Below are 230,686 nucleotides of genomic sequence, written 5' to 3'. Positions count from 1 at the left end.
CACTTGGCCGGCGCCCGCCCGCCTGGCTAGACTGGCGCGCAACGGCCATTGCGCCCAGGAGCTGTCATGTCGTCGTCACCTCGCCTGTTAGTGCTGCTGTGTACCGTTCTGTTGAGCGCCTGCTCGCCCACCACGCCGCTGTTTATTGCGCAGATCACCACCAACGAAGTGGTGGAATACAAAACCCTGAAGAACAACCGCATGCTCGCTGCCATTGAGGATGAAGGCGACCTGCTGACCTACAGTGCCCAGGCCATACGCGACGCCAAAAGCGAACAAGCCGAGCAGCTGTACCTCACTGGTTACCGTGACGAGAAGCTCAGCGATGAGGTGCGTGCCATCTCGCTGTACCAGATCGGCCTGCTCTATATGAACCGCTTCAACGATCAGCGCGACGACAATAAAGCGCTCAACTACTTCTATCAGGTGCTTAACCAGTTCCCATCCAGCCGGGCTGCCGAACGGGCCGAGGCGCGGATTGTGATGATCCGCGAGCGCGCAGACGAGCCCGTGCACAAAACCTCGCGCGAACTGCTGGCACACTGGAAGCCCAACCAGCAACTTGACCTGTACAAGCCCAGCCTCGATACCGACATGACCCTGCTGTCGCGCCGCGCCGTGCTGAAAAACCGCGTCAGTGAAGCTGAAGAGCTGTACCTGCTGGCCTTGAGCGACCCCGGCATCCCTGCAGACATCAAGGAAAAAGCCCTGTACCAACTCGGCCTGATGTACCTGGCACCAGACAACCCGCAGGCCAGCCGCGACAAGGCCATCACCTACCTGCGTCGTCTACTGGTGCAATTCCCCAATAGCGACCTAAACACCAAGGCCGCCCGTCATCTGGATCAGGCACTTAATCGCTAGCAGGTGGGCCAAGGTAGTACAGAGGAACAATGACTACAGGGTTGCGGCATAGTAGCCTCATGCGCAGCTGCCACTCAGGAGTCTGTGCATGACCTTTCGCCGCACCAAAATCGTCGCCACCCTCGGCCCCGCTAGCAACAGCCCAGAGGTGCTTGAACAACTGATCATCGCTGGTCTGGATGTCGCCCGCCTGAACTTCTCCCACGGTTCGCCCGATGAGCACAAAGCCCGCGCCAAGCTGGTGCGCGAATTGGCGGCCAAACACGGCCGTCACGTAGCGTTACTGGGTGATCTGCAAGGCCCAAAAATTCGTATCGCCAAATTCGCCAACAAGCGCATTGAGCTCAAGCTAGGCGACCGCTTCACCTTCTCCACCAGCCATCCGCTGACTGCCGGTACGCAAGACATCGTCGGCATCGACTACCCGGACCTGGTCAAGGATTGCGGCGTCGGTGATGAGCTGCTGCTCGACGACGGCCGCGTGGTCATGCGCGTGATGGAAGCCACCGCAGATGCCCTGCACTGCGAAGTGATCATCGGCGGCCCGCTGTCCGACCACAAAGGCATCAACCGCCGTGGCGGCGGCCTGACTGCGCCGGCGCTGACCGAGAAAGACAAGGCAGACATCAAACTGGCCGCCGAGATGGAGCTGGATTACTTGGCCGTGTCCTTCCCGCGCGATGCCGACGACATGCATTACGCGCGCAAGCTGCGCGACGAAGCCGGCGGCACCGCCTGGCTGGTGGCGAAGATCGAGCGCGCCGAAGCGGTAGCCGACGACGAAACCCTCGACGGCCTGATCCGCGCCAGTGACGCGGTGATGGTTGCCCGTGGCGACCTGGGTGTGGAAATCGGCGACGCCGAACTGTGCGGCATCCAGAAGAAAATCATCCTGCACGCGCGCCGCCACAACAAGGCAGTGATCACCGCGACGCAGATGATGGAGTCGATGATCCAGAACCCGATGCCGACCCGCGCGGAAGTCTCCGACGTAGCAAACGCCGTGCTCGACTACACCGATGCGGTGATGCTCTCGGCGGAAAGTGCCGCCGGTGCCTACCCGCTGGAAGCCGTGCAGGCCATGGCGCGCATTTGCCTGGGCGCGGAAAAGCACCCAACCAGCAAAAAATCCAGCCACCGCATGGGCACCGAGTTCGAGCGTTGCGACGAAAGCATTGCCCTGGCAGCCATGTACACGGCCAACCACTTCCCCGGTGTTAAAGCGATCATCGCGCTGACCGAAAGTGGCTACACCCCACTGATCATGTCGCGCATCCGTTCTTCGGTGCCGATCTTCGCCTTCTCTCCGCACCGCGAAACCCAGGCCCGCGCGGCCATGTTCCGCGGCGTCTACACCGTGCCTTTCGACCCAGCCGCCTTGCAACCGGCGGAAGTCAGCCAGGCCGCGGTGGACGAACTGCTCAAGCGCGGCGTGGTGCAGGCCGGTGATTGGGTAATCCTGACCAAGGGCGACAGTTACCACACCATCGGCGGCACCAACACCATGAAGCTGCTGCATGTGGGTGAAGCACTGGTGTAACTGCTGCACTGCAACGCAAAAGGCCGCTCAATCGAGCGGCCTTTTTGTTTGCCTCAAGGCATCAGGCGAACTTGCTGAAGTCCGGCGTGCGCCGCTGCATAAAGGCAGTCAGCGCTTCGATAGCTTCTGGCGAGCGCAAACGCTGGCCGAACAAGGCGCCCTCCTCCTCGATAACCCTACGCAGTTGCTCGCGATCCGGTGCGCGCATCAGGCGTTTGCTGTCCGCCACTGCAGCCGGTGCCAACTGTTGAAAGCGCAGGGCCATTTCGCGAGCTTTGGCCAGAGTTGCCGCGCCGCTATCCAGCGCCTGATTGGCGATGCCCCAGGCGGCGGCTTGCTCACCGGTAAAGCTCTGCCCAAGCAGCAACAGCTCGGCAGCGCGAGCGTGGCCAAGCAGGCGCGGCAGAATCAGGCTGGAACCGTATTCAGGACACAGGCCCAAGTTGACGAAGGGCATCTTCAGCGTGGCATCACGGCTGACATACACCAGGTCGCAGTGCAGCAGCATGGTCGTGCCGATGCCCACTGCCGGGCCGTTGACGGCGGCCACCACTGGCTTGCTGAACTCGAACAGCGCCTGCATAAACTGGAACACTTCGCTGTTCAGCCCGGTGGGCGGCGCCTTGATAAAGTCGGCGACATCATTGCCGCTGGTAAAGCAGCTATCGCCGCCGGTGATCAGTACGGCGCGCACGCTTTTATCCTGATCGGCCTGCACCAGCACTTCGGCCATGCCGCTGTACATGGCGCGGGTGAGGGCATTCTTCTTGTCGGGGCGGTGCATGCGCAGGGTCAGCAACCCTTGCTCACGCTCAACCAGCAGGTGCTCGCTCATCATCAATCCTCACGGCTGGCCACCCGCGAGCTGAGAACCTGAACGGCTAGCGCGCGTGGGGCAAAAAGACGTCAGCGAAAACCTGGCTACGCGGTAAACCCGCCAGATACAGGCGGCGCGCAAAGGTTTCGACGCTGTCGGGGTGGCCGCAGAGTAAGGCGATGGTTTGCCGTGAAACAAGGCGCAGTTCGGCCAAAGCAGCCGGCAACTCGGCCGCGATAAGCAGCTCGACCTGCAGCTGAGGATGGCTGGCCGCCAACGCCTGCAAGGGCTCAGCCAGATAATGTGCGGCCGCATCATGGGCCAGGTGAATAACCCGGATAGCACCCTGATGCTCCTGGCGTAGCGCCTCGCGCAGCACCCCATACAAGGGTGCCAACCCGGTGCCAGAGGCCATCAGCCAAAGCGGGCGGGCTTGCCAGTCCGGGTCATAGTGCAGCGCCGCACCGCGCAATTCGCCCAATCGTAGGCTGCCACCCGGCTGAAACGCCCGCGCTGCCGTGGCAAAGGCACCGCCGTGTCGACAGTCAATATGAAATTCCAGCCAAGGATCGTCGCCCGGCAGGCTGGCCAGCGAATAAGGTCGGGCTATGCCGCACACCGTCCAGAGTTGCAGGTGCTGGCCGGCGCTGTAGCGCAGCGGCCGCTGTGGGGTCAGACGCAGACGCAGCACATCGCTGCTGAGCCAATCGCAACTGTGAATAACGGCAGGGGCCGCATCGCGCAGCGGGTCGAATACCTCGATGCTCACGTCCTCGACCACCCGACACTGGCAAGCCAGGCGCCACCCCTGCTCACGCCGCGCATCGTCCAGGGCTTCCGGTTTGCCATCGAGCAACTCGCCGCCCACGCAACGCACCAGGCAGGCATGACAACTGCCGGCGCGGCAGCTGTAGGGCACGGCGATGCCGGCAGCCAGCAGGCTGTCCAGCAGGTTACTGGCGGGGGCGACATCAAGGCAGCGATCAGCGGCCCGTAACTCAGGCATCCACATCCTCCCAGGTCGCCGCGCAACGGTTACGGCCGTCGCGTTTGGCCTGGTACAGCGCCTGGTCGGCACGTTGCAGGGCTTCGTCGAGATCATCGTGCACGGTCAGCAACGTCATGCCGATGGACACGCTCAGGCTGGCCACCTTCACACCCAACGGCTCGGCGCGGCTAAAGGCCTCACGCAAACGCTCGCAGCAGGCGGTGAACTGATCGGCTTCGGTATTGGGTAACAACAACACAAATTCCTCACCGCCGTAGCGGGCTACCACATCACCATCGCGCAGGCAGGCGCGGGCGACTGCAGCGAACGTTTGCAGAACGCGGTCCCCAGCAGCGTGACCATGGATATCGTTGATCCGTTTGAAATGATCCAGATCGAGCAGCGCCAGACCATGCTGACGCCCATGATGCAGCCCTTCCAGTTCACGACTGGCCAGACGCAGAAAGTGCCGGCGATTACACAGGCCAGTCAACTCGTCCGTGGCGGCCAGGTCTTCCAGTTGGCGCATCATGCCACGCAGCGTGTCCTGATGCGCCTGCAGGGCAAAACGCCGTTGGCGCATACGCTGACGCATGGCCTGGGCGTAACTGGCAAACAGACACAGCCACACCAGCACCACGGCCAGCACACACGCCTGCATAAAGGCCGCGCGCGGCTCATTCAACTGCAGGGTATAGGCTTCATACAGGTTGAGGCCGGCAAAGCCGAAGAAGGCAAACAGCGCGCAACGGGCGAAGACCCGCGGCGGCAACTGAAACACGCCGAATAGCATGATCAGCAGGTAAATCACCAGCATGCTACCGCGCCCTTCGCTGAACAGTGACAGCAGCACCGTCAGCCAGGCCAACGCCACCAGCACCTGAGGTTCAGTCAGGCTGGGGTCGGATAATCGCAGGTTGAAGTGGGACAGAAACAGCACGAGGAACACCAGCTGGCTAGCGGCGGCCAAGGCAGTGATGGTCAGCGCCGTAAGAGGCGAGGCATGAAACAGCCCAGCGAATACAGCAGCCCAGCACAGCAGCCCAGTCATTGCATAGGTCGCCACTGCCATGCCGAAACGCTTCAGCAGCAGGCTTTGCAGTGATCGCTGGGTTACCCGCTGGCTACTTAGGCTCATGGGTTTATGGGCTCCGTCCCATGCTGGCATCTAGCCGCCACTCTACCCCTGTGATCACAGAATGCCTAGGCCGCTGCCGCGTCATTAGTCGGCTCAAATAGCCGACCAGCGACCATGGTCTGGGCCGGCACAGGTGTCCGCCTGGCGGTGTGCGCGGTATACTGCCGCGCCTTTTTATCTTGTGCTTTGGCTATGCCCTTTGACCTTGATAGCACTGCGCAGGGCCGTGACCCTGCGCAGTTCGAAGTACCTGCCCTACTCCTACCTTTACAAAAAGGAGCGCCAAGCATGACCGTGATCAAGCAAGACGACCTGATCCAGAGCGTCGCCGACGCCCTGCAGTTCATCTCCTATTACCACCCTGTGGATTTTATCCAGGCCATGCATGAGGCCTACCTGCGCGAAGAGTCCCCGGCCGCGCGCGACTCCATGGCGCAGATCCTGATCAACTCGCGCATGTGCGCCACCGGTCATCGGCCGATCTGCCAGGACACCGGCATCGTCACCGTATTTATCCGCGTCGGCATGGACGTGCGCTGGACCGGCGCCACCATGAGCGTTGACGACATGATCAACGAAGGCGTACGCCGCGCCTACAACCTGCCGGAAAACGTCCTGCGCGCCTCGATCCTCTCCGACCCAGCTGGCGCGCGGAAGAACACCAAGGACAACACCCCGGCCGTAATCCACTACTCCATCGTCCCTGGCGACAAGGTGGAAGTGGACGTCGCAGCTAAGGGCGGCGGCTCCGAGAACAAATCGAAGATGGCCATGCTTAACCCGTCCGATTCGATCGTCGACTGGGTGCTCAAGACCGTCCCGGAAATGGGCGCCGGCTGGTGCCCGCCGGGCATGCTCGGCATCGGCATCGGTGGCACAGCCGAGAAGGCCGCAGTAATGGCCAAGGAAGTGTTGATGGAGCACATCGACATCCATGAGCTGAAAGCCCGCGGCCCGCAGAACAAGATCGAGGAAATGCGCCTCGAACTGTTTGAAAAAGTTAACCAGCTGGGCATCGGCGCCCAGGGCCTCGGTGGCCTGACCACCGTGCTCGACGTGAAGATCATGGATTACCCGACCCACGCCGCGTCCCTGCCGGTGTGCATGATCCCCAACTGCGCCGCCACCCGTCACGCCCACTTCGTGCTCGACGGCACTGGCCCGGCCGAGCTGGAAGCGCCGGATCTCTCCGCCTACCCGGAAATCGTCTGGGAAGCTGGCCCGAGCGCGCGCCGCGTTGATCTCGACACCCTGACCCCGGAAGACGTGCAGAGCTGGAAGCCAGGCGAGACCGTGCTGCTTAACGGCAAGATGCTCACCGGCCGCGACGCTGCGCACAAGCGCATGGTCGATATGCTGAACAAAGGTGAAGCGTTACCGGTCGATCTCAAGGGCCGCTTTATCTATTACGTCGGCCCGGTTGATCCGGTGCGCGAAGAAGTCGTCGGCCCAGCTGGCCCGACCACCGCCACGCGGATGGACAAGTTCACCCGACAGATCCTCGAAAGCACCGGCCTGCTCGGCATGATCGGCAAGTCCGAGCGCGGCCCGATTGCCATCGAAGCGATCAAGGACAACAAGGCCGTGTACCTGATGGCCGTTGGCGGCGCTGCTTACCTGGTCGCCCAGGCGATCAAGAAATCGCGCGTGGTGGCCTTCGCCGAACTGGGTATGGAAGCCATATACGAGTTCGACGTGAAAGACATGCCAGTCACCGTGGCGGTCGACACCAAGGGCGAGTCGGTGCATATCACGGGACCTGCGATCTGGAACAAAAAGATCCACGACAGCCTGGCCGTCGAGATCAAGTAAGCCCTGCGGCAAAAACAACAAACCCGGCCATGTGCCGGGTTTGTTGTTTTTAGCGCTCGCGAACGCAGCGTCAGATTGAGCGGCCAGCCAGGCTGTGAACTACCAGGCAAGCTAGGCAGAAATACCAACCATCCATCCAGCAACCCGTCTCTGGGTGAACTCCCCGCGCTCGCTAAGTGTCTGTCTGCTGTCGGCCCGCCGGGTGGATTGCATGGCCATTTGCCCAGCGAGCAGCTGCATAGCGCCACTCCATCCCGATCGCCTAACTGCTCATGGCAATGCGCATGGCCGGCCTTTATCGCACCCGCCTGAGGGTTTCGTTCAATCGCCATGTGAAGATTGCCCCATGTCCCTATCTCGTCATCTCCCATCCAGTTTTAGCCCTTTGCACAGCCTCGCCTTCGCGACCTGCCTGCTGGCAAGCGTGGGTGCCCAAGCCGAAGAGAATGCCAGCAACAACCGCTGGGTCAGCGACAGCCTGAATACCTATGTACGCAGCGGCCCAACCGACGGCTACCGCATCGTCGGCACACTGGTCTCCGGGCAAAAGGTCACCCTGCTGCAAACCTCCGGCGATTACAGCCAGGTGCGTGGCGAAAACGGCAGCGCCGTATGGATCGCCAACCGCGACCTGCAGGACGTGCCCGGCCAGGCCGAGCGCCTGCCGCAGCTGGAACAGCAAGTGGCGCAACTGAGCAGCGAACTGGAAGGCATCAACGACACCTGGAAAACCCGCGTGCAGGGCATGCAGGATACCCTCGACTCACGCAAAAACCTGATCGACGAACTGCAAACCGCCCGCTCATCCCTAGACAGCGAACTCAGCCAGGCCAACGCGGAATTACGTGAACTACAAGCGCAACTGGGCGAGGAACACCAGCAAGTGCTAATGCGCTATATGGCCTACGGCGGTGGCATCGCCGGCGCCGGGCTACTCGCAGGGCTGGTTCTGCCGACCATGCTGCGCGTAAGGCGTAAGCGCAATGATCAGTGGGTTTGAGGGCTGGCCAAATAAACATGCCGGCAACCTGAAATAAAAGACTCTTGGCAGCCTGGCGGCCAACCATCTGTCACGGGTAAAGTTTGAATGAGCTACTTCTAAAATCTGGATAGTTTCTAGAACAACTGGGACGACTCAGTCGTACACATGCATGAACTGACTTTCTGGTTTAATACCAACCGCAACCGGAACATTCATGCAGCAGCAATCTGATCTTCGTTTCTACTACCTTGCCAATTTTCGCCAGGCCCTAACCTGGCTGCAGGAGCGCTATGCCGATCTGCTGAGCGAGGCAGAGCATGAGTTTGTTCGGCAGTTCTTCGCCCTGGATACGCCCGCCCAGGCTCTGCTGGTGCGGATGATCATGCGCAAGGGCAGCCACTTTCGCCTGAGCAAATTGAGTTACGAGGAAATCGGTTGTGCACGCCTGGCGGCAACTCCGCTGCTTGAGGCGGGCTGGGTGCGGCATGACGCAGAACTCTCCCTGGAGGAGCTGTTCAAGCTGCTGCGCAAGGATGAAGTGCTGCAGCATCTGGCTGGCCAAGGCTCACGGAAGTCGCAGAACAAATCCGAGCTAATGGCGCAACTGGCCGAGACCTGTGCCGAGCCACGCGCCTTTGCGGCGTGGTGTCCTGGCAGTGAGGAGCAAATTGTTTCCCTGACCATCGACGCCCTGTGCGAGCGTCTGCGCCTGATGTTCTTTGGCAATCTGCGCCAGGACTGGTCCGAGTTCGTCCTCGCCGAGCTCGGTATCTTTCGTTATGAACGCGTAGAGCTGACGCCCGACTCGCGGGCCTTTCGTCACCGGGCGGATGTCGACTGCTACCTGCACCTGCAGCGCAGCCGTGAACAGTTCGAGGCTGGCGAGCCGCTTGCCAACGTGCTGCAACAGATCAGCGCCTTGGTCTGCGACACCCCCTTCCTGGCCGCGCGACGCAACAAGCTGTTATTCCGTATGGGCCAGCAACTGGAGCGTGAAGCGGATCTGGAGGGTTCGCTGGCGTTCTATAGCGACTGCCGCTATGTCGGCGCTCGCTTGCGGCAGATCCGCGTGCTGGAGCGCCTGGGCCGCCCTGAGCAAGCCTACAAGCTGACGCTGCAGGCCATCCAGGCACCGGAAAATGATGCTGAAGCACAGGCGGTGGAGCGCGCGTGGACCCGGCTGGCCCGTCAGCTTGGGCAACCGCTGCCCGGCAAGGCCAAGCCAATACCACCCGCACGGATTGATCTGAGCCTGCCGAGACCTGAGGCGCAGAGTGTCGAGTTTGCCGTCAAAGCTCATCTGCACGAGGCAGACGCGCCGGTGCATTATGTCGAGAACAGCCTGATCTGCAGCCTGTTCGGCCTGCTCTGCTGGCAGGCCATCTTCGCTCCGGTGCCAGGGGCATTCTTTCACCCGTTCCACACCGCCCCAGTTGATCTGTTCAGTGCCGACTTCCATACCCAGCGCGAAGAGCTGTTTGCCAGCTGTCTCGCGCATCTCGATTCGGATGCCTACAAACAGGTAATCCGCGAAAACTACGCGGCTAAATTCGGCATCCAGTCGCCCTTCGTATTCTGGGCGGCGCTGGATGAGAACTTGCTGGAGCAGGCGCTCGACTGCCTGCCCGCCGCGCACCTGCGAGCCTGGTTTAAACGCCTATTGCTGGACATCAAAGCCAACCGCACGGGCATGCCTGACCTGATCCAGTTCTGGCCGGCCGAGCAGCGCTACCGGATGATTGAGGTGAAAGGCCCAGGCGACCGCCTGCAGGACAACCAACGGCGCTGGCTGGCCTTCTGCGCAGAGCATGGCATGCCGGTGGATGTGTGTTACGTGCAGTGGGCAGACGCGTGAACTATCAGGTCGCGGTGCGCGCATTGTGCGAATTTACCGCCAAGGTCGGCGACCTCGACTTGCGCTTTACCCCTTCGCCCACCGCTCAGGAAGGCATGACCGGCCACGCCATCGTGGTCGCCAGGCGCGGTCCGACTTACTACGCTGAATTGCCATTGAGTGGCGAATATCAGGGTTTGCAGGTACGCGGTCGAGCGGACGGTTACGACCCGGATGAAAACCTGCTGGAGGAGATCAAGACCCACAGGGGCGATATCAGCCGCATTCCGGAAAACCATCGCCTGCTGCACTGGGCCCAGGCCAAGGTCTACGGCTGGCTACTCTGCCAGGAACGCGACATGCCAGAGATCAATCTGGCGGTGGTCTATTTCAACGTCATCACCCAGCATGAAACCGCCTTCCACCTGACCGCCACAGCGGATGAACTGCGTAAGTTCTTCGAGCTGCAGTGCAGCCTATATATCCGCTGGGCCGAGTACGAACGCGAGCACCGCCGCCAGCGCGATGAGGCGCTGGTGCGCTTGCGCTTTCCGCATGCAGAGTTTCGCAGCGGCCAACGCCAACTGGCGAATCAGGTCTACCGCGCCGCCCGTGATGGCCACTGCCTGATGGCTCAAGCCACCACCGGCATTGGTAAAACCCTCGGCACCCTGTTTCCGCAGCTCAAGGCTTTCCCAGAGCAGCAGCTGGATCGGTTGTTTTTTCTTACCGCAAAAACACCGGGCCGGCGCCTGGCGCTGGATGCGCTGGCCACCTTGCGCAGCCAGGAAGAAGCGATGCCGCTGCGGGTACTGGAGCATGTGGCGCGCGACAAGGCCTGCGAGCACCCCGACAAAGCCTGCCATGGCGACTCCTGCCCGCTAGCCAAAGGTTTTTACGACCGCTTGCCCGCCGCCCGCCAAGCCGCACTCGAAGGCCAATGGCTGAGTCATGAAAGCGTGCGGGCAACTGCCCTGGCGCATCAGATATGCCCTTATTACCTGAGCCAGGAACTGTGCCGCTGGGCGGATGTGGTGGTCTGCGATTACAACTATTACTTCGACATGGGCGGCCTGCTGTATGGCCTCACGCTGCTCAATGAATGGCGCATCACCCTGCTGGTGGACGAAGCCCACAACCTGATCGAGCGCGCGCGCGGCATGTACACCGCTGAGCTCAATCAACAACGCTTTGAAGCGGTACGGCGCATTGCGCCGAGCGTGATGAAGGCACCGCTGGAGCGTATCAGCCGGCACTGGCGGCAGCTTGAGCGCGACCAAGAAGTGGCGTATCAGGTCTACCCCACCGCGCCGGACCTGTTCGTCATGGCGCTGCAAAAGGCCGTCAGCACGCTCACCGATCACCTGAGCGAGCAGCCGGCTGGTAATGCCAGCGAGCTGCTGCACTTCTACCTCGATGCCATGCTGTTCTGCCGGCTAGCAGAGGCCTTTGGCGCGCACTCGCTGTTCGATATCAGCCGCGACGAGGGCAGTGGCCAATCGGTGTCCACCCTGTGCATCCGTAATATCGTGCCGGCGCCGTTTCTCGCCCCGCGCTTCGACGAGGCGCACAGCTGCACGCTGTTTTCCGCCACCCTGAGTCCGGCGAACTATTACGCCGACCTGCTCGGCCTGCCGGAAGAGACGCCTTGGATCGATGTGGAGTCGCCCTTCAGCGCCGAGCAGCTGCAGGTTCAGGCCGTCAGCAATCTGTCCACCCGCTACGCCCATCGCGACTTCTCGCTGGCGCCCATTGCTGCCCTGATTGCCCGCCAGTACGCGGAAAAACCGGGCAATTACCTGGCCTTTTTCAGCAGTTACACCTATCTGCAGGCAGTGCTGCAGGAGCTGCAGATGGCGCACCCGCAGATCCCGGTATGGCAGCAATCGCGGCAAATGGATGAAGTCGAGCGCCAGGCCTTTCTTGATCGGTTCTCCAGCACGGGCCGCGGCATCGGTTTTGCCGTGTTAGGCGGCGCCTTTGGCGAAGGCATCGACTTGCCCGGCGATAGACTGATTGGAGCGTTTATCGCCACCCTTGGCCTGCCACAGATCAACCCGGTCAATGAAGAGATCAAACAGCGCATGGAGGTGATGTTCGGCAGCAACAACGGCTATGGCTACACCTACCTCTACCCGGGTTTGCAGAAGGTCGTGCAGGCCGCCGGCCGGGTTATTCGCACCGTCAAAGACCAGGGCGTGGTCTATCTGATCGATGACCGCTTCAACCAGCCGGTGATCCGCAAACTCCTGCCCACCTGGTGGAAGGTCGAACGCTGCCGTTTGCCGTTAAACAAGGACCCGGTTCTCTAGCCGCGCATGCCGTTCATGGTCGGCCTGCTTTGCGCTCAGTCAGATAAGCAATGACCGCCGCCTGGTCACCGGCAAACTCGATGCGCGCCGCTTTGCTTTCGCGCTGGTAGGCGTACATCGGGTCGTAGTATTCGCGCAGCAACCCGGCAATCCAGTCACGGTGCAGCGCAACCGCCCCGCTACGCTGCTCGTCCAGCGCCGTCTGCATGATGGTCAGCAAACGCTGGTAGCGTTCGCCGCCCAGGCGCTTCTGGATATTGCTCAGGCTTTGCAGCAGGCGCTCGGCGTAGAGCCGAAAGCCTTCCTCCTCACCGTGCAGGTCGATAAATTCGGCGCACAGGTTGACCACGTAATCGCGCAGGATGCGCTCCACGCGGTCCTCGAAGGCATCTTCCAGCCACACCAGCGGGTACTGCTGCATGCCCTGGTACAGCGCCAGTGGCACAGTGCAGCTACCGACCATGCGCCCTTCGTCTTCCAGTACAAACTGCTCGGTGCCACGGGCGCGCTGCTTGAGCAGATCAATGGCCAGGCGGTTTTCGAAATCGATCTGCGCCGGCTGGCCGCTGGCGCGTTTGCCGAAGCTGGAACCACGGTGGTTGGCGTGGCCCTCCAGGTCCAGGCTGTTGTTCAGCTGCACCAGCACATCGGTTTTACCGGTACCGGTGAGGCCGCCGAGGATGACGAAATCACACTCGGCCACGGCTTGCTGGGTGGTTTCCAGCAGGAAGCTGCGCATCGCCTTGTAGCCGCCAATCACCCGCGGGTAATCGATACCGGCTTCCGCCAGCCATTGCTGGGTGATCTGCGAGCGCAGGCCACCGCGAAAACAGTACAAGTAGCCGTGCGGATTAGCCTTGGTGAAGGCCGCCCAAGCAGCGACCCGTTCCGCCTTGACCTGGCCGCTGACCAGCTGGTGACCGAGCGCGATGGCGGCGTCCTGGCCATGCTGCTTGTAGCAGGTGCCGACCCGCTGGCGCTCGTTGTCATCCATCAGCGGCAGGTTGAGCACACCGGGGAAAGCGCCCTTGCTGAACTCGACCGGGGCACGAGCGTCCATCATCGGCAGATCATTGAGGAAGATGTCGCGGTAGTCGGCGGTGTTATCGCGCATCACAGCACCTCTACCGCGTAACGCTGTCGCTCAACCAAACGGCCGATGGGCGCCAGGTTCAGGCCCAGCTCGGCGGCCACGGCGAGAAACTCGGCTTCACCCTCAGGGGTGACCGCCACCAGCAAACCGCCACTGGTTTGCGGGTCACACAGCAGATCACGCTGTTCGTCGGTGATGGGCGCAATCTTCTCGCCGTAGCTGTCGAAATTGCGCAGGGTGCCGCCCGGCACGCAGCCTTCAGCCAGGTAGTAGTCGACCCCAGGCAAACGCGGCACAGCGGCATAGTCGAGCTGCGCAGTGAGATTGGCGCCGTCGGCCATTTCCACCAGATGGCCGAGCAGACCGAAACCCGTAACGTCGGTCATCGCCGTGACACCGGCCAGCTTGCCAAAGCGCGAACCGGGCTTGTTCAGGGTGCACATCCAGTCGCGCGCCAGGCCGACATCCTCGGGCCGCAGCTTGGCCTTCTTCTCGGCGGTAGTCAGGATGCCGATGCCCAGCGGCTTGCTCAGGTACAGCTGGCAGCCGGCCGTGGCGGTGTCGTTGCGTTTCATATGGCGCTTGAGCACCACGCCGGTGACGGCCAGGCCGAAGATCGGCTCCGGCGCGTCGATCGAGTGGCCGCCAGCCAACGGAATGCCCGCCTCATCACACACCGCGCGGCCGCCGCGAATCACTTCGCGGGCCACTTCCGGCGGCAGCAGATTGACCGGCCAGCCGAGAATGGCGATGGCCATCAGCGGGTCGCCGCCCATGGCGTAGATGTCGCTGATGGCATTGGTGGCGGCGATGCGGCCGAAGTCATAGGGATCATCGACAATCGGCATAAAGAAGTCGGTGGTCGACACCACCCCGCGCTCGTCGTCCAGGGCATACACCGCCGCATCGTCACGCGAGGCATTGCCGACCCACAGCTTGGGGTCGAGGTTCTGCGCGCCGCTGCCGGCGAGGATCACCTCCAGCACTTTCGGCGAAATCTTGCAGCCGCAGCCGGCCCCGTGGCTGTACTGGGTCAAACGGATCGGCTCGCTCATCGGTCAGGCTCTCGGCAAATCGGAAACAGGCGCGGATTCTAGCAGGCGAATGAAAAACGTAGGCGAGGCAGGCAAGACAAGGCAAAAACGGCCGAGGAAGCGCAGTTTACGAGCTGTAAATGAGCATTCCGAGGCCGTTTTTAACGCAGGATTGCCAACGCAGGTAGTTTTTCAACGATCGGCGAGCAAAGCTGGCCTTTACCGCAGTGCCCCATATAATCGCGCCACGTCGACTACCCTGACTACGCGCAGGCCCGCACATCTGCTGTGCCTGCCATTTCGAATTTTTCCGCTATTGAACCGGAGAATCTTCATGCTCAAACGTACCCTGGCGCTCGCCGCCGGCTTTGCCTTTTCCCTGTCGGCCAGCCTGACCCAAGCCGCCGAAGTGCTCCGCGTCAGCGCCATTCCGGACGAAGCGCCGACCGAACTGCTGCGCAAATTCAAACCGCTGGGCGCCTACCTGGAACAGCAACTGGGCATGAAGGTCGAGTTCACCCCGGTCGCCGACTACCCGGCCGTGGTCGAGGCCCTGGCCACCGACCGCCTGGATCTGGCCTGGCTTGGCGGCTTCACCTTTGTGCAGGTGCGCCTGAAAACCGGCAACGCCATTCCGCTGGTACAGCGCGAGCAGGATGCGCAGTTCACCAGCAAGTTCATCACCGCCAACCCGGACGTAACCTCCCTGGCCGACCTCAAGGGCAAGACCTTTGCCTTCGGCTCGGTGTCGTCCACCTCCGGCAGCCTGATGCCGCGCTACTTCATGCTGCAGGACGGCATCAAGCCGGAAAGCCACTTCAGCCGCGTTGGCTACTCCGGTGCACATGACGCCACCGCCGCTTGGGTGCAGGCCGGCAAGGTCGATGGTGGCGTGCTCAACGCCAGCGTGTGGGACAAGCTGGTTGCCAGTGGCAAGGTCGATAGCAACAAGGTCAAGGTGTTCGCCACCACCCCGACTTACTACGACTACAACTGGACCGTGCGTGGCACCCTCGACCCGGCTTTGGCCGAGAAGATCAAAGCTGCCTTCCTCGCCCTCGACCCGGCTAACCCGGAGCACAAGGCGATCCTCGACCTGCAGGCCGCCAGCCGCTTTATCGAAACCTCGCCTGAGAACTACAAGGGCATCGAGGACGCTGCGCGCGCCGCTGACCTGCTGAAATGACCCTGCGCCTCTCTGGCGCCAGCCTCAGCCACGGCAACGGAGTCCACGCCCTGCGCGGCGTGGACTTGCATATCGCCGCCGGCGAGCAGGTCGCCATCATCGGTCCCTCAGGGGCCGGCAAGTCGAGCCTGCTCAACCTGCTGGCCACTGCGCTGCAACCGAGCAGCGGCGAGGTTCAGGTACTCGGCGAGCAGCCGTGGCAACTGTCCAGCCGCCAGCGTCAGCGCTTGCGTGCACGTATTGGCCTGGTGCATCAGGCGCCGCCTCTGCCGGCGCGCCAGCGGGTGGTTACCGCCGTACTGGCTGGCAAACTCGGCCAGTGGGGTTTGGGCAAGAGCCTGCTAAACCTGCTGCATCCGCTGGATATCCCTGGCGCACGCCGTGAGCTGGCCAAGCTAGACCTGGCCGACAAGCTGTTCGCTCAGTGCCAGCAACTCTCCGGCGGCCAGCTGCAGCGCGTCGGCATCGCCCGCGTGCTGTACCAGGCGCCGGAACTGCTGCTGGCCGATGAGCCGGTATCAGCCATGGACCCGGTGCTGGCCGAACACACCCTCAACGTGTTGTGTCGGCACGCAGAACAGCATGGCGTAACCCTGGTCGCCAGCCTGCATGCGGTGGAACTGGCCCTGGCGCACTTCCCGCGAATTATCGGCTTGCGTGACGGGCAGATTCTCTTCGACCGCCCTGCTGGCGAAGTCGACCAGGCGCAGCTCGACGCGCTTTATGCCAATGAGCAACTGCTCTCGCCGCCCGCGCCCAGCGTGCCCCTGAGCCTGCAGATCCCGCGATGCTAAGCCGCGACACCCGCGACCCTTCCGCCCTGCCCCGCCTGCTGCTCACCCTGCTGGCGCTGGCTCTGTTGTGGCCGGGTATACAGCTCAGCGAGCTAGACCTGGGTGTGCTGCTGCAAGCCGACAGCCAGAACGAGATGAGCCGCTTTGTCGCCGCCTTCTGGCCGCCGACCCATGACGCGGACTTTTTGCAGTTACTGCTCGACGCCACCCTGCAAACCCTGGCCATCGCCACCGCAGGCATGGCCCTGGCGCTACTATTGGCGATTCCAGCCAGCCTGCTGGCCAGCCGCGCACTATCGCTGTCGGCGGCCTCCCGTGGTGGTCGGCCGAAGCCGTTGGCGCAGTTGCTGCGCTGGCCGGTACGCGGCCTGCTGATCTTCCTGCGCAGCGTGCCGGAAATTGTCTGGGCGCTGCTGTTCGTCCGCGCGGTCGGCCTCGGCCCCACCGCCGGGGTGCTGGCCATCGCCATCACTTACAGCGGCATGCTCGGCAAGGTCTATGCGGAAATCTTCGAGTCGGTCGACCAGCGCCCGGCCTACGCCCTGCTTCAGGCCGGCAGCGGCCGGCTGGCGGCGTTCGTCTACGGCATCCTGCCGAATGCGGCGGCGGAGCTGACTTCCTACACGGTGTACCGCTGGGAATGCGCAATTCGCGCTTCGGTGGTGATGGGCTTCGTCGGTGCCGGCGGCCTGGGCCAGCAGATCGACCTGTCGATGCGCATGTTCGCCGGCGGCGAAGTGGCCAGCATGCTGCTGACTTTTCTGTTACTGGTACTGCTGGCCGATCAACTCAGCCGTGTGCTGCGCAGGAGGCTGGCATGAGCCGGCTGATCAACCTGTTACTGCTGCTCAGCATCGGCGCAGCGGTAATCGCTTCGTTCGTTTACCTGGGTATCGACCTGGGTGCACTGATCAGAGGCGACAGCCTGGGCCAGATGGCTGGCTATGTGCAGCGCTTTCTCAGCCCGGACCTGAGCGCCGAGCACCTGTCGGCCATCAGCCATGGCGCAATGGAAACCCTGGCCATGTCGGCCCTCGGCACCTTGCTCGCCGCAGTATTTGGCCTGTTGCTGGCCTTGCCGGCGGCCGGACGCTTCGGCTGGCCACTGCAGAGCGCCGCGCGTTTGCTGCTGAATGCCCTGCGCGCGATTCCCGAACTGGTCTGGGCCGCGCTGATGGTGCTGGCCGCAGGCCTGGGCCCGAATGCCGGCACCCTGGCCCTGGCTCTGCACACCGCTGGCGTACTCGGCCGGCTGTTTGCCGAAGCGCTGGAAAACACCCCCACCGCACCGGCCGAGGCAATTCGTTTGCAGGGCGGCAGCCAGGTCGCGGCGTTCTGCTACGGCACCCTGCCCAACCTGTGGCCACAGCTGTTGGCCTACTGCCTGTACCGCTGGGAAAACAATATCCGTATGGCCAGCGTGCTGGGTTTCGTCGGAGCCGGCGGCCTGGGGCAGATGCTCTACGTCAGCCTAAGCCTGTTTCAGGAAGCCCAGGCCAGTACGGTGATCCTGGCCATGCTGGTGCTGGTGTTCGGCGTCGACGCGCTGAGCGGCTGGACGCGGCAGCGCTGGGTACGGGCGTAGGGCGGGTGAAACCGGCGGTGCGCGCCACGCGGGTTTCACCCGCCCTACTCGGCACCAAAGCTGGTCACCGCTGTCCAACTCGGCGCGGCACCGCTCAGGCGGTACGGGCCGGTCATCATTGTTTCGGGAGCTGTCCTTGCCTTCTGTTTTCTCACGTCGCACCTTTCGCCTGACGGCCCTGCTCGGCGGGCTCGGCCTGGCCGCCTCAGTGCTGGCCTGCCCGAGTGGGCAGCAGCAGGTCTGCACAGTGGTGTGCTTCTGTGCGCCGTTCAGCCAGGCGGATATCGGGGTGCTGTACGAGGACGTCAGCCAGATGGCCGCCTCGGGCTTGGAGCAATGGCTGCTGCAATCACGCGAGACGGTGGCTGCCAGCGGCACCCATCCGATTCCTCTGCATATCCGCGCCCAGTTGGAGCCCTACTACGGCATCGATGTACTCGATGCGGCGCGCTACAAGGTGGGTGACAACGAAACCCTTAGCGCCGCCAATACCCTGCTGCAGAACCCCGATGTACAGGCGGTGACGCTGATCGACATCATCGTCTTCCGCAATGCCGCGGACGCGCAGGACAATGTCGCGCTCTGGGCCCACGAACTGCTGCATGTGCAGCAATACCAGCAATGGGGCGTGCGCGAATTCGCCCGGCGCTACACGCGCGACCACAACGCCATCGAAGCGCCTGCTTACAAGCTGCAGATTGAGGTCGAACGCGCCCTGCGCAATCAGCTGATTAGCAATACCAAACAGCGCTAGAGCAGCGCTCTCAAAACGACTCACCATCGGGCAGCCACGCGCACAATAAAGCCGCGCACTGGCCATGGCCAAGCAATCAGCCAATGGCTGCCTAAGGGATACACGCAGGTGGCCGATGTGGAACGGAGCGGGTAGCTCCGTTCCTGCGCCGCCGGGTAGGCGAGCGCAGCGCATCGAAATGCCAGAGGGGAAGAAACACATCGTACCGGGTGGGTAACCCTCCGTTGCCGGATGTACGACGGGCGCTGCAGTGCAGCATCAGACACCTGGGCAAGGTGTCTGGAGGTGGCGGTAAGCCGGTGTTGCCAGCCACCCCGGCCGGCGAACCGGTCAGGGTGGGATGCTCGTAAAACCGTTTAACCGATAGTCATCAAACTGGCGTTGCCGCCCGCTGCTGCGGTGTTGATGCTCAACGCGTGCTCAATCAGCAGCCGCTCCAGCGGGATATCCGTCTCGCCTTTGTGCAGACCATGCACACCGATGATTGCGCCAGGACGCTGAGCCGCCAGTTGGCAGACTTCGCGCAGCTGATCAGAGTCACCGTGATGAATGATGGCGTCGAACACCGTTTCGCTCTCGCTCCACTGGCTAAGCACTGTGATGCGTTGCTGCACGGCCTTGGGCAATGCGGCAAACAGCTCGCGGGTCAGCTCGCCTTCCTGCCACAGCACCTGGCAACCCACAGCCAAAGCCGCTGCCAGCTGCACCAGCAGATCACTGCGTTCATCCGCCAGGCACAGCACATGCTCGCGTGGCAGCAGGCTGTAGCTGTTGCGCTCACCGGTTGGGCCGTTGAGCATCTGCACGGTGCCGCTCTGCGCCAGCTCGACATACTGCGCACTTAGTGCGCTCAGGCTCGGCTCATGCTTGGCCGCCCAGTCTTGCAAGGCCTGGATCACTTTGGCCTGCTCCGCAGGACGCTGGATTTCGCCATTTTCCTGCTTGAGTTGCTTGGCCACTGCGTCCTGCGGACGGGTCGCCAGCAGGCGGTACATATACAGCGGGCCGCCGGCTTTCGGGCCGGTGCCGGACAGGCCTTCGCCGCCGAACGGCTGCACGCCGACTACAGCGCCAACCATATTGCGGTTCACATACAGGTTGCCGACCTTGGCGGTGTTGACCACCTGGGCGATGGTTTCGTCGATGCGCGTGTGCACGCCGAGGGTCAGACCATAGCCGCTGTCGTTGATCTGCTGCAGCAACTTACCCAGGTCAGCGCGCTGGTAGCGCACTACGTGCAGCACCGGGCCGAAGATCTCACGCTGCATCTCGTCGAAGCTGTCCAGCTCGATCAGCGTCGGCAGCACAAAGGTGCCGCGCTTGATGTCGTCACCCACGGCGCGGGCGGTCTGGAATACCTTGCGGCCCTTCTCGCGCATCTTCTCGATGTGCTGGTCGATATTGTCCTTGGCTTCAGCGTCGATCACCGGGCCGATATCGGTGCTCAGACGCTCCGGATTGCCCAGACTGTATTCGGCCATGGCGCCCTTGAGCATGTTGATCACCCGATCCGCCACGTCCTCCTGCACACACAGCACACGCAGTGCCGAGCAGCGCTGGCCGGCGCTGTCGAAGGCCGAAGCGACCACATCGACCACCACCTGCTCGGTCAACGCCGAGGAGTCGACGATCATGCTGTTGAGGCCGCCGGTTTCGGCGATCAGCGGAATGGTGCGGCCCTGGGCATCCAGGCGACCGGCGAGGTTACGCTGAATGATCCCGGCCACTTCGGTGGAACCGGTAAACATCACACCACGCACTCGCTCATTGCCGATCAGGCCAGCGCCGACGGTTTCGCCACGGCCCGGCAGCAGTTGCACGGCGCCGCTCGGTACACCGGCATCCAGCAGAATGCGCACAGCCTGCGCAGCGATTAGCGGCGTTTGTTCGGCCGGCTTGGCCAGCACGGTGTTACCGGCAGCCAGAGCGGCGGCGACCTGACCGCTGAAAATCGCCAGTGGGAAGTTCCACGGGCTGATGCACACCACCGGGCCCAGCGGGCGGTGGCTGTCATTGCTGAAGTGATTGCGTGCCTGCGCCGCGTAGTAGCGCAGGAAGTCCACCGCCTCGCGCACTTCGGCGATGGCGTTGGCGAAGGTCTTGCCGGATTCACGCACCAGCAAGCCCATCAGCTGCTGCATTTCCGCTTCCATCTGGTCGGCGGCGCGATCAAGCACGGCGGCACGTTCGGCAGGCAGAGTCGATTGCCAGATCTGCCCGCTGGACACGGCGCAGAGCACGGCGTTGCGAACATCCTGCTCGCTGGCCTCATGCACATGGCCGACGATGTCGCGGTGGTCCGCCGGGTTGCGCACCGGCTGCGCTTCGCTCAGCTCAGGCGCTTCGCAACCGAGCAGCGGCATGGCCTTGTAGGCGTTGTTGGTGCTGCTCAGCAGCGCCGAGGACAGCGAACCGAGGCGGTGTTCGTTGGCCAGGTCGATGCCTTCGGAGTTCAAGCGGGCGTCGCCATACAGCGCACGCGGCAGGGCAATGCGTGGGTGTGGCAGGCCAAGGCCGCCTTCCTGTGTGGCCATCTGCTCGACCTGCTGTACCGGATCGAGCACCAGTTCCTTGATCGAAATGCTGTGGTCGGCGATGCGGTTGACGAACGAGGTGTTCGCGCCGTTTTCCAGCAGACGACGCACCAGATAAGCCAACAGGGTTTCATGGCTGCCCACTGGAGCGTAGATACGGCACGGACGGTTCAGCTTGCCATCGGCAACCTTGCCCACCACCTGCTCGTACAGCGGCTCGCCCATGCCGTGCAGGCACTGGAACTCATACTGACCGGGGTAGTAGTTCTGCCCGGCCAGTTGATAGATGGCCGACAGCGAGTGAGCGTTGTGGGTGGCGAACTGCGGGTAGATCGCTTCCGGCACGGCCAGCAGCTTGCGGGCGCAGGCGATATAGGAAATATCGGTGTACGGCTTGCGGGTATACACCGGGTAGCCTTCCAGACCTTCGACCTGGGCGCGCTTGATCTCGCTGTCCCAATACGCGCCTTTCACCAGGCGGATCATCAGGCGGTGACGGCTGCGCTTGGCCAGGTCGATGACGTAGTCGATCACATACGGGCAGCGCTTCTGGTAGGCCTGGATCACAAAGCCGATGCCGTTCCAGCCGGTGAGGGCCGGGTCGAAGCACAGGCGCTCAAGCAGATCGAGGGAGATTTCCAGGCGGTCGGCTTCTTCGGCGTCGATGTTCAAGCCGATGTCGTACTGCTTGGCCAGCTTGGTCAAGCCCAGCAGGATCGGGTACAGCTCGTCCATCACGCGCTCGTATTGCGCGCGGCTGTAACGTGGGTGCAGGGCAGAGAGCTTGATTGAAATGCCCGGGCCTTCGTAGATGCCACGGCCGTGAGAGGCCTTGCCGATGGCATGGATGGCCTGCTCGTAGGACGCCAGGTAGCGCTTGGCGTCTTCATCGGTCAGCGCGGCTTCACCGAGCATGTCGTAGGAATAACGGAAGCCTTTGCTTTCCATGTTGGTGGCGTTGGCCAAGGCTTCGGCGATGGTTTCGCCGGTCACAAACTGCTCGCCCATCAGGCGCATGGACATGTCCACGCCCTTGCGGATCAGCGGCTCGCCGCCTTTGCCGATAATGCGGTTGAGCGAAGTTACCAGGCCGGCTTCGTTGTGCGTGGCCACCAGCTTGCCGGTGATCAACAGGCCCCAGGAGGCGGCGTTGACGAACATCGACGGGCTGTTGCCCAAGTGCTGGCTCCAATTGCCGTTGCTGATCTTGTCGCGGATCAGCGCATCACGGGTGGCCTTGTCCGGAATACGCAGCAGCGCTTCAGCCAGGCACATCAGCGCCACACCCTCCTGCGAGGACAGCGAGAATTCCTGCAGCAAGCCCTGCACCAAGCCCTGACGGCCGCCGGCGTTCTTCTGGTTGCGCAGCTTCTCGGCAATGCCCATGGCCAGCTTGTTGCTCGCCTCGGCCATGTCCTTGGGCAGACGTGCCTGCTCCAGCAGCATTGGTACCGCTTCGGTTTCCGGACGGCGATAAGCGCCGGTAATGGCGGCACGCAGCACTGACTGCGGGAGGATGCTTTCGGCGAAATCGAGGAACACCTGCAAACCTTGCTCAGTCAGGTTCTCCACCACTTCTTCGCCCGCCACAGCGGCCAGGCCAGAATGCTCGGCCGGGGTCAGACCACCCTCGATCTGCTCCAGGTAATTGAAGATCGCCTGCTTGATCAGCCAGTGCGGCGTGCGGTCAATCGACTGCGCAGCCTGCTTAAGGCGATCACGGGTTGCATCATCGAGCTTTACGCCAAGGGTGGTAGTGGCCATTGGTTTGTCCTGTATGGGCTGAAGCACGGCAAAAAATCGCCGAAAGCAATTTGCGCTACCTCCGCAACCAACCAGGGTGGCTGCCATAGAAGGCGAGGCGCAAAAAATCTGGCGAGAGATTAAACCTCACAAGGCTCAGGGTGCAACTAGGTGCAACCAAACAAAATCGCAACTCTTTGCCGCTCAATACAGGGCACAGGCTCACTCATTTCAGGCTAAAACCCAGCGCTCGTAAGGCTTTTGCAAAAATTGCCAACACCTTGAGGAAAACGCTCGTTTTAAAAAAGCATCGAGCTTCCGACGACAGGTACAACCCAAACACCAACAAGGTTGCACTACGACATTTATCCTTGCTCACTAGAGCAAAGCACAACGGGTCAAAATCCGTGCAATCGCCGACGGAGTGCACCTGCACTCAGCGCAACCGCACACCTGCGAGTGAAGCCGACAGCACAGAAGCAGGACGAGTGAATCAACGCGATGGCGCGGATAGCCGGGCGACACAATGTCGCGTTAAGCTCAGAAGGGATTCATAAGGAGATGACCATGACTGCCAAGGAAGCGCAATTGACTGAGCTACTCAGCCTGTCCACGCGCACCCTCACCCACCTGACAGCCGCCATCACCGCGATGTCATTTGAACTGCTCAATACCCAGGACAACGCCGTGAACGCCACGGCACACAAGATGATCGAGCGCATGCTGGCGATCAACAGCGAGCTGGATCAGCAATGGCAACTGCTCGGCCAACTGGCCGGCACCCAGCCAGAGCCCAGCAACGCACTGGAACAGGTGGTGTTACAGAGCCTGGAAACAACCGAAGACGAGCACTGACTCACGCGCCATGCAACCAGCGGCCCCCCCTTCTTAAACAAGACCACCCCCCAGTACAGCTGGACACCTTGCCCATAAGACTGAAATAGCAAAGCCACCTCCGTACAGAAAGTGGCTTCGCTCTGCTGCCGTCGCCGATAAATGCGGATAGCTTCAGCTCGCTTAGTTAGGACGGAAATCCATCAGCAAACGCAGGTAGGACAGCATGTTCTTGCCGCCAACGGTGCCCTGATAACCGTGGCTGTCGAACTGCGTGCTTTTGAACAGATCGACGCGAAAGCGCGGGTTGGTTTCATACGTACGCCCCAGGGTGCTGGTCACGCGGCTGTCGAACAGATCGGCGCTGACTTTGACGAACTCGCGCGGTTTGCGCCGACCATTCGCGCCACTGTTGTTGGGGCTGCTGAAAATATCGGTGGTTACGGTCATCGCCGCGCTGTAGCGCTCGCGGCCTCGCAAGCTGGTCTTGCCGCTGGCGATGACAAACTGGCCGGTTACCGGGCGATAGCGATCCCCCGCTGTCAGGTAGCTGCCCAACACGTCGTACAGCGCATAGGTGCTGCCGGTGCCACGCTCTTTGTTGCGCAGGTCGAAGATAAACACACCGTTTTCGCCGATCACCTCCATTTCCACCTGGCCGAGTGTTGCGTTGTTTTGCACCAGCAGCGCGGTGTTTTCATCAACACCGAAGGCAAACGGCACCTGGGTGTGATCCGCCAGGCGCACGATACGGCCCTGACGGCCACGCTCGCTGAAGTGGGTATCGAGCAAGCCGTAGTTGAAGAAGCCGAAACCGCCCTGCATGTCGTACGCCAGGTCATCGCCGCTCGGGGTGGTGTAAACGCCATAGCGCAGGCCATCGTAGCTTTCACCACCGGTGACCATCGGCCCCTGCACCATGATCGCAGTGCCGGCGCTGGTACCCGCTAATACCGCACCAGCGTTGTGCCGCGCACGAATGGCCGCCAAGGCCGGGCTGTCGGCACGGGTCGCAGTTTGCAGGGTCTGGGTCAGGCGCGATTGGTCGCCGCCGCCGAAAAAGAAGCCGGTCATGCTGTTGATCTGCGCGACCACCTGCGGATTGCTGTTATTGCTGATCTGATCCAGGTCGATGGGGATCCACTGCGCATCAGCCGCACCATAAGTCTCCAGCAGCTGGGCATAGAACTCGCCATTGGCTTTGGAGTTGGCGGCGTCGGCCGTACCGGCATCGGGGTCGTCACTTTCCGGGATCGACGCAGCGGTAATAACGCCGATCCGCGCCTGGCCATTGCCGCCAGCCAGTTGAATCAGGCGCTGATAGATCGCCGTGTTGTCATCTTTAAGGCCGCCGCCAACCAATATCAGCGGGCCGGCGCTGTAGCCGGTAACGGGTAAAAGAGCGAGCAGCAACGCGCTGCTCCGTATAAATGATCTGATCATGGTTCGAGTTCTCCGATGTGCGCTCGGCGCACGCTTGTTGTGGGTGTTGTAAAACGGGAACTGCTGCAGATAACGCCGCGTGGCTTTCTGGGTGGCTGACTCCTTCGGCTAATACACCGTGAATTGTTTGAAGTACTGCTTCTCGATGCGCTTGTAGACGCCGTTACTGAGAATCACGCTGAGGGCTCGGTCCAGCCGCTCACGCAATACGTGATAACCCTTGCGCACGGCGATGCCCTGGCCTTTGCCAAAGTGTTTGGGGGCGACCACCTTGTTGCCGACCTGCTCGAAGCCCTGCCCCTGATCCGTGTCGAGGAAACCGAAATAGCCAGACACGGCGTCATCCAGCACCAAGTCGACGCGTCCTGCGCCGAGCGCCTGGTACATGCCCTCGGCGGAGTCGAAGCGCAGCACCTCGGTGTGCTGCTGGTATTTGTCAGTGAGGAAGCGGTCATAGGTGGTGTCGCGCTGCACGCCCAGGCGTTTGCCGGCTATACGCCTTGGGGTGATGATCACCTGGTTGACCAGGCCCTTGCGGGCGAAGAAAAAGGCCGGGGTTTGCGCATATTTGGCGGTGAAATCGACCCGCTCGGCGCGCTGCGCGGTGATCGACATGGATGCCAGAATCAGGTCCGCACGCTGCTCATTGAGTGCCGGAATCAAATCGTCCCAGGCAAACCTGACCAGCTGACAATCCGCCGCCATGGCCTGACACAAGGCCTGGGCGATATCGACATTGAAACCGCGCAATTGATCGTTCGCATCGATTTGCTCGAAGGGCGGAAACTGCCCTTCCATGGCGATGCGCAGGGGCTGCGCCTGAACGCTGCTCAGCAGCATCAAGCCCAGCATAAATAGGGTTGTTCGTAGCATTTCGGTGCCCCTTGCAAGCGCTGTCAGACAGACAGCCTGGGGTCAGAGGCCAGGCTCCAAGCCGAGAAAAGAGGCGCCGCACAGGGCGCCTTAAGGCCAAAGGAGCAATGGGAGCTGACCTTGAATAACCAACCGGCCGCTTCACCAGCATGAGCGGCCGGCGACTGCCTTACAGAATGCTCAGCGGGTACTCGACGATCAGGCGTACTTCGTCGAGGTCGCTGTCAAATGCGGTGGAGCGGTGTGTGGCCTGACGCAGGCGCAGGGACAGGTCCTTGGCGGCACCGGACTGCACCACGTACTTGGCTTCCAGATCGCGCTCCCAATGCTTCTCGTCATCGCCCGCCCAGCCGGCGAAGGCGCCATTCGGGTCGGCCTTGGTGCCGTCGATGTCGTCACCCTTGATGTAACGCGCCATAAAGCTCAGGCCCGGTACGCCGAAGGTCGCCATGTCCAGGTCGTAACGCACCTGCACAGAACGCTCGTTGGGGGCGTTGAAGTCGGAGTACTGCACGGAGTTGGCCAGCCAGATCGAGTCACCGCCGATGTAGTCGAAGAACTCGTCGCCATTGACCTTCTGGTACGCCAGGCTGAGCTTGTGCGCGCCAAAGCTGTAGGCGGCTTTCAGCGAGTAGGTCAGGGTATCCAGCTCACCTGCCAGGGCATCGCCCTGGTCATCGGTCTTGTAGGCCACCAGGTCGAAGTTCAGCGCCTGATCGTCAGCCAGCGGAATGGTGTAGTAGACGTTGGCGAAGTACTGACGCCAGATGTCTTCGGCTTCGCTGCCGTAGAGCGCCACACTGAGGTTGTCGGTGAAGTTGTAGGTGCCGCCGACGAAATCGACGCTGCGCGCTTCGACTTCGGCGTATTCACTGGTCAGCTCGCCATCGGAGTTGCTCGAGTTGCGGCGATTGATCGCGGTGAAATGGCCCGCTTCGAGGGAGAGTGCATCGAACTCACTGCTCGACAGCTGGAAGCCAGTTGCGGTCTCCGGCAGCAGGCGCGAGTCGCCAGTGGCGAAAACCGGGGCAGTGGGACGCTGCTCACCGAACTTCAATACAGTGGAGGAAACCCGCAGCTTGACCGCGCCGCCCAGCTCGCCGGTGTTGTCTTCGATGCGGCCATCGCCGTCCACCGGCATGATGCCGTTGCCAACGCTGCCGCGCCCGCCATCAAGCTTGATGCCGCCATAACCATGGGCATCGACACCAAAACCGACGGTGCCCTGGGTAAAGCCGGAGACGTAATGCGCCTGAATACCGTGAGCCCACTCATCGCGAATATTGCGCGTGGAGTTACGGTAATCGCGGTGCATCCAGAAATTGCGATTGAGCAGGTTCAGCGTGCTGTCAGCAATAAAGCCCTTGGACTCTTGCTGCTCGCCGGCGACTGCCAGTTGCGAGCTGGCCGCGGCAACTGCCAGGGCGATCAGGCTCAGTTTTACAACGTTCATGGCTTACTCCATTGGTTTTTTATTGAACATCTTGAAAATCCGTCGCCGGGCAGCGACGCATTCCTTCCAGCACTGCCGCTAGGCAAACTGCTCCAGCGACAGCTCGGGCGGACACACGCCCTTACTGATCACCGCCTCCAGGCACAGGGTCGCTGACGACTCCGCCCAGCAAACGAAATAACCCTTGGCTTTCAGGCGCTTGAGCTTGAACGGCCACTCCAGCTCATGGTTCTGCGGCAACGCCGCGATACCGGTCGGCAGCTGGATAATCGAGTAGAAGCCGGCGCTGGTTTGCACCCGCTGCAAGACCTGCAGCGCTGGCTGCACGGCAGCCAGCTCGGCGCACTGCAGCGGCTGCAGGAGTTTTTCCAGGGCAAAGGATTCCAGCCTGCTCAGTTGCATACAGGGACTCACGCTTTTCATCGATAAATGGGGCGCCGCGGATAAGCGCGGCGCTTGGCGGTTTAGCTCAGAGCTTGAGCAAGCCACTGACCTTGGCCAGCGCCTGCGCCACTTCGGCGCGGGTCACCGATGCACTCGGATTGAAGCGGCCCTTATCCGCCTGCAACCAGCCCTCACCCACCGTCAGGCTGGCCGCGTCGGCATAGGCTTTATCGACGCCAGCGAGGTCGGTCAGCGCAGCGGTTTTCGCCAGGCTGATGCCCTGATAGCGCTCCACCAGTGCCTTGCAGGCCAGTGCCCACTCCTTGCGGGTGACCGGCTGGTTACCCGCAAAAGCATCAGCGCTGTTCATCCAACCGTTGGAAAGCACGGTGTTGAGCTGATCGCGCATCGGGTCATCCGCACCGATATCTGTGAGCGTGGGCAGCGCATCCAGCTTGGGCTCGGCGGCCAGGGTCATCTGTAGGGCGTTGGCCAACTCCAGGCGACTGATCGACCGTTGCGGCTCGAAGGCGTTCTGCCCATTGAGGGTCATCAGGCCGCGGAAGCTCACGGCGCGAATCGCATCGCCCGCCGCGCCGTTGCCGGCATCTTGCGGTGCGCTGCTCGCCGGGTCGCCGAGGTTGGCGTTGACCGGACGAATATCCAGGCGCACACCGCCCACGCTGTAGTTGGTCAGCGAATCGTAGAACTGGCTATGGGCGCTGAAGTCAGCGGTTTTGCTGAACTCGAAACGGTAGCCGTAGTGGTAACCGTTGAGCGGGTTGTAGCGGGTCATCAGGCCGACCTGACGCATCGCGGTGTTGTCCGCCAGGCCATAGAGCACCGCGCGGCCAATTGCCGAAACGGCCGACAAATCGGTGATCAGCTGGTTGCCCACCAGGTATTCGTTGCCGGCCTCAATGGCGGCTTTGCCTTCGGCAGGCTGCACCTTGCCACTGGCCAGGTCATAACGATCGCCGTTGCCGAGCATGGCCAGGCGCACATTGCTCAACTGGGTGCCGTATACACCGAATGTCTTCTCGGCCTGGCTGGCGTCCATCACCGTCAGGTAGCCCTCGCCGAGCACCTGAACCTGACCCTCGGGGTTTACCCACATGGCGGTGTTGGTATCCAGACCGAAGCCGCGTGTGGACTTCTGCTCGGCGAGGTAGGCAGCCATGCGCGCGGCGCGACCGGTGCTGGTTTCCTCGATCTGGTCGAGGTGTTGATCGATGATGCCGCCGCTAAACAGGCCCGAGCCTTTCAGCACCGCTGCGCCGCGCTGGTCGGCCTTGCTGGCCACGCCGAAATCCAGGGTATCCATGACCACGCCATAGGCGGTGGGCATCTGCGCGCCGAGGATGCTGGCACCCGCGCTGGTACCGGCGACCACGCCGCCCTTGTCATACACCTTGCGCACTTCCTGCATCAGCAGCGACGGGCTGCCATCGGCATTGAACAGCGCGCGGGCGATACGCGCCTGATCGCCACCGACAAACCACACCGCGCTGGCCTCGCCCAGTGGCTTGACCACGGCAGCATCGTTCATGGTTGTCTGGTAGTTGCTCTTGTCGATGCCGACGATGCTGATGCGTTCGGCCGGGATGCCGAGGGCCACCAGCTCGCTCATAAAGCGCTTGCTCGAACCCTGGCTACCGCTGGCGGTTGGCATGATCACGATGCGCGCCTCTTTCTGGCCACCGGCCAGTTCGATGAACTTGGCGTACACCGGCGAGTTGCTCGCGCGCAGCATGCCGCCGACGGCCAATAAATGACCTTCCGCCAGGGCTGCAGAGCTTGCACAGGAAAGGATCAGGGCGGCCGCCGCCACGCGTTGGTTCAGCTGCTTTTTCATTCTTATTGCTCTTGTTATGAGAACTCGTGCGAGCCGGTGTTCCGGTCCCGCCAGCGCCTCCCTGCAGCAGGTAAAACACCGCGCCAGTCCTGGCTTTAGGCTGTGAATTTAAATTTTCACAATCTCGCTTTGTGAAATTTTATATACCAGCAAGAAATCATCTTCAAGCACCTTGCAGCGACCTTCGCACACCTTTCGTCGCCTGAAAAAATCTGCTTTCGGCTTATAACAAGCGCAATAGAGCGGTTTAGCCGCGAAATTCAGGAGCATCAAAATGATATAAATATTTCTAATTTGTAGATTTATGAAAATAAACATGTCATCAATATGCCGACACCGTCCCAGGATCGGGCACACCTTACCCGGCCCAACAGCATGCAAGCCCACAAGGCCATTGCTGAAAATCTCGCCAATTGGCGAGGCAATACCCACTGAGCACAGGGCCATTGGACCTGCGCTCAGACACCCAACTCGCCCCCTCAAGGAGTCAATAAGATGAACAAGATCGTACTTCTCGGCGCTCTGGCGCTCAGCGCCGTCAGCACATTCAGCGTCGCCAGCCAGGACAGCCTGCGCATCGGTATCGAGGCGGCCTATCCACCCTTCGCCTTCAAAACCCCTGACGGCAAGATCAGCGGTTTCGACTACGACATCGGCAACGCCCTGTGCGCGGAAATGAAGGTGAAATGTGAGTGGGTCGAGCAGGAATTCGACGGCCTGATTCCGTCGCTGAAAGTACGCAAGGTCGACGCCGTGTTGTCGTCCATGTCGATCACCGAAGACCGCCTGAAGTCGGTGGATTTCAGCAAAAAGTACTACCACACCCCCGGCAAGCTGGCGATGAAGGCCGGTAGCGAAATCAAGGACCCGCTGGTCGACCTCAAAGGCAAGAAAGTCGGCGTGCAGCGCGCCTCCACCTACGATCGCTTTGCCTCGGACCAGTTCGAAGCCGCCGGCATTGAAGTAGTGCGCTACGCCTCGCAGAACGAAGCCTTCCTTGACCTGGCTTCCGGTCGCCTGGACGCCACCCTGGCGGACATCATCAACATCGATGAAGGCTTTATCAAAACCCCTGCCGGCAAGGGTTTCGCCCTGGTCGGCCCGGACTTCAATGACCCGAAATACTTCGGTAACGGTGCCGGTATCGCGGTACGCAAAGGCGACAGCGAAAACGCCGCACGCATCAGCGCCGCCATTGACGCGATCCGCGCCAACGGCACGTACCAAGACGTGCAGGCCAAGTACTTTGAGTTCGATATCTACGGCAAATAAGTACTGCTAATGCCTCATGGGTGCCTCCACTGCGAGGCACCTTTTTCTCGTTGTAGCGCAGGCCATTCGGCCTCTGCGTGAGGAACCCCATCATGCTCCACGGCTACGGCTCGACCATTCTCGAGGGCGCTTGGCTGACCCTCAGTCTGGCCCTGACTTCCATGACCTTGGCAATTGCCCTGGGCCTGGTTGGTGCAGCGTTTCGCCTGTCACCGCTGAAATGGCTGGCACTGCTAGGCGAAGGCTACGCCACGGTTATTCGCGGCATCCCTGATCTGGTGCTGATTCTGCTGATCTTCTACGGCGGCCAGGACCTGGTAAACCGCGTGGCTCCGCTGCTCGGCCACGATCAGTACATCGACATCAACCCCTTTATCGCCGGGGTCTGCACCATGGGCTTTATCTTCGGTGCTTACCTCTCGGAAACCTTCCGCGGCGCCTTTATGGCCATCGCCAAAGGTCAGGCCGAAGCCGGTGCGGCCTACGGCATGAGTGGCATGCAGGTGTTCTGGCGGATTCTGGTGCCGCAGATGATTCGCTTCGCCATTCCCGGCTTTACCAACAACTGGCTGGTGCTGACCAAGGCCACCGCGCTGATTTCCGTGGTGGGCCTGCAGGACATGATGTTCAAGGCCAAGAACGCCGCCGACGCCACCCGCGAACCCTTCACCTTTTTCCTCGCGGTAGCCGCGCTGTACCTGTTGCTCACCACCGTGTCCCTACTGGCCCTGCGCTTACTGGAAAAACGCTATTCCGTGGGCGCCCGCCTGGCTGAACTCTAAGCGAGACCTTCTACCGTGCTCGATTTCCAACTGATTGCCGACAGCCTGCCGCTCTACGGCAGCGGCGTACTGGTGACCTTCAAGCTGCTGTTTATCGCCCTCGCGCTGGGCTTGGCGCTGGCCATCCCGTTGGCGCTGCTGCGCGTTTCACGCGCGCCCTGGCTTAACGGTCCGGCCTGGCTCTACACCTATGTCATCCGCGGCACGCCGATGCTGGTGCAGCTGTTCCTCATTTATTACGGCCTGGCGCAGTTCGAGGCGGTACGGGAGAGCGTGCTGTGGCCGTATTTCTCCAGCGCCACCTTCTGCGCCTGCCTGGCGTTTGCCATCAACACCAGCGCCTACTCGGCGGAGATTCTGGCGGGCAGCCTTAAGGCCACGCCCCATGGCGAGATCGAAGCAGCCAGAGCCGTGGGCATGTCGCGCGTCACCCTGTACCGCCGCATCCTGCTGCCGTCGGCTTTGCGCCGGGCGCTGCCGCAGTACAGCAATGAAGTGATCATGATGCTGCACACCACATCGCTGGCCTCGATCGTCACCCTGATCGATATCACCGGCGCGGCGCGCACCGTCAGTTCGCGCTACTACATGCCATTCGAGGCCTTTATCACCGCTGGGCTGTTCTACCTGGTGCTGACTTTCATCTTGGTGCGCCTGTTCAAGCTCGCCGAAGGCCGCTGGCTGGCCCACCTGGCCCCGCGCAAGCATTAAGGAAAACCATGGAACATATTCAGCACCTGCTGCCCTGGAGCACCGCGGGCACCGAACGCCGGCTCTCGGTGTTTCGTTTTGGCAGCGGCCCGCGTAAGGCGTATATCCAGGCCGCCCTGCATGCCGATGAGCTGCCCGGCATGCGCGTGGCGGTGGAACTCAAACAGCGGCTACTCGAACTTGAACAACAGGGCCGCCTCAACGGCGTAATCGAACTGGTGCCGGTAGCCAACCCGATTGGCCTGGGGCAGATGTTTCAGGCCACTCATCAAGGCCGCTTCGACCTGGCCAGCGGGCAGAACTTCAACCGCGACTTTCCCGCGCTGGCCGAGCTGGTCGCGCCACAGCTGGAAGGCCAACTGGGCAACGACGGGCAAGCCAACGTAAGGCTGATTCGCCGACTGATGCGCGACGCCATTTGCGAACTGCCGCCGGCCAAGTCGGAGTTGGATGGCTTGCGCCGCTTACTGCTGCAACAGGCCTGCGACGCCGATGTAGTGCTCGACCTGCACTGTGATTTCGAGTCGATCATGTTGCTCTACGCCCTGCCCCAGCACTGGCCAAACCTGCAGCCCCTGGCCGCGCGCCTGCGTGCCGGCGCGGTGTTGCTGGCTGAAGACAGCGGCGGCAACTCCTTCGATGAAGCCTGCGCTGTACCCTGGCTGCGCTTAACAGAACGCTATCCGCACGCCAATATTCCGCTGGCCTGTGTGGCCACCACCATTGAACTGCGTGGTATGGCGGATACCGACCGGATTCAGGCGCAACACAGTGCCGATGACATTCTCGGCTTTCTCGCCGACCAAGGCCTGATCAGCGGCGACTGGCCCGCCGCGCCGTTCACCTGTTGCAAAGCCACGCCCTTTGCCGGCGCGCAGTACGCCTATGCGCCGCACCCGGGCGTGGTGAGTTTCCTGCAACCGCTGGGCGCGCGGGTAAAGCTCGGCGACCCACTGTTCGAGGTGATCGACCCGCTGAGCGATCAGCACTCCGTGGTACACGCCACAACCTCTGGAATCCTCTACGCCCGCGAACGCCTGCGCTTTGCCCAGCCCGGCCTTTGGCTGGCCAAGGTCGCAGGCGCGCAGCCGATTCGCCACGGCCGCCTGCTTACCGACTAACAACAAGAGAATCCGCTGCCATGTACACCTTGCAAATCGACAACCTGCACAAACGCTATGGCACCCATGAGGTGCTCAAGGGCGTATCCCTGACCGCCAAAGCCGGCGATGTCACCAGCATCATCGGTTCCAGCGGCTCGGGAAAAAGCACCTTCCTGCGCTGCATCAACCTGCTGGAACAACCGCACAGCGGGCGCATCCTGCTCAATAACGAAGAACTGAAGCTGCAACCCAACCGCGTCACTGGAGCGCTTAAAGCCAGCGATAGCAAGCAGCTGCAACGCATGCGCTCACGCCTGGCCATGGTCTTTCAGCACTTCAACCTGTGGTCGCACATGAGTGCCCTGGACAACGTAATGGAAGCACCGGTGCACGTGCTGGGCATGAACAAGAAAGACGCCCGCGAGAAAGCCGAGCACTACCTGGCGAAAGTCGGCGTCGCCCACCGCAAAGATGCCTACCCAGCGCACATGAGCGGCGGTGAGCAGCAGCGCGTAGCGATTGCCCGCGCCCTGGCGATGGAGCCAGAGGTGATGCTGTTTGATGAGCCAACCTCGGCACTGGACCCGGAGCTGGTCGGCGAGGTGCTCAAGGTCATGCGCGACCTGGCCGAGGAAGGCCGCACCATGGTGGTGGTCACCCACGAAATGGGGTTTGCCCGCGAGGTGTCCAACCAATTGCTGTTCCTTCATCAGGGCCGCGTCGAAGAAAGCGGCTGTCCGCGCGAAGTGCTGGCCCAGCCCAAGTCTGAGCGTTTGCAGCAGTTTCTCGCGGGTAGCCTTAAATAGACGGCGCCTACAGGCCGACCGTGCGCAATGCCACAGCCGCGGTCGGCTTCGGATACACTTCAGCCGCAACGACCCAGGCCCGCCCCGACCCGGCGTGCACGCCCAACCCTTCAACGTGCTGAAAGCCCATCCATGCCGACTTCTGCCAAGAACGTAACCGTCTACGCCGCCCCGGTGATGCGCAAACTAGCGGAAATCGCCCCGCACCTGCAGCCCTCGCTGCGCAAGGTGGCCGACTTTATCCTGCGCCACCCGTTGAAAGCCGCGACCCTGACCATCGAGGAAATGGCGGTGGAAACCGCCACCTCGGCGGCCGCCGTCAACCGCCTGGCCAAGGCCATCGATCTGGGCGGCTATACCGGGCTGAAAGCCGAACTGGTGAGCACCCTGCAGCAGATGGTGTCGCCGGTGGACAAGCTGCGCAACGAACTGGCGCATCGCCCGGACGGCGCCTTCGGCCTGCACGAACAGGTGCAGATCGCCAGCAGCAACCTGGCCACCGCCGGGGCCAATAACAGCGCGGACACCTTCGAAGCCTTTGTCAGCTGCCTGATCCAGGCACGCAAAATCTATATCCTTGGCTTCGGCAATAGCGCCTATATGGCCGGCCTGGCAGCCGCCAACCTGGTGCCGTTCTGCGCCGATGCCACAGCCGTGAGCATGGAAGGCGGCAACGAAAACGCCGCCTACCGCCTGGCGGCCATCACCGAACAGGACGTGCTGCTGTCGATCTCCCTGCCGCGCTATTCCCTCGACACCCTGCAGCTGTCGCGCTTTGCCAGCGAACGCGGTGCGACCGTGCTGGCGATCACCGACTCGCCCGCCTCGCCGCTGACCACCATCGCCAAACATGCACTGTTCGCCCCTGCCGATCACCCGGTGCTGATCAGCTCCAACACCTCGGTGCTGGCGCTGATTGAAGGCCTGGTCGCCGGCGTCATGGCGCGCAACAAGGAAGCCGTGCAACTGGCCGCGGAGCTGACCGAAAGCGTGATGTCCTACCTGCATGTGCCGAGCAGCGATAAGCCTGTACGCAAGCCCATCAAACGACGCGCCAGCACCACGCCGCGACAGAGTTAGCGCGCACCAAGTTAAGGCTAAAACTGTCCGGCAGGTCAGTTATCAGTGCACGCAACGTATTTACATCCCCCCAAAAACCACTAGAGTGCGCGCCCGACGCGCGCCATCTGGCGGCGCCGTGAACGATTTCAGGACTTGGCCTTGTTCTTGCTCAAGCTCCGACAGCCTGACCACTCAGACAGGTTTAAAACGATAATTCAGCACTTTGGGGAGCACCACTTGATGAACCGTACACTTTCCTCTCTGGTCCTGGCAGGCGGGCTTCTGGCGGGCGGCCAGGCCGTCGCGGGTGACCTGCTGCATTGGCAGAACAACAGCCTGACCTACCTGTATGGCCAGGATTACAAGATTGACCCGGAAATCCAGCAGACCGTGACCTTTGAACACGCCAGTGGCTGGGCTATCGGCGACCTGTTCTTCTTCGTCGACACCATCAAGTACAACACCGACGCCACCAATGGCGCAGGCGACGGCCACACCTTCTACGGCGAGTTCTCACCGCGCCTGTCGTTCGGCAAGCTGTTCAACAGCAAGCTGGAATTCGGCCCGATCAAGGATGTACTGCTGGCCACTACCTATGAATTCGGTGAAGACGATGTCGAGTCCTACCTGATCGGCCCAGGCTTTGACCTGGCGATCCCCGGCTTTGACTACTTCTCGCTGAACTTCTACAACCGCACGACCGATGGCAAGCGCGACGGCGATAATGTCTGGCAGATCACTCCGGTGTGGAGCTACACCATCCCGGTGGGTAAATCCGACATCGTGATCGACGGCTTTATGGATTGGGTGGTCGACAACGACAAGAGCTACCACGCCAACCTGCACTTCAACCCACAGATCAAGTACGACCTGGGCAAAGCCATGAACTGGGGCGAGAAGCAGCTGTATGTCGGTATCGAATACGACTACTGGAAAGACAAGTACGGTATCGAAGACAGCGGTTTTGTCAGCGACAACTTTGTCGGCGCGACCGATCAGAACACCGCCAGCCTGTTGGTAAAAGCGCACTTCTGATACTCAGTAGCAAACCCGCCAGCACCTGTAATCACAGGCTGGCGGGCATCTCCTGCAACAACCTTTCTCGCGCTAATTTGCCCAGCTGCGGCGTAATCGCCGCGCTCCCGGGGTCTTCTACTCTGTGATTACTCAGCAGTGGAAACCCAGCATGCCCAACGCCCCTCACCGCACATTCGTCCGCGTCCTGCTTGTCAGCCTGCTGCTCACCCTGGCTGCGTGCAGCACCCTGGCCACGCGCGACCCATTGCGCATCGAACTGGTCGGTATCGAGCCGCTGCCCGGCGAAGGCCTGGAAGCACGCTTCGCAATCAAACTGCGGGTACAGAACCCCAATGACCGGCCCATCGATTTCGACGGCGTGGACCTTGAGCTGCAGGTCAACCAGCAACCGCTGCTCAGTGGCGTCAGTGACCAACGCGGGCAAGTACCCCGTTACGGTGAAAGCATCCTGCGTATTCCGGTCAGCCTTTCCGCCTACGCCGCACTGCGCCAGGCCTGGGGCATGGCCGGCTATCAGGACGGCCAGGGGCTGCCCTATGAATTGCGTGGCAAGTTGGCCAACGGCCTATTTGGCACCTGGCGTTTTAATGACCGTGGCACGCTTAACTGGCCACAACCGCCAGCGCCCGGCGCGACACCATAAAACCCTATACAATATGCGGCCTTTTCCTATCGACCTATCAAGGACCCGCCGTGAGCACGTTGCCGCCCTGCCCTAAATGCAACTCCGAATACACCTACGAAGACGGCGCCCAGCTGGTATGCCCGGAGTGCGCCTACGAATGGTCGGCCACTGGCGCAAGCGACGCGGCAGATGACGCCAAGGTGATCAAGGACTCAGTGGGTAATGTGCTGCAGGACGGCGACACGATCACCGTGATCAAAGACCTGAAAGTTAAAGGCTCATCCCTGGTGGTCAAGGTCGGTACCAAGGTCAAAAGTATCCGCCTGTGCGACGGTGACCACGACATCGACTGTAAGATCGACGGCATCGGCGCGATGAAGCTGAAATCCGAGTTCGTGCGCAAAGTCTGAGTCAACTTGCAGCAAAAAAAGCCCCGGTCAGCTGCCGGGGCTTTTTTCATTAGCTAGCATCAATACAGAGCTATTCGCTCGTTCGAGGCGCCCGCCTGGAGGACCTCATGCGTATTGTTGCGCTGTGCTTGACGCTATTACTGCCCTGGGCTGTGCAAGCCGAACCCTGGAAGGTGGTAGGCGATGAGCAGTTTGCACCCTACAGCTTTGTCACCATTGAGGATGACCAGCCGCGCGGGCTGGATGTGGAGTTGGTTGAGGCGGTGATGCAAGAGGCCAAAATCCCTTACAGCTTGCGCCTTTACCCCTGGGAGCGGGTCAAGCGCATGATCGATCGCAGTGAAGTGGCCATGGCTTTTCAGTTCGCTGGGACCCCCGAACGGATGCAGCAATACGAGCTGGCTGGGCCGATCCGTACCGGTTCAACGGTGTTTATGACCTCGCGTAAAACCACCCTTAACGACTGGGACAAACTGGACGATCTGTCACTCTTCACCATTGGCCAGGTAAGGGGGTATGCCTACCAATCGGATTTCGACAAAGCCGAACTGTCACGCGATACCAGTGCGCAGAACCCACGGCAGTTGGTGTCAATGCTGCTCGCCGGGCGCATTGATGTGATCGTCGGTGATCGTGTGCAGCTGATGTATTTCGTTCGCGAGCAGCGCGCAGAACAGAGCGTGCGCATTCTGCCCAAACCCCTGGTGGAAATGCCGCGTTATGTGGCCTTCGCCAAAGGTGATAGCGCCCGTGCCAAACAGTTCTCGGCAGCGCTGGAGCGTTTAAGACAGGCTGGCACCTTGGAAATCATCTACTCGCGCTGGCATTAAGCCGCGCGCCACTTGCCAGGAGCCGCCATGCGCGCCACCCGTGTGCTTTTACTGCTCGCAGCCACCCTGGTTCTGAGCGCCTGCGGTCTCGGTGAAACCGCCGCAACTGCCAGCCTGCAAGCCGAGCAGGCCACCCAACTGCAACAACAGACCGAACAGCTGCAAGAGCAGATCGAAGCCGCCAACGCGCAAAGTAATAAACGCTTGGAAGAAGGCTACTGAGGGTTTATTGCACGGGCAGGAAGTTCATAAACAGCAGGCCCTGGGCATAACTCACGCCCATGCGCCGATAGCGCTCATCCAGCACATCGGTGAGCAGATCCAGACGCGCGACGATCTTGCCGAACTCCACGGCATAGCTGAGGTTATGCCCCTCGGCAGAAATCTCATTGGACAGCAGCCAAGGCTTGCCGCCGGCATCGGTACGCTGGGCGAGCATCCAGCTGGCCTTCTCGACATTGCGCGCAGCGTTGTGGACAAACTGCGGGTCCAACGTATCGCTCAGGTAGTACTCCGTGCGTCCGCCGTGGGCGGTAATCAGCATGCTTGCCAGCGAATAGATAAACGCCCCCACCCGATCGCCTTGGTACTCCGCGCTCAGGGCATAACTCAGCGCCGCAACATCAGTGCGACCGCCTAGCTGGGGAAGCGGCTGATCAAGTTCAATGGCGCGGTGCACCGCGCGCTTGGCGGACTCCACATCAGGTAAACCGGTTTTACGCCACTCGCGCGGGTTGCGCAGATACAGCTTGTCCATCAAACGGTAGAGGCTGTTGAGGTTGTTGCGCATGCCCAGGGTAGCCATACGGTCGGCATGGCTCTGGAAGAATTCAGTGGGTTTGATCGGACTGCGGTTGCTGACGATGGCCTGGTGATCTTGCCGGGTTGCGCAACCACTGACCGCCAGTAACAGCACAACCAGCAGCGACAGGCGCATTGCCACAGCGTTGCCGCCCGACCAGACGGGCCCATTTCTTAGCCATTGCCAACGCTGCACAGTACTCATCAGAGGAGGTCGTCCGCTGCGGTGTGATGGGGTAACGCTAGCAACAAAATCCAGATTGGCCAGTTTTCCTCCTGAATACATGACTTTCAGCACAATCAAGCACCTAGCTGCATAAGCTCAGGTGGACTACCAACAGACCGCCTCAGGCGCAAAAGATTGCTAACCGCTTATCAGCAGCGCGGCAAAAGGCCCGTCGCAGAGCGCTTTAATCGGTATGATCCGCAGCTTTTTGGCTGCCGAGTGCCCCATGCTGCGTCTGCTTGTCCTGTTTTGCCTGCTGGTTGCCCTACCCGCTTATGCCGATGCCCCGAAAACCTTCAGTGCCGCGAAGAAAATCGCCTGGCGGTTGTATGCCGAACGGCCCAGCACCTTTTATTGCCATTGCACGTACAGCGATAACGGCGTCGACCTCGGCAGCTGTGGCTACAGCCCCCGCAAACAGCTGCGCCGTGCCCAGAGACTGGAATGGGAGCATGTGGTGCCCGCTTGGGTAATCGGCCATCAGCGCCAGTGCTGGCAGGACGGCGGACGCAAGAACTGCGCGCGCAACGACGCCCGCTTCAAAGCAGCCGAAGCCGACCTGCACAACCTGGTGCCAAGCATCGGTGAGGTGAATGGTGACCGCTCCAACTACGCCCTAGGCATGCTCAGCGACAAACCCACGCAGTACGGCGCCTGCCCGATGGTGGTCAACTTCAAGGCGAAAACCGCCATGCCGCCAGCCCATACGCGTGGTGCAGCAGCGCGTATCTATCTGTATATGGCCGAACGCTACCAGCTGAAACTGTCCAAGCTCGACCGACGCACCTACGAGGCCTGGAACCGCCAATACCCGATCAGCGAGTGGGAGCGCTGGCGCAACCAGCAAGTCGGCTGCGTGATGGGCCACGGCAACCCTTATGTCGGCGCCATCGATCCGGGCCGCTGCAGCCCATTGCGCCGCGCTGGCAACCCACAGCGCACCAGCGGCTGAACGCTGACAAGCGCCCGGCGAACCCTGCACGCCACTATTGACGCTAAGCTTCACCCCACGCCAGCCCGAGTATTGCCCTATGTCCAGCACCACCCTCCCGAGCGCAGCCCACGCCATTGCCGAAACCCGCGCCTGGGTTGATCGTGCCGTGATCGGCCTGAACCTTTGCCCGTTCGCCAAAGCCGTGCAGGTCAAAGGGCAAGTACGCTACGTGGTGTGTACCGACAGCGAGCCGGAAGTACTGCTCAGCATGCTGATCGACGAGTTGCATGCGCTCGCCCACTGCGAGCCCAGCGAAACGGACACCACCTTACTGATCCACCCCGCCGCCCTGACTGACTTCCTCGACTTCAACGACTTCCTCGGGGTAGTCGATGATGCACTCGACGAACTCGGCTACAGCGGTACCCTGCAAGTGGCCAGCTTCCACCCGCAGTTCCAGTTTGCCGACACGGCCGCCAACGACCTCAGCAACGCCACCAACCGCTCGCCCTACCCGACGCTGCATATCCTCCGTGAAGCCAGCATCGACCGCGCCGTCGCGGCGTTCCCTGAGCCTGAGGCAATCTTCGAAGCCAATATCCAGACCCTCGAAGACCTCGGCGCCGACGGTTGGGCTGCCCTGCAGGCGCAGTGCCGCAAAGACGCACAAACCAGCTAAGCCCCCTCCCCCTGGGTGCCGTCAGACTACCTGAAGGCACCGCAGCGACAGCGCGTCAACCCGCCCCCTTGCTTACCAGCACCCGTCGGCAACTGCTGCGCGCGCGACCGATGACGCATTTACGGCAATTCATGCCAAGAATCTTGAGCGTTTTGCTAGCTGATCAACACAATTAATCAGCATGAATCCATAAGATCCCAGCGCTTTCGACGCGGCCCATGCTGGCCGAACCGCGTGTTGAGCAGGCCGCCTGCAACTAAAACCGCACTCGATTCAAGACCCTTTCGCGGGTCCATCAACAGATCAACCAAGGGATAACGCTATGGCTCGGGTTCGTAAACTGGTGCTGGCAATTGCAGCGACTTCGGCGCTGTCATCCGGCATGACGCACGCGCTAGGGCTGGGTGAAGTAACACTGCAGTCAGCACTCAACCAGCCTTTGGTGGCGGAGATCGAACTGCTGGAAAGCCGCGACCTGGCCGCCAACGAAGTGATGCCGACCCTGGCCTCTGCGGAAGCCTTCAACAAGGCAGGGATTGATCGGCAGTTCTTCCTGACGGACCTGACATTTACCCCGGTCCTCAAGCCCAATGGCAAAAGCGTTATCCGGGTAACCTCGAATAAGCCGATGCGTGAGCCTTACCTGAACTTCCTGGTGCAAGTGCTCTGGCCCAATGGCCAGTTGCAGCGTGAATACACCCTGCTGCTGGACCCACCGCTCTATACCGCGCAAAGCGTAATTCCTGCCGCAGTAAAACAGCCTGTAACCGCAGCGCCTGCTTTGCCACGCACACAGCCGCAGGTAGCGCGCCCAGCAGTTAGCGCAACTCAACCAGCATCCGCCAGCACGGCTGCCGCCACACCACTGGCAGGCAATGAGTACACGACCACCGCCAACGACAACCTCTGGGACATTGCCAACCGTGTGCGGGCTGACGGTAGCGTGCATCAGGCCATGCTGGCGATCCAGGAGCTGAATCCGCAGGCCTTTATCGATAACAACATTAACCGCATGAAAAGCGGTCAGGTGCTGCGCCTACCCGATGCCCAACACATCAACAGCCGCACGCAAAGCGCCGCCATTGCGCAGGTTAACCAGCAAACCGCTGCCTGGCGTGAGAGCCGCAGTGTTGCTGCCAGCGCCCGCCAGTTGGATGCCAGTAAGCGCAATACTACGGCCGCTACGCCAGCCACAATTGAACGCCGCGATAACCTGAAACTGGTTGCCGAAGGTAGCGACAAGGCGGGCACCGGCAGTGACAAAGGCAACGCAGGCAACAAGGCCCTGCTTGATCAACTGGCAATGACCCAGGAAAGCCTCGATTCGACCAATCGTGAAAACGCTGAGCTGAAAAGCCGTATTGCCGACCTGCAAAGCCAACTCGACAAACTGCAGCGACTGATCCAATTGAAGAACGACCAGATGGCCAAGTTACAGGCTTACCTGGCCGCACAGAACCAGGCACCAGTCGCAACACCAGGCGTCGCCGCAGCTACAACCGGTAATCAGACACCCGCTATTCCTTAAGCCTAAGCCGCCACCAGGTACTACCGAGTAATACCCTTAGCTTGATCCCGCGAGGCGTCCTCTTATCAAGGCTGACCAGCAACGCCATTTTCCTCATGGGTCGCCGTCAGCCCGCAACCCCTGGCGGCCTTATCACCAGGCATTAGGCGCCGTACTGTTTTACACAGGCTTTACATTGCGCCCTGCAATGCCGCGCAACACCCAGTGTCGAAACTACAAGCCGGGAAAGACCGGTTTGCACAGGAGTTTCGATCATGCTGTCGCGTATCCCCCTTATCACCGGCCTGGTGGCCAGTCTGGCGCTGTTTGCCCAGGCCCCAGCGCAGGCCTCCAACCGTGACGCAGCGATTGCCGGAGCCGTGGTGGGCGCGGTGATTGGCGGCGTACTTGTCAGCCAGAGCCGTCCCGCGCGGGTTTACGCTCCGCCACCACGCGAGTACTACCCACCGCCACCGGCGTATTACCCTCCGCAACGGGTGTACTACGAGCGCCAGCCGGTCTACTACCAGCCGGCCCCGGTGTATTACATAGAGGAGCGGCCGCGCCATAAACGCTGGCATGGCCACAAACACCGTCGGCACGACGGCTATGGCCACGGCTATCGCTGGTAAACAAAAAAGCCCCGCAATTGCGGGGCTTTTTCTCGGTATAAAGCAGCGCGGCCGGCCTACTCCGTACGGAAACGTACCACCAGCTGTTTCAGCTCACTGCTCAGGCTGCTTTGTTCCTGGGCGTAGCTCTCCACCTCGGCGGCCTGCACCGATATTTGCGTCACCGCGTCGTTGATGGCGACGATGTTCTGGTTGATTTCCTCGGTCACCAGGTGCTGCTCCTCGGTTGCCGTGGCGATCTGCATGGTCATGTCGCGGATCATCTGCACCTTGCCTTCAATGCTCTCGAAGGCGGCCATGACCTCATCGGACAGCACAATGGCTTTGCCTGACTCGACCAGGCTTTGGTCCATGCTCACCGTCACTTCCTTGATGCGGTTGACCAGCAGGTTGAGGATATTGTTGATCTGTTCGGTGGAGTCCTGGGTGCGTTTGGCCAGGTTGCGTACTTCATCCGCCACCACCGCAAACCCGCGCCCCTGCTCGCCCGCACGGGCGGCTTCGATGGCCGCGTTCAAGGCCAGCAGGTTGGTCTGTTCGGCGATCTGCTGAATGGTCGAGAGGATGTTGTTGATGTTGACCGTTTCCTTCTCCAGCTCCTGAAGCACCTTGTTGGAGTTCTGGATGCTGGCGCCGAGCTTGTTGACCCCGGACGTACTGCGGGCGATCACCTCTTTGCCATTGCGCGTGGCCACCAGCCCCTGCTCCGACACATCGGCGGTTTGTACACAGGTCTTGGCCACCTCGTTGGCCGCCGAGGACATCTCGGTCACCGCCGTGACGATCTGCTCCACCGAACTCAACTGGCGTTGCAGCGTGGCCGACATCGCCGTGGTGCGCTTGTTGGTATCACTGGAAACCCCATCCATGCTGATGGCGTTCTCCTTGATCACCCGGATCATGCCCTGGATCGACGCAATAAACTGATTGAACCACTTGGCCAGCTCGCCGGTTTCATCCTTGCTGAGCAGGTCCAGGCGGCGGGTCAGGTCACCTTCACCCTGAGCGATGGTGCGTAGCCCGTCCTTCACCAGGTTGATCGGGTTGACGATACGGTTGGCGATCACCACCCCAGCCGCGCCGAATACCAGCACCAGAACCACGCAGACAATCAGGGTGATCCAGGTCAGCTCACGGGCGCTCGCGTAAATCTCGTCGGCTTGCTTGAAGCCAACAAACTTCCAGCCCAGCTCAGGCGAGGTGTAAACGTTGGCCATATAAGCCACCCCATCAATCTCCACCTCCACCAGGCCGTTCTCGGTTTTGCCGATAACCGCAAAGTGCTCGCCGGGCAGCTCGCTGACCTTCTTGAAGTTGTTATCCGGCTTGAGGCCATCCACCAGCAAGGTGCCGCTGCCCTCCGCCAGCATCAGAAAACCGGTTTCACCAAAGCGCACCTTCTGCGCCATATCCGTCAGCGCCTTGAGCGACACATCCACCGCCACCACCCCGGCAAACTGCCCGGCGGTGTCCTTGAAGCCTTTGAGCACCGAGACATACACCGCGTCATCCGGCTCCCAGTAATAACCGTCGCGGCGGGCCAGGGTGAAATTGGCGTCGCGGCCAATGGGGTACCACTCGCGTTGGCGCGGGTCCCAGTCACCGTAATCCCCGGTGCCCGGCCACTCCACATAGCCGCCCTTGGTATCGCTCATGTACACGTAGCCGAAGGTGGGGTTGTTCTTACCGATACTGGAGAAGTAATCGAAGATCTGCTTCTCGCGTCCACCATTGGCGGTCGCCACCTCGCCCGGTTTGCGCGCCTCACCGAAGTAGGTGGTCAGCTCGCCGTTCTGGGCATCCTGCACCGCGGGGTATTCCGCCAGGGCGGAAACGGTGTGGCCCACCGAATCAAAGAAAGTGGCAAAGCTGTTGTTCACCAGCTTCATATCCAGGCTGCTGGACACCAGAAAGTTCTCTTTAGCCTGCTGCGTGACATTGCGAATCGTCAGCAGCGCCACCACCAGAACCGGAATCAGGGTTGCCACCAGAAAGCTCAGCAACAGTTTGGATTTGATATTCATGGGACATCGCCTTCTAGCTGGCCAGTAATACGCTCTATCGGCGCTTGTAGAGGATAGTTAAGGCGTATGACAGCGCCAGCGCTGGCCTCACCACGACACAGCTGCCGCGCGAAAGCGACTGTCGCGGTAAATCGGTGATTGGTTGATCGCAGGTATTCCGCCGCCGGTGTATTGGCTCTGCTTACTGGTTTCGGCTTTACGCCGAGCCACTTTCTCTTTGCTCGCGCGAAAGAGAAAGTAACCAAAGAGAAAGCGCGCCCGGCATCCGGGTTTCGCTGCGCTCAACTCCCCTCGCTCCGGTGCTGTTCCGAGGGTCGGCAAGACGGGCCATCCATGGCCCGGCATGCCTCGTTTGGCATCCATGCCAAACGCCCCTCTCCACAGCACCTACGCTCGGCCTCCTGACGGGATTCGGGGACCGCGTCGCCTAGGCGGTTTCTGGAAGGCAGAGCGAAAAGGCCAAAGCAACAGAATCGCGGGCAAGCCCGCTCCTACAATTTGCTTTGCTTCTACAACACCAATCTCACAGACAACGCCAAACGCCCCATCAGGAGGCCGAGTGGAATCGTTGTGGAAGGGGTTGAGCGGCATGGATGCCGCGAAAGCCGCGATGGGCCAGGGATGGCCCTTCGCGGTGGGCCCCTGGAGCAATGATGGAACGAGGGAAGTCGAGCGCAGCGAGACCCGAATGCAAGGGGCAAGACCTCTTGGTTACTTCTGGGGCGTTTGCCAGAAGTGACCCGCCGTAAGGGCGGAACCGTTAGTGCAAGCACCACAGCCCAGGGCCTGACCAACACCACAGACTTTACCGACTCAACCGCTTTAGACTGCGGTTTCGCACAGGTTTACGACTAGCACTCCGATTAAGGTCTGTAGTTGATGATTTCACATGGAAGACACAGGCCACCAACCCCGCTCACCACCCACAACTAAAAACAATAACTTTGAGTTTTGGATCGCCCCCTATTACGTGTTTATTTCCATTTCAACTAGCCGACATCTTTTGAGGTTCTGCCATGAAGTACGTCAACCACCCAACGATGTCTGACTATCTAACGGCTACCGATAGTATTTATGCTGCCCACAAGACCAACCCACCATTAACGATGCCACTCGTTCATGCGCTGGACGCACTTTTCAGTAAAGAGATATTTGTGGGCGAGCGTGATATTGGCCCAGTGATCCACCTCCTAGCCTCAAACGCGGTCGAGCTGTTGTTCAATGCGATTAAACAAGCCTTGTCCGGACACACCTCCGCAATTTTCCCGGTACTCAAGCCAGCATTAGAATCAGCTTGCTGCGCCTATTTGATTTCAAAAGATAATTCGCTAGCTGCTATTTGGGTGAATAGACACGTGAACAAAGCGGCGAGTAAAGCTTCTAGAGATGCGTTCGGTCGCGCAGTTCACTGCGCCGCTGAAAAACTAGATAGCGATCTGCAAGGTACGGGGTCATTGCTGAAAGAGCTCTACCAAACGTTAATCGACAAGGGCGGCCACCCGAATCCGGAAGGGATACTCCCGTACATCAGCACCCCCGAGTGGGGCGATGACCTAATTCTAAAAACGGAGGCCCTACATCAGGCGAACAGCCGGCAGATTAACTGGGCAATATTGAACTGCTGCGCGGTAGGCATCCGAATAGCATTCATCATCTCGTTGGTTCTCAGAGTTGAGCCATTACTTCGAGATGGCTGCGCCAGACTTGATGCGCTGGTGAACCTCGCAGATGAATACGGAAGTAGGATGGGTTGAGCACGCCGATACCAATAAAACAAAAAGGCCCGTCACTCGACGGGCCTTTTTGTTTCAACCAACCGCTCAGCTCGCGCTAATCAAGCCTCCACCGCCTCCAGACGCGCCTCAAGCTTTTTGGCCTGATACGCCTTCGCCGCATCATGAAACGCCTGTAGCAATTTGTCGTACTGCGGGTTCTCCCAATAGCGATACTCCGGGTGCCACTGCACGCCCAGCGCAAACGCCTTAGCGCCAGTCACGCTGACCGCCTCGATCTGCCCATCATCACAAACCGCCTCAACCTGCAGACCTTCACCCAACCGATCAATCCCCTGCCCGTGCAGCGAATTAACCATCATTTCGCGATCGCCAATCACTCGATGCAACAAACCGCCTTCGGTCAGAGTGACGTTATGGATCGGGCCGTAGGCCACATCATCCGGTACGTCCTTCACCTCGCGGTGATCAAGGCGCCCTTCAACCTCGTGCACTTCACGGTGCAGGGTGCCGCCAAACAACACGTTCATTTCCTGCATGCCCCGGCAGATGCCGAGGAAGGGAATGCCGCGATCAATACAGGCGCGCAGCAGGCGCAGTACGGTTTCATCACGGGGTTTGTCGGCCAGGCCGAGCCCGGGATGGTCGTCGCCATAGAAGCTGGGGTGCACGTTGGAGAGTGAGCCGCCGAACATGATGCCGCTGACGCTATCCAGCACGGTGTCCATGTCCAGATCATCGCCAAAAGCCGGGATCATGAGCGGGAAGGCACCGAAGCCGGTGACGGCGTGGATGTACTTCTCACCGACCAGGTGAAACCAGCCGATATCACGGCTGGTCAGCTGCCAACGGCATAGGGGAAGGCCAATCATGGGTTTGCTCATTGCAAGGAGTCCTCTTCATAAATAATTGAAGTGGGCTGCCCTTGGGAGAGCGGGCTTACGGGTCAGGAAACCCTGAACCCGCTCACCCAAGGGGTGCCGTAACCTGCGGTCACTGCACCAACGCCGCGCCCGCGCGGCTGGTTTGTTAAGTAAAGCGTGTTGCGGTGCCGCTCCTACGGAATAGTTGCGCCTGTGGGTGAGGCGTTATTCAGGCCAATTGGCTGGCGATGGTCGCGAAAGATCGCCAGCAAGCTGGCTCCTACAGGTCGTCATCCACATCAAAAAAGGAGGCTGATCCTGCGATCAGCCCCCTGGGTGTTACTTAGCCGTTGCTTGGGAAGGCGAACTGCGCCGCCTCATGCGAAGCGCGCTGCGGCCAGCGCTGGGTGATGGCTTTTTTGCGGGTGTAGAAGCGCACACCGTCCGGACCGTAGGCATGCAGGTCGCCGAACAGCGAGCGCTTCCAGCCGCCGAAGCTGTGGTAGCTGACCGGTACCGGCAGCGGTACGTTGACGCCGACCATGCCGACTTCGATTTCGTCGCAGAACAGCCGTGCGGCTTCACCGTCGCGGGTGAAGATGCAGGTGCCGTTGCCGTATTCGTGGTCGTTGATCAGCTGCATGGCCGCTTCCAGGCTGCCGACGCGGACGATGCACAGCACTGGGCCGAAGATTTCGTCGGTGTAGATGGTCATCTCCGGGGTCACCTTGTCGAACAGGGTGCCGCCGACGAAGAAGCCGTTTTCATTGCCTGCCACCACCAGGTCACGACCGTCAACCACCAGGCTTGCGCCCTGGGCCACACCAGCATCGATGTAGCCTTTTACCTTGTCACGCGCCGCGCCGGTAACCAGCGGACCCATGTCCAGGCCGCAGGAGGTGCCGGCACCGATTTTCAGCGCCTTGATTTGCGGCACGATCTTCTCGACCAGTGCATCAGCGATCTGGTCGCCTACGCACACGGCCACGGAGATGGCCATGCAGCGCTCGCCGCAAGAACCGTAAGCGGCGCCCATCAGTGCGCTGACAGCGTTGTCCAGGTCGGCATCGGGCATCAGCACGGCGTGGTTCTTCGCGCCGCCCAGGGCCTGGACGCGCTTACCGCGCTTGGTGCCTTCGCTGTAGATGTATTCGGCAATCGGCGTGGAGCCGACAAAGCTCAGGGCTTTGACTTCTGGCGCTTCGATCAGCGCATCCACCGCTTCCTTGTCGCCGTGCACGACGTTGAGCACGCCTTTCGGCAAACCGGCCTCGATCAGCAGTTGGGCGATATACAGGGTAGAGCTTGGGTCACGCTCGGACGGCTTCAAGATAAAGCAGTTGCCGCAGACGATGGCCAGCGGGTACATCCACAACGGCACCATGGCCGGGAAGTTGAACGGGGTGATGCCGGCCACGACGCCGATTGGCTGCATGTCGCTCCAGGCGTCGATGTTCGGGCCGACGTTGCGGCTATACTCGCCCTTGAGGATTTCCGGGGCGGCGCAGGCGAATTCGACGTTCTCGATACCGCGCTTGAGTTCACCAGCGGCGTCTTCGAGGGTTTTGCCGTGCTCTTCGCTGATCAACTTGGAGATGGTCGCTTCGTGCTGCTCCAGCAGTTGCTTGAAGCGGAACATCACCTGGGCACGCTTGGCTGGCGGGGTGTTGCGCCAGGCCGGGAAGGCGCTCTTGGCCGAGTCGATGGCCAGTTGCATGGTGGCGCGGTCGGCCAGGGCGACTTTCTTGGTAGCCGCGCCGGTGGACGGGTTGAACACGTCAGCGCTGCGGCCGGTACCGGCAGTCAGTTCGCCGTGGATCAGGTGGTTAACGAGGGTCATGGCAATTCCTTAATAACGGATCTTGTTTTTGCAGGAGCCTGGCTGCTGGCTGCTGGCTCCTGCAGGGAATGAGGGGGCGCTTAGTCGAGGCTGTTCAGCACATCACCGACGGCGTTGAACACGGAGTCCAGCTGCTCGGGCTTGGTGTTGAAGGTTGGCCCGAACTGCAGGGTGTCGCCACCGAAGCGCACGTAGAAGCCGGCGTTCCACAGTTTGATACCGGCCTCGAACGGGCGGATCACCGGGTCGCCGTCACGCGGGGCGATCTGGATCGCGCCGGCCAGGCCGCAGTTGCGGATGTCGACTACGTTCTTGCTGCCTTTGAGGCTGTGCAGCTTGTCTTCAAAGATCGGTGCCAGGGCAGCCGATTGCTCGATCAGGTTGTCGCGCTGCAGCAACTCCAGCGTCGCCAGGCCTGCGGCGCACGCCACCGGGTGACCCGAGTAGGTGTAGCCGTGACCGAACTCGACCATGTGCTCAGGGATCGCTTGGTTCATGAAGGTGTTGTAGATCTCGCTGGAAGCGATCACCGCACCCAGTGGAATCGCGCCGTTGGTGACCTGTTTGGCGGTGTTCATGATGTCCGGCACCACGCCGAAGAACTCGGCACCGGTCCACTTGCCCATACGGCCGTAGGCGGTGATCACTTCGTCGAAGATCAGCAGGATGTTGTACTGCGTGCATATCTCACGCAGGCGCTGCAGGTAGCCCACTGGCGGCACGATAACCCCGGCGGAGCCAGACATCGGCTCGACAATCACCGCGGCAATGTTCGAGGCGTCGTGCAGTTCGATCAGTTTCAGCAGCTCGTTGGCCAGCTCAACACCGCCAGTAGCCGCCATGCCCTTGGTGAAGGCCAGGTGCGACTGCAGGGTGTGTGGCAGGTGGTCGGCGTCCATCATCTGGCCGAACATCTTGCGGTTACCGCCAATGCCACCCAGCGAGGTGCCGGCGATGTTCACGCCGTGGTAGCCACGGGCGCGGCCAATAAATTTGGTTTTGCTCGGTTGGCCTTTCAGGCGCCAGTAGGCCTTGGCCATCTTCACTGAGGTGTCGGCGCACTCGGAGCCGGAGTCGGTGTAGAACACGTGATCGAGGCCGGCTGGGGTTAGCTCGGTGATTTTCTCGGCCAGCTGATAGGACAGCGGGTGGCCGTACTGGAAGCCCGGTGCGTAATCCAGGGTGCCCAGCTGCTTGGCCACGGCCTCCTGAATTTCCTTGCGGTTGTGCCCAGCGCCACAGGTCCACAGGCCGGACAGGCTGTCGAATACGCGACGGCCCTTGTCATCGATGAAGTGATTGCCATCGGCGCCGACGATCAAACGCGGGTCGCGCTTGAAGTTGCGGTTGGCGGAAAACGGCATCCAGTGCGCATCCAGCTTGAGCTGGCTGGCCAGGGACGGGACTTCGATCTGCGGCATGTTCATGGTGGCCTCGGTGTGGGCGATTGAAGCGGTAAAGTCGAATCTGTTGCCAGTAAAGGTGCCACGGGCTTAGAGTCAGGAAAACACGACTCTTCTTATCTTTAGTTAAGCGCTCGCTAAACAAAGACCTCACCATGAGCACCTCACCATGAGCACTCGCCGCCCCGACCCATTGGCCCAAGTCAGCGACTTTGATATCCGCCTGCTCAAGCTGTTTCGTAGCGTGGTGGAGTGCGGCGGTTTTTCTGCGGCGGAAAGCGCTTTGGGCATCGGCCGCTCGGCGATAAGCCAGCAGATGAGCGACTTGGAACAACGCCTCGGCCTGCGCCTGTGCCAACGCGGCCGCGCCGGCTTTGCCCTGACCGAAGAAGGCCGCGAGGTCTACCAGAGCACCCAGCAGTTGCTGGCCGCACTGGAGAGCTTTCGCACGGAGGTCAACGGCCTGCACCAGCACCTGCGCGGCGAGCTGAATATCGGCCTGACCGACAACCTGGTGACGGTGCCGCATATGCGCATCACCAATGCCTTGGCGCGATTGAAGGAGCGCGGCCCGGATGTGCATATCCACATCCGCATGACCCCGCCGAGCGAGGTGGAGCAAGGCGTGCTCGACAGCCGCCTGCACATCGGCGTGGTGCCGCAGGTCACGGCGCTGTCCGGGCTGGAATACCAGGCACTGTACGACGAGCGTTCGCTGCTCTACTGCGCGGTCGGCCACCCGCTGTTCTATGTCGATGATCAACAGTTAGAGGATGAGCGGCTGAACGCTCAGGAGGCCATCGCGCCGACCTTCCGCCTACCGCCCGAAGTGCAGAGCCACTACCAGGCGCTCAATTGCACGGCCAGCGCCTCGGACCGCGAAGGCATGGCCTTTCTCATCCTCACCGGACGCTATATCGGTTACCTACCCGATCACTACGCACAGGCCTGGGTGCAGCAAGGCCGCCTACGCGTGCTCAAGCCGGCCAGCCGCTTCTATGACATCAGCCTGGCCTCAGTGACACGCAAAGGCCGCCGCCCGCATCTGGTGCTGGAGAGCTTTCTGGAGGCCCTGGCCGAAGGTTAACAGGCCGCTGCAAAACTACCTGCGTTGGCAATACGGCGTTAAAAACAGGCTCGGAATGCTCATTTACAGCTCGTAAACTCCGCTTCCTCGCCTGTTTTTGCCTTGTCTTGCCTGCCTCGCCTACGTTTTTCAACGGCCTGTTGATCCGCCGCGCTTTGGATCACTGCACAACCTGCTGTTACGCGTCGTTTTTCGCACAAAGACAGTGCACAAGGCCCGGCAAATGGCGCTTAACCAGCTTTTTCTGCCCCTCGCGCTTGTCACCTCGGCGGCTCTGGGTTATCAGTGCAGTCGTCCGAAAACCTGACCACTGCGGAACCGCCCATGACTGTTGAAGTACTTGCGCACCGAGCCGATCCGAACAACAAACCTGCCGGCCGGATTCGGCAGAAAAACGAAGAGGCGATCATCAAGGCCGCCGAGGAAGAGTTCGCCCGCCACGGCTTCAAAGGCACCAGCATGAACACCATCGCGCAGAACGTTGGTCTGCCCAAGGCCAACCTGCATTACTACTTCAGCAACAAGCTGGGGCTGTATCAGGCGGTGCTGGTGAACATCCTTGAGCTGTGGGACAACACCTTCAACAACCTGAGCGTGGACGATGATCCCGCCATCGCGCTGGCCGGTTATATCCGCGCCAAGATGGAGTTTTCCCGCCGCCACCCGAAAGCTTCGCGCATCTACGCCATGGAAGTAATCAGCGGTGGCGAGCACCTCTCGCAGATGCTCAATCAGGATTACCAGGCCTGGTTCCGTGGCCGCGCCGCGGTGTTCGAAGCCTGGAGCGCCGCCGGCAAGATGGACCCGGTGGATCCGGTGCACCTTATCTACCTGCTGTGGGGCAGCACCCAGCATTACGCCGACTTTGCCTCGCAGATCTGCCGCGTCACCGGCCGCTCGCGCCTGGTGAAAGCCGATTACGAAGAAGCCGCCGACCAGCTGATCGCCATCATCCTCAAGGGCTGCGGCCTGACCCCGCCCGCCAAAGACGCCTGATGCCCTTCACCCTGCTCGGCCCTTGCGACTACCGCGAGGAGATTCGCAAAAGCCGCTTTATCGCCCTCGCCGCGCCGGTTGCCAGCGCGGCCGAGGCGCTGGCGTTTATCACTGCGCACAGCGATGCCAGCGCCAGCCACAACTGCTGGGCGTGGAAGGTGGGTGCGCAATACCGTTTTAGTGATGACGGCGAGCCGGGCGGCACCGCCGGCCGGCCGATCCTCGCGGCTATCGAAGCTCAGGAGATGGATCAGGTGGCGGTGCTGGTGATTCGCTTCTACGGCGGCATCCAGCTGGGCACCGGCGGCCTGGCCCGCGCCTATGGCGGCAGCGCCAATAAATGCCTGCAAGCCGCGCCGCGCATCGAATTGGTAGCCCGCGACTCCTATCGCTGCCACTGCCTGTTTGCCGAACTGCCGCTGCTCAAGGCGCGCCTGACGGAACTCGACTGCCTGCTGGAGAACGAAAGCTACGACGCCAGCGGAGCCGAACTGCAGCTGGCCCTCCCCGCGCCACGGGTTGCCGAACTGCAGCGGCTGCTGGCGTATATCAGCCGTGGGCGGATTGAGTTGCGGCCGCTGTAGAGCCTGTCGCGGCTAAAGCCCCTCCCACGATGCACCACAAACCTGTGGGAGGGGCTTTAGCCGCGACTCCCCCCAGGCCAGCACAGCCTTGGCCGCGATGCGCCAAAACGTAACAACCACCGACCGCACGCACCATGCTGACGCAGCCTAGTTGCATGGTTTCTCACCGAGTCATCGGGCAGCCCTGCACAGCGGCTTTTCTGACCCTATGGCCAGCTTTTTGCTTTAGCCAGGGCAGTTGTCATTCCCGAGCCTCTGTCCATGTCCAGTTCCCCTTCTGTTCCACGCTTGCAGCTGAGCGGTATCAGCAAGCGTTACCCCGGCTGCCTGGCCAACGACCGTATCGATCTGAGCATCGCGCCTGGGGAAATCCATGCGCTACTCGGCGAGAACGGTGCCGGCAAAAGCACGCTGATGAAGATCATCTACGGCGTCACCCAACCCGATAGCGGCGAAATTCGCTGGCAGGGCAAACCGCTGAAAATGCGCGACCCGTCCATGGCACGTAGCCTGGGCGTGGGCATGGTGTTCCAGCATTTCTCGCTGTTCGAGACTTTGAGCGTGGCGGAGAACATCGCCTTGGCCATGGGCGCAGCGGCCGGTACGCCGAAGCAGCTGGAACCGAAAATCCGCGAAGTCTCCCAGCGTTACGGCATGGCCCTGGAACCGGGCCGGCTGGTGCACAGCCTGTCCATCGGTGAGCGGCAGCGGGTGGAGATCGTCCGCTGCCTGATGCAGGACATCAAACTCTTGATCCTCGATGAGCCAACCTCGGTGCTCACCCCGCAGGAGGCCGATGAGCTGTTCGTCACCCTGCGCCGCCTGGCTGCCGAGGGCTGCAGCATCCTGTTTATCAGCCACAAGCTCGGCGAGGTGCGCGCCCTGTGCCAGAGCGCCACGGTGCTGCGCGGCGGCAAGGTGTCGGGGCATTGCGTGCCGGCCGAGTGCAGCGACCTGCAACTGGCGCGGCTGATGGTCGGCGACGCCGAAGGCCTGGAAAGCAGCTACCCGAAAGCTTACGGCGGTCTGCCGCGTCTGCGTGTGGATGACCTCAGCTGGCACAACGCCGACCCGTTCGGCTGCACCCTCAGCCAGATCCGCCTGGAAGTGCGCAGCGGCGAGATCGTCGGCATCGCCGGGGTCGCCGGCAATGGTCAGGACGAACTGCTGGCCCTGCTCAGTGGCGAAACCCGCCTGCCGCGCAGCGAGCGCGAACGCATCAGCCTGGACGCTCAACCCATCGCCGACCTGTACCCGGATGCTCGGCGCAAGCTGGGCCTGGCCTTTGTCCCGGCTGAACGGTTGGGTCATGGTGCGGTGCCGGATATGAGCCTGAGTGATAACGCCCTGCTCACCGCTTTCCAGCAGGGTTTGCTGAGCAAGGGACTGGTTCAGCGCGGCAAGGTGCGCGCCCTGGCTGACGAAATCATCCAGCGCTTTGCGGTGAAAACACCGGATGCTGAGACGCCCGCGCGCAGCCTGTCCGGCGGCAATCTGCAGAAATTTATCCTCGGCCGCGAGATTCTGCAGAACCCCAAACTGCTGGTCGCCGCGCACCCGACCTGGGGCGTGGACGTGGGCGCGGCGGCGGCGATTCATCGTGCGCTGATTGCCCTGCGCGATGCCGGCGCGGCGATTCTGGTGATCTCCGAAGACCTCGACGAGCTGTTCCAGATCAGCGACCGCATCGGCGCGCTTTGCAGCGGCAAGCTCTCGCCCCTGGCCGCCACCGCAGAAACCGAAGCCGTAGAAGTCGGCCGTTGGATGGCCGGCGAGTTCGCTCCACTGCCCCCTATCACAAGCCCGCTCGCAGCCCCTGCTGCCCACCTGAGCTGACGGAGTTTTCCATGCTGTTATCCCTCGAACCGCGCGGCCAGCAATCGCGCGCCATGCTCTGGTTGTCGCCGCTGCTCGCCGCCGTGCTGACCCTATGCAGCGGCGCGCTGTTATTCGCCCTGCTCGGCCACGACCCACTGGACACCCTGCACACCCTGCTGATCGCGCCGCTGGCCGACTGGTATGGCGTCTCTGAACTGCTGGTCAAGGCGCTGCCGATTTTGCTCTGCGCTCTCGGCCTGGCTGTGGCCTATCAGGCGCGCATCTGGAACATCGGTGCGGAAGGCCAACTGCTGCTCGGCGCGCTGGCTGGTAGCGCCATGGCGATCCAGATCATCGATTGGGACAGCCGCTGGGCGCTGGTCTGGGTGGTGCTTGCCGGTGTAGCGGCGGGCGCGGCCTGGGGCGGCCTGACTGCTTGGTTGCGTACGCAATTCAATGCCAACGAAATCCTCACCAGCATCATGCTCAACTACATCGCGCTGAACCTGCTGCTGTTCTTCGTACACGGCCCGTTGAAAGACCCGGCCGGTTTCAACTTCCCTGAGTCGGCGATGTTCGGCGATGCCAGCCGCCTGCCGCTGGTGAGTGAAGACGGTCGCCTGCATGCCGGTTTGTATTTCGCCCTGTTGGCGCTGGTGGCGGTGTGGGTGTTGCTGCACAAGAGCTTTCTGGGTTTTCAGATCAAGGTGCTCGGCCTCGACCGCCGCGCAGCCGGTTTTGTCGGTTTTCGCGAAAAACGCCTGGTGTGGTTTGCCCTGCTGGTCAGCGGCGGCCTGGCCGGGCTGGCGGGTGTGGGGGAAGTGGCCGGGCCGATTGGCCAACTGGTGCCGCAAGTATCGCCGGGCTACGGCTACGCGGCGATCACCGTGGCCTTTCTTGGCCGCCTGAATCCGCTCGGCATTGTCTGCGCCAGCCTGTTGATGGCCCTGCTCTACCTGGGCGGCGAGAACGCGCAGATGACCATGAACCTGCCCCAGGCGATCACCCAGCTGTTCCAGGGAATGATGCTGTTCTTCCTGCTCGCCTGCGACGTGCTGATCCTCTATCGGCCACGACTGAAGTGGAAATGGGCGCAGCGCACAACCAACGCCGAAGCAATGGCCTGACAACGTATCTGTAGGAATTCCCGATGGACCTCGACCTGTTAAGCAATATTTTCTACGCCATGGTGCGCACCGGTACGCCGTTGCTGCTGGTGGCGCTGGGTGAACTGATCTGTGAGAAGAGCGGTGTGCTCAACCTCGGCCAGGAAGGCATGATGCTGTTCGGCGCGGTGATCGGTTTTATCGTCGCCCTGAGTACCGGCAACCTGTGGCTCGGCGTGCTGCTGGCGATGAGCGCCGGCATGCTGCTATCGATGCTGTTCGCCGCCGTGGCCCTGGGCTTTAACGCCAATCAGGTGGCCACCGGGCTGGCGCTGACCATCTTCGGCGTCGGCCTGTCGACCTTTGTCGGCGCGGCCTGGGTCGGAAAACCGCTGGCCGGTTTTGAGCCCATTGCCATTCCGCTGCTTAGCGAGATTCCACTGATCGGGCGCATGCTGTTTGCCCAGGACATTCTGGTTTACCTGTCCTTCGCCCTGTTCGGTTTAGTCGCTTGGGTGCTGCTGAAAAGCCGCATCGGTTTGATCATCCAGGCGGTCGGTGAAAACCCCGACGCGGCCAGCGCCATGGGCCTGCCGGTGCTGCGCGTGCGCACCCTGGCAGTGCTGTTTGGTGGCGCCATGGCCGGGTTGGCGGGCGGTTATCTGTCGCTGGCCTATACGCCGATGTGGGCGGAAAACATGACCGCTGGGCGCGGCTGGATCGCCCTGGCGCTGGTGGTATTTGCCAGCTGGCGGGTATTCCGCGTGCTGCTCGGCGCCTACCTGTTCGGCCTGGCCAGCATCATCCATCTGGTGGCCCAGGGCATCGGCTTGTCGATTCCTTCCAACCTGCTGGCGATGCTGCCCTATGTGGCGACCATCCTGGTGCTGGTTCTGCTGTCGCGCGACGCGATCAAGACACGCCTGTTTGCCCCGGTATCACTGGGCAAGCCCTGGCAGCCGGGGCACTGACCCCCACGCACCAGCAGGCAGCACAAGCCGCACCTGACGCACCAGCACAGCACGTCCATAGAACCCCGCTTCGGCGGGGTTCTGCGTTTTTACGCGGCGCGCAGCGCTAATTGTCCAGTTGGTCAGCTTTTTGCAATCCAACTGGCAGCTGTTTAACAAAAACGTACCCACACACATCGGAGTTCCGCCAACCATGTTCGAGAAGAGCAAAAAACCGCTGCTGCGCACCCTCGTTGCCGCCCTTGGCTTTAGCGCCACATTGGGCGCATCTGCCGCCGATCCGTTGAAGGTCGGCTTTGTCTACATTGGTCCGATTGGCGACCACGGCTGGACTTACCAGCATGAGCAAGGCCGTCAGGCGGTGATCAAACAGCTCGGCGACAAGGTTGAAACCAGCTACGTGGAAAACGTCCCTGAAGGTGCGGACGCCGAGCGGGTGATTCGCAACATGGCCAAGGGTGGTTATGACCTGATCTTCACCACCTCCTTCGGCTACATGAACCCGACGCTGAAAGTCGCCAAGCAGTTCCCCAAGCTGACCTTCGAGCACGCCACCGGCTACAAGCAGGACAAGAACCTCGGCACCTACCTGTCGCGCTCTTATGAGGGCCGTTATGTCGGCGGCTTCCTCGCGGCGAAGATGACCAAGACCAAGAAAGTCGGCTATGTCGCCTCCTTCCCGATCCCGGAAGTCATCCGCGATATCAACGCCATCCAGCTGGCTTTGGACAAGTACAACCCCGGCACCGAGATCAAGGTGGTGTGGGTCAACTCCTGGTTCGATCCGGGCAAGGAATCCGATGCGGCCAACGCGCTGATCGACCAGGGTGTCGACGTGGTGTTCCAGCACACCGACAGCCCTGCGCCGATCCAGACCGCCGAACGTCGCGGCGTCTATTCCGTGGGCTACGCCTCGGACATGGCGCACTTCGGGCCGAAGGCCGTACTGACCTCGATCGTCAACGACTGGGGCCCGCACTACGTCAAATCCACCCAAGCTGTGATCGACGGCAAGTGGGCACCACAGGATTTCTGGGGCGGCCTGGCTGAAGACACCATTCGCCTGCCGATCAGCGACCTGGTGCCGGCGGATGTGAAAACCGAAGCCGAGCAGATCATCGCCGACATCAAGAGCGGCGCCTTCCACCCGTTCACCGGCCCGATCAAGGACCAGAGCGGCGTAGAAAAAATCCCGGCCGGCGTCGCCGCGACCAACGCCGAACTGGCCTCGATGAACTACTACGTGGAAAACGTAAAGGCTGAACTGCCGAAGTAAGTCATAACCCAGATGCCGTCCCTGCCTCACTGGCAGAACCGCATCACAGGGCGCCCTATAAATAGAGGCGCCCTTTTTCGCTGCTTGGAGCCTGTCGGGCTCAACCGTTCGTCGCGAGGAAAGGCCGGTTTGAGGCAGTTTTGCGGCTTTACCGAGGCGGATGGCCGCCCCACGAATAGCGCGCTATTTAACGAGGGAAAGCCACAAAAGTGGCCAAATCCGGATTTTCCGCAGCAGAACAGTGTTGAGTTCGACAGGCTCCTTAGTACGAGAAGACTCGCAGCACCGCCCCACCCGGAGCCTCTATGAGCACCCTACCGATTATCGATATCGCCGCGCTTTACTCAGCCGATCCATCCGCCTGGCCCGCCGTGGCTGAGCAGATTGACCGCGCCTGCCGCGAGTGGGGTTTCTTCTACATCACCGGCCACCCGATCAGCCCGGCGCGTATCGCCGAATTGCTGAGCGCCGCCAGGACCTTCTTCGCCCTGCCGGCTGCAGAAAAGCTCAAGATAGACATCACCCAGACCGCCCATCACCGTGGCTACGGCGCGATTGCCACCGAGCAGCTCGACCCGAGCAAACCGAGCGATCTCAAGGAAACCTTCGATATGGGTTTCCATATTGACCTCAATCACCCCGAGGTGCTGGCCGGCAAACCGCTGCGCGGGGCCAATCGGCATCCCGACCTGCCCGGTTGGGAAACACTGATGGAACAGCACTACGCCGATATGCAGGCGCTGGCGCAAACCCTGCTGCGCGCCATGACGATTGCCCTGGATATCGACCGCGACTTTTTCGACACGCGTTTTCATGAGCCGATCAGCGTGCTACGGATGATCCACTACCCGCCGCGCCACACCGCCAGTAGTGCCGAACAGCAAGGCGCGGGTGAACACACCGATTACGGTTGCATCACCCTGCTCTACCAAGACGACGCCGGCGGCCTGCAGGTGCGCCACCGCGATGGCCAGTGGATCGACGCGCCGCCGCTTACCGGCAGCTTTGTGGTGAACATCGGCGACATGCTGGCGCGCTGGAGCAACGACCGTTACACCTCCACCCCGCACCGGGTCATCAGCCCGCTGGGAGTGGATCGCTACTCCATGCCGTTCTTCGCCGAACCGCACCCGGATACCGAAATCAGCTGCCTACCGAACTGCTCGGACGCCGGCAACCTACCCAAGTATCCGTCAGTAACCAGCGCCGAATACCTACTCTCGCGCTTTGCTGACACCTACGCTTACAGGCGTGAAGAACAGACGGGCGCATAACACCGCCCGCGCCCCGGAGGAACGGCCTTGGCCACGAGCGCGTTGCGCGGTCAAGGCGATTTAGCGCCCGGCTGATTCGGCGAAATCCTGTCCTTACGGTTAAACTTTGTCGCGACCACGCCTGATAACGAGATCTGACCATGTACGACTGGCTCAATGCCCTGCCTAAGGCCGAACTGCACCTGCACATTGAGGGCTCGCTGGAGCCCGAGTTGCTGTTTGCCCTGGCCGAGCGCAACAAGATTGCCCTGCCCTGGAACGACGTTGAAGCGCTGCGCAGCGCCTACGCGTTCAACAACCTGCAGGAGTTTCTCGACCTGTATTACGCCGGGGCCGACGTGCTGCGCACTGAGCAGGATTTCTACGACCTGACCTGGGCCTACCTGCAAAAGTGCAAGGCGCAGAACGTCATCCACACCGAGCCATTCTTCGACCCACAGACCCACACCGACCGGGGCATTCCCTTTGAAGTGGTGCTGCGCGGCATCAAGCAGGCGCTGGTCGATGGCGAAAAGCAGCTGGGCATCAGCCACGGTTTGATCCTGAGTTTTCTGCGACATCTGCCCGAAGAAGAAGCGTTCAAAACCCTGGAACAGGCCAGACCGTTCCGCGATGCGTTTATCGCCGTCGGTTTGGACAGCTCGGAGATGGGCCACCCGCCGAGCAAGTTCCAGCGGGTGTTCGACAAAGCGCGCAGTGAGGGCTATCTGACCGTCGCCCACGCCGGCGAGGAAGGCCCGCCCGAATACATCTGGGAAGCGCTGGACCTGCTGAAGATCGAGCGTATCGACCACGGCGTACGCGCCATCGAAGACGAGCGGCTGATGCAGCGGATTATCGACGAGCAGATCCCGCTGACCGTCTGTCCGCTATCGAACACCAAGCTTTGCGTGTTCGACGATATGCGCCAGCACAACATCCTGCAGATGCTCGAACGCGGCGTGAAGGTGACGGTGAACTCCGACGACCCGGCCTACTTCGGCGGCTACGTCACGGAAAACTTCGCCGCCCTGCACGACAGCCTGGGCATGACCCAGGAGCAGGCACAACGCCTGGCGCAGAACAGCCTGGATGCAAGATTGGTTTAGGCAAAAGCATCGCGGCTAAAGCCCCTCCCACAGAGCGTATGAACTGTGGAGGGGCTTTAGCCGCGACAGATAAACACTCAGTGATCGAGCTTGCGCCGCTTGCCGGTGACCATCGACAGCGGCAGGTTTTCCTTCAGGCGGTAGCTTTCAAACAGCGCCGCCGCGATGTGCAGGCCCACCAGGGCCATCAGCCCATCGGCGCAGAATTCATGGAGTTCCAGCGGTAAATCAGCGCCCCAGAAGTAATCGACCTCCTCCATCAGAAAGCCGGTCACACCCAGGCCGAGCATCAACAGCATCATGCCGATCATCACCAAGCCGCCCAGCGGGGAATGCCCCATGCGGTGGTAATCACGCCCGCTGAGCAATGCCCGCAGGTGTTCGGCCAGGCGCGCCCGGGTCGGCCAAAAGTCCGCCCAGCGCGCAGCCGGTGAGCCGATAAAACCCCACACTAGGCGGATCGCCAGCCAGGCCACGGCGTAGTAACCGAACCAGCGGTGCCAGTTCTCGCCCTCTTCGGTGAAGAAGTAATTGGCCAGGAAAGCGCTCGCCAGAGACCAATGGAACAACCTGACCAGCGGGTCCCAGAGGCGTGTGGTGGCGTTGTTCATCAGTCTTCAACGCCGCCTTTGATGACCTTGCCGCTGACCGGATCGAAGTAGATTTCGACCTTCTGGCCTTCTTTGTTGAAGCCGTAGATTTCGTAGCAGTTGCCACCGGTCACTTTGAACTTCTTGATCTCGTAGCCCTGGGCTTTGAGGTCGGCCTGGAATTTGTCCTGGTCCTGCCACTGCGCCTTATCGGCGGTGGTGCATTGGGTGGCGGCGAAGGTCAGCGGGCTGGCCAGAACCAGAGACAGCAGAAGCAGTTTGCGCATGGTGAAGTCCTCGTGATGCAGGGGAAGGTGTGTGTCTGCGGGGACTACTGTCGCGCGGCAAGCTTAAGGCTGTATTAGGAAACGCAAAGGGCCCATCAAATGATGAGCCCTTTGCCAACACGCCAGATCTATCAGGATCAGAAGTCGTAATCGACCTTGGCCCACAACGTCCGGCCTGGCTCGTCGATCCGGGTATCAGCCGGGAAGCCGAAACCGGAATCACCGCCCAGATTCAGGTGCTCGGCGTATTGCTTGTCGAGCAGGTTATCCACGCCGGCGCTGAGTTTGACCTGCTTGGTCACACGGTAAGCACCGTTGAGCGAGAGCACGCCGAAGCCGGCGCTGTCGCTGAAGTCCTGCCCCACCACGTTACCGCGCCCGTCCGCAATGCGGCCCTGGCCATCAACCACCCGCCACAGGGCGCCAACGCTCCAGTCGTCACGCTGATAGGTCAGCCCCAGGCGCGCTTCCAGCGGCGGCATCTGCGGCAGCGCTTCGCCATCGGAGCTGTTTTTGCCCCAGGCATAAGCCAGAGTGGCATCGGTCTTCCAGTTGGTCGTCAGGTCATAGGCCACACCCAGCTCGCCGCCCATGATGCGCGCATCGATGTTGTCGGCCTGGGTGCTCATGCCGCGGTAGTCAAACAGGATGTAGTCACGCACCTGACCGACATAGGCCGAGGCCCAGGCCTGCAGGGCGTCGCCCTTGTACTGAATACCGACATCCAGCTGGGTGGTCTTCTCCGGCTTGATGCCGTCGAAGGCGTTGTCCGCACCAGCCGGGCCATTGAGGCCGGCGGAGAACAGCTCCCAATAATCGGGGAAGCGCTGCACGTGACCGATACCGGCATAGACGGTGGTCGGCGAGCCGGACAGGTCGTGCTCGTAGCGCACAAAGCCACTCGGCAAGGTATCAGCGCGCGTCTCACCCGCCGTTGGGTTGGGCCGCGGCATACCCATCATGCTGCGAAAACTCTGCCGATAGTCCTTGGCCGAAGCACGGTCCAGGCGCGCGCCGGAGACCAGTCGATCACGCTCGGCCAGGCGCCAGGTGGACTCGGCGAACACACCGTAGTTGTGCATCAGCGCGTCCTTGTCCCAGGGGAAACGATCGGCGTCGGTGTAGTTACCCATCATGCTCAGGGTGGAGCTGCGCTGGCGGTGCTCACTGCGCTGGGCATCGACGCCGGTGATCAGCTCGACATCCTCCCACGCCCAGGTGGCGGCCAGGCGTGCACCCAGGGTGCGGCGGTCAACCTGGGCGGCCATCGGGCCACTCATCATGCTGGTCGGGTCGGGCATGCGCAGGCGGAAGTTGTCCATGATGTGGTCGGCGTAGTTGTAGTAGACCTTGGCCTCGACCTTATCCAGCACGCCACCAAGGTTGCTGCGTTCCACGCGCAGGCCAAGGCTTTCGCGCTTGAACTGGGTGCCGTCCATGCTGCGGCCGCCATAGCGCGCTTCGCCATCACCTTTGCCGGCGGTGAGTTCGATCAGCGTATCGTCATCCGGCGTCCAGCCCAGGGCCACGTCGCCGTTCCATTTATCCCAGCGCGAGGGGATGGTGTCGCCGTTACCGTTGTCGTAATCGTCCGAATGCGAGCGGTTGCCAGTCACCCGCAGGTAGCCCTGCTCGCCGCCCAAAGCGCCATCAAGGGTCTGGTCGAAACGGCCGTTGGAGCCCGCCAGCACGCTGGCATGCAGCCGCGCACCCAGCTCACCGAAACGCTCCGGCTCACGGTCGAAACGCACCACACCGGCCGAGGCACCTGGGCCCCAAATCACCGTTTGCGGGCCCTTGGTCACGGTCAGCAGGTCAAAGGTTTCCGGCGAAATGTATGAGCTGGGTGCATCCATCCGTCCTGGGCAGGCACCGAGCATCTGCCCGCCGTCGGTGAGCAGCAATAAGCGCGAACCGAACATGCCGCGCAGCACGGGATCACTGTTGCTGCCGCCGCTGCGAATCGCGGAGAAACCGGGAATGGTCTTCAGGTAATCGGCGGCGTCACTGGCCGGCACCGGCTGGCGCGGGTCCTTGGGGTCGGCCACCACAGTCAATGGCGAGCTTTGCTGCACGGCGGTGACCACCGTTGGCGGCAATTGCAGCGCGTGGTGTTCCGGGTCGTGTTCGGTGGTTTGCGCGGCATGCGCCTGAGTGGCCAATAGCAGGCCGATACATAGCGGCGCCAGACGGAAAGGTGCAGCGCTGATCAAAAGCGAACGAGTAGACATGAGTATTCCAGAATCGAGACAAAACCAGGGAATGGCCAGCACCGCTTATGCGGCACCAGCAACAGGGCAATGGCGATCAGGAATAGGCAGGCGGTGCGCGGCTGCGCGAACCGGGGAAAATAGCTGAGCGGGCAACGCCGCTGCGTACCGGCGCACTATGCCGATCCGCAGGCGCAACGGCCGTCAGGGCTAGCGTTGGACTGACACAACCGGTGGCAGGGCTGTTGAGCAACAGGGTGCAATAGCCGCACTTGGCCCACAACGCGTCGTGATCCAGCGGGTTGTCATGGCTACCGACATGCTCCCCGCAGGCCAATTCCGTCAGCCAGGCCGGTGCAGCCGGTGCAGCCGGTGCAGTGAGCTGCGACAGCAACGGCCCGACACTGAGCAACAGCATGGCCAACAGGGCCAGCCAGCTTGCGCGGTAATCGGCGGTGAAGGAGCGATTGCGGGGCATCACGACAACTCAAGAATCCTGCGCCGAGTATGACCGAGGGTCGGCGTAGAACAGCTGATGCAAATCAATGGTGCATGGATCCTGAGCAGGTCCCAGCATAAGCGGCGCAGACCAGCGAGATAGGCTTGCCCACACAAGCAAGCAGCATAGCGTCCTGTGACAAACAGCGGCTGCCACAGGACCAGCAGCGGGTTACCTGACCTTACTTGGACATCCAGTCAATCACGGCCTTGTAGTCCTCAGCCGTACAATCCATGCACAAACCACGCGCCGGCATGGCATTGAAGCCCTCGGTCACGTGCTTGACCAAGGTATCCGTGCCCTGAGCCAGGCGCGGCTGCCAGGCAGCGGCATCGCCTTTCTTCGGCGCGGTTGGCAACTGACCGTTATGGCACATGCCGCAGGAGCGGTTGAACACCGCCTCCGGATCCTGCGCAGCCTGTACCGAGCCCATCGACAGCAGGGCAAACGTCAGCACAACAACTTCCTTCATATTAAGACCTCATCGGTTTATGTGTTGTTATAGGTATCTGGCAGATAAAGCCGATCACCCTCAACCAGGCTGTAGGCATCTTGCGAATGGGGGTGGAAAAGAGGGCTCTCCCCTGAGGGAGAGCCGGTTACCGAGCCTTGGCCGATAAAGAGACCTTCGGGCTTAACCGTGGATGCCCAGACAAGGCAAATTCCTACCCGAAGTCGGCCCATCCTATGGGCAGCCTGACACCGCCTCAACTGCGACAACCCGCCACAGCCGTTCGCCATCACTCAGGGGGCTGGCACCTGGGCCAACCTGCGTCAGGCTGTCGCAGCGCTTATTCAGGAATCCGCAACCAACGGCGAAAACCCGCAACGCCGCTGCGACTTAACGGAGACCAGGCAAAGTCGAACCGTGCCGGCGGCAGCACCTGAATATCACCGCCCTGTGCAGCCCCACCGACCTTCCAATCCACCAGTGTCATCGGCTGAACAGAACAGGCCAACAGGATGCCCTGCGCCGAACTGGCATCACTGTTGACCCAGCGCGCTGCAGCAGCTGAAAGCAGACTCTCCACCTGTTCAGCGGTGACGTGGGGGGCATACTCAGACAGCAACAGCCAGCGGCAAACGCTGATATGAAAAGTCCAGTCCTGCGCGGGTTGGCGGCGGTAGGCCCAGACCATAAAACGCCGGAACAGGTTTAGCCCTTCCGGCGGATCAAGCTTGAGCAGTGAAGGGCACAGGTCATACAGCAGGTGCCAGTACGGCAGCAACTTGGCATCCAGCGCGATGAACGAGCGCGCGTTGCTCGGGTAATCCGGGAAGATCCGTTCGTTGGCGATACGCCTGTGCACAGGCAACGCCCGACTTTTGGATGAATGCATGATTCACGCTCCTTGCCATACAGGGTTACTGGCCGCGCAGGGCCAGTAACACGCAGTGATGGAGCTCACTGAGGCTCCACTCGATCATCTCAATCGAGTGCAACAGGCGGGGCGCGTGATTGTGCTGCGGGGAAACGCATCGCCAACGCAGGCCACAGCCAACGCAACGACTGTGGACCCAGGCGCAGCACAGCGATATTGAAATAGCCCCAATCCAGGCTACCCAGGGCTGGGCTGTTGATCAGTAACGAGCAATAACCGCATGCATCCAGCTTGAACTTCTGCGGCAAATCATCCGGCATGGCTGGCGATGCTGCTTGCGCCAGGCCTTCATGGCAGGCCAGTTCGGTTAACCACGACCAATCTTGCGACTCCGCGCGAGACTGGGAAAAGAGCGGTGCGAGGACAATCAGGGCGAGCGCCAGCACGCCGAGCGCGGCCCCCAGCCGATGCCCTCGCAACGCGCTTATCATCAGTGCTGGTGCTGACCTTCACCGTGCGCACTGCCCTCAGGCGCATCCTTGTGCACGGCGATCTCCACCTCAACGGTGCCGGCCTTCTCGAAGGTCAGGGTCAGCGGGAAGCGCTCGCCGTCCTTGGCCTGCTGCTTCAGGTTGAACAGCATGACGTGGTAGCCCATCGGTTCGAACTTCACTTCACCACCGGCAGGAATCGCCACGTTCTGTACCTGCTGCATCTTCATCAGGCCATCGGCGTGAATATGCTCGTGCAGCTCGGCTTTGCCCGCCACCGGGGTGCTGGCACTGAGCAGGCGGTCGGCTTCGCTGCCCTTGTTGTGCACCACGAAGTAGGCTGCAGCGGTGGGTGCTACGGCCGGCATTTCCCGCGACCAGGGGTGTTCGATATGCAGCTCGCCAGCGGTGTATTCGTGGGCCTGGACCAGCAGTGCCGGTAGCAACAGGGAAAGACCAAGCAGAGTTTTCTTCAGCATCATGGGTATTGCCTCCTTGTAGGAAAACGAACGTCAGAAATCCAGGGTCAAACCAGCATACAACGCACGGCCATCGCCGGGGGCATGCAGGGAATCCAGCGCGCCATCGGGGTCATACCAGACGTACTCGTAGTAGCGGTTGGTGACGTTTTTCAGTTGCATGTCCACGCTAACACTCTCGCTCAGGCGGTACTCCGCACCGAGGTTGAGCAGGGTGTAGCCGCCATATTGACCGGTGCTGTTGGTGCGCTCCAGGTAGTAGTCGCTCTGGCCGTTGACCCAGGCGCTGAACTTGAGCTTTTCACTGGCCTGATAATCCCCGCCCAAGGCATACAGGTGATGCGGTACGTGGTCCATTTCCTTGCCCTTGCTGGCCGGCAAGCGTGGGCCCGGCGTGAGGATTTCCGAGAACTGCCGTGAATAGGAGAACCACACGCGCGCCAGGTCGTTGGGGTACAGATTGAGCTGCACGTCATAACCGCGGCGCAGGGTTTCACCGACGTTCTCGGTATCCCCGGACGGTGCATTGAGCCGGCGCTGTACTTCATCGGTGGCGTGCTGTTCCCAATACGCCACGCGGCCATCGAGCCAGGTCACCGGGTTGAACTTGATGCCGGTTTCCCAGCCTTCGTTGATCGACGGTTTCAGGTCATCCTGCAAGCTGGCCAGTTTGTAGGCACCCGAACCGACACCGATCTGGAAGGTACGTCCCCAGTTGGCGTAAAAGCTGGCCGTCTGCCAGGGGGAATAGACCAGGCTGAATTTGGGCTGATTGATGGTGCCAAAGTCATTAACGCTGGCATGCTCGCCAGTCAGCTGATCCTGATAGTCGCCCTCGACGCGATCCACCCGGTAGGCCGGAATGAGCTTGAGGGTTTCCCAGGGTTCGATCACCGCCTGCACGTAGACGCCCGTGGTGGTCAGATCGAACACCTGGTCGCGAGTTTGCGCGGTGCGCACACGGCTGACCGTCCGATAACGCTCACTGATCACCTCCTGACGCTGGATATCGGCGCCACCTTCCAGAGCGAAGTCATGCAGCCCCGGTACATCAGGACGCCAGGTCAGGCTGCTGAGGGCGCCGTACTGGTCCTCGTCGTTGAAGCGTTCCTGCTGCGCGGAGGTGATCCAGTACTTGGTCCAACGACGGTCTTCAAACCGGTTGTAGTAGGCCTTGCTCGACCAGGCGAGGTCGTCGGCCAGCTCGGTATCCAGATGCAGGCTGAGCGAATCCATGCTGCGCTCGCCCTTGTCCGTCGCGTTGTTCAGGTACGACTGACGCGGGTCATCATGGGCATCGGCTTTGGTCAGGTAACCGGCTTCCAGGGCATCGGCTTCGTAATGTCGTGCGATCAGACCAGCGCGCCAACCGGCGTCAGCGGTATAGAACCATTTGCCGGCGAAGCTCTGCCGCTCGGCATCGGCATGATCGCGGTAACCGCCGCTCTTCTGGTAAGCGACGAAGTAGTTCTGCGACCAATTACCACTTTCGATGCCCTTCACCAACTGCAGTTCTTGCGTGTCGAAACTGCCGCTGCGCAGGCGCAATTTGCCCTCGTTGCCGCCTTGCAAGGTGTTGATGCTGGCATTGCCGGCAATGTTGTGCAGGCCGTAGCGCGGGTCGTTGGTGCCGCGCACCACTTCGATATCTTCGATATCCAGCGGGTAGACCATGTCGATAAACGGCATATTGCCGTCGTTGGTGTTGCTTGGGATGCCATCAATCAGCAGCTTGACCGCGTTGACTTCACCCTCGCCATTGAAGCCGCGAAACGACAGCTTGCCGGAGGTGGTGCCCTGATTGAACTGAGTCAGCATGACCCCTGGCACACGGTTGAACAGCTCCCAGCTGTATTGCACCGGCTGTTTTTCCAGCACGTCACGGCCGACATAATCCACCGAGCTGAGAATGTTGTAGCTGGACAGCGGGCCCTTCTCCTCGCCCGTCACCGTGACGCTGCCCAGCGCCAGGGTGCTGTCGGCAAGCACGGGTAAGGTTTGAACACTCAGCGCAATCGCGCTCGTGGCCAACAACAGGCTGAGTGGTTTTAGCTGAAACTGCATGTGCGTTCATTCCTGAGTAAAAGGCACGGCACTGGCCAATGCCCTGTATCGATAAGGTCGTTATGCCTCAGCCCGGTTTTGCCAGGGCAAGGTTGTTGTGGCAGCCAAGACGGTGGCCTTGGTTGCCAATGAATCAGGTCGAAGGGGTCAGAGCGGCCCGTGGCCGTATGCGTGACAGCAGCCAGTCCAATGCCCAGATCAACAGCAAGGAAGCACCCACCAGCGGGAAAGCCGCGCCCAGCAAGCCCATGATGACAATCGCGGTTTTCCAGCGTGGCAGGTCGTGGCGCAGTGGCGGTACGCCAAGCTTGCCGCTCGGCCGACGCTGCCACCACATAATCAGGCCGCTGATCGCACTGAGCAGCACCAGCAGGCAGACCGCGAGCATCAGCAACTGGTTGGCCAAGCCGAACAGCTTGCCCTCATGCAGCATCACCCCGGTTTCCACGGTTTTTGCCACCACGCCGTAATCCTTCCAGCGCACATCGGCGAGCACTGCACCGCTGTACTGATCGATGTGCAGAGTGGCGTCGTTACGCGGGTCGTCGGCAAACAGGGCGATGCTGTACACCCCGGTTTCACCTTTCGGCAGGGTGATGCTGTAACCCGGCTGTACACCGCGCTCAGCCGCGGTGTCGACCACGTACTGCAGCAGGTTGGCCGGGGCCGCAGGCGTCTCGGCAGTGGCATGGCCGTTATGCGCAGCGTGTGGATCGGAAGCCGGCAGCGGCGTGGTTTCCACCGCCCAGGCCACGGTCTGCTGACTGCTGGTATTGAGGCTGCCGGTGAGCTTGCCGGACTGCGGTACGTCGTCCCACATCGCCGCAGGGAAGTGGTTCCAAGCGCCGGCAAACTGGGCGCCCCAGAAGCCGGTCCAGGTCATGCCGGTGAGCAGCATAAACAGCAACAGCAGCGAGCCCCAGAACCCGGTGACCGCGTGCAAGTCACGCCACAGCAACCGCCCACGGGCACTCAGCCTTGGCCACAGCACACCGGCGCCGGAACGCCCGCGCGGCCACCACAGGTAAAGGCCGGAGACCACCAGCACAATGCCCCAACCGGCCGCCAGTTCGATCAAACGATCACCCAGCGTCCCAACCATCAAGTCGCTGTGCAGCTGACGGGCGATGGCCTGCAGGTTGAACTGCGCATCCTGGCTACCGAGAATCCTGGCGCTGTAGGGATCAACGAATACATTGAGCCCCTGGTCGGCGGTTTCCAGCACAAACTGCGCGCTGCGCTCGGCGTTCAGCGGCGGCAGGTACTGCGTGATGCTCGCCTGGGGATACGCCTGGCGCACCAACGCCAATTGCTGATCCGCCGAGATCGCCTGCTCGGCAGGCGTGACCTGCAGCAGCTCGGCATACATCAACTGGTCAAGTTGTGGCTTGAACAGGTAGATGATGCCGGTGACCGAGAGCAGGATCAGAAACGGAATCACAAACAGCCCGGCATAGAAATGCCAGCGCCAGGCCAGGTTGTAGAACGAGATGTTTGGCGTCGTCGACTTCTGCATAGTCATCTCCAGGCATGGCCAAAATCAGTGATGGATCGGCAGCAGTTCATCGGTGCTGCCCGCGGCGCAGCAGGCTCAGGCCCACCAGCGCCAACAGCACATGCGCCAACGCGACGATGCCCAGCAGCAGGTGCTTGTAGCCATTGCCCAGGCCTGCGAGAAATTCCCACTTGTGCAGGTAGGCGAAGGTCCAGCCTTCCGTGCGGTCGGCATCCTGCACACGACTGGCCAAAGCACCGTCTAACGGGTCGATAAACAGCGAGGTGTTGTGCGCATCGGCATAGCTGGCCTTGAACACCGGCAGACGCTTGAAGACGAAGCCGTACTCATGGTCGAAGCTGTGCTGCAACGTGAGCGCCTGCGCCTCACCCAACCCCAGAGACTTGGCGTAATGATCGAGACGCTGCTGCGCATAACGGCGCGGCGTGTCATTGCCCAGTTCACGGCCCTGAGCATCCAGGTAGTGCAGGCTGGGCATGCTGGCGAACTGCTGCCCCTGGGCACGCCAGATCGGCTTGCCGTCGAGTTCAAGCAGGCTGAGCATGTACAGCTCTTCACCGGCCAGCAGCCAGTCGGCCGCCGGTGCCTTGTCCAGCTCGGCCACGTTAAAGCTCGGCACAAACGGCGCTGGCCAGGGCTGCGCACCTTGCTTGTGCAACAGGTGCCAGGCACCGCTGCTGGCAAAGCTCAACGTCGCTAAAGCGAGCCCCAGCCCCCACCAGCCATGCAGCCGGCGGTTGAAGGTACGGGCACGCCGACGGGCGATAAACAGCGCCACACCGAACAGCGTCGCCGAGACAATCGAGGCCAGCAGCACCAGCATCAGCACCGGCCGCAACGGGCCCGCCGCATCCAGCCAGCGAAAGCTGTGCATCGTCTGGAAGAACGCGCTGAACCAGGCCTTGCGCTCGTCCACCAGGGTGCCGAGGCGGTCATGGAACAGGTCAACATACAGGCGCAACGAATCATCGCGCTGGGTGTCGACCCGCGCCACCGGCAGCAGGCGGTTGATAAAGGCATATTCACCGGTGAACCGCTCGATGCTGCCGGCGTAAGCCAGCGGCTCGTCGCGGCCCAGGTAATGCCGTGCCAGGCTCTCGGCATGGGCAGCGGCCAGATCGACCGCCTGACCACTGCGGGCATGCCAATAACGCGGCTGCAGTTCGCCAGCCAGACGCGCCTGGTAATACGGCTCACCGGCCAGCACCAGCAGGCGCAAGCCTTGCACCTGTGCAACACCCGCCGCGCCGAGCACCTGCGCGGGACTGCGCAGGTTATCCAGCGGCAACACCTGTTGCGGTGTGGCCATGGTTTGCGGACGCGGCTGCAGGTAGCCCATCAGCGGGTGCAGCATGCCGCTGCCCGCCCAGCTGAAGATGCCCAGGCAGGCCAGCAGCGCCAGGCGCTTGTGCCACGGCATCAGCCGCAGCAGGCGCTGGCGCCAGGTCAGGCGCGGTAGCTCTTGTGCTTGCAGGGCCGCCGTCAAAGCTTCCACTCCAGGCCGACATACAGGCTGCGACCGTCACCGGGCATAAACAGCGCGGCATCCTGGCCGTTGGCGTTGGCCACAACGCCGGTGGTGGAGATATAGGTCTTGTCCGAGAGGTTGCGCCCTTCGACGAAGAAGCCCAGGCCTTCACGTGGACGATAACCGCCCTTCAGCCCCCAGATCGCATAGGCTTCGGCATACAGCGACTCGGCGTGGTCGGCGGCGTAGTGCACCGGCACCCACTCGACGGTTGGGCCGGCATACCAGCCATTGCGCTGCCACAGCGCCTCCCCCTTGAGGAACTGGCTCGGCACGCCGGCAATGCGGTTGTTGCCGTAGGCCGGGTCGTTGTCGAAGCGGAAGTCATTGAGCAGGTACTGACCGCGCAACACCACCTCACCCAGCTGCCAGGCACCACCGAACTCGATGCCCTGGTGCACGGTGCGGTCGGCGTTGGTGGTGATCACCTGGGTCGGGGCCAGCGGGTTGACGTAACCCAGCAGCTCGTCGCGAATCTCGCTGCGGTAAGCCGCCAGGTCCAAGTCCAGATTGCCCTGGGTGAAGCGCATACCGGCCTCCAGGGTGGTGGCCTTCTGCGCCTCGTTCTCGGTGACGATGGCGCCCCCGGTCAGCTCGCTAAAGGTCGGCGGCTCGTAACTTTGGCTGAGGTTGGTGAACAGCTGCACACCGTCGGCCAGGTCATGACGCAGGCCGATACGGCCAATCCGGGCACTGTAGCTACGGTTGAATGACGCATCTTGGAAACCCGTCGGCACCCCGACGAAGTTGAAGCTGCTCTTCAGCTTGTCATCGATATCGCGCTCGCTGTGCAGCCAGGTCAGGCCGCCGATCAGTGCCCAGTCCTCGGCCAGCGGCACTTCCAGCTCGGTAAAGGCATTCAGGCTGCGCGCCGTCTGCACCTGACGGTCCACCAGGTTGCCGCGTTTACCGCGCACGTTAACGTAGTTTTCTGCCTGGTTACGGCCTTGCAGCGCTTCCACGCCACCGCTCCAGCGCCAGCCATCCGTGTTCTGCCACTTGTGGGTCAGGCGTACGCCGACATCTTCACTGTCGACTTCCAGCACCTGGAATATCGGGTGCCACAGCGATTTCTCGCTGTAGAAGCTCGACAGCTCCAGGCTATGGCCGCCGTCCAGTTGCAGGGTGGTGATATTGCCGATGCGGTTGAGGGTGAAGTCGCGCTTGTTATCGCCGGTCACCGTGCTCAGCGCGGCCTGCTCGGGGTTACGCCGCAGCTGCGCCTTGGTCAGGCTGCCGGGGATTTCCGAATCGGTTTCCACGTGGCTGATATAGAAGCGGGTCGACAGTCGCTCGTTGATCCGCCCGCCGATATTGGCGAAGTAGCGCTGGTTCTCCTGGCGCGCGTGATCGCGAAAACCGTCCTGGGAATAGTCGGAGAAGCTCAGGTAGGCATCCCAGTCGCCAAAGTCTTCAGCCACCGCCCCGAAGATGCGCTGGTAATCGAAACTGCCCGCTTCGGTGCGCAGCTGCACCGTGGGCGCGGTCTTGCCGGTGGGCGTGACGAAGTTGATCGCACCACCCAGGTTGGCAGCGCCATAGCGCCAGGCGTTGGCGCCGCGCATGACCTCGATATGGTCCAGGGCAATCGGCTCGATGGCCTGAAAGTCACCACTGCCATCCGCCAGGTTGAGTGGCGCGCCGTCCTGCATCAGCAGGATGCCGCGCTGGTGGAAGGTGCGCTGCAAGCCAGAGCCACGGATCGACAGACGCGATTCCTCGGCGCCGGAGCGCGACTGAATGTACACACCGGTGGCCTGGCCCAAAGCATCCTGCGGCGAGCTGGCGCGGCCGGTCTTGTAAGTTTCGGCATCGACGACACTGGCACCACCGGGAATCCGCGCAAACTCGGCGCGCTTCTCGGCAATCGTCGGAGCAGTGGCATCGCCCTGCTGTTTACCAACGATGGTGCTGTCTTCCAGTTTTAGCTGCTCGGCATAGGCGGAACTGGCCAGGCTGATGCTGACAGCCAACAGGCTGAATACGGATATCTGACGCATGGACTTCCCCAACTTCGGTCCGTCGGGTGCTCTTAAAGCACCGACAGACGCGGTTTTTTATCTGGTTTCAAGTGATCAGCGCGGCCGCAAATGCGGCCGCAGCAACAGCAACTCAAGCCAGAACGGGGGATGCGCGGGGGTTGGCCGAGGGCCAGAGGTAGCGTACAGGTCGCGGGGTGAAGAAGAACGTCAGCAGGGGCGCGCGACTGGGCGCCAGCAGGCCCAGCAGACCGAAGAACGCCGCCAGGATGATCGCACTGAAGGTGGAACTCAGGGAGCAACCGGAACCGGTAGCAGGATTGGGCGCCACCACACCGGAACCTTCCAGATCAGCACCGGCGCCGAAGTTGCCCTCAAAGGAGCAGTACTGGCTGCCCAGCCCGCTGAGCTGCAGGCCAGCCATCTGCCCGTGACCGATACTGCAGGCGAACGCACTGAACAGAACGCTGAAATACAGCATCCAGGCCAGCAGGCGACGATCAGTACGGGTCATTTTCATGGGGCGCGACTCTAGCATTGCTCCGGGGCACATGTGACACAGCGGGACTGCGATGGATTGCCGCAGCGCGCTGGCGGCAATCTTAGCAGACCGTTGGAAAATGTTGGCGAGGAAGCCGAGACAAGGCAAAAACAGGCGAGGAAGCGGAATGTACGAGCTGTACCTGAGCATTCCGAGCCTGTTTTTAACGCAGTATCGGCGACGTAGGTAGTTTTCCAACGGTCTGCTAGTTCGGCCAGGGTGCCTGCGCCAACAACTCCGCGCAGCGAAGTTGCACGAACTCACGCAGCAGCAACACCGGTTTGCTCAGTTGCGCGCGGTGCGCGCAGATCAGGTTGAGCGGTGTCGGCTCACCGCGCAGCTCAGATAGCAGCACCTGGAGTCGTCCGGCACGTACATCGCCAGCTACATCCAGCCAGGATTTGTAGACCAGCCCGGCACCGCTGACCGCCCAGCGCCGGACTACGTCGGCATCGTCACTGACCCGGTCACCTTTGACGCTGATGCCCTGCTCGCGCTTGCCGTCGCTGAAGCGCCAGCGGTCATGCAGCCGCCCGCCGAGCATATAGAGCAGGCAGTTGTGTTCGCTCAGCTCATCGACCGTTTGCGGCGTTCCGTGCTTGTGCAGGTACTGCGGTGCGGCGCACAACACGCGGCGGTTGGCAGCAGCCACGGGCAAGGCAACCAGGCTGGAGTCCTCCGGTGCGCCGTAGCGCAGGGCAATGTCAACCGGCTCGCGAAACAGGTCGGCCACGCGATCGCCCAGCAACAGACGCAACTGCACCTGCGGATGCGCCAGCTGAAATTCATCCAACCAAGGCAGCAAGGTATTGCGACCGAAATCCGACGGTGCAGACAGCTGCAACGGTCCACTGATACCAATCTTGCTGCCGGCTAACTGCTGCCGGCCGTCATCCAGACTCTGCAAGGCCAAGCGCGCATGACCAAGAAACAGCTCGCCCTCCGGGGTTAGGCGCAGGCTGCGGGTAGAGCGGCTGAACAGGCGAACGTCCAGTTGCTGCTCCAAGCGCTTAAGCGCAGCGCTGGCCACCGCCGGGGAAATGTCCAGGCGCCGGGCGGCGGCCGACAGGTTGCCTAGGTCAGAGGTGGTGACAAACAACTGCAGATCATCAAAACGCAGCATGGCGGCTCATTTTCAAAAAAGTATTGAAAGAGACTCTAGTAGCCGCCTGTTTTTCTCGTCAATCAAATAACCGAGCATGTGCAGCACTTGAACCGGAGTCCGCCATGACCACGCCACTGACTTTGATTGCCACCATCACCGCACGCCCCGGCCATGCCGAGGCGGTTGAAGCCGGTCTGCGCCAGCTGGTGCCGCCTAGCCAGGCCGAAGCCGGTTGCCTGCAATACAACCTGCACCTGCATCAGGAGCAGCCCAACCGCTTCATCATGGTTGAGCAATGGCTGGATGCCGCCGCCCTCAGCGCGCACCAGCAGACCGCCCACTTTCTGCACTTCGGCGAAACCTGCGGCAACCTGCTGGAACAGGTCGATCATCAATTGATGCAACGCATTGTCTAAGGAGCACGTCATGAAAGCTGTCGCCTATTACCACTCCCTGCCCGCCGACCACGCCGACGCCCTGCAGGATGTTGACCTGCCGACTCCAACCCCCGGTCCGCGCGATCTGCTGGTCGAGGTCAAGGCCATTTCAGTCAACCCGGTGGACACCAAAATCCGCCGTAACGTCGCCCCAACCGACGGCGACGCCAAGGTGCTGGGCTGGGATGCCAGCGGTATCGTCAAAGCGGTGGGCAGCGAAGTCAGCCTGTTTCAGCCCGGCGACCGGGTGTATTACGCCGGAGCGATCAACCGTGCCGGGGCCAACAGCGAACTGCATGTGGTGGATGAGCGAATCGTCGGGCACATGCCCAAGAGCTTGCCGTTTGCCGAAGCCGCCGCCCTTCCGCTGACCGCGATCACCGCCTGGGAGCTGCTGTTCGAGCGTCTGCAGATCACTCAGGGCAACACTGACCTGGGCCAGAGCCTGCTGATCGTCGGCGCCGCTGGTGGCGTTGGTTCGATTCTGGTGCAGCTGGCCCGCCAACTCACCGGCCTGACCGTGATCGGCACCGCCTCCCGTCCGGAAACCCAAGCCTGGGTCCGCGAGCTGGGCGCGCACCATGTGATCGACCATCGTCAGCCGCTGAGTGAAGAGCTGAAACGCATCGGCATCAATCAGGTCACGCACGTCGCCAGCCTGACCCAGACCGACCAGCACTTCGCGCAACTGGTCGAAGCCCTGGCACCGCAAGGTCGTCTGGCATTGATCGATGACCCGGAGCAGCCACTGGACATCATGCAGCTCAAGCGCAAAAGCCTGTCGCTGCACTGGGAACTGATGTTTACCCGCTCGCTGTTCGAGACCGCCGACATGATCGAGCAGCATCGCCTGCTGGATCGGGTGGCCGAACTGGTGGATGCCGGCACCCTGCGCACCACCCTGGGCGAGCATTTCGGCAGCATCAACGCCACCAACCTGCGCCGCGCGCACACGCTGCTGGAGAGCGGGACAGCCAAGGGCAAGATCGTTCTCGAAGGGTTTTAACGGCGCGGCACTCCCCGGTTCACGTTCCGCGTGAGCCGGGCAGCTTTTTTATCACGCACCCTGCATTCGATAAGCGGCCAGCTAGACTCATTACATTGCCGTTGCAGGGGCAATTTCCCACTCAACTCTTTCAACCTGGCTTGCCATTGGCGGTAAGGGATGCAACCCGATCTTCAAGGCCCACTGCGCCTGGCTGGCGTATATATCCTGTTCAGCACCCTGTGGATTTTCGGCAGCGACTACCTGCTGCATGCTCTGGTCAGGGACAGTGAACTGATGGCCGAGCTGCAAACAGGCAAAGGCCTGCTGTTCATATTGCTCAGCACCGGGCTGATCTTCTTTGTCAGCCAGCGTGATCGCCTGGCGCAGCGCCAATTACTGGAAAAACTCACCGATAAAAGCCGCCTGCTGCACCATACCCAACGTAACGCCGGCCTGGGCAGTTGGGAGTACCGCGACGGCTTTCATTGGAGCGAGGAAGCCCTCTGCCTGCTAGGCCGCAACGCTGACAGCTCACCGTGCGCTCCTGAACAGCTGCTCAGTTGGCTGCACCCCGCCGAACGCGCTGCCGTGCAACGTGCTCTGCATGCCCTGCTCGATGACCACCACCGCATGATGGTCAGCGCACGCCTGCTGCAACCCAACCCCCAGCAGACCACCTGGTTGATGCTGCGCGGCGAAGCCGACGCTGATGGCCGCATCTTTGGCACCGTGCAAAACATCAGCGCGCAGAAGCGTGATGAAAGCGCCCTGCGCGAGAGCGAGCAGCGCTTTCGCCTGCTGTTCGAACAGACGCCACGGATTGCCGTACAGGGTTATGACCGCGAACGCCGGGTGATTTACTGGAACCAGGCCAGCACCCTGCTCTACGGCTACGCCGTGCATGAGGTGATGGGGCGGCGCCTGGAAGAGCTGATCGTGCCGCTCCCCGCACGCAGTAAAGTGGCCAGCGCGATCAACCAGTGGCAACTCGGCGGCTCACCAATCCCGGCGGCTGAGGTGCAGTTGCAGCGCAAGGACGGCAGCCTGGTGTGGGTCTATTCCAGCCACCTGATGCTGCGCAACAGCCTGGATCAGCTGGAGCTGTACTGCGTCGATATCGACCTCACCGAACAGAAGAAAATCGACAGCGAATTGCAGGTCAGCGAGAGCCGCTACCGCTCGCTGGTCGAGCACCTCGGCGATGCGATTTTTATCACCGATGCCGACGACAAGCTGAGTTTCCTCAACCCCGCCTGGGAAGAAATCAGCGGCTACCCCATCCATGAAAGCCTGGGCAGCCCACTGCACCGTTTTATGCCCGAACTGAGTCAGACCACAGTGCGCCAACGCCTGGAAGAACTGCGCAGCGGTAAGCTCAACAGTCTGCGCCTGGAGTGCCAATTGCTCACCCACAAGGGTGAAGCTCGGCAGGTTGAATTGCAGCTGAATCTGAGCAAGCTCGAACACACGCTACACGGCAGCCTGCACGACGTGCATGAGCGCTATCAGACGCAACACCTGCAGCAGGCACGCAATGCGGTACTCGACGAACTGCTGGGGCTGCACCCACTGTGCAACATTCTCAGTGGCATCACCCGGCGCCTGGAAAGCCTGCAGCCGCAGATGCGCGTGTCGATCATGCTGCTCGACGAGCATCAACGCCTGCGTATAGGTGCCGCACCGAGTTTGCCGGACGCCTATTGCCAGGCCATCGAGGGCGTTGAAGCCGCGCTGGAAGTGGGTTCATGCGGGCATGCGGCCGCGAGTGGCGAGTTGGTGATCGCCGAAGACCTCAGCCAGCACCCCTATTGGCGCGATTACCAACACGTTGCCCTGGCTGCTGGTCTACACGCCTGCTGGTCGCTGCCATTCAAAGATGACAATGGTCAGGTGCTGGGCACCTTTGGCATCTACTACCCGCAACCAACCCGACCCAGCGCAGCCGATATCGCCCTGGTTACTGAGTTCACTCGCCTGGCAGGGCTCGCCGTGCAGTTCAGTGCCACACGGGTGAGTTGATCTGCCCGACGGCAGGTCAGCAGTGATTGATTTGTTACAGGTCAATGAAAGTTCATACCGAGCGACTAGACTGGCTTCTCCGAAAACCTAATTACCTCCGCTCGCGCTGTGGCCAGGCAATCCCTGGGCGTCAACAGCCACTGAGGGTTCATAACGGGTTCTTACAGAGGAGGCTCGGCGATGAATGTCATGATCCAACCGGTCAAAACGGCTGCAGGTCCCGGCTGGCAAGTCTGCTTAGGTAAGCAGAGTGTGACCTTTCGCAGTGAAAGTGAAGCACGCCAGTTTGTCAGCACCCTGCAAGCGCGCCTCAGTGCGCCACATGAATTGCCTATGGCGCGACGGCGGGCGGCCAGCTGAGCCTAAGCGCGGCCCACACCACGCTCGACCCAACGGGTGAAGAGGGAAAAGCTCACGGCCAATACCCCGCAGCCGAATATCACCACGGCAATCGGCCAGGCACTGCCGTCATGCAACACGCCAACCATGGCGGCGGCACTGGCGGCGATCACGAATTGCAGGCTACCCAGCAGCGCTGACGCACTGCCGGCATGGCTACCCTGCCCCGCCATGGCGCAGGCCGAGGCGTTGGGCAGAAGAATGCCCAAGCTGGCAATGCAGCCGAACAAGGGAATCAGCAGCGGCCACAAGGCCTGTGGCTTGGCCAGTGCCACCAGTAGCAGCGCCAGGCCACAAGCCAGGTAGAACCACACGGTCTTGCCTAGCCAGTATGCCGGTCCGTGCCGCGCCACCAACCAGGCGTTCAGCTGCGCGACCAGAATAAAGCCAAGGGCGTTGCTGCCGAACAGCCAGCCGTAATGCTCGGCGGGGATGCCATACAGCTCGATAAATACGAATGGCGAGCCGGCGATATAGGCAAACATCCCGGCGATCGCACAGCCACCGGTCAACGCGTACCCCAGAAACGGCAAGTCAGCGAACAGCCGCTTGTATTCCCCCAGCGCGCCACGCAAAGGCGCAGGCGGTGCGTCTTTGGCCAGGGTTTCCGGCAACCACCTTGCCACTGCCAATAGGCAGATAAAGCTGAACAGCGTCAGGCAGATAAAAATCGACGGCCAACCCAGTGTACTGAGCAGCAACCCACCGCCCAGCGGCGCGAGAATCGGCGCCAGGCCCATCACCAGCATCAGCTGGGAAAACACCTTGGCCGAGCTGATCGGATCACACAGGTCGCGCACCACCGCCCGCGATACCACCATCCCGGCGCAACCGCCCAAGGCTTGTACAAAGCGTGCAGTAATGAGCCATTCCAGGCTGGGCGCCAGGGCACAGGCCAGTGATGCCAGGCTGAACAGCATGACGCCGACCAGCAGAGGTTTACGCCGACCAAAGCGGTCCGCCAGCGGGCCATAGGCCAGTTGACCGATGGCCAAGCCTGCAAAGTAGGCTGCCAACGACAGCTGCACGTGCTCCACGTCCGTGGCAAATGCACGTGCCAAGGTTGGGAAGCTCGGCAGGTAAAAATCGATAGCCAACGGGCCAAAAGCGCTTAATGCACCGAGAACCAACAAAAGACGTAACGGCATGGGTGTCCAGACAAGAAGTGGTAACAGAGGCAGGCTCAGCGCATATGGCCTGCTCGGAGAGAACCCAGGAAAGCAAAAAAGGCGCCGATTGACTTGCGCTGGGCGCTGCAAGTCAACCTACGCCCCACGTTAAAGCCAGAACATCAAACGGAGGTGTCGGCTTTTTTCCGGCCCTTGCCGACCTTCTCTGCCAACGATTCCACCAACAGGTAGAACATCGGAATCAGGAAGATCGCCAGGAAGGTTGCCGCCATCATCCCGCCGATTACCCCGGTGCCGATCGAGTGACGACTCGCTGAGCCTGCGCCCGAGCTGATCGCCAACGGCACAACACCGAGAATGAAGGCCAGCGAAGTCATGATGATCGGACGGAACCGCAGGCGCGAGGCCTCCAGTGCCGACTCAAAGATGCCCATGCCCTGATGCCGGCAGAGCACGGCGAACTCGACGATCAGAATGGCGTTCTTCGCCGCCAAGCCGATTAGGGTGACCAGGCCAACTTGGAAGTACAGGTCGTTCTCGATGCCGCGCAGCCACACCGCGAGAATCGCCCCGAACACCGCAAACGGCACCGCCGTAACTACGGCCAGCGGCAGGGTCCAGCGTTCATACTGGGCAGCGAGGATCAGGAACACCATGATCAGGCCGAAGATAAAGGCACTGCTGCCCGAACCTTGCGATGCCACTTCCTGGAAAGCCGAGCCGGTCCAGCCGATGCTGTAATCGCTACCGAGCACCTCATCCGCCACTTGCTGAATCGCACTGAGCGCCTGACCGGAGCTGTAGCCAGGTGCCGGCCCGCCAAGGATCTTCGCCGCCGGGTAGACGTTGAAGCGTGCATAGGTATCCGGGCCGAGTATCCGCTCAACCTTGACCAGGCTAGCCAGTGACACCAGCTCGCCACTGCCCGCACGCACATAGACCTGGGACAAATCTTCCGGCTTGCTGCGGAACTCCGCTTCTGCCTGCAGGCTGACCTGGAAGGTACGGCCATACAGGCTGAAATCGTTGACGTAGTAGCTGCCAAAAGTCGCTTGCATGGCGGTGAATACATCATTCACCGCCACACCCAGGGCGCGCGCCTTGGTCCGGTCCAGATCGATAAAGTATTGCGGCACGTTGGCGCTGAAGGTGCTCTGCACCCCTGCCAGCTCAGGGCGTTTCGCGGCGGCGGCGAGGAAGGCCTGAACCTTGGCCGCCAGTTCGGCGGTGGTGCCGCCACTGCGGTCCTGAATAAAGCCTTCAAAACCGCCGGTGGTGCTCATACCGGTGATCGGTGGCGGGTTGAAGCTGAGTACCACGCCGTCCTTCTGCGCGGCGCCCATACCCATGAATTCACCGGTCAAGTTGCGCGCGTCCAATTCAGGCGTGGTGCGCTCACTCCAGTCTTTCAGCGGCACGAAGGACACCCCTGCGTTGCTGCGGGTGCCGAAGGTCAGCACGTCGAAGCCGGCAAAGGTCACCACATCCTGCACCGCTGGGTGCGCCATCAACTGCTGGGTCACGTCACCGGTGAGTTTCTCGGTGCGGGTCAGCGAGGCGGCCGGCGGCAGGAAGTAGGCGTTGATCACATAGCCCTGGTCTTCATTGGGCACCAGGGAGCTGGGCACCCGGTTGAACAGCAGCACCATCACCGCGATCATCGCGCCGAATAGCAGCAGGCCGACTGCCGAACGCTTGAGGAAGAAGCGCACACCAGCGGTGTAACCATTGGTCAGTTTGTCGAAGACCCGGTTGAAGGCCCGGAATGGCGCCGCCGGTTCGTGGTGCCCGGGCTTGAGCAGCAAGGCGCATAGTGCCGGGCTCAGAGTCAGGGCGACGATGCCGGAGATCACCACCGATACGGCAATGGTGATGGCGAACTGTTTATACATCTCCCCGGCCAGGCCGCCTAGGAAGCCCACTGGCACGAATACCGCGCAGAGCACCAACACGATGGCGATGATCGGCCCGGTCACTTCTTCCATGGCCTTGATGGTCGCTTCACGCGGGCCGATCTTGTCGGTAGCCATTACCCGCTCGACGTTTTCGATCACCACAATGGCGTCGTCCACCACGATACCGATAGCCAGCACCATGCCGAACAGGGTCAGCAGATTGATCGAGAACCCGAGCATGTACATGCCGGCGAAAGTACCGACCAGCGAAACGGGAATTGCCAGCACCGGGATCAGCGTGGCGCGCCAGTTCTGCAGGAAGATAAATACGACCAGCACAACCAGGATCAAGGCTTCGAAGAAGGTCTTGATCACTTCATCAATCGACACCTGAACGAACTTGGTGGTGTCGTACGGCACCTTGTAGGTCATACCGCTGGGGAAGTTCTTCGACAAACGATCGAGCGTCTTGCTCACCGCCTCGGCAGTGTCCAGAGCATTCGCGCCTGGCTGCAGGTACACACCGAAAGCAGCGTTCTGCTGACCGTTGAGCGAGGTCATCAGCGAGTAGTCCTGGGCACCCAGTTCGATCCGTGCAACGTCCTTGAGCAGCAGGCTGGCACCGGTATCATCGGTGCGCAGGATGACGTTCTCAAACTCTTTCGGGTCGGTGAACCGGCCCTGGGTGGTCACCGTGTAGGTGAAATCCTGCTTCTGCTTGAGCGGCTGCTGGCCGAAGCTGCCGGCTGCGAACTGCGAGTTCTGCTCGCGGATCGAATTGACCACATCGGTCGGCGTCAGGTTGTACTGCGCCAGCTTGTCCGGACGAAGCCAGATGCGCATGGAATAGTCTTTCGAGCCGAACTGGCTGACATCACCCACGCCCGGCAGACGCTTGAGTTCGTCGATCACGTTGATCAGCGCATAGTTGCTGATATACACCGGGTCGCGCGAACCATCCGGCGAGTACAGGGTGACCACCTGAAGAATGTCAGAAGACTTCTTCTGCACCTTGACGCCCTGCCGGCGCACTTCTTCCGGCAGTTTGGCCAGGGCGGCTTGCACCCGGTTGTTGACGTCGATAGTGGCCTGGTCGGGGTCGCGGCCTACCTCGAAGTACACCGACAGACTCATGGCGTTGCCGCCGGAGTTGGACTGCTGGTAGATCATTCCCTCCACGCCGTTGATCGACTGCTCCAGCGGCGCTGCCACTGTTTCAGCAATCACCTGGGCGCTGGCACCGGCATAGCTGGCGCTGACCGACACCTGCGGTGGCAGGATCTGTGGGTACTGGGCGATCGGCAGCGAGCGCATGGCCATCAGGCCCGCCAGCACGATGATGATCGAGATGACCGCGGAGAATACCGGACGGTCGATAAAGAAGCGTGAGATCACCGGGTACGCTCCTTAGGATTGGCTGGTGGCAGGGGCAACAACTTTGACGGGGCTGTCTGGACGCACTTTCGGCAGGCCTTCGACAATCACCCGATCGCCAGCGCTGATACCGGACACAATCACCCAGCGGCCTTTAGCCGTATGCCCGGTGGTGACCTGACGCTTACGCGCAACACCGCCATCGTCCACCACATAGACAAATGTTCCGCCTGGGCCCTGGGCAATCGCGCGCTCTGGCAGGGTCATGGCATTAGGAATGCTCAGGCCTTTGACCTGCACGCGGACGAACTGACCCGGCAACAGCGTCTGATCCGGGTTAGGCACCACAGCGCGCGCGCTGACGGTACCGGTGCCGCGATCCACCAGGCTGTCGGTAAAGTCCACCTTGCCTTCCAGCGGGTAGACACTGCCGTCACCCAGTTTGATCTGCACACTCATCTTGCCGTCTTCCGGCAGCACCAGGCTGCCGTTTTGCAGCCCACTGCGCACGCTTTCTACGTCGGAATCGGGGGCGGCAAAGTTGACGTAAATCGGGTCCAGTTGGGTGATATTGCTCAGCAGGCTGGCACTCGGATCGCCGGCCACCATCAGGCTGCCTTCGGACACGGTTTCCTTGCTGGTGATACCGGAGATCGGCGCTTTTACCGTGGTGTAGTCGAGGTCGATCTGCTTGGACTGCACCTCGGCCTCGGCGGCCTGGATATTCGCCTTGCTCTGCTCGAAATTGGAGATGGCATTGTCCAGTTCACTTTCGCTGGCAAAGCCCTTTTTCTGCAGTTCGCGGATGCGTTTGAGGTCACGCTCGGTCTGCCGATAGCGCGCCTGCTCTTGCGCCAACGCACCCTTGGCACGGCTCAGGGCGGCCTGGTAGGTGCGCGGATCGATGCGGAACATCACCTGGCCTTTTTTGACCTGGCTACCTTCCAGGTAGGTCCGCTCCTGCAGAATGCCGCTGACCTGAGCCCGCACCTGCACTTCGCGGAAGCCGGCAGTGCGCGCGGAATATTCAAGCTCCAGCGGCAAGGCCTCGGCCTTCACGGTTTCGACCACCACCTCGGGCGCTGGCGCAGCGTCGGCAGCAAACAACGGGGCGGCCCAAAAAGCCAACAGCAAGGAACCGGCAGTGACCGGCAGGCGACGGGGAAAAAGCATGGATGTCTCCGAATAAACGCAAGGTGCAACGTTTGAGACCGGCAATGCTAGTTACATACACGAGTGTTTGTAAATAGAACATTACCCATAAGTTCATTACACTTTGTCCTGAGCCTAGCCAGAAATACGCCTACTGCCATGCGTCGAACCAAAGAAGAAGCCGAGAAAACCCGTTGCGCCATCCTTGAGGCCGCCGAAACGCTGTTTCTGGAAAAAGGTGTGGCGCACACCAGCCTGGAGCACATCGCCCGGCATGCAGGGGTAACGCGCGGCGCGGTGTATTGGCACTTTGCCAACAAGGCGGATCTGTTCAACGCCATGCTCGGCCAAGTCCGTCTGCCGCCCGAGCAATTGGCCGAGCGATTGCGCGGCTGCCCGGCCCATGACCCGCTCATGACTCTGCGAGAGCTGTGCATTGAGGCCATCGAAAACCTGGCGCGCGATCAACAAAAACGCCGCATCTTCACGATTTTGCTGCGCCGATGTGAGTTTACCGAAGAGCTGCGCGAGGCCGAAGAACGCCACGAAGCCTTTATCAATCTGTTTATCGCGCTCTGCGAACAGCAGTTCAGTGCACCGTCTGTCGCATCACGGCTGCACGCTGGGTTGAGTCCGCGCCTTGCAGCGAGGGCTGTGCACGCGCTGATTGTCGGTTTATTCCACGATTGGTTACGCGACCCCAATCTGTTCGATCCGCTCAGCGATGCTGCGCCGATGATCGATGCCTGCTTTCGTGGGCTGATCCGCGATTGGCCAGACGCAACTGTGCTTACGCCAGGCTAACCCCGTAGCCCTGTTCAACGATGGCCACCATCAACTGATCCACCGGCATGCTGCTGCTCACCCGCACCTCACCGCCGGGAAATTTCACTTTCACATCCGCCGCCGGATCACAGGCCAACAGCGCCTCGGTGATGGTTTTGACGCAATGTTGGCAAGTCATGCCATCAACCCGGAATGCGTGAACTTGAGACACTTGCATAAACAACCTCCTGAATTAATAAACCGCATGATAAACGGTTAGCTGAGTGTTGCCCTTGCCATAAGCGTAAGGTCAAGGGATATAACGGCTTGACCTTACCCACATGGCAAGGTTGATCCTGTGCTGGAACTCAATAGAGGACCACCCATGTCCAGCCTCACTACCTTCAACCTGCCCATCAGCGGTATGACCTGCACCAGCTGCGCCGGGCGGGTCGAGCGCGCCCTGGCCAAGGTGGCGGATGTCGCCAGCGTCAGCATCAACTTGGCCAGTGAACAGGCCCGCGTCGAAGCGCCCGCTGACAGCCTGGAACAGTTGGTAAATGCCGTTAGTGCAGCCGGCTATCAAGTACCCAGCGAGCGTCTGGAGCTGGCTCTTTCCGGCATGACCTGCGCCAGCTGTGCGGGGCGTATCGAACGCGCCCTGGCGCAGCAACCGGGCGTGCTCTCGGTCAGCGTCAACCTGGCCAGCGAGCGGGCGCAGTTACAGCTGCTGCGCGGCACTGATCACCAGGTTCTGCTGCACGCCGTCAGCCAGGCCGGCTACCGCGCCAGCGTGCTGGACGATGCAAACCGGACTCAACCAACGGCTGAGCGACATCTGCAGCGCGAGCGCTGGGCCCTGCTGCTGGCGATTGTGCTGACCGTACCGCTGGTCATTCCCATGCTCGTCGAACCCTTCGGCCTGCACTGGATGCTGCCGGCCTGGCTGCAGTTCGCCCTGGCCACGCCGGTGCAATTTATCTTCGGCGCACGCTTCTACCGCGCGGCCTGGAGCGCCCTGCGCGCCCGTGCCGGGAATATGGATCAGCTGGTGGCCATCGGCACCAGCGCCGCTTACGGCCTGAGCCTGTATCAGTGGGCGGTAAGCCCGGCTGGCAGCATGCCCCATCTGTATTTCGAAGCCTCGGCGGTGATCATCACGCTGATCCTGCTCGGCAAATACCTGGAAAGCCGCGCTAAACGCCAGACCAGCAGCGCCATCCGCGCCCTGCAGGCACTGCGTCCGGAACGCGCCCTGCGCCTGCGCGATGGCGTCGAGGAATGGGTGGCGCTGGGTGAGCTGCAACTGGGTGACGCCATCGTGGTCAAGCCCGGCGAACGCTTCCCGGTCGATGGTCTGGTTCGCGAAGGCCAGAGCCATGCCGACGAGGCCCTGATCAGCGGCGAGAGCCTGCCGCAACCCAAGCAGCCGGGTGACAGCGTCACCGCCGGGGCAATCAACGGCGAAGGTCGCCTGCTGGTGGAAACCACCGCCCTCGGTGCGGAAACCGTGCTGTCACGGATTATTCGTCTAGTCGAGGATGCTCAGGCAGCCAAGGCGCCGATCCAGAAATTGGTGGATAAAGTCAGCCAGGTGTTCGTGCCCAGCGTGCTGCTGATCGCCCTGGCTACCCTGCTCGGCTGGCTGTTCTACGGTGCAGGTATCGAAACCGCGCTGCTAAATGCCGTGGCCGTACTGGTCATCGCCTGCCCCTGCGCCCTCGGTCTGGCCACGCCCACCGCGATCATGGCCGGCACCGGCGTGGCGGCGCGCCACGGTATTCTGATCAAGGACGCCGAAGCCCTGGAAATCGCCCATTCGGTGACCCTGGTGGCCTTCGACAAGACCGGCACCCTGACCTCCGGCGCGCCACGTATCGCCCACCTGCGTGCAGTAGACGGCGACACGACCCAGCTGCTGCAACTGGCCGGCGCCCTGCAGCGCGGCAGCGAACATCCGCTGGCCAAGGCGATGTTGGATCAGTGCACAGAACAACAACTGAGCCTCGCCGACGTCAGCAACAGCAAGGCGCTGGCCGGGCGCGGTATCGCCGGGCAGATCGGCGAGCGGCAACTGGCACTAGGCAACAAGCGCCTGCTGGAAGAACACTTCCTGCACCACGATGAACTGGCAACCGACGCCCTGGCCTGGGAAGCCGAAGGCCGCACCCTGTCCTGGCTGCTGGAATTGGCGCCGCAACCGCAGGTGCTCGGCCTATTTGCCTTTGGCGACACACTTAAACCCGGCGCAGCCGAGGCCATCGCCGCGCTGACTGCTCAAGGCATTGCCAGCCATCTGATAAGCGGCGACAACCCCGGCAGCGTCAAGGCGGTGGCCGACGCCCTGGGCATCAGCGCCGCGCATGCTGAGGTGCTGCCGGCGGACAAAGCGGCGATCATCAACGAGCTGAAAAAAAACGCGGTGGTGGCCATGGTCGGCGACGGCATCAACGACGCACCCGCGCTAGCCGCCGCCGATGTCGGCATCGCCATGGGCAGTGGTACCGATGTGGCCATGCACGCCGCCGGCATCACCCTGATGCGCGGCGACCCGCGTCTGGTGGCCGACGCCCTGGATATCAGCCGGCGTACCTATAACAAGATCCGCCAGAACCTATTCTGGGCCTTCGCCTACAACCTGGTCGGCATTCCGTTGGCGGCCGCTGGCCTGCTTAACCCGATGCTCGCGGGTGCGGCCATGGCGCTAAGCAGCGTCAGTGTGGTGAGCAACGCCTTGCTGTTGAAAACCTGGAAGCCGCCACAACACAAATAACCCGTAGGAGAACCTGATGAATATCGGCCAAGCCGCCAAGCAAACCGGCCTGAGCGCGAAGATGATTCGCTACTACGAAAGCATCGACCTGCTGCCCGCCGCCGGCCGCAGCGACAGCGGCTACCGCCAGTACAGCCAGCAGGACCTGCACCGTCTGGCGTTTATCAAGCGCTCACGCGACCTGGGCTTTTCCCTGGCCGAAGTCAGCCAGCTACTGGCCCTGTGGCAGGACCGCCATCGCGCCAGCGCCGATGTCAAAGCACTGGCCGCTGCACATATCACCGAGTTGGAACGCAAGATCAGCGAACTCAGCGGCCTGCGCGACACCCTCAAGGAGTTGATGGACAACTGCCAGGGCAACGACCGCCCGGACTGCCCGATCCTCAAGGATCTGGAGTCCGGCAGTTGTCATTGAAGGCCTAGAGCCTGTTTACGATCTCGCGAGCTAGAGCCAGACAAGGCAAAAACAGCCGAGGAAGCGGAGTTTACGAGCTGTAAATGAGCATTCCGAGGCTGTTTTTAACGCCGGATGGCCGACGCGCAGCAGATCGTAAACAGGCTCTTAGATCACCTGCTGCAAGGCCCGGCAATCTACCGCGAAATGATCGGCCAACTCCGGCCAAGGGTTTTCCGCCAAGTTGACCAGCACGCTGCGCGCGCCGGCAGCGCGGGCGCATTCCAGGTCAAAGCGGTAATCGCCAACCATCACCAGTTCGCTCGGCGCCACTTGCCAGGTTCTGGCGAAATGCAGCAGGCCACCCGGATCAGGCTTGGGCGGCGCCTCGTCACGGCCAATCACGTCCGGCACGGCAAAGCAGTCGTCCAGACCGATGGCGCGCAGGGTCAGTAGCGCCAGTTCATGGGCGTTGCGGGTGAGAATGCCAAGCCGGCAACCACGCCCGCGCAGCTCGCGCACCAGTTCAATCGCCCCGGGGGCTGGCTGCGAAGCCAAAGCCAGTTCACGCTCATGCTCCAGCAGCCAGGCATGTTTGGCCGCAGCCACCGCCTCAGGCAACGACGCCAGATAGCCAAGAATGTCTTCAGCTAGCGGAATATCCAACGCTCGCTTGATGGCCTCGAAGTCGTGCACCGCCAGGGTCAGGGTGCCGTCCATATCGAACACCCAATGGCGGGCAGCGCTCAGGCTCACTTCCAGTCCTCACGAACCCGAGTCAGCCCTTCTTGGGCGACCGAGGCGACCAACTGTCCCTGGCGGTTGAAGATGCTGCCACGAGAGAAGCCACGGGCATTGCCGGCCCAAGGGCTGTCCATGCTGTAGAGCAGCCAGTCATCCATGCGCAGGTTGCCGTGGAACCACAGCGAGTGGTCGAGGCTGGCGACCTGCATGAACTTCTGCCACACCGACACGCCATGCGGCAGCATCGAGGTGGTCAGCAGGTTGAAGTCGCTGGCGTAACCCAACAGGTACTTGTGCAGCTGAGGATCATCCGGCAGCTCCCCAGCCGCACGGAACCACACATGCTTGACCGGTTCGCTGGGTTTGGGCGCAAACGGGTTGCTCAGGGTTACCGGACGGATCTCGATCGGTTTGTCGCTTACCGCGCGTTCACGCATGCGTTCCGGCAAGGCATCCACCACCAGACGCGCCAGTTCGGTTTCCGATTTGAGGCCTTCTGGACCCGGCACGTCCGGCATGCTGTTCTGGTGATGAAAACCCTCTTCATCGAACTGAAACGACGCGCTGCAGGTAAAGATCGGCTTGCCCTTCTGGATCGCTGTCACCCGCCGCGTGCTGAAACTGCCACCATCACGCACGCGCTCAACCTGATACACCACCGGCAACGTGGCATCGCCGGGACGCAGGAAGTAGCCGTGCATGGAATGCACATGGCGCGCGGCCTCGACCGTCTGACTGGCCGCCGATACACATTGGCCGAGCACCTGACCACCATACAGCTGGCGAAAGCCGAGGTCCTGGCTGACGCCGCGGAACAAATTCTCTTCGATGGTTTCCAGGGTCAGCAGGGCGACCAACTCATTCAACACCTGACTCATGCATGCTCTCCTGTGAACGCATCTGGCTGGGGGCGAGATGGTAAAGACTTTGCCAACGCTTGTCGGCCCGACTGAAAGATGGATGTGGACAATAATGGCAGCATTCTAGCCAATCGAGCGCGGAGCTTGAGCGCAAGCAGAGCCTGCCGCCATACTTTGGCCACTTCCGCCCGAGCCCGCCCCCATGCGCCTGCCGCTGGTCTACCACGACGATTACAGTCCGCCCTTCCCGGCCAACCACCGCTTCCCCATGGAGAAGTTTCGCCTGCTGCGCGATCACCTGGTGGAAAGCGGCCTGAACACCGATGCCGAACTGCTGCGCCCTGAACTGTGCCCCACCGACGTACTCGCCCTGGCCCACTGTCCGGCTTATATCCAGCGTTTCGCCAGCGGCGAACTGGCATATGAAGAACAACGCCGCCTCGGTCTACCCTGGAGTGCAGCCCTGGCGCAGCGCACCATTCGCGCGGTGGGCGGCTCCCTGCTGGCGGCGGAGCAAGCACTGCAACACGGTCTAGCCTGTCACCTGGCCGGCGGCACCCATCATGCGCATTACGACCATCCGGCCGGTTTCTGCATTTTCAATGACCTGGCAGTGATCAGTCAGTACCTGCTGGCCAGCGGCAAGGTCCAGCGCGTGCTGATCTTCGACTGCGACGTGCACCAGGGCGATGGCACCGCGCGCCTGCTGGAGAACACCCCGGAAGCGATCACCGTGTCGCTGCACTGCGAAAAGAACTACCCGGCGCGCAAAGCCGCCAGCGACTGGGACATTCCCTTGCCCAACGGTATGGGCGACGCCGAGTATCTGAAGGTGGTGGATGACACCCTCAACTACCTGCTACCGCTGTATCAGCCAGATATCGTGTTGTATGACGCTGGCGTTGACGTTCACCAGCACGATGCCCTCGGCTACCTCAACCTGACGGACGCCGGCATCGCTGCCCGTGACGAGGCTGTGCTTAACCACTGCCTGAGCCGTGACATTCCGGTGGTCGGCCTGATCGGCGGCGGCTATGACAAGGACCGCATGGCCCTGGCCAGGCGCCACGGGATTCTGCATCACTGCGCAGCCAAGGTCTGGCAAATGCGTGGGCTGGGATAAAAGCGCCATAGGCGCTGTCACATCGCGCATCTTCACGACCAAGGAATTCGCCCAGCATGTACGCCAAACTCAACACCTTGCCGGCCCTGCTGGCCATACTCGCACTCGGCAGCGCCGCCCATGCCGACGACACACTGCAGACGCGGGTGAACGAAACCATTCGTCCGCTCATGACGGAACACGATATTGCCGGTATGGCCGTGGCGATTACCTATAACGGCCAGGCGCACTACTTCAACTACGGCGTGGCGCGCATGGACGACCCGCAGCCGGTGAGCAGCGACACCCTGTTTGAAATCGGTTCGCTCAGCAAACCGCTTACCGCCACCCTCGCCGCCCTGGCCCAGGCCACCGGCAAGCTGACCCTCGCCGACAGCGCCGGCCAGCACTGGCCCGAGCTGCAAGGCAGCCAGCTGGAACACGCCAGCTTGCTCAACCTCGGCACCTACACCGCCGGCGGGCTGCCGCTGCAGTTCCCTGACAACGTGATCGACCCGGCCAGCATGCTCGACTACTACCGCCAGTGGCAGCCTGAATACGCGGCGGGCACACACCGGCGCTATTCCAACCCCAGCATCGGCCTGCTCGGCATGCTCGCCGCCAAGAGCATGGGCCAGCCGTTCTCCACCTTGATGGAGGGCACGCTGTTCCCCGCGCTCGGCATGTCGCACAGCTATATCCAGGTGCCGACAGCGCAGCTGCCGCGCTATGCCTTCGGCTACAGCAAGGACAACCAGCCGCTGCGCGTCACCCCGGGCATGCTCGACGCCGAAGCCTACGGGGTGAAAACCAACGCCCGGGACATGCTGCGTTTTATCCAGGCCAACCTGAATCCTGCCGGTCTGAATAAAGACCTGCAGCGCGCCATCGCCATGACCCACACCGGCTATTACCGCGTCGGCGAGATGACCCAAGGCCTCGGCTGGGAGCGTTACCCCTACCCGATCAGCCTGGAGCGCCTGCAGGCCGGCAACTCCCCGGCCATGGCCCTGGAGTCGCAACCCGCTACACGTCTCACACCAACAGAAAGTGAGCCAAGCGACAGCCTGTTCAATAAAACCGGCTCAACTGGCGGCTTCGGCGCCTACGCGGTGTTTGTCCCCAGTCAGAACCTCGGCCTTGTAATGCTGGCCAACAAGAACTACCCCAACGCAGCCCGAATCAAAGCGGCCCACGCCATACTGAACGCCTTGGATAAAAACGCCGCCCAATACTGAAAAGGAATAGCGTCATGGATGATTCGTTTGCCCTGAACCAAGCCAACTGGAACGAGCGCGCCGCCTTGCATGCGGCGTCGCCCGATTACCAAGTTCAGCTGTTTATCGCCTCGCCCGCGCATTTATCCGAAGTCGTGCGCTTTGATCTGCCGCGCCTCGGCGATATCCGTGGCCTGCGCGCGGTGCACCTGCAGTGCCATATTGGCACCGACACCCTGTCGCTGGCCCGTCTGGGTGCGCAGATGAGCGGTCTGGATTTCTCTGCAGCCTCGTTGGAGCAAGCCCGTCTACTGGCGAGCAGCTGCGGTGAGCAGATCGAATTTGTCGAAGCCTCTGTGTACGACGCGGCCAAGGCGCTCGGCGCGCATTCGTTTGACCTGGTTTATACGGGCATCGGCGCGCTGAACTGGCTACCGCAGATCGATGACTGGGCGCGCAATGTCGCCGCCCTACTCAAGCCCGGCGGACGGCTGTTTCTGCGTGAAGCCCACCCCGTGCTGATGGCGCTCGACGAAGACTGCGAGGACACCCTGCAGATTGCCCACCCCTACTTCGAACACAGCCAACCAACCGTCTGGGATGACGAGCACACCTACGTAGAAACCGACACCCTGCTGACCGCCACCACCACCCACGAATGGAACCACGGCCTGGGCGAAATCATCACCGCGCTGCTGCGCCACGGCATGCGCCTGACGGCCCTGGAAGAGCACACCAGCCTGCCCTGGGAAGCCCTGCCGGGCCAGATGAGCCTGGGCGAGGATGGTGAGTGGCGGCTGGATAACCAGCCGGAAAGGCTGCCGTTGAGCTATACGCTGCAGGCGGTCAAGGTCGGCTAACCTGCAGGTGGACAACAGCGACTGTCCACCTGCAACGCCCAATTACCCCGCCAGCACCTTATCCAACGCCTGCTCCAACGTCGCTACGGTGCGTTCGATATTGCCAAGCTTATCCAGCCCAAACAGGCCCAGTCGGAAGGTCTGGAAGTCTGCTGGTTCATCACACTGCAGCGGCACGCCGGCAGCAATCTGCAGGCCCTGGGCGGCGAATTTGCTGCCGTTCTTGATGCTCGCGTCGGTGGTGTAGCACACCACTACTCCAGGGGCCTCGAAGCCTTCGGCGGCCACGCTTTTAAAGCCTTTGCTGGCCAGTAATGCGCGCACGCGATCACCGAGCTCCTGCTGCTGGCTGCGCACGGTGGCAAAGCCGATGGCTTCGGCCTCGCGCATGGCATCGCGAAAGCGCGCCAGTGCATCGCTGGGCATGGTCGCGTGGTAAGCGTGGCCACCCTGCTCGTAGGCCTGCATGATCTGCAGCCATTTTTTCAGGTCACAGGCAAAGCTGGTGCTTTGAGTGGCTTCGACGCGGGCCTGGGCGGCTTCACTGAGCATCACCAGGGCGCAGCAGGGAGAGGCGCTCCAGCCTTTTTGCGGGGCGCTGATCAGCACATCGATACCGCAGGCCTGCATATCCACCCAGAGGGTGCCGGAGGCGATGCAATCGAGCACAAACAGGCCGCCGACCGCATGTACAGCATCCGCCACGGCGCGCAGGTAGCCGTCTGGCAGGATCATCCCGGACGAGGTTTCCACGTGCGGGGCAAATACCACCTGGGGCTTTTCAGCGGCAATCACCGCCAGCACATCGACCAGCCGTGGCGGCATAAATGCGGCCTGACTGCCCTCGGCAACCGGACGCGCCTTGAGCACAATCGCTTCCGAGGGGATCTGGCCCATCTCGAAAATCTGCGTCCAGCGGTAGCTGAACCAGCCATTGCGTAGTACCAGGCACTTCTGCCCGGTGGCCAGCTGACGCGCTACAGCCTCCATGCCATAGGTGCCGCTACCGGGCACGATAGCCATGGCATGGGCGTTGTAGACCTGCTTCAGGGTGCTGGAAATATCCGTCATCACGCCCTGAAACGACTGCGACATATGGTTGAGGGAGCGGTCGGTGTAAACCACCGAGTATTCGATCAGGCCGTCGGGATCGATGCTGGGGTAGAGGTCAGACATAAGGGGCTCCAGTCAGAAATTCACCTCACGACCCTGCCCGAAGCCGGGGCAAATGACAAGGCGAACGCCGCCTCGGCTAGAATGCACACCCTTCGTTCCTGCCCGACACCGCCATGACCAATCGCACCCAACATCCAGCCCCTCACGTTGCCATTATCGGCGGCGGCCCTGCCGGGCTGATGGCGGCCGAAGTGCTGGCCCAGGGTGGTGTGCAGGTCGATCTTTATGACGGCATGCCTTCGGTGGGACGCAAGTTCCTGCTGGCCGGGGTCGGTGGTATGAATATCACCCATTCCGAAGCCAAGCCGGCTTTTGTCGCTCGTTATGGCACGCGCCAGACAGAAGTGGCCGAGCTGCTAGATGCGCTCGATGCCGACGCCTTGCGCGCCTGGATTCACGACCTGGGTATCGACACCTTTGTCGGCACTTCGGGGCGGGTATTCCCCACCGATATGAAAGCCGCACCGCTGCTGCGCGCCTGGCTCAAGCGTCTGCGTGAACTGGGTGTGCAGATCCACACCCGCCACCGCTGGCTGGGCTGGAATAACGAGGGAGCGCTGCGGATTGCCTCGCCCGCTGGCGAACAAGCCGTGACTACCGACGCCACGCTGCTAGCCCTGGGTGGCGCCAGTTGGGCACGACTAGGCTCAGACGGCGCCTGGGTCAGCCTGCTGCAAGACCGTGGTGTGAGTATCGCGCCCTTGCAAGCAAGCAACTGCGGCTTCGATGTCAGCGCCTGGAGCCCGTTTCTGCGGGACAAGTTCGCCGGCGCACCGCTTAAGAACGTCAGCCTTAACCTGGCCAGCGAAACGCCGCGTCTGGGTGAATTTGTGCTGACCGCCAGCGGTATCGAAGGCAGCCTGGTCTACGCCCTGTCGGCGGATATTCGCGAGACGATCAACCAGCACGGCAGCGCTACCCTGCACCTCGATCTGCTGCCGCAAACGCCGCTGGCTAAATTGCAGACAGCCCTGAGCAAACCGCGCGGTTCGCAGTCCATGGCTAAACACCTGCATCGCCAGGCGGGGATCGACGGGGTCAAAGCTGCTCTGCTGCGGGAACTGGCCAGTGCTGCAGCCTTCAATGATCCCGTGCTGCTGGCCAATGCAATCAAGGCCCTGCCGATCACCCTGGTGCGTCCGCGGCCATTGGATGAAGCCATCAGCACAGCCGGCGGCGTACCGTTTGAGCAATTGAATGGCCAACTGATGCTCAAGGCGCTGCCTGGCACCTTCTGCGCCGGGGAAATGCTTGACTGGGAAGCGCCCACCGGCGGCTACCTGCTGACCGCCTGCTTTGCCAGCGGCCGCCGCGCCGCCCAAGCCATGCTCAACTGGCTGCCGCACACCAGATAAGCCCACACGCCGGGCCTCAAGCGGCTATGCTTGGGAAAACCGTCACAGAGCGGTGTTCTTCCACGCGCACAGGTACTCTCCAGCCGTGATTCCACTAGTGGTCTGCGACGACTCGAACATGGCGCGCAAGCAGTTGATCCGCGCCCTGCCGCCTGAATGGCCAGTGACCATCAGCCAGGCCACCAATGGCCAGGAAGCCTTGACCGCGCTGCGTCAGGGGCTGGGCCAGGTGATGCTGCTGGACCTGACCATGCCCGTGCTGGACGGTTATGAAACCCTAGCGGCCATGCGCGCTGAGGGCCTCGCCTGCAAGGTCGTGGTGGTGTCCGGCGACGTGCAGGATGAAGCCGTACGCCGGGTCAAGGAACTCGGTGCACTGGCCTTTATCAAGAAGCCGGCTGACCCCGACACCCTGCGTAACACCCTGCTCGAACTGGGCCTGTTCGACCCCAAAGCCACCCCGACTGCGCTTGCTCAGGCCGCCGTGCTGGATGAGTTGAAGGTCAACTTCCGCGACGCTCTGCGCGAAGTGACCAACGTCGCCATGGGACGCGCCGCCGCGTTACTGGCCAAGGTGTTGCACGTTTTTGTGCAATTGCCGGTGCCCCAGGTGAATATCTTCGAGGTCAGTGAGCTGCACATGACCCTCACCGACGCCATGCGTGGCGAGCGCCTGAGCGCGGTGTGCCAGGGCTTTATTGGTGATGGCATCGCCGGTGAAGCACTGCTGCTGTTCCATGACTCAGAAGTCGCCGACATGGCGAAGCTGCTGGGCTGGCAGCCGAAAGACGACACCCAGACCTCGGAAATGCTGCTGGACCTGGCCAGCATCCTCACCGGCGCCTGCCTGGCCGGGATCGCCGAACAGATCGACGTGCGCTTCTCCCAGGGGCATCCACAGCTGCTGGGCCAGCATTCCTCCATCGAGCGGCTGATTCACCTCAACCAGCGGCGCTGGCGCAAAACCCTGGCCATTGAAGTGAGCTACAGCCTGGAAGCCCACAACATTCACTTTGATCTGTTGCTGCTGTTTACCGAAGACTCGATCAAGCGCCTGACCAACAAACTCAACTACCTGATGAGTTAAGCCATGCCAGCACAGATAGACATCAAAGAGGTTCACTGGCTGCTCGATATCGTGCAATGCATTGACGTTGGCGTGATCGTGCTCGACCGCCAATACCGGGTTGAGGTGTGGAACAGCTTTATGGAAAACCACTCTGGCATGGGCCCGGACGAGGTGCACGGCAAAACCCTGTTCAGCCTGTTCAGTGAAATAGACGAAGCCTGGCTGCGGCGCAAGGTGGATACCGTCGTAGCGCTGGGCACCCGCGCCTTCAGCCTATGGGAACAGCACCCCTACCTGATGCACTTCAAGAACTACCAGCCGATTACCGGCCAGGAAGATTTCATGTACCAGAACGTCACCCTGCTGCCACTGGGCGGTTCGGGCAACGCGGTGGAACATATCTGCGTGGTGATCTACGACATGACTGCCGCGGCCACCCATAAGAAACAACTGGAAGCAGCGCAGGCCAATCGCTAAGCGATTTACCCGCGAGCGGCGCATACGGGCAAAAGACGCCCCCGGATTGCATCCGGGATGCGGCTGAGATTACTTAACAAACTTACCGGGCTTACCCGGTTTACCGCCAAAGCTCGGCACCTTGCGTACAGCCTTGACCGCCGGCGCAGCCGGTTCATCGGTCTCCATCCAGCGGCCCAGGCTGCCGCCTTTACCGCCGCCGACCACTTTCGGCTTCTTGGCTTTTTTCGGCTTTTTCACCACATGGCCGCCGGGCAGGGTCTGCGGCACGCGGTGGTCGGGGATAAAGTCTGGTTCGTCGATGCGCTGCAGCACTTGCTGGGTCAGGGTTTCGATGGCCGAGAGCAGCTGCACTTCATCAGCGCAGACCAGCGACACCGCCTGACCGGTGGTGCCGGCACGCCCGGTACGGCCGATACGGTGCACATAGTCTTCGGCGACGATGGGCAGGTCAAAGTTGACCACCAGCGGCATGTCATCGATATCCAGGCCACGGGCTGCCACATCGGTGGCCACCAGCACCTTGACCTCGCCGTCCTTGAAGCGCTGCAGGGCACGCTGGCGAGTGGCCTGGGGTTTGTCGCCGTGAATCGAGTCGGCGCTGATGCCGTGGCGTTGCAGCTCGGCTTCCAGCTCATCAACACCCTTACGGGTTTTCACAAACACCAGAGCCTGGCTCCAGCGCTTGGCCTGATACAGATGCAGAAACAGCTCGCTCTTGCGCTTCTTGTCCACCGGAATCAGCCACTGCTTGACCGACTTGGCGGCGGCGTTACGCGGGCTGACCTCAATGCTCAACGGATCATTGAGCATCTCCCCGGCCATGCTGCGGATCGCTTCAGAGAAGGTCGCGGAGAACAGCAGGGTCTGGCGCTTTTTAGGCAGCGCACGGAAAACACTTTCGAGCTCGTTGGCAAACCCCAGATCGAGCATGCGGTCGGCTTCATCCAGCACCAGGGTTTGCACCTGATTGAACTTCACCGCGTTCTGCCGGAACAGGTCGAGCAAGCGGCCTGGGGTGGCCACCAGCACGTCCACGCCTTTGCGCAGCTTCATCATCTGCGGGTTGATGCTGACCCCGCCATACACCGCGTAACTGCGCAGCGGCAGGTGCTGGCCGTAGGTGATAAAGCTCTGCAGCACCTGCTCGGCCAGCTCACGGGTCGGCACCAGCACCAACGCACGCACCGAATTACTGGCCACCTGCGGCCCTTCCATCATCAGCCGTTGCAGCACCGGCAAGGCAAAGCCTGCGGTCTTGCCGGTGCCAGTCTGCGCGGCGGCCATCAGGTCGCGGCCTTGCAGAACCGGCACGATGGCCTGCGCCTGCACGGCCGTGGGGGTTTTGTAATCGAGGCTGTCGAGGGTGCGTAGCAGAGGCTCGATCAGGCCGAGGGAGGCAAACGTCATAGGGCTAACCGCTGAAATAAGTCGATGGCGCAGAGTTTATCCTGCTTGGGCGCAGACGGCCTGGCTGTCTTCACCGGGCCATCAACTACAAAGCCCGGAATGATCCGGGCTTTAAGGTACGAGCGTACGCGTGTTGAGTTAAGGCTTGTGCGGCCGCGCGAGAAACTCGTGGGATTGCATTTCCAGCAGACGACTCAGCGTGCGCTGGAACTCGAAGGTAAGACGACCGCCAGTGTAGAGGTCTTTCAGCTCCACCTCGGCAGAGATGATCAGCTTGACGTTGCGGTCGTAGAACTCGTCCACCAGGTTGATAAAGCGCCGGGCCATATCGTCCTTCGCGGTGCTCATCTGCTCGACATTGGCCAGCAGCACCGCATGGAAGATTTTACCCAGTTCGATGTAGTCGTTCTGGCTACGCGGGCCATCGCACAGCTCACGGAAGTCGAACCAGGCCACGTCATCGCCGACCTTGCGCGCCACGATCGCGCGGCTCTCGATCATCAGCGGCTCGTTTTCCTGCACCTCGCAGTGCTCGGGCAACAGGCTGACAAAGCTCTTCTGCAAGCTTTCCTCGGCGGCAGCGTCCAGCGGCCAGTGGAACAGCTCGGCTTGCTCCAACGCACGCAGACGATAGTCGATACCGCTGTCGACGTTGACGATCTCGGTGTGCTGCTTGAGCAGGGCGATGGCCGGCAGGAAGCGCGCGCGCTGCAAGCCGTCCTTGTACAGGCCATCCGGCACGATATTAGAGGTAGCAACCAAGCTCACACCGTTCTTGAACAGCTCTTCCAGCAGAGTGGCGAGGATCATCGCGTCGGTAATATCACTGACAAAGAATTCGTCGAAGCAGATCACCCGTGCCTCATCGGCGAACCGTTTGCCGATAATGGTCAGCGGGTTCTTCTCGCCCTTGAGGGTGCGCATTTCTTCATGCACGCGCTTCATAAAGCGGTGGAAGTGCGTGCGCACCTTGCGCTCGAACGGCAGCGCATCAAAAAAGGTGTCGACCAGGTAGGTTTTGCCACGACCCACGCCACCCCAGAAGTACAGGCCCTTGACCGGCCCCTGCGGTTTTTTGCCGAACAGCTTGCCGAAGACGCCGGCGCTGCCCTTGTCGGCAGCGATCAGATCGTCATACAGGCGCTGCAAGTGACGCACCGCAGTTTCCTGGGCAGCGTCATGAAAGAAATCAGGGCGTTTAAGGTCAGCCTGGTAGCGTTCTAGGGGGGTCATAAATTCGTTAGCCGGGCAAGTAAAACGGGGGCGTCACTTTAGCGACGCCCCCGTTGATTGGCAATCGGCCAGCATGGCTGCTGGACGGAAATCCGATTAATGCACCGCCCTGCGCGTTACTCAGCGGGTGCTAGCGCCTCACGCACACGCTGAATCGCCGCCTGACAGGCACTGCTGTCGGCGAATGTAGGGCTTTGCGCCACGCACTCATCGTCCAACCAGACACCAAAACCGCCGTTCTGCTCGCGCACATCCAATGCTTCACCGGATTGCAGACGCTTATTAGCCATGCCTGCCGCTTTACCATCGGCAAACGATTTGGACAGCAGCAACTGCTCGCCAGCGGCATCCAGCAGGCGGAAGCGGAAGCTACCGTCATCGTCGCGGAAGCTGACAAAGCGCGCGCTCTTGCCGGCTTTTTTCTTCTCACCCGCCGTATTGACGGCTTGGCTGCGGAACGAGCGCAGGCCCACTGCCTCGCGCAGCTCACCGAGAAACGGTGTAGCAGTCTTGCGCGCCTTGGCGGCACCAGCCAGGAGGATGTCTTCCAGATCGGCCGGTTTGCTGATCAGCGCATGGTAACGCTCGCGCGCCTCGCCCAGCTCGGCCTCCAGCAAGTTGCACAGCGCCTGCTTGGCTTCGCCCCAGGCCATTCCGCCTTCCAGCGCAGCACGGAAGTCCGCCTGCTGAGTGGGTGCGGCAAAGGCTTGATAGAGGGTGAACAGGTGCGAGCTGTCCGGATCTTTGGGTTCACCCGGCAGTTTGGAGTCAGTCACGACACGTGCAACGGCATCCTTGAGCTGCTTGGCACTGCCGAACAACGGAATAGTGTTGTCGTAGCTCTTGCTCATCTTGCGCCCATCGAGGCCTGGCAAGGTCGCTACGTCTTCCTCGATCACCGCTTCGGGCAGGGTGAACAGTTCCTTGCCATTGCCAAACAGATGATTGAAGCGCTGACCGATATCGCGGGCCATTTCCACGTGCTGGATCTGATCGCGCCCCACTGGCACCTTGTGCGCATTGAACATCAGAATGTCCGCAGCCATCAGTACCGGGTAACTGAACAGGCCCATGGTGATACCGGCATCCGGGTCTTCGCCTTGCTCGACGTTTTTGTCCACCGAGGCCTTATAAGCGTGCGCGCGATTAAGCAGGCCCTTGCCGGAAACGCAGGTGAGCAACCAGCACAGCTCAGGAATCTCGGGGATATCCGACTGGCGGTAGAAAGTTGCCTTGTCGGTATCCAGCCCCAACGCCAGCCAGGTTGCAGCGATTTCCAGACGCGAACGCTGGATACGCGCCGGCTCATCGCACTTGATCAGCGCGTGGTAGTCGGCCAGGAAGTAGAACGAATCTGCATCAGCGGCGCGGCTAGCAACGATGGCCGGGCGAATCGCGCCCGCGTAGTTGCCGAGGTGCGGCGTGCCGGTGGTGGTGATGCCGGTAAGGATACGAGTGGTCATGTTCAGGTTCGCTTTACTTGAGCCATCTTATGATCTCGCGAGCTAGAGCCTGGCTAGGCCCTACGTTAGTAACAGCCTACGGCTGGTCAAAACGGCGAGAAAGCGGAGTTTACTGGTGTAAATGAGCATTCCGAGACGCCGCGTCCCGGCCTGTTTTTAACAACGCCAGGCCGACGCGCAGCAGATCAGAGACGCGGCAGCAGCAGATCTTTGAGATCAGTAAGCTTGCCGTGAAAAAAGTGGCCGCATTCTGCCACTTTCAGCAGCTCATGGGCACGCCCGAGTGCGGCCGACCACTGGTAAACCACCTGCGGATCGATCACTTCGTCGTCTTCGGGCTGAATCAGGATCAGCGGACAGTTGATGGCTGGGGGCGTTTCTTCGCTCAGGCGCTGCACCGCCGGCGCCACCATAAACAGCTTGTCGAGCGTCACACCCTTGGCTTCCAGGCGTGCACCGAGCGCAGCGGCTACAAAGCCACCAAAGGAAAAACCCAGCAGGGTCACGGGTAATTCGGGATGCTGCGCACGCAGCCAATTGGCCACGGCCTCGGCATCATCCACCTCACCGCTGGCCATATCGTGGCTGCCCGCGCTGGCGCCGACGCCACGGTAATTGAAACGCAACGTTGCCAGGCCACAGTCACGGGCCGTGCGTTGCAGGGTGGAGACCACCTTATTCAGCATGGTGCCGCCTTGTACCGGATTGGGGTGGCAGATCAGCGCCACGCCACGGGCATCGGGGGTATCCAGCCACAGGGCTTCAAGTTGGCCGCTGGGGCCGGCAATCATCAGAGGGGTTTCGCGGGTGAGCAACAGGGAACTCCGTGACCTCGCAGTGGGTCGACTCGTCTAGCTGACAGCCTGCGCCATACACACACCACCGCAAACGTTTCGGCATTGCATTGCGGTATACAGCACAGGTTCGAGCCGTTAACGTAAAGCAAAGCCGTTTAGAGAGGAAGGACTCGTGGAACAGACGCTCACCGCCTGGTTGCTACCCGCCATTACCCTGGTAGCTGGTATTGCCATTGGCTTCCTGATTGCCCGCCTGGCACCCAATGCCGCCCCTAGCCGCACCCAGCGTCAGCTGGATGAAATTCAAGAACGCTTCGACACCTACCAAAGCGAGGTGGTGACTCATTTCAACACCACCGCCAACCTGGTGAAAAAGCTCAGCCAAACTCAACTGGACGTGCAACAGCACCTGTCAGACGGGGCCAATCGCCTGGCACTCGACGAGCTGACTCGCCAGCGCCTACTCGCTACCCTGCACGCCGATGACAGCAGTGAAAAGCGCGAGCGTATCAAGGCACCGGTCCATCATGAAATGCCAAAGGACTACGCGCCGAAAAGCGCCGATGTGCCAGGCATGCTCGATGAAAGCTACGGTTTGAAGAACAAGTAAACGCCGCTGACTCGGTCGTTTCGGCGACCGAATAGGCAATAAAAAGCCCCGTACTAGACGGGGCTTTTTAATGTGCAGCAGATTTAGATGGCGCCGCGCTCACGCAGCAGAGCCAACACCTGCTTGACGCCCTCTTCCACCGACAGCGACTGCGTATCGATCACCAGATCGGCATTCAGCGGCACGTCATAGGGGAAGGATTCACCCGGGATATTGTCACCACCCGCCGCGTACAAGCCCTGCGGATCACGCTCAGCGCATACCTGCGGAGACGCCTGCACATAGACAGTGATCAGGCGCTCTGCACCGATCAATGCTTTGGCCTGCTCGCGGCCTTCGGCGTCCGGCGCCACGAAGGCGGCCAGGGTCAGCAAGCCGGCCTCGTTAAACTGACGCGCCACGTGCGCGGCACGGCGCCAGTTCTCGGTACGCCCGGCACGATGCTGCGGCAGACCTTTGTTCAGGTCATGGCGCAGATTCTGGCCGTCCAGCACATAAACCGCGCGACCCATGTCGAACAGCTTGCGCTCTACGGCGTAGGCCAAGGTGCTCTTGCCCGCGCCGGACAGGCCGCTGAACAGCACGGTGGCCGGCTGCTGGCCGAAGCGCGTGGCACGCTCTTCGGTGGACACGTGCGCCAGCTTGCCATGATGGCCACCCGCGCAAGCCTCAACCGGCTCAGCGATGATCATGCCAGCACCCACGGTGCCGTTGGTCAGGCGGTCGATGACGATAAAGGAGCCGGTGGTGCGGTTCTGCGCATAGCCATCGAGGGCAATCGGTGCGTCGAGGGCGATCTTGACCTTGCCGATCTCGTTGAGCTGCAGGCTGCTCGCCGGTCCTTCTTCCAGAGTGTTCACATCGACGCGGTGGGCGATGCCGGCAATCGAGCACGGCACGTAGCTGGTGGCGCGCTTGATGTCGTACTTCTTGCCCGGCAGCATCGGCTCTTCAGCCATCCACACCAGCATGGCATCGAAGCTGTCGACCACCTGCGGACGGTTGTCGGCATGCACCAGCATGTCGCCACGGGAGACGTCGATTTCGTCTTCCAGGGTGATGGTGATCGCCTGACCCGGACCGGCCTGTTCCAGTTCACCCTCAAAGGTGACGATGGATTTGACCTTGCTGCCCTTGCCCGACGGCAGCGCGATGACTTCGTCGCCCTTGCGCACAATGCCGCTGGCCAGGGTGCCGGCGAAGCCACGGAAGTTCAGGTTCGGCCGGTTGACGTACTGCACCGGGAAACGCAGGTCGTCGAAATTGCGATCACCGGCGACTTCCACGGTTTCGAGGATTTCCATCAGCGACTGGCCGGTGTACCAGGGCGACTGCTCGCTCTTGTTGACCACGTTGTCGCCTTTCAGCGCCGACATCGGCACGAAATGCAACGAGGTGGGTTTGAGCGCGATGCCTTCGGCGAACTTCAGGTAATCAGCCTTGATCTGCTCGAACACACCCTGATCAAAGCCCTTGAGGTCCATCTTGTTGATGGCCACAACGATGTGCTTGATGCCCAGCAGACTGGTGATAAAGCTGTGACGCTTGGTCTGGGTCTGCACACCGTAGCGCGCGTCGATCAGGATGATCGCCAGGTCGCAGGTGGAGGCGCCAGTGGCCATGTTGCGGGTGTACTGCTCATGGCCGGGGGTGTCGGCAATGATGAACTTGCGTTTGGCGGTACTGAAATAGCGGTAGGCCACGTCGATGGTGATGCCCTGCTCGCGCTCGGCCTGCAGGCCGTCGACCAGCAGTGCCAGGTCGATGTCATCACCGGTGGTGCCGACTTTCTTGGAGTCCTTGCTGATGGCTTCCAGATGATCTTCGTAGATCATCTTCGAGTCGTGCAGCAGGCGGCCGATCAGGGTGCTCTTGCCGTCGTCGACGTTGCCGCAGGTGAGGAAGCGCAGCAGCTCTTTACGCTCGTGCTGGGCCAGGTAAGCGAGGATGTCTTCGCTGATCAGATCGGATTGGTGCGACATCTTAAAAATACCCCTGACGTTTTTTCTCTTCCATCGAACCTGCAGCATCGTGATCGATAACGCGACCCTGACGCTCGGACGTACGGGTCAGGAGCATTTCCTGGATGATGTCGGTCAGGCTGGTGGCGGTGGACTCCACCGCGCCGGTCAGCGGGTAGCAGCCGAGGGTACGGAAACGCACCATCTTCTTGGTGATGCGGGCTTTCTCTTCGTCCGAGAGGTGCTCGAGGATGCGATCGTCGTCGATCATGATCAACGTGCCGTTCTTCTCGATCACTTCACGCTCAGCAGCGAAGTACAGCGGCACGATCGGGATCTGCTCCAGGTAGATGTACTGCCAGATGTCCAGCTCGGTCCAGTTGGACAGCGGGAACACGCGGATCGACTCGCCCTTCTTGACCTTGCCGTTGTACACATTCCACAGCTCGGGACGCTGATTCTTCGGGTCCCAGCGGTGCTTGCTGTCGCGGAAGGAATACACGCGCTCCTTGGCGCGGGATTTCTCTTCGTCGCGGCGCGCGCCACCGAAGGCGGCATCGAAGCCGTACTTGTCCAGCGCCTGCTTGAGGCCCTCGGTCTTCATCACGTCGGTGTGCTTGGCACTGCCGTAAGTGAAGGGGTTCATGTCCTGCGCCACGCCATCGGGGTTGATGTGGGTGATCAGGTCCAGGCCGTACTCGTTGACCATCTTCTCGCGGAAGCTGTACATCTCCTGAAACTTCCAGCGCGTGTCGACGTGCATCACCGGGAACGGCAACTTCCCTGGAAAGAACGCCTTGCGTGCCAGGTGCAGCATCACGGCGGAGTCTTTACCGATGGAATAGAGCATCACCGGGTTGTCGAATTCGGCGGCCACTTCACGAATGATGTGGATACTTTCCGCCTCCAGCTGTTTCAGGTGGGTCAGTTTATCGAGCATGGCTACTCACGAAATGCGATGTGTTTGGGCCGGCGGGCCGTGGACGAGGGCGCACTCTAGCACAGCACCCACTTCTAATCAGGGGCCCAGTTAGATCGAAACGATCTAGCTTTATACCTGCCGGGAAGGCGGTAATTGCACCTCAGATTGGGTTTGGGCAATCAATAAACAGATGCTCAATAGCAAAGCGCCGCGCCAGATAATCACCCAGCGCCTGCACACCGTAACGCTCGGTGGCGTGATGGCCGGCGGCGATAAAGCTGATGCCATTTTCCCGGGCGCTGTGGAAGGTCTGCTCGGAGGCTTCACCGGTTAGGTACAGATCAACCCCAGCGGCAATCGCCTGATCGATATACCCCTGACCGCCGCCGGTGCACCAAGCGACTCGACGAATCATCTCGTTGCCTTCTACCAGCAGGGGTTCGCGGCCAAGCACCTGATGCACATGGCGGGCGAAATCGCGCGGGCTCATGGCCTCGGCTAGCGAGCCGAGCAGGCCAACCGTGCGCGGATTTTCCGGCTCCAGCGGGCCTTCCACGGTAATACCCAGCTGAGCGGCCAGCTGCACGTTGTTGCCAACATCGGGGTGCACATCCAGTGGCAGGTGATAGGCCAGCAGGCTGATGTCGTTGGCCAGCAGGGTCTGCAGACGGCGGCGCTTCATCCCGGTGATACAAGGGTTTTCGCCCTTCCAGAAGTAACCGTGATGCACCAGCAGCACATCAGCATCGGCTTCAACGGCGGCCTCGATCAGCGCCTGACTGGCGGTCACGCCGCTGACGATACGCCGCACCTGCGGCCGGCCCTCGACCTGCAGGCCATTGGGACAGTAATCACTGATGCGCGCGGCATTCAGGTAGCGGTCGGCTTCGTCCACCAGGGTCGCCAGAGCAATGGCCATAGGGTTTCCTTATCAACAGGTGTGCGGGCGCTGCTTTATTCGCAGCCACCTCTCTATAATGGCGCACCTTAAGGGGCGCATCCGCCCCCGGCAACCCTCAGGATTGGATCGATGTTCAAGGCCCTGCGTTTCCTCGGCTGGCCCCTGCTGGTCGGCGTGCTGTCGGCACTGCTGATCATGCAATATTTCCCCCAGTGGGTCGGCTTGCCGGGGCAGGACGTGCACGTGCGCCAGGCGCCGTTCTACAGCCGCATGCAGGAAGGTCCAGTGTCCTATGCCGACGCGGTGAACCTGGCCTCGCCGGCCGTCGCCAACCTGTACACCACCAAGTTCGTCAACAAACCTGCGCATCCATTGTTCGAGGACCCGCAGTTTCGCAAGTTCTTCGGCGATAACCTACCCAAGCAGCGGCGCATGGAGTCGAGCCTCGGCTCGGCAGTAATCATGAGCCCGGAAGGCTACTTGCTGACCAACAACCATGTGGTCGCGGGCGCTGATCAGATCGTCGTGGCCCTGAAAGATGGGCGTGAAACCCTGGCTCGCATCATTGGCAGCGACCCGGAAACTGACCTCGCGGTGCTGAAAATCGACCTGCAGGATCTGCCGTTTATCACCCTCGGTCGCTCCGACAATATCCGCATTGGCGACGTCAGCCTGGCCATCGGCAACCCGTTCGGCGTTGGCCAAACCGTGACCATGGGCATCATCAGCGCCACCGGGCGCAACCAGCTGGGCCTCAACACCTACGAAGACTTTATCCAGACCGACGCAGCGATCAACCCAGGCAACTCCGGCGGCGCCCTGGTGGATGCCTACGGCAACCTGGTGGGTATCAATACCGCAATTTTCTCCAAATCCGGCGGCTCACAAGGCATCGGCTTTGCCATCCCGGTGAAACTGGCGATGGATGTGATGCAGGCGATCATCGAACACGGCCAGGTGATTCGCGGCTGGCTAGGCATCGAAGTACAACCGTTGACCCCAGAGCTGGCGGAATCCTTCGGAATGGACGGTCGCCCCGGGATCGTCGTGGCCGGTATTTACCGCGACGGCCCCGCGCAGAAAGCCGGCCTGCAGCCAGGCGACCTGATCCTCAGCATCGATGGTGAAGCCGCCGGCGATGGCCGCCGCTCGATGAACCAGGTGGCGCGTGCCAAGCCGGGTGAGAAGATCAGCATCGACATCCTGCGCAACGGCAAGCCCCTGAAACTGACCGCTGAGATCGGTGTAAGACCGCCCGTCAACGGCAGCTAACCCTCATCCTTTTTAACTTTGCGCAACGCAAGCGATAACTCCTCTCAATTTTAATGTTATGTTATTACATTAAATACAACAGAAGGATGTCTCCCCTTGCGCGCCGCCCACGCCTTACTCGCCAGCCTGCTGCTTCCCAGCACCTTTGCTGCAGCAGCAGAAAACCCCGTTGAGCTCTCTGCCACCACCGTCACCGCCCGCCAGGAACGCGCAGATGGCCCGGTTCAGGGTTACCGCGCCACCCGTTCGGCCAGCGCGACGCGTACCGATACGCCGATTGCCCAGATTGCTCAGAGCATCAATGTGGTACCCGCACAGGTGCTCGATGATCTGGGTACCTCGCGCATAGACCGCGCTCTGGACTTTGCTGGCGGCGTGTCTAGGCAAAACAACTTCGGCGGCCTGACCTTCCTCAATTACAGCGTGCGCGGCTTCACCACCGGCGAGCTGTACAAGAACGGCTTCGCCATCAATCGTGGCAGCTACAGTTCGCCGGACGCCTCCGGCATTGAGCGCATCGAAGTACTCAAAGGCCCGGCTGCCAGCCTGTATGGCCGTGGCGACCCCGGCGGCATGATCAATATCGTCAGCAAGAAACCCCAGACCGAAGCTTTCAGCCAGCTCAAGGCCAGCGCCGGCAGCTGGGACCGTTATCGCAGCAGCCTGGACGTCAACACCCCACTGAATGACGACGCCACCCTGCTGTCGCGAATCAACTTGGCGGTCGAGGACAACCAGAGCTTTCGTGACCATGTCGGCAGCGAACGGCAGATCGTCAGTCCGTCGCTGAGTTGGCAGCTGAACCCCGACACCCTGCTGCTGATCGAGAGCGAATTCACCCGCACCGAGTCGGTGTTCGACCGTGGTATCCCGGCGGTGAACAACCGCATGGGCGCGGTGAAAGACTCCACGTTTATGGGCGAACCGAACGACGGCAGCATCCGCAACGACAACCAGATGCTGCAGGTCAGCCTTGAGCATTACCTCAATGACAGCTGGAAGCTGCGCCTGGCCAACCACTACGCCCAAGGTCGCCTGCAAGGCAATAGCTCCGAGCCGTCACGCCTGATTAGCGACACCCTGACGCGTTTCTATCGCCAGCGCAGCTTCGAATGGAACGACAGCATCACCCAAGCCGAACTGCATGGCAGCTTCAACCTCGGCAGCTGGCAGCACCAGACCCTCGCCGGGCTGGAGTACGAGAACTACCGCAATAGCCAAAAGTACCCGCAAAGCGCGACCACACTGGGCTACGGCCAGAACATCTACCAACCGCAGTACGGCCAGGCCAAGCCGGCCATCGTCAATCCCAACGATTTCTTTGAGCACACCGAGAGCTTTGCCCTCAACCTGCAGGATCAGATCAGCTTCAGCGAACGCCTGAGTGGCCTGATCGGCGCGCGCTTCGAGCGCTTCGAACAGACCGCGCTGAACCGCAGCACCCGGGTCAGCAATGAGCAGAACAAGGATGTCGCCACCGCGCGCACAGGGCTGCTCTATCAGCTGACGCCGCAAATCGGGGTGTTCGCCAACGCCTCCACCTCGTTCAAGCCCAACAGCATCAGCAGCCAGGGCACGGTGTTCAAACCGGAGAAGGGCCTGGGCTATGAAACCGGGCTGAAGCTCGACCTGCTCGACAGCCGCCTGGGCGCGACCATCGCGCTGTTTCATATCGACAAGGAAAACGTGCTGACCGCCGACCCGGCCAACCCCGGCGACAGCATCGCGGCCGGCAAAGCGCGCAGCCAGGGCCTGGATATGCAGTTCAGCGGCCAGCTCAGCGATGCCGTGCGCATCATTGGCGCCTACGCCTTTATCGATGCCGAAGTCACCGAAGACAACAGCCTGCCGGTCGGCAGCAAGCTGCTCGGCGTCGCCCGCCACAGCGGTAGCCTGCTGACCGTCTACCAGTTTCAGGAAGGCCGTCTGCGCGGCTCGGATATCGGCGCCGCACTCAACTATGTAGGGGATCGCTCGGGGCAAGCCGGCAGCGACTTCGAATTGCCGGCCTACAGCACCGTCGACCTGCTCGCGCGCTACCAGGCCAATGAAGACCTGAGCATCGGCCTGAACCTCAACAACCTGTTCGACCGCGAGTACTACGAGCGCGCCTACAACAACGTCTGGGTCATGCCTGGCGATCCGCGCAACCTCAGCCTCAGCCTGACCCTCAATCTCTGACCCACCACTCAAGGAACCCCAGTATGCGTACCGTCAAACCCACCATGCTCACCGCGCTATTTGCCGCCCTGCTCGCCGGGCAGGTCCAGGCACACGGCCTGTGGACCGAACAGCGCCGCGGCCATATCGAAACCATCTACGGCCACGGTGCGGAAGACGCCGCCTTCAAGGCCGAGAAAATCAGCGGCGCCTGGGCCTATGACGCCGCCGGCAAGATGATCCCGGTGACCGTCCAGCGCCTGGAGGATCACGCCCGCCTGCAACCGCTGAAAACCCCGGCGGTGCTCGGCGTAGCCCTGGATAACGGCGCCTGGTCGCTAACCCCGGACAAGCAGTGGATCAATCAGGGCCGCAGCAAAGTGCCGAACTCGACCGAGTCACTGCACACGTTCAAGTACAGCCTGGCGATTTACCAGGAAGGCGCCACGTTGCCGAAGCTGGATCAATTGAAGATGGTTATCCTGCCGGAAGTCGACCCACTCAAGGTCGGCCCCGGCAAGCCGCTGGCCGTGCGGGTACTGGTAGATGGCAAACCAGCTGCGGGGGTCGAGCTGATCGGTGACTACCGTGGCGCGCCGCACCAGGTCAGCGCCACCACCGATGCCGACGGCCGCGCCCAGGTACTGGTGCGCAACGAAGGGCTGAACATCATCAGCGCGTCCATCGACCTGCCAGTCAAAGGCGACAAGGACATCGAGACGCGCGGTCTGTTTACCTCGCTGACCTTCCTCGGTGCAGCGCACCACGAGTAAGGCTTCGCAGATAACAAAAAGCCGGAGCAGTGCTCCGGCTTTTTTACGACTGCCAGTTAAAGACCTTGCAGCGCGTCCAACAGCGCCTGATTCTGCTCCGACGTACCGATGGTGATACGCAGAAACTGGGCAATACGCTGCTGCTTGAAGTGACGCACGATCACGCCCTGCTCACGCAAACCGGCCGCCAGAGTCGCCGCGTCCTTGTCCGGATGGCGGGCAAACACGAAGTTCGCCTGTGATGGCAGCACCTCAAAGCCGAGCTTTTCCAGCCCAGCCACCACAGCCTCACGGCTTTCGATCACCCGCTGGCACGTCTGCTCGAAGTACGCCTTGTCCTCGAAGGCTGCGGCCGCGCCGGCAATCGCCATACGGTCCAACGGGTAGGAGTTGAAGCTGTTCTTGATCCGCTCGAGCGCTTCGATCAGGTCCGGATGCCCCACCGCAATGCCGACCCGCAATCCGGCCAGCGAGCGCGACTTGGACAGGGTCTGGCTGACCAGCAGGTTGGGGTATTTATTCACCAGGCTGATCGCCGTTTCACCGCCGAAGTCGATGTAGGCTTCATCCACCAGCACCACGGTATCCGGGTTCGCCTTGAGCAAACGCTCGATCGCCTCCAGCGCTAGCCCACAGCCAGTCGGCGCATTGGGGTTGGGGAATATAATGCCGCCGTTGGGCCGCACGTAATCCTCAACGCGAATCTGGAACTGCTCATCCAGCGGCACCTGTACAAAATCGATGCCATAAAGGCCGCAGTACACCGGGTAGAAGCTGTAGCTGATATCCGGGAACAGCAGCGGCTGGCCGTGCTGGAATAGTCCGTGGAAGGCGTGCGCCAGCACCTCGTCGGAACCGTTGCCGACAAATACCTGAGCGGTCTGCACGCCGTAATAGTCAGCCACCGCCTGTTTCAGGCGGTCGCTGTTCGGGTCCGGGTACAGGCGCAGGTTGTCATTGACCTCGGCCTGCATGGCGGCGATGGCCTTGGGCGACGGACCATAGGGGTTTTCGTTGGTGTTTAGTTTGACCAGCTTAGCCAGTTTCGGCTGTTCACCTGGCACATAAGGCACCAGGTCTTTGACGAAGGGGCTCCAGAATTTGCTCATCTGCCCTTCTCTCCTCGAATTCGATTCTGGGGTGAGGCGCGCCTCGCGCGCCCTGAAAATTCAGTTCTTGATGCGGTATTCGGCGCTACGGGCGTGGGCGGTCAGCGACTCGCCACGGGCCAGCACGCTGGCAACCTTGCCCAGCTCCGACGCGCCTTCGGCCGAGCAATGAATGATCGACGAGCGCTTCTGGAAGTCGTACACCCCCAGCGGCGAGGAATAACGCGCGGTACCCGAGGTCGGCAGCACGTGGTTAGGGCCGGCGCAGTAGTCACCCAGGGCCTCGGCGGTGTAACGGCCCATAAAGATCGCACCAGCGTGACGAATTAGCGGCAGGTATTCCTCAGGGTTCTCCACCGACAGCTCCAGGTGCTCCGGCGCGATACGGTTGGCCACTTCAATGGCCTGAGCCATGTCGGCCACCTGAATCAGCGCGCCACGGCCTTCCAGTGAGGTGCGTGCAATCGTCTCGCGCTCCAGGGTCGGCAGCAGTTTGGCAATGCTTTCGGCGACGCGATCAAGGAAGGCGGCATCCGGGCTGACCAGGATCGACTGGGCGTCTTCGTCGTGCTCGGCCTGGGAGAACAGGTCCATGGCGATCCAATCCGGATCGGTCTGGCCGTCACAGACCACAAGAATTTCCGACGGCCCGGCGATCATGTCGATACCGACCTTGCCGAACACATGGCGCTTAGCCGTGGCGACGTAGATATTGCCCGGGCCGACGATCTTGTCCACCGGGGGCACGCTTTCGGTGCCATAGGCCAACGCTGCGACGGCTTGCGCACCACCGATGGTGAATACTCGGTCGACGCCGGCGATGCAGGCGGCCGCCAGCACCAACTCATTGATTTCGCCACGCGGGGTTGGCACCACCATCACCACTTCCGGCACACCGGCGACCTTGGCTGGGATGGCGTTCATCAGCACCGAAGACGGATAGGACGCCTTGCCACCCGGCACATACAGACCGGCGCGGTCCAGCGGGGTGACCTTCTGCCCCAACACCGTGCCGTCGGCTTCGGTGTAGGTCCAGGAATCCTGTTTCTGCCGCTCGTGGTAGCTGCGCACGCGCTCGGCGGCTTTTTCCAGGGCGCTGCGCTGCTCCGGCGTGATGCGGGTCAGGGCCAGTTCCAGACGCTCGCGCGGCAGAATCAGATCCGCCATGGACGCAACATCCAGGCCATCGAACTGCTTGGTGAACTCGACCAGCGCCGCATCGCCGCGCTCACGCACCGCCTTGATGATATCAAGCACGCGCTGGTTGACCGCGTCGTCCGAGACACTTTCCCAGCTCAGCAGATGATCCAGATGCTGGGCAAAGCCCTGGTCAGCGGCATTGAGTCGGCGGATAGCGATTGGAGCGGTCATAGCGGGCCTCTTAAGTTGGCAAATGCTCGGGCGTCGCTAGGCTACCAAGCCCACCGTATGGACGCCCGAGATAATTGGCTATGACACGGATAGGCAGACGCGGCGTAATGCCGCGTTGAGGGTATTAGCGGGGGTGTCGCGCTTCAACCGCATCGCGCAGGGTGTCGATCAACGCCTGAATGCGCGCGTGCTGCATCTTCATCGACGCCTTATTGACGATCAGCCGCGAGCTGATCATGGCGATCAGCTCCTGAGCTTCCAAGCCGTTGGCACGCAGGGTGTTACCGGTGTCAACCACATCAATGATCTTGTCAGCCAATCCCACCAGCGGCGCCAACTCCATCGAGCCATACAGCTTGATGATGTCGACCTGACGGCCCTGTTCGGCGTAATACCGTTTGGCCACATTGACGAACTTGGTGGCCACTCGCAGACGGCCTTTCGGCTCTGGTGCGCCAACAGCACCGGCGGTCATCAGCTTGCATTGGGCAATGCGCAGGTCCAGCGGCTCATACAAGCCCTGGCCGCCGTATTCCATCAGCACATCTTTACCAGCCACGCCGAGATCGGCCGCGCCGTGTTCGACATAAGTCGGCACGTCGGTGGCACGCACGATCAGCAGGCGCACATCATCCAGAGTGGTCGGGATGATCAGCTTGCGACTTTTATCCGGGTTCTCGGTCGGCTCAATGCCCGCCGCAGCAAGCAGCGGCAGGGTGTCATCGAGAATCCGGCCTTTGGAAAGAGCAATGGTCAGCATGGTCTTAGCCCGGCACGCGGCGAATCTTCGCCCCCAGCAACTGCAATTTCTCTTCGATGCACTCGTAACCACGGTCGATGTGGTAAATGCGGTCGATCAGGGTGTCACCTTCGGCGACCAGTGCCGAGATCACCAGGCTGGCCGACGCTCGCAGGTCGGTGGCCATGACGGGCGCGCCCTTGAGCTTCTCGACCCCAGTGACGATGGCGGTGTTGCCCTCGACCTGGATCTGCGCGCCCATGCGGATCATTTCATGCACATGCATAAAGCGGTTTTCGAACACGGTTTCGATCACCGTGCCGGTACCTTCGGCAATTGCATTGAGGGCAATAAACTGCGCCTGCATATCGGTGGGGAACGCCGGGTACGGAGCGGTGCGCAGGTTGACGGCTTTCGGCCGCTTGCCATGCATGTTCAGCTCGATCCAGTCATTACCACAGGTCACTTCTGCACCGGCTTCCTGCAACTTGGAAAGTACGGCTTCCAAGGTGGTCGGATCGGTGTCTTTCACTTTGACGCGGCCGCCCGTGACAGCCGCCGCCACCAGGTAGGTACCGGTTTCGATACGGTCAGGCATCACGCTGAAACGCGCACCGTGCAGACGCTCGACGCCATCAATGGTGATGGTGTCAGTACCAGCACCGCTGATTTTCGCGCCCATGGCAATCAGGCAGTTAGCCAGGTCGACCACTTCCGGCTCGCGCGCGGCGTTTTCCAGCACGCTGCGGCCACGGGCCAGGGTCGCGGCCATCATGATGTTTTCAGTACCGGTCACACTCACGGTATCGAAGAAGAAGTGCGCGCCACGCAGGCCGCCTTCAGGAGCCTTGGCCTTGATGTAGCCGGCCTCTACATCGATGATCGCGCCCATGGCTTCGAGGCCACGGATGTGCAGGTCAACCGGACGCGAGCCGATGGCGCAGCCACCCGGCAGGGCCACTTCGGCATAACCAAAGCGCGCGACCATCGGGCCGAGCACCAGGATCGAGGCGCGCATGGTTTTCACCAGCTCATAGGGCGCAACCAGAGTCTTGATGGCCCGCGCGTCGACTTCGACGCTGAGTTTCTCGTCAATGATCGGCTCGATGCCCATGCGACCGAACAGCTCGATCATGGTGGTGATGTCGTGTAGGTGCGGCAGGTTGCAGATAGTGACAGGCGCGTCACCGAGCAGGGTGGCGGCGAGAATCGGCAGGGCAGAGTTCTTCGCCCCGGAAATGCGGATTTCGCCATCAAGGCGCACACCGCCGGTAATAATCAGTTTGTCCATGATTCTCTCGGTTTAGGAGCGCGCGGCCCAATCGGCACGGCTGAAGAATTTCATACTCACGGCGTGAATGCTGCCATCGGCGATCCAGGCATTGAGGTGAGCGTAGATCTGCTGCTGGCGTTTGACCGGACTAAGGGCGGCCAATTCGTCACTGATCAGGTTCAGCTGAAAGTTGCAGCCTTCGCCTTCAACTTCCACCTGGGTATCCGGCAATTTAGCCTCAAGGAGACTCTTTACTTCTAAGGCCTGCATGCTCAACCTCGATCAACGCATAAATTAACGACAGCCGAGCAGACGCTCGCGGGTCGAGCATCATACAAAAAAGCCCCCCGCCTGCGAACCCCGCATTACTGCCAGCCGACCGAAGCCTTGATCAGGCTTGCAGCGGTAGAATCTCCAGCAAACCGCAAACGCCAGCGATCTCGCGCATGTCCTTGGGCAGATTACTCACGTTCAGGGTCTTGCCGGCCGCACTGGCATCACGCATAAACGCCAATAACAGCGACAGCCCGACGCTGCTGGATTTCTCCACACCCGCGCAATCAATCACGCATGCCGCCGCCGGACTGACCTTGAGCAGGCGCGCACCGTGCTCACGCAGCGCTGGCGCGCTCAGGTAATCGAGTACGCCGGTAAGGCTAAAAACGCCAGGTGACGCCTCACGGATACTGGCTTGACTCACGATGCATTGGCCCCTTGGCGGGCTTTGGCAACGGTCTCGGTCCAGTTGTCGATGACCTTGTCCAGGTCATTGCGATTGTCTTGCATGGCCTGGGCGAACTGATCACGGAATAACTTACCGACGTTAATGCCGTTGATCACCACGTTGCGCATCTTCCAGGTGCCATCGAGGCTGACCATGGTGTAAGACAGCGGGTAAACCACGCCCTTGCCGTCCCTGATCTCCATATTAACCGCTGTACGCTCTGGGTCCTGCTGCCCCGCAACTGGAAGGACGCGAATGTCCTGATTGTTGTATTCCAGCAGGGCATTGCCATAGAACTGCATCAGGCTGCGCTTGAAATTCTCCTGAAAACGCTGCATCTGCTCAGGCGAAGCCTGGCGCGAGTAGCGCACGGTCATCACGCCACGAGACATACCATCAGCATCCACTACCGGGCCGAGAATGCTGTTCAGGGCGTTGTAAAACGCACCCGGATCGGTACGGTACTGCTCTTTGTTGACCTTGAGGTCTGCTAGTAGCGTGGTGGTGGTCTGCTGTACCACTTCATGAGCGGCTGGAGCTGCCAAGACCTGGAATGAGATGGCGGCCAGGCAGATAAACAAACCGTTACGCAGCGTTTTGAACATAGTCAGCACCCCTCTTAATTTGCCTGGTCTTTGTTGACCGAATTCAGCAAAAACTTACCAATCAGGTCTTCCAGCACCAACGACGACTGCGTGTCGTGAATGGTGCTGCCATCACGCAGCACCTCTTCTTCGCCGCCCACGCTAATACCAATGTATTTCTCGCCCAACAAGCCCGCGGTCAGAATCGAGGCGGTAGAGTCTGCCGGCAAGTTATCCACGGCATCATCCAACACCATGGTGACGCGTCCCATGTAGCTGTTGCGGTCCAGATCAATGGCGGTGACCTTACCAATCGTCACGCCGGCCATGGTCACTTTCGATCTGACCGTCAACCCCGCGATATTCTCAAAGTGCGCATACACCTTGTAGGTATTTTCACTGCTGCCAACAGTCAGGCCGCTCACGCGCAAGGCCAGCAGCAACAAGGCCAACAACCCAGCCAACAGGAACAAGCCGACACCCACTTCCAGCGTGCGGTTCTGCATCAGAAATCTCCAAACATCAAAGCAGTCAGAATAAAGTCCAGCCCCAGCACGGCGAGCGAGGCGTACACCACGGTTTTCGTGGTAGCACGACTAATCCCTTCCGAAGTCGGCTCACAGTCATAGCCCTGAAACACGGCAATCCAGGTCACAACAAACGCAAAGACCACACTCTTGATCACACCATTGAGCACATCTTCACGGAATGAAACACTGCTTTGCATGTTGGCCCAGAACGAACCTTCATAAACCCCCAGCCAGTCGACGGCGACCATCGCACCGCCCCAGATACCGACCACACTGAAGATCATCGCCAGCAGCGGCATCGAGATAAAACCGGCCCAAAGCCGCGGCGCGACAATATATTTGAGCGGATCAACGCCGATCATCGCCAGGCTCGACAGCTGCTCGGTGGATTTCATATTGCCGATTTCCGCAGTCAACGCCGAACCGGCGCGACCGGCAAACAGCAAGGCAGTAACCACTGGCCCCAATTCGCGCAGCAGTGTGAGGGCGACCATTTGCCCCACCGCCTGCTCGGAACCGTATTTGGCCAGAATGCTGAAGCCCTGCAGCGACAGCACCATGCCGATAAAGATGCCGGACACCACAATGATGGCAAGAGACATCACCCCAACCGAATACAGCTGTTTGATTAGTAGCTGAAAACTGTTACCGGTCGAGCCACGCCCCAACAGCGCACGCAGCAAAAACAGCACCGAGCGCCCCAGCGTGGCCACCACATCAATACCGGCGCGACCGAACAGGCGCACCCGCTCGAGCACAGATGTCTTGCGCATCAGCGCCCCCCCAGAAGATCGTCGCGGTAATTGGCCGCCGGAAAGTGAAACGGTACCGGGCCATCGGGGATGCCCTGCATAAACTGACGCACGCGCGGATTATCCGAGGCCATCAACTCCGCCGGCGTGCCCTGCCCCAGCACCTGGGTGTCGCCCACAATATAGATGTAGTCGGCAATACTGGCGGTTTCCGCCAGGTCATGAGACACCACAATGCTGGTGATCGCTAACGCATCGCTCAGCAGGCGAATCAGTCGCACCAGAACGCCCATGGCAATCGGGTCCTGGCCGACGAAAGGCTCGTCATACATCAGTATTTGTGGGTCCAAGGCAATCGCTCGAGCCAATGCCACACGACGCTTCATGCCGCCCGAGAGCTCATCCGGCATCAACTCCAGCGCACCACGAAGGCCCACCGCCTGCAACTTCATCAGGACAATGTCGCGAATCATCTCTTCAGGGAGTTTGGTGTGCACGCGCAGGGGAAAGGCAACGTTCTCGAACACGTCCAGGTCGGTAAACAGCGCACCACTCTGGAACAGCACGCCCATCTGTTTGCGCATGTCGAACAGCTCACTGCGCGACAGCGTCGGCAAGTTCAGCCCGTTGACCCAAACCTCACCCTGACTCGGCTTGAGCTCAGCCGCGATCAAGCGCAACAGCGTGGTTTTGCCACAGCCAGACGGGCCCATGATCCCCGTGACTTTGCCACGGGGAATCTGGATGTCGATGTTTTTGAAAATATCCCGCTCGCCACGTTTGAAGCTGACGTTCTTCAGCTCAACCGCATACGGGTTCTCGGCGCTCATCTGGACTCCTTGCTCAACGCTTGCCTGACTGACGTATCGCCCCGAACAAAGGGCACTACAGATCGTCGAACGTACCGAAAATGGCCGCGAACTATACCACTGCGGCACTGACCGCCCAAGACTGAAGGTGTTGCCGAAGATAAGCGCCGCACAGTTCCTGCAAACAACCCACAAATGGAAACACTGGGCAGGCGCACCTTTACCGTTATAATCGGCAGCTTTTAGCCCGTACGCCGCAGAGAAGTCATGAGCCAATCAACCGATCTGATTCAGTCAGCGCAGCGCACCATTCGCTTGGAGCTCGAAGCTATTCAGGATCTGCTGGCGCGCATCAATGATGATTTTGTGCGCGCCTGCGAGCTGATTCTCGCCAGCAAGGGTCGCGTAGTGGTACTCGGCATGGGCAAATCCGGCCACGTTGGCAACAAGATTGCCGCCACCTTGGCCAGCACCGGCACCACTGCATTTTTCGTGCACCCGGCCGAAGCGAGTCACGGCGACATGGGCATGATCACCCGCGATGACGTGGTACTGGCACTATCCAACTCAGGCTCTACCGCAGAAATTGTGACCCTGCTGCCGCTGATCAAACGCCTCGGCATCCGCCTGATCAGCATGACCGGCAATCCAGACTCTCCGCTGGCCACTGCCGCTGAAGTCAACCTGGACGCCCGCGTGTCTCAGGAAGCCTGCCCACTGAACCTGGCGCCAACGTCGTCGACTACCGTGTCACTGGTTCTAGGCGATGCTCTTGCCGTAGCCTTGCTCGAAGCTCGCGGCTTTACCGCCGAAGATTTTGCTTTTTCCCATCCGGGCGGCGCACTGGGCCGACGCCTGCTGCTTAAGGTGGACAACGTGATGCACGCCGGCGACAACCTGCCACGCATCAAGCGCGGTACATCGCTGCGTGATGCACTACTGGAAATGACCCAGAAAGGCCTGGGCATGACCGTGGTAACAGAGGATGACGGTCGCCTAGCCGGGATATTCACTGACGGCGACCTGCGCCGTACCCTGGACCGCAATATCGACGTGCGCCAGACCATTATCGATGACGTAATGACCGTCCACGGCAAGACTGCCCGTGCAGACATGCTGGCGGCAGAGGCCTTGAAAATCATGGAAGACCACAAGATCAGCTCACTGGTCGTTGTCGACGAAAACGATCTGCCCATCGGCGCACTGAACATGCACGATCTGCTCCGTGCCGGAGTGATGTGATGATCGATGCCGACCTGCTGCAACGCGCTCAAGCCATAAAACTGGCCATTTTCGATGTCGACGGCGTCCTCACAGACGGCAAGCTTTATTTTCTGGTCGACGGCAGCGAATTCAAGACGTTCAACACCCTCGACGGTCATGGCATCAAGATGCTGATCAACTCCGGCGTGCGCACCGCGATTATCAGCGGCCGCAAAACACCCGTGGTTGAACGCCGCGCGCAAAATCTGGGGATTCAGCACCTCTATCAAGGCCGCGAAGACAAGCTGGTAGTTCTTGATGAACTGCTTGGTGAACTGGGCCTAAACTATGCAGAGGTTGCATACCTCGGTGACGACTTGCCCGACCTGCCGGTGATTCGCCGCGTCGGCCTGGGCATGGCTGTTGCCAGCGCCGACAACTTTGTCCGCCAGCACGCCCATGGGGTTACCCGCGCCCGCGGAGGCGAAGGCGCCGCCCGCGAGTTCTGCGAACTGATCATGCACGCCCAAGGCACCCTCGAAGCCGCCCAAGCTGCTTACCTATAGGCCAAACATGCCCCGCAAATTATTCAACATTGTCCTGTTTGCCTTTGTCGCACTAGTGGTAGCGGCGCTCGGCTATTGGAACCTCAGCCCTGACAGTTTCAACGAACAGCCTCAGTCAGCTGAGACCGACACCACCATCGACTTTTACGCCACCAACACCTACACCGTTCAATACCAGGCCGATGGCAAACTGCACTATGAGTTGAAGGCCGACAAGGTCGAGCACGTCAAGGCCAACGACATCACCCTGATGACCAGCCCGAATATGAACCTGTTCCGCGGTACCGAGCTGCCCTGGAAAATCCGCAGCGAGCGCGGTGAAGTATCGCCAGGCGGGGTTGAGGTCGAGCTGATCGACAAGGTGCGCGTTGAGCGTACCGACGCCAAAGGCCGTCCGACTATTCTTACCACCAGCCGCCTGACCGTATTCCCCGAGAAGGAATATGCGCAGACCCAGCAAGCCGTTAGAATCGACGCGGCCAATGGGGTGACCACGGCAAAAGGAATGAAAGCGTACATGAATGACGGCAGGATGCTCCTGCTGTCCAACGTAAGAGGTCAGCATGAGGCTCGTTAACACCCTCCCCCTACTACTCAGCCTCAGCGCCGCAGTCGGAAGTGTCAGCGCCTGGGCCCTACCCTCCGATCGCGAACAGCCTATCCGCATCCAGGCTGACAGCGCGGAACTTGATGACAAGCAAGGCGTAGCGGTCTACCGCGGTGATGTCGTCATCACCCAGGGCACCATGAAGGTCACTGGCGACACCGTGACCATCACCCAGAATGCCCAAGGCGATGTCGAGGTATTTACCTCCGTCGGCAAGCCGGCCTATTACGAGCAACTACCGTCAGCCGACAAGCAGATCGTCAAGGCTTACGGCCTGACCATTCAGTACTTCATGGCCAACGAACGCGTCGTCCTGATCGATCAGGCCAAGGTGATTCAGGAAGGCAACACCTTCGAAGGCGAAAAAATCGTCTATGACACCCAGCGCCAGATCGTCAACGCCGGCCGCGCCACAGGCACCAACGTCACCGCGCCACGTCCGCGCATCGACATGGTGATCCAGCCGAAGAACAAACCAGCCGACCAGCAGGCGCAGTAATAATGGCCACATTGAAAGCCCAACACCTGGCAAAGAGCTACAAAGGCCGCCAGGTTGTGCGCGACGTCAGCCTGAGTATCGACAGCGGGCAGATTGTCGGCTTGCTTGGCCCCAACGGCGCCGGCAAGACCACCTGTTTCTACATGATCGTCGGCCTCGTACAGGCCGATCAGGGTCGCGTGATGATCGATGATCTCGACGTCAGTCATCAGCCCATGCATGGCCGCGCTCGCGCCGGCATTGGCTACCTGCCGCAGGAAGCCTCGATTTTCCGCAAGCTCAGCGTCGCCGACAACATCATGGCCATCCTGGAAACCCGCAAGGACCTGGACGGTGCCGCTCGTCGCAAGGAACTTGAAGGCCTGCTGCAGGAATTCCATATCAGCCATATCCGCGACAACCTCGGCATGAGCCTGTCTGGTGGTGAGCGCCGCCGCGTGGAAATTGCCCGCGCCCTGGCGACTAACCCCAAGTTCATCCTGCTCGACGAACCCTTCGCCGGTGTCGATCCGATTTCCGTCGGCGATATCAAGCAGATCATCCACCACCTCAAGGCCAAGGGTATCGGTGTATTGATCACCGACCACAACGTGCGCGAGACCCTGGATATCTGCGAAACCGCTTATATCGTCAGCGATGGCCAGCTGATCGCAGAGGGTGATGCCGAGGCCATTCTGGCCAACCAGACAGTCAAAGAAGTGTATCTGGGGCATGAGTTCCGGCTGTAACCACCGCTTTTCTCAAGCCGACTGCAGCCAAGGCTAGGCAAAACCCTTAAAGTCAGGCATATAATTTGCTTCCTAGTGGCGCTTTTTGAAAACGCCCTGTTGTGGATTGCGCACAGACGCCGGTAAATAAGGTCTGCAATGAAACCATCGCTAGTCCTGAGAATGGGCCAGCAGCTGACGATGACACCGCAGCTGCAACAGGCCATCCGCCTGCTCCAACTGTCTACCCTGGATCTTCAGCAAGAGATCCAGGAGGCTTTGGAGTCCAACCCGATGCTCGAACGCCAGGAAGATGGCGATGATTTCGACAATTCGGACCCTATGGCTGATGGCGCAGAAAGCGCCAGCCCCAGCGAACAGCCCGAAGCGCCCTATCAGGAAACCAACTACCAGGAAGCCACGCAGACCGTGGACAACCTGGAAGAAGGCGATTGGGGCGAACGCATTCCCAATGAGCTGCCCGTCGATACCGCCTGGGAAGATATCTACCAGACCAGCGCCAGCAGCCTGCCCAGCAGCACCAACGATGATGACGAGTGGGATTTCACTACCCGCACCTCCAGCGGTGAGAGCCTGCAAAGCCACCTGCTCTGGCAGCTCAACCTGGCCCCGATGTCCGATAAGGATCGACTGATCGGCGTCACCCTGATCGACTGCATCAACGAACAGGGCTACCTGGAAGAAACCCTGGAAGAAGTGGTCGAGGCCTTCGACCCGGAACTGGACATCGAGCTCGACGAAGTCGAAGCCGTGTTGCACCGCATCCAGCAATTCGAGCCCACCGGTATCGCCGCGCGCAACCTGGGCGAGTGCCTGCTTCTGCAACTGCGTCAGCTGCCGGCGAAAACCCCTTGGCTAAGCGAAGCTCAGCGCCTGGCCAGCGACTACCTCGACCTGCTCGGCAGCCGCGACTACAGCCAGTTGATGCGCCGCATGAAGCTCAAAGAAGACGAGCTGCGCCAGGTTATCGACCTAATTCAAAGCCTCAACCCGCGCCCTGGCTCGCAGATCGAATCCAGCGAGCCGGAATACGTGGTACCCGATGTAATCGTGCGCAAACACAACGAGCGCTGGCTGGTTGAACTCAACCAGGAAGCCATGCCGCGCCTGCGGGTCAACGCGCAATACGCCGGCTTTGTGAAACGCGCCGATTCCAGCGCCGACAACACCTTTATGCGTAACCAGCTGCAGGAAGCGCGCTGGTTTATCAAAAGCCTGCAAAGCCGCAACGAAACTTTGATGAAAGTGGCCACGCAGATCGTTGAACACCAGCGCGGCTTCCTCGACTACGGCGATGAGGCAATGAAACCCCTGGTGCTGCACGATATTGCCGAAGCGGTGGGCATGCACGAGTCGACCATCTCGCGGGTGACCACGCAGAAATTCATGCACACCCCGCGTGGCATTTACGAGCTGAAATACTTCTTTTCCAGCCACGTCAGCACCTCTGAAGGCGGCGAATGCTCGTCCACGGCAATCCGCGCCATCATCAAAAAACTGGTCGCCGCGGAAAATGCGAAAAAGCCGTTGAGTGACAGCAAGATCGCTGGTTTACTGGAAGCACAGGGCATTCAAGTCGCTCGCCGCACGGTCGCCAAGTACCGTGAGTCCCTCGGAATAGCGCCTTCCAGTGAGCGCAAACGATTGATCTAAGGCGGCACGAAGAAGGAAGACATCAACCCAGACAGAACATGCCCAGGCCTCGCCTTTTCGCAAAAGCAGCCATACTGCCAACATGCAATCAGCGACCGTGCCAGGCTCGTTCTACCCGAGTCTTCCACGCCACAGTGTTCCGGCGGCAGGCCTCATGCCTGCCTCTTACACACGGCAACAAGGAGAAAGCGGTATGCAAGTCAACATCAGTGGACACCAGCTGGATGTGACCGACGCCCTACGCGACTACATCGCCGAAAAACTCGGCCGATTGGAGCGCCACTTCGACAAGATCACCAATGTACAAGTCACCATGGAGGTCGAGAAACTCAAACAGAAAATCGAAGCGACCCTGCACATTGCTGGCGGTGAAGTCGTCGCCAATGCCGAACATGAAGACATGTACGCAGCCATCGATCTACTGACTGATAAACTCGACCGACAACTCATCAAACACAAGGAAAAACAGCTCGAACGTCAACAGGGCGCTATGGCCCGCTGACATCGTCTACCTCCTATGATCCGACTTGAAACTATCCTGACCCCCGGCCGTTCTTTAGTGAACGTGCCGGGCGGCAGCAAAAAACGTGTCCTCGAACAGATTGCCAACCTGGTGGCCCGTGAGCTACCTGACCTGGACGGCCAAGACATCTTCGAAAGCCTGATAGCCCGGGAAAAACTTGGCTCGACCGGTTTCGGCAATGGCATTGCCATTCCGCACTGTCGCCTGCCGGGTTGTACCGCGCCGATCAGCGCCTTGCTGCGCCTGGACGCTGCAGTAGACTTCGACGCCATCGACGGTGCGCCTGTGGACCTGCTGTTTGTTCTGCTGGTGCCCGAAGCTGCCACCGACGCTCACCTAGAACTGCTCCGGCAGATCGCCAGCATGCTCGATCGCAGCGATGTGCGTGCCAGCCTGCGCCAAGCCGAAAGCAGCGAAGCCCTGTATCAGGTGGTTGTGGACGTACAAAGCCAACTCAACCGAGCCTGAGCATGCGCCTGATCATCGTTAGCGGTCGCTCCGGCTCCGGGAAGAGCACCGCCCTCGATGTGCTTGAGGACAACGGTTTCTACTGCATCGACAACCTGCCAGCCGGGCTGCTGCCTGAACTGGCTGAGCGCGCCCTGCTGCACACCGAACTGCTGCATCCGCAGGTCGCGGTGTCGATTGATGCGCGCAACCTGCCGAGCCACCTCAAGCGCTTTCCCGAGCTGCTTGAAGAAGTTCGCGCACGGCACATCAAGTGCGATGTGATCTATCTGGATGCCGACGAAGAAACCCTGCTCAAGCGCTTCTCGGAAACCCGCAGACGCCACCCGCTGACCAACGAGAGTCGCTCGCTGGCTGAAGCCATCGCCGATGAAGCGCTGCTGCTAGGGCCGATCATCGACCTAGCCGACCTGAAGATCGACACCACTCACCTCAACCTGTACCAGCTGCGCGACAGCCTGAAGCTGCGCCTGCTCAATCAGCCAGAGCCAGGTACCGCGTTTCTGCTGGAGTCCTTTGGCTTCAAGCGCGGCATGCCGGTGGATGCTGATCTGGTATTCGATGTGCGCTGCCTGCCCAATCCCTACTGGAAGCCGGACTTGCGCGACTTCTCCGGCCTCGACCAGCCGGTAGTCGACTACCTCTCAGCCCAGGCCGATGTCGAAGACATGTACCAGGACATCCTCGCCTACCTGACCAAATGGCTGCCGCGCTTTGCCGCCAGCAACCGCGCCTATGTCACGGTGGCGATTGGCTGCACCGGCGGCCACCACCGCTCGGTGTACCTGGCCAACCGCCTGGGGGAAACCCTCAAACCCATCCTGAAAAACGTTCAGACTCGCCACCGCGACCTCAGCTAAGGAATTGCCGCGATGCCCGCCTGCGAAATCACCATTATCAACAAACTTGGCCTGCACGCCCGCGCGGCGGCCAAGTTTGTCGGCGTCGCTGGGCGTTTTCCCTGCCAGGTTAAGGTAGGTCGCACGCCGGAGAGTCTGGTCGACGGCAAAAGCATCATGGCAGTAATGATGCTCGCCGCCGGCAAAGGCACACCGGTGCACCTGCACACCGAAGGCGAGCAGGATAGCGAGGCGCTGCAGGCCCTGAGCGAGCTGATCAACAACTACTTCGACGAAGGCGAATAGCTGATCGAGAGACAGTAAAATGGGGCTGAACGCTTACGCGTTAGCCCCATTTTTCATGCGACCTGAATCAACTACCCGCCACAGTCATCCGCTCAATCAGCACCGAACCTGTGCGGATATTGCTGCGCAGTTCCAGATCATTACCGACTGCAACAATCTGCTTGAACATGTCGCGCAGGTTGCCGGCAATCGTGACTTCCTGCACCGGGAACTGGATTTCGCCATTCTCAACCCAGTAGCCACCGGCACCGCGCGAATAATCACCGGTGACCATATTCAGGCCCTGGCCCATCAGCTCAGTGACCAGCAGACCACGCCCCATGCGTTTGAGCAGCGCCTTCTGGTCTTCATCGCCATGGCTTACAAACAGGTTATGCACGCCACCGGAGTTGGCGGTGCTGGGCATACCCAGCTTGCGTCCGGAGTAGGTGCCGAGCACATAGGACAGCAGCTCGCCGCGCTCGACAAAGGATTTTGCATAGGTCGCCAGACCGTCGCCATCAAAGGCAGCGCTGCCCAGCGCACGGGGGATATGTGGGCGCTCATCCAGTGTCAACCACGTAGGGAATAACTGCTGACCTAGTGTCCCTTCAAGAAACGACGACTTGCGGTACAAATTGCCGCCGGAAATCGCCGCGAGAAAACTGCCAAACAGGCCACCCGCTAATTCTGCAGCGAACAGCACTGGCACTTCGCAGGTCGGCACCGGACGCGCACCCAACCGGCTTACCGCACGCTCGGCGGCACGACGGCCAATGCTGCTGGCATCGGCCAGCAACTCACCCTGGCGATTAACGTCGTACCAATAGTCGCGCTGCATCTGCCCGCCGTCTTCGGCGATCATCACGCTGCTCAAGCTGTGCCGCGTGCTGGCGTAACCGCTGATAAAGCCATGGCTGTTGCCATAAACCCGGCAGCCTTGATGGGTATTCAGCGTGGTGCCGTCGGCGTTCTTGATCCGCTGATCGGCAGCAAAAGCCGCCGCCTCGCAGCTCAAGGCCTGCTCGATGGCTTGCTCTGGCGTGATCGACCAGGCATGGTACAGATCCAGCTGGGGCAGCTCGCGGGCCATCAGTGCGGCATCGGCCAAGCCGGCACACTCATCTTCAGAGGCATGTTTGGCAATCGCCAGGGCGGCTGCGACCGTTTCACGGATCGCCGCCTCACCACTTGCAGAGGTGCTGGCAGAGCCCTTGCGCTGCCCCACATACAACGTGATGCCAAAACCTTGGTCGCGGTTGAATTCGACTGTTTCCACATCACCCTGACGCACCGTGGTGGACAAGCCCTGTTCCACCGAGACGGCAACCTCGCAGGCACTCGCGCCCTGCTTTTTAGCCTCGGCAATAATCTGCTCCACCTGCGCCTGTAAATGCGGCACAGCCTGCGGGCCGACGATGTCTACTGCACTCATAAGAACTCCTGAACGATAAGCGGCAAACGCGGCCACACAGGCCAGACGCTTACAGCTGGAAACTTGCTGCTATCATGTCGGCGTTTTCCACTGGACCGCCACCATGTCTGAATACCTTGACGACGACTTCTCCGGCGAGAAGAGCAAAACCCAGATCAAGCGCGAGTTTCATGCGCTGCAGGATCTGGGGCAACGCCTGACTACCCTGAAACTCGATCTGCTGAACAAACTGCCGCTGACCGACGAGCTGCGCCGCGCGCTGGCCGAAGCGCCCAAGCACACCGCCAATGCCGCGAAGAAGCGCCATGTGCAGTTTATTGGCCGCTTGATGCGCGACCAGGACATCCCAGCCATCCTGACCTTGCTCGACCAGCTGGATGCCTCCACCCGCCAGTACAACGAACGCTTTCATAACCTGGAGCGCTGGCGTGACCGCTTACTCAACGGCGACGACGACACCCTGGAAAAATTTGTCGTCGAATACCCCAACGCCGACCGCCAGCACCTGCGCCAGCTGATCCGTCAGGGCCAGCACGAACTGGCGCAGAACAAAGCGCCTGCCGCGTCCCGCAAAATCTTCAAATACATCCGCGAGCTGGACGAAACCCAGCGCGGCTTGCGCTAAACCAGCACATCGATTGGGCTGCGCAACGCTCAACCCAATCGACGATTTTTAGCTGCCCGTACCGCCCACCGTAATCGCATCAATCTTCAGCGTCGGCTGGCCCACGCCAACCGGCACCGATTGGCCGTCCTTGCCGCAGGTGCCAACGCCGCTGTCCAGCGCTAGGTCGTTACCAACCATCGACACCTTGCTCATGGCTTCCGGGCCATTGCCGATCAGGGTGGCGCCTTTAACCGGGGCGGTGATCTTACCGTCTTCGATCAGGTAAGCCTCGCTGGTGGAGAACACGAACTTGCCGCTGGTGATATCCACCTGGCCGCCGCCGAGGTTGGCGCAGTAGATGCCCTTCTTCACCGAACGGATGATTTCTTCCGGGTCGCTTTCGCCGGCCAGCATGTACGTGTTGGTCATGCGTGGCATAGGCAGGTGCGCGTAGGACTCACGACGACCGTTACCGGTGCAGGCCACGCCCATCAGGCGGGCATTCAGCTTGTCCTGCATGTAGCCTTTGAGCACGCCGTTCTCGATCAGCGTGGTGCACTGGGTCTGGGTGCCTTCATCGTCCATGCTCAGGGAACCACGGCGCTCGGCCAGGGTGCCATCGTCGACGATGGTGCACAGGCTGGACGCCACCTGCTCGCCCATGCGGCCGCTGTAGGCCGAACTGCCTTTACGGTTGAAGTCGCCCTCCAGGCCATGACCGACGGCCTCGTGCAGCAGCACGCCAGACCAACCGGCGCCCATCACTACGGGCATCGTGCCTGCTGGGGCTGGAATCGCTTCCAGATTGACCAGTGCTTGACGCAGCGCCTCACGGGCATAGCCCATGGCGCGCTCTTCGTTATTGCTGGTCTGTTCGAGGAAGTAGCGGTAATCGGTACGCCCGCCGCCGCCTTGGCTGCCGCGCTCGCGACGACCGTTCTGCTCGACGATCACGCTGACATTGAAGCGCACCAGCGGGCGGATGTCCGCGCCCAGGCTGCCGTCATTCGCCGCCACCAGAACGCGATCCCACACCCCAGCCAGGCTGACCGAAACCTGCTTGATGCGGGGATCAAGGGCGCGGGTGGCGACGTCGATGCGCTTGAGCAGTTCGACCTTTTCCGCCCGTCCCAACACATCCAGCGGGTTGTCCTGGGCATACAGCGGTTTGACCAGCGGGCTGCTGAACGCTTGCACACGACCGTTCTGCCCGGCACGAGCAATCGAGCGAGCCGCTCGCGCAGCCTGACTCAGGGCATCGGCAGTGATCGCATTACTGTAGGCAAAACCGGTTTTCTCACCCGACTGAGCGCGTACACCGACACCCTGATCGAGGTTGAAACTGCCTTCCTTGACGATGCCGTCTTCCAGCGCCCAGGTTTCTGAGACCTGGCTCTGGAAGTACAGGTCGGCCGCATCGATTCCCGGCCCGGCCAAGTCAGCCAGGACCGCAGGCAGGTGCTCAATGGTCAAGCCGCCCGGCCCCAGCAGATGTTCACTGACGGATACCAACATACTGTTCATTGCTCAATCTCGTTGATGACTGTTGCACCTGGCAGCCGTGGTTCGGCTGCCGCAAAAAATCGTTTATGCCGCGCCACCGGCATGCGCTGGCGGATCGCCGCCTGCTCGGCTGCATCCCGTTCGGCCAGCAGCACCCCCGGCCCCTGCGGCAGCTCCGCGAGCACGCGACCCCATGGATCGACCAGTGCTGAATGACCAAAGGTTTCGCGCCCGCCAGGATGGATGCCGCCCTGTCCAGCCGCCAGCACATAGCACTGGGTTTCGATGGCCCGCGCGCGGGTGAGTATCTGCCAATGTGCTGCACCGGTAACCGCAGTAAAGGCCGCCGGCGCACAGATCAGCTCTGCACCGGCTGCGCGCAGGGCACTGTACAACTCGGGAAAGCGCAGGTCATAGCAAACGGTCATGCCCAAGCGCCCGACCGGGGTATCGGCAACGACGACCTGAGCGCCGAAGGCGTAATCATCCGACTCGCGGTAGCGGCCATGGCTGTCGCTGACATCCACATCGAACAAATGCAGCTTGTCATAGCGCGCCACGCGCTGGCCGGCATTATCGATCAGCAGCGAGCAGGCATGAGCCTTGGCATCGGGCTGACCATCCGGCGGCAAGGGCAAGGTGCCGGCGACAATCCACAAGCCCAGGTCACGGGCGGCTTGTTGCAACCAAGGCAGAATCGGTCCCGCGCCCAACGCTTCGGCGCGCCCCAGCGCGGCCTGATCGCGCCGGCCCATGGCCGCGAAATTTTCCGGCAGTACGGCCAATCGCGCACCTTGTGCGGCAGCCTGCTCAAGCAACTGCCGAGCCTGGGCCAGATTGGCCAGGACATCGGCCTGGCTGACCATTTGAATGACAGCGAAAGTCATGACTGCCTTTATCTCGATACCGGTATGGCTTCAGCTTACAAGCCATACCCGCAGACTGCACGGCTGCATATCAGCCATGCACGGTTTACTGAGGTTTTTCGAAGGGTTTGTCGAAGCTGATGTCCGGATTCTGCCAGGCACCCTTGACGTCGTACTGCACACTGGCAAAGCGCGCCACGCGGTCACCCAGCAGCTTATCGGCGATAAACAGCGCACCACCGATGGCCGGCGCACCGACTATCAGCGCAGCCAGTGGCAGGTTGTTGGTCACCGGCAAGGTCACCAACAACTTGGCATCGATACGGTCATTGGCCATATCCAGGGTGCCATTAAGTTCCAGATTGCTCGATGGGCCTTCAAGGGTGATCGGCTCACGGGTCACGAATACACCGTTGTCGGCCACCAGTAACCCTTTGACCCGGTCATAGCTCAGGCCCTTGCCAAGCAGGTCGGAGAAGTCCAGGCGCAGGCGCCGGCCGATCGAGTTGAAATTCAACAGGCCGAAAACCCGCAACGCCGAAGCCGGTCCCTCCACCTCGGAGAACTGGCCTTTGCGCAGCGAAGCATCCAGCGTACCGCTGAAACGCTTCAAACCGAACCAGGCCGGCGAGCCGGGCCAATCACCCTCAACATCCATATGAAAGTCGCGGCTGCTGGCGGTCGGTGCAAAGCCCCAGGCGATCAGCACATCGGCCAGATCGGCACCTTCCATGCGCCCCTTGTAGCTCGTGCGCACGCCATTTGCGGCGTTTAGCCAGGTGGCGCGGCCGCCAATCTTCAGGCCTTTGAGGTTGAGGTCCAACTCGTTGAAATGCACACCGGCACTGACCGGGCGCGCTTTGAGCGACCAGCTGCCCAGCGGTTCGATGCCTTGATAGACCTCGGCGATCCGCACGTCCAGCGCTGGGAAACGGCTCGGGTCGAAACTGGCCAGCGGATCGGGCGCATCGACTACCGGCTCGCCGGCGATTTTCTTCTCTGCCGCTGGTAAGCGCAGATAGTCGAGTGTCAAAGCAATCGGCAGCTCACGGGCATCCGGCAAGCCGACCTGGCCTTTGAGCTGTGGGCTGTCGAGGCTGACTGCCCAGGCGGCAGCCTCACGCTGAACCGCGACCTCCAGCGTATCGAGGCTGATACCAAAGCCGCTGAAACGTCCAATACGCAGCTGCGCATCCTTGAACAGTCGCTGTGCATCACCGATCGGCACGCTGGCATAGGGCTGCAACACCGCCTGCCAGGCCGACCAATCCAGCTCTGCCACGCGCCCACGCACGCGCAAGCCTTGGCTGGTAGGCAGGCTGGCTGGACCGTCGGCCAAGCGAATCTCACCACGCCCCTGATTGAACTGACCTGGGCTAGCAGCGAAGGTCAGGCTCAGTAAATCGGCGTAATCCAACCAGTAGCGCTGCTCACGACCGCCCAGGCTCATACGCCACTGCGTCGCCCGCGCCTCGGCAGCGGCCTTGCCGAACGGTGCAGGCAAGGCCACCGTCGCGCCTTTGAGGGATGAACTCACGCGCAGTTGACTGTCGGCCCCCTCGAGAATCAGGTTGAGGCGATACGGCAGCGTACCGCTGATGGGCAGCGGCTGGGTCACCCCCAGCCAAGCGCTCAGTTCTTTGACGGCAATCTCTCCGCTGGCCTCAATACGGCTGCGTGCTTTACCCCGCGCACCTTCGGCCAACGCTTTACCGCGCACCGCATGCCCCAGCACCTGGGCACGAATATCCGGGGCGCTCAGGCCACTGGCGGTGTTGTAACGGAAGGCGCCTTGCAACTGACTGAATTGCAGCGGCGGATTGGGCAAGCTGAGTTGTGCGCTTTCAGTAGCGAAATCCACCACCACTGCCGGAGCTAAGCCCTTGCGCAGCGGCAGATCAAGCTTGAGCTTGCCGGCCAGCGCACCTGCACCCGCCCATCCCGCAAACGTTTCAGCAGTGCCTATCGGCGCCTGTTGCAGGATATGCAGGGCATCCTCAACGTTGCTGCTCAGCTCACTGGTCAGCAACAGACGCGGCGGCTGGCCCGGCAATGCCGTCGCAATCAATGCCTGAGCATCGCTCACCTGGCTATCGAGAATGCGCCCTTCGGCCAACTCAACGCGTACGCCGGTGTCCTCGATCAAGACACGACCACGGCCTTCACGCAGGGCTGGCCAGCCGGGCTGAAAGGCCAACTCGGCATCATGCACAGCAAAGAACAGGCTGATGCTGCGCGCAGCATTTTCTGCACCTTTGTTCAGCGAACCCTGGTATTGGAAATAGCCTTCATCCACCGCGCCACCCCGGATGGCACTTTTCAACCAAGCATCCAAGTCAGCACTCATGCCCGGCGCACGGCTTGGCAGGTATTTCTCGGTAAAGCGCGCATCGCCGTTGCGCAGCCCGACACGCAGGTCCATGTAATCTTCCTGCGTCGGGTCAACACGCAGGCGGATGAGGAAGTCACCGGCGACCGGCCCCTCCTCACCCTGCACACGCAGGTACGGACTGCGTAAGGTGAAGGCGTGCTCGTCAATCTGCCAGGTCAGCAAGGCGTTGGCTTTCTGGTAGACCCAAGGTTTAGGGAACAGGGTGTCGAGGTGCAGGGAAAAATTTTCGCTGTCCAGGCGTAACTCACCTTGTCCGAGATCACCGCTGATGCTGCCGCTGACATTTTCTGCGGCCGGCGAGCCAAGGTATGCGGCAAAACCGATGCGTTCTAGATTGGCCGAGAACTGCAGGCGTTTGCCATCGATCAACCGCGGCCGGTAGTCGAGTTGAAGATTGCGCAGCGCGCCATGCGGTTTGAGTTGTTCAAGCAGCGCCAGCCCCTTATCCGGCAGTGGTGCAAGCCCTGCCACCAAGGGCTGAAGCGGCGCCAGATCAAGGCGATCAGCACTCAGCAACCATTGTTCCTGTACTTCTGCGCTCTCTGCCTGCTGGGTCAATGCAAGACGGACATCGCCCCAACGCTGTTCACCCCGACTGAACGCCAGATCATCCAGGAACAGCTTGAAGCCTTGCTCGGTGCGGGTGAAGTAAGCATTCAGCGCCAGATTATTCAGCGCCACCGACTCGCGCTCGGCGTAGCCGGCCTTGAGCTGCGGCACATGCAGGCGACTGACAGCCCGCTGCACGCCGCCATTGGCCCAGCTCAGCCAGACCTCACCGCCCAGCTGCAACTGCTCAAGCCGCCATTGCGCCAACAGGCTCGTCGGCACCCAGGCCGCCCAATCGCTCTGCGGCAGGCTCAGATACAGCTCGGCTTGGGCGTCTTGCCAGTGCTTAGCGTTTATACGCGTGCGCAACTGCAGGGCAAGCGGCTGACCATCGGGCAACAGCAGGCGGCCGTCCAGGCGCTGACGCGCGCTGCCGTTGCGCAGGGTGAGGTTTACATAGGTCAGGGTTCGTGCCGACTGATCGAAGGCCTGTATGGTGACTTGGCTGTTGAACAGCGACAGGCGCTTGAGCATCTGCGACTGTGTCAGCACCTGAGCCAGATCGAGCGGCGCGGGTTCATTGCGCTGCGGTAAGCCCTTGAGCGACCAGCTACCGTCTTCAGCTTGCTGCACGACCAGCTGCACACCATCCAGCTCAAGCCGGGCAATGCGCAACTGTCGCGCTAGGAGGCTAGCTAGCACATCAGGCATTACGCGCACCTGATCCAGCTGCAAGGCGCCTGCGCCATCACCGAGCGCAACATCGTGAGCGGTAAGTACGGGCGAAAAACCCTGCCAGAGGCCTTCCAATTCACCGATCTGCACCGGCATGGCCAACGCTTCACGTGCCTTGTCTTCGGCTTCCAGTCGGTATTCGGCGACCAGCGGCACCAGCTCGCGCCCGAGGCTGACATACAGCGCCGCCAATACCAGCGTCAAAGCGCACAGCCCCAATGCCGTACGCAGCAGCAAGGTAACCCAGCGCGCCAACGCGGCCATTCAGTTCACGCCCAGGCGGTAAACGCGCATATCAGAGCAGCACCACATCGTACTGTTCCTGGGAATACATGGTTTCAACCTGGAACTTGATGGTGCGGCCGATAAAAGCTTCGAGATCGGCGACGTTGCCCGACTCTTCATCGAGCAGCCGGTCGACCACTTTCTGATTGGCCAACACGCGATAACCTTCCGGTTGATAGGCCCGCGCCTCACGCAGAATTTCGCGGAAGATTTCGTAGCAGGTGGTCTCCGCCGTTTTCAGCTTGCCGCGACCCTGACAGGCGCTGCACGGCTCGCAGAGCACCTGTTCAAGGCTCTCGCGGGTGCGCTTGCGGGTCATCTGCACCAGGCCCAGCTCGGTGATGCCGATGATATTGGTCTTGGCATGGTCGCGCTCCAGCTGCTTCTCCAAGGTACGCAGTACCTGGCGCTGGTGCTCTTCATCTTCCATGTCGATGAAGTCGATGATGATGATCCCGCCGATATTGCGCAGGCGCAGCTGGCGAGCAATCGCGGTGGCGGCTTCCAGGTTGGTCTTGAAGATGGTCTCTTCCAGCGTGCGGTGACCGACGAACGCGCCGGTATTCACATCAATGGTGCTCATCGCCTCGGCTGGATCGATGATCAGGTAACCTCCGGACTTGAGCGGCACCTTGCGCTCCAGGGCCTTCTGGATTTCATCCTCAACGCCATACAGATCGAAGATCGGCCGTTCACCGGGGTAATGCTCCAGGCGGTCAGCGATTTCCGGCATCAACTCATCAACGAACTGAGTGATCTTGCCGAAAGTCTCGCGCGAATCGACGCGAATCTTCTCGATTTTCGGGTTGACCAGATCACGCAGGGTGCGCAGTGCAAGGGACAGATCTTCATAGATCACCAGCGGCGTCGGGCCGACCTTCATCTGCGTGGCGATCTGTTCCCACAGGCGGCGTAGGTAACGGATGTCTGCAAGGATCTCATCGGCACCGGCACCATCAGCCGCCGTGCGCAGAATAAAACCACCGGCTTCTTCGATGCCTTCTGCCGCCACGCAATCGGCCACCACCTGTTTTAGGCGCTCGCGCTCGGCTTCGTCTTCAATTTTCAGCGAGATGCCAACGTGGGCGGTGCGCGGCATATAGACCAGGTAGCGCGAGGGAATCGACAGCTGGGTGGTCAGACGTGCGCCCTTACTGCCAATCGGATCCTTGGTCACTTGCACGACCAGGCTCTGGCCTTCATGCACCAGAGCGCTGATGCTTTCCACCGCCGAACCTTCACGGGTGGAAATTTCCGCCGCGTGTATAAACGCCGCACGTTCGAGGCCGATATCGATAAAAGCCGCTTGCATGCCCGGCAGTACACGTACCACCTTGCCTTTGTAGATATTGCCGACGATGCCACGCTTCTGCGTGCGCTCGACATGCACTTCCTGCAGTACGCCGTTTTCCACCACCGCCACGCGCGATTCCATCGGCGTGATATTGATCAGGATCTCTTCACTCATGCGCTCATCTCTTCTGAGATAAAGCTGAAAGCCCAGGGACTGCGCCGATAATGGCTGTCACTCACCCGCGACCCGCAACCTCTTGACTGTGAACTGGCAGCGACTGCCAGCACGGAATAGCAAATTCTGCGAGCAAAGCGGCCGTTTCACACAGCGGCAAGCCCACCACCGCCGAATAACTGCCCCGCAACTGGCTGACAAACACCGCAGCCAGGCCCTGAATACCGTAACACCCGGCCTTATCCTGCGGCTCGCCGCTGGCCCAGTAGGCCTCGATTTCGGCTTGGCTCAACGCACGGAAGGTCACCTGGCTTGTGACCAACCGCGACACCTGGCGTTCGCGGCTGACCAGCGCCACGGCCGTCAGCACGTCATGGGTTCGACCAGACAGATCACTGAGCGTCGACAACGCATCGGCGCGGTCGGTCGGCTTGCCAAGAATTCGTCCATCAAGCACCACAGCCGTATCTGCACCGAGCACCACGGCATCCGCGGTATCGGTCAATGCAGCCAGCCCAGCTTGCGCTTTGCTAAGCGCCAGACGCTCTACATAGGCGATTGGCGACTCGCCTGGCAATGCATTTTCATCAATCGGTGCGATTTGCGTGAGGAAGGGCACAGCAATTTGCGTCAACAGCTCGCGGCGACGCGGCGATCCGGAGGCGAGATAGAGGGTGGCCATGCTGACTTCTCCCTGTCGGATAAACGCAAGGCCCAGCGGCCTTGCTTAATTGACGCCCAGACGCTGATGCAGCCCGCGCAGCAAAGTGCAGACCCAAGGCCAGAGCAGCGCACTGACCAGCGCTGGCAAGACAAAGGTCAAGGTTGGCGGGCGACTGCCGGTCAGCGCGTTCAGCCACAGCTGCACCAGCTGCGCCAAACCGAACACCACCAGCAGCACGGTGCTTTGCTGCCACATGGGGAACATGCGCAGACGCTGATGCAGGGTCAGCACCAGAAAAGTAATCAGAGTCAGGATCAGCGCATTTTGGCCGAGCAAGGTGCCATTCAGCACATCGGCTAACAGGCCAATAACCCAGGCCGTAGTCATGCCCACACGATGCGGCACAGCCAAGACCCAGTAAGTCAGAAACAACGCCAACCAGAGCGGCCGCCCCAGTTCCATGAACTTGGGCATGCTCGACACGCTGAGCAGCAGCGCCACGGCAAGTGTCAGCCAGACCACCCAGATATTGCTTGATCGTGCGGCCATTATTGCGTGGCCTCCGTCGGATTGGCGGGCGCTGCGGGTGCGGGGACCGCAGGTTGTTCAGGCTGCGCCTGCTGCAGAATTTCACGGTCCAGGGCTTCCTGCGCCTGCGCTGACTCAGTGGCGCGCTGCTCCGGCGTACGCGGATCGGTGAACACCAGCAGCATGTAACGACTGCGGTTCAGCGTGGCAGTGGGCACTGCACGGACAATCGCAAAAGGCTGACCGGAGTCGTGGATCACTTCGGACACCATGGCCACCGGATAACCGGCCGGGAAGCGCTGGCCAAGGCCAGAGCTGACCAGCAGATCGCCTTCTTTGATATCCGCCGTGTCAGCAACATGGCGCAATTCCAGGCGCTCCGGGTTGCCGGTGCCACTGGCGATGGCGCGCAGGCCGTTGCGATTGACCTGCACGGGAATGCTGTGGGTGGTATCGGTCAGCAGGAGAACGCGAGAGGTGTAGGGCATGACCTCGACGACCTGGCCCATCAGACCGCGGGCATCCAGCACGGGCTGACCCAATACCACACCGTCTTTTTCACCTTTGTCGATCAGGATCCGGTGGGTAAAGGGATTGGGGTCGATACCAATCAGTTCGGTGGCCAGTACATCGTCGTCAACCAAAGCGGCCGAATTGAGCAGCTCGCGCAGACGCACGTTCTGCTCGGTGAGCGCAGCGAGTTTCTGCAGACGACGCTGCATCATCAACTGCTCGGCCTTGAGCTTTTCATTTTCGGCGGCAAGCTCGTTACGCGTGCTCAGCTCCTGGGTCGCGCTTTCCCACACCCGAACGGGCAGCCGCCCAACCCAATACACCGGTTCAACAATCAGCCCCAGTTGGGCGCGCAACGGATGCAGCAAAGTGAAGCGTGCATCGACCACCATCAGCGCAGCCGACAACACGGTGAACACCAGCAGGCGTACACCCAGCGAAGGACCTTTGGCAAATAGCGGTTTGATCGGCAGCTCCTCACAGCGTCAGGCAGCAAAACAAAAGCTGCAAGCGAGTAGAACCCGGCTTGCAGCTCAAGACGTGGAGCGGTCGCGCTTATTCCGAGGACAGCAAGTCCATGGTGTGGCGATCCATCATCTCCAGCGCCTTGCCGCCACCGCGTGCAACGCAGGTCAGCGGGTCTTCAGCGACGATAACCGGCAGGCCGGTTTCCTGCGACAGCAGTTTGTCCAGATCACGCAGCAACGCGCCACCGCCGGTGAGCACCAGACCACGCTCGGCAATGTCGGAAGCCAATTCTGGCGGCGATTGCTCCAGCGCGCTTTTCACCGCCTGGACGATAGTCGCCAGGGACTCCTGCAGCGCTTCGAGCACTTCGTTGGAGTTCAGGGTGAAGCTGCGCGGTACGCCTTCGGCCAGGTTGCGGCCACGCACGTCGACTTCACGCAGTTCGCCACCGGCATACGCAGTACCGATTTCCTGCTTGATGCGCTCAGCGGTGGATTCACCAATTAGCGAACCGTAGTTGCGACGTACGTAGGTGATGATCGCTTCATCGAAACGGTCGCCACCAACGCGGACGGATTCGGCATAAACCACACCGTTCAGCGAGATAAGGGCGATTTCAGTGGTACCACCACCGATGTCGACGACCATCGAACCGCGGGCCTCTTCAACCGGCAGGCCGGCACCGATGGCAGCAGCCATTGGCTCTTCGATCAGGAACACTTCACGGGCACCGGCACCGAGGGCCGATTCACGGATGGCGCGACGCTCCACCTGGGTGGATTTGCACGGCACGCAGATCAGCACGCGCGGCGACGGTTGCAGGAAGCTGTTTTCGTGAACTTTGTTGATGAAGTACTGCAGCATCTTCTCGCAGACGCTGAAGTCGGCGATCACGCCGTCTTTCATCGGACGAATGGCGGCAATGTTGCCGGGGGTACGGCCGAGCATGCGCTTGGCTTCTGTTCCGACCGCCACAACGCTCTTCTGGTTACCGTGGGTACGGATGGCGACCACGGACGGCTCGTTCAGCACAATGCCGCGTTCGCGAACATAAATCAGGGTATTGGCAGTGCCCAGGTCAATCGACAGATCGCTGGAAAACATGCCACGCAGTTTTTTGAACATGGGATAGGGACCCTAGGCAACGCGTGGGTAAAGGCGAAGCGCGGTAAAGGCGCTGCTAAAAAGTGCGGCAAACTCTAACAACGGCAGGGATTTTGAGCAAGGCACCAATATGTTAGATTGCCGGTTTTTCAGGGCTTTAAGGCCCATCATCGCGACCTTTGACCACCACCTGTCACTATCTGTTCCCTGCGCACCTGTGCATGGCGACCCGTTCACATTTCCAAAGGCGGCCAGCAAATGCGCTGCTTCATATAGGGAGAAACCTGATGGCGCTTGAACGCTCCGACGTGGAGAAAATCGCTCATCTGGCCCGACTGGGCCTGAATGAAGCCGATATCCCGGGTACAACCGAGACCCTTAATAACATTCTTGGCCTGATTGATCAGATGCAAGCGGTCAATACAGACGGCATCGAACCACTGGCTCACCCACTGGAAGCCACTCAGCGCCTGCGCGCCGACCAGGTCACCGAGCGCAACCAGCGCGAGGCCTATCAGGCCATCGCACCCGCCGTGGAAAACGGCCTGTACCTGGTTCCGAAAGTCATCGAGTAAGGGATAAGCCAAGCCATGCATCAATTTACTCTGGCCGAGATCGCCCGCGGACTCGCCGACAAACAGTTTTCATCTGAAGAGCTGACCCGCAGCCTGTTGGCGCGCATCGCCCAACTCGACCCGCAGCTCAACAGCTTTATCACCGTCACCGAGGAGCTGGCCCTGAGCCAAGCCACCGCGGCTGACGCCCGCCGCGCCAACGGCGAGAATGGCGCCCTGCTCGGCGCACCAATCGGCCACAAGGATCTGTTCTGCACGCAAGACGTGCTGACCAGCTGCGCATCGAAAATCCTCACCGGGTTCAAGGCCCCCTATAACGCCACCGTGGTCGACAAGCTCGCCAGCGCCGGCGCCGTGACCCTGGGCAAGCTGAACATGGACGAATTCGCCATGGGCTCGGCCAACGAATCCAGCCACTACGGCGCGGTGAAAAACCCCTGGGACCTGAGCCGCGTACCCGGCGGTTCTTCCGGCGGTTCCGCCGCTGCAGTGGCCGCACGCCTGCTGCCGGCCGCTACCGGCACCGATACTGGCGGTTCGATTCGCCAGCCGGCGGCGCTGACCAACCTCACCGGGATCAAGCCGACCTACGGCCGCGTTTCGCGCTGGGGCATGATCGCCTACGCCTCCAGCCTCGACCAGGGCGGCCCACTGGCCCGCACTGCAGAAGACTGCGCGCTGATGCTGCAAGCCATGGCCGGTTTCGATGCCAAGGACTCGACCAGCGTCGATCAGCCGGCTGATGACTACCTGGCCGCACTCAGCCAGCCGTTGAACGGCCTGCGCATCGGCCTGCCGAAGGAATACTTCGGTGCAGGTCTGGACGCACGCATCGGCGAGAAGGTCATGGCCGTGGTGGAAGAGCTGAAAAAGCTCGGCGCGACCGTCAAGGAAATCAGCCTGCCCAATATGCAGCACGCGATACCCGCCTACTACGTAATCGCCCCGGCCGAGGCCAGCAGCAACCTCTCGCGCTTTGACGGCGTGCGCTTCGGCTACCGCTGCGAAAACCCGGTGAATCTGGAAGACCTGTACAAGCGCTCGCGCGGCGAAGGCTTCGGTGCGGAAGTAAAACGCCGCATTATGGTCGGCACCTACGCGCTGTCCGCCGGTTACTACGACGCTTACTACCTGAAGGCGCAGAAGATCCGCCGCCTGATCAAGAATGATTTTGTCGCCGCCTTCAATGACGTCGACGTGATCCTCGGCCCTACCACGCCAAACCTGGCCTGGAAGCTCGGCGAGAAGAACAACGATCCGGTCGCCGCCTACCTGGAAGACATCTACACCATCACCGCCAACCTCGCCGGCATCCCCGGCCTGTCGATGCCTGCCGGCTTCGTCGATGGTTTACCGGTTGGCGTGCAGTTGCTCGGCAACTACTTCCAAGAAGGCCGCCTGCTCAACGTTGCCCACCAGTACCAACAGGTCACTGACTGGCACACCCACGCACCGAGCGGATTCTGAGGACGACTGACATGCAATGGGAAACCGTAATCGGGCTGGAAATTCACGCCCAGCTCAGCACCCAATCGAAGATATTTTCCGCCAGCGCCATCGCCTTCGGCGCCGAGCCCAACACCCAGGCCAGCCTGGTTGACCTCGGCATGCCTGGCACCCTGCCGGTACTGAACGCCGAAGCCGTGCGCATGGCCTGCAAGTTCGGCCTGGCGATTGATGCCGAAATCGCCCCGCACAACATCTTTGCGCGCAAGAACTACTTCTACCCAGACCTACCCAAGGGCTACCAGACCAGCCAGATGGACCACCCCATCGTTGGCAAGGGCTTCCTCGACATCACCCTGGAAGACGGCACCCAGAAGCGCATCGGCATCACCCGCGCGCACCTGGAAGAAGACGCCGGCAAGAGCCTGCACGAAGACTTCCACGGTATGAGCGGCATCGACCTCAACCGTGCCGGCACGCCGTTGCTGGAAATCGTCTCCGAGCCGGACATCCGCTCAGCCAAGGAAGCCGTGGCCTACGTCAAGGCAATCCATGCACTGGTACGCTACCTCGGCATCTGCGACGGCAACATGGCCGAAGGCTCGCTACGCTGCGACTGTAACGTCTCGGTGCGCCCGGTTGGCCAGGCCGAGTTCGGCACCCGCGCCGAGATCAAGAACGTCAACTCGTTCCGCTTTATCGAAAAAGCCATCAACCATGAAGTGCAACGCCAAATCGAACTGATCGAAGACGGCGGCAAAGTTGTGCAGGAAACTCGCCTGTACGACCCGAACAAGGACCAGACGCGCTCCATGCGCAGCAAGGAAGAAGCCAACGACTACCGTTACTTCCCCTGCCCGGACCTGCTGCCGGTGGTGATCGAGCAGAGCTTCCTCGACGAAGTGCGCGCCACTCTGCCGGAGTTGCCGGTCGAGAAGCGCGCACGTTTCGAGCGCGAGTTCGGCCTGTCCGCCTACGACGCCGACGTACTGGCTGCCAGCCGCGAACTGGCCAACTACTTCGAAGCCGTCAACACCGTATGCGGCGACGCCAAACTGGCCGCCAACTGGGTGATGGGTGAGCTGTCCAGCCTGCTCAACAAGGACAACCTGGAAATCGACCAGTCGCCGGTTTCCGCTGAGCAGCTGGGCGGGATGATCCTGCGCATCAAGGACAACACCATCAGCGGCAAGATCGCCAAGATGGTCTTCGAGGCCCTGGCCGCCGGCGAAGGTGCAAGCGCTGACGAAGTGATCGAGAAGAAAGGCCTCAAGCAGGTCACCGACTCTGGCGCCATCGAAGCCATGCTGGACGAAGTACTGGCCGCCAACGCTGAACAGGTTGAACAGTACCGGGCTGCGGATGAAGCCAAGCGCGGCAAGATGTTCGGCTTCTTCGTCGGCCAGGCCATGAAAGCCTCGAAGGGCAAGGCCAACCCCGGCCAGGTGAACGAACTGTTGAAGAAAAAGCTCGAAGCTTGAGCCTTGCAGCACGACACAACGCCGGGTCTACCCGGCGTTGTTTTGTCCGCCCTCCACATTCAGGGACCGCTATGCGCCTGTTACTGATTGCCATCACCAGCTTGCTGCTCAGCGCCTGCGCCAGCCAGGGCCAGGTCGACCCGCAAGGTTACCGCGCCGAGGGCCAGGCGTCCTATTACGGCGCACGGCACCACGGTAACAAGACCGCCAGCGGCGAACGCTTTGACCAGAATGCACTGACCGCAGCACACCGCACCCTGCCGTTTGGTAGCCGCGTGCAGGTGACCAATCTGCGCAATGACAAGACAGTGGTGGTACGCATCAACGACCGCGGCCCCTACGCCAAGAAGCGTATCATCGACCTCTCGCAAAAAGCCGCCGAACAGCTGGATATGCTGCGCGACGGCGTAGCGCTGGTGCGCGTGGAACAATTGTCCGACTGAACACAGCTGTTTACAAAGAAGCCATGGACAGCCCGGCCTAGCCTCTGGCGTAACGCAAGCCGATGATTAAACTAGCGCCACTTTTATGGAGCCCCTTGCAATGACCCTGATGACCTTTGTTTATCTGATTGCCGGCCTGGTGCTGCTGGTGGCCGGTGCAGAAGTGCTGGTCCGCGGCGCAGCCAAATTGGCGGCGCAATTCGGCATTCCGCCGCTGATCATCGGCCTCACTGTGGTCGCATTTGGCACCAGCGCACCGGAAACCGCCGTCAGCGTGCAAGCCGCCCTGAATGGCAGTGGCGACCTGGCGATTGGCAACGTAATTGGCAGCAATATCGCCAACGTCCTGCTGATTCTTGGCCTGACCGCGGTGGTTGCACCGCTGATCGTCTCGCGCCAGCTGATCCGCCTGGACGTACCGATCATGATCGGTGCCAGCCTGGTGGTTTACGCCCTGGCCTGGGACGGCAGCCTCAGCCGCCTCGACGGCGCCCTGCTGTTTGCCGGCGTTCTGGCCTATACCGGTTTCCTGATTATCAGCTCGCGCCGCGACAAGAGCAGCAATGAGGATGACGAGTTTGCCAAGGAGTTCGGCCTCAATGAGCCGGCCAAACCCTACGCCTGGGTAATTAATCTGGTCCTGATCATTGCTGGCCTGGTGCTGCTGGTCACAGGCTCCAACTTTCTGGTCGAGAGCGCCGTCACCATGGCCCGCGCACTGGGCATCTCGGAACTGGTGATCGGCCTGACCGTAGTCGCCATCGGCACCTCGTTGCCTGAACTGGCCACCTCGATCATGGCCGCCATCAAGGGCGAGCGCGATATCGCCGTGGGCAATATCGTAGGCAGCAATATCTTCAACCTGCTCTGCGTGCTCGGCCTGGCCTCAATGGTCTCGCCGCAAGCCATCAGCGTGGCCGCCAACGCCCTGGCCTTCGACTTCCCGGTAATGATCGCAGTGGCCGTGGCCTGCCTGCCAATTTTCTTCGCCGGCTACCGCATCAACCGTTGGGAAGGCCTGCTGTTCCTGGCCTACTACGTGGCATACACGGTTTACCTGGTGCTGTCGTCGACTGGCAAGCCGTTCGCCGAGGTCTTCGGCGACGCCATGCTCGGTTACGCCCTGCCGCTGACTGCTGTAACCCTGGTGATCATCGCCGGCCGTGCCTGGCACAAGCAGAAAGCCTGACGGTCCATTGGGAGGAAACCGCATGAGTGACAGCCACGCACAAGGTCTGAAAGTCCGCCGCGAGGTGATGGGCGATGCCTTTGTCGATCGCGCCCTGGGTAACGCCACAGACTTTACCCAGCCGCTGCAGGACTTCGTTAACGAACACGCCTGGGGCGGTGTGTGGACCCGCGACGGCCTGGACCGCAAAACCCGCAGCCTGATTACCCTGTCCGCCCTTACCGCGCTGAAATGCCCGCAGGAACTCAAGGGCCACGTGCGCGGTGCGCTGAACAATGGCTGCACGGTCGAGGAAATCCGCGAAACCCTACTGCACTGCGCGGTGTATGCCGGCGTGCCGGCAGCCATCGACGCCTTTCGCGCCGCCCAGGAAGTGATCGACGACTTCCAGCAGGCCTGATCGCAACAAAATAGAAAGCCGGGCATTGCCCGGCTTTTTTATGCCCGCGCAACGGCTAGATCCAGCCGGCCCACTGCAGCACAAACAGCCCGAGGTTGGTGGTCACCACCGTGGCCAGGGTTGTCAGCACGATGATCGCCGCCGCCAGCTGATGATTGCCGCCCACTGCCTTGGCCATGACGAAACTAGCTGCGGCGGTTGGGCTGGCAAAGTACAGAAAGAGAATCGCCAGATCGGCATCACGAAAGCCCCACAGCCATGCGCCCAGGGTGGCCACCAACGGCAACCAGAGCACCTTCATCAGACTTGAACTGATCGCCATGCCACTGCTCTCACGCAGCGATTCTAAGGTAAGGGTGCCACCAATGCAGATCAGCGCCAGCGGCAGGCTCATCTGCGCAAAATATTCCCCGGAAGTCAGCAACCAGTCCGGCAGCGAAATTTGCCAGGCGGCAAAGGGAATGGCCGCCAGCACGCCGACAATCAGCGGATTGCTGAGGATGTTCTTGGTCAGACTCCAGACATCGGTCTTGGCCTCTGGGCTGTAGATCGCCAGCACAATCGCCGACAGGGTGTTGTAGCTGAGGATAACCACACCACCGAGCACCGCACCGACCGACAGGCCGTAATCACCGTACATGCTGGTGGCCAGCGCCAGACCGATAATGCCGTTGTTACCGCGAAACGCACCCTGGGTGTAGATGCCACGATCAGCCTCCGGGCAACGCAGGATCGCCCAGCCCCAGGCGAGCAGAAAGCAGCCCAGGGTCGCCAGCACAAAATACACCAGCAAGGCCGGCTGCAAGGCGGTGCGCAGATCCGCCTGGACGATGCCGAGAAACAGTAGGGTGGGCAGCGTGCCGCGAAACACCAGCGCCGATGCGGTGTTGATAAAGGCCGCATCAATCAGCCCCAGACGTTTGAGCGCCACGCCGAGAAACAGCATGGAGAACACCGGAGCAGTGACGCTTATGGTTTGCTGAACGACGGCGAGCATGACAGCCCCTGACCACTTAGATAGGGGGCTAATAATAGCAAGGCTGCCTGACGGAAAGCTTTCAGCAGCCTTTCATGCGGAAAAAAACGTCGGTAGCGTTTTTTAACGTCGCACAGCGACAGCCCGCTGGGTGGCCGCCACGGATGGCAGGCCATAGAAATAACCCTTAGCGGCGTACCGGACGTTTCTGCAATTTGCGCTGCAAGGTCCGCCGATGCATGCCAAGGGCACGGGCAGTGGCGGAGATATTGCCTTCATGCTCGCTGAGCACGCGCTGGATGTGCTCCCACTGCAGGCGATCCACTGACATCGGATTTTCCGGCACCAGGCTATCCAGATCGGCATGCTGGGTCAGCAGCGCGGCCAGCACATCGTCGGCATCGGCCGGTTTACACAGGTAGTTGCAGGCGCCACGCTTGATCGCCTCCACCGCTGTGGCAATGCTCGAATAGCCGGTGAGAATCACCACGCGCATTTCGGCGTCCAGCTCCAGCAGCTTGGGCAGCAGCACCAGACCGGAATCACCTTCCATCTTCAGGTCAACCACGGCGTAGTCCGGCAGGTCCTGCACGGCCAGGGCAAGGCCTTCTTCAGCGGAACCGGCGGTCGACACACGCAAGCCACGTCGACTCATGGCCCGCGCCATGACGCGGGTAAAAGTCGGGTCATCGTCAACCAGCAACAGGTGCGGTTGTTCGTCGCCTTCGAACAGGATTTCGTCACTCATACTCAATGCTTCCTCAGGCTCGGCCGTAGGCGCGCGGCAGTTTCAGCTCGGTGAGCGTGCCGCCTTCTTCATGGTTATACAGTTTAACCGTGCCGCCGGCACGGGTGACGCTGGCCTGACTGAGGAACAGGCCCAGACCAAACCCCTTGCCCTTGGTGGTGAAAAACGGCCGCCCCAGCTGCTCGGCAATCGCCAGCGGCACACCGGCACCAAAGTCACGAATGCTAAAGCGCAGCCACTGGTGATCCCAATCTAGGCGAATATCCAGCTTGTCCGGGCAGGCGTCGGCGGCGTTGTTCAACAGGTTGAGCAACGCCTGGGTCAGATCGGCCGGCGGCATCATTTTGGGAGGGGTGCCACGGCCCAGGCATTGATAGCGATAACTGGCTTCAGGGCGCATCAGGTGCCAGCGATTGAGCGTGGTTTCCAGCCATTCGACTGACGACAGCTCGATCACTGCCTGACGGCGATCCGCTTCGGCGGCACGCACCAGGTGCTGCAGGGTTTCTTTGCACAGCTTGACCTGCTCCTGCAGCACGGCCAGGTCTTCCTGCAGGGTCGGTTCCTGATGCTCGCGGCGCAGTTCCTTGATCAGCACGCTCATGGTCGCCAGCGGCGTGCCCAATTCGTGCGCCGCACCCGCCGCCTGGGTTGCTACGGCGAGCAGTTGCTGGTCACGCAAGCCTTCTTCCCGGCGCTCGGCGCGCAGCTCTTCCTGACGGCGCAGCTCTTCGGCCATCTTCGCCACGAAAAAGGTGATCAACCCGGCGGCCAAAGCAAAGCTCAGCCACATACCGTAGATCAGCAGGCTCTCACGCGGGCCTGACGGCAGGTCCAGCGGATGCGACCAGACCAGCAGAAAGGTATAACCGCCCAGCGCCAGCCCCGAGAGAGTAATGGTATAGAGCCAGGGCAAGGTCGCTGCGGCAATCGTCAGCGGCACCAAGTAATAAGAAACGAAGGGGTTGGTCGAACCACCCGAGTAATACAGCAACAGGCTGTGGATGATCAGGTCGCAGCCCAGTTGCACCGCGTACTCCTGCTCAGTCACCGGCCAGGGGCCGCGCAAACGCAACGCGGTCAGCAGACACAGCACCAGGGAGATGCCGAGGGTGACGCTGAGCTCCAGCCAGGGCAGCGGCAGCGCCCCCGACTTGTACGCCAGCCCCACAGAACCGGCTTGCGCGGCCAGCACCAGAATGCGGATCAGGGTCAGGCGCCAGAGGTTTTGCCGGCTCGCCGACAGTAGCTGCACAGGTGCGAGCATAGAATCTCCAAGATGCTCATTTAGCGAGCCGCAGGAGTATAACCAAGCCTCTCTACGCCTCACTGCGGCAACACGCCGCAGCACGCACCCTGTAGAGCAAAAGAGCACTCAGCCACGCTTATTCGCAACCAGTAGAAGCGCAAGGAATAACTGGCCGTAAAAATGTGGAACCGGATTTAACCCGTTCAGTCTGATAGCTACGTCTACCCTCTGGAAAGCCGCGCATACCCCATGCGCCCATCACACAAAGGAATCGTCATGCTGCCATTGTCCCGCCTCGCCACCGCCCTGCTACTGAGCGCCACCACCCTGATGAGCGCTACAGCCATGGCCGAAGAAGCGCGCTACAACCAGGTCGCTCTGCGCGCCGAGGTCAATAAGGAAATCGCCCACGACCTGATGCACGTCACCCTTTACAGCGAAGCCCAGGATAGCGACCCAGCCGCCCTCGCCGCGCAGATCAGCAAAACACTGAATGCCAGCATCGCCCAGGCACGCAAAGTCAAAGGCGTCAGCGTTACCTCCGGCAGCCGTAACAGCTACCCGGTTTACGATGACAAGGGCCAGAAAATCACCGCCTGGCGCGAGCGCGCTGAGCTGCGCCTGGAAAGCGCCGATTTCAGCGCGCTGTCCAAGCTCACCGGGGAAATGCTGCAAACCCTGAAGATGGGTGGGATGAACTTCAGCATCGCCTCGGACACCCGTAAAACCCACGAAGACGCCCTGCTCAAGGACGCCGTGGCAGCCTTCAAGGCCCGCGCGCAATTAGCCACCGAAGCCCTCGGCGGCAGCGGTTATAAGCTGGTCAGCTTGAGCCTGAATACTGGCGGTTTCCAGCCACCCATGCCGATGCGCATGGAGGCCATGAAAGGCGCGGCGATGATGGATGCGGCGGTGACGCCGGAGATCGAAGCCGGCACCAGCCAGGTCAACATCAACGCCGACGGTGTGATCGAAGTGCAGATGCCATAAAAACTGCTACAAACAGAAGCAGCGCCGTTATCCGACGATAGCGGCGCTTTGCCATGTTTTTCTCGCACTTTTATAGATATGCGACACCAACATACTGTTGCGTCGTCATTCCTGTTCTCTCTGCGACATGCCACTTGCCTACGGCATACGCCCTGCATAGTTTCTCCCAAGGTCTCCACAAGAGGCCCCTCAGGATCACAACCACAATAACCATGAGGTCACTATGCGTAAGAACGCCGTCATCCAGGCTTTACTCGCCGCTGGGCTGATCGCCAGCACGCCACTTGCCAGCGCCGCCGGCAACCTGGTGTTCTGCTCCGAAGGCAGCCCCGCCGGGTTCGACCCTGGCCTGTACACCACCGGCACCGATTTCGATGCTGCCGCTGAAACCGTGTTTAACCGCCTGAGCCAGTTCGAGCGTGGCGGCACTAAAGTGATCCCCGGCCTGGCCGAGAAGTGGGACATCAGCGAAGACGGCCTGAGCTACACCTTTCACCTGCGTCCAAACGTAAAATTCCACACCACCGAATACTTCAAGCCGAACCGCGACTTCAACGCGGATGACGTGCTGTTCACCTTCCAGCGCATGCTCGACAAGGACCACCCGTTCCGCAAAGCCTACCCGTCGGAGTTCCCCTACTTCACCGACATGGGCATGGACGCGAACATCGCCAAGATCGAAAAACTCGACGACATGACCGTCAAGTTCAGCCTCAACGAAGTCGACGCTGCCTTTATCCAGAACCTGGCGATGAGCTTTGCCTCGATCCAGTCCGCCGAATACGCCGACAGCCTGCTCAAAGCCGGCAAGGCCGCTGACATCAACCAGAAGCCCATTGGCACCGGCCCATTCGTATTCAGCCGCTACCAGAAAGATGCGGTGATCCGCTTCAAGGGCAACAAGGAATACTGGCAGCCGGATGAGGTGAAGATCGACAACCTGATTTTCGCCATCAACACCGACGCCTCGGTGCGCATGCAGAAGCTCAAGGCCGGCGAATGCCAGGTCACCCTGTTCCCGCGCCCTGCTGATCTGGAGGCACTGAAAAAAGACCCGAACCTGGACATGCCCGAACAGGCCGGCTTCAACGTCGGCTATATCGCCTACAACGTCACCCACCCGCCGTTCGACAAACTCGAAGTGCGCCAGGCGCTGGACATGGCGGTGAACAAGCAGGGCATCATCGACGCGGTGTACCAGAGCGCCGGCCAACTGGCGGTCAACGGCATGCCGCCGACCCAATGGTCATATGACGACAGCATCAAGGACCCCGCATACGACCCGGAAAAAGCCAAGGAGCTGCTCAAGGCCGCCGGCGTCAAGGAAGGCACCGAGATCACCCTGTGGGCCATGCCGGTACAGCGCCCGTACAACCCCAACGCCAAGCTGATGGCCGAAATGCTGCAAAGCGACTGGGCCAAGGTCGGCATCAAGGCCAAGATCGTCAGCTACGAATGGGGTGAATACCTCAAGCGTGCCAAGGCCGGCGAACACGACGCCATGCTGATCGGCTGGAGCGGCGACAACGGTGACCCGGACAACTGGTTGGGCACCCTGTACGGCTGCGACGCAGTGGACGGCAACAACTTCTCCAAGTGGTGCCATGCCGACTACGACAAGCTGGTGAAAGCCGCCAAGCGCGTGACCGACACCACTGAGCGCACCGAGCTGTACAAGCAGGCTCAGGTGATTCTCAAGCGTGAAGTGCCGATCACCCCGATCGCCCACTCCACGGTCTATCAGCCGATGAGCAAGAAGGTCGTGGACTTCAAGATCAGCCCGTTCGCGCTGAACTCGTTCTACGGCGTCGGCGTCAAGTAACAGCGGTTCTCGACCATGCTGGCGAGCGGCTTACCCCGCCACTCGCCAGCCGGACAACGGCGGCCTACCCGGCTGCCGTTTGCTGGTTCCGTATAACCCGAGGATTACGCTGATGACCGAACCTATTTGGCAGTCTGCTGCCTGCCGCACCCCGCCTGCCACATGCGCGCTCAACCGGCACCTGGCTGCCGAGCCACTCGCCGCACTACAACAGCGTCCGGCCATGCAGCCCGATGCACGCTCACCTTTTTTGGAGCACTGACCCGCATGCTGTCCTTTATTGCCCGACGCCTGCTATTGCTGATCCCCACCTTTTTCGGCGTCACCCTGTTGACCTTCGCGCTGATCCGTATGATCCCCGGCGACCCGGTGGAAGTGATGATGGGCGAACGCCGCGTCGACCCGGTGATGCATGCCGAGGCCATGGAGCGCCTGGGCCTGAACAAGCCGCTCTATGCCCAGTATTTCGACTATATCGGCCAGCTGGCCCAAGGCGACCTGGGGCAATCGCTGCGTACCCGGGAAAGCGTGTGGAGCGAATTTCTCACCTTGTTTCCCGCCACCGTCGAACTGGCCCTGGCCGCCCTGCTGTTCGCCGGCACCCTTGGGCTGATCGCAGGTGTGATTGCCGCCCTCAAGCGCGGGTCGCTGTTCGACCATGGGGTAATGGGCATCTCGCTGGCCGGCTACTCGATGCCGATTTTCTGGTGGGGCCTGCTGCTGATCATGTTCTTCTCGGTATGGCTGGGCTGGACGCCCGTATCCGGGCGTATCGACCTGCTCTACGACATCCCGCCAGTCACCGGTTTTATGCTGATCGACACCCTGCTTTCCGGTGAGGAAGGCGCATTTGTCGACGCCCTGCGCCATTTGATCCTGCCGGCCATCGTGCTGGGCACCATTCCGCTGGCGGTAATCGCGCGCATGACCCGCTCAGCGATGCTCGAAGTGCTGCGCGAAGACTATGTGCGCACCGCACGCGCCAAGGGCCTGTCGCCGGCCCGCGTGGTCTTCGTGCATGGCCTGCGCAATGCACTGATCCCGGTGCTCACGGTGTTCGGCCTGCAGGTCGGCGCGCTGCTGGCGGGCGCAGTACTGACCGAAACCATCTTCTCCTGGCCGGGCATCGGCAAATGGCTGATCGAGTCGATCGGCGCGCGTGACTATCCGGTGGTGCAGAACGGCATTTTGCTGATCGCCTGCCTGGTGATCCTGGTCAACTTCGTGGTGGACATCCTCTACGGATTGGCTAACCCACGCATTCGCCATCAGCGCTAAGAACCTGCCCATGGCCTGCTGCGCGTCGGCGATACGGCGTCAAAACCAGCTTCGGAATGCTCATGTGCAGCAGCACACTCCGCTTCCTCAGCCGCTTTTTCCTTGTCTCGCGCTAGCTCGCGAGGCCATGCACAGGTTCTACGGAGCCCACTATGACAACTGAAACCCTAAGCACCACACTCGATCAATCGCTGCTCTACCCTTCACCGCTCAAGGAGTTCTGGCAGGCCTTTGCCCACAACAAGGGCGCAGTCGCCGGGCTGGCGTTCATGATCCTGCTAATAATCTGCGCGCTATTTGCGCCGTGGATCGCCCCGCACGACCCCAGCGAGCAATACCGCGAATTTTTGCTCACCCCGCCAGCCTGGCTGGAGGGTGGCCAGCTGCAATTTCTGCTCGGCACCGATGAAGTAGGTCGCGACCTGCTGTCGCGGTTGATTCATGGCGCACGGCTGTCGCTGCTGATCGGCCTGGCATCGGTGCTGATGTCGCTGATCCCCGGCATCCTCCTGGGCCTGGTCGCCGGCTTTTTTCCGCGCCTGCTCGGCCCGTCGATCATGCGCCTGATGGACATCATGCTGGCCCTGCCCTCGCTGCTGCTGGCGGTGGCCATCGTCGCCATACTCGGCCCAGGGCTTATCAACACCATCTTTGCCATCGCCATCGTCTCGCTACCGTCTTATGTGCGCCTGACCCGCGCCGCCGTGATGGGCGAGCTGAACCGCGATTACGTCACCGCCGCACGCCTGGCCGGTGCCAGCCTACCGCGACTGATGTTTATCACCGTGCTGCCCAACTGCATGGCACCGCTGATCGTGCAGGCCACCCTGAGCTTTTCCTCGGCGATTCTCGATGCCGCTGCCCTGGGTTTTCTCGGCCTCGGCGTACAACCGCCGACGCCTGAGTGGGGCACCATGCTGGCCTCGGCGCGCGACTATATCGAGCGCGCCTGGTGGGTGGTCAGCCTGCCGGGCCTGACCATTCTGCTCAGCGTGCTGGCGATCAATCTGATGGGCGACGGGCTGCGCGATGCACTCGACCCGAAACTCAAGAATGCGCAGTGAGGAACCCCGCATGAGCCTGTTGGATATCAAGAACCTCAGCGTGCGCTTCGGCGACGCCACGGCCATTCCGGTGGTCGACGGCCTCGACCTGTGCGTGGAAAAGGGTGAAGTGCTGGCGATTGTCGGCGAATCCGGCTCCGGCAAATCGGTGACCATGATGGCGCTGATGGGCCTGATCGACGCCCCCGGCATCGTCACCGCCGACAGCCTGCAGTTCGACGGCACCGATATGCTGCGCCTCAAGGGCCGCCAGCGCCGGCATATCGTTGGCAAAGACCTGTCGATGGTCTTTCAGGACCCGATGACCGCCCTCAACCCCAGCTTTACCGTGGGTTTCCAGATCGAAGAAGTACTGCGCCAGCACCTCGGCCTCAAGGGCCAGGCCGCCCGCCAACGCGCGCTGCAGCTGCTCGACCGGGTGGAAATCCCTGCCGCTGCCAGCCGCCTGAATGCCTACCCGCACCAGCTGTCCGGCGGCATGAGCCAACGGGTGGCGATTGCCATGGCGATTGCCGCCGAGCCCAAACTGCTGATCGCCGACGAACCAACCACGGCGCTGGATGTAACCATTCAGGCGCAGATCATGGACCTGCTGGTGGGCCTGCAACGCGAACAGAACATGGGCCTGGTGCTGATCACCCATGACCTGGCCGTGGTCGCCGAAACCGCGCAACGGGTCTGCGTGATGTATGCCGGGCAAGCAGTGGAGATCGGCAACGTGCCGCAGCTGTTCAACGCCCCCAGCCACCCCTACACCGAGGCGCTGCTCAAGGCGATTCCCGAACACAGCCAGGGCCAGCGCCGCTTGACCACCCTGCCCGGCATTGTTCCGGGCCGCTACGACCGGCCAGTGGGCTGCCTGCTGTCACCACGCTGCCCTTACGCCCAAGCGCATTGCCGTGAACAACGGCCGAGCCTGGATACCCATGAACGTGGCGCGGCACGCTGCTTCTACCCGCTCAACCTGACTGCGGAGGTGGCCTGATGAGCGCCGTCCTGACTGCTCGCGACCTCACCCGTCACTACGAAATCTCCCGTGGCCTGTTCCAGCCCAACGCTCAGGTGCAAGCGCTGAATGGCGTGTCCTTTGAATTACAGGCGGGCAAGACCCTGGCGGTGGTCGGCGAGTCCGGCTGCGGCAAATCCACCCTGGCCCGCGCCCTGACGCTGATCGAGGAACCCAGCTCCGGCTCGCTGCAGATCGCCGGGCAGGAAGTGACAGGGGCCAACAAGGCGCAGCGCAAACAGCTGCGCCGTGACGTGCAGATGGTCTTTCAGAACCCCTACGCCTCGCTCAATCCACGGCAGAAGGTCGGCGACCAGCTCGGCGAGCCACTGCTGATCAACACCGGTCTGTCGCGCCTGGAACGGCGCGAACGGGTGCAGGCGATGATGCAACAGGTTGGCCTGCGCCCTGAGCATTACCAGCGTTACCCACATATGTTCTCCGGCGGCCAGCGCCAGCGTATTGCCCTGGCCCGCGCCATGATGCTGCAGCCCAAGGTGCTGGTGGCGGACGAGCCGACTTCGGCGCTGGACGTGTCGATCCAGGCCCAGGTGCTCAACCTGTTTATGGACCTGCAGGAGCAGTTCAACACCGGCTACGTATTTATCTCGCACAACCTCTCGGTGGTGCGCCACGTTGCCGATGATGTGCTGGTGATGTACCTAGGCCGCCCGGTGGAAATGGGCCCCAGCGAGCTGATCTACAACCGCCCGTTGCACCCGTATACCCAGGCGCTGCTGTCGGCAACGCCGACCATCCACCCTGATCCGAGCAAACCGAAGATCAAGATCAGCGGCGAGCTGCCCAACCCGCTGTCGCCACCCAGCGGCTGCGCCTTCCATCAACGCTGCCCGCACGCCAGTGAACGCTGCAAGGTTGAACAGCCGGCACTGCGCCTGCTCGATGCTCGGCAAGTGGCGTGCCATCATGCCGAGCAGATCAATAGCTAAATAATGCGAGCCCCCCCAGGCGGGGCTTATTCCTGCACCGGGCTCCTGTAGAACAACCTGTAACCCAGCAGTCCGGCTGCTTCATTTAGCAGCAAACCGTTCTGCCAGACCGCCTTGCTTTCTGGCAGCCAGCCGCCGGCAGGCCGGCCATTGGGCGTACCGAGAAAGCCCATCGGCGCGCTGATTACCTGCAAACCCGCCTGCTCAAAACTCCAGCGTGACCTGGGCATATGCCAGGCCTGGGTCACCAGCACCACGCGGGTAATCTCCGCCTGCTTCAGCAGCTCAGCGCTGTGGGTCGCATTCTCCCAGGTGGTACGGCTTAAGCCTTCCTGCCAACGCACCGGCACGTTGTAATCACGGGCCAATACGTCAGCCATCAAGGCCGCTTCACTGGGCGGTGCGCCAAAATGCAACCCGCCACTGGTCAGCAGCGGCAAACCCGAGGCCTTAGCCAAACGAGCCGCGAAGCGCACACGTTCCAACGCCAACAGACTGGGCTGATCCGCGCCCCAACCGGGGTCAGCCAGTTCACGCCCGCCACCCAGAACCACAATAACCTCGGCCTGCTGTGCCAGATCAGCCCATTGCCGCTCATTCAAGGCCGGCTCGGTTTCCAGCACTCGCGCCGAATACTCGACCACCACCGGCAGACTAAACAGCCACATACCGCCCAGCCCGACAACCAGGCAACCCGCCGCCAAGCGTGGAAAACGCTGACGCAGCCACCAGGCGGCCAGCAGCAAAAGCAGGAACAGGCCTGGCGGAAGGAAGAACTGTTTGAGGATGTAGCGAATCGGCATTGAGCACCTCCACGGGTGCGCGCAGCCTACCGATGATTGCTCGCCCTAAACAACTGCGAGCCACAGGCTTTGCAGGCCTGTACGCCATTGCCGGACTGCCAGCCCGCCAGAGTGCCGCACAGGGCGCAGCACAGCTGCAATCGGCGTTTAAGCAGCGGTTTGATTTTGCCGGGCAGCGCCGCGGTGGGTTTGTGACCGGATCGGCCGATCTTGCGTGAGCTCGGCAGCTGCTCGATCTGCGCCATTTCCTGCGCTGCGGCATGCCAGCCGCGCAGCCAGTCCAGGTCGCGATTCAGATAAGCGCGAATCAGCTCCATTTCCGCCGCCGTAAGCCCGCGCAGTTCAAGCTCCAGCGGCGGTTGTGCAGACAGCGCACTCAGGCTATCCGCCTCATCCAACGCCATGGCAAGGCGTTGCAGCAGCCGCTCATAGAGCCCGCCACCCGCTGCACCACGCCGAAACTCCGCCATCCTTCACCTCGCCCGGAGCAGGCTGCTGCTCCCTATAGCAAGCTTAGCGTTCGCGCTTTAACCGGCAGTACCTCGCGACAAACGGCGCGGCCGGCCAGGCGCAACAGACGAGCATGGCCAGGCCGCCATAGCTGGAGCGCAGCGCAATCAGGGTTTCCCTGAATAAGCGGGGCTCATGTATGCTACCGCGTTTCCCGCAAGCCCTTATTCCCAGCGCCGGTAGCCATGCAAGAACAGTACTCGCCCCGTGAAATCGAAGCCGCCGCGCAGTCCCATTGGGACGCGCAGAAATCCTTTGTAGTGAGCGAACAGCCGGGCAAGGAGACCTTCTACTGCCTGTCGATGTTCCCCTACCCGAGCGGCAAGCTGCACATGGGCCATGTGCGTAACTACACCATCGGTGACGTAATCAGCCGCTACCAGCGCATGCAAGGTAAAAACGTGCTGCAGCCCATGGGCTGGGATGCGTTCGGCATGCCGGCGGAAAACGCTGCGATGAAAAACAAGGTCGCGCCGGCCAAGTGGACCTACGAAAACATCGAGTACATGAAGAGCCAGCTCAAATCGCTGGGCCTGGCAGTGGACTGGACACGCGAAGTCACCACCTGCAAGCCGGATTACTACCGCTGGGAACAGTGGCTGTTCACCCGCCTGTTCGAAAAAGGCGTGATCTACCGTAAGAACGGCAGCGTCAACTGGGACCCGGTGGACCAGACCGTACTGGCCAACGAGCAGGTTATCGACGGCCGCGGCTGGCGCTCGGGCGCGGTGATCGAAAAGCGCGAAATCCCGATGTACTACTTCAAGATCACCGCTTACGCGGAAGAGCTGCTGAGTAGCCTGGACGAACTGGATGGCTGGCCGGAACAGGTCAAGACCATGCAGCGTAACTGGATCGGCAAGAGCTTCGGCGCTGATGTGGTATTCGACTATGACCAGGCCAGCGTCGGTATCGACGGCCAGCTCAAGGTCTACACCACCCGCCCCGACACCTTGATGGGCGCGACCTATGTCGCCGTGGCCGCCGAGCACCCGCTGGCGCAACGCGCCGCCGAGAGCAATCCGGCTATCGCAGCGTTTATCGCCGAATGTAAAGCCGGCTCCGTGGCCGAAGCCGACATGGCCACCATGGAGAAGAAGGGCGTTGCCACTGGCCAATTCGTTATTCATCCGCTCTCCGGCGACAAGTTGCCGGTGTTCGTCGCCAACTACGTACTGTGGGGTTACGGCGAAGGCGCGGTGATGGCCGTGCCCGCGCACGATGAGCGCGATTTCGAATTCGCCAACAAGTACGACCTGCCGATCAAGCAGGTCTACGCCGGCGAAGGCAAAGAATACGACGCCACTCAATGGCAGGACTGGTATGGCGACAAAGCCGGCCTGACCAGCATCAACTCCGGCAAATACGACAACCTCGACTTCAGCGCCGCCTTCGACGCCATCGTCGCGGACCTGGAAGCCAACGCCCATGGCGCGCGCAAAACCCAGTTCCGCCTGCGCGACTGGGGCATCAGCCGCCAGCGTTACTGGGGCTGCCCGATCCCAATCATCCACTGCGATACCTGTGGCGACGTGCCCGTGCCGGAAGACCAGCTGCCCGTCGTACTGCCCGAAGACGTAGTGCCGGACGGTGCAGGCAGCCCGCTGGCGCGCATGCCTGAATTCTATGAATGCAGCTGCCCGAAATGCGGCAAGCCGGCCAAGCGTGAAACCGACACCATGGACACCTTCGTAGAGTCGTCCTGGTATTACGCACGCTACGCCTCACCGCATTACACCGGCGGCATGGTCGACCCTGAAGCGGCCAACCACTGGTTGCCAGTGGATCAATACATCGGCGGTATCGAACACGCGATCCTGCACCTGCTGTATGCGCGCTTCTTCCACAAGCTGATGCGTGACGAAGGGCTGGTCAGTTCGAATGAGCCGTTCAAGAACCTGCTGACCCAGGGCATGGTGGTCGCCGAGACCTATTACCGCACCCTGGAAAACGGCGGTAAAGACTGGTTCAACCCGGCCGATGTCGAGCTGGAGCGTGACGCCAAAGCCAAGGTCATCAGCGCCAAACTGAAAAGCGACGGCCTGCCGGTGGAAATCGGCGGCACCGAGAAGATGTCCAAGTCGAAGAACAACGGCGTCGACCCACAATCGATGATCGATCAGTTCGGTGCCGACACCTGTCGCCTGTTCATGATGTTCGCTTCGCCGCCAGACATGAGCTGCGAATGGTCTGACGCTGGTGTTGAAGGCGCCAACCGCTTCCTGCGCCGCGTCTGGCGCCTGGCGCAAAACCACGTCAATCAGGGCATCGCCGGCGCACTCGACCTGGCCAGTCTGGATGACGAGCAGAAGGCCGTGCGCCGCGCGATTCATCTGGCGATCAAGCAGTCGAGCTTCGATATTGGCCAGCACCACAAATTCAATACCGCCATCGCCCAGGTGATGACGCTGATGAACGTGCTGGAGAAAGCCGCACAAACCACAGAGCAAGACCGCGCCCTGTTGCAGGAAGGTCTGGAAGCGGTGGCGCTGCTGCTGGCGCCAATCACCCCGCATATCAGCCATCAGCTGTGGCAGGAACTGGGCCACGACGAAGCCATCATCGATGCCGCCTGGCCACAGGTGGATGAGTCTGCCCTGGTACAGGACAGCCTGACGCTGGTGATACAGGTCAACGGCAAGCTGCGCGGACAGATTGAAGTGCCGGCCAGCGCAAGCCGCGAAGAGGTTGAAGCCAGCGCCCGCAGCAACGAGAACGTACTGCGTTTTACCGAAGGCCTGAGCATTCGCAAGGTCATCGTGGTGCCAGGCAAACTGGTCAACATTGTTGCTAACTGACTAGTCGCCAACTGATTAAGCTCGGCGCGACCGCACAACGGCGCGCCGCAAGACACGCCAAGGGGATAAAAGATGATCAAACGGAATCTGTTGGTAATTGGCCTGGCCACCCTGCTCAGCGCTTGCGGCTTCCAGCTGCGTGGCACCGGTGACGTGCAGTTCGCCCTCAATGAACTGGATGTCAGCGCACGCAACGCCTATGGCGAAACCGTCAACCAAGTGCGCGACGTGCTACAGAACAACGGCGTCAAGGTCTATCCAGGCGCACAGTACCGCCTGGTATTGAGCAACGAGCAGGAAAATCGCCGCGCCGCCAGCTTCACCAGTTCGGCCCGCACCGCCGAGTACGAGCTGAGCAAGACCCTGGAATACGAGATCCGTGGCAGCAAAGACCTGCTGCTGATGAGCGACAAACTGGAAGCCCAGAGCTTCTACACCCAGGATGGCAACAACCTGATTGGTGGCGACCAAGAGGCCGCTCAGCTGCAACAGGAAATGAACCGTGAGCTGGTCCAGCAACTGGTCCAGCGCCTGCAGCAGATCAGCCCAGCGCAACTGGACCAACTGCAGCAAACCGCAGAAGCCAAGGCTCAAGCCGAAGCCGATGCCCTGGAAGCCGCTCGCCAGCAACAGGCCGCGCAACCGCAGCAGTCGCCAATCCAGTTGCCGATTCCCGCCCAGTAAGCTCGCTGGGCCGCGCAAGCGGCCCGGCTCTGCGCCCGCATGAAGCTTAACTCTGCACAACTCGGCAAACACCTGCAGGGCAACCTGAGCCCGGTGTATGTGGTAAGTGGCGATGAGCCGCTGCTCTGCCAGGAAGCCACCGACGCCATTCGCGCCGCGACCCGCCAGCAGGGTTTCAGCGAGCGCCAGGTGTTCAACGCCGACAACAACTTCGACTGGGGCAACCTGCTGCAAGCCGGTGCCAGCCTGTCGCTGTTTGCCGACAAACGCCTGCTGGAGCTGCGCCTGCCCAACGGCAAGCCCGGCGACAAGGGCGCAGCCGCGCTACTCGAATACCTCGCCCGCCCCGCCGAAGACACCGTGCTGTTGATCAGCCTGCCGAAACTCGATGGCAGCGCGCAGAAGACCAAATGGGGCAAGGCACTGATTGACGGCGCGCAGACGCAATTCGTGCAGATCTGGCCGGTCGATGCAAACCAGCTGCCGCAGTGGATTCGTCAACGTCTCGCGCAATCGGGCCTCAGCGCCAGCGCCGAAGCGGTGGACATGATTGCCGTGCGCGTCGAAGGCAACCTGCTCGCCGCGGCCCAGGAAATCGAAAAGCTCAAGTTGCTCGCCGAAGGCACGCAGATCGACGTCGACACCGTGCATGCCTCGGTTGCCGATAGTGCACGGTTCGATGTTTTCGGACTGATCGATTCCGCCCTCAATGGCGAAGCAGCCCACGCCCTGCGCATGCTCGAAGGCCTTCGCGGTGAAGGCGTCGAGCCTCCGGTAATTCTCTGGGCTCTGGCCCGGGAAATCCGTCTACTGGCCACCATAGCCCAGCAGTACAGCCAGGGCATGCCGCTGGAAAAGGCCTTCAGTTCCGCGCGCCCGCCAGTCTGGGACAAGCGCCGCCCGCTGGTCAGCAAAGCCCTGCAACGCCTGTCGGCCGCACGTTGGGCTGCGCTGCTGCAGGATGCACAGCAGATCGATGCGCAGATCAAAGGCCAGGCGGCCGGCGATCCCTGGAGCGGCCTGAGCCTGTTGACGCTAAACATCTGCGGTCAACGCCTGGGCCTATCTCGCTAGCGGCCAAACCCTGGACTTTTAGCGGGGTGCGGATCATGCTTCGCCCGCCTGCGACGTGCAGGTCATTTGCCGAGGAAACGTCATGGCGAAGAAAGCCAAACGCGGCCCAAATAAGGCCAAATCCATAATCGCCCAGCCACTGTTTCGCTCCCGCCAGGAAACACCCAGCAAAGGCAAAGGCAGCTACCGCCGTGAAGCCTCCCAGCAAAACTGGGAGGCTTCATACGTTCTGGCCGCCTGAAAAGCCCGCCACAGCCCGCATACCGCCTCAATCATGCTAAGGTTACGGCCTGCAAAATGTGCCGAGATCACCATGCCTTACCTGCTTATTCGGGGCCTGTCCCATAGCGCCATCGCCTGCCTGCTGCTGCTTCTGACTGCCTGCGCCGAAGCGCCGGCGCAGCCACTTGCCGCTGCGCCCGTCACAGCCAGCACTACCCCTGCCAGCCCAGCAGCCAGCGAGGCCAGCAGTCCAACCCCGTTACTCAGCTTCGATGAATGGCGCATACTGCTGCGCAGCGATGCCATTGCTGCCGGTATCGACGCAGCCTTATTCGACCGTACATTCGCCGACATCACCCTGGACCCCAGAGTGGTCAGCTCCGACAACAGCCAACCGGAGTTCACGCGCCCGGTGTGGGAGTACATCGACGGTGCCGTTTCCGTCTCGCGCATCGCCCAGGGCCGCCTGCTCAAGGCGCAGCACCGGCCGACCCTTAAAGCCATTCGCAGCACCTACGCCGTCGACCATGAAGTGCTGATTGCGATCTGGGGCATGGAAAGCAATTACGGCAGCAATATCGGCAGCCATAACGTCATCCGCTCCCTCGCCACCCTGGCCTACGATGGCCGCCGCCAAGTGTTCTGGCGAAGCCAGTTGCTGGCCGCGCTGCAGATTTTGCAAGCGGGTGATGCGCCTACGCAGGGGCTGATCGGTTCTTGGGCGGGCGCCATGGGACAGACCCAATTTATGCCGACCACCTTCAATCAGCATGCCGTGGACTTCGATGGTGATGGGCGTCGCGACCTGTGGACGTCAGCCCCCGACGCACTGGCCTCGGCCGCACATTATTTGCAGGCGTCCGGCTGGGAAAATGGTCAACCCTGGGGCTTTGAGGTAAACCTGCCACAGGGCTTCGATTACGCACTGGCAGACCCCGAAATACGCCGCACCGTGGCGCAGTGGCGCATCCTGGGGATCAACCCGGCCCGAGCCATTGATGCCAACGAGCAGAGCCAGGCGACGCTGTTTTTACCTGCCGGTCATCGGGGCCCGGCTTTCCTGCTGTTGAATAACTTCCGCAGCATCCTCAAGTACAACAACTCCACGGCCTACGCCCTGGCAATTGGCCTGCTAAGTGATGCATTGGATGGCAATCCGGGCGTACAAGCCGCATGGCCGCGTAACGATCGCCAACTGGGGCGCAGCGAGCGGATCGAGCTGCAAGAGTTACTGACCAGTAAAGGCTACGAGCCAGGCCCTGCGGACGGCATCATCGGGGCGAACACACGCAAGGCCGTGCGTGCTTTTCAGCAATCCCTGGGGCAACCTGCCGATGGCTACCCCAGCCACGAGTTATTGCAGCAACTCCGGTAGACGACTGAGCGGCACTCAGCACGACCTGGCAGGGCGCTAGCACCACACAGCGCCCGCCGGACTGAACGGTCAGCTTCTGTGATAAGCTGCGCGGCGGCCACAAGCCGCCTCGTTCACGGAGCCTCTAGCGGAGCCCAGATTGCCGATGTCCGATACCTCACCGCCTAAAACCGTCGCCAGTGGCGAAAAATTCCGTACCACCCAAGGCATCACCGCGATCAAGGACGGGCAAAAGCGCCGCGCCTCCAGCGAGCCTCAGGTGTTCGAGCCCAAACCCAAGTGGCTGCGAGTCAAGGCGCCTGGCGGCAGCCGCTTCGAGGCGGTCAAGCGCAATGTCAGCGAACACCGCCTGAGCACCGTTTGCCAGGAATCCCACTGCCCGAATATGGGCGAATGCTGGTCCAACGGTACCGCCACCATCATGCTGATGGGCTCGGTGTGCACCCGCGCCTGCCGCTTCTGCGCCGTCGACACCGGTAACCCCAACGGCTGGCTGGATCTGGAAGAGCCGCAGAACACCGCCAAGTCGGTGGAGCTGATGGCCCTGCGTTATATCGTACTGACCTCGGTGGATCGCGACGACCTGGATGACGGCGGCGCCAGCCACTACGCGGCCTGCGTAAGGGCGATCAAGGAAAACACCCCGCAGGTGGTGGTAGAAGCCCTGACCCCGGACTTCGACGGCGACCTGCTGGCGATTGAGCGTGTGGTGGATTCTGGTCTTGAGGTGTTTGCGCAGAACGTTGAGACGGTCAAACGCCTCACTCACGTGGTACGCGATCCACGCGCGGGCTATGAAAAGACCCTGAATGTACTGGCACACGCCAAGCGTCACCGCCCGGACGTACTGACCAAGACCAGCCTGATGTTGGGCCTTGGCGAGACGGATGAAGAGATTATCCAAACCATGGATGACCTGCGTGCCATCAACGTTGACATCCTCACCCTCGGCCAGTACCTGCAACCAACGCGCAATCACCTGAAGGTGCAGCGCTGGGTCAGCCCGGAAGAGTTCAACCGTTTCCGCGAAATCGGTCTGCAGAAAGGCTTTATGGAAGTCGCCGCCGGCCCGCTGGTACGTTCCAGCTACCGCGCCGACAAGGTGTTCGAGAAGAACAACCTAGGGCTGGCCGCTCCGGTGCCAGTGCCGGGCCAACAGCTCGATAACAGCCTGATACCTGCCCTCAATCTGAACTGATTGAGCCACACAACGCCTGACCTTGGGCTTTGCCTGGGGTCAGGCGTTTGTGTATCTGCTCTGCCTATCTGCCCTGCCCGCTCTAGCAGTCTATTGAGCCCGCCAGGCTCTGCTGCTGCGCGTAGTCAAGATGCTTGACCAGTTGCTCACGCAGCCGCGCACTGACCTCGGACATAGTGATCGGCCCCGCCACCTGATCAGCTAACTGGGTCATGGCCATACCGACATAGCCGCAAGGATTGATGCGCTGGAACGGTTGCAAATCCATATCCACATTCAGCGCCAGACCATGAAAGGAACGGCCGTTGCGGATACGCAGTCCGAGCGAAGCGATCTTTGCACCATCGACATACACACCCGGCGCATCCGGCTTGGCATTGGCGTTGACGCCATAGCTGGCCAACAGATCAATCAGGCTGCGCTCGATACGGCTGACCAGTTCACGCACACCCATACCGCTGCGGCGCACATCCAGCAGCAGGTAAGCCACCAGCTGGCCCGGACCGTGGTAAGTCACCTGACCACCGCGATCGACCTGCACCACCGGAATATCCCCCGGAAACAACACATGCTCGGCCTTGCCTGCCTGGCCCTGGGTAAATACGGGGGCGTGTTCAAGCAGCCAGATTTCGTCAGGCGTATCTGCGCCACGGCTGTCGGTAAAGCGCTGCATCGCATGCCAGGTAGGCTGATAGTCGACCTGGCCCAGCTCACGAAAGCCGAGCGGCAGGTCCATCACAGCACCATGTGCACGATACCGGTCGCGCGTAGGGCACTGTTGATATCGCGCAACTGATCTTCGCTGGTGGCTTCGATATGCAGCTGTACGGTGGTGTACTTGCCGTTGCTGCTCTGGCGTTCGGCCAGGGTGCTGAGATCGACCTTGGCGTGCTGGCTAAGGATCTCTATCACCGTACTCTTGTAGTTTTCGCCACTGTCACCGACCACCTTGATCGGGTAGTCCGCGCAGGGAAATTCAATCTTGTGCGATTTGACGTCTGGTTGATTCATGGCAGTAACGGCCTCGTAAGCCCTGGCAACAACAACGCCCCTGCGGGTCGGCAAGGGCGCGCTGGTCACGCTATCAGTTGAACAATCCGAAGAAGAACAGGCTGATGCTATCCCACAGGCGACGGAAGAAACTGCCTTCTTCAACGGCCTCAAGAGCAATCAGATCGGCGCTGTGCACCACTTCTTCACCCAGTTTCACTTCAACCTTGCCGATCACATCACCCTGGGCAATCGGGGCAGTGAGCTGCGGGTTGAGGATCATGCCGGCCTGCAATTTTTCCAGCTGACCTTTCGGCAGCGTCAGACTCAGATCAGCACCAAGGCCAGCTTTGACCTGACGCACAGCGCCTTTCCACACTTGGGCCTGAGCCAGTTCCTGGCCTTGCTTGTAGAAGGTGCGGGTTTCGAAGAAGCGGAAACCATAGGTCAGCAGTTTCTGAGTTTCCGCGGCACGGGCCGACTCGCTGACGGTGCCGAATACCGAGGTGATCATGCGCGCGCCATCACGTACGGCCGACGCCACCAGGCAGTAGCCGGCTTCTTCGGTATGACCGGTTTTCAGGCCATCAACGGTCTTGTCACGCCACAGCAGCAGGTTACGGTTGCCCTGCTTGATGTTGTTCCAGAGGAACTCCTTCTGCGCATAGATCGCATAGTGTTCCTGGTCTTCGTTGATGATGGCGCGAGCCAGAATAGCCATGTCATGTGCGCTGGAGTAATGCTCCGGATGCGGCAGACCGGTGGCGTTCATAAAGTGGCTGTTGGTCATTCCCAGGCGCGCAGCGGTCTCGTTCATCATGTCGGCGAAGGCATCTTCGCTGCCGGCGATGTACTCGGCCAGGGCAATACTGGCGTCGTTACCCGACTGAATGATGACGCCGTGCAGCAGGTCATCAACCTTCGCCTGGCTGTTCAGTGGCAGGAACATGGTCGAACCACCGGATGCAGCACCACCGGTACGCCAGGCATGCTCGCTGATAGGCACCAGGTCCTGCTCACCGATCTTGCCCTTGCGAATTTCCAGCGTGGCAATGTAAGCGGTCATCAATTTGGTCAGGCTGGCCGGCGGCAGGCGCTGATCACCGTTGTTTTCGACCAGCACCTTGCCGCTGGCGGCGTCCAGCAGTACATAGGATTTGGCAGCCAACTGCGGCGCAGAAGGAATCACTTGCTGATTGGCCCATACGGCCGGAGCGCTGAGCAGGAAAAGTGATAGGAAAACGCGTTGCGCAAAGCTGGTGATATTCATCCGTCTCTCTAGATTGCTGATGGTTGAACAGGCCCAGTGGGCCTAATTTGCTAATTCTCCGACCACCCGTGAATGGCCGGAGTTGAGTGTTTAGTCCCGCAGATGCTGCAGAAGTGCCGTATTAGTCAGGCTTGACCAGGGTTGGCTCGCCAAGATTGGCCAGGCGTACGCTGCTCTGCAGCTGCTCAGCCTCGCTTTGGCTGCTCACCGGCCCCAGGCGCACGCGGTGCAATATCTGCTGGTTGCGCACCACTGAGCTGACGAACACGGGTGCAGCTACCGTCTCGCTCAGCTTGGCTTTGAGAAGCTCCGCAGCGTCCGGATTGGCGAAGGCGGCCACTTGGAGATACAGGCCAGAGGCTCCGACTGAAGCGTTTTTTTTTGCGTCAATCTGCACGGGGAGCACCGCGGCGGCATGCTGCTGCGGGGGGGGTGAATACTGCTCAACCGGCTGCGCGATCGGTTGCGCGATTGGCTGAGCCTGCGCCACTTGCTGCGGGGCGGCCAAGACCATGGGTACCGGACGGCCTTGCTGAGCCCACCACTCGTGCGGGTCAATACCTTCAACCTTGACCCGCGCGGTGCCACTTTCGGCATAGCCGAGCTTCTTCGCTGCGGCGAAGGACAAATCGATAATCCGATCGGAATAGAACGGCCCACGGTCGTTAACCCGCAGAATCGCGCTCTTGCCGTTTTCCAAGTTGGTGACGCGCACATAACTCGGCAACGGCAGGGTTTTGTGTGCAGCGGTCATGCCGTACAGGTCGTAGGTTTCACCATTGGCGGTGGCCTGACCGTGAAACTTGGTGCCATACCAAGACGCCGGACCGACCGCCTGATAGCGACGGGCATCGGGAATCGGGTAGTACTGCTTGCCGAATACAGTGTAAGGACTGGCCTTGACAGGGCCGTAGTGCGGCATCGGTATCGCATCAGGAATCCGCGATACGTCGACATCCCACCAGGGTGCGCCATCCTTGTGCGGACGGTTGAAATCTCCCGGCCCGGAAATCGCACCACCCGGCTGCTGCACCGGTGCAACCGGCTGCGGCGCACGGGTGGACGAGCAACTGGCCAGCAGCAGCGCCAGGCTGCCGCATGCAGCCCATTTAAAAGGCAAACGCGACATCAATTCTTACCCCGTGCATCAACCAGCAACTCGGCCAGCTGATTGACCGCCATGGCATACATCACACTGCGATTGTAGCGGGTGATTACAAAGAAGTTCGGCAGGCCTAGCAAGTGCTCAGCGCCATCAGCACCTTCCAGACGGAAGGCCGTTACCGGCAAATCGTCAGCCAGCGGGTCGGCGCTGGTCCAACCCAACGCACGCAGCTCACCAACAGTTTTCACCGGATCGAGCCCAACCGTCAGCCCCTCTTCGGCCCGCACGCCTTTGACAGTCGCGGCACTGACCACCGGCTGTCCCGGCTGCCAATGGTGACGTTTGAAGTAGCTGGCGACGCTACCGATGGCATCCGCCGGGTTGTTCCAGATATTGATATGGCCATCGCCATCAAAATCCACGGCGTAGGCGCGGAAGCTGCTCGGCATAAACTGCGGCAGCCCCATGGCGCCGGCGTAAGAGCCGGTCATGCTCAGTGGCTCGACCTGTTCTTCACGGGTCAGCAGAAGGAACTCGCGCAGCTCCTTGCGGAAGAACGGCGCACGCGGCGGGTAATCGAAGGCCAGGGTCGACAGAGCATCCATCACCCGCCAGCTACCGGTGTTACCGCCATAGAAGGTTTCCACCCCGATAATGGCCACAATCACTTGCGCCGGCACACCATACTCAGCCTCAGCGCGAGCCAGGGTTTCTTCGTGCTGCTTCCAGAACTCAACACCCTTGCTGATACGTTTGTCGGTGATAAAGATCGGCCGATAATCCTTCCACGGCTTAGCCTTTTCTGCCGGACGCGAGATGGCATCAAGGATCGCCTGTTTGCGCTCGACCTGGGCGAACAGCTCGACCAGCTGCTCACCGGCAAAGCCATAGTCACGGGTCATTTCGCCGACAAACTCAGCCACCTGCGGTGACTGCTGATAATCCCCAGCCAGCGCGGGCTGAGCCACTGCGCACACCCCGGCCAACGCCAGCCAAGGTGCAGTACGAACCATCCAACCACGCGCGTTTTGCATTGAATTCATAATCCCAATCACGCCTGTGTCATCCACTTACGATGAGTGTGGATCGACATCAAAATCCCAAACCCTGCCAACAAGGTGATCAGCGAGGTGCCGCCATAGCTGATGAAGGGCAGCGGAACCCCCACCACCGGCAGCAGGCCGCTGACCATACCGATATTGACGAAGACATAAACGAAGAAAGTCATGGTGAGCGCGCCGGCGAGAAGCTTACCGAACAGCGTCTGCGCTTGCACGGTAATCACCAGCCCGCGCGCGATCAACAGCATGTACACCAGCAGTAACAAACACACACCGACCAGGCCGAATTCTTCGGCCAGCACCGCGATGATAAAGTCGGTATGGCTCTCCGGCAGAAAATCCAGGTGCGACTGGGTGCCTTGCAGCCAGCCTTTGCCGAGCACCCCACCCGAACCAATCGCCGCCTTGGACTGGATGATGTTCCAGCCACTGCCCAGCGGATCGCTTTCCGGGTTGAGGAATGTCAGCACGCGCTGTTTCTGATAATCACGCATAACGAACAGCCACATGCCGATGGCAATCGGCACCACCGCCGCCACCGCACCAATTACCCAGCGCCATTGCAGCCCGGCGATAAACAGTACGAAGCCACCGGAAGCGATGATCAGCAGCGAAGTACCCAGATCCGGCTGCAGCAGAATCAGCACAAAGGGCACGATGATCATCGCCAGGCTGATGCAGATATGTTTGAGGCGTGGCGGCAGACTGCGGTTGGACAGGTACCAGGCGATGGTCGCCGGCATGATGATCTTCATAAATTCCGAGGGCTGGAAGCGAATCACCCCGGGGATATTGATCCAGCGCGTGGCGCCCATGGCGTTATGGCCCATGACGTCCACCGCCACCAGCAAGGCGACACCGCCGACATAGGCCAAGGGCACCCAGCGCGCCATAAAGCGCGGCTCGAACTGGGCGATGATCAACATGCCGACCAAGCCGATACCAAAGGAGCTTGCCTGTTTCATCAGCAAGTCGACGTTCTTGCCACTGGCCGAATACAGGATAAACAGGCTGCCGGTGGCCAGAATCAACAGCAGCAACAGCAGAATGCCGTCTATATGCAGGCGCTGCAGGATGGTTGCGCGGCGGCGCAGAAGGTCTTCGGAGGACAGGTTGCGGTCGAAATTACTGTTCATGGCGCAGCGACCTCAGCCGCCACTGGCGGAGCGTATTCGGCTTTCAACTGACCGTTTTCATCCAGCAACCACGCATCGATGACCTGCTTGACCACCGGTGCAGCGACCCCGGAGCCGGACTCGCCGTTTTCCACCATCACTGACACGGCAATCTGCGGGTTATCTGCCGGAGCAAATGCCACAAACAGCGCATGGTCACGGTGACGCTCGGCAACCTTGCTGCGGTCGTATTTCTCACCCTGCTTGATCGCCACCACCTGAGCGGTACCGCTCTTGCCGGCAATCCGGTAAAGCGCGGCATCGCCGACCTTGCGCGCGGTGCCACGCGGGCCGTGCATGACCGACACCATGCCCTTGATACCGGCGTCCCAGAACTTCGGATCACGGAGCACGATATCCGGTAGTGGGTTGGGGTCTGTGGGGATGCGCCCCTGGATGGTCTTGGCCAGGTGCGGGCGAATCCACTTGCCGCGCGTGGCCATCAGTGCCGTGGCCTGTGCCAGTTGCAGCGGCGTGGTCTGCATATAGCCCTGACCGATACCGAGAATCAGCGTCTCGCCCGGGTACCAGGCCTGCCGATAACGCGCGCGCTTCCAGTCCCGCGAAGGCATCAGCCCGGCGGTTTCTTCAAACATGTCCAGCGACACGCGCTGACCCAGCCCGAAACGGGTCATGTAGTCATGCATGCGGTCGATGCCCATCTTGTGCGCCAGTGAGTAAAAGTAGGTGTCATTGGAGCGCATGATCGCGTAATCCATATCCACCGAGCCGTCGCCCGTGCGGTTCCAGTTGCGATATTTGTGGCTGTGGCCGGGCAACTGATAGAAGCCGGGGTCGAACACCCGGGTCTGCGGCGTGACTACGCCAGCATCCAGACCGGCCACCGCGACCATCGGCTTAATAGTCGAGCCGGGCGGATAGAGGCCGCGCAATACGCGGTTGTAAAGCGGACGGTCGATGGAATCGCGCAGGTCGGCGTAAGCCTTGAAGCCAATCCCGGTAACGAAGGGGTTGGGATCGAAACTTGGCTGACTGACCATCGCCAGCACCTCACCGGTCTGTGGCTGGATGGCCACAATCGCACCACGGCGACCAGCCAGGGCCTTTTCAGCGGCCTCCTGCAAGCGGATATCGAGGCTCAGCACGATGTCCTTGCCGGGAAGCGGGTCAGTACGTTTGAGCACGCGCAGCACGCGGCCACGGGCGTTGGTTTCGACTTCCTCGTAACCCACTTCACCGTGCAGCTCGTCTTCATAGAAACGCTCGATACCGGTTTTGCCGATATGGTGCGTACCGCTGTAGGCCACCGGATCGAGTTCTTTCAGCTCTTTCTCGTTGATCCGCCCGACATACCCCACCGAATGGGCAAAATGCTCGCCTAGCGGGTAATGCCGCACCAGCTGCGCGGAGACCTCAACGCCAGGCAGACGGAACTGATTGATCGCGATACGGGCAATCTGCTCCTCGCTCAGCTCGAACAGCACCGGCACCGGCTCAAACGGTCGCCGCCCCTGACGCACACGTCGCTCAAACAGCGCGCGCTCATCCGGGCCCAGTTCCAGCACCTCGACAATCACATCGAGCACCTGCGGCCAGTCACCGGCGCGCTCGCGGGTCAGGGTCAGGCTGAAGCTGGGCCGGTTATCGGCGATGATCACCCCGTTGCGGTCGTAGATCAGCCCACGGTTCGGCGGGATCGGCTGCACGTGGATGCGGTTGTTTTCCGCCAGGGTGGTGTGGTGCTCAAACTGCACCACCTGCAGGTAATACATGCGCGCCACGAGTACCGAGGTCAGCAACAAAACCACCACAGCACCAACCACCGCGCGTTTGCGGATTAGGCGGCCGTCTTTCTCGTGGTCTTTGAGGCGGATTGGTTGCGGCATCGATGGCTGCTAGTTATTTGTGGTAAGGGTGGCCGGACAACACGGTCCAGGCACGATACATCTGTTCGCCGATCAGAATCCGCACCAAGGGGTGCGGCAGGGTCAGCGGCGACAACGACCAGCGCTGCTCACTGCGCGCCTGCACCTCAGGTGCCAGCCCTTCCGGGCCGCCGACCATCAGGTTGACGGTGCGCGCATCAAGGCGCCACTTGTCGAGTTCGACCGCCAGCTGCTCGGTGCTCCAGGGTCGCCCTTCGACTTCCAGGGTGACAATGCGTTCCCCAGGCTGCACCTTGGCCAGCATGGCCTCGCCTTCCTGGCGGATCATCCGCGCCACATCGGCATTCTTGCCGCGCGTGGTCAGTGGAATTTCCACCAGCTCCAGGGACAGCTCGCTGGGCATGCGCTTGGCATATTCCTGCCAGCCCTCTTCCACCCAGCGTGGCATCCGCGAGCCGACGGCGATCAGTTTGATCCGCACCGCTGCGCGTCCTTATTCCTGCTCTGGGCCCGGCTCGGCGCTGAACTGCGCACGGCTCTGCTCAGCACCTTGCCACAGACGCTCAAGGTCATAGAACTGGCGAGCTGTCGGCAGCATCACGTGAACCACGATGTCGCCGAGGTCGAGCAGTGCCCACTCGCCGGTATCCATGCCTTCAGTACCGATCGGGCGCACGCCCTGCTCTTTGACCTTCTCCAGCACGTTGTCGACCAGCGACTTGACGTGACGGCTGGAGGTGCCGCTGGCGATCAGCATGAAATCGGTGATGCTGGTCTTGCCGCGCACATCGATGGTGGTGATGTCCTGCGCCTTGATTTCTTCCAGAGCGCTGATGGCCAATTTGACCAGCTCTTCGCTCTGCATTTTTGCGTTTGTCATAACTAACTCGTTTGCCTCGTGTTCAATTCGCGCCACGGTACAGTCCGTGGGCATGGATATAGGCCAGTACCGCGTCAGGCACCAGAAAACGTGCCGACTTTCCGCTCGCCAGTAGCGAACGGATCTGGGTAGCCGACACCGCCAGAGGTGTCTGCCAGATAAAAGCAATCTGCCCACTCGGCCCACTCAGGGCCGACGGGGCACTCACACTGCGCGCCGCCAACAGATTGCGCAGCGCCTCGGGCGCTTCACTGTCGGCATCCGGCCGTTGCAGCACCAGAATATGGCAGTGCTGCAGCAACTCATCCCAACGCTGCCAACTGGGTAAACCGCAGAAGGCATCCCAGCCCAGCAGCAGAAACAGCTGATCATCCGCTGCCAACTCACTGCGCAACGACTCCAGGGTGTCGATGCTGTAGGACGGCTTGTCGCGTTGCAGCTCGCGATCATCCACCTGCAGCACCCCGGCATCGGCTACCGCCAACCTGACCATGGCCAGGCGATCCTCAGCACTGACCTCTGGTGCGCTGCGGTGCGGCGGCCGCGCGCTCGGGATCAGACGCAACTCATCAAGCTGCAGCGCATCGGCCACTTCCACAGCGCTGCGCAGATGGCCGATATGCACCGGATTAAAGGTGCCGCCTAGCAGACCGATGCGTCGGGCGTCGGTACGTCGGGCGCCGCTGCGCTTGGCCATCAGGTACGAATGTGTCCGTCGCCAAACACCACGTACTTCTCGCTGGTCAGCCCATCCAGGCCAACCGGGCCGCGCGCGTGCAGTTTGTCAGTAGAAATACCGATCTCCGCGCCCAGGCCGTATTCAAAACCATCAGCGAAACGAGTCGACGCGTTGACCATCACCGAGGCGGAATCCACTTCGGTGAGGAAGCGCCGCGCATCACTGAAGTTCTCGGTGATGATCGCGTCGGTGTGTTGCGAGCCGTAATGGTTGATGTGCTCGATAGCCGCATCCAGCGAGTCGACGATGCGAATCGCCAGAATCGGCGCGTTGTATTCGGCAAACCAGTCGTCTTCGCTCGCTTCCAGCACGTCGCTGCCTAGGAGCGCGCGGGTCGCAGCGTCGCCACGCAATTCAACACCTTTGTCGCGGTAGATCGCCGCCAGCGGCGGCAACACCTTGTCAGCCACCGCGGCATGTACCAGCAGGGTTTCCATGGCGTTGCACGGCGAGTAGCGATGGGTCTTGGCGTTATCAGCAACGCGAATGGCCTTGTCGAGGTCGGCGGCGACGTCGATATAGACGTGGCATACGCCATCCAGATGTTTGATCACCGGCACCTTGGCGTCACGGCTGATGCGCTCGATCAGACCCTTGCCGCCACGCGGCACAATCACGTCAACAAATTCCGGCATGGTGATCAGCGCACCAACGGCGGCACGATCAGTGGTTTCCACCACCTGCACGGCGCTTGCGGGCAAACCGGCTTCAGCCAGACCAAGCTGAATGCAACGAGCAATCGCCTGGTTGGAATGAATGGCCTCAGAGCCGCCACGCAGGATGGTGGCGTTACCGGACTTCAGGCACAGGCTGGCGGCGTCGATGGTCACGTTCGGCCGCGACTCATAGATGATGCCGATCACACCGAGCGGCACGCGCATCTTGCCGACCTGAATACCCGACGGCAGGTAGCGCATATCGCGGATCTCGCCGATGGGATCGGGCAAGGTGGCGACCTGACGCAGGCCTTCGATCATCGAGTCGATCACCGCCGGCGTCAGCGCCAGACGGTCAACCATGGCCGGCTCCAGGCCATTGGCGCGCGCGGCGGCCAGGTCCAGCTCGTTGGCGGCAGTCAAATCGCTGCGCGCGGCATCCAGCGCGGCGGCGGCGGCCTGCAGGGCACGATTCTTTTGCGCGGTACTGGCGCGCGCCAGCACACGCGAGGCGCTGCGGGCGGCCTGTCCCAGGCGGGTCATATAGTCGAGCACGGACTCAGTCATTGTCTTGGCAGGTCTGGCGGTTGAAAAAAGTCGCTGAGTATAACGGTCGCGCCGCTCCACGCCCAGCGCTGCGCGGCGGACGGTAGACACTGCGTTCGCCACAACCCGCGGTAACGCCGCCAAGCCCCACACAGCAAGCCACCGGAAGAAACAGTGACATCACGGACCATCAGCCGCCCGAAGGTTAGGTAAACAAAAACCGTCCGAATGTTTACCTTGCCATCACAAGCAAGACAGGCGGCCGACCGCCGGGGTGGGATCAGCATGCATTACCGTACCGACTACTGCGCCGCACAACTTAACGAAGCCCCACAGGTGCTGCATATAGGCGACCTGCGCCTGCACTACCAGGCCTATGCCTGCCGCAGCCACGACACTCGCCCGCCCGTATTGCTGTTGGGCGGCGCATTCCAGAGCTTTCGCTCGTTTGCAGCCGAAGTCAGCGAACTGCTCGGCGAGCACCCGGTGATCCTGCTCGACTTGCCCAGCCAGGGCGGCAACCTGCAACTGGTGCCCGACCTGAGCCTGGAACAGCTGACCGACCTGATCGCCGCCTTCGCCGAGGAACTCGACCTGCCGCCGCTGATGCCCATCGGCCTATCCTACGGCTCGGCCCTGGCCGCGCTGTTTGCCGCCCGTCACCCAGAGCGCTGCGCCCGTGTGCTGCTGGCCGGGATCACCGCCTTCGGCCGTCCCGGCGCGCGCCTGCTGTTACAAGAAGGCCTTGCGCTGCTGGCCGAAGGGCGCTGCGAGGCCTTTGCCCATGGTGCGCTGACCGGCCTGCTCAACCCTTTGCGCCTGGAACAGACCGGCGTTGCCCCGGTATTTCGCAAGGCACTGCTGCGGCAGATCCAGCGCTTGCCAGCCGCCGATATCGAGCGCTACCGGCAGAACAGCCAGCGCCTGCTGGATTTTCAGGGCTTTCATCTGCACCCCAGCTGCCCGACCCTGGTGCTGGCCGGTGAATATGACCACTTCACCCAACCCTGGGAGCACGCGCACTTTGCCGCCGCCTGCGACCAGGCCACTTGCGCGCTGATCCACAACGCCGACCACTTGGCCCAGTTTGAACAGCGCGACGCCTGCGCCAGCCTGTACAACCCGTTTCTGCGCGGTGACGCCCTGCCGAGCCGCAGCCCGGGCAGCAGCCTGCTGAGCAACCCGCAGCTGCTGCAGCTGGAAAAGCGCCACGAGCCGCGCCTGCCGCCCAGCCAGCGCCAAGCGCGCCTGCAACATGCCGAAGGTGGTGAATGGCGGGTGGACATCAGTGAATTGGGCTTCTTCGGCGGTTTACTGCAGGGCAACCTGCCGACTATCAGAAGCGGCCGCGGTTGGCTGCTCCTCTGCAAAGACCTGCCCGCACAGCCCATACTCGCACTGCGCCATGATCAAAACGGCTTGGCCTTTGTCTTCCCGCACAGCGATCAGCACGCCAGCCAGGCGCTGGCCACGCACTTTCAACGGCAGCCCCTGCCGGCAGCGGCCTGCGCCTAGCGCCTGCTCCGGAGCTGTTTAGCGCCGGCAATACCGCGCTCAAAACAGACTCTTAGACCCGCGCCTCAATCACCCGCACCAGCCCGGCATTACGCGATGGCGCCAGGCCAAGCGCCTGGGCCGTGCGGCTCGGGTCGAAGACTTCGACCTGGCCGAAACCGCAGCGCTGAAAGCCCTGCACAATCGCCTGATCATTGCGGTAATGCAGCGGGTAATTGCCACGGGTCAGCCGCCCGATCAGGTCGACGCCCCAGCGTAACTGGCGGTAACGTGGGTGCTCGCGCAGATCGGGGTACAGCTCGGTCAAGTAGGTAGCCTGCGGGAACTGCCGCAGCTGGTCGGCCAGGCGCGTCCAGAATGACTCGATCAGCGCCAGCTCGAAGTAGTTCACCAAGCCTTCGGTGATGACCACCACCGGCTTGCTGTGATCCAGCTCGGCGAACAGCGCCGCCAGACTTTTACCTCCCTCCTCGGCGAGGATATCCACCGCACGCACCTGATGCTGACTGCCCAGCCAGCCTTCTGCATTCAGCAGCAGGCGCTTGCGCGCGGCCATTACCGGTAGGTCCGCCTCAACATAGCGCAGCTGCGGGTAACGCGCGGTAAAACGCCGGCCACGCGGCGACAGGCCGCAGGCGATCTCGACCACCTGGCACACGCCGCCCTGCTCAATCGCCGCCGTCAGCTGCGCGTCGATCTGCAAGTGCCGCTGCAGCAGAAACTGCTCAATATCCAGCCCGAACCCGACCCGCGCGCCCCAGGTAATGGGGCTGAGTAAGCCATGCACAAACCGCCCGAAGCCCGTCACGAAAGCGGCATCGGCCAGCTGATGGCGATACCAGATATAGCCGGTGTAGTGGGCGCTGGGGCTGATATGGGCACTGCTGACGCGAGCACGTTCAGACATGGTTAAGACTCTTATTGTTATGATCGCAGGCCTTTAAACGGTGCGCTGTTGAGCACCTGATACGGCAACAATCCCAGCCTATGCCCTGCCGAGTAAGCACAACACCGCATGTCAGCCGATCCCAACCTTAGTTTGCCCTGGCCCCGGGGCCGGGCATTGCCCGCGAGCTTCTTCGACCGCGATGCGCGCCTACTGGCCCGCGAGCTGCTCGGTAAAGTGATTCGCCATCGCCACGGCGAGCAATGGCTAAGCGCGCGCATTATCGAAACCGAGGCCTATTACCTGAGCGAAAAAGGCAGCCATGCCTCACTCGGCTACACCCACAAACGCCGCGCACTGTTTATGGAGGGCGGACATATCTATATGTATTACGCACGCGGCGGCGACTCGCTGAACTTCAGCGCCCAAGGCCCAGGCAATGCGGTACTGATCAAATCTGCCTACCCCTGGCAGGATGCCCACAGCGGCGCAGACGCACTGATGCAAATGCAAAAAAACAATCCCGACGCCCAAGGCCGGCCACGCAGCACTGCAACCCTCTGCGCAGGGCAGACGCTGCTGTGCAAGGCCCTAGGCCTGAAAGTGCCGGACTGGGATGCTCAGCCCTTCGATGAGCAGCGCCTGTTTGTCGAAGACCTCGGCGAGCGCCCGCAACACGTTGTGCAATGCGCGCGCCTGGGCATTCCCCACGGCCGGGATGAACTGCTGCCGTACCGGTTTGTCGATGCTGCCTTTGCCCGTCACTGCACACGCAACCCATTACGGCGCGGCCAACAGGCCGGCCAAGACTACTACTTGCTAACCCCCACGGATGACCACCGATGAGCCAATGGTTCGACACCCTAACCCTGTGGCTAAGCGCCAACCCCGAATGGCTGGGCCTGGCGATCTTTGTCATTGCCTGCGTCGAATGCCTGGCCATTGCCGGCATCATCGTGCCGGGCACCATTCTGCTGTTTACCGTGGCAGTCCTGGCCGGTAACGGCGCGCTGTCACTCTGGGAAACCCTGCTATTGGCCTACTTCGGCGGCTTGCTCGGTGACGCGCTGTCCTATGGTATCGGCCGCTATTTTCATCAGGATATTCGCCGCCTGCCGTTGTTGCGCAGCCACCCCCAATGGCTGAGCGCGGCCGAGGTTTATTTTCAGCGCTACGGCGTCGCCAGCCTGTTGGTCGGCCGTTATATCGGCCCGCTGCGGCCGATGCTACCGATGGTCGCCGGCATGCTGAACATGCCGCTCCCGCGTTTTATCGCCGTCAGCCTACTGGCCGCCGCCGGCTGGGCCATAGCCTACATGCTGCCGGGCTGGGCCACGGGTGCCGCCTTGCGCCTGCCGCTGCCAGAAGGGTTCTGGCCGCAGGCCGGCGCCGTAGCGGCAGGCGTGGCCATCGTGGTCGGCCTGAGCATTCAAGGCAGCATGCGCGGGCAACGCCACGCTAGCCTGCTGGCGGCCGGCGCCTGCCTGGTGCTGCTGGTCAGCATGATGTTCAGCTGGCCGCTGCTCAGCCACTTTGATCAGGGCCTGCTGGCCCTGGTGCAGGAACAACGCAGCAGCAACCTCGATACACTGATGGTGCTGATTACCCACCTCGGCGACCTGCACACTCAAGTGGCGGCGGCAGTGCTGCTGTGCCTGATTCTGCTGGCTACCCGACAGTGGCGCAGCCTGTGCCTGGCCATCGGCGCCACGCTTGGCACCGCCCTGGCGAATGGCGCGCTAAAAGCACTGTTTGCGCGAAGCCGTCCAGATGTACTGCTGGAACCACTGGGCAGTTTCAGCTTCCCCAGCGGCCACAGTTCAGCGGCTTTTGCCTTCTTTCTGCTGCTCGGCATACTCGCGGGTCGCGGCCAACCGCCACGCATGCGTCTGACGTGGCTGCTGCTGGCCAGCCTGCCGGCGGCGGCAATCGCGCTCTCTCGGGTCTACCTCGGGGTGCATTGGCCCAGCGACATCATCGCCGGGGCCATGTTGGCGGGCTGTTTCTGCGCCCTGAGCCTGGCGCTGGTGCAATGGCGCGCACCACTGCCTGCTCTGACGGCAAGAGTCTGGTGGCTATTGCTGCCGGCGATTCTGGCGCTGCTCGGCGGCATCGCCACCTGGCAGCTGTCCACCGGCCTGCTGCTGTATCGCTACTGATGACCGCCCTGCAGCAGCTCCAGCAACGCCTGCAACCGTTCTAGCCGCAGCTGCACGTCCGGCATTTCGAGCAGTTGCAGCTTCTGTTCGGCGTCCAGCGGCAACAGGTAGGCCAGCTGATTGGCCAGGGCCTCCTGGCCCGCTGGCGCACTCGCCATGCCCAGTGATGCCACCAACGGGTGAGCGCTCAGTGCACCGAGCAATGCTGCCAAATCCGCATGCTCAGCCTCCAGCGGCTGCTCCGGCTGCTCGTCCAGCCACTCGACGTCGCCCAGGGTCAACTGATCCGGCAGCACCTGCGCGCGCTGCACGCGAAAACGCCGACCACCCTCGACGCGAATCCCCAATAAGCCATTGGGCCGCTGCTCGAAATCGCGAATCAACGCCTCGCAACCGATCGCCGAGAATTGCCCCGCGGCCTCGCCCACCTCGGCGCCATCAATGATGCACACCACACCAAAGCCCTGTCCTTGCTTCATGCAGCGGCTGACCATGTCCAGGTAGCGTGCTTCGAATATCTGCAAGTCGAGCATGCAGCCGGGAAATAACACAGTGTTCAGTGGAAACAGCGGCAGGGTCACACACACCTCCTTATAGCCACAACAGAATCGCCAGCGGCAGCAGCACAGCTGTGAATACGCCCATCAGGCTCATCGCCAGGGCTGAAAACGCGCCGCACTCCTCACCTTCCTGCAGCGCACGGGCGGTGCCAACCGCATGCGCGGTCAGGCCCAGGGCCATGCCCAGTGCAGCCGGGTGATGCACGCCACAGCGCTTAAGCAGCGCCGGGCCGATGATGGCGCCGATGATCCCGGTGATCATCACAAACACCGCGGCCAGGGCAGCAATCCCGCCAATCTGATTGGCCACCAGCATGGCAATCGGCGAGGTCACCGACTTGGGCGCCATACTCATCAGCATGATCTGCTCGGCGCCGAAGGCCCAGGCCAGGGTAATCCCCAATACAGTCGCAACCACGCCGGCCACCAGCAGGGTGATCAGGGTCGGCCAGAACAGCTGGCGAATTCGCCGCAGATTAAGGAACAGCGGCACCGCCAGCGCCACCGTGGTTGGCCCGAGAAACAGCGTCAACGCCGCAGCGCTGTCTTTGTATTCGGCAAAGGTCAGGCCGCAGGCCAAAAGAATGCCGATTACCGCAAGCATCGATAGCAGCACCGGCTGCAGAAACACCCAGCGGGTTTTCTCGTAGGCGGCAATCGCCAGTTGATAGGCCCCAAGGGTGATGCCTACACCAAATAGCGGGTGATGGATCAACGCCTGCCAGGCGGCGTGCCAGTCAAGACTCATGCGTCCTCCCGGCGTTGTTGGCGATCAATCAGCTTCTGCATCAGCCAGCCAGCGAAGACGATGGAGATCAGCAGCGACAGCAACAGCGCACCGGCAATCGCCCAGAAGTCGGCAAAGATGTCCTCGGCATAGGCCATCACCCCCACTGCTGGCGGCACCAGCAGCAGCGGCAGGTATTTCAGCAGGCTGGTGGAGGCCAGGTGCAGCGGCTCGCCGACTTCTCCGCGCAGCAGCAGGAAGACGAACAACAGCAACATGCCGATGATTGGCCCCGGCAAAATTGGGATCAACAGGACATTCAGCGCAGTGCCGAGCAACTGGCACAGCACCAGCCAGGAAAGGCCGCGTAGCAGCATGATGGGTAATCTCCGAATCGTATGATCCCAGACGCAGTGCCGCGCATTATAAGCAGAAGCACCCGGCAAGGGCCGGTTTACAGCGGTTGCGCACGAGCCAACGGCATACCTTGTCCCATCGCAATAGGCACTTGACCCTGCGTCGAACCCATGATGATCTTAGGGCAGAAGGATTTTACGCCCCCAAAAAAACAACACTTGCGTCTTCAAGGAGAAACCATGACATCAGTACCCGCCGCTGAATTGCCCAGCTATATCGGTAAAGAGCTCGGCCGTTCCGATTGGCTGACCATCGACCAGGAACGCATCAACCAGTTTGCCGAATGCACGGGTGATCACCAGTTCATCCACGTCGACCCGGAAAAAGCCAAACTCACCCCCTTTGGCACCACCATCGCCCACGGCTTTCTCTCGCTGTCACTGGTGCCCAAGTTGATGGAAGGCATCATGATTATGCCTAAAGGGCTGAAGATGGCCGTCAACTACGGCCTGGACAGCGTGCGCTTTATCCAGCCGGTGAAGGTCAACTCCAAAGTCCGCCTGGTGGTGACGCTGACGGATGCCACCGAGAAGAACCCAGGCCAATGGCTGCTCAAGGCCAAAGTGGTACTGGAGATTGAAGGCTCGGAAAAACCCGCCTACATCGCCGAGCCACTGACCCTCTGCTTCGTCTGATTACCGCTGCCGGATCAAGGCGCACCTGCATCTGCGGTGCGCCTTTTGTATTTTTAAATGCCCGACGGTGCGCTCAATCACGGCACTCCGGGCGTGTTAAGGCATACTCGGCATCGACCTTCCAGCCTGGATTTTCCGCATGCGTACGCTCGCCCGCCTGGCCCCTCTGAGTCTCGCCCTGTTGTTGGCCGCTTGCGGCGATGGCGAACCCTTACTGCCCCCCAATGCCGTGCTGCCTGATGGTGGTCGCTACCGTGGCGAAGTTGTCGACGGCCTGTTGCAAGGTCCTGGGCGCCTGGATTACAGCGATGGCAGTTACTACGACGGGCTGTTCAAGGACGGTCAGTTCAACGGCCCGGGCGAATGGCGCAGCAAGCACGGCGAGTTCTACAGCGGCGAGTTTCAGAACGGAGACTTCCACGGCCAAGGCAGCCTCACCTACAGCGATGGCAGCCGTTACGAGGGCGGTTTTATCAACGGCAGGCCCAGCGGCGAAGGCCACCTGGAAAGCAGCCAATTGGAATACCGCGGGGAGTTCAGTAAGGGTCAATACAGCGGGCTGGGCAAACTGCAATGGAGTAACGGTGCCAGCTTCCAGGGCCAGTTCAAACAAGGCGAACCCGACGGCCAGGGTGTGCTCACCGACGCCGAAGGCAATACGTACACCGGCACCTTCGATAACAGCCAACTTAACGGCCAGGGCAGCTTCAAGAATGCGGATGGCGACCTGTACATCGGCCAGTTCCGTCATAACCAGTTCCACGGCAAGGGGCGCTACCAAAGCGCCGCTGGCGACGTTTGGAGTGGCCGCTTTGTGAACGGCAGCCTCACCGGCAAAGGCGAATTCAAGGGCAGCGACAGCAGCCATTACGCAGGCCAATTCGACGATTGGAGCTACCACGGTGAAGGTCACCTGACCCTGGCCGACGGCAGTGCCTATCAAGGCAACTTCGCCTACGGCAGCTACCAGGGCAATGGTAGCCTGACCCTGGCCGATGGTACTCAGCAAAGCGGCACCTGGCAGAACGGCCGACTGATTCGTGATGCCCAGGGCAAGGCCATACCGGACGCCCTGGCCACCGGCGTGCTGGAGCAAGGCCGCCTGCTTGACGCCGCCATCGCGAAGCTGCCTGCCTCAACACCGGCTATCGAGCTGTATGCCCTGACCCTGGCGGGTGACGGCAAGCAAAGTGTATTCATGCGCGAAGCCGATTATGTCGGCAAGCTGCTGCAGGAACGCTTCGCCGCCCACGGTCTGATCACCTTGGTCAACCACCGTGACCACCTGACCGATCGCCCCCTGGCCACTAGCGCCAGCTTGAGCCGCAGCATTCAAGCCCTGGCAGAGCGCAGCGGCAAGGAAGACCTGATCTTTATTTACCTGACCAGTCACGGTTCAGCGCAACACGAGCTGAACCTCGACCAGCCACGCATGCAGCTCGATGACCTGCCGGCCAGTGAGCTGGCAGCCCTGCTCGAACCACTTAAGGATCGGCACAAGGTGCTGGTGATCTCGGCCTGCTACTCCGGTGGTTTTATCCCAAAGTTGCAGGATGACAAGACCCTGATCATCACCGCTGCGCGCGCAGACCGCGTGTCCTTCGGTTGCTCGGAAGAAAACGATTTCACCTACTTCGGCCGCGCGTTGTTCGCCGAAGCCCTGCAGCAAACCGACGACCTGCAGCGTGCCTTCAAGCTGGCCCAGGCCAGCGTTGCCGAACGCGAAAAAGCCGACGGTTTCGAACCCTCCGAGCCGCAGATCTGGCCTGCAAAAGCGGTGCTCGCACAATGGCGTACGCTGCGCGAACAACAGGCCGAGCGCGCCCTGAACAATGCACTTGAGGCACAATCTGCGGTCAACCGCTAACAGCCATGCGCGCCACCAACGGCCTGATAAGCTGATTGATATCAGCGGAGAACCTCACACTATGTATTTAACACCCCAGCACATCCTCCTCGCAGGTGCCACCGGACTGACCGGCGAACACCTGCTGGATCGCCTGCTGAACGAGCCCACCGTCGCCCGCGTACTGGCCCCCAGCCGTCGCCCTTTGGCGGCCCATGCACACCTGGAAAACCCGCAAGGCGAACTGCTGACCTTGCTGCCGGAACTGAGCGGCAAGGTCGATACCGCCTTCTGCTGCCTGGGCACCACGATTAAACAGGCTGGCTCGCAAGAGGCTTTTCGTGCGGTCGACCATGACCTGGTGCTCGCCTTCGCCGAACGCGCACGCGCCCTCGGCGCACGTCACCTGCTGGTGATCAGCGCCCTCGGTGCAGATGCCAACTCCACCGTGTTCTACAACAAGGTCAAAGGCCAAATGGAGCAAGCCCTGCGCGCGCAAGGCTGGCCGCAGTTGACCATCGTCCGCCCTTCGTTACTGCTGGGCGCCCGCCAAGAGTTTCGCCTTGGCGAGCGACTGGCCGCGCCCTTTATGCGCTGGTTACCGGGCAAGTACCGTGGCATTGAAGCCACCGTACTGGCCCGCGCGCTGTGGCGCTTGGCACTGGAAGAGGATGCCGGCACTCGCGTGATCGAATCAGACCAACTGCGCCGTCTCGGCCGCTAACAACAAGAAGCCATCGACCTATGAGCACCACCCCGCACGACCTGATCAGCGCCCTGAGTGGCGCCGATATGCTGGAAATCGACGAGCTGCATGCCTGGCAGTTCAGCCTCAACGACGATCAACTGGCTCAACACCATGCCGGCACCACGCCCACTGACGATGCGCCGCTGCTGAGCATCGAATGCATGGACGGCCGCGCCCTGCGCAAATGGCATTTCAACCTGGCCCAGGTAATCGCCGCACGTTTTGATGGTGAGGCCGACGCCTGGCGCATCAGCGGTACGGCCGGCGTGCACCTGATCAAGTGTTTTGCCGCTGTCAGCGGCGACAACAGTGATCTGCCAGACGACGCCGAATAACTCTGCCGAGGGCAACCCGTGGGCCTGTATGACCGCTACCTGCTGCCACACCTGATCGACTTCGCCTGCGGCATGGGCGCGGTGATGAAAGCCCGCTCGCAACTGGTGCCCCAGGCCCATGGCCGGGTGCTGGAAATCGGCATCGGCAGCGGCCTTAACCTGGCCTTCTACGATGCCGCAAAGGTCAGTGTGATCATTGGCGTCGACCCCAGCGCCGATATGCAGAAACTGGCCAGGCAACGGGCCGCCGCGATCAGCATTCCAGTAGAAATGATTGCCCTCGAACTGGGGCAGATTCAGGCCGACGACGCCAGCTTCGACAGCATCGTCTGCACCTTTACCCTGTGCACCATTCCTGATGCTGTAGCCGCACTGAAAGAAATGCGCCGCGTGCTCAAACCTGGCGGTCGCCTGTTGTTCTGCGAACACGGCCTGGCTCCCGAGCTGCCCGTGCTGCGCTGGCAGAACCGCCTGACCCCGCTGTGGAAGCCGTTAGCCGGTGGCTGCCACCTCAATCGCGATATCCCGGCGTTGATCACAGCCGGCGGATTTCAGATTGGCGAGCTGAGCAATCGCTACCTCAAAGGGCCAAAACCCATGACCTATATCTATCAAGGCTGGGCCTACTGAGCCACGCCTGACGACCCATCACGCGGCAAATCGCTCGTCGCCATCATCCCGCCACACCCCAGGCCATATTCTGGCTATCGTTAGGCTACGGACTTTGCATAGAAGTAGCCCCACGCATGATGCGCCTGCTCACTCGACATCTCATCGCCCTGCTGCTCTTCACCGTGGGTTTCACGGTCACGCCTTATAGCGGCGCGCAGTCTCGTGCGGTCAGCGTGGGGGTCTACGCCAACGAGCCGAAAATTCTACTGGATCAAGAGGGCAAACTTTCCGGCATCCTCGGCGAGCTGCTGAATGAGATCGCCCGCCAGGAAAAGTGGCAACTGCAACCAAGGCCCTGCGAGTGGCAGCAATGCCTGGAGCTGGCGCAGAGCGGCGAGATCGACCTGATGCCGGACGTGGCCTATAACGACAGCCGCGCGCAGGTACTCGACTTTCACACAGTGCCTTCGCTGGTCAGCTGGTCGCAGGTGTATAGCAACGAGAACCTGCAGCTGAAATCAGTACTCGACCTCAAAGACCTGCGCATTGCCGTCCTGCAAGGCTCGGTGCAGGAGGACTACCTGCGTGGGCTGCTGGACAGCTTCGACTTGAAAGCGCAATTGATCGGCGTACCCAGCTTGCAGCAAGGGTTTGCCCTGGTAGCGGACGAGCATGCCGACGCCGTAGTCGCCAACCAGCGCTTTGGTGATTTCCATGCGCCGAGCTACCGGCTGCAAAGCTCCTCAATCATGTTTCAGCCTGCGCAGCTGTTCTACGCAACCCGCAAAGGGCAAAACGCCGATTTACTGGCCGCCATCGATCAGCACCTGGCGAACTGGCAGAACTCGCCGTCCTCTGTGTACTACCAAACCCTGCTGCGCTGGGGCAGTGAGCGGCCACGCCTGCTGATCCCCACGGGTGTCTGGTGGGGACTGACGACCCTGGCACTGCTGCTGATTGCTGCCTTGGGCGGCGCATGGCTGTTACGCCGCCAGGTGCACGAGAAAACCCGCCACCTGCAGGCCGGCGAAGCACGCCTGAACACCATCCTCGACAGCGTCGAGGCGTACATCTACATCAAGGATGTGCAGCTGCGTTACCAATATGCCAACCGCAAGGTCTGCGAGCTGTTCGGCCAGAACCTTGAGCAGGTGATTGGCAAGACCGATGAACAGTTCTTCGACATCGACACTGCAACCAACCTGTATGACAACGACAGTCGCGTACTCACACTCGGCGAACGGGTGCAGACCGAGGAAATCAATCGCAGCCTGGACGGCAACACGCAGCACGCCTTTCTCTCGGTCAAGCTGCCGCTGCGCGACGATCACGGCAAGATTTACGCGCTATGCGGCATCTCCACTGACATCACCGAACACAAGAAGAACCTCGAAAAAATCAACCAGCTGGCCTTCTACGATCCACTCACCGGCCTGCCCAACCGCCGTCTACTGCTCGACCGCCTGCAACAGGCCCTGGCCAAGCATGCCCGCGGCCTGCAACAGGGCGCATTGCTGTTTATCGACCTGGACAATTTCAAAGACCTCAACGACACCCTTGGCCACGACATGGGCGATCAGTTGCTGCAGCAGGTCGCCGAACGCCTGAGCAGCCATGTGCGCGCCCAGGACACCCTGGCTCGTCTCGGCGGCGATGAGTTTGTGTTGATGCTCGAAGGCCTGAGCCTGAAGCCTGAACAGGCCGGCCAACAGGTTGAACACGTCGGCAACAAGATCATTAAGGCGCTCGCCGTGCCCTACACCCTGCAAGGCCGCAGCTATATCAGCACGGCCAGCATCGGCGTCGCCCTGTTCCCCAAGGAGGACAGTACGGTCGACGAGGTACTCAAGCGTGCCGACATGGCCATGTACCAGGCCAAAGCTGCCGGCCGCAACGCGTTGCGCTTTTTCGACCCGGCGATGCAGGCCGAAGTCAGCGCCCGCGCCAGCCTGGAAAGCGACCTGCGCCAGAGCCTCGACCAGCACGACTTTATCCTGCACTACCAACCCCAGGTGGATGCTCACGGGCAACTGGTCGGCGCCGAGGCCCTGGTCCGCTGGCAGCACCCTATACGCGGGCTGGTGCCGCCGGGCGAATTCATTCCCCTGGCTGAAAGCACGGGGCTTATTCTGCCGCTGGGTCGCCTGATCTTGCGTGCGGCGTGCCAACAGCTGGTGGCATGGGCCAATGATTCACAGCTGGCGCACCTGACACTGGCGGTCAACGTCAGCGCCAGGCAGTTCCACCACCCCGATTTTATTGAAGACGTGCTTGCTGCCCTCGCGGAAAGCGGCGCCAAGCCTGAACGTCTGGAGCTGGAACTGACCGAAAGCCAACTGGTGGAGGATGTGGAAACGCTGATCGACAAGATGAGTCAGCTAAAAGCACGTGGCGTGCACCTGGCGCTGGATGATTTTGGCACCGGCTACTCCTCACTCAACTACCTCAAACGCCTGCCGCTGGATAAGCTGAAGATCGACCAATCCTTCGTCCGCGACCTGCTCGAACACCCCAGCGATGCCGCCATCGTGCGCACCATCCTGGCGCTGGGAGCCAACCTCAATCTCAGCGTAACCGCCGAAGGCGTAGAAACTCAGGCGCAATACGAGGCCCTGCAAGGCATGGGCTGCAGGCGCTTTCAAGGCTACCTGTTCGCCAAACCGGGGCCGGCTAGTGCGTTTTCACGTGCCTAAGACTATTTCAGTCACGATTGACCACTATTTAAAGCTAGCTTGCACCCAAAGACGGACTAGGTAAGTTCATTGACCGCACGCCAGGCCTGATCCACGGCCGCATGCAGGTAAGCGTCCCAACCAGCATCGGAATTGGCAATGGTCACCGCGCCCAAAGGCTGACGCGCCCGCTGCATCAGCGCCGCGCCACCGTCCGGGCCATCGAACAGGGGATTGCTGTAGTAGGAATAGCCATGCGGCCAGCGGTTGACCGTGATGGCCAACACGTCGCGCTGATGATCAAAACCACCGCCACCGAGCACGCGCTGCAACTGATCACGGATTTGCGCTTCGTAGTGGGCAAAGGTGCTGGTGTAGATCTGCATGCGCGCGGCCCGCGCCTGCGTGCGCAGGTCCGGGCCGACGCCCGGCGCATGCGGCACATGCACCAGATGCAGGCAGATGGGCTGCTCAGGATCATTCGGCGCCTGATACCCGCCCAGATCCACCGGGTAATCCAGCTTCATCAGGCTGAAGGGCATGCCCGGCGCGTACACCTCCTGCATACCCAACTCGACCCAACTCTGCCAATTACGAATCACCACGTTGGCGTAGACCATGGGCAATTTGACGTTCTGCGCCAACGCCTGCGCCTGACGGGCCGGCAGGTCGCGCAGAATGTAAGGAATGAGCATGTTGTAGCAAGCCAGCACCGAATGCCGGGCGCGCACCCGGTAAAGCTGTCCCGCCTGACTGTAGCCGACATCCACGCCGCCCTCACGGTTGCGCACACTGACGACGGTGCTCGACAGGCGCAGGCGCACACTGTGCTCGGGGCGGTCCAAACGGCTGTAATCGAAGGCGGCCAGCACCACATCGCCCATACCCTGCCCGGCGGCCACCGCCGGGATCAGGTCACGCACCAACAGCCGGGCGACACCGGCATTGCCATCGGGGAAGTGGTAGATGTACGGCTCTTCTTCGCTATCATCCTCCTCCAGGCCCAGGCCGGCAAAGCCCGGATAGCCGGCATAACGCGCGTAACTGGCCGGTAGAAAGTCGATGCGGTAGCCGTATTCGTCGCTGGAACGCTGCTGAAAGTAAGCGATAGCCTTGTCCGAAAGGCCGACATGGCGCTTGAGATAAGCGTGGTAACTCAAACTGTCGAGGTAGGCCTCACGCTCATCGAGCGGCAGCGCCTGCAGGTAATTCTGTTCACCCGCATACAGCGCCAGCAGGGCGGCGCGGTCGCTTTCAGGCAGCGGGAACTGGCCAATGAAACCGGCCCAGTCGGGTTCTTCATCACTGTCTGCATCCGGCTCGCCGACGACCAACCGGTCTTCGCCAAAGGTCTGCTGATCGAAGAACACCGCACTGTCCAACTCGTTATACAGGCGATGCTGAAAGGCCTGATGAAAGCGCTCCAGCTTGATCCCCAGCGCCGCCAACAAGCGCTGCACCTCGGCGCTGAAATTGGCCTTGGGCGAGTCCAGCGATTCGCTGCCGCCATAGCCCAGCAGTAAACGACCGCCCACACGAAACTCGTTGCGTTTGGCATGACCACCGAAGTCGTCATGATTATCCAGCAGCAGAATGCGCGCCTGCGTGTGACGTTCACGGTAAAACCAGGCGGCCGCCAAGCCACTGATGCCAGCACCCACCACCACCAGGTCATAGTCTTCATGTTGGGGCAGGTGATCGGTGGCGAACACCTTGCGCTCCCAGCCCAGCTGATGCGCCACCTCAAAGCTGCCCACATGGCTGCCGCGCAAGCCCGTCAACGCCGGTGGATAGACGCGCGACTCGGCGCGCAAAAAGCGCCACGGCACCAGACCGGCGGCAATCGTCAGCGCCGCCCCGTTGAGAAAGTCGCGTCGTTTAATGCTCATCTCAGCCTCACAAAAAAGCCCCGTACACGCCTCTGAACATTGCCCCTTATCCACTGCAATGCCGAGCCATCAGCAGGCTAGGCATGACTCGACTGAGCCGTTTCCGCCCGACACTTCAGCCCACTCGCCCGGCGTTTAAGGGCTGTTCATGCCATTGCTTTGATTCAAAAGCCGCCACTGCCATCGGCTGGCTAAACAGATAGCCCTGAAAGAACTGGCAACCGTTGTCGCGCAGTACATCCCACTGCGCCTGGGTTTCCACACCTTCGGCGATGACTTCCAGACCCAGGCTGTGCGCCAACGCCATGATGGCCCGCACGATCGCCAGGCTGCTGATCTCAGGCAGTACACGGACAAACGATTGATCAATTTTCAGCTGATTGAGGGGCAGTTGTTGCAGGTAGGCCATGGAGGAGTAGCCCGTACCAAAATCATCAATCGAGAAACGAATGCCGAGGCTCTGCAAGGCCTGCATACGCAGGGCGGCCTCATGTTTATCGCTGAGCAGCAGTGATTCCGTGATTTCCAGTTTTAACTGGCGGGGGTTGGCCTGGGTCTCGGCCAGAATGCGCTGCACTTGTGCAATAAAATCGTCCTTGTAGAGCAAACGGCTGCTGGTGTTCACCGCAAGGCTGAGCCCGGCAAACGCAGGCTGCGCAGCCCAGCGCGCCAGTAACTGGCAGCCTTGCTTGAAGATGTACAGATCAAGCTCGGCGATCAGCCCGCTGCGCTCGGCAATCTCGATAAACAGGGCCGGGGCCAGCAAACCTCGCTGCGGATGCAGCCAACGCACCAGCGCTTCCGCGCCTTGCAACTCACCGAGGTGGTTCATTTGTGGCTGCAGATAGAGCACAAATTCACCTTCGGACAAGCCTCGGCGCATGTCATGTTCCAACTGCAAACGCTGACTGACCATTTCCTGCATCAGCGGGTCATAAAAACTCAGGGCGTTTTTACCCGCCGACTTGGCGTTGTACATCGACAGGTCAGCGCGCTGCATCAACTCGTCCACGTTATGCGCTTCATCGTTGAACAACACCACACCCAGGCTGGCACTGTTGAACAATTGGTGCTCACTCACCCGATACGGCTCGCGCAGCGCGAGCATGAGCTTACTGCCGATATGCTCCACCTGAGCGGCAGCTTCCTCAGGCTGAGGCTCCAACCCTTCAAGCATGATCACAAACTCGTCACCGCCCAAACGGGCCACGGTGTCCAGTTCGCGCAGGCTACTTTTCAAGCGCTGCGCCACCTGGCACAGCAGCTCATCACCGGCCTGATGCCCATACAGGTCGTTGACGTTTTTAAAGTCGTCCAGGTCAAGGAAGATCAGGGCGCAGAAATGGCCGTTGCGCCGGCTCAAGGCAGCGGCCTGTTGCAGACGGTCGCGTAGCAAGCGGCGGTTGGGCAGGCTGGTCAACGGGTCATAAAACGCCAGGTGCTGAATTTTCTCTTCGGCGTCCTTGCGTTCGCTGATATCGGTCAGTGAGGCCACGTAGTTGGTCACCCGCCCGGCCTTATCGCGCACAGCGCTGATCGACAGCCACTCAGGGAAGATTTCTCCGCTTTTGCGGCGGTTCCAGATTTCCCCCTGCCACTGGCCCTCTTCATTAATTGTCCGCCACATCTGCTGGTAAAACTCAGGCGGCTGGCGGCCGGAGCCGAGCATGCGGGTGGATTGACCAATCACGTCCTGCGGCTCATAACCACTGATCGTGGTAAAGGCGCGGTTAACCTTGAGAATACGCGTCTGCGCATCGGTGACTATCATGCCCTGCTGCGTCTCGAAGGCGATGGCGGCGATGCGCTGTTCGCGTTCCATCTCCGCACGTTCGGTAATGTCGCGCGCCATAAACACCACGGCCCGCTTGCCATTGAAGCGGGCATCCATACGCCGTGCGCGGGCCTCGAACATGCGCTGCCCTATCGGAGTCTTCAGCTCGTACTCCAGCGTCTGCGGCTGCTCGCTGGCCAAGGTCCGGGCGATGAAATCCATGAACAACTCGGCCTGCTGCACCGGCATCACATCCAGCAGACGCTTGCCGAGCAGCCCCTGACCGCCGTCCAGCAGCAGGTCAGTCTGGGGTGACTTGATCTTCAGGTAGCGGCCATCTTCGTCCATCACCAGCGACAGGTCAGGGACCGCTTCGGTGATCGCGCGCAACTGCGCTTCGCTCTGCAACAAGGCCAGGCGGTCACGCCGTTGCACGTGGGCGTCCTTGAGCAACAGACCGAGGAACAGGGTGAGCGGCACCAGCAGGACAAACAGCACCCAGACCGCATCCTGCATAAACAGGGCAAACTTTGGCGCAGGCAAGAGGGTGAGATTGAGCACCTGCAACACTTGCACGGCGATGGCAAACAGCAGCAGGTTCGGCAGGTTGAAGGCCACCCGTCCACGCCGGTACAGGCGCCTGTAGAGCAAGCCCATCAGCACGGGCATCAGCACATTCAGCAACCCGGGCAACATGCCGACACCGCCGAGCCAAGCGCGGTAAGCGCCGGCAATGGCACCGGCAATCAGCCCCACCTGCGGGCCACCAAAAAAGGCAGCCATGCTCAACACCGCCGTGCGGCCATCGAAAATCAGCCCGTCGGCCAAGGTCATCGGCGCCATCATGCCGAGGATACAAATGCCGCCAAACAAAATACCGGACAAGCCTTTGCCCAGGGGCGAGCGTTCATCCACATAGCGGGTAATCAGGCCATGAACCCAGCACAGGGCAATCAGCAGGATGACGTTTTTCAGCAGTTCCAGAACCATGCAGCCCCCGCCCGTGCAGCGAACGCCAGGTGCCTGACGTCACAGTGACCCGTTGACCATACGGCCGCACCACGCCGCCGCACTTGGGACTTTAGTACAGCCTAGGGCCGCAACTGCAGGGCGTCCACCATACCGGCGGCGATGGCCATGCCAACCAGCTCGGGCAGATTGTCGGCTTGCATGCGCTTCATCACCCGCGAGCGGTAGAGGTCGATGGTTTTCACGCTGATGTCCAGTTGCTCGGCGATTTCGCGGTTAGTGAAGCCGCGCACCAACGGCAGCAACACATCCCGCTCACGCGGGGTGAGGCTGTCCAGGCGTTGCTGCAGGGCCTGCAAACGCGGGTCGGTCTGCGCGCTGGACGCTTCCTGATTGAGGGCTTGCTGCACGCTGTCGAGCAACAACTGTTCGTTGTAGGGCTTCTCAATAAAGTCCACGGCTCCGGCGCGGAACGCGCGCACCACAATCGGTACATCGGCATGCCCGCTGACAAAAATGATCGGCATCTGGATACCGCGGCTGCGCAGGGCTTCCTGCACGTTCAAACCGCCCATGCCGGGCATGCGCACATCCAGCAGCACACAGCCCTGGCTGTGCTCATCGCAGGCATCGAGAAAGGCCCGGCCACTGGTGAACGGCAGTGCCGTCAGGCCCACGGACTCCAGCAGCCAGACGGTGGAGTCGAGCATGCCTTGATCGTCATCGACCACATAAACCCGTTGTTGCATTTGCAGGCTCATGCCCTGCTCCTTTTATTGTTATGCCTTGGCTTCGCCACGTTCATTGCGCTCGGCGTCTTCACCGCGCAACAGCGGCAGGCGACACTCTAAACACAGCCCCCCGGCGGCACCGGGCAGAGCCTCCAGCGCGCCACCGAAGCCCTCGATGATACTGCGGCTCATCGACAGACCCAGCCCCAAACCTTCGGCCTTGCTGGTGTAGAACGGGGTGAAAATGTGTTCCAACTCGCCCTGCGCCACGCCCGGCCCCTGATCCCACACCTGCACACAGAGTTGCCCAGCCTGTTCGCTGGCGCGCAGTTCGATGCGCGACGGCTGGCCCGGATGGGCCTCACGGTTGGCATCAATCGCATTGCGCAGCAGGTTGAGCAGGACTTGTTCGATGAGGATGCGGTCGGCATACACCGGCGGCAGCTGGTCGCTTACCTGCTCGACGATGCTCACCTGCCAGTTGCTCGCCTCCCACTGGCACAGGCGCACGGCCTCACGCGCGACGCTGGCGATATCCAGCGCCTGGGTGCGGCGCTGGCCTTTGCGCAAGAAGGCGCGTAGGCGCTTGATCACTTCCGAGGCGTGGTTGGCGTGCTCGGTGATGCGCTCCAGCCCTTGCGCCACCTTGCTGGCCGCGTCGGGGTTGGAGCCCAGCGCTTTAAGGTAACGCTGGCTGGCGCTGGCGTAGTTGACCACCGCCGCGAGCGGCTGATTGATTTCATGGGCAATGCCACTGGCCAACTCGCCCAGGGTGACCAGCCGCGCGGTGTGGGCCAGTTCATCCTGATGGCGACGTTGTTGAGCTTCGCGCAGTTCGCGCTCGGTCATGTCGCGCGCGACCAGTGAGTAGTAATGCTCACCATCGCGCCCACGGTGCGCCAACAGCACCAGCGACACCGGCAAGGGCGCACGCAGGCCCAGCGGCAGCAGGCGCGCCTCGGCACTCCACACGCCCTGACTGTCGGCTGTATGCCAGCCGCCGTTGCGCAAGCGTTGCAGATCGTCCTGGGCGAGCAACTGGTCGAGGGCTGGCAGGGCTTGCTGTTCGTCGATGTTCAGGGCGTGACGCGCCGACGGGTTGAGGTGCGTGAGTTGCCCGTCCGGGTCGATAAACAGCACCAAGTCGGTGTTGGCCTCCACCACTTCCGCGAGGCGGCGCTTGTTCTCTTCGGCCAGCACGCGGGCGGTGATATCGCGCGACACGCTGACCACCTCCACCACCGCGCCGGTGTAGGTTTCGCGGATAGCCCGGCTGGCGGTTTCAAACCACAGGTAATGGCCGTCGCGGTGGCGGATGCGGTAGGTCATGGTGTGGTAGCCGTCTTGCTCCAGCGCCTCGCGGGTGCTGTCGATCAGGTGCTGGCGGTCATGCTCATGAAACAGCGCCTGCACCGGCGTGCCGCGCAGGGTTTCCGGCCAGAAGCCGAGCAGCGTCCAGCTCGCGGGCGAGGCGTCGAGAAAGTGTCCGTCGGGGGTGTGCCGGGAAATCAGGTCGGTGGTGTTTTCGGTGATCAGCCGGTACAGCCGACTGGCCTTGAGCGCTTCACGCTCGGTCTGCACCTGCGCGGTGGCGACCCGGCAGCGGGCCAGCACCTGTTGCTCGGCCGGGTCGGGCATAAACAGCCAGATCAGCACGTGGCCGGCCACTTGTGCCTCTACGCCGTCAATCGCCCGTCCTTGTTGCAGGCAGGCGCGCACCAGTTGCGCGGTGTTCACGGGCAACAGATCGGCCACGGCAGGCAGGTTATGCGCACTCAGCCACTCGTGCATGGCGGCGTTCAGTTGCAGGGGCTTGGCGTCGATGTCCAGCAACAGGCTGGGCTGCGGGTCACTGCCGAGTAGCAGGCTGCCACGGGCTTGCTGCGGCAGGCTGGCTAGCAGGGCCTGGAGCATGGCGTGCAGCAGATCAAGCCAGTCACTGCCGGCGTGTTCGTGCAGCTCAAGCAGCAGCAGGTCGTGGTGCCCGTCATCCAGCGACAACGCCAGCGCCTGGCCGTGACTGAGACCCGCGCGGCGTACCCGTCCGGCCAACCAGCACGGCAGTTGGCGCAATTCGCTCAGGCTCAGCCGGGGCTGCGCGTGCAAGCGCGCCCACAGTGCTTGGTCACTGGCCTGCAATGGGTCGCCAAAGCCAGGTGGTAAATGCGGCGCGCGGCCTTCATGGCTGTAAATCGCGGTGCCGGCCTGCCAGCGCAAAAAATACGCCTGACGCACCTCAGGGCAGGCCTGCAAGGCGCGCAACAACGCATCGGCGCGCACGGCCAATGACAGGCGTTCGCGCTGCATGCACAGCCAGCTGTGCAGCTGCACAGAGATTTCATTCATCCGGGTTTGTGCTCCTTGCCAGCAATACCGGCGAGCTTCCACTCAGGCGTCGCTCATTGCAAAGCGACCAAGGGCTAATAGGTCGATTCAAATATAGTAAACATACTATACAACTATGGTTTAACTTCCATAAAAATAAAAGCATATATATAAATACACCCAGAACAATACCGGGCCGCCGCTTAGAGTAACGGCTGCATGGCCCGAGCATCCAACCTGCTGTGGGTATCTGCATGTCGATCTACGAACAGGGCCTAGCGCCCGCTGCCGTCAACCATATCGCCCTTTCGCCCCTGAGCTTTATCGAGCGTACCGCCAGCGTGTACCCGCACTACCCGGCCGTGGTGCACGGTTCGATTCGCCGTAACTGGGCTGAAACCTATGCGCGCTGCCGGCGCTTGGCTTCAGCGCTGGCCGGACGCGGCATTGGCAAAGGCGACACGGTGGCGGTGATGCTGCCGAACATTCCACAGATGCTCGAAGCGCATTTTGGCGTGCCGATGATTGGCGCGGTGCTCAACCCGCTCAACGTGCGCCTGGATGCCGAAGCCATCGCCTTCATGCTGCAACACGGCGAAGCCAAGGTGTTGATCACCGACCGCGAGTTCCATGAAGTAATCCACGCCGCCGTCGGCATGCTCGATCACCCGCCGCTGGTGATCGACGTGGACGACCCGGAATACGGCGAAGGCCAGGCCATCAGCGACCTCGATTACGAAGCCTTTCTCGCCGAAGGTGACCCGCAGTTTGCCTGGCAGTGGCCAGATGACGAGTGGCAGGCGATCAGCCTCAACTACACCTCCGGCACCACCGGCAACCCCAAGGGCGTGGTCTATCACCACCGTGGTGCCTACCTGAACTCGCTGGGCAACCAGATGACCTGGGCCATGGGCAACCACCCGGTGTACCTGTGGACCCTGCCGATGTTCCATTGCAACGGCTGGTGCTACCCGTGGACCATCACGGCGCTGGCGGGCGTGCATGTGTTTCTGCGCCGCGTTGATCCGGCAAAAATCCTCACGCTGATTCGTGCCGAGCAAGTCACCCACCTGTGCGGCGCGCCGATTGTGCTTAACGCCCTGGTCAACATGCCGGCCGAAGCCAAAGCCGCCATCGATCACCCGGTCAAGGCCATGGTCGCCGGCGCTGCGCCGCCCGCAAAAGTCATCGGCGCGGTCGAGGAAATGGGCATCCACGTCACCCACGTCTACGGCCTCACCGAGGTCTACGGCCCAGTGACCCTGTGCGCCTGGCATGCCGAGTGGGACGCCCTGCCGCTTGATGAGCGCGCAACGATCAAAGCACGCCAAGGCGTGCGCTACCCGACCTTGGAAGGGCTGATGGTGGCCGACCCGAAAAGCCTGGAGCCGACCCCGCGTGATGGCGAAACCATTGGCGAGATCTTCATGCGCGGCAACACGGTGATGAAGGGCTACCTGAAAAACCCCAGCGCCACCGCTGAAGCCTTTGCCGGTGATTGGTTCCACACCGGCGACTTGGCCGTGTGCCACCCGGACGGCTACGTGGAAATCCGCGACCGCCTCAAGGACATCATCATCTCCGGTGGCGAGAACATCTCCACCATCGAGGTCGAGGGTGTGCTCTATCGCCACCCGGCGGTACTCGAAGCCGCCGTAGTCGCCCGCCCAGATGAAAAATGGGGCGAAACGCCCTGCGCCTTCATCACCCTCAAGGCCGACCAGCAGGCCGTGAGCGAGGCCGAGGTGATCAGCTTCTGTCGCGAGCACCTGGCGGGCTTCAAGGTGCCGAAGACCGTGGTCTTCACCCAACTGCCGAAAACCAGCACCGGCAAGATTCAGAAGTTTGTCCTGCGCGATATGGCCAAAGCCCTCTGAACCATTGTGAAAAGGGCTTTAGCCGCGAACATCGCCATTAAAGCACGTAGCCCGGATGCAATCCGGGAACAGCGATTCGGGTTCCCCGGATTGCATCCGGGCTACGGCAAGAACACACCGTTTGCACAACAACAAGAACCGGCCCTGGCGGCCGACGGAGAACCTTTATGCAAATTTTCAAACGTCGCGACGGCGATGAACAACCGCACTGGCCTGTTGGCCCGTTCAAGGTACGCCTGCCCTTTGTCCACTACCGCTGGGAAACCGCGGAGATGCTGCAAGCGCTGATCATGTTTGTGGTCAGCCTGGCCATGATCCCCCTGCTGGAAAAATACCTCGGCCTGCCTTACGACGTAGCCCTGGCCTATGTCGTGGTGTGTGGTATCGGCTTTATGTTGCCAGCCCTGCTCGGTGTGCCCATGGTGCCGGGCTGGATCACTCCGGGCATCCCGGTGGTGCTGTTGTTTCTCGGTAATTTCAAACCAGGCCCGGAGGCGATTCAGGCGCTGTTTGCCCTGCAGTTTCTGGTGTTCCTGATCTTCCTGATTCTGGGTGTCACACGCTTGGGCAGCACCCTGGTGCGCCTGATCCCCAACTCGATGAAGGGCGGCATCATCATCGGTGCAGGTATCGCCGCGCTGATGGGTGAAATCTCCACCGGCGGCCGCCTGGCCAACACGCCGATTTCGCTGGTGATCGGCAGCCTGATCTGCCTGTACCTGATGTTCTCGGTGTCGTTCAAAGGCCTCACCGAGCGCCTGCCGCTGGCGCGCAAAATCGTCAACTACGGCATGGTGCCGGGCATGTTGATCGCCATTTTCATCGGCATTGCCGTCGGCGAATACAAGATGCCTGACGTGAAATTCGGCATCACCGCGCCGGCCTTCGGCGAGATGTGGAACTACCTGCCGTTCAGCGTTGGTTTCCCAGGTCTGGATGTGTTCCTGCTGGCGGTGCCCACCGCGGTGATCGCCTACGTGATTGCCTTTGGCGACATCATCGTCGGTCAGTCATTGATGCAACGCGCCGATGAGCTGCGCACCGATGAAGTGATCGAAAACAACATCGACCGTGTGCATCTGGTCACCGCCATCCGTAACGCCCTGCATGCCTTCTTCGCCCCGTACCCAGGCCTGGCCGGGCCACTGTGGACGGCCGTCGCTGCGACCATGGCCGAGCGTTACAAGTACGGCCGCAAAGCCATGGACTCGATCTATAGCGGCGCGGGCACCTTCTGGATCACCGGGTTTATTGCGCTGTTTATGCTGCCACTGGTGAGTTTCTTCCAACCGGTGCTGCCGATTGCCCTGTCACTGACGCTGATCCTCACCGGTTACATCTGCCTGATGGTGGGTTTCGAGCAGCTGAGCAACAACACCGAGCGCGGCATCGCCGGCACCATGGGTGTGGTGCTGGCCGTCTACGGCGCTGGCTGGGGCCTGGCGGCCGGTGCGGCGCTGTACATCCTGGTGGAGCGCACGCACCTGCTCAAATTCACCACCGCTAAACCTCCAGTCAAAGGCCAAGCCGAGGCCGATTGACCCTCAGGCCCGCTTCAGCGGGCTTTTTTTAACACTCGCCGCGCCCTGCGCGGCATCTGTGCGAGAACCTGCCGATGCCCCAGTACACTGCCCCGTTGCGCGATTTGCGCTTTGTCCTGCATGACGTCTTCGAGGCTCCCAGCCTGTGGGCGCGCCTGCCAGCCCTGGCTGAGACGGTGGATGCCGACACCGCCGACGCCATTCTGGAAGAAGCTGGCAAAGTCACCAGCAGCCTGATCGCCCCGCTCAACCGCAGCGGTGATGAAGAAGGCGCGCAGTGGCACGCGGGCGAGGTGCGCACCCCGGCGGGCTTCAAAGAGGCCTATGCCACGTATATCGAAGGCGGCTGGGTTGGGTTGTCCGGCAACCCGGCGTATGGCGGCATGGGCATGCCCAAGATGCTCGCCGTGGCCTTTGAAGAAATGCTCTACGGTGCCGGCTCCAGCTTTGCCCTGTATTCCGCGCTGAGTTCCGGCGCGTGCCTGGCCATCGACGCCCACGCCAGTGAACAACTGAAGAATACCTACCTGCCGCCGATGTACGAGGGCCGTTGGGCCGGTTCCATGTGCCTGACCGAAGCCCACGCCGGTACCGATCTGGGCCTGATCCGTACGCGCGCCGAAGCGCAAGCCGACGGCAGCTACCGCATCAGCGGCAGCAAGATCTTTATCACCGGCGGCGAGCAGGACCTCACCGAAAACATCATCCACTTGGTGCTGGCCAAACTGCCCGATGCCCCCGCCGGGGCGCGCGGCATCTCGCTGTTTCTGGTGCCCAAAGTACAGGTCAACGCTGACGGCAGCCTCGGTGTACATAACGCCGTAAGCTGCGGCTCGATTGAACACAAGATGGGCATCAAGGCATCGGCCACCTGCGTGATGAACTTCGACGGTGCCACGGGCTACCTGATCGGCGAGCCGAATAAGGGCCTGGCGGCGATGTTCACCATGATGAATTACGAACGCCTGTCCATCGGCATTCAGGGTATTGGTTGTGCCGAAGCGTCTTACCAGGCGGCCCGCGATTACGCCTGCGAGCGCTTACAAAGCCGTGCGGCCTGCGGTCCACAGTCACCGGACAAAGCCGCCGACCCGATCATCGTGCACGCCGATGTGCGGCGCATGCTGCTGAGCATGAAAGCCATGACCGAAGGCGGGCGCGCCTTTGCCTGCTACGTTGGCAAGCAACTCGACCTCGCCAAGTTCAGCGACGACAGCGCCGAACAACAGCACGCTGAAACCCTGGTGGCGCTGCTCACGCCGGTGGCCAAGGCGTTCTTCACCGACACCGGGCTGGACAGCTGCATCCACGGCCAGCAGGTCTTCGGCGGCCACGGTTACATCCGCGAGTGGGGCCAGGAACAGTTGGTGCGTGATGTGCGCATCGCGCAAATCTACGAAGGCACCAACGGTATTCAGGCCCTCGATCTGCTCGGGCGCAAAGTCATCGCCAACGGCGGCGTGGCGCTGCGCCAGTTCACCGCTGAGATCCGCCGGTTTGCCGAGCAACCCGGCAGCCCTTATGCCGTTGAACTGCTCGACGCGGTGGAACGCCTGGAAAACCTCAGCGCCTGGCTGCAACGACGCAGCACCAGCAACCCCCACGAGACCGGTGCGGCCTCGGTGGAGTACCTGCACCTGTTCGGCTACACCGCCTACGCCTGGATGTGGGCGCGCATGGCAGCCGTGGCGCAGGCCAAACGCGCCGAGGACGAGGCGTTTTACAGCGCCAAACTGGCCACCGCCGCGTTCTTCTTCGCCCGCCTGCTGCCGCGCATCTTGGGCCTGGAGGACAGCATCCGCGCGGGCAGCGACGCCCTGTATGGCCTGGCCGCCGAACAGTTCTAAACAACGGGCGACGAGCAGTCGCCCACCCAGTTGAGCGTTTGCGCGGCGTTCGTAGTGAGCGTCGCGCTTTTTTATTCGAGGTAGAAAATCATCATGCAAGAAGTCGTCATCGTCGCCGCCACCCGCACGCCCATCGGAGCCTTCGGCGGCGCATTGAGCAGCGTCAGCGCGGTCGATCTGGGTGCGGCGGTGATCCGTCGCCTGCTGCAGGACACCGGTTTGCCAGCGCAGCAGATCGATGAAGTGATCCTCGGCCAGGTGCTGACCGCAGGTGCAGGACAGAACCCCGCGCGGCAAAGCGTGATCCGCGCGGGCCTGCCGCACACCGTACCGGCGCTGACCCTGAACAAGGTCTGCGGCTCGGGGCTGAAAGCCGTGATCATGGCCGCCCAGGCCATTCGCTGTGGCGATGCCGAGGTGATCATCGCTGGCGGACAGGAGAACATGAGTCAGGCACCGCATGTGCTGCACAATTCGCGCGCCGGCCTGCGCATGGGCCACGGGCAGTTGCTCGATACGATGATCCACGATGGCTTGTGGGATGCCTTCAACGATTACCACATGGGCATCACCGCCGAGAACCTGGCCGAGCAATACGGCATCAGCCGCAGCGAGCAGGACGCCTTCGCCGCTCACTCGCAACTGCGTGCCTGCGCCGCCCTCGAAGCGGGACGTTTTGTTTCGCAGATCACGCCAATTGCCGTCGCCCAGCGCAAAGGCGACAGCCTGCTGGTGAGCACCGACGAACAACCGCGCCCCAGCACCACCTTGCAGAGCCTTAGCCAACTGCGTCCGGCCTTCAAACGCGACGGCAGCGTCACCGCCGGCAATGCCTCAGCCTTGAACGACGGGGCCGCTGCGGTGCTGCTGATGAGCGAAGGCAAAGCGCAGGCCATGGGCCTACCGATTCTGGCGCGGATCAAAGCCCATGCTAGTGCCGGTGTCGATCCGGCGATCATGGGCATCGGCCCGGTGTTTGCCACTTGTCGCGCCCTGGAAAAAGCCGGCTGGAGCCTGGAGCAACTTGACCTGATCGAAGCCAACGAAGCCTTCGCCGCTCAAGCCATCGCCGTCGGCCGCGAATTGCAATGGGACAGCGCCAAGGTCAACGTCAACGGCGGTGCCATTGCCCTCGGCCACCCCATCGGCGCTTCGGGCTGTCGTATTCTGGTCAGCCTAGTGCATGAGATGATCCGCCGCGACGTACACAAAGGCCTAGCGACCCTGTGCATCGGCGGTGGCCAGGGCGTGGCGTTGGTCATCGAACGCTAATCGCAGCGGTGGATGTAAAAAGCGACTCCACCCTACGCCGAGATCAGCGTAGGGTGGATCACGCCTCACCGATCCACCACGTCAAACCCTGCGGGTATCAACGGCCTCATCAGCCCTTCGTCCAATGGCCACATCTACCTATGTGGATCAGGCTTGATCGATCATCGTGCTATCCCCGACAAGAACAAGAGAGCCACCATGCGAACCCTGACCACCCTGACCGGCAACAGCCAAAAACTCGATGGCGGCGCGATGTTTGGCAACGCGCCCAAAGCCCTGTGGCAACGCTGGATGACGCCGGATGAGCTGAACCGTATCGACCTTGGTTGCCGCGCCCTGCTGGTACAAGAGGATGAGCGCAATATCCTGATTGAAACCGGAATCGGCGCATTCTTCAGCCCTGACCTGAAAGAACGCTTCGGGGTTCAAGAAGACCGACACGTGCTGCTCGACAGCCTGGCCGCTGTCGGCCTGAGTGATGCCGACATCGACATTGTGGTGCTCACCCACCTGCACTTTGATCACGCCGGCGGCCTGCTCGCCGCCTGGGAAGAAGGCCAACCGGCACGCCTGTTGTTCCCCAATGCGCAATTCATCACAGGCCGCCGTCAGTGGCAGCGCGCCTGCCAGCCGCACGCCCGCGACCGCGCTTCCTATATCCCTGAGCTGATGGCGTTACTGGAAGGCAGCGGCCGCCTGCAGCTGATCGAGGAAACCGAACACTGCGAGCTGCTTGGCGCGGACTGGCGTTTGCATTGGAGCGATGGTCACACGCCCGGCCAACTGCTGCCGGAAGTGGCCATGCCGGACGGCCCGGTGGTATTCCCGGGCGACCTGATCCCTGGCGCGCCGTGGGTGCATCTGCCCATCACCATGGGCTACGACCGTTTCCCTGAAGGCCTGATCGAAGAGAAAGAAGCCCTGCTGGCCGACCTCTTCAGCCGCAACGGCCGGTTGGTGTTCACCCACGACCCCGCTACCGCCATGAGCCGCATCAGCCGTGATGAAAAAGGACGCTATGCGGTGCAGCAGGCCACTGAGCAGGTTTGCCAACTGACAGATTGATGCCTAAAGGCCGCCGCTGATACCCAGATTCAAGCCAATGGCCGTCGCCAAGGACAGCGGCAGCAGCAAGGTGTCGAGCAATGCGCTGACCGGCAAATCGGCCGCCGGATACGCCGGGGCCTCGGCGCCGAAGCGGTCCGTGGCGCAGCAGCCACCTTGCAGCGCATACAGGTTAAGCCGTGTGCCGGCGTACACCACCGGCGCATCGGGCTTGGCGGCATCCAGGGTGCGTACGGTTGCGCAACCGCTGAGCGACAGGGCCAGGCTCAGGCCAAGAACGAGGGAACTCAGCCGCTTATTCATCAGGGCTGATCTGATGGTGTTCGCCCCAACGCGGCAGCATGTCCTGGGGAATATTCAGGCAGTTGAGGATCCGCGCCACGACGAAATCCACCAGGTCATCAATGGTCTGCGGCTGGTGATAAAAACCCGGAGCGGCCGGCAGGATAATCGCGCCCATGTTCGACAGTTTGAGCATGTTCTCCAGATGAATGCTGGAGAACGGCGCCTCACGCGGCACCAGAATCAATTGACGACGCTCCTTGAGGGCCACGTCGGCGGCGCGCTCAATAAGGTTGTTGCAGGCGCCGTTGGCAATCGCCGAGAGTGAGCCGGTGCTGCACGGCACCACCACCATCGCAGTGGGCGCACCCGAGCCAGAGGCCGCCGGCGCCATCCAGTCTTCTTTGCCAAACACGCGAATCTGCCCCGGCGCGGCACCGGTGTACTCGCTCAAGAATGCCTGCATGGCCTGCGGTTTGCTCGGCAGGCTGACATCCGTTTCGGTGGCCATGACCAACTGCGCGGCCTTGGAAATCAGAAAGTGCACCTCGCGCTCTTCCTGCACCAGGCAGTCGAGCAGGCGTAGGCCGTATTGAGCGCCGGACGCGCCCGTCATAGCCAAGGTAATACGTTCAGGACCGGACATTTATGCCTCCAAGGCCGCAGCCAACTTGCCATGCAAGCCGCCAAAGCCGCCGTTGCTCATCACCACAACCTGGGTGCCCGGTGCCGCTTCTGCCTTGACCCCTGCAATGATCGCTTCCAGGGAATCGCAGACCTGAGTCGGCACGGTCGACGTAGCCACAGTGCCAGCCAGGTCCCAGCCGAGATTCGGCGGCGCGTACCAGTACACCGAGTCAGCCTGCACTACGGATTCCGGCAGACCATCACGGTGTGCGCCGAGCTTCATCGAGTTGGAGCGCGGCTCGACGATGGCGATCAATTTGGCGTAGCCGATGCGTTTGCGCAGACCATCCAGGGTGGTGGCAATCGCCGTCGGGTGGTGGGCGAAGTCATCGAAGATGGTCACGCCGTTGACTTCGGCGACCTTCTCCATGCGCCGCTTGGCGTTGATAAAGCCGCACAGTGCGGCAATGCCCAGCTCCGGTACCACACCAACATGCCGCGCCGCTGCCAGCACCGCCAGGGCGTTGGCCACGTTGTGCTGGCCGGTCAGTTGCCAATCCACAGTGCCGGCAAGCTTGCCCTCGAAACTCACCTCGAAGCGCGAGCCGTCGGCGCTAAGCAGGCGCGCCTGCCATTGACCGCCCTCGCCGGTGGTTTGCACCGGCGTCCAGCAGCCCATCTCGATTACCCGCTTAAGCGCAGGCTCGGTGGTCGGATGAATGATCAGGCCATCACCCGGAATAGTGCGCACCAGATGGTGGAATTGCCGCTCGATAGCCGCCAGATCCGGGAAGATATCCGCGTGATCAAACTCCAGGTTATTCAGGATCGCGGTACGCGGGCGGTAGTGGACGAACTTGCTGCGCTTGTCGAAGAAGGCGCTGTCGTACTCGTCGGCCTCGACCACAAAGAACGGCGTGCCACCGAGACGCGCGGAGATACCAAAGTTCTGTGGCACGCCGCCAATCAAAAAGCCCGGGCTCATGCCGACATGCTCCAGCACCCAGGCCAGCATGCTAGAACTGCTGGTTTTGCCGTGGGTGCCGGCCACCGCCATCACCCAACGGCCTTGCAGCACATGGTCGGCCAACCACTGCGGGCCGCTGACGTAGGGCAGGCCCTTGTTCAGCACATACTCCACCGCCGGGTTGCCACGCGACAGGGCGTTACCAACCACCACCAAGTCCGGCGCGGGGTCGAGTTGGGCGGCGTCATAGCCCTGGGTCAGTTCGATGCCCTGAGCCTCCAACTGGGTGCTCATAGGCGGGTAGACATTGGCGTCGGAGCCGGTCACGCGGTGACCGAGTTCCTTGGCCAGCACGGCCAGCGAGCCCATAAAAGTGCCGCAGATGCCGAGAATATGGATATGCATGATTTACCTTGAAGGCGTCGTCAGAGCCGGTGAATAAGGCGGGATAAAAACTGGCCGCAGATTAGCACAGCGCCGCCGCCCCGCAGAGGCCTGGCGGCGCGCTGCGGGGCGTGGTTCAAGAGGCGCAGCTCAAAGCGTTGAGCGCAACTTGATCCCGTGTTTACGCAACTTGCGGTACAGGGTGTTGCGGCTGATGCCCAGCTGCTCGGCGCTGCGGCTCATCTGCCAGTGCTGCGCCTCTAAGACCGCGAGCAGCGCCTGGCGTTCGGCGTCGCCCAGCTGGTCGGGTTTGGCTGCAGGCAGCAGGGCCAACGCAGGGCGTGCATGGCGAATCTCGGCGGGTAGTTCGGCGTGGCTGATCACGCCGTTTTCGCACAGGGCGCAGAGGGTGCGCAGCACATTGCGCAGCTGGCGCACATTACCCGGCCAGGAATAGGCGAGCAGCGCCTCGCGGGCCGCATCATCAAGCCGTGCAGATTGCCCACGCGCCTCTTCGGCCAGCAGGAAATCCAGCAGCGCCAGCTTGTCGCTGCGCTCGCGCAGCGGCGGCAGGTCGATCACCAAGCCATTAAGGCGATAGAACAGGTCCTGGCGAAACTCGCCGCTGGCTACTCGCTGGGTTAGGTCGCGATGGCTGGCGCTGATCACCCGCACATCGATGGCTTGCGATTCGCCACCAATCGGCTCAACCCGGCGCTCTTCCAGCACCCGCAGCAAGCGGGTTTGCAGCGCCAGCGGCATATCGCCGATCTCATCGAGAAACAGCGTGCCTCCATCGGCCTGTTGCAGCTTGCCGCGCATGCCTTCCTTGCGCGCGCCGGTAAAGCTGCCGCCGCGATAGCCGAACAGTTCGCTCTCGATCAGGCTCTCGGGAATTGCCGCGCAGTTAAGCGCGACAAAGGGCTTACCGCCACGCGAGCTGACCTGATGCAGGGCCTTGGCAAAGGCTTCTTTACCAGTGCCGGTTTCCCCGCCGATCAGCAGCGGCACATCACGTTCGTAAACCCGCAGTGCGCGGCGAAAATCACTCTGCAAGCCAGGGTCGGCCAGGCACAGCCCTGGCGTTGCCAAGCTCGCTGCAGCCAGTGCCTGAGCACTGCGTCGAGGCTGGCCGCGCAGCATGGCAAACAGCAGCTGGCCGCGCTGGGTATACAGCGGCCAACTGGCACTGGGCTGCGCCGAGGCGCGGCCGAGCAGGTCATCCAGGCGGCAATCAAATATCTCGACCAGGGTGCGCCCGAGTAGTTGCCGACGCGACAGGCCGAGCAAGTTGATCGCACTCTGATTCACCGCACTCACGCGCCCATCGCCATCGAAGGCCAACAGCCCTTCGCTGAACTGGCCGATATATTCAGCCTGGGCATGGAAACGCAGCAGCCACTCACCTTCATAGCTGCGCAGGAAATGGCAGCCCTCAATAGCCTTGGCCGACAGGTTGACCAGCGCCATGGTGTGGAACTGGCTCTGCCGCGACACGTCATGCCGCGCCGAGGACACATCCAGTACCGCCAGCAGCTCGCCATGCGGATCGAACACCGGGCTGGCCGAGCAGGTCAGCCCGGTATGCCGGCTGCGGAAGTGTTCATTCTGGTGGATGGTCAGCGGCTGGCGTTCGACCAGGCAGGTGCCAATGCCGTTGGTGCCTTCGCAGGCTTCGCTCCAGTCGGCACCCAGCCACAAGCCGGCCTGCTCGAAGGTGCGTTTTTCCGCCTGCTCGGTGACGCAGTTGAGGATCACCCCGCGCGCATCGGTCAGCAGCACGGCGTGGCCGCTACCGGCCAGCTGACGGTGCAGGCTGTTCATCTCGTTACTGGAAATCTCCAGCACCTGTTGCAGCTGCTCGCGCCGCTCGAGCATGTGTGCATGCTCAATCACTGCCGGCGGCATACTCTGCGCAGGGTCGAGGTGATGCTGCTGCAGACAACGCAGCCAGGAGCGCGCCACCGAAGAATCGGCAGCCGGGCCGGCGAGTTGCCCGCGCCCTTGGGCCACGGTCAGCACCTGCTGGGCGTGGCGGCTTGCTGGGTTATGCATTGTTATTGTTCTCCGCAGTAGCAGGCCGCTGAGAAACTACCTGCGTTGGCAATACTTCGTTAAAAACAGGCTCGGAATGCTCATTTACACCAGTAAACTCCGCTTCCTCGCCTGTTTTTGCCTTGTCTTGCCGGCCTCGCCTACGTTTTCAACGGCCTGCTAGGAGTTGCACGTGATGGCCGAGCATCCACCAGCTTTCCGGCTATTGCAAGACACGCTGACCGACGAGTCACCACGCTGTATCGCCTCTGGTACAGAGTGTCACGCGGGCTGTATCAGGGCCGATACAGCCCGCGCGCCACAACCTTCAACCGCAACCCACGCAACCGCTCTAGATTGGGAATCACGCACACCTGGCCCAGCCCTTGCTCTGTCTCTGCACAAGCGCCACAGCGCGCCTCTCGCTGCATCACCAGAACAAGCATAAGAACCAGGAGATATTCAGCATGCGTTACGCCCATCCCGGTACCGAAGGTGCCCTCGTTTCCTTCAAATCCCGTTACGGCAACTACATTGGCGGCGAGTTTGTCGCGCCGGTCAAAGGCCAGTACTTCACCAATACCTCGCCGGTGAACGGCCTGCCGATTGCAGAGTTCCCGCGCTCCACTGCCGAGGATATCGACAAGGCCCTCGACGCCGCCCACGCCGCCGCCGATGCCTGGGGCAGTACTTCGGTGCAGGAGCGCTCGCTGATTCTGTTGAAGATCGCCGACCGCATCGAAGCCAATCTGGAAGTGTTGGCCATCACCGAAACCTGGGACAACGGCAAGGCCGTGCGCGAAACCCTGAATGCCGATATTCCGCTGGCCGCCGACCACTTCCGCTACTTCGCCGGCTGCCTGCGCGCCCAGGAAGGCAGCGCCGCCGAGATCGACGGCAACACCGTGGCCTATCACATCCATGAGCCGCTGGGCGTGGTTGGGCAGATCATCCCGTGGAACTTCCCGCTGCTGATGGCCGCCTGGAAACTTGCCCCGGCCCTGGCCGCCGGCAACTGCGTGGTGCTCAAACCGGCCGAGCAAACGCCGCTGGGCATCAGCGTGCTGATGGAACTGATCGGCGACCTGCTGCCGCCGGGCGTGCTCAACGTGGTGCAGGGTTACGGTAAAGAAGCAGGCGAGGCCCTGGCCACCAGCAAACGCATCGCCAAGATCGCCTTCACCGGCTCGACTCCGGTGGGCGCGCACATCATGAAATGCGCCGCCGAAAACATCATCCCCAGCACCGTGGAGCTGGGCGGCAAATCGCCGAACATCTTCTTCGAAGACATCATGCAGGCCGAGCCGAGCTTTATTGAAAAAGCCGCTGAAGGCCTGGTACTGGCCTTCTTCAACCAGGGTGAGGTGTGCACCTGCCCATCCCGCGCCCTGGTGCAGGAGTCGATCTACCCGGCATTCATGAAGGAAGTGATGAAGAAGGTCGAGCAGATCAAACGCGGCGACCCGCTGGACACCGACACCATGGTCGGCGCGCAAGCATCCGAGCAGCAGTTCGACAAGATCTTGAGTTACCTGGAAATCGCCAAGCAGGAAGGCGCCGAACTGCTCACCGGTGGCGCGGTGGAAAAACTTAGCGGCACCCTGGACGGCGGTTATTACATCCAGCCGACCCTGCTCAAGGGCCACAACAAGATGCGCGTGTTCCAGGAGGAGATCTTCGGCCCGGTGGTCAGCGTCACCACCTTCAAGGACGAAGCCGAAGCCCTGGCGATTGCCAACGACACCGAGTTCGGTCTCGGCGCCGGCCTGTGGACCCGCGATATCAACCGCGCCTACCGCATGGGCCGGGCGATCAAGGCCGGGCGCGTGTGGACCAACTGCTACCACCTCTACCCGGCGCATGCCGCCTTCGGTGGCTACAAGAAGTCCGGCGTCGGCCGCGAAACCCACAAGATGATGCTCGACCACTATCAGCAGACCAAGAACCTGCTGGTCAGTTACGACATCAACCCACTCGGCTTTTTCTAAGCCCCTGCGCAACCGCAGCCGATGCTCGGAAACGACATCGGCCTGCCAGCCTGCGCCCAGGTCTAGACCAGAGACGTAGTTGGCACAGCGGTTGCTGATCCACTGGGTAACACTTTCCCCTCAAATACCTACAAGCCTGGCCGGGCGTGCGCTGCGGCCAGCTTGTTGATAAGGAATTCCCATGGCAGCAGAACAAATCAGTGCGGTAGGTCTACCGCAAGGCACCGATTTAGAGCAGGTCGATGCCGATTACTTCCAAAGCAGACAATTGAAGAAGGGCGCAGCTGGCTGGGTATTGCTGGTCGGCCTGGGCGTTGCCTACGTGATTTCCGGCGATTACGCCGGCTGGAACTTCGGTCTAGCCCAGGGCGGCTGGGGCGGTATGTTTCTCGCCACCCTGCTGATGGCGCTAATGTACCTGTGCATGTGCTTCTCCCTGGCTGAACTGTCCTCGATGATCCCCACCGCCGGTGGCGGTTATGGCTTTGCCCGCAGCGCCTTCGGGCCCTTGGGCGGCTTTCTTACCGGTACAGCGATCCTCATCGAGTACGCCATTGCCCCAGCGGCGATTGCGGTGTTTATCGGCGCTTACTGCGAGTCGCTGTTCGGCATAGGCGGCTGGGCGATCTACTTGGCCTTCTATGTGCTGTTTATCGGCATCCATATTTTCGGCGTCGGTGAGGCGCTGAAGCTGATGTTTATCATCACCGCCGTGGCGGCGATTGCCCTCGGCGTGTTTATCGTCGCGATGGTGCCGCACTTCTCGGTGGCCAACCTGCTCGATATCCCGGTGACCGAAGCCGCAGGCGCCAGCAGCTTCCTGCCGTTCGGCTATGTCGGCGTGTGGGCAGCAATCCCCTATGCGATCTGGTTCTTCCTCGCGGTCGAAGGCGTGCCACTGGCCGCTGAAGAAACCCGCAACCCGCAGCGCGACATGCCGCGCGGGCTGATCGGCGCCATGCTGGTGCTGCTGGCCTTTGCTCTGCTGATTCTGGTGGTGGGCCCAGGCGGCGCCGGCGCCAACGCGCTGATGGCCTCCGGCAACCCACTGGTGGAAGCCCTGACCATTGCCTACGGCGAATCCACCTGGATGAGCAGCTTCGTCAACCTGATCGGCCTGGCCGGTTTGATTGCCAGCTTCTTCTCGATCATCTACGCCTACTCCCGGCAGATCTTCGCCCTGTCGCGCGCCGGCTACCTGCCGCGTTCGCTATCGCTGACCAACAAGAACAAGGCGCCGGTACTGGCCTTGATCGTGCCTGGCCTGATCGGCTTTGCCCTGTCGCTGACTGGCCAGGGTGACCTGCTGATTCTGGTGGCGGTGTTCGGCGCCACCATCTCCTACGTGCTGATGATGGCCGCACACATCACCCTGCGCGTGCGCCGTCCAGAGATGCACCGCCCGTATCGCACCCCAGGCGGCATCGTCACCTCGGGCATCGCCCTGGTGCTGGCCTGCGTGGCCGTGGTTGCGGGCTTCCTAGTCGACCCACGGGTGGTGATTGGTGCCGCGATTATCTACGCCGTGCTGATCGCCTACTTCGCCCTGTACAGTCGCCACCATCTGGTGGCCGGTACGCCGGAAGAAGAATTCGTCGCCATCGGTAAAGCCGAGGCCGCGCTCAAGTAATACCCGTCACGTTGGCGCAGCATGATCGTGCTGCGCCAACATGGCGTTTGGGAGACACGCGATGTCCAGTTTTCAGCACACGGTAGGCGGTGAAACCTACCGTTTCGACAGCCTCGCCGAGGTCATGGCCAAGGCCAGCCCGGCACGCTCCGGCGACTTTCTCGCCGGTGTGGCGGCGAGCAATGCCGGCGAACGGGTCGCGGCGCAGATGGCCCTGGCCGATATTCCGCTCAAGCATTTCCTTACCGAGGCGCTGATTCCCTACGAAGCCGATGAAGTCACCCGACTGATCATCGACAGCCATGACCTGGCGGCCTTCGCCCCGGTCAGCCACCTCACCGTCGGCGGATTTCGCGACTGGCTGCTCGGCGACAGCGCCGACGAAGCCAGCCTGCGCGCCCTTGCCCCCGGCCTGACGCCGGAAATGGCCGCTGCGGTATCGAAGATCATGCGCGTACAGGATCTGGTGCTAGTGGCGCAGAAAATCCGTGTGGTCAGCCGCTTTCGCAATACCGTCGGCCTGCGCGGACGCATGTCCACCCGCCTACAACCGAATCACCCGACCGATGAACCGGCCGGCATCGCCGCCAGCATTCTCGACGGCCTGCTGTACGGCAACGGCGACGCCATGATCGGCATCAACCCGGCCACCGACAGCATCAGTTCGATCTGCGAGATGCTGAAGATGCTCGACGGCATCATCCAGCGTTATGAAATCCCCACCCAGGCCTGTGTGCTGACCCACGTCACCACCTCGATCGAGGCGATCAACCGTGGCGTGCCGCTGGATCTGGTGTTCCAGTCGATTGCCGGCACCGAGGCGGCCAACGCCAGTTTCGGCGTCAGCCTGAAGATTCTGCAGGAAGGCTACGACGCCGGCCTGAGCCTCAAACGCGGTACTCTCGGCGACAACCTGATGTATTTCGAAACCGGCCAGGGCAGCGCACTGTCTGCCGGCGCCCATCATGGCCTCGACCAGCAAACCTGCGAGACCCGCGCCTATGCGGTGGCGCGGCATTTCAAGCCGTTTCTGGTGAATACCGTGGTCGGCTTTATCGGCCCGGAGTACCTGTATAACGGCAAACAGATCATCCGCGCCGGCCTGGAAGACCACTTCTGCGGCAAGCTGCTAGGCCTGCCGATGGGCTGCGACATCTGCTACACCAACCACGCCGAAGCCGATCAAGACGACATGGACGTGCTGCTGACCCTGCTCGGCGTGGCCGGTATCAACTTCATCATGGGCATCCCCGGCTCTGACGACGTGATGCTCAATTACCAGACCACCTCCTTTCACGACGCACTGTATGCGCGGCAGAGCCTGGGGCTGAAACCTGCCCCTGAGTTCGAAGCCTGGCTGCAGCGGATGGGTATTTTCACTCAGGCCGATGGTCGCCCGCGCATGGGCAACAGCCTGCCGCCGGCGTTTCGTCAGGCCCTGGCGCAGCTTGGTTAATCAAGGAGCCGCTTATGTACGATGACAGCCCACTCAGCGGCGCCAGCGAGAATCCCTGGCAGCAACTGCGCAACCTCACCCCGGCACGTATCGCCCTCGGCCGCGCCGGCACCAGCATGCCGACCCGTGCCCAGCTGGATTTCCAGTTCGCCCACGCCCAGGCTCGCGATGCCGTGCACCTGCCGTTCGATCACGGCGCATTGGCCGCCGGCCTGGCCCACCAGCATCGGCAGAGCCTGCTGCTGCACAGCGCCGCCAAGGACCGCGATACCTACCTGCAACGCCCGGATCTCGGTCGGCGCTTAAGCCATGAATCCGCCGAACTGCTGGGCCAGCACCGCGAAAACAATCCGGACGGCTACGACCTGGCCATTGTCATCGCCGACGGCCTGTCCGCCCTGGCCGTGCACCGCAACGCCCTGCCCATGGTGGCGCATATCGAGGAGCAAGCCGCTGCCGAAGGCTGGAGCGTGGCGCCCGTCTCCTTGGTCAGCCAAGGCCGCGTGGCGGTAGCCGATGAAGTGGCCGAACTGCTCGGCGCACGCATGGTGGTGATCCTGATCGGCGAACGCCCTGGCCTGAGTTCACCGGACAGCCTGGGGCTGTACTTCACCTACGCACCCAAGGTCGGCCTGACCGACGCCTACCGCAACTGCATCTCCAACGTGCGCCAGGAAGGCCTGAGCTACGCCATGGCCAGCCACCGCCTGCTGTACCTGATGCGCGAGGCCTGCCGCCGCCAGCTGTCGGGGGTCAATCTCAAGGATGAGGCCGAAGTGCCGCTGCTGGCCGGCGGGGTGCCGCGCGAGAACTTTCTGCTTGGATGATGGGGAATTTCCGCAAACTACAACCAAACGCTTGTTTGGATTGCACTTTCCAAAAGCTTTAGGCAGCATCGGGGTCGTTCGCAGGCAGCGCTGCCGTGTTGCCGAAGCCATCCACATGACTTTAAGTAGAGGCTCACCATGCGCATCGTCCAAGCGACCCTGGAGCATCTGGATCAACTCACGCCATTGTTCGTCAATTACCGCGAACACTTTGGTCAGCTGCCCTACCCCGACTCCTCGCGCAAGTTTCTGGAAAAGCGCATCAGCCGCAAGGAATCGGTGATCTACCTGGCCATGGCCGATGATGAAGAGAAGATTCTTGGCTTCTGCCAGCTCTATTCGAGCTTCTCCTCGCTGTCGCTCAAGCGCGTGTGGATTCTCAACGACATCTACGTTTGCCAGGATGCACGCCGCCAGCTGGTGGCCGACCGTCTGATCCAGGCCGCCAAGCAGATGGCCAAGGAAACCAACGCGGTGCGTCTGCGCGTGGCCTCAAGCGTCGACAACGAGGTCGCCCACAAACTCTACGAATCCATCGGCTTCAAGGAAGACACCGAGTTCAAGAGCTTTGTCCTGCCGATCACCGAAGACTTCACCGCGCCGTAACCTGCCCCAGCCAGCGACGCACAGTGCGCCGCTGGCTCAGCCCCTCAGCCTTCCAGGCTAAGCCACAAACCCACGCCCAGTTGCAGCACCAACAGAGCCAGCGCCGCCAGGTGCCAGCCCTGCCGATAGCGGCGTGTGCGACGCGAAGGTACCGGTTGATGCAGTAACGGTTGACGCAACGCCTGCTCAAACTCCGACAGCGCCTCGAAGCGAGCTTCAGGCCTGGGCGCCAGCGCCCGCGCCAGCACACCATCCCAGCCGATTGGCACCCGCATGCTGAACTGCGCCAATGGCATATAACGGCTATGACCGCCCGCATCCGCCTGCGCTGCCTCGGGCCAACGCCCACTGAACAGCCAATAAGCCAGCGCTGCAAGGGCGAACTGGTCGGCGCGGCCATCCACAGCCTGCCCGGAGCGCAACTCGGGCGCCAGCGGCACCGCATGCGCGGGTATTGCCTGCGGCGCCACCCCAGGCAATAGCGCGGCATGTTCGGGCAGCAACAGCAGGCGGCCGCCGTCATCCAGCAGAATATTGCGCGGGTCCAGCCACAGCCCCTGCATGCCGCGTCGTTGCAAACCGCGTACGGCGGCGATCAACTGTTCGAGCACAGCCAGTATCGTCAAACCATCGACCTCACCGTGGGCCGCCACCCAGTCGTTCAGGTTACGCATACCCTTGCCCGCAGGCTCGAACAGCCAGAAGGCATGCTCACGCGGCTGATGCGAGGACATCACCTGCGCCAGGCTGGCCACCGGACTGCGCCGTAGCGCCCACTCGCGCTGCCAGAAGGCTTCATCCGCATCCCGCTCAGCCAGCCACAGCATGGCCTCACGCCCATGCGGATCGGTGGCGCGAAACACCCGCCCCGGCGGACCGTAGGGGCAGGCCGAGAGCAGCACCCAGCCATCCAGCTGCAAACCAGGTTGTGCATCGACCACCGCACGCCAGGGCTTGCGCGGGGCCAGCTCAGGCGCGCTATCGGCTTCGCCCGGCAGCAATAAAACAGCTGCACCGGGGGCTTGCAGCAATGGCGCAAGCAGCTCCGGCAATGGATCGCCTTGCAGGGTATCGCCCGCGCCGCAAAAGCCTTGCAAGTCCGCCACATCCAGCAGCGGCTGCGGTGCCAGCAGCAATAGCTCACCAGGGTTCAGAGTCAGGCTGTGCTGCACCAGCGCCAGTTCGGCCTGTGCGCCCAGCTGCAGGCCATCACGACCGATCAGGCTCTGCATGGTGCCGCCTTGATAGCGCCGTAAACCGATGGCCCCAGCCTGAAGAAACTGCGCCTCGCCGTTCTGCAGCAACAGCAACCCGGCATTCAGTTGCGCGATGCTGCGTCCCGCCTGGCGTTGACGAAACAGCTGCTGATTGAACGCAGCCAGCACCTGCCGTGCCGCCTGGGCTTCGCTCCAGCCGCTGGGGGTACAACAGCAATCAGCCAGCAGGCCGTCCAGGTAGGACTCCAGGGTGCGCACCACATCAGTGCATTCGCGCGCCCAGAGCAGCGCTACCAGAAGCACCGCCGGCTGTCCTTCGCGCCGCGGCAGCCAGGTCGCGCGGGCCCGTGCGGCCTGGTTGGGCAGGTCAAGACCGTTGCCGCAGAGCAGCTTGATGGTGGGATGATGCAGACGCTCGATCGACATTGGCAGCCCTCCCAGGTCGCAGATAAGCATGCCGTTGCAGCCTTTGTGCCGACTTGCCCGGCACTGACACCCGGCTTATGGTGGGCGCTTTCCACCGTCCGAGCAGAGTCCATGTGGTCGCTACGCGCCTGGCGTCACCAGCGCATCCTTGCCCGTCATCCCATCAGCAGCACGCAGTGGCAGGCCGTATTGCAGCACTTGCCGATCCTTGATGGCCTGAATGACGCCGAACAGCAGCGCCTGCGTGAACGCGCTGTGCTGTTTCTGCATCACAAACACCTCAGCGCCCTGCCCGGCGTAGTCCTCGACGCCCAGGCGCGCCTGTTGCTGGCGGTGCAGGCCGAGCTACCGCTGCTGCACCTGGCCGATCTCAACTGGTATCAGGGCTTCCATGAGATCGTCCTCTACCCAGATGACTTCGTCAGCCCGCAGCGCCACCGCGACGCCAGCGGCGTGGTCCACGAATGGGACGCCGAGCACAGCGGCGAAGCCTGGCAGCAAGGCCCGGTGATCCTCGCCTGGCCCGGCGTGCAGGCCAGCGGTCAATGGGATGGCTACAACCTGGTGATCCACGAACTGGCGCACAAACTGGACATGCTTAACGGCGACGCCAACGGCCTGCCGCCGCTGCACAGCACTATGGCGGCGCAGGCATGGGCCCAAGCCATGCAAAGCGCCTTTGATCAGATGAATGCAGAGCTGGATGCCAATCCCGAGGCCGACACCGCCATCGACCCTTATGCAGCGGAAAACCCGGCAGAATTCTTCGCCGTCACCAGCGAATACTTCTTCAGCGCCCCAGACCTGCTCGCCGGCACCTTCCCGGCGGTGTACGCGCAGCTGGCGCTGTTCTACCGGCAGGATCCACTGGCACGCCTGCAGCAGTTGCAAGCCAGCAACCCCGACTACCAGGTCAGAACTGAAGACAGTGGGTTCGCGACCAATGGCTAGGCATCCCGGCGTAGCAACCCCTGGTGAATATGCCTATAATCGCGCCACTTTTTTGGCCCACCCTTCGGGAGTCGCCCCATGAGCTACAGCAAGATCCCAGCTGGTAAAGACCTGCCAAACGACATCTACGTCGCCATCGAGATCCCGGCCAACCACGCGCCGATCAAATACGAAATCGACCACGACACCGATTGCCTGATGGTCGACCGCTTCATGGCCACCCCGATGTTCTACCCGGCCAACTACGGTTTTATCCCGCACACCCTGGCTGACGACGGTGATCCCCTCGATGTACTGGTTGTCACTCCATATCCAGTGGCACCAGGTTCGGTTATCCGCGCCCGTCCAGTTGGCGTGCTGCTTATGAGCGACGAAGCCGGCGGCGACGCCAAGCTGGTTGCCGTACCGCACGACAAACTGACCGTGCTGTACAAAGACGTACAGGAATACACCGACCTGCCCCCACTGCTGATCGAGCAGATCAAGCACTTCTTCGAGAACTACAAAGATCTCGAGAAGGGCAAGTGGGTCAAGGTTGAAGGCTGGGCTGGCGCCGACGAGGCCCGCAACCTGATTAACAAGGCGGTCGCTGCTTACCAAAAATAAGTAGCTACCACCCCCTAAAAGCCGGCCACAAGCCGGCTTTTTTATTGCCTAACACAGACGCAACTTGACCTCGTCAAACATCAAAAGCGCTCAATAATGAATTCGCCCGTATGAGGCGGCCCCAAATGAAGCGTGACTAACACGCCTCACCTGAGATCAGCCAGCGGGACTCAAAAAGGCACTTACACAGTTAATGTGTCACCCGTTGCGCCTGTTGTTTTTTCGATAAAAAGTTATCGAAGAGCTGATTGGCGTTGCCCAGCGACATCAGGTGGGCATAGATCCAGCCCAGGAAACCGGCACGGTTCAGCTCCAGCACCTGTTCATCGGAGAGTGCCAGAAACTTCTCTTCATCAATGGCCAGGAAGTCGCTGAGCACAAAGCTTTCGCCGCTGCTGTGGGTCAGTTTGATCGTACGCGGAGCGAGCAACTCAAAGGCATTGAGCTTTTCCACAAACGCACGGGTACGCTCCATCTCGGCAGTGAAGTTCTGCAGGAACTGAATCATTTCATCCAGGTATGCACTGTTCTGCCCTTCAGCGTCGAACAGGTCACGACCATCCTGCTGATTCCAGCCACTGAACGCCGCATCGAAGCAAACGGTAAAGTTGCTCGCCTCATCCTGCGCCAGCACGAAGGGATAGCGGCGGATAAAGGCCGGGATGTAGGTATTGGCCTGCCAGCGCGACTCATCATCCAGGTAGCCATTGTGCCCCTGCGCCAGACCAAGCAAGGCGATCGGCGTGGCCTGTGCGCCTTCACCGATAAAGACCAGCGGGTAATGACGTGCGGCCTGGAAGAACTCCAGCCCAGCCACAGGCACCAGATGAGTATCCGCCGCAAACGCGCAGTTTTCCGAAGGCTGCAACTTGAGAGCTTGATGTTCCTCGCGGTTGAGGGCCTTGATGTCTTTGTAGAGTAGAAGCGTGGTCATGTTGAGTCTCCATCAAAAGTAATAAAGCATCAGCGCAGAATGATCTGGGCCAGCACTTGGCCACCGTCCTGATTAGGCACCACATCCTTGAGGGTGTTGGCGGCTGTCAGGCTCAGGCTTAGGTGCCGGCCCCAGTTGAAATTGAGTCCGACGCCGACGCTCTGCAGGTCGATGTCGGTGATGCCCAGCTCCATGGCACGGCCATAGTCGAAGAACACAAAAGGCTGCCAACGCGGACTGTGACGCCACCAGGCTTCCAGGTTGAGCGTTGCCCCTTGAGGCGATGAAATGACGCCAGGGTCATACCCGCGTACGCTGCTGATACCGCCAAACTGGTAGAAGAGTGACGCTGGCAGCTCTTCGGTGTTATTGGCGAATTGCCAGCCGAAACGTCCGACCAACTCATACTGCTCGCCCAGAGCTCGCGATAGGTAACCCTGCCCATTGAGCAAGCCGTAGCTGCCGCTATCACCACTCACCGCGTTGTCCACACTGGCCTGACGCACGCGTTGTTCATAACGCAGGTACCAAGGCGCTGCCCGGTACTCGAGCTGGCCGCGTAGAAAGGCTTCCCGGGTATCTACTTCACTGAGGGTGAAGCTTTCGACGGTATTCTCTGAGTGCTGCTGGTTGTACCCCAGGCCACCTTGCAACAGCCAGTTATCATCCAGCCACCAGGGCTGGTCAAACCCCAGGGTGTAGGTGCGCGACTCCCCTTCGATATTCAGTGCAGCCAGCGGCCCCTGCTCCACGGTCATGCTGTTCCCGCCCACCTCGGCATAGGCCACCCCGTTCCAGCGGTTCAGCGGCCGGCTGTAGCGCAGACTGGCATATTGCGAACCTGCGGTTGTTACCAGCAGCAGGTTGAGGGCATCGGCCACGGCGGTCGGCGAAAACCAGGTGAGGCTGCCGCCATACTGCTCACGGCCAGTGCTTTCATTGCCATAGTTGTTGGCAAACAGGCTCCATTGCAGCGTTTCAGGCTCGAACGCCTCCAGCTCAACCGATGTAGTACCAAAGCGAGCGCCGGGGGCCAGGCTGGCCGTTACTTGAGGGCCAGGCGTAGTGGCATTGAAACGCTGAATCGCACTCATCAGCGCAGGACTGTCCAGGGTGCTGCCCGGCTGCACATTCAGGCGTTGAGCATAGAAACGCTCACCGACCTTACGCGTCTCTCCCTTCCAGGTGACCTGATCGACCTTCGCCTCGACCAGCACAATGCGCAACTGACCGTCTTCCAGGCTTTGCGCCGGGATCAATGCTCGCGCCGTCAGCTGACCACGCGCTTCGTAGAGCGCATTGATCTCGCGCAGCAGCTGATTCAATTCGGCAAAGCCGATTTCACGGCCGACATACCCCTGGGCCAAGGACTCCAACTGCTCGCGAGGCAGATAGACCGAGGCATTGAAGGCGATACCCGTCAGTACGAATCGCTCGCCCTGATCCGGCAAAACCTGATCAGCAGGCGCATCACCGCGTAACGCCGGCACCTGCGTACGCCGGGCCCGCTCTTCGATACGCTGCTGTTGCTGAATCTGCTCCACCTGCTCACGTTGCAGGTTCGGGTTAACCAACCCGGGGACCTGCGGGCCGATAGGCTGCGCAGCCTGTACGCTGATGCTGGCCAACATGACCAACATCAGCCAGGCAGCACGCGGGGTGATCATCACAGGGACCAAGAAGCCACCTCATCTCCTTCCAGCCGCTCATCGGCTACATCAATATTGATACGGGTTTCCACAGGTGCCTGACTCCAGGCGGGCACCCAGACACTGCTCGGCACAACCGCTGCAGCCAGGCTATTGAGCAATGACGACAGACGTACCAGCGTTAGGCCGCTCGACAGGTGCTGTTCGGCAAAGCGGGCCGCAGAAATCCCCTGATACGGGACACCTGTGCTGGCTTCGCGGTTGATGCTGAAGTTCGGCACCACCACCTGATGGGTCAGTTTGCGGTGCAGGACATAGGCACTGGTGTCAGACAACAGGCTGCTCTGCTTGAGACTGAATGCTTTGTCCAGTTCGTACAGCTGCACATCGGCATCGGCCATGTAAACCGGGCTGGCATTGTCCATGCGCACCCGCGCTTGCGGGGTGCGCAACTCAAGCCGATTGACTCCGCGTGCATCACGCAAATCAACCTGTGCCGCCGTGGTGTCGATCAGCGCGTCGGCCACATAAAGACGCGGAGCAGCGATGCTGGCGGCATCCAGGCGCAACAACAGCGTGTCAGCAATCTGCTGCTCAGCGCTCCCTTGCACCCAGAGATCCAGTTGACCGCTACCGGTGTGACGTCCGTAGAGCTGTATGTCACGACCATGCAGATCCAGTCGCTGACCAATGGCCGCATCGGCAACCCGCACCAGATTCCCCGCCCACAGGCTCAGGCTCGGCGCTTCGGCCTGTTGTAGATGAATACTGGCAGCGCCTGAGCCACCCTGGCGAATGCCGGCACGAACCAGCGCACCCTGTTCGGCACGCAGCTCTGTACCACGCACATCGAGCAGGCCATCAAGCAACGCCTGGCCATTGGCGAGCAAACGCTCGAAGAAGATGCCCTCATCGGCTGTCCAACGCTGGTCACCGGCACTGCGACTGGTTGCCACACGAATCAAACCGCGCGACAGCAGATCGATACGCTGACTGGATGCCAAGTCACCCAGTAGCAGGCGCGCGCCGGTCATTTCGATACGCCCATTGCGGCTGTCCACCAGCGGCGCTTCGATGCTGCCTGTGGCACTCAGCAGAATGTCACCGGCCATCGCGCGGCCCTCATATTGACCGCTGGAGCGGATATGCTGACCGACGCGAATATCGCCCTTTCGGGCCTTTAAGGTGACATGGCTAACAGCATCCACGGTCTGTCCAACCTGGATAGCATCGGCCAACCAACGTTGCTCTTCACCGCTGCGGCTATTCGCAACAGTGATCTGCTCAGCGGCCTGCAGATCGATACGCTGACTAGCAGCCAGATCACCCAATTGCAGGCGCGCGCCGGTCATTTCGATACGCCCATTGCGGCTGTCCACCAGCGGTGCCTCGATGCTGCCAGCGGCGCTCAGCAGAATGTCACCGGCAATCGCGCGACCTTCATACTGACCGCTGGAGCGGATGTGCTGACCGACGCGGATATCGCCCTTGCGTGCATTGAAGGTGATGTGGCCGCCCGCATCTACGGCTTGCCCAACCTGAATCGCATCTGCCAACCAACGCTGCTCTTCGCCGCTGCGGCTGTTAGCGACAGTGATCTGCTCACCGGCCTGCAGATCGATACGCTGACTGGATGCCAAGTCACCCAGTTGCAGGCGTGCACCTTCGGCTTCAATACGCCCATTGAGGCTTTCCACCAGCGGCGTCTCGATACTGCCGGAGGCGCTCAGCAGAATATCGCCTGCAATCGCCTGCCCCTCATACTGACCGCTGGAGCGGATGCGCTGACCGATGCGGATATCGCCTTGGTTGGCCTTGAGCGTGATGTGGCCACCGGCATCGATAAACTGCTCAATGTTGATCGCGGCACCGGAAACGATGCTCAGGTTACGTCCGGCCCTCACGCCCTCCAGGTCAACCTTGCCCGCAATTTCAAAGCGCAGATCACGTCCGGCTTCGGCAATACCGGTGATGTTCAGGTCGCCGCCCAAGCCCACCACTAAATCACGCCCGGCTTTGAGCGAGTAGGTGCCCCCGAACATGACCTTGGGCATGCTCAGGTCACCGTTGGCGATGATGCCAACGTCACGCTTGGCCTCCACCACCTGCCCGGTGATATTGCCGTGGCCCTGCAGGAAGTTGCCATTGGCCTGCAGGAAGATGTCCTCCTTGAGGCTCTGCGCACGGCCAAAGCGCAGGTTGCGGCCAATCATGCGCAGCTCCAGATCAGCCTCGGCATTGCCACCCAGCACATCACCGTCGGCATGCACCAACAGGTTACCGGTGGTTTTCAGATGGGCCGCCAGCAAGCCGGCCGTATCATTCGGGTCCATCGCGGTGCCAAAGCGGATGTGGCCCAGATGGCCTGCGGCCGTGGTGAGGCTCATGTCGCCGCCACTGCGCCCCTCCAGCACACTCAGATCGCCCTGGGTATGCACCTTGAGTTCACCCGCCGCGCTCACCCGGCCGAGCTGGGCACTGCCCGCCGACAGGTCGATCCGTTGCAGACGGCTGTGCAACTCATCGACCGCCAAATGCCCGCCAGCATTCAGACGCAAGGCACCGCTGGTACTTTCCAACCGGCCAAAGGTCCCGCTGCCGATATCGGCACTGACATCACCCTGCACCAGCGCACTATCACCCAGCCAGTGACCCGCGCCCTGCATGTTCAGTGTTCGCCCAACATCCAGCGAGCCAACGCGCAGCGTGCCTTGAGCGCCAGTGTGCTGCAGGTCCGCATGACCGCTCACCGTCGCTCGCTGCAGCCACATGCCCTGAGCCACGCGCACCAACAGGTCACCGTCAATGGCCAGATCGGCCAGTTGCGATGCGCTGCCTGCCCGCAGCTGCGAGGTCTTCGCCTGCAAGCGCTGCAGCGCCAGATCACCCGTCAGCTCAAGGTCAGCCTCTGCACCCACGACCAGGTGACCAATCTGCGCGGCAGTGCCTTGCAAGGTCAAACGGCCTGATGTGGTCAGACGGCCCAGTTGCAGCGCGTCATGCAATTGCATGCTCACCGCGCCACCCAGGTTGGCCTCGGTGATCTCGCTGCGACCGGCAGTCAGGTTCCAGCCGCCGGTGGCGTCCAGCTGCCCCAGATTCAGCGCACCGGTGAGGGTGTGCTGAACTTGGCCGTTGACCGTGGCGTTATCGATGCGCGCCGAGTCGGCCAGCAGAGTCCAGTTCGCGCCGGCCTTCAGGCTGTCTTGCGCCAGTGCACCACTCAGTTGCTGGTCAACGACGCCTTGGATATCAGCGGTGGTGACCGTGGCCGAGGTACCGCGCAGAGTCCAGCCCTGACCGGCAGTCAACACACCCAATTGCAGCGTGTCATGCAACTGCATGCTCACCGCGCCACCCAGGTTGGCCTCGGTGATCTCGCTGCGACCTGCTTTCAAGTTCCAGCCGCCGGTGGCGTCCAGTTGGCCCAAGTTCAGCGCACCCGTAAGGGTGTGCTGCACCTGACCGTTGACCGTGGCGCTGCCAATGCGTGCCGAGTCGGCCTGCAGGGTCCAGTTACCGGCACGGGTCAGCCGGTCGATTTGCACTGCACCGCTGTGCACCTGCTCCAGCGCGCCGGCAAAACTCGCCTCACCCAGTACCGCGGATGCACTGCTCAGCTTGCCGAAGCCCGCCACGTTGAGCATATCGACGCGCAGGGCATCACTCAGATTGACAGTCAGATTGCCGTTGCGACTGCCCAAGGTGCCGACGGTCAGGGCTTCACCGCTCAGGTCCAGATCACGCTCGGCATTCAGTGCAGTCAGTTCGAGCAGACCGCTGCCCTGCAGTTGAATGTCCCCGCCACTGCTGACCCGGTCCAGGCGCAGATTACCCAGGCTGCGCAGCCACTGATGACCGGCACTGTCCAATGTCCCGCTCTGAATGCCAGCAGCCAGGCTGAGGAATAACCCACCGGTGGCACTGTTGACCTGCAGCTGCCGGGCCGACAGCTCCAGCGGTTGCAGCTGGCTGCCAATATCACCCAGGCTGGCCAGACGCAGCAGACCACTGGCGTACCAGCGAGTCGACGGTGCCCCTGCACTGAGGCGGGCGGCCTGAATATCCAGATCACCGTTGGCGACGCTGACGTTGCCCAGGCGCACTTCGCCACCGCTGTTGAGCAGGACGCCCTTGTCGGCATTCAGGCTGCTGCCGGCGCTGGCCAGCCAGTCGCCGCTGACGTCCGCCACTAAGCCGCCAAGCTGCCACGCACCGCGCTGCTGCACCTCGCTGACTTGGCCCAGATCCAACGTACCGTTCACGGCAACCGTGCCCAGATGCAGCACGCCCGGCTGACTGGACGCGCCTTGCAGGCCGCCGAGCCAGGCATCGGCACCCAGGTCCAGATTGATCCGTTGAGACACCAGCCCTGTGCCCAGTTGCAAGCGCTGCCCGCTGGCCCCGGTTAGGCCGCTGACCTTGAGGTTGATCTGCCCGCCCAGCAGGTTTTCACCCAGCTGACTGGCGGCGCGCAGGTTACCCAGCACCTGCAGCGACAGGCTGTCCACGCCTGTCAGGCGCTCCACGGCGAGATCGCCGTGTTGCACCAGGTTGAGCAGCCGTGCCCGTGCGGTGAGGTCGCCAGTGACCTCCATATTCAACGCCTGTGCGTTGCCGATACTGCCGCCGGCCGCCTCCAGGGTGACGTCATGACCACGAATGACCACCTTGTCGCCATTGCTGCTGACGATGCTGCCATCGGTTTTCAGGCTGATGCTACGCCCGTTAAGCGCATGCACGTTGAAGTCCTGCTCACCACCGAGGAACAGGTCCGTTTGCGCCGTGGCAGTCAGGGTTCCGCTGGCCTTGACGTTGACGTCATCGCGCTGAATCACCCGGATCAGCAGCGGGTTATTGGCATCAAAGACGATGTCATCACGCTCAGCAGACGCCAGCGCCGCGCGCTGTTCGTTGCTCAGCGTAGCGGCCTGGCTCAGGTCGATGACAATCGAATCGGCTTTCAGGCGGCCGATGCGCGAGGCCTCCAGGGTGACGTTGCGACCCTCGATGTTGCTGGCCTCCTTGACCACCGAACCGCCATCGTCGCGGCGCAACAGGTTGGCGGAAATCGAGTAGCGCAGTTGCTCATCCGTCCATTTAGCCGTCTGTTCCAGACTGGCCAGCTCGCTGCCTTGCAGTTGGTAGGTGAAGTTCGCATCAAAACTGCCAGCGCCATACAGCGTATGCAGGGCTTGGTAGTCAGCGATTCGCCGCGCCTCCTCGGTGGCGATCTGCCGCACGCTCCAGCCCAGGCTGGTGAGCTGGGTGCGCTGCCCGTCCGTGAAGGCGGCCTGCTGGGCATCGAAACTCAGCGCCCCGCCCTGACGCATGCGCCAGTACTGCGCATACCGCTGCTGCCCGGCCTTGACCAAGGCATCACGCTGTTGTGCCAGCGCTTCATCGGCAGCACTGCCGGTCAGGCCCATGCTGGCCCAGAGTCGCTGCAGCTCACTCAGGGCGCGATTGTCGTAGTTCAGTTCGCTGTTGCCGTCATACAGGTCACCGGCACTAACCTTGAGCCAGACATCGCCACCCGCTTTGACCTGATCCAGCCAGAGGTTGCCACCCACTTCCTCCAGGTGGATATCACTCACGGCGTTCGCCCGCAGCAAGCTCTGGGCGCTGTTGCCCGAATCAATGCGCAGTGCATTGCCAGCGGCACCAATGCTGCCGTGGCTGGAGGTCAGGTTAAGGGTCTTGCCCGTCACCACCATCCCGGCCTGGCCGAGAATGTCCCCCTGGGCACTGAGCGAGAGGTGATTACCGCCGGCACTCAGACGTGTCAGGTTGACACCGCCATTGAGGGCCTTGAGGTCGATCGAGCCGAACTGGCTGGAAGCGCCCAGGCTGCGGGTGGCCTCGACCCGCAAGGCCTGTTCGGCGCTGCCGATTGACTGCCCGGCCTGCAGGTCGAGGTCACGCGCGGCAATCACCAGGCTGTCATTGTTCTGCCGCAGCGCCCCGTCGACCTTCAGCGATGTGCTGCCGCTGAGGTTGTACAACGAGCCACGCAGCGTCACATCCCCCTTAGCAATCAGGTCGATAAGCCCACTCTCGCTGCCGATAAAGCTGATGTTGATGGGACGATCAGCCTGTACCGCATAGCGGTTGATTTCTTTTGCGCCCGAGCTGAACACCTTGGTCAGGGTGGTGCGGTAAACCTGGCACCAAATGAAATGGGTCTTGCAGTACCCACCGGCGAATTGGTTGATCTTGACCGGATCAGCGGTGGTGTAAGTCTCGTTGACCCGGGAAATTTCACCGGCCCCAAGGCCGACACGGAACATTTGCAACAGCGCGTTATCCGGATCCTCGTCCGCCAGTTGCAAGGCGGCATTCTGATAGATCGCGTTGAGCGCTGCGTCCTCGGCAAAGCGGTGGTTACGGATACGGTCTTTGTCGATCCGGTAGAGGCCCTGAGTGCTGCCCATGTACTCGGCCCCGGGAATGGCCGTGCTCTGGCCCTTGACCACTTTTTCCCAGGCCAGGGTGCCATCACCGGTCGGGATAAAGCCCCAGAAGGCATCCCAGTACTCTTGCCGGGTGGTGGTGATGCTGTCGTCGCGCCCGGTCAGCCAGACGTAGGAACGCCCGGCCGTGGTGCTGTAGCTGGTATCACGGCCATTGCTGCTGCCTTTGTGGGTCAGCGGACCATTGCTCCAGCCTTCATAACGCTGCACCTGATCGCCCACACGGGTGTACACCGTCGACCAGAGCCGATCACCGCCGGTCTGCTGCCCCTGTTCGCCACGCCCCAGATCGTTGATGCGCAGGGTGCCTTCCACGCCGCGGCCCAGGTCCAGCCCGGCCAGTTCCAGATGACGCGTGGTGTTGTTGGTGACGTGCACCTGGCTGAAACCGTCGAGCACCTTGAGTTGGCCATTGCCAGTGCTGAGGATGTGCCCGGTCAGCTCCATGTAACCGCCACCCACCTGCACCTGATCGAGCACGATGCTGTTGCTGTCGTAATCCCAGGCATACCCCAGAGTGCCGGTACGGGCATCGGTCTGTACCAGTTGCAAGCGGTTGCCAACGGCCTCTGCACGGCGACCGTCGAGATTGGCAAAGCGCGACTCATCAATGGTCGCCCGCCAATCCGCGACACCGCTCTGGATCAGGCCATTGATGTTCAGGTACAGCGCATTGATCACCACGTTCTGCCCGGCCACCGTGGCCGAACCATTGCCTTGAACCGTACTGCCGTTATTGTTGAATGCCGGGTCGCCGCCGATGTGTACAAAGGCCTTGGGGTTGTTCAGGACAAAATCCTGACCGGCGCTGAGGCTCAGTTTCTGCGCGCGGATATCGGCATTGGCGTAGATGCTGCCGTATTTGGCAGTCAGTTCGATCTCGCCGCGTTTGTTCAGCAGGCTGCCCGCGACATAGATATCGGCCGCGGGCATGCTCAGGCCGGACGCATCCTTGATGTTGTCAGCCGGGTTGCGCAGGTTCTGCACCACTATGCGTGGTGCTGCCGAGTTTTCCGCCACGGTCACGCTGCTGAAGGCCGCGTTGCTACTGCCCGGTTTGTTGGCGGCCTGAATGCTGGCATTGCCAGACATCTTGGCGCCATTGAAGAGCAACTGGCCGCCCAGGTGATCCGGGATTTCCAGCCCTTTGAGGCTAAGGAATGCCTCGCTGTGGTTGATGATTTCGATCTTCGCATCGCCCGGTGCATTGAGCTTGCCGCTGCCGATCAGGGCATCGCCTTGCACAAGAATATTGCCGGGCTTGGCCAATATCGGATCAATCTCCAACAGCCAGATTTTCAAGCCTTCCGGCAGGGTCCCCTCGCCGGAAACAGCACCGGGGTTATTGGCGACCGTACCGCCCATCTGCTCATACAGCTTGCTCAGGGTTTTGTTCAGCAGGGTACGCTCAGCTTCAAAAGCCGCCCGTTCAACCGCCGAAATACCGTAGCTGGCTAAGCGGTTATTGAGTTCCTGCAGGCGCTGCGTCAGCAACTGTGAGTATTCGCTTTGCTTGAGGCTCCAAGTGATGCCATCACTGACTTCCTGCATCACCGGAACGACGGTGAGCGTGCCTTGGGTCGAGGCATTGAGGCTGGCCGGGTTGACCTCCTGGCCATTGAGCAGGTACTTCAAGCCACTGATCACCAACTTGCGCTGGCTGTAAACGCCTGCATCCAACTGACCATCGATACGCACCAGGCCTTGGCCACTGTTCAGGGTGCTACCGCCGTTGATGTCCAGCGACACCTGCCCAACGATGGCACCCAGCAGGTCGGCGGCGGCCTGACGGTAGAGGTCACGGCCAATGCCCTTGCCAGTCAGTACGCCATGCCCTTGCCCGGCATAGGCATGAATGTCACCCACGCTGCGCAGCCGGCTACCGGCGTTCACGTGCAGGTTGCTGGTACGCAGGTACTCTGCGGCGGCATCCGGGTCTGTCACCACCGGGAAGGCGGTGTTGTTCCACAGGTCAGTACGCGCCGTGAGCTCTGCGCGGTTCATCGCGCCATCAAGGCCATAACCGGCCTGCAAACGCAGATCGCCATAGGCGAACAGCGCCGCATTGGCGTTTACGCGCGCCACATAGTCGGCCTTGACCCGCGCCAGACTGCTGCCGCTGGCCGCACCGGCTGCGCCGAACGTCTTGGCGTTAGCCTGACTGTCGATGACATAAGCACCGCTGGCAGCCAGCACCAGATCGCCGATGCTGTAGAGGTCGGCGCGCTCACCCACGCGCACCTCGGCGTTGCTCTTGAGCACATCGATGCGGGATTCGGCACGGGCAATGCTGATCACACCGCCACTGTCGAGTTTGACCCGGTCATAGCCATCAATACGGTTGAAGGCCTGAATTTCCAGTTTTTTCGGGTTGCGCCAATCACCGTCGACACGCAGCAACACGTCGTTGCCGACCAGACTGCTGGTATCCAGGGAGATCGCACTGAGGCTGCGCGCAGCCGCCGCATCGACCACACCACCGGAGCCGGATTGCACGTTATAGGCGCTTGCCTGGGGTTTGCTGACGTTGGCACGAGCGCTCTGGCTGTAGCCGCGGCTGTTGATGCGCGCGCCGTCCAACAACCGGGCACTGGTGGTCAGGTTGATGTCGTTCTGCGCATGGGCACCGCTCATGCCAAGGAGTGCCGCACTGCTGCTGTCGACAAAACTGTTGAAGCGCGACTGCTGCAACGCACTGAGGGCCAGGCTGCCCACCTGCATGGCATTACCGAGCACACCACGTGCCCAGAAGCTGGCCAGGGTCGAACTGCTGTCGGCGGTTTTGCCAACGGCTGCCGCACCGCTGACCAGGCCACCCTGACCCGCGCTGGCAACGGCCTGGTTGTCCTGACTGCCAAGTGCATTGATCTTCACCGTGCTCAGGTTGCTCTTAAACAGACCAGCCACTTCGACCAGTGTCTGCGACTGCGACAGTGCCTGCGCCACGGTGGCACCCAGCGCCAGCATGCCGACAAGCCGGCCATCGGCGGTGGCGCGCTGACGCACATCGGTTTCCGCCAGGAAGGTCCAACTGCCCCCGTCAGCACCGGCAAAACGGCTGCTGGCACTGGTGCGCAACAGCGCCTTGCTGTTCGAGCGCGCGGTGGCCACCGCGGCGTTGGCGGAAATACCAATACCACCGGCCAGGCTCTGCGCATGCACGGTCGCACTGTCCTGCTCGCCCTCACGCAGCACGCGGCTGCGCAGCTGACCGCTGGTGGCTGACAGCAGCACGTTGTTGCCAACCGTCAACTCGGCCTGGGCACTGTTCAAGGTGTCGACCACACTGCCGCCCACCGCGAGCAGACCACCCAACGCATAGCCTTCGCTGCGGGCCTGCAGGCGCGTTCGCACCTGCGCATCCAGATCCAATGTTTGCGTGGCCTGCACGCGGGCACCCTCACCGATGCTCAACCGGGCCTGCGCCGCATCACGGGCCAACAACAGCAGGGCATTGACGCCGCCTAACACACCGCCACTGCTGCCCCAGCCATTGAGCTGGGCCGAGCCTGCAGATAGCGCAGACAACAGGATGTCACTCGCCTGCAATGCAGCACCCGGTGCTACATCCAGACTTACCCGGCTGTCATGGGCGGCAACGCCCAACACCAACCCGGCCCCGGCCAACCCACCGACCGCCAGCCCCGAGGCTTTCACCTGCAGGTTCTGGTTATCACTGGCCTGCCCATTGAGGCTGCCCGTCAGTTGCACCGGGCCGCCGAGGACGGTGCTTACGCCATTGTTCAACACCGCCGCCGCGACGGCACCGCCCACAGCACCGACAACCGCCGCCTGCCCACTGACCGCATTAACCAGCATGGCCTGGGTGTGATCACCGCCCAGTTCGGGGGTGCTCTTGTCCACGGCCGAGGCCTTGATGAGCAAGCTGGCGGCATTCAGCGTGCCGCGCAGAATCTCGGCACTGACCCGCGCATTGGACAGGCTGAATGCCATGGCCGCGCCATAGGCACCGCCGCCCGCATTCAGACTGCCGGCTTGGTTACGGCTGGCCAGACGATCCTGAGCCTGTACCGAAGCCGCCCCACTGAGGCTGATCTGGCTGTCGCTGACCCGGGCCACGGTTTCGTGCTTACGGCTGCTGTTGCTCTGCAGGCGGTCACTGACGGTGACCTTGGAGCTGCTGTTGATCCGCTCGGCATCTGCCTTGTCGCTGACCGTAACCCGCGTGTAGCGCTGGCTGGCGTCATCCCAGACCACCTCATCGTGATTCAACTCGGTCACCGGGCCGGTGTTGCTCAGCTTATCGAGTGTGGCCAGCGTGCCCTGCCCGTCCTTGTTCAGGTAATTCAGTGGATCAACCGTGCTGTCACCGGCGCTGACCTGAGTCGCGCCGCTGCCCAGCAATAACAGACCCAGACTGCCGCTGAGGCTGGCAAAGCCCAGACCACCCGAAGTGGTAAGCAGTTCGGCATAGCCTTCGCGCAAGGCATTCACGCTCAGACTGCCCGCGTGCACGGTGCTGCGGTCCAGCAGCGCGCGGGTTGCACTGTTGGCCACCACCACGTTGGCCGACGCGCCCAGCGCTGCAGCGCCCACCACACCGGAGCCGACATTGCCGGTCACGCGCAGGTTGTCGTGGGCATTGATGTCGAGGCTGCTCAACGGAGCGGCCGGAGTACCGAACAGGGCTTGGCTGGCACCGGCT

198 protein-coding genes and 2 pseudogenes (1 of these 200 cut by a window edge) are annotated in these 230,686 nt (G+C 61.4%); 104 read left to right on the top strand and 96 right to left on the bottom strand.

The features are described from left to right. Positions 1-66 precede the first annotated feature (66 nt). Positions 67-864 carry a tetratricopeptide repeat protein gene (locus HCI85_RS20270; RefSeq protein WP_167147673.1) on the top strand — a complete coding sequence of 266 codons (798 nt, stop codon included), beginning with the start codon at positions 67-69 and terminating at the stop codon, positions 862-864. 88 nt (positions 865-952) lie between these two features. Continuing rightward, a complete protein-coding gene (pyk, locus tag HCI85_RS20265; RefSeq protein WP_167147670.1) occupies positions 953-2,404 on the top strand; it encodes a pyruvate kinase in 1,452 nt (483 codons plus the stop codon). Positions 2,405-2,465: 61 nt separating this feature from the next. Here pyk and HCI85_RS20260 read toward each other — a convergent pair whose 3' ends face one another. Genes HCI85_RS20260 through HCI85_RS20250 form a run of 3 tightly spaced genes read right to left on the bottom strand, consistent with a single transcriptional unit; the run spans position 2,466 to position 5,347 of the window. Then, complete coding sequence (locus tag HCI85_RS20260; RefSeq protein ID WP_090255253.1) at positions 2,466-3,239, bottom strand: enoyl-CoA hydratase; 774 nt, start codon at positions 3,237-3,239, stop codon at positions 2,466-2,468. Between the two features lie 46 nt (positions 3,240-3,285). Then, positions 3,286-4,227: an iron-sulfur-binding ferredoxin reductase gene (locus HCI85_RS20255; protein WP_167147666.1), complete on the bottom strand. Its 942-nt coding sequence runs from the start codon at positions 4,225-4,227 to the stop codon at positions 3,286-3,288. Then, the gene (locus HCI85_RS20250; RefSeq protein ID WP_160088758.1) at positions 4,220-5,347 is read right to left on the bottom strand and encodes a GGDEF domain-containing protein; all 1,128 of its coding nucleotides are present in this window, start codon (positions 5,345-5,347) and stop codon (positions 4,220-4,222) included. Before HCI85_RS20250 ends, HCI85_RS20255 begins: the two co-directional genes overlap by 8 nt. A 288-nt stretch (positions 5,348-5,635) precedes the next feature. Between HCI85_RS20250 and HCI85_RS20245 the strand changes: the two genes are divergently transcribed. The 4 genes from HCI85_RS20245 (at position 5,636) to HCI85_RS20230 (ending at position 12,287) form a co-directional block, all read left to right on the top strand. After that, a complete protein-coding gene (locus tag HCI85_RS20245) occupies positions 5,636-7,159 on the top strand; it encodes a fumarate hydratase (RefSeq protein WP_167147663.1) in 1,524 nt (507 codons plus the stop codon). 346 nt (positions 7,160-7,505) lie between these two features. After that, positions 7,506-8,159 (top strand): TIGR04211 family SH3 domain-containing protein, encoded by a 654-nt coding sequence (locus tag HCI85_RS20240; protein WP_167147660.1) that lies wholly within the window; start codon positions 7,506-7,508, stop codon positions 8,157-8,159. A gap of 196 nt (positions 8,160-8,355) precedes the next feature. Continuing rightward, entirely contained in the window at positions 8,356-9,996 is a 1,641-nt protein-coding gene (locus tag HCI85_RS20235) for a VRR-NUC domain-containing protein (protein WP_167147657.1), read from the top strand. Beyond that, positions 9,993-12,287, top strand: a complete 2,295-nt coding sequence (locus HCI85_RS20230; RefSeq protein WP_167147654.1) for an ATP-dependent DNA helicase — start codon at positions 9,993-9,995, stop codon at positions 12,285-12,287. Before HCI85_RS20235 ends, HCI85_RS20230 begins: the two co-directional genes overlap by 4 nt. A 13-nt stretch (positions 12,288-12,300) precedes the next feature. Here HCI85_RS20230 and mnmH read toward each other — a convergent pair whose 3' ends face one another. Further along, positions 12,301-13,401 (bottom strand): tRNA 2-selenouridine(34) synthase MnmH, encoded by a 1,101-nt coding sequence (gene mnmH / locus HCI85_RS20225; protein WP_167147651.1) that lies wholly within the window; start codon positions 13,399-13,401, stop codon positions 12,301-12,303. After that, the gene (gene selD / locus HCI85_RS20220; protein ID WP_167147648.1) at positions 13,401-14,435 is read right to left on the bottom strand and encodes a selenide, water dikinase SelD; all 1,035 of its coding nucleotides are present in this window, start codon (positions 14,433-14,435) and stop codon (positions 13,401-13,403) included. The genes mnmH and selD overlap by 1 nt, the downstream gene beginning before the upstream one ends. A 313-nt stretch (positions 14,436-14,748) precedes the next feature. On the opposite strand from selD, the gene HCI85_RS20215 reads away from it, so the two are divergent. The 5 genes from HCI85_RS20215 to HCI85_RS20195 all read left to right on the top strand — a co-directional run bounded on the left by HCI85_RS20215 (position 14,749) and on the right by HCI85_RS20195 (position 18,733). Beyond that, the gene (locus tag HCI85_RS20215) at positions 14,749-15,600 is read left to right on the top strand and encodes a putative selenate ABC transporter substrate-binding protein (protein WP_160088956.1); all 852 of its coding nucleotides are present in this window, start codon (positions 14,749-14,751) and stop codon (positions 15,598-15,600) included. Continuing rightward, positions 15,597-16,394: a phosphonate ABC transporter ATP-binding protein gene (locus HCI85_RS20210; protein WP_167147645.1), complete on the top strand. Its 798-nt coding sequence runs from the start codon at positions 15,597-15,599 to the stop codon at positions 16,392-16,394. The genes HCI85_RS20215 and HCI85_RS20210 overlap by 4 nt, the downstream gene beginning before the upstream one ends. Continuing rightward, positions 16,388-17,215 (top strand): PhnE/PtxC family ABC transporter permease, encoded by an 828-nt coding sequence (locus tag HCI85_RS20205; RefSeq protein ID WP_167147643.1) that lies wholly within the window; start codon positions 16,388-16,390, stop codon positions 17,213-17,215. Before HCI85_RS20210 ends, HCI85_RS20205 begins: the two co-directional genes overlap by 7 nt. Next, positions 17,212-17,979: a phosphonate ABC transporter, permease protein PhnE gene (phnE, locus tag HCI85_RS20200; protein ID WP_167147641.1), complete on the top strand. Its 768-nt coding sequence runs from the start codon at positions 17,212-17,214 to the stop codon at positions 17,977-17,979. Before HCI85_RS20205 ends, phnE begins: the two co-directional genes overlap by 4 nt. Before the next feature lie 136 nt (positions 17,980-18,115). Next, entirely contained in the window at positions 18,116-18,733 is a 618-nt protein-coding gene (locus HCI85_RS20195) for an eCIS core domain-containing protein (protein ID WP_167147639.1), read from the top strand. A 356-nt stretch (positions 18,734-19,089) separates the two neighbouring features. Here HCI85_RS20195 and putA read toward each other — a convergent pair whose 3' ends face one another. Further along, a complete protein-coding gene (gene putA, locus HCI85_RS20190) occupies positions 19,090-23,031 on the bottom strand; it encodes a trifunctional transcriptional regulator/proline dehydrogenase/L-glutamate gamma-semialdehyde dehydrogenase (RefSeq protein ID WP_167147637.1) in 3,942 nt (1,313 codons plus the stop codon). 546 nt (positions 23,032-23,577) lie between these two features. Here putA and HCI85_RS20185 point away from each other — a divergent pair. After that, on the top strand, positions 23,578-23,865 hold the full coding sequence (locus tag HCI85_RS20185) for a hypothetical protein (protein WP_167147634.1): 288 nt from the start codon (positions 23,578-23,580) through the stop codon (positions 23,863-23,865). Between the two features lie 162 nt (positions 23,866-24,027). Here the strand turns inward: HCI85_RS20185 and HCI85_RS20180 are convergent, their stop codons facing one another. The 5 genes from HCI85_RS20180 to HCI85_RS20160 all read right to left on the bottom strand — a co-directional run bounded on the left by HCI85_RS20180 (position 24,028) and on the right by HCI85_RS20160 (position 29,852). Next, entirely contained in the window at positions 24,028-25,257 is a 1,230-nt protein-coding gene (locus HCI85_RS20180) for a cyanophycinase (RefSeq protein ID WP_176600656.1), read from the bottom strand. 138 nt (positions 25,258-25,395) lie between these two features. Further along, positions 25,396-26,160, bottom strand: coding sequence for a transporter substrate-binding domain-containing protein (locus HCI85_RS20175; protein ID WP_167147628.1), 765 nt, complete (start codon positions 26,158-26,160; stop codon positions 25,396-25,398). A 169-nt stretch (positions 26,161-26,329) separates the two neighbouring features. Beyond that, complete coding sequence (locus tag HCI85_RS20170; protein ID WP_167147625.1) at positions 26,330-27,613, bottom strand: OprD family porin; 1,284 nt, start codon at positions 27,611-27,613, stop codon at positions 26,330-26,332. Positions 27,614-27,691: 78 nt separating this feature from the next. Further along, positions 27,692-28,015: a hypothetical protein gene (locus tag HCI85_RS20165; RefSeq protein ID WP_167147622.1), complete on the bottom strand. Its 324-nt coding sequence runs from the start codon at positions 28,013-28,015 to the stop codon at positions 27,692-27,694. A gap of 67 nt (positions 28,016-28,082) precedes the next feature. Then, on the bottom strand, positions 28,083-29,852 hold the full coding sequence (locus HCI85_RS20160) for a cyanophycinase (RefSeq protein WP_167147619.1): 1,770 nt from the start codon (positions 29,850-29,852) through the stop codon (positions 28,083-28,085). A 495-nt stretch (positions 29,853-30,347) separates the two neighbouring features. On the opposite strand from HCI85_RS20160, the gene HCI85_RS20155 reads away from it, so the two are divergent. The 11 genes from HCI85_RS20155 (at position 30,348) to HCI85_RS20105 (ending at position 38,713) form a co-directional block, all read left to right on the top strand. After that, the gene (locus HCI85_RS20155) at positions 30,348-31,124 is read left to right on the top strand and encodes an ABC transporter substrate-binding protein (RefSeq protein WP_160088980.1); all 777 of its coding nucleotides are present in this window, start codon (positions 30,348-30,350) and stop codon (positions 31,122-31,124) included. Between the two features lie 92 nt (positions 31,125-31,216). Beyond that, a complete protein-coding gene (locus HCI85_RS20150; protein WP_167147615.1) occupies positions 31,217-31,906 on the top strand; it encodes an ABC transporter permease in 690 nt (229 codons plus the stop codon). A gap of 15 nt (positions 31,907-31,921) precedes the next feature. Further along, positions 31,922-32,617, top strand: a complete 696-nt coding sequence (locus tag HCI85_RS20145; RefSeq protein ID WP_167147610.1) for an ABC transporter permease — start codon at positions 31,922-31,924, stop codon at positions 32,615-32,617. 8 nt (positions 32,618-32,625) lie between these two features. Continuing rightward, positions 32,626-33,738 (top strand): succinylglutamate desuccinylase/aspartoacylase family protein, encoded by a 1,113-nt coding sequence (locus tag HCI85_RS20140; RefSeq protein ID WP_167147607.1) that lies wholly within the window; start codon positions 32,626-32,628, stop codon positions 33,736-33,738. A gap of 20 nt (positions 33,739-33,758) precedes the next feature. Continuing rightward, a complete protein-coding gene (locus HCI85_RS20135; protein ID WP_167147604.1) occupies positions 33,759-34,526 on the top strand; it encodes an ABC transporter ATP-binding protein in 768 nt (255 codons plus the stop codon). Between the two features lie 132 nt (positions 34,527-34,658). Beyond that, entirely contained in the window at positions 34,659-35,606 is a 948-nt protein-coding gene (locus HCI85_RS20130; RefSeq protein WP_167147601.1) for a MurR/RpiR family transcriptional regulator, read from the top strand. A gap of 222 nt (positions 35,607-35,828) precedes the next feature. Then, complete coding sequence (locus HCI85_RS20125; RefSeq protein ID WP_090255356.1) at positions 35,829-36,623, top strand: outer membrane protein OmpK; 795 nt, start codon at positions 35,829-35,831, stop codon at positions 36,621-36,623. Positions 36,624-36,774: 151 nt separating this feature from the next. After that, positions 36,775-37,269, top strand: a complete 495-nt coding sequence (locus tag HCI85_RS20120) for an LEA type 2 family protein (protein ID WP_167147599.1) — start codon at positions 36,775-36,777, stop codon at positions 37,267-37,269. Positions 37,270-37,319: 50 nt separating this feature from the next. Further along, entirely contained in the window at positions 37,320-37,661 is a 342-nt protein-coding gene (locus HCI85_RS20115) for a zinc ribbon domain-containing protein YjdM (RefSeq protein ID WP_167147596.1), read from the top strand. 107 nt (positions 37,662-37,768) lie between these two features. After that, positions 37,769-38,491 carry a substrate-binding periplasmic protein gene (locus HCI85_RS20110; protein WP_167147593.1) on the top strand — a complete coding sequence of 241 codons (723 nt, stop codon included), beginning with the start codon at positions 37,769-37,771 and terminating at the stop codon, positions 38,489-38,491. Positions 38,492-38,518: 27 nt separating this feature from the next. Continuing rightward, a complete protein-coding gene (locus tag HCI85_RS20105) occupies positions 38,519-38,713 on the top strand; it encodes a hypothetical protein (protein ID WP_167147589.1) in 195 nt (64 codons plus the stop codon). A 4-nt stretch (positions 38,714-38,717) separates the two neighbouring features. Here HCI85_RS20105 and HCI85_RS20100 read toward each other — a convergent pair whose 3' ends face one another. Further along, positions 38,718-39,428 (bottom strand): hypothetical protein, encoded by a 711-nt coding sequence (locus HCI85_RS20100; RefSeq protein WP_167147586.1) that lies wholly within the window; start codon positions 39,426-39,428, stop codon positions 38,718-38,720. Positions 39,429-39,744: 316 nt separating this feature from the next. Here HCI85_RS20100 and HCI85_RS20095 point away from each other — a divergent pair, with 316 nt between their 5' ends. The 4 genes and pseudogenes from HCI85_RS20095 to HCI85_RS20080 all read left to right on the top strand — a co-directional run bounded on the left by HCI85_RS20095 (position 39,745) and on the right by HCI85_RS20080 (position 43,270). Further along, positions 39,745-40,470: an endonuclease gene (locus HCI85_RS20095; protein WP_167147583.1), complete on the top strand. Its 726-nt coding sequence runs from the start codon at positions 39,745-39,747 to the stop codon at positions 40,468-40,470. A gap of 79 nt (positions 40,471-40,549) precedes the next feature. After that, on the top strand, positions 40,550-41,131 hold the full coding sequence (locus tag HCI85_RS20090) for a DUF1415 domain-containing protein (RefSeq protein ID WP_167147580.1): 582 nt from the start codon (positions 40,550-40,552) through the stop codon (positions 41,129-41,131). Positions 41,132-41,453: 322 nt separating this feature from the next. Then, positions 41,454-42,653: pseudogene (locus tag HCI85_RS20085) on the top strand (type IV pilus assembly protein FimV); the annotation flags it as partial. 260 nt (positions 42,654-42,913) lie between these two features. After that, the gene (locus HCI85_RS20080; RefSeq protein ID WP_167147574.1) at positions 42,914-43,270 is read left to right on the top strand and encodes a hypothetical protein; all 357 of its coding nucleotides are present in this window, start codon (positions 42,914-42,916) and stop codon (positions 43,268-43,270) included. A 56-nt stretch (positions 43,271-43,326) separates the two neighbouring features. Here the strand turns inward: HCI85_RS20080 and HCI85_RS21405 are convergent, their stop codons facing one another. Together HCI85_RS21405 and HCI85_RS21400 are read right to left on the bottom strand one after the other, a co-directional pair. Then, positions 43,327-44,097: a methyl-accepting chemotaxis protein gene (locus tag HCI85_RS21405; protein WP_446730801.1), complete on the bottom strand. Its 771-nt coding sequence runs from the start codon at positions 44,095-44,097 to the stop codon at positions 43,327-43,329. A gap of 90 nt (positions 44,098-44,187) precedes the next feature. Then, a pseudogene (locus HCI85_RS21400) lies at positions 44,188-45,294 on the bottom strand (cache domain-containing protein); the annotation flags it as partial. Positions 45,295-46,310: 1,016 nt separating this feature from the next. Here HCI85_RS21400 and HCI85_RS20070 point away from each other — a divergent pair. After that, the gene (locus tag HCI85_RS20070; RefSeq protein WP_167147570.1) at positions 46,311-47,048 is read left to right on the top strand and encodes a hypothetical protein; all 738 of its coding nucleotides are present in this window, start codon (positions 46,311-46,313) and stop codon (positions 47,046-47,048) included. 80 nt (positions 47,049-47,128) lie between these two features. Here the strand turns inward: HCI85_RS20070 and HCI85_RS20065 are convergent, their stop codons facing one another. The 3 genes from HCI85_RS20065 to HCI85_RS20055 form a co-directional block, all read right to left on the bottom strand. Then, positions 47,129-47,899, bottom strand: coding sequence for a gamma-glutamyl-gamma-aminobutyrate hydrolase family protein (locus tag HCI85_RS20065; protein WP_446730800.1), 771 nt, complete (start codon positions 47,897-47,899; stop codon positions 47,129-47,131). A gap of 334 nt (positions 47,900-48,233) precedes the next feature. After that, entirely contained in the window at positions 48,234-49,730 is a 1,497-nt protein-coding gene (locus HCI85_RS20060; RefSeq protein ID WP_167147564.1) for a CoA-acylating methylmalonate-semialdehyde dehydrogenase, read from the bottom strand. Positions 49,731-49,810: 80 nt separating this feature from the next. Next, complete coding sequence (locus HCI85_RS20055) at positions 49,811-51,157, bottom strand: aspartate aminotransferase family protein (protein WP_167147561.1); 1,347 nt, start codon at positions 51,155-51,157, stop codon at positions 49,811-49,813. Positions 51,158-51,302: 145 nt separating this feature from the next. On the opposite strand from HCI85_RS20055, the gene HCI85_RS20050 reads away from it, so the two are divergent. From HCI85_RS20050 to HCI85_RS20010, 9 genes are all read left to right on the top strand, one after another. After that, the gene (locus HCI85_RS20050) at positions 51,303-52,220 is read left to right on the top strand and encodes a LysR family transcriptional regulator (protein WP_167147558.1); all 918 of its coding nucleotides are present in this window, start codon (positions 51,303-51,305) and stop codon (positions 52,218-52,220) included. A 324-nt stretch (positions 52,221-52,544) separates the two neighbouring features. Further along, positions 52,545-53,216 carry a TetR/AcrR family transcriptional regulator gene (locus tag HCI85_RS20045; RefSeq protein WP_167147555.1) on the top strand — a complete coding sequence of 224 codons (672 nt, stop codon included), beginning with the start codon at positions 52,545-52,547 and terminating at the stop codon, positions 53,214-53,216. Then, positions 53,216-53,800 (top strand): IMPACT family protein, encoded by a 585-nt coding sequence (locus HCI85_RS20040; RefSeq protein ID WP_167147552.1) that lies wholly within the window; start codon positions 53,216-53,218, stop codon positions 53,798-53,800. The genes HCI85_RS20045 and HCI85_RS20040 overlap by 1 nt, the downstream gene beginning before the upstream one ends. Before the next feature lie 261 nt (positions 53,801-54,061). Next, positions 54,062-55,636, top strand: coding sequence for an ABC transporter ATP-binding protein (locus tag HCI85_RS20035; protein ID WP_446730799.1), 1,575 nt, complete (start codon positions 54,062-54,064; stop codon positions 55,634-55,636). Between the two features lie 11 nt (positions 55,637-55,647). Next, entirely contained in the window at positions 55,648-56,745 is a 1,098-nt protein-coding gene (locus HCI85_RS20030; protein WP_167147549.1) for an ABC transporter permease, read from the top strand. Between the two features lie 23 nt (positions 56,746-56,768). Beyond that, on the top strand, positions 56,769-57,695 hold the full coding sequence (locus HCI85_RS20025; protein ID WP_090255394.1) for an ABC transporter permease: 927 nt from the start codon (positions 56,769-56,771) through the stop codon (positions 57,693-57,695). A gap of 193 nt (positions 57,696-57,888) precedes the next feature. Continuing rightward, complete coding sequence (locus HCI85_RS20020; protein WP_090255395.1) at positions 57,889-58,971, top strand: BMP family ABC transporter substrate-binding protein; 1,083 nt, start codon at positions 57,889-57,891, stop codon at positions 58,969-58,971. Positions 58,972-59,276: 305 nt separating this feature from the next. Further along, positions 59,277-60,245, top strand: coding sequence for a 2-oxoglutarate and iron-dependent oxygenase domain-containing protein (locus HCI85_RS20015; protein WP_167147546.1), 969 nt, complete (start codon positions 59,277-59,279; stop codon positions 60,243-60,245). A 140-nt stretch (positions 60,246-60,385) separates the two neighbouring features. Further along, on the top strand, positions 60,386-61,333 hold the full coding sequence (locus tag HCI85_RS20010) for an adenosine deaminase (protein WP_167147542.1): 948 nt from the start codon (positions 60,386-60,388) through the stop codon (positions 61,331-61,333). Positions 61,334-61,410: 77 nt separating this feature from the next. On the opposite strand, the gene HCI85_RS20005 is transcribed toward HCI85_RS20010, so the two are convergent. The 14 genes from HCI85_RS20005 to HCI85_RS19940 all read right to left on the bottom strand — a co-directional run bounded on the left by HCI85_RS20005 (position 61,411) and on the right by HCI85_RS19940 (position 75,962). Further along, complete coding sequence (locus HCI85_RS20005) at positions 61,411-61,944, bottom strand: cytochrome b/b6 domain-containing protein (RefSeq protein WP_167147538.1); 534 nt, start codon at positions 61,942-61,944, stop codon at positions 61,411-61,413. Then, positions 61,944-62,210 (bottom strand): PepSY domain-containing protein, encoded by a 267-nt coding sequence (locus HCI85_RS20000; protein WP_090255403.1) that lies wholly within the window; start codon positions 62,208-62,210, stop codon positions 61,944-61,946. Before HCI85_RS20000 ends, HCI85_RS20005 begins: the two co-directional genes overlap by 1 nt. 137 nt (positions 62,211-62,347) lie before the next feature. Continuing rightward, positions 62,348-64,441, bottom strand: coding sequence for a TonB-dependent copper receptor (locus tag HCI85_RS19995; protein WP_167147534.1), 2,094 nt, complete (start codon positions 64,439-64,441; stop codon positions 62,348-62,350). Positions 64,442-64,517: 76 nt separating this feature from the next. Next, positions 64,518-64,898: a DUF2946 domain-containing protein gene (locus HCI85_RS19990; protein WP_167147529.1), complete on the bottom strand. Its 381-nt coding sequence runs from the start codon at positions 64,896-64,898 to the stop codon at positions 64,518-64,520. A 202-nt stretch (positions 64,899-65,100) separates the two neighbouring features. Next, on the bottom strand, positions 65,101-65,391 hold the full coding sequence (locus HCI85_RS19985; RefSeq protein WP_167147526.1) for a c-type cytochrome: 291 nt from the start codon (positions 65,389-65,391) through the stop codon (positions 65,101-65,103). 319 nt (positions 65,392-65,710) lie between these two features. After that, a complete protein-coding gene (locus HCI85_RS19980; RefSeq protein WP_167147522.1) occupies positions 65,711-66,259 on the bottom strand; it encodes a putative natural product biosynthesis protein in 549 nt (182 codons plus the stop codon). Between the two features lie 89 nt (positions 66,260-66,348). Then, positions 66,349-66,732: a DUF2946 domain-containing protein gene (locus HCI85_RS19975; RefSeq protein WP_167147519.1), complete on the bottom strand. Its 384-nt coding sequence runs from the start codon at positions 66,730-66,732 to the stop codon at positions 66,349-66,351. Continuing rightward, a complete protein-coding gene (locus tag HCI85_RS19970) occupies positions 66,732-67,214 on the bottom strand; it encodes a copper chaperone PCu(A)C (RefSeq protein ID WP_167147516.1) in 483 nt (160 codons plus the stop codon). Before HCI85_RS19970 ends, HCI85_RS19975 begins: the two co-directional genes overlap by 1 nt. A 30-nt stretch (positions 67,215-67,244) precedes the next feature. After that, positions 67,245-69,275, bottom strand: a complete 2,031-nt coding sequence (locus HCI85_RS19965; RefSeq protein ID WP_167147513.1) for a TonB-dependent receptor — start codon at positions 69,273-69,275, stop codon at positions 67,245-67,247. A 133-nt stretch (positions 69,276-69,408) separates the two neighbouring features. After that, positions 69,409-70,791, bottom strand: coding sequence for a PepSY-associated TM helix domain-containing protein (locus HCI85_RS19960; protein WP_167147510.1), 1,383 nt, complete (start codon positions 70,789-70,791; stop codon positions 69,409-69,411). A gap of 46 nt (positions 70,792-70,837) precedes the next feature. Beyond that, the gene (locus tag HCI85_RS19955; RefSeq protein WP_446730798.1) at positions 70,838-72,286 is read right to left on the bottom strand and encodes a hypothetical protein; all 1,449 of its coding nucleotides are present in this window, start codon (positions 72,284-72,286) and stop codon (positions 70,838-70,840) included. Continuing rightward, on the bottom strand, positions 72,274-74,319 hold the full coding sequence (locus tag HCI85_RS19950) for a TonB-dependent receptor family protein (protein ID WP_167147502.1): 2,046 nt from the start codon (positions 74,317-74,319) through the stop codon (positions 72,274-72,276). Before HCI85_RS19950 ends, HCI85_RS19955 begins: the two co-directional genes overlap by 13 nt. A 112-nt stretch (positions 74,320-74,431) precedes the next feature. Further along, the gene (locus HCI85_RS19945) at positions 74,432-74,818 is read right to left on the bottom strand and encodes a DUF2946 domain-containing protein (protein ID WP_160089054.1); all 387 of its coding nucleotides are present in this window, start codon (positions 74,816-74,818) and stop codon (positions 74,432-74,434) included. Between the two features lie 226 nt (positions 74,819-75,044). Then, on the bottom strand, positions 75,045-75,962 hold the full coding sequence (locus tag HCI85_RS19940; protein ID WP_167147499.1) for a LysR family transcriptional regulator: 918 nt from the start codon (positions 75,960-75,962) through the stop codon (positions 75,045-75,047). A 104-nt stretch (positions 75,963-76,066) separates the two neighbouring features. Here HCI85_RS19940 and HCI85_RS19935 point away from each other — a divergent pair, with 104 nt between their 5' ends. From HCI85_RS19935 to HCI85_RS19920, 4 genes are all read left to right on the top strand, one after another. Then, positions 76,067-76,360, top strand: a complete 294-nt coding sequence (locus HCI85_RS19935) for a putative quinol monooxygenase (protein ID WP_167147496.1) — start codon at positions 76,067-76,069, stop codon at positions 76,358-76,360. A 10-nt stretch (positions 76,361-76,370) separates the two neighbouring features. Then, positions 76,371-77,387 (top strand): zinc-binding alcohol dehydrogenase family protein, encoded by a 1,017-nt coding sequence (locus tag HCI85_RS19930; RefSeq protein ID WP_167147493.1) that lies wholly within the window; start codon positions 76,371-76,373, stop codon positions 77,385-77,387. Positions 77,388-77,546: 159 nt separating this feature from the next. Continuing rightward, on the top strand, positions 77,547-79,388 hold the full coding sequence (locus HCI85_RS19925; protein WP_167147491.1) for a PAS domain S-box protein: 1,842 nt from the start codon (positions 77,547-77,549) through the stop codon (positions 79,386-79,388). Between the two features lie 180 nt (positions 79,389-79,568). Continuing rightward, positions 79,569-79,748, top strand: a complete 180-nt coding sequence (locus HCI85_RS19920) for a hypothetical protein (protein WP_167147489.1) — start codon at positions 79,569-79,571, stop codon at positions 79,746-79,748. A 2-nt stretch (positions 79,749-79,750) separates the two neighbouring features. Here HCI85_RS19920 and HCI85_RS19915 read toward each other — a convergent pair whose 3' ends face one another. The 3 genes from HCI85_RS19915 to HCI85_RS19905 all read right to left on the bottom strand — a co-directional run bounded on the left by HCI85_RS19915 (position 79,751) and on the right by HCI85_RS19905 (position 85,359). Continuing rightward, positions 79,751-80,935, bottom strand: coding sequence for a multidrug effflux MFS transporter (locus HCI85_RS19915; protein ID WP_167147487.1), 1,185 nt, complete (start codon positions 80,933-80,935; stop codon positions 79,751-79,753). 143 nt (positions 80,936-81,078) lie between these two features. Then, complete coding sequence (locus HCI85_RS19910) at positions 81,079-84,207, bottom strand: efflux RND transporter permease subunit (protein ID WP_167147485.1); 3,129 nt, start codon at positions 84,205-84,207, stop codon at positions 81,079-81,081. 12 nt (positions 84,208-84,219) lie between these two features. Further along, positions 84,220-85,359, bottom strand: coding sequence for an efflux RND transporter periplasmic adaptor subunit (locus tag HCI85_RS19905; protein ID WP_160089068.1), 1,140 nt, complete (start codon positions 85,357-85,359; stop codon positions 84,220-84,222). A gap of 138 nt (positions 85,360-85,497) precedes the next feature. Here HCI85_RS19905 and HCI85_RS19900 point away from each other — a divergent pair, with 138 nt between their 5' ends. Next, positions 85,498-86,142: a TetR family transcriptional regulator gene (locus HCI85_RS19900; RefSeq protein WP_167147483.1), complete on the top strand. Its 645-nt coding sequence runs from the start codon at positions 85,498-85,500 to the stop codon at positions 86,140-86,142. On the opposite strand, the gene HCI85_RS19895 is transcribed toward HCI85_RS19900, so the two are convergent. Then, positions 86,129-86,341: a heavy-metal-associated domain-containing protein gene (locus HCI85_RS19895; protein ID WP_090255433.1), complete on the bottom strand. Its 213-nt coding sequence runs from the start codon at positions 86,339-86,341 to the stop codon at positions 86,129-86,131. The genes HCI85_RS19900 and HCI85_RS19895 overlap by 14 nt on opposite strands. Before the next feature lie 147 nt (positions 86,342-86,488). Here HCI85_RS19895 and HCI85_RS19890 point away from each other — a divergent pair, with 147 nt between their 5' ends. Further along, positions 86,489-88,876, top strand: a complete 2,388-nt coding sequence (locus HCI85_RS19890; RefSeq protein WP_167147481.1) for a heavy metal translocating P-type ATPase — start codon at positions 86,489-86,491, stop codon at positions 88,874-88,876. 16 nt (positions 88,877-88,892) lie between these two features. Next, complete coding sequence (gene cueR / locus HCI85_RS19885; RefSeq protein ID WP_167147479.1) at positions 88,893-89,291, top strand: Cu(I)-responsive transcriptional regulator; 399 nt, start codon at positions 88,893-88,895, stop codon at positions 89,289-89,291. 147 nt (positions 89,292-89,438) lie between these two features. Here the strand turns inward: cueR and HCI85_RS19880 are convergent, their stop codons facing one another. After that, on the bottom strand, positions 89,439-90,026 hold the full coding sequence (locus HCI85_RS19880; RefSeq protein ID WP_241693822.1) for an HAD family hydrolase: 588 nt from the start codon (positions 90,024-90,026) through the stop codon (positions 89,439-89,441). Beyond that, positions 90,023-90,892 carry an acyl-CoA thioesterase II gene (gene tesB / locus HCI85_RS19875; protein WP_167147477.1) on the bottom strand — a complete coding sequence of 290 codons (870 nt, stop codon included), beginning with the start codon at positions 90,890-90,892 and terminating at the stop codon, positions 90,023-90,025. Before tesB ends, HCI85_RS19880 begins: the two co-directional genes overlap by 4 nt. Before the next feature lie 184 nt (positions 90,893-91,076). Here tesB and HCI85_RS19870 point away from each other — a divergent pair, with 184 nt between their 5' ends. Genes HCI85_RS19870 through HCI85_RS19860 form a run of 3 tightly spaced genes read left to right on the top strand, consistent with a single transcriptional unit; the run spans position 91,077 to position 94,053 of the window. After that, positions 91,077-91,997 carry a histone deacetylase family protein gene (locus tag HCI85_RS19870; RefSeq protein ID WP_167147475.1) on the top strand — a complete coding sequence of 307 codons (921 nt, stop codon included), beginning with the start codon at positions 91,077-91,079 and terminating at the stop codon, positions 91,995-91,997. A 56-nt stretch (positions 91,998-92,053) separates the two neighbouring features. Further along, a complete protein-coding gene (ampC, locus tag HCI85_RS19865; protein WP_167147473.1) occupies positions 92,054-93,214 on the top strand; it encodes a class C beta-lactamase in 1,161 nt (386 codons plus the stop codon). A gap of 14 nt (positions 93,215-93,228) precedes the next feature. Continuing rightward, positions 93,229-94,053: a class I SAM-dependent methyltransferase gene (locus HCI85_RS19860; protein WP_167147471.1), complete on the top strand. Its 825-nt coding sequence runs from the start codon at positions 93,229-93,231 to the stop codon at positions 94,051-94,053. A 42-nt stretch (positions 94,054-94,095) separates the two neighbouring features. Here HCI85_RS19860 and HCI85_RS19855 read toward each other — a convergent pair whose 3' ends face one another. Beyond that, positions 94,096-95,229, bottom strand: coding sequence for an aminotransferase class V-fold PLP-dependent enzyme (locus HCI85_RS19855; protein WP_167147469.1), 1,134 nt, complete (start codon positions 95,227-95,229; stop codon positions 94,096-94,098). A 113-nt stretch (positions 95,230-95,342) separates the two neighbouring features. Between HCI85_RS19855 and HCI85_RS19850 the strand changes: the two genes are divergently transcribed. The 3 genes from HCI85_RS19850 to HCI85_RS19840 all read left to right on the top strand — a co-directional run bounded on the left by HCI85_RS19850 (position 95,343) and on the right by HCI85_RS19840 (position 98,130). Next, a complete protein-coding gene (locus HCI85_RS19850; protein WP_167147467.1) occupies positions 95,343-96,584 on the top strand; it encodes a TIGR03862 family flavoprotein in 1,242 nt (413 codons plus the stop codon). A gap of 85 nt (positions 96,585-96,669) precedes the next feature. Next, a complete protein-coding gene (locus HCI85_RS19845; protein WP_090255453.1) occupies positions 96,670-97,671 on the top strand; it encodes a response regulator in 1,002 nt (333 codons plus the stop codon). A 3-nt stretch (positions 97,672-97,674) separates the two neighbouring features. Then, the gene (locus HCI85_RS19840) at positions 97,675-98,130 is read left to right on the top strand and encodes a PAS domain-containing protein (protein ID WP_090255456.1); all 456 of its coding nucleotides are present in this window, start codon (positions 97,675-97,677) and stop codon (positions 98,128-98,130) included. Positions 98,131-98,199: 69 nt separating this feature from the next. On the opposite strand, the gene HCI85_RS19835 is transcribed toward HCI85_RS19840, so the two are convergent. The 4 genes from HCI85_RS19835 to HCI85_RS19820 all read right to left on the bottom strand — a co-directional run bounded on the left by HCI85_RS19835 (position 98,200) and on the right by HCI85_RS19820 (position 103,027). Next, on the bottom strand, positions 98,200-99,540 hold the full coding sequence (locus tag HCI85_RS19835; protein WP_167147465.1) for a DEAD/DEAH box helicase: 1,341 nt from the start codon (positions 99,538-99,540) through the stop codon (positions 98,200-98,202). 138 nt (positions 99,541-99,678) lie between these two features. Then, on the bottom strand, positions 99,679-100,773 hold the full coding sequence (zapE, locus tag HCI85_RS19830) for a cell division protein ZapE (RefSeq protein ID WP_167147462.1): 1,095 nt from the start codon (positions 100,771-100,773) through the stop codon (positions 99,679-99,681). A gap of 116 nt (positions 100,774-100,889) precedes the next feature. Continuing rightward, positions 100,890-102,236 carry a tryptophan--tRNA ligase gene (locus HCI85_RS19825; RefSeq protein ID WP_167147457.1) on the bottom strand — a complete coding sequence of 449 codons (1,347 nt, stop codon included), beginning with the start codon at positions 102,234-102,236 and terminating at the stop codon, positions 100,890-100,892. Positions 102,237-102,421: 185 nt separating this feature from the next. Then, positions 102,422-103,027, bottom strand: a complete 606-nt coding sequence (locus tag HCI85_RS19820) for an alpha/beta hydrolase (RefSeq protein ID WP_167147905.1) — start codon at positions 103,025-103,027, stop codon at positions 102,422-102,424. Between the two features lie 178 nt (positions 103,028-103,205). Here HCI85_RS19820 and HCI85_RS19815 point away from each other — a divergent pair, with 178 nt between their 5' ends. Then, entirely contained in the window at positions 103,206-103,643 is a 438-nt protein-coding gene (locus HCI85_RS19815) for a YhcB family protein (RefSeq protein WP_167147454.1), read from the top strand. Between the two features lie 83 nt (positions 103,644-103,726). On the opposite strand, the gene cysN is transcribed toward HCI85_RS19815, so the two are convergent. The 3 genes from cysN to HCI85_RS19800 all read right to left on the bottom strand — a co-directional run bounded on the left by cysN (position 103,727) and on the right by HCI85_RS19800 (position 107,445). Further along, positions 103,727-105,625, bottom strand: a complete 1,899-nt coding sequence (gene cysN / locus HCI85_RS19810; protein ID WP_167147451.1) for a sulfate adenylyltransferase subunit CysN — start codon at positions 105,623-105,625, stop codon at positions 103,727-103,729. 1 nt (position 105,626) lies between these two features. Continuing rightward, the gene (cysD, locus tag HCI85_RS19805; protein ID WP_167147447.1) at positions 105,627-106,544 is read right to left on the bottom strand and encodes a sulfate adenylyltransferase subunit CysD; all 918 of its coding nucleotides are present in this window, start codon (positions 106,542-106,544) and stop codon (positions 105,627-105,629) included. Between the two features lie 142 nt (positions 106,545-106,686). Next, the gene (locus HCI85_RS19800; protein ID WP_167147443.1) at positions 106,687-107,445 is read right to left on the bottom strand and encodes a Nif3-like dinuclear metal center hexameric protein; all 759 of its coding nucleotides are present in this window, start codon (positions 107,443-107,445) and stop codon (positions 106,687-106,689) included. 111 nt (positions 107,446-107,556) lie between these two features. On the opposite strand from HCI85_RS19800, the gene algW reads away from it, so the two are divergent. The 3 genes from algW (at position 107,557) to HCI85_RS19785 (ending at position 111,632) form a co-directional block, all read left to right on the top strand. Next, complete coding sequence (algW, locus tag HCI85_RS19795) at positions 107,557-108,699, top strand: Do family serine endopeptidase AlgW (protein ID WP_090255473.1); 1,143 nt, start codon at positions 107,557-107,559, stop codon at positions 108,697-108,699. Positions 108,700-108,795: 96 nt separating this feature from the next. After that, positions 108,796-110,880 carry a TonB-dependent siderophore receptor gene (locus tag HCI85_RS19790; protein WP_167147439.1) on the top strand — a complete coding sequence of 695 codons (2,085 nt, stop codon included), beginning with the start codon at positions 108,796-108,798 and terminating at the stop codon, positions 110,878-110,880. Between the two features lie 23 nt (positions 110,881-110,903). Next, the gene (locus tag HCI85_RS19785) at positions 110,904-111,632 is read left to right on the top strand and encodes a DUF4198 domain-containing protein (protein ID WP_167147436.1); all 729 of its coding nucleotides are present in this window, start codon (positions 110,904-110,906) and stop codon (positions 111,630-111,632) included. Between the two features lie 56 nt (positions 111,633-111,688). Here the strand turns inward: HCI85_RS19785 and hisC are convergent, their stop codons facing one another. From hisC to HCI85_RS19735, 10 genes are all read right to left on the bottom strand, one after another. Further along, positions 111,689-112,741: a histidinol-phosphate transaminase gene (gene hisC, locus HCI85_RS19780; RefSeq protein ID WP_167147433.1), complete on the bottom strand. Its 1,053-nt coding sequence runs from the start codon at positions 112,739-112,741 to the stop codon at positions 111,689-111,691. A gap of 60 nt (positions 112,742-112,801) precedes the next feature. Next, entirely contained in the window at positions 112,802-114,112 is a 1,311-nt protein-coding gene (gene hisD, locus HCI85_RS19775) for a histidinol dehydrogenase (RefSeq protein ID WP_167147430.1), read from the bottom strand. Between the two features lie 124 nt (positions 114,113-114,236). Next, complete coding sequence (gene hisG / locus HCI85_RS19770) at positions 114,237-114,872, bottom strand: ATP phosphoribosyltransferase (protein WP_090255484.1); 636 nt, start codon at positions 114,870-114,872, stop codon at positions 114,237-114,239. 4 nt (positions 114,873-114,876) lie between these two features. After that, positions 114,877-116,142, bottom strand: coding sequence for a UDP-N-acetylglucosamine 1-carboxyvinyltransferase (murA, locus tag HCI85_RS19765; protein WP_090255485.1), 1,266 nt, complete (start codon positions 116,140-116,142; stop codon positions 114,877-114,879). A gap of 12 nt (positions 116,143-116,154) precedes the next feature. Next, positions 116,155-116,394 carry a BolA family protein gene (locus tag HCI85_RS19760; RefSeq protein ID WP_090255487.1) on the bottom strand — a complete coding sequence of 80 codons (240 nt, stop codon included), beginning with the start codon at positions 116,392-116,394 and terminating at the stop codon, positions 116,155-116,157. A gap of 121 nt (positions 116,395-116,515) precedes the next feature. After that, the gene (locus HCI85_RS19755) at positions 116,516-116,824 is read right to left on the bottom strand and encodes an STAS domain-containing protein (RefSeq protein ID WP_167147426.1); all 309 of its coding nucleotides are present in this window, start codon (positions 116,822-116,824) and stop codon (positions 116,516-116,518) included. After that, positions 116,821-117,453: an MlaC/ttg2D family ABC transporter substrate-binding protein gene (locus HCI85_RS19750; RefSeq protein WP_167147423.1), complete on the bottom strand. Its 633-nt coding sequence runs from the start codon at positions 117,451-117,453 to the stop codon at positions 116,821-116,823. Before HCI85_RS19750 ends, HCI85_RS19755 begins: the two co-directional genes overlap by 4 nt. A gap of 14 nt (positions 117,454-117,467) precedes the next feature. Beyond that, positions 117,468-117,938 carry an outer membrane lipid asymmetry maintenance protein MlaD gene (gene mlaD, locus HCI85_RS19745; protein WP_090255493.1) on the bottom strand — a complete coding sequence of 157 codons (471 nt, stop codon included), beginning with the start codon at positions 117,936-117,938 and terminating at the stop codon, positions 117,468-117,470. Further along, positions 117,938-118,735, bottom strand: coding sequence for a lipid asymmetry maintenance ABC transporter permease subunit MlaE (gene mlaE / locus HCI85_RS19740; RefSeq protein ID WP_090255496.1), 798 nt, complete (start codon positions 118,733-118,735; stop codon positions 117,938-117,940). The genes mlaD and mlaE overlap by 1 nt, the downstream gene beginning before the upstream one ends. After that, a complete protein-coding gene (locus tag HCI85_RS19735) occupies positions 118,735-119,544 on the bottom strand; it encodes an ATP-binding cassette domain-containing protein (protein WP_160089118.1) in 810 nt (269 codons plus the stop codon). The genes mlaE and HCI85_RS19735 overlap by 1 nt, the downstream gene beginning before the upstream one ends. Before the next feature lie 246 nt (positions 119,545-119,790). Here HCI85_RS19735 and HCI85_RS19730 point away from each other — a divergent pair, with 246 nt between their 5' ends. The 10 genes from HCI85_RS19730 to HCI85_RS19685 all read left to right on the top strand — a co-directional run bounded on the left by HCI85_RS19730 (position 119,791) and on the right by HCI85_RS19685 (position 126,915). After that, positions 119,791-120,765: a KpsF/GutQ family sugar-phosphate isomerase gene (locus HCI85_RS19730; RefSeq protein WP_090255499.1), complete on the top strand. Its 975-nt coding sequence runs from the start codon at positions 119,791-119,793 to the stop codon at positions 120,763-120,765. After that, positions 120,765-121,292, top strand: coding sequence for a KdsC family phosphatase (locus tag HCI85_RS19725; RefSeq protein ID WP_167147420.1), 528 nt, complete (start codon positions 120,765-120,767; stop codon positions 121,290-121,292). Before HCI85_RS19730 ends, HCI85_RS19725 begins: the two co-directional genes overlap by 1 nt. Before the next feature lie 7 nt (positions 121,293-121,299). Continuing rightward, a complete protein-coding gene (lptC, locus tag HCI85_RS19720) occupies positions 121,300-121,869 on the top strand; it encodes an LPS export ABC transporter periplasmic protein LptC (RefSeq protein ID WP_167147417.1) in 570 nt (189 codons plus the stop codon). After that, a complete protein-coding gene (gene lptA / locus HCI85_RS19715) occupies positions 121,856-122,398 on the top strand; it encodes a lipopolysaccharide transport periplasmic protein LptA (protein ID WP_167147414.1) in 543 nt (180 codons plus the stop codon). Before lptC ends, lptA begins: the two co-directional genes overlap by 14 nt. A gap of 2 nt (positions 122,399-122,400) precedes the next feature. Next, a complete protein-coding gene (lptB, locus tag HCI85_RS19710; RefSeq protein WP_090255506.1) occupies positions 122,401-123,126 on the top strand; it encodes an LPS export ABC transporter ATP-binding protein in 726 nt (241 codons plus the stop codon). Positions 123,127-123,264: 138 nt separating this feature from the next. Beyond that, entirely contained in the window at positions 123,265-124,779 is a 1,515-nt protein-coding gene (locus HCI85_RS19705; protein WP_160089126.1) for an RNA polymerase factor sigma-54, read from the top strand. A gap of 193 nt (positions 124,780-124,972) precedes the next feature. Further along, the gene (gene hpf, locus HCI85_RS19700; RefSeq protein ID WP_090255510.1) at positions 124,973-125,281 is read left to right on the top strand and encodes a ribosome hibernation-promoting factor, HPF/YfiA family; all 309 of its coding nucleotides are present in this window, start codon (positions 124,973-124,975) and stop codon (positions 125,279-125,281) included. A gap of 15 nt (positions 125,282-125,296) precedes the next feature. Further along, positions 125,297-125,770: a PTS IIA-like nitrogen regulatory protein PtsN gene (gene ptsN / locus HCI85_RS19695; protein ID WP_108488228.1), complete on the top strand. Its 474-nt coding sequence runs from the start codon at positions 125,297-125,299 to the stop codon at positions 125,768-125,770. A gap of 2 nt (positions 125,771-125,772) precedes the next feature. Continuing rightward, complete coding sequence (gene rapZ / locus HCI85_RS19690) at positions 125,773-126,630, top strand: RNase adapter RapZ (RefSeq protein WP_090255514.1); 858 nt, start codon at positions 125,773-125,775, stop codon at positions 126,628-126,630. A 12-nt stretch (positions 126,631-126,642) separates the two neighbouring features. Continuing rightward, positions 126,643-126,915, top strand: a complete 273-nt coding sequence (locus tag HCI85_RS19685; protein ID WP_090255517.1) for an HPr family phosphocarrier protein — start codon at positions 126,643-126,645, stop codon at positions 126,913-126,915. Positions 126,916-126,982: 67 nt separating this feature from the next. Here HCI85_RS19685 and pmbA read toward each other — a convergent pair whose 3' ends face one another. Beyond that, positions 126,983-128,329: a metalloprotease PmbA gene (pmbA, locus tag HCI85_RS19680; protein WP_167147411.1), complete on the bottom strand. Its 1,347-nt coding sequence runs from the start codon at positions 128,327-128,329 to the stop codon at positions 126,983-126,985. A gap of 103 nt (positions 128,330-128,432) precedes the next feature. Between pmbA and yjgA the strand changes: the two genes are divergently transcribed. Further along, positions 128,433-128,954: a ribosome biogenesis factor YjgA gene (yjgA, locus tag HCI85_RS19675; protein WP_167147408.1), complete on the top strand. Its 522-nt coding sequence runs from the start codon at positions 128,433-128,435 to the stop codon at positions 128,952-128,954. A 48-nt stretch (positions 128,955-129,002) separates the two neighbouring features. On the opposite strand, the gene tldD is transcribed toward yjgA, so the two are convergent. The 8 genes from tldD to mreB form a co-directional block, all read right to left on the bottom strand. Then, entirely contained in the window at positions 129,003-130,460 is a 1,458-nt protein-coding gene (gene tldD / locus HCI85_RS19670; RefSeq protein ID WP_160089132.1) for a metalloprotease TldD, read from the bottom strand. Then, the gene (locus HCI85_RS19665; RefSeq protein WP_167147405.1) at positions 130,457-131,326 is read right to left on the bottom strand and encodes a carbon-nitrogen hydrolase family protein; all 870 of its coding nucleotides are present in this window, start codon (positions 131,324-131,326) and stop codon (positions 130,457-130,459) included. The genes tldD and HCI85_RS19665 overlap by 4 nt, the downstream gene beginning before the upstream one ends. A gap of 85 nt (positions 131,327-131,411) precedes the next feature. Then, positions 131,412-135,245 (bottom strand): YhdP family protein, encoded by a 3,834-nt coding sequence (locus HCI85_RS19660; RefSeq protein ID WP_167147402.1) that lies wholly within the window; start codon positions 135,243-135,245, stop codon positions 131,412-131,414. 31 nt (positions 135,246-135,276) lie between these two features. Continuing rightward, positions 135,277-136,734 (bottom strand): ribonuclease G, encoded by a 1,458-nt coding sequence (gene rng / locus HCI85_RS19655; RefSeq protein ID WP_160089138.1) that lies wholly within the window; start codon positions 136,732-136,734, stop codon positions 135,277-135,279. Between the two features lie 61 nt (positions 136,735-136,795). After that, positions 136,796-137,416 (bottom strand): Maf family protein, encoded by a 621-nt coding sequence (locus tag HCI85_RS19650; RefSeq protein WP_167147398.1) that lies wholly within the window; start codon positions 137,414-137,416, stop codon positions 136,796-136,798. 45 nt (positions 137,417-137,461) lie between these two features. Further along, the gene (gene mreD / locus HCI85_RS19645; RefSeq protein ID WP_090255532.1) at positions 137,462-137,947 is read right to left on the bottom strand and encodes a rod shape-determining protein MreD; all 486 of its coding nucleotides are present in this window, start codon (positions 137,945-137,947) and stop codon (positions 137,462-137,464) included. Then, the gene (gene mreC / locus HCI85_RS19640; RefSeq protein ID WP_241693821.1) at positions 137,947-138,858 is read right to left on the bottom strand and encodes a rod shape-determining protein MreC; all 912 of its coding nucleotides are present in this window, start codon (positions 138,856-138,858) and stop codon (positions 137,947-137,949) included. The genes mreD and mreC overlap by 1 nt, the downstream gene beginning before the upstream one ends. Positions 138,859-138,994: 136 nt before the next feature. Beyond that, positions 138,995-140,032 (bottom strand): rod shape-determining protein MreB, encoded by a 1,038-nt coding sequence (mreB, locus tag HCI85_RS19635; protein WP_090255536.1) that lies wholly within the window; start codon positions 140,030-140,032, stop codon positions 138,995-138,997. Positions 140,033-140,298: 266 nt separating this feature from the next. Between mreB and gatC the strand changes: the two genes are divergently transcribed. The 6 genes from gatC (at position 140,299) to pcaC (ending at position 145,545) form a co-directional block, all read left to right on the top strand. Next, a complete protein-coding gene (gene gatC, locus HCI85_RS19630; RefSeq protein WP_160089142.1) occupies positions 140,299-140,586 on the top strand; it encodes an Asp-tRNA(Asn)/Glu-tRNA(Gln) amidotransferase subunit GatC in 288 nt (95 codons plus the stop codon). Positions 140,587-140,601: 15 nt separating this feature from the next. Further along, positions 140,602-142,053: an Asp-tRNA(Asn)/Glu-tRNA(Gln) amidotransferase subunit GatA gene (gene gatA, locus HCI85_RS19625; RefSeq protein WP_167147395.1), complete on the top strand. Its 1,452-nt coding sequence runs from the start codon at positions 140,602-140,604 to the stop codon at positions 142,051-142,053. A gap of 11 nt (positions 142,054-142,064) precedes the next feature. Next, positions 142,065-143,513 (top strand): Asp-tRNA(Asn)/Glu-tRNA(Gln) amidotransferase subunit GatB, encoded by a 1,449-nt coding sequence (gatB, locus tag HCI85_RS19620; RefSeq protein ID WP_090255542.1) that lies wholly within the window; start codon positions 142,065-142,067, stop codon positions 143,511-143,513. Positions 143,514-143,584: 71 nt separating this feature from the next. Beyond that, the gene (locus HCI85_RS19615; RefSeq protein WP_167147391.1) at positions 143,585-143,956 is read left to right on the top strand and encodes a septal ring lytic transglycosylase RlpA family protein; all 372 of its coding nucleotides are present in this window, start codon (positions 143,585-143,587) and stop codon (positions 143,954-143,956) included. Positions 143,957-144,056: 100 nt separating this feature from the next. After that, a complete protein-coding gene (locus HCI85_RS19610) occupies positions 144,057-145,145 on the top strand; it encodes a calcium/sodium antiporter (RefSeq protein ID WP_167147388.1) in 1,089 nt (362 codons plus the stop codon). A gap of 22 nt (positions 145,146-145,167) precedes the next feature. After that, entirely contained in the window at positions 145,168-145,545 is a 378-nt protein-coding gene (gene pcaC, locus HCI85_RS19605) for a 4-carboxymuconolactone decarboxylase (RefSeq protein WP_167147383.1), read from the top strand. A 55-nt stretch (positions 145,546-145,600) separates the two neighbouring features. Here the strand turns inward: pcaC and HCI85_RS19600 are convergent, their stop codons facing one another. The 3 genes from HCI85_RS19600 to HCI85_RS19590 all read right to left on the bottom strand — a co-directional run bounded on the left by HCI85_RS19600 (position 145,601) and on the right by HCI85_RS19590 (position 148,536). After that, the gene (locus HCI85_RS19600; protein WP_167147380.1) at positions 145,601-146,542 is read right to left on the bottom strand and encodes an AEC family transporter; all 942 of its coding nucleotides are present in this window, start codon (positions 146,540-146,542) and stop codon (positions 145,601-145,603) included. A 166-nt stretch (positions 146,543-146,708) separates the two neighbouring features. Further along, the gene (locus HCI85_RS19595) at positions 146,709-147,269 is read right to left on the bottom strand and encodes a response regulator transcription factor (protein ID WP_090255553.1); all 561 of its coding nucleotides are present in this window, start codon (positions 147,267-147,269) and stop codon (positions 146,709-146,711) included. 13 nt (positions 147,270-147,282) lie between these two features. Further along, entirely contained in the window at positions 147,283-148,536 is a 1,254-nt protein-coding gene (locus HCI85_RS19590; RefSeq protein ID WP_167147377.1) for an ATP-binding protein, read from the bottom strand. Positions 148,537-148,794: 258 nt separating this feature from the next. Between HCI85_RS19590 and HCI85_RS19585 the strand changes: the two genes are divergently transcribed. The 6 genes from HCI85_RS19585 (at position 148,795) to HCI85_RS19560 (ending at position 155,628) form a co-directional block, all read left to right on the top strand. After that, entirely contained in the window at positions 148,795-149,508 is a 714-nt protein-coding gene (locus HCI85_RS19585; protein WP_160089158.1) for an SIMPL domain-containing protein, read from the top strand. 223 nt (positions 149,509-149,731) lie between these two features. Beyond that, the gene (locus HCI85_RS19580) at positions 149,732-151,330 is read left to right on the top strand and encodes an ABC transporter substrate-binding protein (RefSeq protein WP_167147374.1); all 1,599 of its coding nucleotides are present in this window, start codon (positions 149,732-149,734) and stop codon (positions 151,328-151,330) included. Positions 151,331-151,597: 267 nt separating this feature from the next. Beyond that, on the top strand, positions 151,598-152,608 hold the full coding sequence (locus HCI85_RS19575) for an ABC transporter permease subunit (RefSeq protein ID WP_167147370.1): 1,011 nt from the start codon (positions 151,598-151,600) through the stop codon (positions 152,606-152,608). Positions 152,609-152,760: 152 nt separating this feature from the next. Next, positions 152,761-153,672 carry an ABC transporter permease subunit gene (locus HCI85_RS19570; RefSeq protein ID WP_167147367.1) on the top strand — a complete coding sequence of 304 codons (912 nt, stop codon included), beginning with the start codon at positions 152,761-152,763 and terminating at the stop codon, positions 153,670-153,672. Between the two features lie 10 nt (positions 153,673-153,682). After that, complete coding sequence (locus HCI85_RS19565) at positions 153,683-154,657, top strand: ABC transporter ATP-binding protein (RefSeq protein ID WP_167147364.1); 975 nt, start codon at positions 153,683-153,685, stop codon at positions 154,655-154,657. Next, positions 154,657-155,628: a peptide ABC transporter ATP-binding protein gene (locus HCI85_RS19560; RefSeq protein WP_167147361.1), complete on the top strand. Its 972-nt coding sequence runs from the start codon at positions 154,657-154,659 to the stop codon at positions 155,626-155,628. Before HCI85_RS19565 ends, HCI85_RS19560 begins: the two co-directional genes overlap by 1 nt. A 26-nt stretch (positions 155,629-155,654) precedes the next feature. Here the strand turns inward: HCI85_RS19560 and HCI85_RS19555 are convergent, their stop codons facing one another. Together HCI85_RS19555 and HCI85_RS19550 are read right to left on the bottom strand one after the other, a co-directional pair. Further along, positions 155,655-156,431, bottom strand: a complete 777-nt coding sequence (locus HCI85_RS19555; protein WP_167147357.1) for a YdcF family protein — start codon at positions 156,429-156,431, stop codon at positions 155,655-155,657. Between the two features lie 26 nt (positions 156,432-156,457). Continuing rightward, the gene (locus HCI85_RS19550; protein WP_160089172.1) at positions 156,458-156,901 is read right to left on the bottom strand and encodes a hypothetical protein; all 444 of its coding nucleotides are present in this window, start codon (positions 156,899-156,901) and stop codon (positions 156,458-156,460) included. A 225-nt stretch (positions 156,902-157,126) separates the two neighbouring features. Here HCI85_RS19550 and leuS point away from each other — a divergent pair, with 225 nt between their 5' ends. The 6 genes from leuS to lipA all read left to right on the top strand — a co-directional run bounded on the left by leuS (position 157,127) and on the right by lipA (position 164,292). Beyond that, positions 157,127-159,739, top strand: coding sequence for a leucine--tRNA ligase (gene leuS / locus HCI85_RS19545; protein ID WP_167147354.1), 2,613 nt, complete (start codon positions 157,127-157,129; stop codon positions 159,737-159,739). Between the two features lie 72 nt (positions 159,740-159,811). Then, positions 159,812-160,423, top strand: a complete 612-nt coding sequence (locus HCI85_RS19540) for an LPS-assembly lipoprotein LptE (protein WP_167147351.1) — start codon at positions 159,812-159,814, stop codon at positions 160,421-160,423. Positions 160,424-160,462: 39 nt separating this feature from the next. Next, complete coding sequence (gene holA / locus HCI85_RS19535; RefSeq protein WP_167147348.1) at positions 160,463-161,497, top strand: DNA polymerase III subunit delta; 1,035 nt, start codon at positions 160,463-160,465, stop codon at positions 161,495-161,497. A gap of 82 nt (positions 161,498-161,579) precedes the next feature. Then, entirely contained in the window at positions 161,580-161,738 is a 159-nt protein-coding gene (arfA, locus tag HCI85_RS19530; protein ID WP_167147344.1) for an alternative ribosome rescue factor ArfA, read from the top strand. A gap of 72 nt (positions 161,739-161,810) precedes the next feature. Next, positions 161,811-163,094, top strand: coding sequence for a lytic murein transglycosylase (locus tag HCI85_RS19525; RefSeq protein WP_167147341.1), 1,284 nt, complete (start codon positions 161,811-161,813; stop codon positions 163,092-163,094). Positions 163,095-163,239: 145 nt separating this feature from the next. After that, entirely contained in the window at positions 163,240-164,292 is a 1,053-nt protein-coding gene (lipA, locus tag HCI85_RS19520) for a lipoyl synthase (RefSeq protein WP_090255584.1), read from the top strand. Positions 164,293-164,374: 82 nt separating this feature from the next. On the opposite strand, the gene lipB is transcribed toward lipA, so the two are convergent. The 11 genes from lipB to HCI85_RS19465 all read right to left on the bottom strand — a co-directional run bounded on the left by lipB (position 164,375) and on the right by HCI85_RS19465 (position 174,582). Next, positions 164,375-165,028, bottom strand: coding sequence for a lipoyl(octanoyl) transferase LipB (gene lipB / locus HCI85_RS19515; protein ID WP_167147338.1), 654 nt, complete (start codon positions 165,026-165,028; stop codon positions 164,375-164,377). Further along, positions 165,028-165,303: a DUF493 domain-containing protein gene (locus HCI85_RS19510; RefSeq protein ID WP_160089186.1), complete on the bottom strand. Its 276-nt coding sequence runs from the start codon at positions 165,301-165,303 to the stop codon at positions 165,028-165,030. Before HCI85_RS19510 ends, lipB begins: the two co-directional genes overlap by 1 nt. 73 nt (positions 165,304-165,376) lie before the next feature. Then, complete coding sequence (locus tag HCI85_RS19505) at positions 165,377-166,552, bottom strand: D-alanyl-D-alanine carboxypeptidase family protein (protein WP_090255588.1); 1,176 nt, start codon at positions 166,550-166,552, stop codon at positions 165,377-165,379. Positions 166,553-166,673: 121 nt separating this feature from the next. Then, the gene (locus HCI85_RS19500) at positions 166,674-167,681 is read right to left on the bottom strand and encodes a septal ring lytic transglycosylase RlpA family protein (protein WP_090255590.1); all 1,008 of its coding nucleotides are present in this window, start codon (positions 167,679-167,681) and stop codon (positions 166,674-166,676) included. Beyond that, positions 167,681-168,691: a lytic murein transglycosylase B gene (gene mltB, locus HCI85_RS19495; protein WP_167147902.1), complete on the bottom strand. Its 1,011-nt coding sequence runs from the start codon at positions 168,689-168,691 to the stop codon at positions 167,681-167,683. The genes HCI85_RS19500 and mltB overlap by 1 nt, the downstream gene beginning before the upstream one ends. Positions 168,692-168,708: 17 nt before the next feature. Further along, positions 168,709-169,812: a rod shape-determining protein RodA gene (gene rodA / locus HCI85_RS19490; RefSeq protein ID WP_176600658.1), complete on the bottom strand. Its 1,104-nt coding sequence runs from the start codon at positions 169,810-169,812 to the stop codon at positions 168,709-168,711. 38 nt (positions 169,813-169,850) lie between these two features. Beyond that, positions 169,851-171,740, bottom strand: a complete 1,890-nt coding sequence (mrdA, locus tag HCI85_RS19485) for a penicillin-binding protein 2 (protein WP_160089192.1) — start codon at positions 171,738-171,740, stop codon at positions 169,851-169,853. A 13-nt stretch (positions 171,741-171,753) separates the two neighbouring features. After that, positions 171,754-172,221 (bottom strand): 23S rRNA (pseudouridine(1915)-N(3))-methyltransferase RlmH, encoded by a 468-nt coding sequence (rlmH, locus tag HCI85_RS19480; RefSeq protein WP_160089194.1) that lies wholly within the window; start codon positions 172,219-172,221, stop codon positions 171,754-171,756. Positions 172,222-172,233: 12 nt separating this feature from the next. Continuing rightward, entirely contained in the window at positions 172,234-172,605 is a 372-nt protein-coding gene (rsfS, locus tag HCI85_RS19475; protein ID WP_160090215.1) for a ribosome silencing factor, read from the bottom strand. A gap of 37 nt (positions 172,606-172,642) precedes the next feature. Continuing rightward, positions 172,643-173,317, bottom strand: coding sequence for a nicotinate-nucleotide adenylyltransferase (gene nadD / locus HCI85_RS19470; protein ID WP_167147329.1), 675 nt, complete (start codon positions 173,315-173,317; stop codon positions 172,643-172,645). Next, positions 173,317-174,582 (bottom strand): glutamate-5-semialdehyde dehydrogenase, encoded by a 1,266-nt coding sequence (locus tag HCI85_RS19465; RefSeq protein ID WP_160089198.1) that lies wholly within the window; start codon positions 174,580-174,582, stop codon positions 173,317-173,319. The genes nadD and HCI85_RS19465 overlap by 1 nt, the downstream gene beginning before the upstream one ends. A gap of 264 nt (positions 174,583-174,846) precedes the next feature. On the opposite strand from HCI85_RS19465, the gene HCI85_RS19460 reads away from it, so the two are divergent. Then, the gene (locus tag HCI85_RS19460) at positions 174,847-176,076 is read left to right on the top strand and encodes an alpha/beta fold hydrolase (RefSeq protein ID WP_167147326.1); all 1,230 of its coding nucleotides are present in this window, start codon (positions 174,847-174,849) and stop codon (positions 176,074-176,076) included. 52 nt (positions 176,077-176,128) lie between these two features. Here the strand turns inward: HCI85_RS19460 and HCI85_RS19455 are convergent, their stop codons facing one another. Continuing rightward, positions 176,129-176,983, bottom strand: a complete 855-nt coding sequence (locus HCI85_RS19455; RefSeq protein WP_167147323.1) for a class I SAM-dependent methyltransferase — start codon at positions 176,981-176,983, stop codon at positions 176,129-176,131. A 108-nt stretch (positions 176,984-177,091) separates the two neighbouring features. On the opposite strand from HCI85_RS19455, the gene HCI85_RS19450 reads away from it, so the two are divergent. Together HCI85_RS19450 and HCI85_RS19445 are read left to right on the top strand one after the other, a co-directional pair. Further along, on the top strand, positions 177,092-177,808 hold the full coding sequence (locus HCI85_RS19450) for a DNA-3-methyladenine glycosylase (protein ID WP_167147320.1): 717 nt from the start codon (positions 177,092-177,094) through the stop codon (positions 177,806-177,808). Further along, positions 177,805-179,121 (top strand): bifunctional DedA family/phosphatase PAP2 family protein, encoded by a 1,317-nt coding sequence (locus tag HCI85_RS19445; RefSeq protein WP_167147317.1) that lies wholly within the window; start codon positions 177,805-177,807, stop codon positions 179,119-179,121. The genes HCI85_RS19450 and HCI85_RS19445 overlap by 4 nt, the downstream gene beginning before the upstream one ends. Here the strand turns inward: HCI85_RS19445 and HCI85_RS19440 are convergent. Genes HCI85_RS19440 through HCI85_RS19430 form a run of 3 tightly spaced genes read right to left on the bottom strand, consistent with a single transcriptional unit; the run spans position 179,115 to position 180,785 of the window. Then, positions 179,115-179,702, bottom strand: coding sequence for an LON peptidase substrate-binding domain-containing protein (locus tag HCI85_RS19440; protein WP_160089208.1), 588 nt, complete (start codon positions 179,700-179,702; stop codon positions 179,115-179,117). The two genes, HCI85_RS19445 and HCI85_RS19440, sit on opposite strands and share 7 nt — an antisense overlap. Positions 179,703-179,712: 10 nt before the next feature. Next, positions 179,713-180,429: an LrgB family protein gene (locus tag HCI85_RS19435; protein WP_167147314.1), complete on the bottom strand. Its 717-nt coding sequence runs from the start codon at positions 180,427-180,429 to the stop codon at positions 179,713-179,715. Further along, positions 180,426-180,785 (bottom strand): CidA/LrgA family protein, encoded by a 360-nt coding sequence (locus HCI85_RS19430; RefSeq protein WP_160089210.1) that lies wholly within the window; start codon positions 180,783-180,785, stop codon positions 180,426-180,428. The genes HCI85_RS19435 and HCI85_RS19430 overlap by 4 nt, the downstream gene beginning before the upstream one ends. A gap of 219 nt (positions 180,786-181,004) precedes the next feature. On the opposite strand from HCI85_RS19430, the gene HCI85_RS19425 reads away from it, so the two are divergent. The 6 genes from HCI85_RS19425 (at position 181,005) to HCI85_RS19400 (ending at position 187,694) form a co-directional block, all read left to right on the top strand. After that, positions 181,005-181,460 (top strand): MaoC family dehydratase, encoded by a 456-nt coding sequence (locus HCI85_RS19425; RefSeq protein WP_090255625.1) that lies wholly within the window; start codon positions 181,005-181,007, stop codon positions 181,458-181,460. A 139-nt stretch (positions 181,461-181,599) separates the two neighbouring features. After that, a complete protein-coding gene (locus HCI85_RS19420; protein ID WP_167147311.1) occupies positions 181,600-183,327 on the top strand; it encodes a C13 family peptidase in 1,728 nt (575 codons plus the stop codon). A 61-nt stretch (positions 183,328-183,388) separates the two neighbouring features. After that, positions 183,389-184,030, top strand: a complete 642-nt coding sequence (locus HCI85_RS19415) for an oxidoreductase (RefSeq protein ID WP_090255629.1) — start codon at positions 183,389-183,391, stop codon at positions 184,028-184,030. Between the two features lie 20 nt (positions 184,031-184,050). Next, positions 184,051-184,389: a DUF5629 family protein gene (locus HCI85_RS19410; RefSeq protein ID WP_160089216.1), complete on the top strand. Its 339-nt coding sequence runs from the start codon at positions 184,051-184,053 to the stop codon at positions 184,387-184,389. 18 nt (positions 184,390-184,407) lie between these two features. After that, positions 184,408-185,019: a class I SAM-dependent methyltransferase gene (locus HCI85_RS19405; protein WP_167147309.1), complete on the top strand. Its 612-nt coding sequence runs from the start codon at positions 184,408-184,410 to the stop codon at positions 185,017-185,019. A gap of 116 nt (positions 185,020-185,135) precedes the next feature. Continuing rightward, entirely contained in the window at positions 185,136-187,694 is a 2,559-nt protein-coding gene (locus tag HCI85_RS19400) for an EAL domain-containing protein (RefSeq protein WP_241693820.1), read from the top strand. Between the two features lie 56 nt (positions 187,695-187,750). Here the strand turns inward: HCI85_RS19400 and HCI85_RS19395 are convergent, their stop codons facing one another. The 4 genes from HCI85_RS19395 to HCI85_RS19380 all read right to left on the bottom strand — a co-directional run bounded on the left by HCI85_RS19395 (position 187,751) and on the right by HCI85_RS19380 (position 195,382). Beyond that, entirely contained in the window at positions 187,751-189,562 is a 1,812-nt protein-coding gene (locus HCI85_RS19395; protein ID WP_167147306.1) for an FAD-dependent oxidoreductase, read from the bottom strand. Between the two features lie 115 nt (positions 189,563-189,677). After that, the gene (locus tag HCI85_RS19390) at positions 189,678-192,326 is read right to left on the bottom strand and encodes an EAL domain-containing protein (protein WP_167147303.1); all 2,649 of its coding nucleotides are present in this window, start codon (positions 192,324-192,326) and stop codon (positions 189,678-189,680) included. A gap of 101 nt (positions 192,327-192,427) precedes the next feature. After that, a complete protein-coding gene (locus HCI85_RS19385) occupies positions 192,428-193,066 on the bottom strand; it encodes a response regulator transcription factor (RefSeq protein WP_194242276.1) in 639 nt (212 codons plus the stop codon). A gap of 18 nt (positions 193,067-193,084) precedes the next feature. Then, the gene (locus HCI85_RS19380) at positions 193,085-195,382 is read right to left on the bottom strand and encodes a PAS domain-containing sensor histidine kinase (protein WP_167147300.1); all 2,298 of its coding nucleotides are present in this window, start codon (positions 195,380-195,382) and stop codon (positions 193,085-193,087) included. A gap of 233 nt (positions 195,383-195,615) precedes the next feature. Between HCI85_RS19380 and HCI85_RS19375 the strand changes: the two genes are divergently transcribed. From HCI85_RS19375 to HCI85_RS19355, 5 genes are all read left to right on the top strand, one after another. Further along, positions 195,616-197,238, top strand: coding sequence for an acyl-CoA synthetase (locus HCI85_RS19375; protein ID WP_167147297.1), 1,623 nt, complete (start codon positions 195,616-195,618; stop codon positions 197,236-197,238). A gap of 167 nt (positions 197,239-197,405) precedes the next feature. Further along, positions 197,406-198,779, top strand: a complete 1,374-nt coding sequence (locus HCI85_RS19370) for a solute carrier family 23 protein (RefSeq protein ID WP_167147294.1) — start codon at positions 197,406-197,408, stop codon at positions 198,777-198,779. 74 nt (positions 198,780-198,853) lie between these two features. Then, complete coding sequence (locus HCI85_RS19365; protein WP_167147291.1) at positions 198,854-200,626, top strand: acyl-CoA dehydrogenase C-terminal domain-containing protein; 1,773 nt, start codon at positions 198,854-198,856, stop codon at positions 200,624-200,626. Positions 200,627-200,719: 93 nt separating this feature from the next. Continuing rightward, positions 200,720-201,898 (top strand): acetyl-CoA C-acetyltransferase, encoded by a 1,179-nt coding sequence (locus HCI85_RS19360; protein ID WP_167147288.1) that lies wholly within the window; start codon positions 200,720-200,722, stop codon positions 201,896-201,898. A gap of 198 nt (positions 201,899-202,096) precedes the next feature. Continuing rightward, entirely contained in the window at positions 202,097-202,963 is an 867-nt protein-coding gene (locus tag HCI85_RS19355; RefSeq protein WP_167147285.1) for an MBL fold metallo-hydrolase, read from the top strand. 3 nt (positions 202,964-202,966) lie between these two features. Here the strand turns inward: HCI85_RS19355 and HCI85_RS19350 are convergent, their stop codons facing one another. From HCI85_RS19350 to HCI85_RS19335, 4 genes are all read right to left on the bottom strand, one after another. Beyond that, positions 202,967-203,266 carry a YceK/YidQ family lipoprotein gene (locus HCI85_RS19350; protein WP_167147282.1) on the bottom strand — a complete coding sequence of 100 codons (300 nt, stop codon included), beginning with the start codon at positions 203,264-203,266 and terminating at the stop codon, positions 202,967-202,969. After that, a complete protein-coding gene (gene ubiX, locus HCI85_RS19345; RefSeq protein ID WP_167147278.1) occupies positions 203,259-203,891 on the bottom strand; it encodes a flavin prenyltransferase UbiX in 633 nt (210 codons plus the stop codon). The genes HCI85_RS19350 and ubiX overlap by 8 nt, the downstream gene beginning before the upstream one ends. Beyond that, positions 203,892-205,244 carry a UDP-N-acetylmuramate:L-alanyl-gamma-D-glutamyl-meso-diaminopimelate ligase gene (gene mpl, locus HCI85_RS19340; protein ID WP_167147275.1) on the bottom strand — a complete coding sequence of 451 codons (1,353 nt, stop codon included), beginning with the start codon at positions 205,242-205,244 and terminating at the stop codon, positions 203,892-203,894. Between the two features lie 129 nt (positions 205,245-205,373). Next, on the bottom strand, positions 205,374-207,278 hold the full coding sequence (locus tag HCI85_RS19335; protein ID WP_167147271.1) for a sigma-54-dependent Fis family transcriptional regulator: 1,905 nt from the start codon (positions 207,276-207,278) through the stop codon (positions 205,374-205,376). 446 nt (positions 207,279-207,724) lie between these two features. Here HCI85_RS19335 and exaC point away from each other — a divergent pair, with 446 nt between their 5' ends. From exaC to HCI85_RS19310, 5 genes are all read left to right on the top strand, one after another. Then, positions 207,725-209,245 carry an acetaldehyde dehydrogenase ExaC gene (gene exaC, locus HCI85_RS19330; RefSeq protein ID WP_167147268.1) on the top strand — a complete coding sequence of 507 codons (1,521 nt, stop codon included), beginning with the start codon at positions 207,725-207,727 and terminating at the stop codon, positions 209,243-209,245. A 181-nt stretch (positions 209,246-209,426) separates the two neighbouring features. Further along, positions 209,427-210,875: an ethanolamine permease gene (eat, locus tag HCI85_RS19325; RefSeq protein WP_167147263.1), complete on the top strand. Its 1,449-nt coding sequence runs from the start codon at positions 209,427-209,429 to the stop codon at positions 210,873-210,875. 61 nt (positions 210,876-210,936) lie between these two features. Beyond that, entirely contained in the window at positions 210,937-212,331 is a 1,395-nt protein-coding gene (locus HCI85_RS19320; protein ID WP_090255647.1) for an ethanolamine ammonia-lyase subunit EutB, read from the top strand. Positions 212,332-212,345: 14 nt separating this feature from the next. Next, a complete protein-coding gene (gene eutC / locus HCI85_RS19315; protein WP_160089248.1) occupies positions 212,346-213,158 on the top strand; it encodes an ethanolamine ammonia-lyase subunit EutC in 813 nt (270 codons plus the stop codon). Between the two features lie 138 nt (positions 213,159-213,296). After that, positions 213,297-213,764, top strand: coding sequence for a GNAT family N-acetyltransferase (locus tag HCI85_RS19310; RefSeq protein WP_167147260.1), 468 nt, complete (start codon positions 213,297-213,299; stop codon positions 213,762-213,764). 44 nt (positions 213,765-213,808) lie between these two features. Here the strand turns inward: HCI85_RS19310 and HCI85_RS19305 are convergent, their stop codons facing one another. Next, positions 213,809-215,407 carry a protein kinase gene (locus HCI85_RS19305; RefSeq protein WP_167147257.1) on the bottom strand — a complete coding sequence of 533 codons (1,599 nt, stop codon included), beginning with the start codon at positions 215,405-215,407 and terminating at the stop codon, positions 213,809-213,811. A gap of 111 nt (positions 215,408-215,518) precedes the next feature. Between HCI85_RS19305 and HCI85_RS19300 the strand changes: the two genes are divergently transcribed. Both HCI85_RS19300 and ppa read left to right on the top strand, forming a co-directional pair. Then, complete coding sequence (locus HCI85_RS19300) at positions 215,519-216,358, top strand: M90 family metallopeptidase (RefSeq protein ID WP_167147254.1); 840 nt, start codon at positions 215,519-215,521, stop codon at positions 216,356-216,358. A 78-nt stretch (positions 216,359-216,436) separates the two neighbouring features. After that, positions 216,437-216,964 (top strand): inorganic diphosphatase, encoded by a 528-nt coding sequence (gene ppa, locus HCI85_RS19295; RefSeq protein ID WP_090255657.1) that lies wholly within the window; start codon positions 216,437-216,439, stop codon positions 216,962-216,964. Positions 216,965-217,154: 190 nt separating this feature from the next. Here the strand turns inward: ppa and HCI85_RS19290 are convergent, their stop codons facing one another. The 3 genes in view from HCI85_RS19290 to HCI85_RS19280 are tightly spaced (at most 29 nt apart) and all read right to left on the bottom strand, a layout consistent with a single transcriptional unit that may run on beyond the window. Further along, the gene (locus HCI85_RS19290; protein ID WP_167147251.1) at positions 217,155-217,898 is read right to left on the bottom strand and encodes a SapC family protein; all 744 of its coding nucleotides are present in this window, start codon (positions 217,896-217,898) and stop codon (positions 217,155-217,157) included. Positions 217,899-217,927: 29 nt separating this feature from the next. Further along, the gene (locus tag HCI85_RS19285) at positions 217,928-219,565 is read right to left on the bottom strand and encodes a ShlB/FhaC/HecB family hemolysin secretion/activation protein (protein WP_167147248.1); all 1,638 of its coding nucleotides are present in this window, start codon (positions 219,563-219,565) and stop codon (positions 217,928-217,930) included. Then, on the bottom strand, positions 219,565-230,686 hold the 3' portion of the coding sequence (locus tag HCI85_RS19280; protein ID WP_167147244.1) for a leukotoxin LktA family filamentous adhesin. It continues 8,390 nt past the right edge of the window; only the last 11,122 of its 19,512 coding nucleotides appear in the window; the start codon falls outside the window, past its right edge; its stop codon occupies positions 219,565-219,567. The genes HCI85_RS19285 and HCI85_RS19280 overlap by 1 nt, the downstream gene beginning before the upstream one ends.

Source organism: Pseudomonas sp. OTU750018 (assembly GCF_011636575.1).
GTDB lineage: Bacteria > Pseudomonadota > Gammaproteobacteria > Pseudomonadales > Pseudomonadaceae > Aquipseudomonas > Aquipseudomonas peli.
Note: the sequence above shows the minus strand (reverse complement) of the source record. Positions and strands in the feature narration are given on the sequence as shown.

What these genes read in the sequence shown, in the direction of transcription:
- HCI85_RS20270 (WP_167147673.1), top strand. Translation starts at nt 67, where the DNA reads ATGTCGTCGTCACCTCGCCTGTTAGTGCTGCTGTGTACCGTTCTGTTG.
- pyk (WP_167147670.1), top strand. Translation starts at nt 953, where the DNA reads ATGACCTTTCGCCGCACCAAAATCGTCGCCACCCTCGGCCCCGCTAGC.
- HCI85_RS20260 (WP_090255253.1), bottom strand. Translation starts at nt 3,239, where the DNA reads ATGAGCGAGCACCTGCTGGTTGAGCGTGAGCAAGGGTTGCTGACCCTG.
- HCI85_RS20255 (WP_167147666.1), bottom strand. Translation starts at nt 4,227, where the DNA reads ATGCCTGAGTTACGGGCCGCTGATCGCTGCCTTGATGTCGCCCCCGCC.
- HCI85_RS20250 (WP_160088758.1), bottom strand. Translation starts at nt 5,347, where the DNA reads ATGAGCCTAAGTAGCCAGCGGGTAACCCAGCGATCACTGCAAAGCCTG.
- HCI85_RS20245 (WP_167147663.1), top strand. Translation starts at nt 5,636, where the DNA reads ATGACCGTGATCAAGCAAGACGACCTGATCCAGAGCGTCGCCGACGCC.
- HCI85_RS20240 (WP_167147660.1), top strand. Translation starts at nt 7,506, where the DNA reads ATGTCCCTATCTCGTCATCTCCCATCCAGTTTTAGCCCTTTGCACAGC.
- HCI85_RS20235 (WP_167147657.1), top strand. Translation starts at nt 8,356, where the DNA reads ATGCAGCAGCAATCTGATCTTCGTTTCTACTACCTTGCCAATTTTCGC.
- mnmH (WP_167147651.1), bottom strand. Translation starts at nt 13,401, where the DNA reads ATGCGCGATAACACCGCCGACTACCGCGACATCTTCCTCAATGATCTG.
- selD (WP_167147648.1), bottom strand. Translation starts at nt 14,435, where the DNA reads ATGAGCGAGCCGATCCGTTTGACCCAGTACAGCCACGGGGCCGGCTGC.
- HCI85_RS20215 (WP_160088956.1), top strand. Translation starts at nt 14,749, where the DNA reads ATGCTCAAACGTACCCTGGCGCTCGCCGCCGGCTTTGCCTTTTCCCTG.
- HCI85_RS20210 (WP_167147645.1), top strand. Translation starts at nt 15,597, where the DNA reads ATGACCCTGCGCCTCTCTGGCGCCAGCCTCAGCCACGGCAACGGAGTC.
- HCI85_RS20205 (WP_167147643.1), top strand. Translation starts at nt 16,388, where the DNA reads ATGCTAAGCCGCGACACCCGCGACCCTTCCGCCCTGCCCCGCCTGCTG.
- phnE (WP_167147641.1), top strand. Translation starts at nt 17,212, where the DNA reads ATGAGCCGGCTGATCAACCTGTTACTGCTGCTCAGCATCGGCGCAGCG.
- putA (WP_167147637.1), bottom strand. Translation starts at nt 23,031, where the DNA reads ATGGCCACTACCACCCTTGGCGTAAAGCTCGATGATGCAACCCGTGAT.
- HCI85_RS20185 (WP_167147634.1), top strand. Translation starts at nt 23,578, where the DNA reads ATGACTGCCAAGGAAGCGCAATTGACTGAGCTACTCAGCCTGTCCACG.
- HCI85_RS20175 (WP_167147628.1), bottom strand. Translation starts at nt 26,160, where the DNA reads ATGCTACGAACAACCCTATTTATGCTGGGCTTGATGCTGCTGAGCAGC.
- HCI85_RS20170 (WP_167147625.1), bottom strand. Translation starts at nt 27,613, where the DNA reads ATGAACGTTGTAAAACTGAGCCTGATCGCCCTGGCAGTTGCCGCGGCC.
- HCI85_RS20165 (WP_167147622.1), bottom strand. Translation starts at nt 28,015, where the DNA reads ATGCAACTGAGCAGGCTGGAATCCTTTGCCCTGGAAAAACTCCTGCAG.
- HCI85_RS20160 (WP_167147619.1), bottom strand. Translation starts at nt 29,852, where the DNA reads ATGAAAAAGCAGCTGAACCAACGCGTGGCGGCGGCCGCCCTGATCCTT.
- HCI85_RS20155 (WP_160088980.1), top strand. Translation starts at nt 30,348, where the DNA reads ATGAACAAGATCGTACTTCTCGGCGCTCTGGCGCTCAGCGCCGTCAGC.
- HCI85_RS20150 (WP_167147615.1), top strand. Translation starts at nt 31,217, where the DNA reads ATGCTCCACGGCTACGGCTCGACCATTCTCGAGGGCGCTTGGCTGACC.
- HCI85_RS20140 (WP_167147607.1), top strand. Translation starts at nt 32,626, where the DNA reads ATGGAACATATTCAGCACCTGCTGCCCTGGAGCACCGCGGGCACCGAA.
- HCI85_RS20135 (WP_167147604.1), top strand. Translation starts at nt 33,759, where the DNA reads ATGTACACCTTGCAAATCGACAACCTGCACAAACGCTATGGCACCCAT.
- HCI85_RS20130 (WP_167147601.1), top strand. Translation starts at nt 34,659, where the DNA reads ATGCCGACTTCTGCCAAGAACGTAACCGTCTACGCCGCCCCGGTGATG.
- HCI85_RS20125 (WP_090255356.1), top strand. Translation starts at nt 35,829, where the DNA reads ATGAACCGTACACTTTCCTCTCTGGTCCTGGCAGGCGGGCTTCTGGCG.
- HCI85_RS20120 (WP_167147599.1), top strand. Translation starts at nt 36,775, where the DNA reads ATGCCCAACGCCCCTCACCGCACATTCGTCCGCGTCCTGCTTGTCAGC.
- HCI85_RS20110 (WP_167147593.1), top strand. Translation starts at nt 37,769, where the DNA reads ATGCGTATTGTTGCGCTGTGCTTGACGCTATTACTGCCCTGGGCTGTG.
- HCI85_RS20105 (WP_167147589.1), top strand. Translation starts at nt 38,519, where the DNA reads ATGCGCGCCACCCGTGTGCTTTTACTGCTCGCAGCCACCCTGGTTCTG.
- HCI85_RS20100 (WP_167147586.1), bottom strand. Translation starts at nt 39,428, where the DNA reads ATGCGCCTGTCGCTGCTGGTTGTGCTGTTACTGGCGGTCAGTGGTTGC.
- HCI85_RS20095 (WP_167147583.1), top strand. Translation starts at nt 39,745, where the DNA reads ATGCTGCGTCTGCTTGTCCTGTTTTGCCTGCTGGTTGCCCTACCCGCT.
- HCI85_RS20090 (WP_167147580.1), top strand. Translation starts at nt 40,550, where the DNA reads ATGTCCAGCACCACCCTCCCGAGCGCAGCCCACGCCATTGCCGAAACC.
- HCI85_RS20080 (WP_167147574.1), top strand. Translation starts at nt 42,914, where the DNA reads ATGCTGTCGCGTATCCCCCTTATCACCGGCCTGGTGGCCAGTCTGGCG.
- HCI85_RS21405 (WP_446730801.1), bottom strand. Translation starts at nt 44,097, where the DNA reads ATGTCGGCCACGCTGCAACGCCAGTTGAGTTCGGTGGAGCAGATCGTC.
- HCI85_RS20070 (WP_167147570.1), top strand. Translation starts at nt 46,311, where the DNA reads ATGAAGTACGTCAACCACCCAACGATGTCTGACTATCTAACGGCTACC.
- HCI85_RS20065 (WP_446730800.1), bottom strand. Translation starts at nt 47,899, where the DNA reads ATGATTGGCCTTCCCCTATGCCGTTGGCAGCTGACCAGCCGTGATATC.
- HCI85_RS20060 (WP_167147564.1), bottom strand. Translation starts at nt 49,730, where the DNA reads ATGACCCTCGTTAACCACCTGATCCACGGCGAACTGACTGCCGGTACC.
- HCI85_RS20055 (WP_167147561.1), bottom strand. Translation starts at nt 51,157, where the DNA reads ATGAACATGCCGCAGATCGAAGTCCCGTCCCTGGCCAGCCAGCTCAAG.
- HCI85_RS20050 (WP_167147558.1), top strand. Translation starts at nt 51,303, where the DNA reads ATGAGCACTCGCCGCCCCGACCCATTGGCCCAAGTCAGCGACTTTGAT.
- HCI85_RS20045 (WP_167147555.1), top strand. Translation starts at nt 52,545, where the DNA reads ATGACTGTTGAAGTACTTGCGCACCGAGCCGATCCGAACAACAAACCT.
- HCI85_RS20040 (WP_167147552.1), top strand. Translation starts at nt 53,216, where the DNA reads ATGCCCTTCACCCTGCTCGGCCCTTGCGACTACCGCGAGGAGATTCGC.
- HCI85_RS20035 (WP_446730799.1), top strand. Translation starts at nt 54,062, where the DNA reads ATGTCCAGTTCCCCTTCTGTTCCACGCTTGCAGCTGAGCGGTATCAGC.
- HCI85_RS20030 (WP_167147549.1), top strand. Translation starts at nt 55,648, where the DNA reads ATGCTGTTATCCCTCGAACCGCGCGGCCAGCAATCGCGCGCCATGCTC.
- HCI85_RS20025 (WP_090255394.1), top strand. Translation starts at nt 56,769, where the DNA reads ATGGACCTCGACCTGTTAAGCAATATTTTCTACGCCATGGTGCGCACC.
- HCI85_RS20020 (WP_090255395.1), top strand. Translation starts at nt 57,889, where the DNA reads ATGTTCGAGAAGAGCAAAAAACCGCTGCTGCGCACCCTCGTTGCCGCC.
- HCI85_RS20015 (WP_167147546.1), top strand. Translation starts at nt 59,277, where the DNA reads ATGAGCACCCTACCGATTATCGATATCGCCGCGCTTTACTCAGCCGAT.
- HCI85_RS20010 (WP_167147542.1), top strand. Translation starts at nt 60,386, where the DNA reads ATGTACGACTGGCTCAATGCCCTGCCTAAGGCCGAACTGCACCTGCAC.
- HCI85_RS20005 (WP_167147538.1), bottom strand. Translation starts at nt 61,944, where the DNA reads ATGAACAACGCCACCACACGCCTCTGGGACCCGCTGGTCAGGTTGTTC.
- HCI85_RS20000 (WP_090255403.1), bottom strand. Translation starts at nt 62,210, where the DNA reads ATGCGCAAACTGCTTCTGCTGTCTCTGGTTCTGGCCAGCCCGCTGACC.
- HCI85_RS19995 (WP_167147534.1), bottom strand. Translation starts at nt 64,441, where the DNA reads ATGTCTACTCGTTCGCTTTTGATCAGCGCTGCACCTTTCCGTCTGGCG.
- HCI85_RS19990 (WP_167147529.1), bottom strand. Translation starts at nt 64,898, where the DNA reads ATGCCCCGCAATCGCTCCTTCACCGCCGATTACCGCGCAAGCTGGCTG.
- HCI85_RS19985 (WP_167147526.1), bottom strand. Translation starts at nt 65,391, where the DNA reads ATGAAGGAAGTTGTTGTGCTGACGTTTGCCCTGCTGTCGATGGGCTCG.
- HCI85_RS19980 (WP_167147522.1), bottom strand. Translation starts at nt 66,259, where the DNA reads ATGCATTCATCCAAAAGTCGGGCGTTGCCTGTGCACAGGCGTATCGCC.
- HCI85_RS19975 (WP_167147519.1), bottom strand. Translation starts at nt 66,732, where the DNA reads ATGATAAGCGCGTTGCGAGGGCATCGGCTGGGGGCCGCGCTCGGCGTG.
- HCI85_RS19970 (WP_167147516.1), bottom strand. Translation starts at nt 67,214, where the DNA reads ATGATGCTGAAGAAAACTCTGCTTGGTCTTTCCCTGTTGCTACCGGCA.
- HCI85_RS19965 (WP_167147513.1), bottom strand. Translation starts at nt 69,275, where the DNA reads ATGCAGTTTCAGCTAAAACCACTCAGCCTGTTGTTGGCCACGAGCGCG.
- HCI85_RS19960 (WP_167147510.1), bottom strand. Translation starts at nt 70,791, where the DNA reads ATGCAGAAGTCGACGACGCCAAACATCTCGTTCTACAACCTGGCCTGG.
- HCI85_RS19950 (WP_167147502.1), bottom strand. Translation starts at nt 74,319, where the DNA reads ATGCGTCAGATATCCGTATTCAGCCTGTTGGCTGTCAGCATCAGCCTG.
- HCI85_RS19945 (WP_160089054.1), bottom strand. Translation starts at nt 74,818, where the DNA reads ATGAAAATGACCCGTACTGATCGTCGCCTGCTGGCCTGGATGCTGTAT.
- HCI85_RS19940 (WP_167147499.1), bottom strand. Translation starts at nt 75,962, where the DNA reads ATGCTGCGTTTTGATGATCTGCAGTTGTTTGTCACCACCTCTGACCTA.
- HCI85_RS19935 (WP_167147496.1), top strand. Translation starts at nt 76,067, where the DNA reads ATGACCACGCCACTGACTTTGATTGCCACCATCACCGCACGCCCCGGC.
- HCI85_RS19930 (WP_167147493.1), top strand. Translation starts at nt 76,371, where the DNA reads ATGAAAGCTGTCGCCTATTACCACTCCCTGCCCGCCGACCACGCCGAC.
- HCI85_RS19925 (WP_167147491.1), top strand. Translation starts at nt 77,547, where the DNA reads ATGCAACCCGATCTTCAAGGCCCACTGCGCCTGGCTGGCGTATATATC.
- HCI85_RS19920 (WP_167147489.1), top strand. Translation starts at nt 79,569, where the DNA reads ATGAATGTCATGATCCAACCGGTCAAAACGGCTGCAGGTCCCGGCTGG.
- HCI85_RS19915 (WP_167147487.1), bottom strand. Translation starts at nt 80,935, where the DNA reads ATGCCGTTACGTCTTTTGTTGGTTCTCGGTGCATTAAGCGCTTTTGGC.
- HCI85_RS19905 (WP_160089068.1), bottom strand. Translation starts at nt 85,359, where the DNA reads ATGCTTTTTCCCCGTCGCCTGCCGGTCACTGCCGGTTCCTTGCTGTTG.
- HCI85_RS19900 (WP_167147483.1), top strand. Translation starts at nt 85,498, where the DNA reads ATGCGTCGAACCAAAGAAGAAGCCGAGAAAACCCGTTGCGCCATCCTT.
- HCI85_RS19895 (WP_090255433.1), bottom strand. Translation starts at nt 86,341, where the DNA reads ATGCAAGTGTCTCAAGTTCACGCATTCCGGGTTGATGGCATGACTTGC.
- HCI85_RS19890 (WP_167147481.1), top strand. Translation starts at nt 86,489, where the DNA reads ATGTCCAGCCTCACTACCTTCAACCTGCCCATCAGCGGTATGACCTGC.
- cueR (WP_167147479.1), top strand. Translation starts at nt 88,893, where the DNA reads ATGAATATCGGCCAAGCCGCCAAGCAAACCGGCCTGAGCGCGAAGATG.
- tesB (WP_167147477.1), bottom strand. Translation starts at nt 90,892, where the DNA reads ATGAGTCAGGTGTTGAATGAGTTGGTCGCCCTGCTGACCCTGGAAACC.
- HCI85_RS19870 (WP_167147475.1), top strand. Translation starts at nt 91,077, where the DNA reads ATGCGCCTGCCGCTGGTCTACCACGACGATTACAGTCCGCCCTTCCCG.
- ampC (WP_167147473.1), top strand. Translation starts at nt 92,054, where the DNA reads ATGTACGCCAAACTCAACACCTTGCCGGCCCTGCTGGCCATACTCGCA.
- HCI85_RS19860 (WP_167147471.1), top strand. Translation starts at nt 93,229, where the DNA reads ATGGATGATTCGTTTGCCCTGAACCAAGCCAACTGGAACGAGCGCGCC.
- HCI85_RS19855 (WP_167147469.1), bottom strand. Translation starts at nt 95,229, where the DNA reads ATGTCTGACCTCTACCCCAGCATCGATCCCGACGGCCTGATCGAATAC.
- HCI85_RS19850 (WP_167147467.1), top strand. Translation starts at nt 95,343, where the DNA reads ATGACCAATCGCACCCAACATCCAGCCCCTCACGTTGCCATTATCGGC.
- HCI85_RS19840 (WP_090255456.1), top strand. Translation starts at nt 97,675, where the DNA reads ATGCCAGCACAGATAGACATCAAAGAGGTTCACTGGCTGCTCGATATC.
- HCI85_RS19835 (WP_167147465.1), bottom strand. Translation starts at nt 99,540, where the DNA reads ATGACGTTTGCCTCCCTCGGCCTGATCGAGCCTCTGCTACGCACCCTC.
- zapE (WP_167147462.1), bottom strand. Translation starts at nt 100,773, where the DNA reads ATGACCCCCCTAGAACGCTACCAGGCTGACCTTAAACGCCCTGATTTC.
- HCI85_RS19825 (WP_167147457.1), bottom strand. Translation starts at nt 102,236, where the DNA reads ATGACCACTCGTATCCTTACCGGCATCACCACCACCGGCACGCCGCAC.
- HCI85_RS19820 (WP_167147905.1), bottom strand. Translation starts at nt 103,027, where the DNA reads ATGATTGCCGGCCCCAGCGGCCAACTTGAAGCCCTGTGGCTGGATACC.
- cysN (WP_167147451.1), bottom strand. Translation starts at nt 105,625, where the DNA reads ATGTCGCACCAATCCGATCTGATCAGCGAAGACATCCTCGCTTACCTG.
- cysD (WP_167147447.1), bottom strand. Translation starts at nt 106,544, where the DNA reads ATGCTCGATAAACTGACCCACCTGAAACAGCTGGAGGCGGAAAGTATC.
- HCI85_RS19800 (WP_167147443.1), bottom strand. Translation starts at nt 107,445, where the DNA reads ATGGCCATTGCTCTGGCGACCCTGGTGGACGAAGCCGACCGCTACCTG.
- algW (WP_090255473.1), top strand. Translation starts at nt 107,557, where the DNA reads ATGTTCAAGGCCCTGCGTTTCCTCGGCTGGCCCCTGCTGGTCGGCGTG.
- HCI85_RS19785 (WP_167147436.1), top strand. Translation starts at nt 110,904, where the DNA reads ATGCGTACCGTCAAACCCACCATGCTCACCGCGCTATTTGCCGCCCTG.
- hisC (WP_167147433.1), bottom strand. Translation starts at nt 112,741, where the DNA reads ATGAGCAAATTCTGGAGCCCCTTCGTCAAAGACCTGGTGCCTTATGTG.
- hisD (WP_167147430.1), bottom strand. Translation starts at nt 114,112, where the DNA reads ATGACCGCTCCAATCGCTATCCGCCGACTCAATGCCGCTGACCAGGGC.
- hisG (WP_090255484.1), bottom strand. Translation starts at nt 114,872, where the DNA reads ATGCTGACCATTGCTCTTTCCAAAGGCCGGATTCTCGATGACACCCTG.
- murA (WP_090255485.1), bottom strand. Translation starts at nt 116,142, where the DNA reads ATGGACAAACTGATTATTACCGGCGGTGTGCGCCTTGATGGCGAAATC.
- HCI85_RS19760 (WP_090255487.1), bottom strand. Translation starts at nt 116,394, where the DNA reads ATGCAGGCCTTAGAAGTAAAGAGTCTCCTTGAGGCTAAATTGCCGGAT.
- HCI85_RS19750 (WP_167147423.1), bottom strand. Translation starts at nt 117,453, where the DNA reads ATGTTCAAAACGCTGCGTAACGGTTTGTTTATCTGCCTGGCCGCCATC.
- mlaD (WP_090255493.1), bottom strand. Translation starts at nt 117,938, where the DNA reads ATGCAGAACCGCACGCTGGAAGTGGGTGTCGGCTTGTTCCTGTTGGCT.
- mlaE (WP_090255496.1), bottom strand. Translation starts at nt 118,735, where the DNA reads ATGCGCAAGACATCTGTGCTCGAGCGGGTGCGCCTGTTCGGTCGCGCC.
- HCI85_RS19735 (WP_160089118.1), bottom strand. Translation starts at nt 119,544, where the DNA reads ATGAGCGCCGAGAACCCGTATGCGGTTGAGCTGAAGAACGTCAGCTTC.
- HCI85_RS19730 (WP_090255499.1), top strand. Translation starts at nt 119,791, where the DNA reads ATGAGCCAATCAACCGATCTGATTCAGTCAGCGCAGCGCACCATTCGC.
- HCI85_RS19725 (WP_167147420.1), top strand. Translation starts at nt 120,765, where the DNA reads ATGATCGATGCCGACCTGCTGCAACGCGCTCAAGCCATAAAACTGGCC.
- lptC (WP_167147417.1), top strand. Translation starts at nt 121,300, where the DNA reads ATGCCCCGCAAATTATTCAACATTGTCCTGTTTGCCTTTGTCGCACTA.
- lptA (WP_167147414.1), top strand. Translation starts at nt 121,856, where the DNA reads ATGAGGCTCGTTAACACCCTCCCCCTACTACTCAGCCTCAGCGCCGCA.
- lptB (WP_090255506.1), top strand. Translation starts at nt 122,401, where the DNA reads ATGGCCACATTGAAAGCCCAACACCTGGCAAAGAGCTACAAAGGCCGC.
- HCI85_RS19705 (WP_160089126.1), top strand. Translation starts at nt 123,265, where the DNA reads ATGAAACCATCGCTAGTCCTGAGAATGGGCCAGCAGCTGACGATGACA.
- hpf (WP_090255510.1), top strand. Translation starts at nt 124,973, where the DNA reads ATGCAAGTCAACATCAGTGGACACCAGCTGGATGTGACCGACGCCCTA.
- ptsN (WP_108488228.1), top strand. Translation starts at nt 125,297, where the DNA reads ATGATCCGACTTGAAACTATCCTGACCCCCGGCCGTTCTTTAGTGAAC.
- rapZ (WP_090255514.1), top strand. Translation starts at nt 125,773, where the DNA reads ATGCGCCTGATCATCGTTAGCGGTCGCTCCGGCTCCGGGAAGAGCACC.
- HCI85_RS19685 (WP_090255517.1), top strand. Translation starts at nt 126,643, where the DNA reads ATGCCCGCCTGCGAAATCACCATTATCAACAAACTTGGCCTGCACGCC.
- pmbA (WP_167147411.1), bottom strand. Translation starts at nt 128,329, where the DNA reads ATGAGTGCAGTAGACATCGTCGGCCCGCAGGCTGTGCCGCATTTACAG.
- yjgA (WP_167147408.1), top strand. Translation starts at nt 128,433, where the DNA reads ATGTCTGAATACCTTGACGACGACTTCTCCGGCGAGAAGAGCAAAACC.
- tldD (WP_160089132.1), bottom strand. Translation starts at nt 130,460, where the DNA reads ATGAACAGTATGTTGGTATCCGTCAGTGAACATCTGCTGGGGCCGGGC.
- HCI85_RS19665 (WP_167147405.1), bottom strand. Translation starts at nt 131,326, where the DNA reads ATGACTTTCGCTGTCATTCAAATGGTCAGCCAGGCCGATGTCCTGGCC.
- HCI85_RS19660 (WP_167147402.1), bottom strand. Translation starts at nt 135,245, where the DNA reads ATGGCCGCGTTGGCGCGCTGGGTTACCTTGCTGCTGCGTACGGCATTG.
- rng (WP_160089138.1), bottom strand. Translation starts at nt 136,734, where the DNA reads ATGAGTGAAGAGATCCTGATCAATATCACGCCGATGGAATCGCGCGTG.
- HCI85_RS19650 (WP_167147398.1), bottom strand. Translation starts at nt 137,416, where the DNA reads ATGGCCACCCTCTATCTCGCCTCCGGATCGCCGCGTCGCCGCGAGCTG.
- mreD (WP_090255532.1), bottom strand. Translation starts at nt 137,947, where the DNA reads ATGGCCGCACGATCAAGCAATATCTGGGTGGTCTGGCTGACACTTGCC.
- mreB (WP_090255536.1), bottom strand. Translation starts at nt 140,032, where the DNA reads ATGTTCAAAAAACTGCGTGGCATGTTTTCCAGCGATCTGTCGATTGAC.
- gatC (WP_160089142.1), top strand. Translation starts at nt 140,299, where the DNA reads ATGGCGCTTGAACGCTCCGACGTGGAGAAAATCGCTCATCTGGCCCGA.
- gatA (WP_167147395.1), top strand. Translation starts at nt 140,602, where the DNA reads ATGCATCAATTTACTCTGGCCGAGATCGCCCGCGGACTCGCCGACAAA.
- gatB (WP_090255542.1), top strand. Translation starts at nt 142,065, where the DNA reads ATGCAATGGGAAACCGTAATCGGGCTGGAAATTCACGCCCAGCTCAGC.
- HCI85_RS19615 (WP_167147391.1), top strand. Translation starts at nt 143,585, where the DNA reads ATGCGCCTGTTACTGATTGCCATCACCAGCTTGCTGCTCAGCGCCTGC.
- HCI85_RS19610 (WP_167147388.1), top strand. Translation starts at nt 144,057, where the DNA reads ATGACCCTGATGACCTTTGTTTATCTGATTGCCGGCCTGGTGCTGCTG.
- pcaC (WP_167147383.1), top strand. Translation starts at nt 145,168, where the DNA reads ATGAGTGACAGCCACGCACAAGGTCTGAAAGTCCGCCGCGAGGTGATG.
- HCI85_RS19600 (WP_167147380.1), bottom strand. Translation starts at nt 146,542, where the DNA reads ATGCTCGCCGTCGTTCAGCAAACCATAAGCGTCACTGCTCCGGTGTTC.
- HCI85_RS19595 (WP_090255553.1), bottom strand. Translation starts at nt 147,269, where the DNA reads ATGAGTGACGAAATCCTGTTCGAAGGCGACGAACAACCGCACCTGTTG.
- HCI85_RS19590 (WP_167147377.1), bottom strand. Translation starts at nt 148,536, where the DNA reads ATGCTCGCACCTGTGCAGCTACTGTCGGCGAGCCGGCAAAACCTCTGG.
- HCI85_RS19585 (WP_160089158.1), top strand. Translation starts at nt 148,795, where the DNA reads ATGCTGCCATTGTCCCGCCTCGCCACCGCCCTGCTACTGAGCGCCACC.
- HCI85_RS19580 (WP_167147374.1), top strand. Translation starts at nt 149,732, where the DNA reads ATGCGTAAGAACGCCGTCATCCAGGCTTTACTCGCCGCTGGGCTGATC.
- HCI85_RS19575 (WP_167147370.1), top strand. Translation starts at nt 151,598, where the DNA reads ATGCTGTCCTTTATTGCCCGACGCCTGCTATTGCTGATCCCCACCTTT.
- HCI85_RS19570 (WP_167147367.1), top strand. Translation starts at nt 152,761, where the DNA reads ATGACAACTGAAACCCTAAGCACCACACTCGATCAATCGCTGCTCTAC.
- HCI85_RS19565 (WP_167147364.1), top strand. Translation starts at nt 153,683, where the DNA reads ATGAGCCTGTTGGATATCAAGAACCTCAGCGTGCGCTTCGGCGACGCC.
- HCI85_RS19560 (WP_167147361.1), top strand. Translation starts at nt 154,657, where the DNA reads ATGAGCGCCGTCCTGACTGCTCGCGACCTCACCCGTCACTACGAAATC.
- HCI85_RS19555 (WP_167147357.1), bottom strand. Translation starts at nt 156,431, where the DNA reads ATGCCGATTCGCTACATCCTCAAACAGTTCTTCCTTCCGCCAGGCCTG.
- HCI85_RS19550 (WP_160089172.1), bottom strand. Translation starts at nt 156,901, where the DNA reads ATGGCGGAGTTTCGGCGTGGTGCAGCGGGTGGCGGGCTCTATGAGCGG.
- leuS (WP_167147354.1), top strand. Translation starts at nt 157,127, where the DNA reads ATGCAAGAACAGTACTCGCCCCGTGAAATCGAAGCCGCCGCGCAGTCC.
- HCI85_RS19540 (WP_167147351.1), top strand. Translation starts at nt 159,812, where the DNA reads ATGATCAAACGGAATCTGTTGGTAATTGGCCTGGCCACCCTGCTCAGC.
- holA (WP_167147348.1), top strand. Translation starts at nt 160,463, where the DNA reads ATGAAGCTTAACTCTGCACAACTCGGCAAACACCTGCAGGGCAACCTG.
- arfA (WP_167147344.1), top strand. Translation starts at nt 161,580, where the DNA reads ATGGCGAAGAAAGCCAAACGCGGCCCAAATAAGGCCAAATCCATAATC.
- HCI85_RS19525 (WP_167147341.1), top strand. Translation starts at nt 161,811, where the DNA reads ATGCCTTACCTGCTTATTCGGGGCCTGTCCCATAGCGCCATCGCCTGC.
- lipA (WP_090255584.1), top strand. Translation starts at nt 163,240, where the DNA reads ATGTCCGATACCTCACCGCCTAAAACCGTCGCCAGTGGCGAAAAATTC.
- lipB (WP_167147338.1), bottom strand. Translation starts at nt 165,028, where the DNA reads ATGGACCTGCCGCTCGGCTTTCGTGAGCTGGGCCAGGTCGACTATCAG.
- HCI85_RS19510 (WP_160089186.1), bottom strand. Translation starts at nt 165,303, where the DNA reads ATGAATCAACCAGACGTCAAATCGCACAAGATTGAATTTCCCTGCGCG.
- HCI85_RS19505 (WP_090255588.1), bottom strand. Translation starts at nt 166,552, where the DNA reads ATGAATATCACCAGCTTTGCGCAACGCGTTTTCCTATCACTTTTCCTG.
- HCI85_RS19500 (WP_090255590.1), bottom strand. Translation starts at nt 167,681, where the DNA reads ATGTCGCGTTTGCCTTTTAAATGGGCTGCATGCGGCAGCCTGGCGCTG.
- mltB (WP_167147902.1), bottom strand. Translation starts at nt 168,691, where the DNA reads ATGCAAAACGCGCGTGGTTGGATGGTTCGTACTGCACCTTGGCTGGCG.
- mrdA (WP_160089192.1), bottom strand. Translation starts at nt 171,740, where the DNA reads ATGCCGCAACCAATCCGCCTCAAAGACCACGAGAAAGACGGCCGCCTA.
- rsfS (WP_160090215.1), bottom strand. Translation starts at nt 172,605, where the DNA reads ATGCAGAGCGAAGAGCTGGTCAAATTGGCCATCAGCGCTCTGGAAGAA.
- nadD (WP_167147329.1), bottom strand. Translation starts at nt 173,317, where the DNA reads ATGGCCAAGCGCAGCGGCGCCCGACGTACCGACGCCCGACGCATCGGT.
- HCI85_RS19465 (WP_160089198.1), bottom strand. Translation starts at nt 174,582, where the DNA reads ATGACTGAGTCCGTGCTCGACTATATGACCCGCCTGGGACAGGCCGCC.
- HCI85_RS19460 (WP_167147326.1), top strand. Translation starts at nt 174,847, where the DNA reads ATGCATTACCGTACCGACTACTGCGCCGCACAACTTAACGAAGCCCCA.
- HCI85_RS19455 (WP_167147323.1), bottom strand. Translation starts at nt 176,983, where the DNA reads ATGTCTGAACGTGCTCGCGTCAGCAGTGCCCATATCAGCCCCAGCGCC.
- HCI85_RS19450 (WP_167147320.1), top strand. Translation starts at nt 177,092, where the DNA reads ATGTCAGCCGATCCCAACCTTAGTTTGCCCTGGCCCCGGGGCCGGGCA.
- HCI85_RS19445 (WP_167147317.1), top strand. Translation starts at nt 177,805, where the DNA reads ATGAGCCAATGGTTCGACACCCTAACCCTGTGGCTAAGCGCCAACCCC.
- HCI85_RS19435 (WP_167147314.1), bottom strand. Translation starts at nt 180,429, where the DNA reads ATGAGTCTTGACTGGCACGCCGCCTGGCAGGCGTTGATCCATCACCCG.
- HCI85_RS19430 (WP_160089210.1), bottom strand. Translation starts at nt 180,785, where the DNA reads ATGCTGCTACGCGGCCTTTCCTGGCTGGTGCTGTGCCAGTTGCTCGGC.
- HCI85_RS19425 (WP_090255625.1), top strand. Translation starts at nt 181,005, where the DNA reads ATGACATCAGTACCCGCCGCTGAATTGCCCAGCTATATCGGTAAAGAG.
- HCI85_RS19420 (WP_167147311.1), top strand. Translation starts at nt 181,600, where the DNA reads ATGCGTACGCTCGCCCGCCTGGCCCCTCTGAGTCTCGCCCTGTTGTTG.
- HCI85_RS19415 (WP_090255629.1), top strand. Translation starts at nt 183,389, where the DNA reads ATGTATTTAACACCCCAGCACATCCTCCTCGCAGGTGCCACCGGACTG.
- HCI85_RS19410 (WP_160089216.1), top strand. Translation starts at nt 184,051, where the DNA reads ATGAGCACCACCCCGCACGACCTGATCAGCGCCCTGAGTGGCGCCGAT.
- HCI85_RS19400 (WP_241693820.1), top strand. Translation starts at nt 185,136, where the DNA reads ATGATGCGCCTGCTCACTCGACATCTCATCGCCCTGCTGCTCTTCACC.
- HCI85_RS19395 (WP_167147306.1), bottom strand. Translation starts at nt 189,562, where the DNA reads ATGAGCATTAAACGACGCGACTTTCTCAACGGGGCGGCGCTGACGATT.
- HCI85_RS19390 (WP_167147303.1), bottom strand. Translation starts at nt 192,326, where the DNA reads ATGGTTCTGGAACTGCTGAAAAACGTCATCCTGCTGATTGCCCTGTGC.
- HCI85_RS19385 (WP_194242276.1), bottom strand. Translation starts at nt 193,066, where the DNA reads ATGAGCCTGCAAATGCAACAACGGGTTTATGTGGTCGATGACGATCAA.
- HCI85_RS19380 (WP_167147300.1), bottom strand. Translation starts at nt 195,382, where the DNA reads ATGAATGAAATCTCTGTGCAGCTGCACAGCTGGCTGTGCATGCAGCGC.
- HCI85_RS19375 (WP_167147297.1), top strand. Translation starts at nt 195,616, where the DNA reads ATGTCGATCTACGAACAGGGCCTAGCGCCCGCTGCCGTCAACCATATC.
- HCI85_RS19370 (WP_167147294.1), top strand. Translation starts at nt 197,406, where the DNA reads ATGCAAATTTTCAAACGTCGCGACGGCGATGAACAACCGCACTGGCCT.
- HCI85_RS19365 (WP_167147291.1), top strand. Translation starts at nt 198,854, where the DNA reads ATGCCCCAGTACACTGCCCCGTTGCGCGATTTGCGCTTTGTCCTGCAT.
- HCI85_RS19360 (WP_167147288.1), top strand. Translation starts at nt 200,720, where the DNA reads ATGCAAGAAGTCGTCATCGTCGCCGCCACCCGCACGCCCATCGGAGCC.
- HCI85_RS19355 (WP_167147285.1), top strand. Translation starts at nt 202,097, where the DNA reads ATGCGAACCCTGACCACCCTGACCGGCAACAGCCAAAAACTCGATGGC.
- HCI85_RS19350 (WP_167147282.1), bottom strand. Translation starts at nt 203,266, where the DNA reads ATGAATAAGCGGCTGAGTTCCCTCGTTCTTGGCCTGAGCCTGGCCCTG.
- ubiX (WP_167147278.1), bottom strand. Translation starts at nt 203,891, where the DNA reads ATGTCCGGTCCTGAACGTATTACCTTGGCTATGACGGGCGCGTCCGGC.
- mpl (WP_167147275.1), bottom strand. Translation starts at nt 205,244, where the DNA reads ATGCATATCCATATTCTCGGCATCTGCGGCACTTTTATGGGCTCGCTG.
- HCI85_RS19335 (WP_167147271.1), bottom strand. Translation starts at nt 207,278, where the DNA reads ATGCATAACCCAGCAAGCCGCCACGCCCAGCAGGTGCTGACCGTGGCC.
- exaC (WP_167147268.1), top strand. Translation starts at nt 207,725, where the DNA reads ATGCGTTACGCCCATCCCGGTACCGAAGGTGCCCTCGTTTCCTTCAAA.
- eat (WP_167147263.1), top strand. Translation starts at nt 209,427, where the DNA reads ATGGCAGCAGAACAAATCAGTGCGGTAGGTCTACCGCAAGGCACCGAT.
- HCI85_RS19320 (WP_090255647.1), top strand. Translation starts at nt 210,937, where the DNA reads ATGTCCAGTTTTCAGCACACGGTAGGCGGTGAAACCTACCGTTTCGAC.
- eutC (WP_160089248.1), top strand. Translation starts at nt 212,346, where the DNA reads ATGTACGATGACAGCCCACTCAGCGGCGCCAGCGAGAATCCCTGGCAG.
- HCI85_RS19310 (WP_167147260.1), top strand. Translation starts at nt 213,297, where the DNA reads ATGCGCATCGTCCAAGCGACCCTGGAGCATCTGGATCAACTCACGCCA.
- HCI85_RS19305 (WP_167147257.1), bottom strand. Translation starts at nt 215,407, where the DNA reads ATGTCGATCGAGCGTCTGCATCATCCCACCATCAAGCTGCTCTGCGGC.
- HCI85_RS19300 (WP_167147254.1), top strand. Translation starts at nt 215,519, where the DNA reads ATGTGGTCGCTACGCGCCTGGCGTCACCAGCGCATCCTTGCCCGTCAT.
- ppa (WP_090255657.1), top strand. Translation starts at nt 216,437, where the DNA reads ATGAGCTACAGCAAGATCCCAGCTGGTAAAGACCTGCCAAACGACATC.
- HCI85_RS19290 (WP_167147251.1), bottom strand. Translation starts at nt 217,898, where the DNA reads ATGACCACGCTTCTACTCTACAAAGACATCAAGGCCCTCAACCGCGAG.
- HCI85_RS19285 (WP_167147248.1), bottom strand. Translation starts at nt 219,565, where the DNA reads ATGATCACCCCGCGTGCTGCCTGGCTGATGTTGGTCATGTTGGCCAGC.